Annotated in this window: 210 protein-coding genes, 3 tRNA genes and 4 pseudogenes (1 of these 217 running past the window's edge); 139 read left to right on the top strand and 78 right to left on the bottom strand. The window is 50.8% G+C overall.

Translation table 11 applies throughout. The annotated features are described in order from the left end of the window. Positions 1-128: 128 nt before the first annotated feature. The 6 genes from ABXT40_RS09705 (at position 129) to speB (ending at position 6,761) form a co-directional block, all read left to right on the top strand. Positions 129-1,487, top strand: coding sequence for a glutamine synthetase family protein (locus tag ABXT40_RS09705; protein WP_443645402.1), 1,359 nt, complete (start codon positions 129-131; stop codon positions 1,485-1,487). A gap of 146 nt (positions 1,488-1,633) precedes the next feature. After that, positions 1,634-2,719 carry an extracellular solute-binding protein gene (locus ABXT40_RS09700; RefSeq protein ID WP_443645401.1) on the top strand — a complete coding sequence of 362 codons (1,086 nt, stop codon included), beginning with the start codon at positions 1,634-1,636 and terminating at the stop codon, positions 2,717-2,719. Between the two features lie 113 nt (positions 2,720-2,832). Then, the gene (locus ABXT40_RS09695; RefSeq protein ID WP_443645400.1) at positions 2,833-3,906 is read left to right on the top strand and encodes an ABC transporter ATP-binding protein; all 1,074 of its coding nucleotides are present in this window, start codon (positions 2,833-2,835) and stop codon (positions 3,904-3,906) included. A gap of 14 nt (positions 3,907-3,920) precedes the next feature. After that, the gene (locus tag ABXT40_RS09690) at positions 3,921-4,859 is read left to right on the top strand and encodes an ABC transporter permease (protein ID WP_443645399.1); all 939 of its coding nucleotides are present in this window, start codon (positions 3,921-3,923) and stop codon (positions 4,857-4,859) included. Next, positions 4,859-5,674 carry an ABC transporter permease subunit gene (locus ABXT40_RS09685; protein ID WP_443645398.1) on the top strand — a complete coding sequence of 272 codons (816 nt, stop codon included), beginning with the start codon at positions 4,859-4,861 and terminating at the stop codon, positions 5,672-5,674. Before ABXT40_RS09690 ends, ABXT40_RS09685 begins: the two co-directional genes overlap by 1 nt. A gap of 115 nt (positions 5,675-5,789) precedes the next feature. Continuing rightward, positions 5,790-6,761 (top strand): agmatinase, encoded by a 972-nt coding sequence (gene speB, locus ABXT40_RS09680; RefSeq protein WP_443645397.1) that lies wholly within the window; start codon positions 5,790-5,792, stop codon positions 6,759-6,761. Positions 6,762-6,780: 19 nt separating this feature from the next. Here the strand turns inward: speB and ABXT40_RS09675 are convergent, their stop codons facing one another. Then, on the bottom strand, positions 6,781-8,115 hold the full coding sequence (locus ABXT40_RS09675) for an NAD(P)/FAD-dependent oxidoreductase (protein ID WP_443645396.1): 1,335 nt from the start codon (positions 8,113-8,115) through the stop codon (positions 6,781-6,783). A gap of 260 nt (positions 8,116-8,375) precedes the next feature. Between ABXT40_RS09675 and ABXT40_RS09670 the strand changes: the two genes are divergently transcribed. Together ABXT40_RS09670 and ABXT40_RS09665 are read left to right on the top strand one after the other, a co-directional pair. After that, positions 8,376-9,740, top strand: coding sequence for an aminotransferase (locus ABXT40_RS09670; protein ID WP_443645395.1), 1,365 nt, complete (start codon positions 8,376-8,378; stop codon positions 9,738-9,740). A gap of 56 nt (positions 9,741-9,796) precedes the next feature. After that, complete coding sequence (locus ABXT40_RS09665; RefSeq protein WP_443647005.1) at positions 9,797-11,137, top strand: glutamine synthetase family protein; 1,341 nt, start codon at positions 9,797-9,799, stop codon at positions 11,135-11,137. On the opposite strand, the gene ABXT40_RS09660 is transcribed toward ABXT40_RS09665, so the two are convergent. Genes ABXT40_RS09660 through ABXT40_RS09650 form a run of 3 tightly spaced genes read right to left on the bottom strand, consistent with a single transcriptional unit; the run spans position 11,134 to position 13,184 of the window. Then, entirely contained in the window at positions 11,134-11,535 is a 402-nt protein-coding gene (locus ABXT40_RS09660; protein WP_443645394.1) for a Fur family transcriptional regulator, read from the bottom strand. The genes ABXT40_RS09665 and ABXT40_RS09660 overlap by 4 nt on opposite strands. Continuing rightward, positions 11,522-12,409 (bottom strand): metal ABC transporter permease, encoded by an 888-nt coding sequence (locus ABXT40_RS09655; protein WP_443647004.1) that lies wholly within the window; start codon positions 12,407-12,409, stop codon positions 11,522-11,524. The genes ABXT40_RS09660 and ABXT40_RS09655 overlap by 14 nt, the downstream gene beginning before the upstream one ends. Then, complete coding sequence (locus tag ABXT40_RS09650) at positions 12,366-13,184, bottom strand: ATP-binding cassette domain-containing protein (RefSeq protein WP_443645393.1); 819 nt, start codon at positions 13,182-13,184, stop codon at positions 12,366-12,368. The genes ABXT40_RS09655 and ABXT40_RS09650 overlap by 44 nt, the downstream gene beginning before the upstream one ends. 244 nt (positions 13,185-13,428) lie before the next feature. Between ABXT40_RS09650 and pyrC the strand changes: the two genes are divergently transcribed. Beyond that, on the top strand, positions 13,429-14,475 hold the full coding sequence (gene pyrC / locus ABXT40_RS09645) for a dihydroorotase (protein ID WP_443645392.1): 1,047 nt from the start codon (positions 13,429-13,431) through the stop codon (positions 14,473-14,475). 69 nt (positions 14,476-14,544) lie between these two features. Here pyrC and ABXT40_RS09640 read toward each other — a convergent pair whose 3' ends face one another. From ABXT40_RS09640 to ABXT40_RS09630, 3 genes are all read right to left on the bottom strand, one after another. Beyond that, positions 14,545-15,465 (bottom strand): DMT family transporter, encoded by a 921-nt coding sequence (locus tag ABXT40_RS09640; RefSeq protein ID WP_443645391.1) that lies wholly within the window; start codon positions 15,463-15,465, stop codon positions 14,545-14,547. Between the two features lie 163 nt (positions 15,466-15,628). Beyond that, positions 15,629-16,279, bottom strand: a complete 651-nt coding sequence (locus ABXT40_RS09635) for a glutathione S-transferase family protein (protein ID WP_443645390.1) — start codon at positions 16,277-16,279, stop codon at positions 15,629-15,631. 93 nt (positions 16,280-16,372) lie between these two features. Then, positions 16,373-17,149 carry a transporter substrate-binding domain-containing protein gene (locus ABXT40_RS09630; protein WP_443645389.1) on the bottom strand — a complete coding sequence of 259 codons (777 nt, stop codon included), beginning with the start codon at positions 17,147-17,149 and terminating at the stop codon, positions 16,373-16,375. Between the two features lie 252 nt (positions 17,150-17,401). Here ABXT40_RS09630 and ABXT40_RS09625 point away from each other — a divergent pair, with 252 nt between their 5' ends. The 8 genes from ABXT40_RS09625 to ABXT40_RS09590 all read left to right on the top strand — a co-directional run bounded on the left by ABXT40_RS09625 (position 17,402) and on the right by ABXT40_RS09590 (position 26,030). Further along, complete coding sequence (locus ABXT40_RS09625; protein WP_443647003.1) at positions 17,402-18,154, top strand: amino acid ABC transporter ATP-binding protein; 753 nt, start codon at positions 17,402-17,404, stop codon at positions 18,152-18,154. 64 nt (positions 18,155-18,218) lie between these two features. Next, on the top strand, positions 18,219-18,959 hold the full coding sequence (locus ABXT40_RS09620; protein ID WP_443647002.1) for an amino acid ABC transporter permease: 741 nt from the start codon (positions 18,219-18,221) through the stop codon (positions 18,957-18,959). 79 nt (positions 18,960-19,038) lie between these two features. Continuing rightward, positions 19,039-19,851, top strand: coding sequence for an enoyl-CoA hydratase (locus ABXT40_RS09615; protein WP_443645388.1), 813 nt, complete (start codon positions 19,039-19,041; stop codon positions 19,849-19,851). A 51-nt stretch (positions 19,852-19,902) separates the two neighbouring features. Beyond that, positions 19,903-21,537, top strand: a complete 1,635-nt coding sequence (locus ABXT40_RS09610) for an acyl-CoA synthetase (RefSeq protein ID WP_443645387.1) — start codon at positions 19,903-19,905, stop codon at positions 21,535-21,537. Positions 21,538-21,709: 172 nt separating this feature from the next. Further along, the gene (locus ABXT40_RS09605; protein ID WP_443645386.1) at positions 21,710-23,155 is read left to right on the top strand and encodes a cryptochrome/photolyase family protein; all 1,446 of its coding nucleotides are present in this window, start codon (positions 21,710-21,712) and stop codon (positions 23,153-23,155) included. After that, on the top strand, positions 23,152-24,684 hold the full coding sequence (locus ABXT40_RS09600; protein ID WP_443645385.1) for a cryptochrome/photolyase family protein: 1,533 nt from the start codon (positions 23,152-23,154) through the stop codon (positions 24,682-24,684). The genes ABXT40_RS09605 and ABXT40_RS09600 overlap by 4 nt, the downstream gene beginning before the upstream one ends. A gap of 106 nt (positions 24,685-24,790) precedes the next feature. Next, positions 24,791-25,438 (top strand): DUF3833 domain-containing protein, encoded by a 648-nt coding sequence (locus tag ABXT40_RS09595; RefSeq protein ID WP_443645384.1) that lies wholly within the window; start codon positions 24,791-24,793, stop codon positions 25,436-25,438. Beyond that, the gene (locus tag ABXT40_RS09590) at positions 25,413-26,030 is read left to right on the top strand and encodes an inner membrane-spanning protein YciB (protein WP_443645383.1); all 618 of its coding nucleotides are present in this window, start codon (positions 25,413-25,415) and stop codon (positions 26,028-26,030) included. Before ABXT40_RS09595 ends, ABXT40_RS09590 begins: the two co-directional genes overlap by 26 nt. Here ABXT40_RS09590 and ABXT40_RS09585 read toward each other — a convergent pair. Beyond that, positions 26,024-26,758 (bottom strand): SDR family NAD(P)-dependent oxidoreductase, encoded by a 735-nt coding sequence (locus tag ABXT40_RS09585; RefSeq protein ID WP_443645382.1) that lies wholly within the window; start codon positions 26,756-26,758, stop codon positions 26,024-26,026. The two genes, ABXT40_RS09590 and ABXT40_RS09585, sit on opposite strands and share 7 nt — an antisense overlap. 124 nt (positions 26,759-26,882) lie before the next feature. On the opposite strand from ABXT40_RS09585, the gene ABXT40_RS09580 reads away from it, so the two are divergent. After that, positions 26,883-27,383 carry a hypothetical protein gene (locus tag ABXT40_RS09580; protein WP_443645381.1) on the top strand — a complete coding sequence of 167 codons (501 nt, stop codon included), beginning with the start codon at positions 26,883-26,885 and terminating at the stop codon, positions 27,381-27,383. Here the strand turns inward: ABXT40_RS09580 and ABXT40_RS09575 are convergent. The 3 genes from ABXT40_RS09575 to ABXT40_RS09565 form a co-directional block, all read right to left on the bottom strand. After that, positions 27,380-28,249, bottom strand: a complete 870-nt coding sequence (locus ABXT40_RS09575) for a DMT family transporter (RefSeq protein ID WP_443645380.1) — start codon at positions 28,247-28,249, stop codon at positions 27,380-27,382. The genes ABXT40_RS09580 and ABXT40_RS09575 overlap by 4 nt on opposite strands. 205 nt (positions 28,250-28,454) lie before the next feature. Then, positions 28,455-29,129: a uracil-DNA glycosylase gene (gene ung / locus ABXT40_RS09570; protein WP_443645379.1), complete on the bottom strand. Its 675-nt coding sequence runs from the start codon at positions 29,127-29,129 to the stop codon at positions 28,455-28,457. An 87-nt stretch (positions 29,130-29,216) separates the two neighbouring features. After that, positions 29,217-29,852, bottom strand: coding sequence for an FMN-dependent NADH-azoreductase (locus ABXT40_RS09565; RefSeq protein ID WP_443645378.1), 636 nt, complete (start codon positions 29,850-29,852; stop codon positions 29,217-29,219). Between the two features lie 181 nt (positions 29,853-30,033). Between ABXT40_RS09565 and ABXT40_RS09560 the strand changes: the two genes are divergently transcribed. The 8 genes and pseudogenes from ABXT40_RS09560 (at position 30,034) to ABXT40_RS09525 (ending at position 38,956) form a co-directional block, all read left to right on the top strand. Then, positions 30,034-30,963, top strand: a complete 930-nt coding sequence (locus ABXT40_RS09560; RefSeq protein ID WP_443645377.1) for a LysR substrate-binding domain-containing protein — start codon at positions 30,034-30,036, stop codon at positions 30,961-30,963. A 67-nt stretch (positions 30,964-31,030) separates the two neighbouring features. After that, positions 31,031-32,959 (top strand): ABC-F family ATP-binding cassette domain-containing protein, encoded by a 1,929-nt coding sequence (locus ABXT40_RS09555; protein WP_443645376.1) that lies wholly within the window; start codon positions 31,031-31,033, stop codon positions 32,957-32,959. A gap of 238 nt (positions 32,960-33,197) precedes the next feature. Continuing rightward, positions 33,198-34,517: a hypothetical protein gene (locus ABXT40_RS09550; protein ID WP_443645375.1), complete on the top strand. Its 1,320-nt coding sequence runs from the start codon at positions 33,198-33,200 to the stop codon at positions 34,515-34,517. Positions 34,518-34,575: 58 nt separating this feature from the next. After that, positions 34,576-35,826, top strand: a complete 1,251-nt coding sequence (locus ABXT40_RS09545; RefSeq protein WP_443645374.1) for an NAD(P)/FAD-dependent oxidoreductase — start codon at positions 34,576-34,578, stop codon at positions 35,824-35,826. A 213-nt stretch (positions 35,827-36,039) separates the two neighbouring features. Then, positions 36,040-37,404, top strand: coding sequence for an amidase (locus tag ABXT40_RS09540; protein WP_443645373.1), 1,365 nt, complete (start codon positions 36,040-36,042; stop codon positions 37,402-37,404). A 36-nt stretch (positions 37,405-37,440) separates the two neighbouring features. Beyond that, positions 37,441-37,575 (top strand): annotated as a pseudogene (locus ABXT40_RS09535) (D-glycerate dehydrogenase); the annotation flags it as partial. A 237-nt stretch (positions 37,576-37,812) separates the two neighbouring features. Beyond that, positions 37,813-38,424, top strand: coding sequence for a glutathione S-transferase family protein (locus tag ABXT40_RS09530; protein ID WP_443645372.1), 612 nt, complete (start codon positions 37,813-37,815; stop codon positions 38,422-38,424). A gap of 37 nt (positions 38,425-38,461) precedes the next feature. Then, complete coding sequence (locus ABXT40_RS09525; RefSeq protein WP_443645371.1) at positions 38,462-38,956, top strand: GlcG/HbpS family heme-binding protein; 495 nt, start codon at positions 38,462-38,464, stop codon at positions 38,954-38,956. A 15-nt stretch (positions 38,957-38,971) separates the two neighbouring features. On the opposite strand, the gene ABXT40_RS09520 is transcribed toward ABXT40_RS09525, so the two are convergent. Then, a complete protein-coding gene (locus ABXT40_RS09520; protein WP_443645370.1) occupies positions 38,972-39,880 on the bottom strand; it encodes a DMT family transporter in 909 nt (302 codons plus the stop codon). Positions 39,881-40,366: 486 nt separating this feature from the next. Between ABXT40_RS09520 and ABXT40_RS09515 the strand changes: the two genes are divergently transcribed. The 4 genes from ABXT40_RS09515 (at position 40,367) to ABXT40_RS09500 (ending at position 45,001) form a co-directional block, all read left to right on the top strand. After that, on the top strand, positions 40,367-41,398 hold the full coding sequence (locus ABXT40_RS09515) for an amino acid ABC transporter substrate-binding protein (protein ID WP_443645369.1): 1,032 nt from the start codon (positions 40,367-40,369) through the stop codon (positions 41,396-41,398). 128 nt (positions 41,399-41,526) lie between these two features. Beyond that, positions 41,527-42,744: an amino acid ABC transporter permease gene (locus ABXT40_RS09510; RefSeq protein WP_443645368.1), complete on the top strand. Its 1,218-nt coding sequence runs from the start codon at positions 41,527-41,529 to the stop codon at positions 42,742-42,744. Between the two features lies 1 nt (position 42,745). Continuing rightward, positions 42,746-44,197, top strand: coding sequence for an amino acid ABC transporter permease (locus tag ABXT40_RS09505; protein ID WP_443645367.1), 1,452 nt, complete (start codon positions 42,746-42,748; stop codon positions 44,195-44,197). 84 nt (positions 44,198-44,281) lie between these two features. Next, positions 44,282-45,001 (top strand): amino acid ABC transporter ATP-binding protein, encoded by a 720-nt coding sequence (locus ABXT40_RS09500; RefSeq protein ID WP_443647001.1) that lies wholly within the window; start codon positions 44,282-44,284, stop codon positions 44,999-45,001. A gap of 91 nt (positions 45,002-45,092) precedes the next feature. On the opposite strand, the gene ABXT40_RS09495 is transcribed toward ABXT40_RS09500, so the two are convergent. Then, positions 45,093-46,022 carry a DMT family transporter gene (locus tag ABXT40_RS09495; RefSeq protein ID WP_443647000.1) on the bottom strand — a complete coding sequence of 310 codons (930 nt, stop codon included), beginning with the start codon at positions 46,020-46,022 and terminating at the stop codon, positions 45,093-45,095. A 314-nt stretch (positions 46,023-46,336) separates the two neighbouring features. On the opposite strand from ABXT40_RS09495, the gene ABXT40_RS09490 reads away from it, so the two are divergent. After that, positions 46,337-46,909: a UbiX family flavin prenyltransferase gene (locus ABXT40_RS09490; protein ID WP_443645366.1), complete on the top strand. Its 573-nt coding sequence runs from the start codon at positions 46,337-46,339 to the stop codon at positions 46,907-46,909. On the opposite strand, the gene ABXT40_RS09485 is transcribed toward ABXT40_RS09490, so the two are convergent. Together ABXT40_RS09485 and ABXT40_RS09480 are read right to left on the bottom strand one after the other, a co-directional pair. After that, on the bottom strand, positions 46,906-47,448 hold the full coding sequence (locus tag ABXT40_RS09485; protein ID WP_443645365.1) for a TIGR02444 family protein: 543 nt from the start codon (positions 47,446-47,448) through the stop codon (positions 46,906-46,908). The two genes, ABXT40_RS09490 and ABXT40_RS09485, sit on opposite strands and share 4 nt — an antisense overlap. Before the next feature lie 47 nt (positions 47,449-47,495). Further along, positions 47,496-47,726 carry a hypothetical protein gene (locus tag ABXT40_RS09480; RefSeq protein WP_443645364.1) on the bottom strand — a complete coding sequence of 77 codons (231 nt, stop codon included), beginning with the start codon at positions 47,724-47,726 and terminating at the stop codon, positions 47,496-47,498. A gap of 352 nt (positions 47,727-48,078) precedes the next feature. Here ABXT40_RS09480 and ABXT40_RS09475 point away from each other — a divergent pair, with 352 nt between their 5' ends. Continuing rightward, complete coding sequence (locus ABXT40_RS09475) at positions 48,079-48,261, top strand: hypothetical protein (RefSeq protein WP_443645363.1); 183 nt, start codon at positions 48,079-48,081, stop codon at positions 48,259-48,261. A gap of 216 nt (positions 48,262-48,477) precedes the next feature. Then, positions 48,478-49,182, top strand: a complete 705-nt coding sequence (locus tag ABXT40_RS09470; RefSeq protein ID WP_443645362.1) for an RraA family protein — start codon at positions 48,478-48,480, stop codon at positions 49,180-49,182. A gap of 137 nt (positions 49,183-49,319) precedes the next feature. Here the strand turns inward: ABXT40_RS09470 and ABXT40_RS09465 are convergent, their stop codons facing one another. Continuing rightward, positions 49,320-49,679 (bottom strand): hypothetical protein, encoded by a 360-nt coding sequence (locus ABXT40_RS09465; protein ID WP_443645361.1) that lies wholly within the window; start codon positions 49,677-49,679, stop codon positions 49,320-49,322. A 152-nt stretch (positions 49,680-49,831) separates the two neighbouring features. Between ABXT40_RS09465 and ABXT40_RS09460 the strand changes: the two genes are divergently transcribed. From ABXT40_RS09460 to ABXT40_RS09450, 3 genes are all read left to right on the top strand, one after another. Continuing rightward, positions 49,832-50,191: a c-type cytochrome gene (locus tag ABXT40_RS09460; RefSeq protein ID WP_443645360.1), complete on the top strand. Its 360-nt coding sequence runs from the start codon at positions 49,832-49,834 to the stop codon at positions 50,189-50,191. A gap of 164 nt (positions 50,192-50,355) precedes the next feature. Next, on the top strand, positions 50,356-51,621 hold the full coding sequence (locus tag ABXT40_RS09455) for an FCSD flavin-binding domain-containing protein (protein ID WP_443645359.1): 1,266 nt from the start codon (positions 50,356-50,358) through the stop codon (positions 51,619-51,621). 156 nt (positions 51,622-51,777) lie between these two features. Further along, complete coding sequence (locus tag ABXT40_RS09450) at positions 51,778-52,569, top strand: DUF3108 domain-containing protein (protein WP_443645358.1); 792 nt, start codon at positions 51,778-51,780, stop codon at positions 52,567-52,569. A gap of 140 nt (positions 52,570-52,709) precedes the next feature. Here the strand turns inward: ABXT40_RS09450 and htpG are convergent, their stop codons facing one another. Then, the gene (gene htpG, locus ABXT40_RS09445) at positions 52,710-54,572 is read right to left on the bottom strand and encodes a molecular chaperone HtpG (RefSeq protein ID WP_443645357.1); all 1,863 of its coding nucleotides are present in this window, start codon (positions 54,570-54,572) and stop codon (positions 52,710-52,712) included. 229 nt (positions 54,573-54,801) lie between these two features. Between htpG and ABXT40_RS09440 the strand changes: the two genes are divergently transcribed. Then, positions 54,802-55,746, top strand: a complete 945-nt coding sequence (locus ABXT40_RS09440) for a histone deacetylase family protein (RefSeq protein ID WP_443645356.1) — start codon at positions 54,802-54,804, stop codon at positions 55,744-55,746. Positions 55,747-55,819: 73 nt separating this feature from the next. Here ABXT40_RS09440 and ABXT40_RS09435 read toward each other — a convergent pair whose 3' ends face one another. The 3 genes from ABXT40_RS09435 to ABXT40_RS09425 all read right to left on the bottom strand — a co-directional run bounded on the left by ABXT40_RS09435 (position 55,820) and on the right by ABXT40_RS09425 (position 59,707). Then, a complete protein-coding gene (locus tag ABXT40_RS09435) occupies positions 55,820-56,770 on the bottom strand; it encodes a DMT family transporter (RefSeq protein WP_443645355.1) in 951 nt (316 codons plus the stop codon). 61 nt (positions 56,771-56,831) lie between these two features. Further along, positions 56,832-58,265, bottom strand: a complete 1,434-nt coding sequence (locus ABXT40_RS09430) for an amidase (protein ID WP_443645354.1) — start codon at positions 58,263-58,265, stop codon at positions 56,832-56,834. A gap of 47 nt (positions 58,266-58,312) precedes the next feature. After that, entirely contained in the window at positions 58,313-59,707 is a 1,395-nt protein-coding gene (locus ABXT40_RS09425) for a M20 family metallopeptidase (protein ID WP_443645353.1), read from the bottom strand. A gap of 148 nt (positions 59,708-59,855) precedes the next feature. Here ABXT40_RS09425 and ABXT40_RS09420 point away from each other — a divergent pair, with 148 nt between their 5' ends. The 3 genes from ABXT40_RS09420 (at position 59,856) to ABXT40_RS09410 (ending at position 62,607) form a co-directional block, all read left to right on the top strand. Further along, positions 59,856-60,578: a formylglycine-generating enzyme family protein gene (locus ABXT40_RS09420; protein ID WP_443645352.1), complete on the top strand. Its 723-nt coding sequence runs from the start codon at positions 59,856-59,858 to the stop codon at positions 60,576-60,578. Positions 60,579-60,811: 233 nt separating this feature from the next. Beyond that, positions 60,812-61,954: a glycine cleavage T C-terminal barrel domain-containing protein gene (locus tag ABXT40_RS09415; protein ID WP_443645351.1), complete on the top strand. Its 1,143-nt coding sequence runs from the start codon at positions 60,812-60,814 to the stop codon at positions 61,952-61,954. A 119-nt stretch (positions 61,955-62,073) separates the two neighbouring features. Beyond that, positions 62,074-62,607: a cupin domain-containing protein gene (locus ABXT40_RS09410; RefSeq protein ID WP_443645350.1), complete on the top strand. Its 534-nt coding sequence runs from the start codon at positions 62,074-62,076 to the stop codon at positions 62,605-62,607. A 33-nt stretch (positions 62,608-62,640) separates the two neighbouring features. Here the strand turns inward: ABXT40_RS09410 and ABXT40_RS09405 are convergent, their stop codons facing one another. Beyond that, positions 62,641-63,900 carry an aminotransferase class V-fold PLP-dependent enzyme gene (locus tag ABXT40_RS09405; protein ID WP_443645349.1) on the bottom strand — a complete coding sequence of 420 codons (1,260 nt, stop codon included), beginning with the start codon at positions 63,898-63,900 and terminating at the stop codon, positions 62,641-62,643. A 160-nt stretch (positions 63,901-64,060) separates the two neighbouring features. Between ABXT40_RS09405 and ABXT40_RS09400 the strand changes: the two genes are divergently transcribed. Continuing rightward, positions 64,061-65,638, top strand: a complete 1,578-nt coding sequence (locus ABXT40_RS09400; RefSeq protein WP_443645348.1) for an FAD-binding domain-containing protein — start codon at positions 64,061-64,063, stop codon at positions 65,636-65,638. A 20-nt stretch (positions 65,639-65,658) separates the two neighbouring features. On the opposite strand, the gene ABXT40_RS09395 is transcribed toward ABXT40_RS09400, so the two are convergent. Continuing rightward, positions 65,659-66,603, bottom strand: coding sequence for a LysR family transcriptional regulator (locus tag ABXT40_RS09395; RefSeq protein ID WP_443645347.1), 945 nt, complete (start codon positions 66,601-66,603; stop codon positions 65,659-65,661). 293 nt (positions 66,604-66,896) lie between these two features. Here ABXT40_RS09395 and ABXT40_RS09390 point away from each other — a divergent pair, with 293 nt between their 5' ends. The 8 genes from ABXT40_RS09390 to ABXT40_RS09355 all read left to right on the top strand — a co-directional run bounded on the left by ABXT40_RS09390 (position 66,897) and on the right by ABXT40_RS09355 (position 75,620). Next, the gene (locus ABXT40_RS09390) at positions 66,897-67,892 is read left to right on the top strand and encodes a TAXI family TRAP transporter solute-binding subunit (protein ID WP_443645346.1); all 996 of its coding nucleotides are present in this window, start codon (positions 66,897-66,899) and stop codon (positions 67,890-67,892) included. A 93-nt stretch (positions 67,893-67,985) separates the two neighbouring features. After that, entirely contained in the window at positions 67,986-70,079 is a 2,094-nt protein-coding gene (locus tag ABXT40_RS09385; RefSeq protein ID WP_443645345.1) for a TRAP transporter permease, read from the top strand. Continuing rightward, the gene (locus tag ABXT40_RS09380; protein WP_443645344.1) at positions 70,079-70,435 is read left to right on the top strand and encodes a cupin domain-containing protein; all 357 of its coding nucleotides are present in this window, start codon (positions 70,079-70,081) and stop codon (positions 70,433-70,435) included. The genes ABXT40_RS09385 and ABXT40_RS09380 overlap by 1 nt, the downstream gene beginning before the upstream one ends. Beyond that, complete coding sequence (locus ABXT40_RS09375; RefSeq protein ID WP_443645343.1) at positions 70,432-71,688, top strand: NAD(P)/FAD-dependent oxidoreductase; 1,257 nt, start codon at positions 70,432-70,434, stop codon at positions 71,686-71,688. Before ABXT40_RS09380 ends, ABXT40_RS09375 begins: the two co-directional genes overlap by 4 nt. Further along, the gene (locus ABXT40_RS09370) at positions 71,685-72,800 is read left to right on the top strand and encodes an NAD(P)/FAD-dependent oxidoreductase (protein ID WP_443645342.1); all 1,116 of its coding nucleotides are present in this window, start codon (positions 71,685-71,687) and stop codon (positions 72,798-72,800) included. The genes ABXT40_RS09375 and ABXT40_RS09370 overlap by 4 nt, the downstream gene beginning before the upstream one ends. Further along, complete coding sequence (locus ABXT40_RS09365; protein WP_443645341.1) at positions 72,793-73,095, top strand: (2Fe-2S)-binding protein; 303 nt, start codon at positions 72,793-72,795, stop codon at positions 73,093-73,095. The genes ABXT40_RS09370 and ABXT40_RS09365 overlap by 8 nt, the downstream gene beginning before the upstream one ends. A 3-nt stretch (positions 73,096-73,098) precedes the next feature. After that, complete coding sequence (locus tag ABXT40_RS09360) at positions 73,099-74,481, top strand: FAD/NAD(P)-dependent oxidoreductase (protein ID WP_443645340.1); 1,383 nt, start codon at positions 73,099-73,101, stop codon at positions 74,479-74,481. Then, complete coding sequence (locus tag ABXT40_RS09355) at positions 74,469-75,620, top strand: NAD(P)/FAD-dependent oxidoreductase (RefSeq protein WP_443645339.1); 1,152 nt, start codon at positions 74,469-74,471, stop codon at positions 75,618-75,620. The genes ABXT40_RS09360 and ABXT40_RS09355 overlap by 13 nt, the downstream gene beginning before the upstream one ends. A gap of 42 nt (positions 75,621-75,662) precedes the next feature. On the opposite strand, the gene ABXT40_RS09350 is transcribed toward ABXT40_RS09355, so the two are convergent. Continuing rightward, positions 75,663-76,973: an NAD(P)/FAD-dependent oxidoreductase gene (locus ABXT40_RS09350; RefSeq protein ID WP_443645338.1), complete on the bottom strand. Its 1,311-nt coding sequence runs from the start codon at positions 76,971-76,973 to the stop codon at positions 75,663-75,665. Positions 76,974-77,217: 244 nt separating this feature from the next. On the opposite strand from ABXT40_RS09350, the gene ABXT40_RS09345 reads away from it, so the two are divergent. Continuing rightward, positions 77,218-78,159 (top strand): arginase family protein, encoded by a 942-nt coding sequence (locus ABXT40_RS09345; protein ID WP_443645337.1) that lies wholly within the window; start codon positions 77,218-77,220, stop codon positions 78,157-78,159. An 86-nt stretch (positions 78,160-78,245) separates the two neighbouring features. On the opposite strand, the gene ABXT40_RS09340 is transcribed toward ABXT40_RS09345, so the two are convergent. Continuing rightward, positions 78,246-78,401, bottom strand: a complete 156-nt coding sequence (locus ABXT40_RS09340) for a hypothetical protein (protein ID WP_443646999.1) — start codon at positions 78,399-78,401, stop codon at positions 78,246-78,248. Positions 78,402-78,729: 328 nt separating this feature from the next. Here ABXT40_RS09340 and ABXT40_RS09335 point away from each other — a divergent pair, with 328 nt between their 5' ends. Beyond that, entirely contained in the window at positions 78,730-79,011 is a 282-nt protein-coding gene (locus ABXT40_RS09335) for an NINE protein (protein ID WP_443645336.1), read from the top strand. Between the two features lie 443 nt (positions 79,012-79,454). Here ABXT40_RS09335 and ABXT40_RS09330 read toward each other — a convergent pair whose 3' ends face one another. From ABXT40_RS09330 to ABXT40_RS09305, 6 genes are all read right to left on the bottom strand, one after another. Then, positions 79,455-80,312, bottom strand: a complete 858-nt coding sequence (locus tag ABXT40_RS09330; RefSeq protein ID WP_443645335.1) for a fumarylacetoacetate hydrolase family protein — start codon at positions 80,310-80,312, stop codon at positions 79,455-79,457. Positions 80,313-80,338: 26 nt separating this feature from the next. After that, a complete protein-coding gene (locus ABXT40_RS09325; RefSeq protein ID WP_332923633.1) occupies positions 80,339-81,025 on the bottom strand; it encodes a fumarylacetoacetate hydrolase family protein in 687 nt (228 codons plus the stop codon). Positions 81,026-81,077: 52 nt separating this feature from the next. Continuing rightward, entirely contained in the window at positions 81,078-81,836 is a 759-nt protein-coding gene (locus ABXT40_RS09320) for an ABC transporter permease (protein WP_332923634.1), read from the bottom strand. A 32-nt stretch (positions 81,837-81,868) separates the two neighbouring features. Beyond that, a complete protein-coding gene (locus ABXT40_RS09315) occupies positions 81,869-82,645 on the bottom strand; it encodes an ABC transporter ATP-binding protein (protein WP_332923635.1) in 777 nt (258 codons plus the stop codon). Positions 82,646-82,668: 23 nt separating this feature from the next. Next, entirely contained in the window at positions 82,669-83,316 is a 648-nt protein-coding gene (locus ABXT40_RS09310) for an ABC transporter permease (RefSeq protein ID WP_443645334.1), read from the bottom strand. Between the two features lie 235 nt (positions 83,317-83,551). After that, positions 83,552-84,523 (bottom strand): ABC transporter substrate-binding protein, encoded by a 972-nt coding sequence (locus ABXT40_RS09305; protein WP_332923637.1) that lies wholly within the window; start codon positions 84,521-84,523, stop codon positions 83,552-83,554. Positions 84,524-84,834: 311 nt separating this feature from the next. Here ABXT40_RS09305 and ABXT40_RS09300 point away from each other — a divergent pair, with 311 nt between their 5' ends. Beyond that, positions 84,835-85,524, top strand: a complete 690-nt coding sequence (locus ABXT40_RS09300; protein WP_443645333.1) for a FadR/GntR family transcriptional regulator — start codon at positions 84,835-84,837, stop codon at positions 85,522-85,524. A 72-nt stretch (positions 85,525-85,596) separates the two neighbouring features. Here ABXT40_RS09300 and ABXT40_RS09295 read toward each other — a convergent pair. Together ABXT40_RS09295 and ABXT40_RS09290 are read right to left on the bottom strand one after the other, a co-directional pair. After that, positions 85,597-85,673 (bottom strand) — tRNA-Arg (locus tag ABXT40_RS09295). A 201-nt stretch (positions 85,674-85,874) separates the two neighbouring features. After that, positions 85,875-86,846 (bottom strand): ABC transporter ATP-binding protein, encoded by a 972-nt coding sequence (locus tag ABXT40_RS09290; RefSeq protein ID WP_443645332.1) that lies wholly within the window; start codon positions 86,844-86,846, stop codon positions 85,875-85,877. A gap of 228 nt (positions 86,847-87,074) precedes the next feature. On the opposite strand from ABXT40_RS09290, the gene ABXT40_RS09285 reads away from it, so the two are divergent. From ABXT40_RS09285 to trxA, 10 genes are all read left to right on the top strand, one after another. Further along, positions 87,075-87,275 carry a zinc-finger domain-containing protein gene (locus tag ABXT40_RS09285; RefSeq protein WP_443645331.1) on the top strand — a complete coding sequence of 67 codons (201 nt, stop codon included), beginning with the start codon at positions 87,075-87,077 and terminating at the stop codon, positions 87,273-87,275. A 156-nt stretch (positions 87,276-87,431) separates the two neighbouring features. Then, on the top strand, positions 87,432-90,341 hold the full coding sequence (gene polA, locus ABXT40_RS09280) for a DNA polymerase I (protein ID WP_443645330.1): 2,910 nt from the start codon (positions 87,432-87,434) through the stop codon (positions 90,339-90,341). Between the two features lie 184 nt (positions 90,342-90,525). Continuing rightward, positions 90,526-91,224, top strand: a complete 699-nt coding sequence (locus ABXT40_RS09275) for a response regulator transcription factor (protein WP_443646998.1) — start codon at positions 90,526-90,528, stop codon at positions 91,222-91,224. Positions 91,225-91,381: 157 nt separating this feature from the next. Beyond that, a complete protein-coding gene (locus ABXT40_RS09270; RefSeq protein ID WP_443645329.1) occupies positions 91,382-92,944 on the top strand; it encodes a stimulus-sensing domain-containing protein in 1,563 nt (520 codons plus the stop codon). Positions 92,945-92,981: 37 nt separating this feature from the next. Then, a complete protein-coding gene (gene rapZ, locus ABXT40_RS09265; RefSeq protein WP_443645328.1) occupies positions 92,982-93,863 on the top strand; it encodes an RNase adapter RapZ in 882 nt (293 codons plus the stop codon). A 126-nt stretch (positions 93,864-93,989) separates the two neighbouring features. Next, the gene (gene ahcY, locus ABXT40_RS09260; RefSeq protein WP_443645327.1) at positions 93,990-95,384 is read left to right on the top strand and encodes an adenosylhomocysteinase; all 1,395 of its coding nucleotides are present in this window, start codon (positions 93,990-93,992) and stop codon (positions 95,382-95,384) included. 6 nt (positions 95,385-95,390) lie between these two features. Continuing rightward, positions 95,391-95,888 carry a tRNA (adenosine(37)-N6)-threonylcarbamoyltransferase complex ATPase subunit type 1 TsaE gene (gene tsaE, locus ABXT40_RS09255; protein WP_443645326.1) on the top strand — a complete coding sequence of 166 codons (498 nt, stop codon included), beginning with the start codon at positions 95,391-95,393 and terminating at the stop codon, positions 95,886-95,888. A gap of 107 nt (positions 95,889-95,995) precedes the next feature. Continuing rightward, positions 95,996-99,001 carry a double-strand break repair protein AddB gene (gene addB, locus ABXT40_RS09250; protein WP_443645325.1) on the top strand — a complete coding sequence of 1,002 codons (3,006 nt, stop codon included), beginning with the start codon at positions 95,996-95,998 and terminating at the stop codon, positions 98,999-99,001. Next, positions 98,994-102,386 (top strand): double-strand break repair helicase AddA, encoded by a 3,393-nt coding sequence (addA, locus tag ABXT40_RS09245; protein WP_443645324.1) that lies wholly within the window; start codon positions 98,994-98,996, stop codon positions 102,384-102,386. The genes addB and addA overlap by 8 nt, the downstream gene beginning before the upstream one ends. 110 nt (positions 102,387-102,496) lie before the next feature. After that, a complete protein-coding gene (gene trxA / locus ABXT40_RS09240; RefSeq protein WP_443645323.1) occupies positions 102,497-102,817 on the top strand; it encodes a thioredoxin in 321 nt (106 codons plus the stop codon). 35 nt (positions 102,818-102,852) lie between these two features. Here the strand turns inward: trxA and ABXT40_RS09235 are convergent, their stop codons facing one another. The 10 genes from ABXT40_RS09235 to aroA all read right to left on the bottom strand — a co-directional run bounded on the left by ABXT40_RS09235 (position 102,853) and on the right by aroA (position 112,766). After that, complete coding sequence (locus tag ABXT40_RS09235; RefSeq protein WP_443645322.1) at positions 102,853-104,193, bottom strand: bifunctional folylpolyglutamate synthase/dihydrofolate synthase; 1,341 nt, start codon at positions 104,191-104,193, stop codon at positions 102,853-102,855. Next, positions 104,193-105,062 carry an acetyl-CoA carboxylase, carboxyltransferase subunit beta gene (accD, locus tag ABXT40_RS09230; protein ID WP_443645321.1) on the bottom strand — a complete coding sequence of 290 codons (870 nt, stop codon included), beginning with the start codon at positions 105,060-105,062 and terminating at the stop codon, positions 104,193-104,195. Before accD ends, ABXT40_RS09235 begins: the two co-directional genes overlap by 1 nt. Before the next feature lie 10 nt (positions 105,063-105,072). Beyond that, the gene (gene trpA, locus ABXT40_RS09225) at positions 105,073-105,906 is read right to left on the bottom strand and encodes a tryptophan synthase subunit alpha (protein ID WP_443645320.1); all 834 of its coding nucleotides are present in this window, start codon (positions 105,904-105,906) and stop codon (positions 105,073-105,075) included. A gap of 34 nt (positions 105,907-105,940) precedes the next feature. Continuing rightward, the gene (gene trpB / locus ABXT40_RS09220) at positions 105,941-107,164 is read right to left on the bottom strand and encodes a tryptophan synthase subunit beta (protein ID WP_443645319.1); all 1,224 of its coding nucleotides are present in this window, start codon (positions 107,162-107,164) and stop codon (positions 105,941-105,943) included. A gap of 54 nt (positions 107,165-107,218) precedes the next feature. Beyond that, positions 107,219-107,869: a phosphoribosylanthranilate isomerase gene (locus ABXT40_RS09215; RefSeq protein WP_443645318.1), complete on the bottom strand. Its 651-nt coding sequence runs from the start codon at positions 107,867-107,869 to the stop codon at positions 107,219-107,221. Positions 107,870-107,895: 26 nt separating this feature from the next. Beyond that, positions 107,896-108,330 carry a LapA family protein gene (locus tag ABXT40_RS09210; RefSeq protein WP_443645317.1) on the bottom strand — a complete coding sequence of 145 codons (435 nt, stop codon included), beginning with the start codon at positions 108,328-108,330 and terminating at the stop codon, positions 107,896-107,898. Positions 108,331-108,342: 12 nt separating this feature from the next. Then, entirely contained in the window at positions 108,343-108,621 is a 279-nt protein-coding gene (locus ABXT40_RS09205; protein ID WP_443645316.1) for an integration host factor subunit beta, read from the bottom strand. A 201-nt stretch (positions 108,622-108,822) separates the two neighbouring features. Then, positions 108,823-110,538, bottom strand: coding sequence for a 30S ribosomal protein S1 (gene rpsA, locus ABXT40_RS09200; RefSeq protein WP_443645315.1), 1,716 nt, complete (start codon positions 110,536-110,538; stop codon positions 108,823-108,825). Between the two features lie 243 nt (positions 110,539-110,781). Next, positions 110,782-111,426 carry a (d)CMP kinase gene (cmk, locus tag ABXT40_RS09195; protein ID WP_443645314.1) on the bottom strand — a complete coding sequence of 215 codons (645 nt, stop codon included), beginning with the start codon at positions 111,424-111,426 and terminating at the stop codon, positions 110,782-110,784. Then, positions 111,423-112,766 carry a 3-phosphoshikimate 1-carboxyvinyltransferase gene (aroA, locus tag ABXT40_RS09190; protein ID WP_443645313.1) on the bottom strand — a complete coding sequence of 448 codons (1,344 nt, stop codon included), beginning with the start codon at positions 112,764-112,766 and terminating at the stop codon, positions 111,423-111,425. The genes cmk and aroA overlap by 4 nt, the downstream gene beginning before the upstream one ends. Positions 112,767-113,020: 254 nt before the next feature. Here aroA and ABXT40_RS09185 point away from each other — a divergent pair, with 254 nt between their 5' ends. Then, on the top strand, positions 113,021-113,407 hold the full coding sequence (locus ABXT40_RS09185; RefSeq protein WP_443645312.1) for a TIGR02300 family protein: 387 nt from the start codon (positions 113,021-113,023) through the stop codon (positions 113,405-113,407). A gap of 208 nt (positions 113,408-113,615) precedes the next feature. Continuing rightward, a tRNA-Ala gene (locus tag ABXT40_RS09180) sits at positions 113,616-113,691 on the top strand. Positions 113,692-113,853: 162 nt separating this feature from the next. Here the strand turns inward: ABXT40_RS09180 and ABXT40_RS09175 are convergent. From ABXT40_RS09175 to ABXT40_RS09150, 6 genes are all read right to left on the bottom strand, one after another. Further along, positions 113,854-114,315: a PTS sugar transporter subunit IIA gene (locus ABXT40_RS09175; RefSeq protein WP_443645311.1), complete on the bottom strand. Its 462-nt coding sequence runs from the start codon at positions 114,313-114,315 to the stop codon at positions 113,854-113,856. 124 nt (positions 114,316-114,439) lie between these two features. Then, positions 114,440-115,189: an LPS export ABC transporter ATP-binding protein gene (gene lptB / locus ABXT40_RS09170; protein ID WP_443646997.1), complete on the bottom strand. Its 750-nt coding sequence runs from the start codon at positions 115,187-115,189 to the stop codon at positions 114,440-114,442. A 176-nt stretch (positions 115,190-115,365) separates the two neighbouring features. Beyond that, positions 115,366-116,175, bottom strand: a complete 810-nt coding sequence (locus ABXT40_RS09165) for an LptA/OstA family protein (RefSeq protein WP_443645310.1) — start codon at positions 116,173-116,175, stop codon at positions 115,366-115,368. Positions 116,176-116,241: 66 nt separating this feature from the next. Then, the gene (gene lptC, locus ABXT40_RS09160) at positions 116,242-116,940 is read right to left on the bottom strand and encodes an LPS export ABC transporter periplasmic protein LptC (RefSeq protein WP_443645309.1); all 699 of its coding nucleotides are present in this window, start codon (positions 116,938-116,940) and stop codon (positions 116,242-116,244) included. Between the two features lie 88 nt (positions 116,941-117,028). Further along, a complete protein-coding gene (locus ABXT40_RS09155; RefSeq protein WP_443645308.1) occupies positions 117,029-117,640 on the bottom strand; it encodes a ribonuclease D in 612 nt (203 codons plus the stop codon). Positions 117,641-117,768: 128 nt separating this feature from the next. Beyond that, positions 117,769-117,855: transfer RNA gene (locus ABXT40_RS09150), tRNA-Leu, on the bottom strand. Positions 117,856-118,152: 297 nt separating this feature from the next. Between ABXT40_RS09150 and ABXT40_RS09145 the strand changes: the two genes are divergently transcribed. After that, a complete protein-coding gene (locus ABXT40_RS09145; protein WP_443646996.1) occupies positions 118,153-119,106 on the top strand; it encodes a complex I NDUFA9 subunit family protein in 954 nt (317 codons plus the stop codon). Here the strand turns inward: ABXT40_RS09145 and ABXT40_RS09140 are convergent. After that, positions 119,103-119,921, bottom strand: a complete 819-nt coding sequence (locus ABXT40_RS09140; RefSeq protein ID WP_443645307.1) for an undecaprenyl-diphosphate phosphatase — start codon at positions 119,919-119,921, stop codon at positions 119,103-119,105. The genes ABXT40_RS09145 and ABXT40_RS09140 overlap by 4 nt on opposite strands. Positions 119,922-120,478: 557 nt before the next feature. Here ABXT40_RS09140 and ABXT40_RS09135 point away from each other — a divergent pair. The 4 genes from ABXT40_RS09135 to ABXT40_RS09120 all read left to right on the top strand — a co-directional run bounded on the left by ABXT40_RS09135 (position 120,479) and on the right by ABXT40_RS09120 (position 127,808). Further along, positions 120,479-121,924, top strand: coding sequence for an NAD(P)-dependent oxidoreductase (locus ABXT40_RS09135; RefSeq protein ID WP_443645306.1), 1,446 nt, complete (start codon positions 120,479-120,481; stop codon positions 121,922-121,924). 24 nt (positions 121,925-121,948) lie between these two features. Next, complete coding sequence (gltB, locus tag ABXT40_RS09130; protein ID WP_443645305.1) at positions 121,949-126,487, top strand: glutamate synthase large subunit; 4,539 nt, start codon at positions 121,949-121,951, stop codon at positions 126,485-126,487. Positions 126,488-126,553: 66 nt separating this feature from the next. Next, on the top strand, positions 126,554-127,057 hold the full coding sequence (locus ABXT40_RS09125) for a GNAT family N-acetyltransferase (protein WP_443645304.1): 504 nt from the start codon (positions 126,554-126,556) through the stop codon (positions 127,055-127,057). Between the two features lie 76 nt (positions 127,058-127,133). Next, positions 127,134-127,808, top strand: a complete 675-nt coding sequence (locus tag ABXT40_RS09120; RefSeq protein ID WP_443645303.1) for a glutathione S-transferase family protein — start codon at positions 127,134-127,136, stop codon at positions 127,806-127,808. 13 nt (positions 127,809-127,821) lie between these two features. Here ABXT40_RS09120 and ABXT40_RS09115 read toward each other — a convergent pair whose 3' ends face one another. Beyond that, positions 127,822-128,583, bottom strand: coding sequence for an alpha/beta hydrolase family protein (locus tag ABXT40_RS09115; protein ID WP_443645302.1), 762 nt, complete (start codon positions 128,581-128,583; stop codon positions 127,822-127,824). Between the two features lie 88 nt (positions 128,584-128,671). On the opposite strand from ABXT40_RS09115, the gene ABXT40_RS09110 reads away from it, so the two are divergent. From ABXT40_RS09110 to pheT, 7 genes are all read left to right on the top strand, one after another. Further along, positions 128,672-129,874 carry a glycosyltransferase family 4 protein gene (locus tag ABXT40_RS09110; RefSeq protein ID WP_443645301.1) on the top strand — a complete coding sequence of 401 codons (1,203 nt, stop codon included), beginning with the start codon at positions 128,672-128,674 and terminating at the stop codon, positions 129,872-129,874. A 221-nt stretch (positions 129,875-130,095) separates the two neighbouring features. Further along, positions 130,096-132,024, top strand: coding sequence for a threonine--tRNA ligase (gene thrS / locus ABXT40_RS09105; protein ID WP_443645300.1), 1,929 nt, complete (start codon positions 130,096-130,098; stop codon positions 132,022-132,024). A gap of 205 nt (positions 132,025-132,229) precedes the next feature. Next, the gene (gene infC / locus ABXT40_RS09100; RefSeq protein WP_443645299.1) at positions 132,230-132,718 is read left to right on the top strand and encodes a translation initiation factor IF-3; all 489 of its coding nucleotides are present in this window, start codon (positions 132,230-132,232) and stop codon (positions 132,716-132,718) included. Between the two features lie 218 nt (positions 132,719-132,936). Then, complete coding sequence (gene rpmI, locus ABXT40_RS09095; protein ID WP_443645298.1) at positions 132,937-133,134, top strand: 50S ribosomal protein L35; 198 nt, start codon at positions 132,937-132,939, stop codon at positions 133,132-133,134. Positions 133,135-133,147: 13 nt separating this feature from the next. Then, positions 133,148-133,501: a 50S ribosomal protein L20 gene (gene rplT, locus ABXT40_RS09090; RefSeq protein ID WP_443645297.1), complete on the top strand. Its 354-nt coding sequence runs from the start codon at positions 133,148-133,150 to the stop codon at positions 133,499-133,501. A gap of 164 nt (positions 133,502-133,665) precedes the next feature. Then, on the top strand, positions 133,666-134,751 hold the full coding sequence (gene pheS / locus ABXT40_RS09085) for a phenylalanine--tRNA ligase subunit alpha (RefSeq protein ID WP_443645296.1): 1,086 nt from the start codon (positions 133,666-133,668) through the stop codon (positions 134,749-134,751). Continuing rightward, positions 134,751-137,156, top strand: coding sequence for a phenylalanine--tRNA ligase subunit beta (gene pheT / locus ABXT40_RS09080; RefSeq protein ID WP_443645295.1), 2,406 nt, complete (start codon positions 134,751-134,753; stop codon positions 137,154-137,156). Before pheS ends, pheT begins: the two co-directional genes overlap by 1 nt. A gap of 343 nt (positions 137,157-137,499) precedes the next feature. Here the strand turns inward: pheT and ABXT40_RS09075 are convergent, their stop codons facing one another. The 3 genes from ABXT40_RS09075 to ABXT40_RS09065 form a co-directional block, all read right to left on the bottom strand. Next, positions 137,500-138,162, bottom strand: coding sequence for an RraA family protein (locus ABXT40_RS09075; RefSeq protein ID WP_443645294.1), 663 nt, complete (start codon positions 138,160-138,162; stop codon positions 137,500-137,502). A gap of 4 nt (positions 138,163-138,166) precedes the next feature. Beyond that, positions 138,167-138,541, bottom strand: a complete 375-nt coding sequence (locus ABXT40_RS09070; protein ID WP_443645293.1) for a cupin domain-containing protein — start codon at positions 138,539-138,541, stop codon at positions 138,167-138,169. 167 nt (positions 138,542-138,708) lie between these two features. Beyond that, positions 138,709-138,876 (bottom strand): hypothetical protein, encoded by a 168-nt coding sequence (locus tag ABXT40_RS09065; RefSeq protein ID WP_443645292.1) that lies wholly within the window; start codon positions 138,874-138,876, stop codon positions 138,709-138,711. 148 nt (positions 138,877-139,024) lie between these two features. On the opposite strand from ABXT40_RS09065, the gene ABXT40_RS09060 reads away from it, so the two are divergent. After that, on the top strand, positions 139,025-140,122 hold the full coding sequence (locus tag ABXT40_RS09060; RefSeq protein WP_443645291.1) for a zinc ABC transporter substrate-binding protein: 1,098 nt from the start codon (positions 139,025-139,027) through the stop codon (positions 140,120-140,122). A gap of 13 nt (positions 140,123-140,135) precedes the next feature. Here ABXT40_RS09060 and ABXT40_RS09055 read toward each other — a convergent pair whose 3' ends face one another. Both ABXT40_RS09055 and ABXT40_RS09050 read right to left on the bottom strand, forming a co-directional pair. Continuing rightward, complete coding sequence (locus ABXT40_RS09055; protein WP_443645290.1) at positions 140,136-141,770, bottom strand: GMC family oxidoreductase; 1,635 nt, start codon at positions 141,768-141,770, stop codon at positions 140,136-140,138. A 12-nt stretch (positions 141,771-141,782) separates the two neighbouring features. After that, positions 141,783-142,559: a sulfite exporter TauE/SafE family protein gene (locus tag ABXT40_RS09050; RefSeq protein ID WP_443645289.1), complete on the bottom strand. Its 777-nt coding sequence runs from the start codon at positions 142,557-142,559 to the stop codon at positions 141,783-141,785. Positions 142,560-143,007: 448 nt separating this feature from the next. Here ABXT40_RS09050 and ABXT40_RS09045 point away from each other — a divergent pair, with 448 nt between their 5' ends. Continuing rightward, positions 143,008-143,763: a sulfite exporter TauE/SafE family protein gene (locus tag ABXT40_RS09045; protein ID WP_443645288.1), complete on the top strand. Its 756-nt coding sequence runs from the start codon at positions 143,008-143,010 to the stop codon at positions 143,761-143,763. Positions 143,764-143,841: 78 nt separating this feature from the next. Next, on the top strand, positions 143,842-146,193 hold the full coding sequence (locus tag ABXT40_RS09040) for a DUF3604 domain-containing protein (RefSeq protein ID WP_443645287.1): 2,352 nt from the start codon (positions 143,842-143,844) through the stop codon (positions 146,191-146,193). Between the two features lie 24 nt (positions 146,194-146,217). On the opposite strand, the gene ABXT40_RS09035 is transcribed toward ABXT40_RS09040, so the two are convergent. The 4 genes from ABXT40_RS09035 to ABXT40_RS09020 form a co-directional block, all read right to left on the bottom strand. Continuing rightward, positions 146,218-146,988 carry a lysophospholipid acyltransferase family protein gene (locus tag ABXT40_RS09035; protein WP_443645286.1) on the bottom strand — a complete coding sequence of 257 codons (771 nt, stop codon included), beginning with the start codon at positions 146,986-146,988 and terminating at the stop codon, positions 146,218-146,220. Positions 146,989-147,310: 322 nt separating this feature from the next. After that, positions 147,311-148,267, bottom strand: coding sequence for a D-2-hydroxyacid dehydrogenase family protein (locus tag ABXT40_RS09030; protein ID WP_443646995.1), 957 nt, complete (start codon positions 148,265-148,267; stop codon positions 147,311-147,313). 26 nt (positions 148,268-148,293) lie between these two features. Continuing rightward, positions 148,294-149,397 carry an AbrB family transcriptional regulator gene (locus ABXT40_RS09025; protein WP_443645285.1) on the bottom strand — a complete coding sequence of 368 codons (1,104 nt, stop codon included), beginning with the start codon at positions 149,395-149,397 and terminating at the stop codon, positions 148,294-148,296. Positions 149,398-149,463: 66 nt separating this feature from the next. Further along, complete coding sequence (locus tag ABXT40_RS09020; protein ID WP_443645284.1) at positions 149,464-150,177, bottom strand: GntR family transcriptional regulator; 714 nt, start codon at positions 150,175-150,177, stop codon at positions 149,464-149,466. Positions 150,178-150,235: 58 nt separating this feature from the next. On the opposite strand from ABXT40_RS09020, the gene tcuA reads away from it, so the two are divergent. Both tcuA and tcuB read left to right on the top strand, forming a co-directional pair. Beyond that, positions 150,236-151,651 carry an FAD-dependent tricarballylate dehydrogenase TcuA gene (gene tcuA / locus ABXT40_RS09015; RefSeq protein WP_443645283.1) on the top strand — a complete coding sequence of 472 codons (1,416 nt, stop codon included), beginning with the start codon at positions 150,236-150,238 and terminating at the stop codon, positions 151,649-151,651. Between the two features lies 1 nt (position 151,652). After that, a complete protein-coding gene (gene tcuB, locus ABXT40_RS09010; RefSeq protein WP_443646994.1) occupies positions 151,653-152,792 on the top strand; it encodes a tricarballylate utilization 4Fe-4S protein TcuB in 1,140 nt (379 codons plus the stop codon). Positions 152,793-152,798: 6 nt separating this feature from the next. Here tcuB and ABXT40_RS09005 read toward each other — a convergent pair whose 3' ends face one another. Beyond that, a complete protein-coding gene (locus ABXT40_RS09005) occupies positions 152,799-153,548 on the bottom strand; it encodes an IclR family transcriptional regulator (RefSeq protein ID WP_443645282.1) in 750 nt (249 codons plus the stop codon). Between the two features lie 169 nt (positions 153,549-153,717). Between ABXT40_RS09005 and ABXT40_RS09000 the strand changes: the two are divergent. The 9 genes and pseudogenes from ABXT40_RS09000 (at position 153,718) to ABXT40_RS08960 (ending at position 163,089) form a co-directional block, all read left to right on the top strand. After that, positions 153,718-155,306 (top strand): annotated as a pseudogene (locus ABXT40_RS09000) (GMC family oxidoreductase). Next, positions 155,306-155,965, top strand: coding sequence for a YjbE family putative metal transport protein (locus tag ABXT40_RS08995; RefSeq protein ID WP_443645281.1), 660 nt, complete (start codon positions 155,306-155,308; stop codon positions 155,963-155,965). The pseudogene ABXT40_RS09000 and the gene ABXT40_RS08995 overlap by 1 nt, the downstream one beginning before the upstream one ends. 175 nt (positions 155,966-156,140) lie before the next feature. Beyond that, on the top strand, positions 156,141-157,247 hold the full coding sequence (locus ABXT40_RS08990) for a TRAP transporter substrate-binding protein (RefSeq protein ID WP_443646993.1): 1,107 nt from the start codon (positions 156,141-156,143) through the stop codon (positions 157,245-157,247). Between the two features lie 153 nt (positions 157,248-157,400). Continuing rightward, positions 157,401-157,922: pseudogene (locus ABXT40_RS08985) on the top strand (TRAP transporter small permease subunit); the annotation flags it as partial. Between the two features lie 225 nt (positions 157,923-158,147). Next, positions 158,148-159,653: a TRAP transporter large permease gene (locus ABXT40_RS08980; RefSeq protein WP_443646992.1), complete on the top strand. Its 1,506-nt coding sequence runs from the start codon at positions 158,148-158,150 to the stop codon at positions 159,651-159,653. 8 nt (positions 159,654-159,661) lie between these two features. Further along, a complete protein-coding gene (gene hisD / locus ABXT40_RS08975; protein WP_443645280.1) occupies positions 159,662-160,954 on the top strand; it encodes a histidinol dehydrogenase in 1,293 nt (430 codons plus the stop codon). A 7-nt stretch (positions 160,955-160,961) separates the two neighbouring features. After that, complete coding sequence (locus ABXT40_RS08970) at positions 160,962-161,705, top strand: SDR family NAD(P)-dependent oxidoreductase (protein ID WP_443646991.1); 744 nt, start codon at positions 160,962-160,964, stop codon at positions 161,703-161,705. Then, entirely contained in the window at positions 161,702-162,697 is a 996-nt protein-coding gene (locus ABXT40_RS08965) for an alcohol dehydrogenase catalytic domain-containing protein (RefSeq protein ID WP_443645279.1), read from the top strand. The genes ABXT40_RS08970 and ABXT40_RS08965 overlap by 4 nt, the downstream gene beginning before the upstream one ends. Beyond that, complete coding sequence (locus ABXT40_RS08960) at positions 162,694-163,089, top strand: Rap1a/Tai family immunity protein (RefSeq protein WP_443645278.1); 396 nt, start codon at positions 162,694-162,696, stop codon at positions 163,087-163,089. The genes ABXT40_RS08965 and ABXT40_RS08960 overlap by 4 nt, the downstream gene beginning before the upstream one ends. Positions 163,090-163,144: 55 nt before the next feature. On the opposite strand, the gene gloB is transcribed toward ABXT40_RS08960, so the two are convergent. The 3 genes from gloB to ABXT40_RS08945 all read right to left on the bottom strand — a co-directional run bounded on the left by gloB (position 163,145) and on the right by ABXT40_RS08945 (position 165,249). Next, entirely contained in the window at positions 163,145-163,912 is a 768-nt protein-coding gene (gloB, locus tag ABXT40_RS08955) for a hydroxyacylglutathione hydrolase (protein WP_443645277.1), read from the bottom strand. A gap of 32 nt (positions 163,913-163,944) precedes the next feature. Beyond that, positions 163,945-164,385, bottom strand: a complete 441-nt coding sequence (locus tag ABXT40_RS08950) for a VOC family protein (protein ID WP_443645276.1) — start codon at positions 164,383-164,385, stop codon at positions 163,945-163,947. A gap of 135 nt (positions 164,386-164,520) precedes the next feature. Continuing rightward, on the bottom strand, positions 164,521-165,249 hold the full coding sequence (locus tag ABXT40_RS08945) for an HAD family hydrolase (protein WP_443645275.1): 729 nt from the start codon (positions 165,247-165,249) through the stop codon (positions 164,521-164,523). Positions 165,250-165,429: 180 nt separating this feature from the next. Here ABXT40_RS08945 and ABXT40_RS08940 point away from each other — a divergent pair, with 180 nt between their 5' ends. Together ABXT40_RS08940 and ABXT40_RS08935 are read left to right on the top strand one after the other, a co-directional pair. Further along, positions 165,430-165,834, top strand: a complete 405-nt coding sequence (locus ABXT40_RS08940; protein ID WP_443645274.1) for an N-acetylmuramoyl-L-alanine amidase — start codon at positions 165,430-165,432, stop codon at positions 165,832-165,834. 5 nt (positions 165,835-165,839) lie between these two features. After that, positions 165,840-166,670, top strand: coding sequence for a C40 family peptidase (locus ABXT40_RS08935; RefSeq protein WP_443645273.1), 831 nt, complete (start codon positions 165,840-165,842; stop codon positions 166,668-166,670). Here ABXT40_RS08935 and ABXT40_RS08930 read toward each other — a convergent pair. Next, complete coding sequence (locus ABXT40_RS08930; protein WP_443645272.1) at positions 166,667-168,028, bottom strand: AmpG family muropeptide MFS transporter; 1,362 nt, start codon at positions 168,026-168,028, stop codon at positions 166,667-166,669. The genes ABXT40_RS08935 and ABXT40_RS08930 overlap by 4 nt on opposite strands. Positions 168,029-168,142: 114 nt before the next feature. Here ABXT40_RS08930 and ABXT40_RS08925 point away from each other — a divergent pair, with 114 nt between their 5' ends. Continuing rightward, the gene (locus ABXT40_RS08925) at positions 168,143-168,676 is read left to right on the top strand and encodes a L,D-transpeptidase family protein (protein WP_443645271.1); all 534 of its coding nucleotides are present in this window, start codon (positions 168,143-168,145) and stop codon (positions 168,674-168,676) included. On the opposite strand, the gene ABXT40_RS08920 is transcribed toward ABXT40_RS08925, so the two are convergent. After that, the gene (locus tag ABXT40_RS08920; RefSeq protein ID WP_443645270.1) at positions 168,650-169,429 is read right to left on the bottom strand and encodes an N-acetylmuramic acid 6-phosphate etherase; all 780 of its coding nucleotides are present in this window, start codon (positions 169,427-169,429) and stop codon (positions 168,650-168,652) included. The two genes, ABXT40_RS08925 and ABXT40_RS08920, sit on opposite strands and share 27 nt — an antisense overlap. Positions 169,430-169,471: 42 nt before the next feature. Here ABXT40_RS08920 and ABXT40_RS08915 point away from each other — a divergent pair, with 42 nt between their 5' ends. Then, entirely contained in the window at positions 169,472-170,623 is a 1,152-nt protein-coding gene (locus ABXT40_RS08915; RefSeq protein ID WP_443645269.1) for an anhydro-N-acetylmuramic acid kinase, read from the top strand. Here ABXT40_RS08915 and ABXT40_RS08910 read toward each other — a convergent pair. Next, positions 170,620-171,309, bottom strand: coding sequence for a PIG-L deacetylase family protein (locus tag ABXT40_RS08910; RefSeq protein ID WP_443645268.1), 690 nt, complete (start codon positions 171,307-171,309; stop codon positions 170,620-170,622). The genes ABXT40_RS08915 and ABXT40_RS08910 overlap by 4 nt on opposite strands. Positions 171,310-171,471: 162 nt before the next feature. On the opposite strand from ABXT40_RS08910, the gene ABXT40_RS08905 reads away from it, so the two are divergent. Further along, positions 171,472-172,629: a beta-N-acetylglucosaminidase domain-containing protein gene (locus tag ABXT40_RS08905; RefSeq protein ID WP_443645267.1), complete on the top strand. Its 1,158-nt coding sequence runs from the start codon at positions 171,472-171,474 to the stop codon at positions 172,627-172,629. 121 nt (positions 172,630-172,750) lie between these two features. Then, on the top strand, positions 172,751-172,906 hold the full coding sequence (locus ABXT40_RS08900) for a hypothetical protein (protein ID WP_443645266.1): 156 nt from the start codon (positions 172,751-172,753) through the stop codon (positions 172,904-172,906). Between the two features lie 6 nt (positions 172,907-172,912). Here ABXT40_RS08900 and ABXT40_RS08895 read toward each other — a convergent pair whose 3' ends face one another. Then, positions 172,913-174,076, bottom strand: coding sequence for an aminotransferase (locus ABXT40_RS08895; protein WP_443645265.1), 1,164 nt, complete (start codon positions 174,074-174,076; stop codon positions 172,913-172,915). Positions 174,077-174,255: 179 nt separating this feature from the next. Here ABXT40_RS08895 and ABXT40_RS08890 point away from each other — a divergent pair, with 179 nt between their 5' ends. Further along, a complete protein-coding gene (locus tag ABXT40_RS08890) occupies positions 174,256-174,879 on the top strand; it encodes a glutathione S-transferase family protein (protein WP_443645264.1) in 624 nt (207 codons plus the stop codon). A 106-nt stretch (positions 174,880-174,985) separates the two neighbouring features. On the opposite strand, the gene pcaD is transcribed toward ABXT40_RS08890, so the two are convergent. Beyond that, positions 174,986-175,774 (bottom strand): 3-oxoadipate enol-lactonase, encoded by a 789-nt coding sequence (gene pcaD / locus ABXT40_RS08885; RefSeq protein ID WP_443645263.1) that lies wholly within the window; start codon positions 175,772-175,774, stop codon positions 174,986-174,988. A 39-nt stretch (positions 175,775-175,813) separates the two neighbouring features. Next, positions 175,814-177,646 carry a flavin-containing monooxygenase gene (locus ABXT40_RS08880; protein WP_443645262.1) on the bottom strand — a complete coding sequence of 611 codons (1,833 nt, stop codon included), beginning with the start codon at positions 177,644-177,646 and terminating at the stop codon, positions 175,814-175,816. Positions 177,647-178,076: 430 nt separating this feature from the next. Here ABXT40_RS08880 and ABXT40_RS08875 point away from each other — a divergent pair, with 430 nt between their 5' ends. From ABXT40_RS08875 to ABXT40_RS08840, 8 genes are all read left to right on the top strand, one after another. Continuing rightward, a complete protein-coding gene (locus ABXT40_RS08875; RefSeq protein ID WP_443645261.1) occupies positions 178,077-179,369 on the top strand; it encodes an ABC transporter substrate-binding protein in 1,293 nt (430 codons plus the stop codon). Between the two features lie 87 nt (positions 179,370-179,456). Next, complete coding sequence (locus ABXT40_RS08870) at positions 179,457-180,353, top strand: branched-chain amino acid ABC transporter permease (RefSeq protein WP_443645260.1); 897 nt, start codon at positions 179,457-179,459, stop codon at positions 180,351-180,353. A 1-nt stretch (position 180,354) separates the two neighbouring features. Then, positions 180,355-181,296 (top strand): branched-chain amino acid ABC transporter permease, encoded by a 942-nt coding sequence (locus ABXT40_RS08865; protein WP_443645259.1) that lies wholly within the window; start codon positions 180,355-180,357, stop codon positions 181,294-181,296. After that, positions 181,286-182,059 (top strand): ABC transporter ATP-binding protein, encoded by a 774-nt coding sequence (locus tag ABXT40_RS08860; protein WP_443645258.1) that lies wholly within the window; start codon positions 181,286-181,288, stop codon positions 182,057-182,059. The genes ABXT40_RS08865 and ABXT40_RS08860 overlap by 11 nt, the downstream gene beginning before the upstream one ends. A gap of 9 nt (positions 182,060-182,068) precedes the next feature. Beyond that, positions 182,069-182,713: an ABC transporter ATP-binding protein gene (locus ABXT40_RS08855; RefSeq protein WP_443645257.1), complete on the top strand. Its 645-nt coding sequence runs from the start codon at positions 182,069-182,071 to the stop codon at positions 182,711-182,713. A 16-nt stretch (positions 182,714-182,729) separates the two neighbouring features. Next, positions 182,730-183,656, top strand: coding sequence for a dihydrodipicolinate synthase family protein (locus ABXT40_RS08850; RefSeq protein ID WP_443645256.1), 927 nt, complete (start codon positions 182,730-182,732; stop codon positions 183,654-183,656). 61 nt (positions 183,657-183,717) lie between these two features. Continuing rightward, on the top strand, positions 183,718-184,041 hold the full coding sequence (locus ABXT40_RS08845; protein ID WP_443645255.1) for an NIPSNAP family protein: 324 nt from the start codon (positions 183,718-183,720) through the stop codon (positions 184,039-184,041). A gap of 53 nt (positions 184,042-184,094) precedes the next feature. After that, the gene (locus tag ABXT40_RS08840) at positions 184,095-184,550 is read left to right on the top strand and encodes a DMT family transporter (protein WP_443645254.1); all 456 of its coding nucleotides are present in this window, start codon (positions 184,095-184,097) and stop codon (positions 184,548-184,550) included. Positions 184,551-184,580: 30 nt separating this feature from the next. On the opposite strand, the gene ABXT40_RS08835 is transcribed toward ABXT40_RS08840, so the two are convergent. Then, entirely contained in the window at positions 184,581-185,168 is a 588-nt protein-coding gene (locus tag ABXT40_RS08835; protein WP_443645253.1) for an amino acid synthesis family protein, read from the bottom strand. A gap of 264 nt (positions 185,169-185,432) precedes the next feature. Between ABXT40_RS08835 and ABXT40_RS08830 the strand changes: the two genes are divergently transcribed. From ABXT40_RS08830 to ABXT40_RS08780, 11 genes are all read left to right on the top strand, one after another. Next, the gene (locus ABXT40_RS08830) at positions 185,433-185,882 is read left to right on the top strand and encodes a MarR family winged helix-turn-helix transcriptional regulator (RefSeq protein ID WP_443645252.1); all 450 of its coding nucleotides are present in this window, start codon (positions 185,433-185,435) and stop codon (positions 185,880-185,882) included. A gap of 120 nt (positions 185,883-186,002) precedes the next feature. Then, positions 186,003-187,172, top strand: coding sequence for an amidohydrolase family protein (locus ABXT40_RS08825; RefSeq protein WP_443645251.1), 1,170 nt, complete (start codon positions 186,003-186,005; stop codon positions 187,170-187,172). 263 nt (positions 187,173-187,435) lie between these two features. Further along, entirely contained in the window at positions 187,436-189,157 is a 1,722-nt protein-coding gene (locus ABXT40_RS08820) for an aldehyde ferredoxin oxidoreductase C-terminal domain-containing protein (protein ID WP_443645250.1), read from the top strand. 58 nt (positions 189,158-189,215) lie between these two features. Further along, complete coding sequence (locus ABXT40_RS08815; RefSeq protein WP_443645249.1) at positions 189,216-190,097, top strand: FAD binding domain-containing protein; 882 nt, start codon at positions 189,216-189,218, stop codon at positions 190,095-190,097. Then, on the top strand, positions 190,031-192,853 hold the full coding sequence (locus ABXT40_RS08810; RefSeq protein WP_443645248.1) for a molybdopterin-dependent oxidoreductase: 2,823 nt from the start codon (positions 190,031-190,033) through the stop codon (positions 192,851-192,853). The genes ABXT40_RS08815 and ABXT40_RS08810 overlap by 67 nt, the downstream gene beginning before the upstream one ends. Continuing rightward, complete coding sequence (locus ABXT40_RS08805) at positions 192,850-194,349, top strand: 6-hydroxynicotinate reductase (RefSeq protein WP_443645247.1); 1,500 nt, start codon at positions 192,850-192,852, stop codon at positions 194,347-194,349. Before ABXT40_RS08810 ends, ABXT40_RS08805 begins: the two co-directional genes overlap by 4 nt. A 3-nt stretch (positions 194,350-194,352) precedes the next feature. Next, on the top strand, positions 194,353-195,327 hold the full coding sequence (locus ABXT40_RS08800; protein ID WP_443645246.1) for a UPF0280 family protein: 975 nt from the start codon (positions 194,353-194,355) through the stop codon (positions 195,325-195,327). Positions 195,328-195,467: 140 nt separating this feature from the next. Further along, complete coding sequence (locus ABXT40_RS08795; protein ID WP_443645245.1) at positions 195,468-196,211, top strand: HAD family hydrolase; 744 nt, start codon at positions 195,468-195,470, stop codon at positions 196,209-196,211. Between the two features lie 26 nt (positions 196,212-196,237). Beyond that, positions 196,238-197,473: an NAD(P)/FAD-dependent oxidoreductase gene (locus tag ABXT40_RS08790; RefSeq protein WP_443645244.1), complete on the top strand. Its 1,236-nt coding sequence runs from the start codon at positions 196,238-196,240 to the stop codon at positions 197,471-197,473. After that, the gene (ltaE, locus tag ABXT40_RS08785; RefSeq protein WP_443645243.1) at positions 197,470-198,519 is read left to right on the top strand and encodes a low-specificity L-threonine aldolase; all 1,050 of its coding nucleotides are present in this window, start codon (positions 197,470-197,472) and stop codon (positions 198,517-198,519) included. Before ABXT40_RS08790 ends, ltaE begins: the two co-directional genes overlap by 4 nt. A 120-nt stretch (positions 198,520-198,639) precedes the next feature. Beyond that, positions 198,640-199,749, top strand: coding sequence for a glycine cleavage T C-terminal barrel domain-containing protein (locus ABXT40_RS08780; RefSeq protein WP_443645242.1), 1,110 nt, complete (start codon positions 198,640-198,642; stop codon positions 199,747-199,749). On the opposite strand, the gene ABXT40_RS08775 is transcribed toward ABXT40_RS08780, so the two are convergent. Then, positions 199,717-199,983: a hypothetical protein gene (locus ABXT40_RS08775; RefSeq protein WP_443645241.1), complete on the bottom strand. Its 267-nt coding sequence runs from the start codon at positions 199,981-199,983 to the stop codon at positions 199,717-199,719. The genes ABXT40_RS08780 and ABXT40_RS08775 overlap by 33 nt on opposite strands. A 120-nt stretch (positions 199,984-200,103) precedes the next feature. Between ABXT40_RS08775 and dusA the strand changes: the two genes are divergently transcribed. The 8 genes from dusA to ABXT40_RS08735 all read left to right on the top strand — a co-directional run bounded on the left by dusA (position 200,104) and on the right by ABXT40_RS08735 (position 207,851). Further along, the gene (dusA, locus tag ABXT40_RS08770; RefSeq protein WP_443645240.1) at positions 200,104-201,102 is read left to right on the top strand and encodes a tRNA dihydrouridine(20/20a) synthase DusA; all 999 of its coding nucleotides are present in this window, start codon (positions 200,104-200,106) and stop codon (positions 201,100-201,102) included. 125 nt (positions 201,103-201,227) lie between these two features. Further along, on the top strand, positions 201,228-201,821 hold the full coding sequence (locus tag ABXT40_RS08765; protein WP_443645239.1) for an inner membrane-spanning protein YciB: 594 nt from the start codon (positions 201,228-201,230) through the stop codon (positions 201,819-201,821). Positions 201,822-202,096: 275 nt separating this feature from the next. Then, the gene (locus ABXT40_RS08760; RefSeq protein WP_443645238.1) at positions 202,097-202,801 is read left to right on the top strand and encodes a corrinoid protein; all 705 of its coding nucleotides are present in this window, start codon (positions 202,097-202,099) and stop codon (positions 202,799-202,801) included. Next, positions 202,782-203,396, top strand: a complete 615-nt coding sequence (locus ABXT40_RS08755) for a DUF1638 domain-containing protein (RefSeq protein WP_443645237.1) — start codon at positions 202,782-202,784, stop codon at positions 203,394-203,396. Before ABXT40_RS08760 ends, ABXT40_RS08755 begins: the two co-directional genes overlap by 20 nt. A 48-nt stretch (positions 203,397-203,444) precedes the next feature. Further along, positions 203,445-203,759, top strand: coding sequence for a virulence factor (locus tag ABXT40_RS08750; protein ID WP_443645236.1), 315 nt, complete (start codon positions 203,445-203,447; stop codon positions 203,757-203,759). A 172-nt stretch (positions 203,760-203,931) separates the two neighbouring features. After that, positions 203,932-204,837: a methylenetetrahydrofolate reductase gene (locus tag ABXT40_RS08745; protein WP_443645235.1), complete on the top strand. Its 906-nt coding sequence runs from the start codon at positions 203,932-203,934 to the stop codon at positions 204,835-204,837. A 26-nt stretch (positions 204,838-204,863) separates the two neighbouring features. Continuing rightward, positions 204,864-205,766 (top strand): methyltetrahydrofolate cobalamin methyltransferase, encoded by a 903-nt coding sequence (locus tag ABXT40_RS08740; RefSeq protein WP_443645234.1) that lies wholly within the window; start codon positions 204,864-204,866, stop codon positions 205,764-205,766. 24 nt (positions 205,767-205,790) lie between these two features. Continuing rightward, positions 205,791-207,851: an ASKHA domain-containing protein gene (locus ABXT40_RS08735; protein WP_443645233.1), complete on the top strand. Its 2,061-nt coding sequence runs from the start codon at positions 205,791-205,793 to the stop codon at positions 207,849-207,851. Positions 207,852-207,873: 22 nt separating this feature from the next. Here the strand turns inward: ABXT40_RS08735 and ccmD are convergent, their stop codons facing one another. The 4 genes from ccmD to ccmA form a co-directional block, all read right to left on the bottom strand. Further along, positions 207,874-208,050: a heme exporter protein CcmD gene (gene ccmD / locus ABXT40_RS08730; protein ID WP_443645232.1), complete on the bottom strand. Its 177-nt coding sequence runs from the start codon at positions 208,048-208,050 to the stop codon at positions 207,874-207,876. Then, complete coding sequence (locus ABXT40_RS08725) at positions 208,050-208,772, bottom strand: heme ABC transporter permease (protein WP_443645231.1); 723 nt, start codon at positions 208,770-208,772, stop codon at positions 208,050-208,052. The genes ccmD and ABXT40_RS08725 overlap by 1 nt, the downstream gene beginning before the upstream one ends. Positions 208,773-208,844: 72 nt before the next feature. Continuing rightward, positions 208,845-209,516: a heme exporter protein CcmB gene (ccmB, locus tag ABXT40_RS08720; RefSeq protein WP_443645230.1), complete on the bottom strand. Its 672-nt coding sequence runs from the start codon at positions 209,514-209,516 to the stop codon at positions 208,845-208,847. Continuing rightward, the gene (ccmA, locus tag ABXT40_RS08715) at positions 209,513-210,163 is read right to left on the bottom strand and encodes a heme ABC exporter ATP-binding protein CcmA (RefSeq protein WP_443645229.1); all 651 of its coding nucleotides are present in this window, start codon (positions 210,161-210,163) and stop codon (positions 209,513-209,515) included. The genes ccmB and ccmA overlap by 4 nt, the downstream gene beginning before the upstream one ends. A gap of 212 nt (positions 210,164-210,375) precedes the next feature. On the opposite strand from ccmA, the gene acnA reads away from it, so the two are divergent. From acnA to ABXT40_RS08655, 12 genes and pseudogenes are all read left to right on the top strand, one after another. After that, entirely contained in the window at positions 210,376-213,048 is a 2,673-nt protein-coding gene (acnA, locus tag ABXT40_RS08710) for an aconitate hydratase AcnA (protein ID WP_443645228.1), read from the top strand. A 222-nt stretch (positions 213,049-213,270) separates the two neighbouring features. Then, positions 213,271-216,048, top strand: coding sequence for a helicase-related protein (locus ABXT40_RS08705; protein WP_443645227.1), 2,778 nt, complete (start codon positions 213,271-213,273; stop codon positions 216,046-216,048). A gap of 4 nt (positions 216,049-216,052) precedes the next feature. After that, a complete protein-coding gene (locus ABXT40_RS08700; protein ID WP_443645226.1) occupies positions 216,053-216,469 on the top strand; it encodes an RNA-binding S4 domain-containing protein in 417 nt (138 codons plus the stop codon). Next, a complete protein-coding gene (locus ABXT40_RS08695; protein WP_443645225.1) occupies positions 216,470-216,934 on the top strand; it encodes a TerB family tellurite resistance protein in 465 nt (154 codons plus the stop codon). It abuts the gene before it with no gap. 90 nt (positions 216,935-217,024) lie between these two features. Continuing rightward, positions 217,025-217,363 (top strand): ferredoxin FdxA, encoded by a 339-nt coding sequence (gene fdxA / locus ABXT40_RS08690; protein ID WP_443645224.1) that lies wholly within the window; start codon positions 217,025-217,027, stop codon positions 217,361-217,363. A gap of 243 nt (positions 217,364-217,606) precedes the next feature. Further along, positions 217,607-218,110 (top strand): CarD family transcriptional regulator, encoded by a 504-nt coding sequence (locus ABXT40_RS08685; RefSeq protein ID WP_020058284.1) that lies wholly within the window; start codon positions 217,607-217,609, stop codon positions 218,108-218,110. A 126-nt stretch (positions 218,111-218,236) separates the two neighbouring features. After that, the gene (gene pip / locus ABXT40_RS08680) at positions 218,237-219,178 is read left to right on the top strand and encodes a prolyl aminopeptidase (RefSeq protein WP_443645223.1); all 942 of its coding nucleotides are present in this window, start codon (positions 218,237-218,239) and stop codon (positions 219,176-219,178) included. 244 nt (positions 219,179-219,422) lie between these two features. After that, positions 219,423-219,778, top strand: a pseudogene (locus ABXT40_RS08675) (helix-turn-helix domain-containing protein). Between the two features lie 33 nt (positions 219,779-219,811). Then, positions 219,812-220,078, top strand: a complete 267-nt coding sequence (locus ABXT40_RS08670) for an exodeoxyribonuclease VII small subunit (protein WP_443645222.1) — start codon at positions 219,812-219,814, stop codon at positions 220,076-220,078. A gap of 8 nt (positions 220,079-220,086) precedes the next feature. After that, on the top strand, positions 220,087-220,992 hold the full coding sequence (locus ABXT40_RS08665) for a polyprenyl synthetase family protein (protein WP_443645221.1): 906 nt from the start codon (positions 220,087-220,089) through the stop codon (positions 220,990-220,992). A 130-nt stretch (positions 220,993-221,122) separates the two neighbouring features. Further along, positions 221,123-223,060 (top strand): 1-deoxy-D-xylulose-5-phosphate synthase, encoded by a 1,938-nt coding sequence (gene dxs, locus ABXT40_RS08660; protein WP_443645220.1) that lies wholly within the window; start codon positions 221,123-221,125, stop codon positions 223,058-223,060. Between the two features lie 54 nt (positions 223,061-223,114). Beyond that, positions 223,115-223,921 carry a TlyA family RNA methyltransferase gene (locus ABXT40_RS08655; protein WP_443645219.1) on the top strand — a complete coding sequence of 269 codons (807 nt, stop codon included), beginning with the start codon at positions 223,115-223,117 and terminating at the stop codon, positions 223,919-223,921. 9 nt (positions 223,922-223,930) lie between these two features. Here ABXT40_RS08655 and aroC read toward each other — a convergent pair whose 3' ends face one another. The 3 genes from aroC to ABXT40_RS08640 all read right to left on the bottom strand — a co-directional run bounded on the left by aroC (position 223,931) and on the right by ABXT40_RS08640 (position 226,588). Then, on the bottom strand, positions 223,931-225,031 hold the full coding sequence (aroC, locus tag ABXT40_RS08650) for a chorismate synthase (protein WP_443645218.1): 1,101 nt from the start codon (positions 225,029-225,031) through the stop codon (positions 223,931-223,933). 1 nt (position 225,032) lies between these two features. Next, positions 225,033-225,854, bottom strand: coding sequence for an enoyl-ACP reductase FabI (gene fabI / locus ABXT40_RS08645; RefSeq protein ID WP_443645217.1), 822 nt, complete (start codon positions 225,852-225,854; stop codon positions 225,033-225,035). A gap of 158 nt (positions 225,855-226,012) precedes the next feature. After that, on the bottom strand, positions 226,013-226,588 hold the full coding sequence (locus ABXT40_RS08640) for a hypothetical protein (RefSeq protein ID WP_443645216.1): 576 nt from the start codon (positions 226,586-226,588) through the stop codon (positions 226,013-226,015). Positions 226,589-226,910: 322 nt separating this feature from the next. Here ABXT40_RS08640 and pdxH point away from each other — a divergent pair, with 322 nt between their 5' ends. The 3 genes from pdxH to ABXT40_RS08625 all read left to right on the top strand — a co-directional run. Then, positions 226,911-227,501, top strand: a complete 591-nt coding sequence (gene pdxH / locus ABXT40_RS08635; protein ID WP_443645215.1) for a pyridoxamine 5'-phosphate oxidase — start codon at positions 226,911-226,913, stop codon at positions 227,499-227,501. 202 nt (positions 227,502-227,703) lie between these two features. Continuing rightward, a complete protein-coding gene (locus tag ABXT40_RS08630) occupies positions 227,704-230,142 on the top strand; it encodes a GcvT family protein (RefSeq protein WP_443645214.1) in 2,439 nt (812 codons plus the stop codon). Between the two features lie 33 nt (positions 230,143-230,175). Next, positions 230,176-230,686 carry the start of a trimethylamine methyltransferase family protein gene (locus ABXT40_RS08625; RefSeq protein WP_443645213.1) on the top strand. 1,043 nt of this gene lie beyond the right edge of the window, so 511 of the gene's 1,554 nt are visible here — the first part of the coding sequence; it begins with the start codon at positions 230,176-230,178; the stop codon falls past the right edge of the window.

The raw sequence follows: 230,686 nt of genomic DNA, 5'->3' as shown, positions 1-230,686 counted from the left end.
CAAGCTTTTGGATTGCTGGTGAAAGCCGTTATTGGTTTGTGCATATTTGACCTACTATGACGATGCAATTTGTCTTGAATTTTGTCCTTTTACGGCGTCAAATGGCGAAAATTTGGAAAAGAGACAAGATGGGCGATTTTGACAGTGAAGCGTGGCTTGCGCGCAACCCGGAAATTGGCAATCTGCGTGCCGCGATTTTTGATCTGAATGGCGTTTTGCGGGGCAAGCGGCTGCCGTGCAACCAGCTGAAAAAAGCGGTCAATGGTGGGATTCGGATGCCGCTATCATCGGCCAATCTTGATATCTGGGGGCGTGATATCGCCAACAGTAAATGGGTTTTTGAAACCGGTGACTCAGATGGTGGCTGTTTCTGGACTGGACGCGGCCCATTGCCAATGCCCTGGACCGAACAAACAACGGCACTAGTGCCATTGAGCCTGATGGATAATGACGGCAAACCATTTGCCGGTGACGCCCGTAATGCGCTTGGTATGATCTTGGATCGGTTTGCCGTGCTTGATCTTCATCCGGTTGTTGGTTTTGAAATGGAATTCTATCTTGCCGATCCGCAAGGTGGAAACGACGGCCAACCCGATGCACCAGCGTCACCTTTAACCGGTGCCAAACCAATCCGTGATGGTGCCTTGGCCATTGATGAGGTCAATGACCATGACTCCCTGATCAATGAAATCTACGCTGCCTGTAAATTGCAGATGATCGAGGCTGATACAACGATCAGCGAGGCCGGTCTTGGTCAGTTTGAGATCAATCTTGTGCATTCGCGTGATGCGATGAAGGCGGCTGACGATGCAGCCTTTTTCAAACAGATTGCCAAAGGGGTCGCCCGCAAATACGGACTTGCTGCCAGCTTTATGGCCAAGCCCTATGCCGATCGCCCGGGCAATGGCATGCATCTTCATATCAGCCTGTTAGACGGCAAGGGCAAAAATGTTTTTGACGATGGCAGTGATGGTGGCAGCCCAATTCTTGGCCATGCGCTTGCCGGTGCCCTTGCTGGCCTTGCTGATTCCATGTTGATCTTTGCGCCGCATCAAAATTCTTATCGCCGTTTTGCAATCGAATCGCACGCACCAATGGCGGTTTGTTGGGGATATGAAAATCGCACGGCAGCGCTTCGTGTTCCGCTTGGCCCACCAAGCCAGCGCCGGGTCGAACATCGCGTTTCGGGCGCTGACGCTAACCCATATCTTGTGCTTGCCGCAATTTTAGGGGCGATTTTGACCGGTCTAGAGGATCAAAAGCCACCACCACCGCCGATTACGTCAAGTTCCTATGCGCTTGATCTGCCGACATTGCCGTCAAGCTGGGACGATGCGATTAACCATTTTACCAACAGCGCGGTCATTTCGCGGATTTTGCCTGAAACTTTGCGTGTTATGTTGATCGGTTGCAAAATACAGGAATTGCAGCGGTTTTCAGGTGACATTTCGCCATTTGAATATCACAGTTACCTCGATCAGGTGTGATTGATTTCACGATCATGGTGACAGATATTATAATGGTGGCAGCGAGTGGGTGCCCTTTTTTACGGTGAATAAATAAGGAAATCGTGATTTGTCCGAACCGCGCAAGCAAGACGGTATCGCGTCAAATCACCAACATGGAGGAGAAAATGAGAAATATCATATTGCTGGCGGTTGCCGGTGTTCTGTCTGCTGGAACTGCCCATGCCGATGGGAAATTGAATATTTATAACTGGTCGGATTATATTGCCGAGGACACGATTGCCAATTTCAAGGCTGAAACCGGCATTGACGTGACCTATGATGTTTATGATTCAAACGAAATTCTCGAAGCCAAAATGTCAGCTGGATCATCTGGCTATGACCTTGTTGTGCCAACCGCTGATTTTCTGGCGCGTGGACGCCAAGCCGGCGTTTATGCCGAAATGGATGTTAGCCGCATTCCAAACGCGAAAAACCAAAGCGCGCAGGTTCAAGGCCTCGCCAATAAACAGATGCAGGACGATAAATCAGGTCTTGTCTATATGTGGGGCACAACCGGCATCGCTTATAATGAAAAGAAAATTGCCGAACGCCTTGGTGACAATGCACCAACCGATAGCTGGTCATTGATTCTTGACCCAGCCAATGCGGCCAAGCTTGCCGATTGCGGCATTGCCATTCTTGATGCGCCAACCGATGTTCTGCCAAATGTCATTTCCTATTTGGGCAAGCCGGGTAATTCTACCGATCCCAAATTATTTGAGCAGGCTGGTGAGGTGCTGAACAAGGTGCGCCCGCACTTGCGCTATATCCATTCAAGCCAGTCAATCAATGATATGGCCAATGGTGATATTTGCGCTGCCATCATGTGGTCGGGTGATGCGTTTCAGGCTGCTGCCCGCGCCGAAGAAGCCAATAATGGTCACGTCATTAATTACTATATTCCGTCTGAAGGCACGAATATGTGGTTTGATGTGATGGCAATTCCTGCCGATGCAAAAAATGTCGATAATGCCTATCGCTTTATTGATTATATGATGCGGCCTGATGTGGCGGCAAATAATGTCAATTATGTGTGGTATGCAAGTGGAAACGAAGCTGCCAAGGCAAAGATTGACCCCGAAGTCCTGTCGCATCCGGGCATTTACCCAAGCAAGGAAACCCAGAAAAACCTGTTTGTCACGCCGGTCTATGATGCCGCGCTTGACCGGGCGGTTAACCGTGTTTGGTCACGCTTTAGCAGCGGTAATTAACACCCGCTGACCAAATTTTGCAAATTCCCTGCTCGCGTGAAACGGGGGCAGGGGGTGAGCCTGATCACCGCCGACTGAACACCGACTGGACAAATGGTTGGGGTAGGACATAAATGGCGCCTTTTATAAGATTAAAATCAATTTCCAAACATTTTGCCGATGTTGTGGCGGTTGATGATTTGTCGCTGGATATCGAAGAGGGCGAGCTGTTTTGTTTGCTTGGCGCATCGGGTTGCGGCAAAAGCACCTTGTTGCGGCTTTTGGCAGGCTTTGAATCGCCAACCAAAGGCGTGATTGAAATTGACGGCCAAGATATGGCAGGGGTTGCCCCCGCCGACCGGCCAGTGAATTTCATGTTTCAGAATTACGCGCTTTTTCCGCATATGAGTGTTGCCGATAATATTGGCTATGGTCTTCGCCGGGCTGGCATGCGTGGCACCGAACTTGCCGAACGTGTTGACTCGCTGTTGAAACTGGTAAGGCTGCATAAGCTTGGCGGGCGCAAACCCCATCAGCTTTCAGGTGGCCAGCGCCAGCGGGTTGCCTTGGCGCGTGCCTTGGCGCGGCGTCCAAAGCTGTTATTGCTTGATGAACCGCTTGCCGCATTAGATAAAAAACTGCGCGAAGACACCCAATTTGAATTGGTGGATATTCAAGAAAAGCTTGGCACCACCTTTATTGTTGTGACCCATGATCAAGAAGAAGCGATGACGCTGGCAGGCCGCATTGCCATTATGGATGCTGGCCAGCTGGTTCAGGTGGATGCGCCGCGCCGTTTATATGAACGTCCAAAAAGCAGTTTTGTTGCCGATTTTCTCGGCACGATCAGCTTTGTTGACGCGGTGGTTGCCAGCCGCGATCAAACCAGCATTACCATTGGCGGTGATCTGAACATCTGCGCTGCGTGTGATGATGATTTGCCGATTGGCGCGGCGGTCAAATTGGCAATTCGGCCAGAAAAGATTTATCTAAGCCGGACAAAAAGCGGCAATGTGAACGAGATCGAAGTCGTTGTAGAAGATCTTGCCTATCTTGGCTTTGCGACAAATTATCGGGTGAAGACAGCATCTGGCCAGATGTTTAAATTGCAGCAACAGCAAAGGCGCAGCCTTGATGCGCCGCTTAGCTGGGGCGAAACAGGTTATGTGCATTTCGACCCGCAAGATGTCATTGTTCTACAGGATTAATGATGGTTCGCGGCATGGGAAAATATCTTGTTAATCTGCCAGCGGTCACCGGCCGACGACTGGTGATTGCCCTGCCCTTGATTTGGCTTGCCGTGTTCTTTTTTCTGCCGCTTGTTGAAACCTTGCAAGTATCCTTTACGTCGCCGCGCCGCGGTATTCCGCCTTATGAACCTTTATGGGGCATTGGTGATGATGGGTTTTTTACCAATTTCACCACCGGTAATTATGCGCTTTTGCTGCAATATTGGTCCGATTATTTTGGGCCGGCTTTCAACAGTATAAAGCTGGCATTTTTCTCGACGCTTGTTTGTCTGCTATTTGCCTATCCGATGGCGTGGTGGATTGCGCGAAGCAATGAAAAATGGCGGACAATCTTGCTGGTGCTGGTGATGTTGCCGTTCTGGACGTCAAGCTTGCTGCGAATCTATGCCTTGATTGGGTTGCTGAATCCGAATGGATTTATCAATGCTGCCGGATTATGGCTTGGGCTGATTGATGCACCCATCCAGATGATGCAGACCGATTTTTCGATTTATATGGGAATGGTGCTAACGTATTTGCCATTGATGATTTTACCGCTTTATGCGGTGATGGTTCGGCTTGATGCTGATTTGCTTGATGCAGCGGCGGATCTTGGCGGATCGGGTATACAGATTTTTAGAACCATTATTCTGCCATTAACCTTGCCTGGCATTATTGCTGGCAGCCTTCTTGTTTTCATTCCGGCGGTTGGCGAATTTGTCATTCCGGCACTGCTTGGCGGGCCGGATCAATTGATGATGGGCAAAGTGTTATGGACTGAATTTTTCCGGAACCGCGACTGGCCGGTGGCATCGGCAATTACGATGCTGCTTTTGGCGATTTTGACCGTTCCGATTATCTATGCCCGCTATCAAGACGGGCGTGATGCGGTGGCTGAAACACCCAATCCAAAGCAGGCGGAGGCAGGCTGATGGGGCGGATGAACGGGCTGGTTCTATCGCTTGGCGCGCTGGGTTTTGGCATTTTATATCTGCCAATCATCATCATGATTATTTTCAGTTTCAATGCTGGCAAATTGGTTTCGGTTTGGTCGGGTGCGTCGCTAAAATGGTATGCAGGCTTGCTCGAGAGTGACCAGCTTTTATCGGCCTTTGGTACGTCATTGCTCATTGCGTTATGGGCGGCAACAATCGCCACGATTTTTGGCATCTGTATTGCGGTTGCCTTTGTCCGTTTTGGCAATTTCAGATCGCGTCTTGCGCTTAGCGCCATTGCCAGTGCGCCGTTGGTGATGCCGGAAATTGTCACTGGCTTGTCGATGCTGTTGCTGTTTATTTCAATGGAAAGCCTGTTTGGATGGCCGTCTGGACGCGGTGTCGATACGATTATCATTGCGCATGCCACCTTTGGAATGTGTTTTGCCGCAGTGGTGATTCAAGCGCGGCTTCGTGATTTTGACATGGCGATTGAAGAAGCCGCCGCCGATCTTGGCGCAACCCAGCCCTTTATCTTTTTATCAATCACATTGCCAGTGATTGCGCCAGCGGTTGTGGCAGCATGGTTGCTTGCCTTTACGCTTAGTTTTGATGATCTGGTGATTGCCAGCTTTGTCAGTGGTCCGGGAAGCTCTACCTTGCCGATTGTCATATTTTCCAAAGTCCGGCTTGGTGTGACGCCTGAAATTAACGCGCTTGCAACAGTGATGATTGTTGTTGTTGCCGTGGCGGTGATCGGTGCAAGCTGGGCGATACGCCGCCGGTTATCCGGCCGAGACCAAAACCAGTAATGTGCAAAGATGGTGGCGCAAAGATGTTGGTGCGGGGGTGTGGCCGCGTTCTATGTTGGTTTGCTGTTAGATGGGATAAGCAAAATCGGTGCGGTGCCGAATATGGGATGAAACAATGACAAAAGCTGTTGGTGATGCGGCATTCCGCATCAAACAAAATAAGGAAACATTGCGCGAAATGACCTATGGCGGTGCGCTAAGTTTTGCGCGTCGGCGTTATAGCCGTGATTTTGACGGTGTCGATGTTGTGGTTAGCGGCATTCCCTATGATAGTGCAGTGACCTATCGGTCGGGTTGCCGTCTAGGCCCACGCGCCATTCGCGCCGGCTCGGTTCAGCTTGCCGAATTGGCACATTTCCCGTTTGGCTTTAATCCGTTTGACCATTTATCGGTCATTGATTTTGGCGATTGTTTTCTTGATCCGCATCATCCCGATACGGTGTTTGACAGCATCACTGATCATGCTGATGCAATCATTGCGGCAGGGGCGAAAATGCTAAGCCTTGGCGGCGATCATGCCATTGCCTATCCTTTGCTAAAGGCTCATGCCAAAGCCTATGGGCCGATTGCGCTGGTTCAGTTTGACGCGCATTGCGATACCTGGCCTGATGATGGGGTCGGGTTTGATCATGGAACAATGTTTGCCCGCGCCGTTGCCGAAGGCATTATTGATGTCAGCAAATCAACACAAGTCGGGCTTCGCACCTATAATGACAGCGATCACGGCTTTGAGATTCTGACTAGCCCGTGGGTGCATCGCAATGGCATTGATGCGGCGATCGAGATTGTGCGTGAACGTGCTGGTGACGCGCCAGTATATTTGTCTTTTGATATTGATGGCCTTGATCCGGCTTTTGCGCCTGGCACCGGAACGCCGGTTGCTGGTGGTCTTGCCAGTTGGCAGGGGCTTGAATTTGTGCGCGGACTTGCGCCGCTTGATTTGATCGGCATGGATATTGTTGAGGTGGCACCCGCCTATGATCATGCCGAAATCACCGCCATTGCGGCGGCAAATATGGCATATGATTGGCTGGCCGTTCTGGCCAAGAAAAAGGGCGCGCCAACAAAGCCGGTTGGTCGTATCTAGCCGCCCCGCACCGGTTTATCTAGAGGCGAAGATAGTCGCGCATCTTGTACCAGCTCATCCCAAGCGCCAAGGCGGGGGTTCGCAAAAACCCGCCCGGAAATGGCAAATGGCGAAGCTTGCTTAGGATACTGAATAATCGTGATTGCCCCATGATATGGTTGGCAAGAATGGTACCGGCAAGACCGGTTAATGCAACACCATGACCGGAAAACCCCTGCACGAAAAACACCCCGTCACCGGCGGTTCCGAAATGCGGTATCCGATTTACCGTGATGCCGATACGGCCTGACCAGACCGTGGCGGTTTCGCTTTCGCCAAGTTCGGGAAAGACGTCGACCATGCGTTGTTTCAAATCGCGTTCAACATTGCCAAGATTGACATTTGTATAGCTGGCACGCCCGCCAAATATCATCCGGCCATCAGCATCAATCCGATAGTAATTCAACGCTGTATTGCAATCGGCAACTGCGGCGCGATGAGGCAGGATATGTGAAATCAGATTATCCGATAAGGGTGTTGTTGCCAGAACTGATGATGTCACGGGTGCTAACCGGCTGGTCATTTTCCTTGTGCCGATATTTTGCAGATAGGCATTGCCGCATAACAGAACGAATTTCGCCGTTATCTTTTGCCCATTGGCAAGCGATAATGTCTTGGTGCCAGTACCTTTATTGCGAATGCCTTTAGTGCTGGCACCATGTCTGGCTGTATCGGGTGTCGCATCAAGCGCGGTGACGCCAGCATGTTCGTAAATCCGCGCACCGGCGGCGCTGGCGGCGCGGGCCAGCCCATATAGATATTTCAGCGGCTGGATATGCCCGCTATTGGCGTCATGCAATGCGCCAACGTAGGCATTTGTGCCAATATGTCCGGCAAGCGAATCACGATTATCCAAAGCGCTTAAATGGTCATAGCCTTTGGCCTGCCATTCGTCACGCATGGCCAATAATTCCTGCATCTGCCGGTCATGAAGCGCCGCATGAAGATAACCAAACCGTAAATCACAATCGATTTTATGGCGTTGGACACGCTGGCGAAGCAGATCAACCGCGCGCATGCCTGCATCCCATATCAATTGCGCTTCATCGGCCGGTAATTGACGACTGATATGGTGAAAATCATTTGGCCAGCCCTGACAGACATGACCGCCATTGCGCCCCGAGCCACCGCTGCCGATGACATCAGCTTCAACAAGAACGACATCATGCCCGTTCTCGGCAAGGGTCAAGGCCGCCATCATGCCGGTAAAACCGCCGCCAATAATCGCAATTTCGCAATCAAGATTGCCGGTGGGTGCCGGAAATTTTGGTTTGTCGGCAATCTCGGCTGCATAGATGGAATTTAGGTCGGTCATGATCTCGATTATTGGTTCATTATCAGGCTATGCCTAACAGGTGTTTTCGTGTCAGATTGATTGCGCTTCTTCGATAACGATAGTAGTCTGTGATCGCAAATTGACGCAAGCATGGTCAATGATCTGATCATGATTTTGATAAAGGCGGATGAAATTCCCAGGCGCGTTTAATTTGCCGGTCATTACCATTCATGTAGTTACTTTAAGATGACCAAAACAGTAATGAAAACCCCGATTGTTCTAGTTTGGATGGACATATAATGCAGGATATGACAACCGATGATTGGCGCCAGCTTGATGCCGCACATCATATGGCACCTTTTACCGATTACCGCGAATTGCGCGCTGCCGGATCACGCATCATCACGCATGCCGATTGGCACTATATTTATGACAGTGATGGCAATCGCATTCTAGATGCGATGGCGGGTCTATGGTGTGTCAATGTTGGTTATGGGCGGAAGGAATTGGTTGATGCCGCCTCATCACAGATGGCGGCGCTGCCCTATTATAATAATTTTTTTAAAACCAGTAATCAGCCGGTGATTGCCCTGTCGAAACGGCTTGCCGATCTTACGCCTGATGGCCTGAATAACGTATTTTATGCCAATTCAGGATCTGAGGCCAATGACACCATCATTCGGATGGTGCGCCATTTCTGGGCACTTGAAGGCAAACCGCAAAAACAGACAATCATTGGCCGCACCTATGGCTATCACGGCAGCACCATCATGTCGGCCAGCATGGGCGGCATGACAGCAATGCATGAACAGGCGGCAACGGCACCTGACTTTGTGCATATCAAGCCGCCTTATGGGTTTTTATATCAGGGCAATCTCAGCACGGCAGATTTTGCTGCCTTGGCGGCAAGCTGGCTTGAGGATAAAATCAATGAAGTAGGGGCGGATCATATTGCCGCCTTTATCGCCGAGCCGATCCAAGGGGCTGGCGGTGTTATTGTGCCGCCCGAAGGCTATTTAAATCATGTCGAAGCGATTTGCCGCAAATATGATATTTTATTTATTGTTGATGAAGTGATTACCGGCTTTGGCCGCACCGGCCAATGGTTTGCCAGCCAGACCTTTGGCCTTTCGCCAGATATGATGACGCTTGCCAAGGGGCTGACCTCAGGCTACGTGCCAATGTCGGCGGTCATGATTGGCGACAGGGTGGCGACACGCCTGATTGATGATGGCGGCGAATTTTATCACGGCTTTACCTATTCAGGGCATCCGGTTGCGGCGGCCGTGGCCTTGGCCAACCTTGATCTGATTGCCCGCGATGGCCTTGTTGAAAAGATTCGCGATGATACCGGCCCCTATTTGGCCGCAGCCCTCGAACCGCTTGCAGCGCACCCGCTTGTTGGTGAGGTTCGCAGTTTTGGCCTGCTGGCAGCGATTGAGTTGGTCAAAGATAAAGCCGGTCCGGTTCTGTTTGATCCGGTTGGCGAAATCGGCGTGATCTGCCGTGATCATGCGATCAATCAGGGATTGATGGTGCGGGCGGTTCGCGATGCGATGATCATGTCACCGCCGCTTAGTTTTGAACCTTCGGATATTGATCACATGGTTACGATACTCGCAGCCGCGCTTGATCGCACCTTAGAGGATATCACGAAGCGATAGGCAAAACGCCAATCTGATTGCATGAAAGGAAATGACCATCGATGGAAGGAAAACAGATGGGATTCGATATGAAAGCATGGCTTGCTGAACAGAACATCACCGAAGTGGAATGTTTGGTCAGCGATATTTCGGGCATTGCTCGTGGCAAAATTCTACCGGTGACAAAATTCATTTCGGCGCAACAATCAGGCGGTTTGCGCTTGCCTGAATATGTGTTTGGCCAGTCGGTAACAGGCGAATATTATGATAGTGACGTGCTTGATGAAATTGGCCGTGACGTTATTTTGCGGCCAGATATTTCAACATGCAGGTTGGTGCCTTGGTATGACGAACCAACCGCGCAGATCATTCATGATGCGGTTCATCAAGATGGTGCTAATGTCACTTTTTCATCGCGGGCTGTGCTGAAATCGGTTCTTGCGCTTTTTGACGAGGCTGGTCTTGAGCCGGTGATTGCGCCTGAACTTGAATTTTTTCTGGTCAAGCAAAGTAGTGACGCCAATGCGCCCTTGATTACGCCGCCGGGCCGATCGGGTCGTGCCGAAAAGGCACGTCAGGCCTATGGGATTGATGCGGTCAATGAATTTGATCCTTTATTTGAAGAAATTTATGATCATTGCGATGTGCAGGGGCTGGATATTGATACGCTAAGCCATGAAGCTGGTGCCGCGCAGATGGAAATTAATTTCAATCATGGGCATGCGCTTGATCTTGCGGATCAGGCGTTTTTGTTTAAACGCACGGTGCGGCAGGCAGCGATCAACCATCACCTTCACGCCACCTTTATGGCAAAACCAATGCAGGAACAGCCGGGCAGTGCCATGCATGTTCATGTTTCGGTCAAATCAAAGGCAAGCGGCAAGAATATCTTTTCCAATGACGATGGCAGTGAAAGTGATGATTTCTATCATTCGATTGCCGGAATGCAGCGTTATCTGAGCGGTGCAATGGCATTGATGGCGCCTTATGTGAATTCCTATCGGCGGCGAACCGGTACCGAAGATTCCCCAGCCAATCTGGCGTGGGGCATGGATAACCGGACGGTGGGGTTGCGTATACCGCTTGGTGATCCGAAAAACCGGCGTATCGAAAACCGTATTCCGGGAGCCGATGCCAATCCTTATCTTGCGATTGCGGCAACCTTGGCGGCGGTCTGGCTTGGTTTGCAGGAAAAGCGCCGCCCAACGCGCCCGCGCAAGGTCAGTGGTGAAGATCTGGAAACATTGCCGCGTAACCTTGATGTTGCGCTTGATGCTTTGGAACGTGCCAAGCCGCTTCATAAGGTTCTTGGCGAAGATTTTGTCAAGCTGTTTGTCGAGGTGAAACGCGCCGAAGCCGATGCCTTTCTTGAGGTGATTAGCCCGTGGGAGCGTGAATATCTGCTGTTGAATGTCTAATGTTTCGGCGCGGCTGTTTGCGCTGTCTCGCAATCGGCACAAAGACCGGTGATTTCGATTACCTTATGCGCCGCCTGAAAACCGCGATCATTGCCAAGGCTTTGTAACCGGCTATCGATGCTGGTATCGGTGAATTCATGGGCGCGTTCGCATTGGGTGCAAAGCATGAAGATGCTAACTTCATTGCCGCCGCAATCATGCAATTGACAAGCGACAAACCCATTTACACTTTCAATCCGGTGAACCGCGCCGCGCTCGACCAATTTGGCAAGCGCCCGATAGACCTGAAGCGGTGCGCGGATGCCCTTATCGCGAAGCGCGTCAAGAATATTATAGGCGCTTAGTGGCCGATTAGCATCACATAGCAATTGATAAACAAGGGTTTCATTTTGGGTCATGGCCTGCCTCGTCATGATGGTTATGTGGGGCGGTGCTGTCATTTGCCGCCGACAGGCGGCGCGGAACGAATGTCAGGCCAAGCAGCAAAAGCGCCCCTGCCACAATAATCGATGGGCCTGATGGTGTGTCAAATTCGGCCGATCCGTAAAGACCGGCAATCACCCCAATCACGCCCAGAATGGACGCCAATACTGCCATCATTTCAGGGCTGGTAACAAGGCGGCGCGCGGCGGCAGCGGGAATGATCATCAATGCCGTGATCAGCAAAACACCAACAAGCTTGACGGCAATCGACACCACCAGCGCGATCAGGACCATGAACAGCCATTCGGTACGTTGCGGTGACAGGCCTTCGGCCTCGGCAATTTCCGGGCTTAACGTTGCTGCAACAAGGCGTCGCCATTGCCAGACAATAATCGCCAAAATTGCCCCGCCGCCAGCATAGATCACCAAAAGATCGGTTATATCAACAGCAAGGATATCACCAAATAAAAGCCCGTTCACATCAACATTGCGACCGCCAGTCACCGAAACCAGAACCAGCCCAAGCGCCAAGGTCGAATGCGCCAAAATGGCAAGAATTGTATCTGATGACAGGCTTGGTGTTCGCTTGGCAACAATTATGGCGATACAGATGGCAAGGGTGACAAACGGGACCGCAATCAATGATGACACCTCAGCCAAGATGGCCAAGGCAATGCCAAGAAGCGCCGCATGAGCCAATGTATCGCCAAAAAAGGCCATTTTGCGCCAGATGATCAAACAGCCAAGCGGCCCCACAATAACCGCCAGACCAATGCCGGCAAACAGCGCGCGGATAAAGAAATCATCAAACATGATCATGCCCATCGTGATTATGCTCATGCTTGTCAGGGTGGCAAGATTCGTTGATTGACCCATCGACACGCTGAACGGTGCCATCGGGAAGATGGATGTGATCATGATCATGCCGGTAAACCGCCAGCGCCGCCGTGTCAGGCGCGCCAAATAGGCGAAGATATTCAGGATTGCTGACCACCGAATCAGGGCTGCCACTGCAACAGATATGACCGTCTAGACAAAGCACCGTATCGGTGTCGGCCATGACGATATGAAGATCATGCGAAATCATCAAAACCCCGCAGCCGGTGGTGTCGCGAATTTGCCGGATCAAATTGTAAAGCATCGCCTCACTGGCAAAATCGACCCCTTGAACAGGCTCGTCCAGAACCAAAAGATTGGGATGGCGAACCATCGCGCGCGCCAAAAGAATGCGCTGAAACTCGCCGCCAGATAAATCCTGCACAAAGGCAGTTTCCAAATGCGGCGCGCCAACCGCCGCAAGTGCCTGTTTCTTTTCATCCGGCGAGACTTTGGCCGTTAAATCCAAAAGCCGTTCAACCCGCATTGGCAGTGCTGGGTCAATATGCAGCTTTTGCGGAACATAGCCGACACGCAAACCAGCTTGGCGTTGAACGCGTCCTTCATCGGCGCGGATCGTGCCAACAGTCAATTTTGCGGTGGTGCTTTTACCAGCGCCATTTGGGCCGATAATGGTGACAATTTCACCTTTGCGAATGCGCAGATCAATGCCCCGAACAAGCCAGCGATTGTCACGCCTGACGCCGGCATTTTCGAGATTGATCAAATCTGTTTTGTCGCTCGCCATAAAAGCCTTGCCTGATGATTGGGGTGGATGGCCCCATTTGGTGCCCAAGTTTGGGTTCCTCATTTTGGAATGTTATAATATAACATAGCTGTTGAAAAAAGGTAGAAAATGATAAGGCTGGCAAAAGCAGGTGATGATGTTTGTCGGGGCAGTGTAGATTTTGCGCAATGATGCTGGTATGAATTTTGCCATCTGTTTTCGATTGATCGGTTGGTAACCATCAAAATTTATGGGAATTTTTGTCATGACCCAAATGACCATCCGCCGTCCTGATGATTGGCATCTTCATCTTCGTGATGGGGCTATGCTTGGCGCGGTGATTGATGATACGGCGCGCCATTTTGCTCGCGCCATCATCATGCCAAATCTGGTGCCGCCAGTGGTAACAGGCGCCGAAGCGGCGGCCTATCGCGACAGGATCATGGCTTGTGTCAATCCGAGTCATGGCTTTACCCCACTCATGACGTTATATCTGACCGAAACAACCGATCCGGATGATGTTGCCGCGGTGGCCAAATCGGGCTTGATCAATGCGGTCAAGCTTTATCCGGCAGGGGCAACCACCAATTCAGCATCGGGCGTTCGTGATCTTGACAAGGTCATCGTCGTTCTGGAAAAAATGGCCGAAATCGGCCTGCCGCTTTGTGTTCATGGCGAAGTGACTGATCCACAAATTGATATTTTTGATCGTGAAGCGGTGTTTATCGAAACCGTTCTCGATCCTTTGCGGCGGCGTGTGCCTGATTTACGGGTTGTGCTGGAACATGTAACCACCAGTGATGGTGTTGATTATGTCCGTTCTGGCGGTGCCAATATTGCCGCCACAATCACAACGCATCATCTGTTTATCAATCGTAATCACATTCTGGCTGGTGGCATTCGCCCGCATTATTATTGCCTGCCAGTCGCCAAGCGTGAAAGCCACCGCCGCGCCCTGATTGCGGCGGCCATTTCCGATGATGGCAGCTTCTTTCTAGGCACTGACAGTGCGCCGCATCTGGACGCTGCCAAGCTGATGGCTTGCGGCTGTGCTGGCATCTATACCGCGCCAAACACCATGTCGTGTCTTGCGCATATTTTTGAAGCTGAAGACGCGCTTGATCAGCTTGAAGGTTTTACTTCACTGCATGGCCCAGGATTTTATCGCCTGCCGGTTAATGAAGACCGGATCACTTTGGTTAAACAGGATGCGCCGGTTATCTATCCGGAAAGCCGTGCGACGCCTGATGGGCCATTGACGATTTTTGATTGTGGCACGCCACTTTACTGGGCGGTTCAGGATGCTAAATAAACTGACCTGAATAAACTGGCCTGATGCGGGCTGACATTCTCAACCTTCCCCCTTCGCTTTGCGGGTGGGCTAGAGTTTGGTCTCGCGGGCGCCAGCATTTGGCCGAAGCGATTTTTTGGCGCGTGCCTCCCGCTGGGTGATATAGACGGTCGAGGCAAAAATAACTGCCCCACCAATCCATGTCCAAAGGCCCGGCCATTCGCTAAAGATCAGCCATGCCAAAATAACCGCAAATGGCAATTTGATGAATTCAAGCGGTTGCAAAGCGGTAATATCAACAAGCCGGTAAGCGCGGGTAAAACATAGATGCGCAATCGTTCCAGCAAGCGCCATCGCCCATAAATAGCCCCAACTTTCAAGGCTTGGCCATTGCCAAACACCAAGCGCCGGTATTAATGCCAACGGCGCTTGCATTGCAACCATCCATGTCACAATGGCTTCGGGTGTTTCGGTTGCGGTTAGTTTTTTTACGATCAGCGACGCCATTGCAATTGATAAGGCACTGACAAGCGCCATCATCGCGCCAACCGAAATTTCGGTAAAGCCTGGTTGCAAGATGATCAATGTTCCCAAAAACCCAACAGCGATAGCCGCGATCCGGCGCGCGCGAATGATTTCATCAAGAAATAACACTGCGCCAATGGTAACAAACAAAGGGCCGGTAAAACTAAGCGCCGTCATTTGCGCCAGCGGAATTAATGTAAGGGCGGTAAAGCCGCAAAACATGCCACCAAAATTAATCACCGCGCGCAGGAAAAACAGCTTTGGCTCCTGCATGCGGATGCTTGACCAGCCAACGCGCATGATTAGCGGCACTAACAAAACCACCGCCAGCGCATTGCGGAAAAAAACCACCTCGATCACGGGCAGATTGGCCGCAGATAGCCGGATGAAAATCCCCATGCAGGTAAACATGAACAGCGCAACAATCATCAAGATTGTGGCGCGCATTTGCGGCGGTAAATTTTGAAAGGTCAGAGACAAAGGCATAGGCAGCAACGACCAACATGATTGAGGATGGCAGCAAGCCTGTGTTAACCAAGATAGCCTCTTGCCAGATCACTGCCAGATTATTGTCAGCCTAGGCGCGAAACGAAATCAGCGTCAAAGGAAATCAGCGTCAAAGGAAATCATTTTAAATCGTTATTGATCGCTAGCCCGCCATTTTGGCGACGGCCCATTCGTCCAGTGCTTTGACATAGTCGGCATATTCATCCTTAACCGATGGATGGGCGCATAATGACGCTTGATAGGCCTTGATCGATGCCGGTAGGGTTAGGTCAAACTCAAGCAAGCCTTGCAAGCAATCAAGAATGGCAAAGCTTGGTGCAAAGCCGCAATCGGCAAGGCTAAGATCGGCTCCGGTCAAAAGCGGTGATGGCGTCTGGATCTCGGCAAGCTGGAGAAAGCGGCGCTCCAGAAGGGCGGCATTTTCGGCAATGAAATCAACATTGCGGTTCGTTGGGGCAACCTGCCCAAAATAGGCACGAAGCAGCGGTTCGATGCGGGTGTCGTGAAACCGTGACAAGGCGCGTGCCATTGCGCGTTCTTTGATAGCTTCAGGAAGCATTGCCGGTTCGGGTGCCAACTCGTTCACATATTCGGCAATCGCATCTGACTCGCCAAGGGTAAAACCATCATGCACCAGGGCTGGAATCGTGCCTGATGGCACAATCTTGCAATAGGCTGGACTGCCATAGCCATCGGGCGGGGCAAGGCTTGTCCATTCCAGCCCCTTATGGCGAAGCAAAATGCGGGTTTTGCAGCCATAGCTACTGATTGCAAGGTCATAAAGCACAAGCATGAAACGGCTCCGGCAAATTTGAAAAAAGGTGACGGTAAGGTTAAAAAAAAGAGGCATAACTGCCTCTCTTTTCATATTTGATATAATCGCAGGCTAATTGGCAAGCTGCCATTTACGACCAAGATCGGCAAAAAAGCCACGCTCGTTCTTCAGCGCAATCCATGTGTTCACATAATTGATCCAAACCTGATCGGCTTGCGGCAACAGCATGGCAATTGGGGTTGGTGCCTTTGGTGCTGAAACCGGAACAACCATCATTTCTGGATATTTCGCGACTAGCTTATAGGCCTCGACATTTGATGTGATATGCGCGTCGGCGCGGCCGGCAAGCACTTCTTGGAAATCGCGTGCAGGGGCTTCGACAATTTTATATTTCGCATTTGGGAAGAATTGCTTGACCTGTTTTTCTTGGGTTGTGCCAAGCGTCGCGGCAACGGTAACAGATGCCTTGTCAAGATCGGCCCAATCGGTGAATTTGTCTGAATTCTTCTTCAATGTCAGCGGCACGGTTGCCAATGAAAAATAGCTGTTTGAATAGCCAGCGGCTTTTGCGCGGCTTGGTGAAATCGAGGCAGAACCAGTCATGTGGTACTTGCCTGATGTAACACCGCTTACCAATGTTTTCCAATCAGTTGGCACAAACTCGACCTTTACCCCCAGATCCTTTGCAAGCTCGGTCATGACGTCAATATCATAGCCGGTATAGCTGTTTGTAGCTGTGTCTTTCATGGTCATTGGGTTCCAGTCGCCAGTCGTGCCAACCTTTAGCACGCCGTCAGACAGGATTTCATTCAGTACGCTTGCCGCATGAACGGGCGCCGTAACCGTACTAAACGCAAAAAGAGCGGTGATTGTTTTTAGAAGTCGCATTTAAAAGTCTCCTCGGACTCAAATTGGGGTAATTTTTCGATTAAAAATATTAGATGTAAAGATAGGACATCGTTCCGGTAATACAAGCGTTGGCTAGGATTTCTTGCGCTGAAACCGATTGGGGGCTAGCCGTTGATCGTGGAATCGGATAAACAGATACATGGATTTGAGCCGGCTTGGTGCTTGGGTCTCCCTGGTGGCGCATTTATGATCTGCCCTTGTGTATCGATGGAAATTTAGGTGACAGTCACGATGAACCCGCCAGCAACACAGCCCTTTATCAGAGTAAGGGATGTTTCAAAATATTTTGGCCAGTTCTGCGCGCTTGATGCGGTATCTCTCGATATCGAGCTGGGTCAAAAGCTGGTGATTTGCGGGCCATCTGGTTCGGGCAAATCAACCCTGATCCGCTGTATCAACCGGCTTGAGCGCCATGAGGCGGGCGAGATTCGGATTGACAATATTGTCGTTGATGACAGCTCCACTGGCCGCGCTGTTTTACGCAATAATGTTGGGATGGTGTTTCAGCAATTTAACCTTTTTCCGCATTTGACCATTTTGGAAAATCTGATGCTGGGGCCGGTTCGCGCCCGCAAGATCGCCGAGGCTGAGGCCCGTGATCTGGCAATGCATTATCTCGAGCGTGTGCGGATTCCCGAACAATTCAGTAAATATCCAGCACAATTATCGGGCGGCCAGCAGCAACGTGTGGCGATTGCGCGGGCGCTTTGCATGGCGCCAAAGATCATGCTTTTTGACGAACCAACATCGGCGCTTGATCCGGAAATGATTGCCGAGGTGCTGGATGTGATTGAAGAACTTGCCGATAGTGGCATGACAATGATTTGCGTCACCCATGAAATGGGCTTTGCGCGGCAGGTGGCTGATATGATGCTTTTCATGGATCATGGAAAGATTGTTGAGATGGGGCCGCCAAAAACATTTTTCACTGCGCCTGAGAGTGATCGTTGCAAATTGTTCCTTAGCCAGATTTTGCGGCATTAGGGGCGATCAGATCATGCAATTTATCCAGATCATGCAACTTATAATATCGAAATTCCGCGCCTTGATGCCATCATCTTTGATCCGTGTTTTGGGGCTTGCTGGCCTTGTCAGTCTTGGCGGCTGTTCGGGCAATTGGGGGTGGTATGTTGTCAATCCGGCAACCGAAACCGGTCGCCAGAATCTGGCGTTCCTGATTGATGGTCTCTATTACACGATTGGCCTGTCAGTCACGGCAATCTGTATTTCAATTTGCCTTGGGCTTTTGGTGGCCTTGCCAGCCCTATCAAACCGCCGCGCCCCAAAAGCGATTAACCGCATCTATGTTGAGCTTGTGCGCGCCATTCCCATTTTGGTGCTGATCTTGTGGGTTTATTATGGCCTGCCGCAAGTCGCCAGCGTGTCAATTTCGGTATTCTGGGCGGGGGTTCTGGCATTGGCCATTTCCGATAGCGCCTTTCAGGCAGAAATTTTCCGCGCGGGAATTCAGTCAATTGACCGGGGCCAATATGAGGCGTCACATTCGATTTCATTGAATTACCGCGATACCATGCGTTATGTGATCTTGCCGCAGGCAATCAAACGCATTTTGCCAGCCCTTGGAAACCAGCTTGTCTATATGTTGAAAATGTCGTCGCTGGTATCGGTGATCGGCATGCAGGAACTTACCCGCCGCGCGAATGAACTGGTCGTTACCGAATACCGGCCATTGGAAATCTACACGGTTCTGGTGCTTGAATATCTGGTGGTTATTCTGATTGTTTCGGCGGGTGTGCGCTGGCTTGAACGCCGCCTTGAGACGAACTGAAAAAGGATCATTGATACAGCGTGACTTCTCGGTTGTTTTTGCCGCGATTTTTGAGTTGAATAGGCGATGAGGTGGTAAGGTGACGGATTTATCCAAGAAACAAGATGCAGCGGATCTGTTGCAAATAGACAAGGATGCCCACGGCATTTTGCGCGTGACGCTGAATGATCCGGCGCGGCGCAATGCCCTGTCCGAGGCAATGCTTGACCGGCTTGGTGCCATTCTGGCTGATGCGGCAATTGATGCCAGCGTTCGGGTGATTGTTTTGGCGGCCAATGGCCCCGCTTTTTGTGCTGGCCACGATCTGAAAGAAATGAGCGCCGGCCGTGCCAATGCGGATCAGGGCGAGGCCTATTTCACCGATGTTTTGAAACGCTGTTCGGCGGTCATGCAGGCAATCTTGCAAAATCCCAAACCAGTGATTGCCGAAGTGGCGACAACGGCAACGGCGGCAGGGTGCCAGCTTGTGGCAAGCTGTGATCTTGCCTATGCCGCGCCATCAGCAAAGTTTAGCACGCCCGGTGTTCATATCGGTCTTTTCTGTTCGACACCGATGGTGGCACTTTCCCGTAATGTTGGGGCGAAACATGCCATGGAAATGCTGTTGACCGGCGAGATGGTGCCAGCGGCGCGCGCCGCTGAAATCGGGCTTGTCAATGCGGTGGTTGATGCTGCTGAACTAACCGATCATGTGACCGCTGTGGCGCATAAAATTGCCAGCAAGTCACCGGTAACATTGGCCATTGGCAAAAGCGCTTTCTACACACAGCGTGAATTATCAATTGCTGATGCTTATGAATATGCATCGCGGGTTATGGTCGAAAACATGCTTCACCGTGATGCGGTTGAGGGCATTGATGCCTTTATCGAAAAGCGCGAGCCGAAATGGTAGATGATAAGGCCGTTTGACGGTAAAACTGTCTGACGGCAAGGGGGCAGCAAAATGACAAATCCATATGATATCGGGCTTGACCAGAATTCAGCAAACCACCAGCCTCTGACGCCGCTGACTTTCCTCGAGCGTGCAGCGATGGTTTTTCCAAATCAGACGGCTGTTATTCATGGGTCTTTGCGGCGTAATTATGCGGCGCTTTATGCGCGATGCCGGCAATTGGCAAGCGTGCTTAAGGCGGCAGGGCTTGGGCGCGGCGATACGATTTCGGTCATGCTGTTAAATACACCAGCAATGATCGAAGCCCATTACGGCGTGCCGATGTCGGGTGCGGTTCTGCATTCGCTCAATACGCGGTTGGATGCGGCGACAATTGCATTTCAACTTGATCATGCCGAAACCAAAATTCTGATCGTTGATATCGCGCTTTTGCCGCGTGTCCGTGAAGCATTGGCGCTGGCCAAGGGCAACCCGCAATTGATCATTTATGATGATGCCGAATTTGACGGGCCAAGATCGGGCTATGACGAAACCGAATATGAAACATTTATCGCGTCAGGTAATGCCGATTTTGCGTGGAAAATGCCCGATAATGAATGGGATGCAATTACGATCAATTACACATCAGGCACAACGGGCGACCCAAAGGGCGTTGTCTATCATCACCGTGGTGCCTATTTGCTGGCGCAGGGAAATGCGCTGACCGCATCAATGAAAAAACAGGCAGTCTATCTTTGGACTTTGCCGATGTTCCATTGCAATGGCTGGTGTTTCCCTTGGACGATCTCGGCGATTTCGGGAACGCATGTCTGTCTTCGCGAGGTGCGCGCCGAAGATATCTGGAATGCAATTCTGGAACATCGGGTTAGCCATATGTGCGGCGCGCCAATTGTTATGTCGCTTGTTGTGGTTGGCAAACCGGCAAATGCCAAACTGGATTATGAGGTTGAATTTTTCACCGCTGCCGCCCCGCCACCCGAAGCCGTGCTTGCCGCCATGAAAGATGCCGGTTTTAACGTAACGCATCTCTATGGCTTGACCGAGACCTATGGGCCATCAGTGGTCAATGATTGGGATCCGGAATGGGATTTGTTGGATAATGTCAAACAGGCCACATTAAAGGCGCGTCAGGGGGTTCGCTATCTGGCGCTTGAAGGGCTTGATGTTGTCGATCCTGACAGCATGGTGCCGGTGCCGCGTGATGGCGCAACGATTGGCGAAGTTGTGATGCGTGGCAATGTTGTGATGAAAGGCTATTTTAAAAATGCGCCATCGACCGAACGCGCTTTTGCTGGTGGCTGGTTCCATTCGGGTGATTTGGGGGTTGTTCATCCCGATGGCTATGTTCAGTTAAAAGACAGGTCAAAAGATATCATCATATCTGGTGGCGAGAATATCTCGTCAATCGAGGTTGAGGATGTTCTGCATAAACACCCCGCCGTGGCCAATGTTGCCGTAGTTGCGATGCCGCATGAAAAATGGGGCGAGACGCCTTGTGCCTTTATCGAAATCATTGATGGCAAAAACGTCAGCCAGGACGAGCTGCGCGATTGGTGCCGCCAGAATCTTGCCGGCTTTAAAGTGCCAAGTGAATTTCGGTTTGAATCAATTCCCAAAACATCGACCGGAAAGATTCAAAAATATGCGCTTCGCCAACGCATTGCTACTGGCGGCGACCCCGAATAAGATTCGGTCGCGATTGTCATTGTGAAATAGCCAAGCCGATCATTCACTCATATGTCATGGCTGGTTGATTCCATAATGCCCTGATTGCGCATACCTTGTTTTTCGCCCCTGTGACGCCTATATCGCCTAGAATGACTCGAAGTATGTTTAACGGTAAGGTTGCGAGGCGGCGATGTCAGGTTCAGTTAGTATTCATTGGTTTCGTCAGGATCTAAGACTTTCCGACAATCCATCATTATCTGCGGCCGCGGCCAAGGGCGCGGTTCTTCCAGTTTATATTCTTGATGATGCCAATGCTGGTGATCATCGTATGGGCGGTGCCAGCCGCTGGTGGCTTCATCATTCCTTGACGGCGCTTAATCAGGCGCTTGACGGTAAATTGATTGTACTATCGGGCAATCCAGCCGAAATTCTGGCAAATCTGGCTGATGCTGTTGCGGCGGCAGGGCTGTCTTGGAACCGCGTTTACGAGCCATGGCGGATTACCCGCGATGCCGCCATCAAGGCGCAATTTACCGCGCAAGGCCTTGCGGTTGAAAGCCATAATGGGTCGCTTCTTTGGGAGCCTTGGGATGTGCTGAAAAATGATGGCACGCCTTATAAGGTCTTTACGCCCTATTACCGGCGCGGTTGTCTTGCCGCCACACCGCCACGCCGTCCGTTGCCAGTGCCGCCAAATCTGGTCATTGCCGAAGGTGATGGCTTTGCCAGTAGTCAAAGCGCAATTGACGCGCTTGGCCTTTTGCCAGAACGCGACTGGAAAGACGGGCTGGCGGCGATTTGGGATATTGGCGAGGCAGCAGCGCATGACCGGCTTTATGCCTTTCTTGATGATGGCCTTGACGGTTATAAGGATGGTCGTAATTTCCCAGCAAAACGCAATGTATCGCGGCTATCAGCCTATTTGCATTGGGGCGAGATTTCGCCAAATGCCGTATGGTATGCTGCCAAAGATCGCATGGATGCAGGCATTGGGCAGGATCGTGATTGCGATCATTTTCTGTCCGAACTTGGCTGGCGTGAATTTTCCCATTCGCTGCTTTATCATTTCCCCGAATTGCCGCGCAAAAATCTGCAGCCGCGCTTTGATGGCTTTAACTGGCGTGATGATCCGGCCTTGCTGAAAAGCTGGCAAAAGGGATTGACCGGCTATCCGGTTGTTGATGCTGGCATGCGTGAATTATGGCAAACCGGCTATATGCATAATCGGGTGCGGATGATTGTTGGGTCATTTCTGGTGAAAAATCTGCGGCTGCATTGGCATCATGGCGAGGCGTGGTTCTGGGATTGTCTGGTTGATGCTGATCTTGCCAATAATAGCGCAGGATGGCAGTGGATTGCCGGTTGCGGCGCCGATGCTGCGCCTTATTTCCGCATTTTCAACCCAATCACCCAAGGGGTGAAATTTGATCCTGACGGGCATTATATACGGCGTTATCTTCCCGAACTTGCCAATCTTCCCGATGCGTATCTTTGCAACCCATGGGAAGCGCCTGCCGAAGTTCTTGCCGGTGCTGGTGTCCGGCTTGGCGAGACCTATCCAAAGCCGATTGTTGATGTCAAAGCATCACGCGAGGCCGCCTTGGCTGCCTTTTCGGCATTGCGCGAAACAACATGAAAACGCTTCGGCTTGTTCTTGGTGATCAGTTAAGCCGTGATTTGCCAAGCCTGACAGATCTGGATCCGGTCAAGGATCTGGTGTTGATGGCCGAAGTGATGTCCGAGGTTACCTATGTCAAACATCATAAGCGGAAAATAGCCTATCTGTTTTCGGCGATGCGCCATTTTGCCAAATCGCTTGGCGATGACGGTATTGCGGTTCGCTATCGCCGGCTTGATGATGCGGATAATGCTGGCTCGCTTGCTGGCGAGGTTGCCGCTGCGATTGCCGCCTTTGGTCCCGATCAGATTGTGGTCACTGCACCGGGGGAATATCGGCTTGCCGATGAAATGGCGGGATGGCAGGCGCGGTTTGGCCTTGCTGTCGATATTCGTGCCGATTCAAGATTCCTTTGCAGCCTTGGTGATTTTGCCGAATGGGCTGAGGGGCGAAAATCGCTTCGCATGGAGTTTTTCTACCGTGATTTGCGGCGGCGTTATCAGGTGCTGATGGAAGGCGATGAGCCTATTGGCGGCAAATGGAATTATGATGCCGATAATCGCCAGCCGCCAAAGGCCGGATTGGCTGTGCCGCCGCCAAGCAGCTTTGCACCCGATGCGATCACAACCGAAGTTTTGGCTCTTGTCGAGATGCGTTGCGCCGATCATTTTGGGCAATTGGCTGGGTTTGATTTTGCCGTTAACCGCGATCAGGCCTTGCATGTTCTTGATCAATTTATTGCTGAACGTCTGCCCCTTTTCGGCACTTATCAAGATGCGATGATTGAGGGCGAACCATGGATGTATCACAGCCATATCGGTCTTTATCTGAATGCCGGATTATTATCGCCGATCGAAGTGATTAGGGCGGCCGAGGCAGCTTATCATCGCAACGATGCGCCGCTAAATGCGGTTGAAGGGTTTATCCGCCAGATTCTGGGTTGGCGCGAATTTGTCCGTGGGCTTTATTGGCTGAAAATGCCAGCTTATGCCGAGGCAAATTTTATGCAGGCAACGCGTCCGCTTCCCGATTTTTTCTGGACGGGCAATACCGACATGAATTGCCTCGCCCAATCAATCCAGCAAACCGATGCCCTGTCTTATGCGCATCATATCCAGCGTTTGATGGTTCTTGGTAATTTTGCGCTTCTTGCCGGCCTGTCGCCGCAGGCGGTGAATGAATGGTTTTTGGTTGTCTATGTTGATGCCTATGAATGGGTGGTGATGCCGAATGTGTCGGGAATGGCGCTTTTCGCTGATGGTGGCTATCTTGCCAGCAAACCCTATGCGGCTGGCGGTGCCTATATCAACCGGATGTCAAATTATTGCAAAAACTGCCGTTATAAGGTGACGGAAAAATCAGGCGAAGATGCATGTCCTTTTAATTATCTCTATTGGGATTTTTTGGATCGGCATCGTGAAAAGCTTGGCAATAATCCGCGGCTTGGCATGATCTATCGTACATTTGACAAAATGGCGCCGGAAAAACAGGCTGAAGTCAACGCCGATGCTGGCCGGTTTTTGGCGGGCCTTGATAAGGCCGGATAGGGGTAACAGCGCTTTGGCAGCACCCTAAACCGAATTTATCAGCAAGATCTGCATTAGTTTGCTAGGCTAGCGGCGAAATCAGATGAAGCGCGAAGGGGAGGTTGAAATGGCACGACAAAAACGAAGCATGGCTAGGTTGATATTTGGCAGTTTAATACGCCTGTTTCTCACCGCCGGATTATTGATTGGTGCTTTTGCCGCTTTATCGGCCTGTGCGCGAAAAAATGTAACGCATCTATCCGAACGCCGCCCCTCGCTTGTTCTTGAAGAATTTTTTGCCGGTGACACAATTGCCTTGGGTATTTTTGAAGACCGGTTTGGCAATTTGCGGCGTCAATTTCGGGTGAATCTGCAAGGCACAATCACTGGCAATCAGCTAGTGCTTGATGAAACCTTTTTGTATGAAGATGGCGAAAAAGCCTCGCGCGTCTGGGTGATTGATAATCTTGGCCGATCCGAAGATGGCAGTTTTCGCTATCAGGGGCGGGCGGATGATGTCGAAGGTCAGGCCGAAGGCCGCATTTCCGGCAATGGCCTGAATTGGCAATATGACGTGAGTCTTGAAATGGCTGGCAATAAAATGGATGTGCATTTTGACGATTGGATTTATCGGCAAAGCGAAGATATTGCGATAAACCGCGCCTATGTTAGCAAATTCGGAATTGAAATTGGGTCGGTCACGATTGTGTTTTTGCGGGGCAAAGCGGCGGCGGCGGTTGGCCCGCTAGATGTCGAACAATGGATTGCGCGGTAGGCGGGCTGAGGGGCTGATGGCATCCTATCCGCCGATGAAGCTGGTATCGTTCTTTTTGGAAATTTTGCCGCTTGCCGGATTCTTTCTGGGCTATGAATTTTTCGGGCTTTTTGCGGCGGCGGTTATTTCGGTCGGGCTTGGGGCGCTGGTGATGGGCGCAAATTGGTTGCAGACCCGACGACTTGCCAGATTCGCGTTATTTTCACTATTGATGTCAGGCGGAATGACGTTTGCCGCGTTGTTTTTTAACGCCGCTATTTTTATCAAAATTCAGCCAACGATTTTCAATGGTCTTTTTGCCATTGTTCTTCTTGGCGGGCTTTTTTTCAGGCGCGCAATGATGCGTGAATTTTTTGGCACGCAATTTCACCTGACGGCACCAACATGGTTTTTGTTGAGCCGAAGATGGGGTCTTTTCTTTTTATGTTTTGCCATTGCCAATGAATTGGTTTGGCGCAATGCCAGTGATGCCAATTGGGTGGCTTTTAAAACCTTTATCGCCGCGCCTGCCAGCGTTTTATTTATGATGGCGCAATTGCCGCTGACGCTTCGCGGCCGGATTGCCGATACCGCACCGGATGGCGATCAATAGGGAATTGACTTGCCATCATAGGCAAAGAATCCACCGCTATCTTCGGGTGGTAAATGATCGAGAACACCCCATAGATTGGCCGCGCTTTGCGCCGGAGTTTGCAATTGATCCTTGGCAAGATGACTGCGAAAGGGCTGGGATAAATTTGTATCAACAGTGCCCGGATGAAGCGTTGCAATCACCGCATCGGGGTTATAGCGGGCAAGCTCGATGGCAAGGGTGCGCATATATTGGTTCAATGCGGCCTTGCTGGCGCGATAGCTGTACCAGCCGCCAAGCCGGTTATCCGAAATAGACCCAACCCGCGCCGATATGCTGGCGGCGACAAGCGGATGGGCGCGGCGCAATTCAGGCCATAATGATTTGAAAAACAAGATTGGCCCCATTGCATTGATCTGATGAAGCTTCAGCATCGCCTCAGGGGTTAATGCGCCAAGCCGCTTTTCGGGTTGCAGATCACTATCATGAAGCAACCCAGCGGTGGTGATAATCCGGTCAAGATGGGGCGCCTTGGCAAGGATTGCATCGCCTGTGTTGGCAATGCTGTCAGGATCTAGAAAATCCATCGCAAACCAGTGAATATTGGGTGATGGTGGCAATTGCGCATAGCCCGTGCTTTGTTCGGGATTGCGGGCGGTAAGGTAAAGATCGGTTGCACCAACGGCGAGGGCATGATGGGCAAGAGCAAGTCCGATGCCGCGGCCTGCGCCTTGAATCGTGATATGCATTATTTGTCCCTTTGTTCATCTGTTCCGCGCCACCGACATAAGCTTCGCTATGCCGCATTTGCAATATTAGAGATAAGTTGTCATCCTGACAGACGCAACCATTCGTGATGAGATTGGATAAAAGATGTGTTTTCGCCGTTATTATCTGGCAGGGCTATCCAGCCTGATGGCCTGTCTGTTTTCCGTTGCCGCGCTTGCTGATAATTTGGTGCGGCCAGACCCGTCAATTGCGCCGGCCGAGGTGGTGGCAATCCAGCTTATGAGCCTTAAAAATAATGATCTTGTCGAAGCTGATTTTGGCATTCGCCAGACATGGAGTTTTGCGCATCCGCAAAACCGCAAGGTTACCGGCCCATATCCGCGTTTTGCCATGATGCTGAAAGGGCCGAGCTTTGATGTTTTGCTGAACCATAAATCGCACAGCATAAAAACCGGATCAAATACGGCGTCAGGCAAAACAAGTGATGGCGCGCTGTGGCAGCAATTTGACGTTCTGATGGAAACGCGCCGCGGTGACATTCTGTATTTTTCATGGGTTGTGCAAAAAGTCACCTCAGGCCAGTTCAAGGATTGCTGGATGACCGTTGCGGTTTCCCCGCCGCAACCGGCAGGCCAGTCTGGCTAGTGGCTTTTGACCTTGCGTTCGCGTTGCAGGGCAAACAGGCCTGAACTGACGATGATACTGCTGCCAATAATCAACATGGGGTCCAGTGAATCGGCAAAAACCAGAATGCCAATGCTGGAGGCAAAGACCAGTTGCAAATAGGCAAAGGGCTGGATTGTTGACGCCTTGGTTGCATCAAGGGCTTTGATCAGCAGATAATGCCCGCCGGTTCCGGTTAGGCATAATAAACCCATCCAACCCCAATCACTGCCAATTGGCGGCAACCAGAAAAAAGGACCAATACAAAGCATGGCAATGCCACCAGCCATTGCCGTCCAGAAAAAGCTGGTCTCGGCTGCGTCGCGGCGTGCGGCATAGCGGGTTAAAATGCCATAGACCGCCATCATGAAGGCCGCCAGAACCGGCAGAATACTGGCACTGCTAAACATTTCTGTTCCCGGTCTTAGGATCAACAGCACGCCGCAAAAGCCAACGCAAACCGCCAGCCAGCGCCGCCACCCAACCACTTCGCCAAGAACGGGCACTGAAAGCGCCATGACCATCAGCGGATAACTTGCAAAAACCGCATGAAAATTCACCAGCCCAACAGTGCTAAAACTCAAGATCGCAACGCATATCTGCGCCACAAGTAACAAGCCACGCCCAATCTGTAATGGCAATTGACCGCTGCTGGCCACTTGCCGGATACCGCCTTTTTGGCGACTGCTATAGGCCAGCACAAAACACATGAAAAACATATAGCGGATTGTTACAACGGTGATGACGTTATAATTTTCGGCAAGATATCGTGAAATGCCATCCTGAACCGCAAAGACGACCGTTGTCGCAATCATCAGCGCAATGCCTAAGCGCGGGTTGTCTTGCATCGGATTGGTTGGCCCTTATTTTCAAAATTGGTCGTCAAATATGATCATCATATATTCTTGGTGTTTTATGCAGAAATAGTCATCGCGTAAATCATTTGGAAATCGGCAAAACTGGCAAAGTGAGCATGTTTTGTTTTAGCTTATAGATATCGGCCATGTTTGACTTGAAAAAAGAAAGCAGCACCAGCGTATTTATCTGGACAGGCTATAGCCGCCAGTCAATTGGGATGATTACATGGCTGGCAAGATAGTCATTGGTTTTTGAAAATGGCTTGGAGTCCCAAAACCCATTATGTGCCGATAAGGGTGATGGGTGCGCTGATTCAATCACCAAATGGCGGTGCCGGTCAATCTGTTGGCCTTTTTGCTGCGCCTTGCGCCCCCAAAGCATAAAAACCAAATGATCCCGTTCGGCATTCAGGGCGGCAATGGCGGCATCGGTAAATATCTCCCACCCTTTACCAGCATGCGCTGCGGCCTTGCCATCTTCAACCGTCAAACAGCTATTTAGCAAAAGCACGCCTTGGTTTGCCCAAGCTTCAAGATTGCCATGACCCGGATGCGGCAGGCCAAGATCATTGGCCAGTTCTTTATAGATATTCTGCAAAGATGGGGGCGGGGCAATGCCGTGGCGTACAGAAAAGCTGAGGCCATGCGCCTGTCCTACCCCATGATAGGGGTCTTGGCCAAGGATAACGACCTTGACCTTATCGAAAGGTGTCATGTCAAAGGCGGCAAAGATTTCGCTGCCAGCCGGATATATATGTTTTCCAGCGGCTTTTTCAGCACGAAGAAACTGGCTTAACGCAGTCATATAATCGGCGGCAAATTCGCTCGCCAACCGATCTTTCCAACTTGATTCGATGTTAACCTCGCGCATGATATGCCCCTGCATGACAGGCAGTGCGCCATCATTGGCGGCAACATGGCTGTATCATATCGGGCTGGTGGCGGCGCCGCAATATGCCTATTCGGCAGCGGCGGAAAGGCTGCGCCGTGCCAAGGTTTGACAGATGGCATCAATCCGGTCATTAGCAGCGCGAAGGATAGCTTGCTTATCATTGGCAAGGCCGGTTGCATCAACAATATCAATATCGGTGCAGCCGATGAATTTCAGAATAAACTGCATGAACCCTGTGGCAAATTCATCGTCAGCGCCGGCAAGCGTGTGGTTTGATGTTACAATAACGATCGCGTGCTTATACCTCTTGGCGTCGCTTTTGCTGATTGCGGTGGCACCGTCAACATTGTCGCGGCATACCATGTCAACCCAAGCTTTCAGCGCGGCGGGGATGCTAAAATTATAAATTGGAACTGCAAACACCATAATGTCAGCGCGTTCAACCTCGGCTGTCAAGGCGTCCGACTGTGCGAGCAAGGCGCGTTCTTCGGCTGATCGCGCCGCAGCGCTGCCAAGACTAGCATCGCGCCAAGCGCTGTTCACATGACCAACGCCTGATTTCAGATCACGCCATACGATTTCAGAATCGGTAAGTTCTGCCCGAAGTTTGGACACGGCGACCTCAGCAAGATCGCGACCTACTGAGCCATGCTGACGCATGCTTGAATCAATGCGCAGGACCGATATTGTTTCAGCAACCATGTGATAACTTCCGTTATTTGAGGCTCGAGCGAGCGAGCCAAACCCCGAAGGGCGTAAAGCCATGAGAGGGGGGAGGTCTCTCATGGCTGTTAAACGTGGTATTCTTTCTCGCCTGACAAATAAAGGGGTAAAATCGAAAAATATATTTCTAATAAACAGAAAAATAAATTATATTGCTGGCATGAGCCAGATTGAAGAACTTCGTGCCTTTGTCCTGATTGTGGAAACAGGCAGCCTAACACAAGCCGCAGACCGGATGGGAATTGCCGTCTCGGCTGTTAGCCGTCGTCTGCGTGATCTTGAGCTTCGGCTTGGTACAGCCTTAATCCAGCGTTCGACAAGGCGGTTGTTTCTGAATGAAACTGGACAGGTGTTCTATCAGCGAGCGAAAACGGTTTTATCGACTCTCGAAGATGCTGAACAGGAAGTGCAAAATGCCGGCGGTGCGTTGAGTGGCGTTTTGCGGATTAGCGTTCCGTTGTCATTTGGGATTGCGCATATGTCGACAGCGATCGCGCAATTTATGCATGCGCATCCTGATATTCACATCGAAATGGATTTAAGCGATAAACGGGTCGATATGATTGCCGAGGGATTCGATGCGGCAATCCGTATTGGTAATTTGACCGATTCCAGCCTGATTGCCAAAAAGATTTCGTCGGTCAGTGTTTTGCCAGTCGCCGCACCAAGCCTGATTTCGCAATGGCCCCAGCTAAACCATCCCAATGATCTGGCCAAAATGCCAGCGCTTGTCTATGCAAATGACCGAAGCCCGCTTGATTGGCATTATGTTGGGGCGGATGGCAAGGCGGGCAGCCTGAATATCACCCCGCGCATGTCGGCCAATAATGGTGATGTTCTTCGCGACCTTGCCATTGCTGGCCTTGGCATGGTGTCATTGCCCAATTTTTTGCATTACGAAGCGATCAACAAAGGCCTTTTGCAGCCGCTGTTTCCGGATTATGACTGGAGCGGCTTTGATATTTTCGTGGTCTATCCAAAAACAACGATCTTGCCAAAGCGGACGCGTGTTTTTGTTGATTTCATATCTGGCCTCTATGGCAGGTCGCCTTATTGGGAAGAGATTGACCGGACGGCACTTGCCGGTTGAGCTTTTTTTGCGATATCACGCTGCATATCATTGACAAATGACCGGCAGCAAGGCACCAGTCTGACCCATGCTAAAAATTCAAAATCTATCATTCTCTATTCAGGGAAAACCGCTGTTTGAAAACGCGTCTGCGGTCATCCCAACCGGCCATAAGGTGGGAATCGTTGGGCGTAACGGAACTGGTAAAACATCACTTTTCCGGATAATCCGTGGCGAATGGGCGCTTGACTCAGGCCAGATCGAAATTCCCCAGCAATTTCGCATCGGCGGTGTCGATCAAGAAGCCCCTGCAAGTGACATCAGCCTTGTTGATACGGTTTTGACCGCCGATCACGAGCGCGCCCAGCTTTTTGCCGAAGCTGAAACCGCAACCGATCCAAACCGGATTGCCGATATTTACACACGCCTTTCCGATATTGACGCCTATTCTGCCGAAGCGCGCGCCGCCTCAATTCTATCTGGGCTTGGCTTTGATACCGAAGCACAGGCGCGTCCTTGCCATGAATTTTCGGGTGGCTGGCGCATGCGGGTGGCGTTGGCGGCGGTGCTGTTTTCACAACCTGATTTGCTGCTTCTTGACGAGCCAACCAACTATCTAGATCTTGAAGGCGCGGTCTGGCTTGAGGCATTTTTGGCAAAATACAGACATACGGTTTTGGTGATTTCGCATGACCGGCAATTGCTGAACCGATCAGTGACCGGCATTTTGCACCTGACTGATCGCAAGCTTGGCTATTATACCGGCAGTTACGACCAGTTCGATACCGAACGTCGGATGAAGCTTGAACAGCAGCAATCAATGGCGCGTAAACAAGATGCCCAGCGACAGCATATCCAGTCATTTGTTGACCGGTTCCGTTACAAGGCGTCAAAGGCACGCCAAGCACAATCACGCCTCAAACAGCTTGAAAAAATGCAGCCGATCATGGCGCTGTCGGAACAGGCCGTTTCGCCTTTCCGCTTTCCAACCCCCGAAGAATTACCACCGCCTTTGCTGGTGCTTGAAGATGTGGCGGTTGGCTATGACCAAAAGCCGGTTTTGCGCAAATTGGATTTGCGCCTTGATGCCGATGACCGCATTGCGCTTCTTGGGGCAAATGGCGAGGGTAAATCAACCTTGTCAAAGCTGTTTGCCGGACGGTTGCAGCCCTTATCAGGATCGGTCAAGAAATCAGGGAAATTGCGAATTGGCTTTTTTGCCCAGCACCAGCTTGACGAGCTTGTTGCGGGGGAAAGCCCCTATCAGCATATGCAACGGTTGCGGCCAAAAGAACTGCCGACCAAATTACGCGCCCGGCTTGGCGGGGCTGGGTTTAATGCTGATATCGTCGATAATCCGGTTGAACGTCTATCAGGTGGACAAAAGGCACGTTTGCTAATGGCGATGGCGGCGATTGATGCCCCGCACATTCTGATTCTTGATGAGCCGACAAACCATTTGGATATTGAAAGCCGTGAAGCCCTTGTCCATGCGTTAAACGCCTATGAAGGAACGGTGATTCTGGTCAGTCATGATTCGCATCTTGTCGAAATGATCGCCGATCAATTATGGATTGTCCAAGATGGCAAAGTCGCCTCATTTGATGGCGATATGGCCGATTACCAGCGTCAATTGCTGGCGCGCCGTGGTGCTGATGGCGCCCGCAGCCAACGTGATGGTGACGACCAAGCCGCCGCATCAAATGATCAGGCACAAGGCGGGTCAGGTGAAAAACCAGGCGGCAAATCGCAATCACCCGGCCGGGTGCGCCGCCAGAACACAAGCCAGCTTCGCGCCAATGTCAAACAATCTGAAAAATTGATGACGACGCTTGCCGCTGAAAAAGACGGCATTGCCGCCAAAATGGCAAAGCCCGGTTTTTATGATAGCGACAATGCCGATGCAATTGCCCGATTATCTGGCCAGCTTGCCAAGCTTGAAAAATCATTAGCCGAAGCTGAACAGGCGTGGCTTGCGGCTGAGGAGTCACTTGCCGAAGCCGAGGCCAATGGCTAGCCATGCGGGTCTTGCAGTCATAAAACCGGTGATATCAATTACGGCGTTTAACATTTGGAATTTTGTTTGAATTCGTGTTTGATCATGCGGGTACAGTTACCTTTTGGTAAATCCACCAAACGCATCATTTCGGATGGGGCTGCGGCGATCATTCGCCAATGCCATGATGATCAAGGCCAAAATCGGGAATGAACAGCGTGTCTAATAGGGCATTGATTCTGATATGTGGAAAACACAAATGCCAATGATCGGCCATATTAGGCTTGGGCTGTTATGCGTGGCATGGATGGCGGCGCTGATACAGGTGACAACAGGCACCGATCTGATTGAGGTGGTTAATCTTGGTGTTATCGCCTTTATTGGCTTTGTGCTGTTAACTTTATCACGCCTTCGGCATGATTCGGTTTTGATCTTGCTATTGTTGGTGGTTGTTGGTTGGGCGCTTCTCGATCATTTTCCCGATGGCGATGAATGGGCCACTGGCGGCCGTTATGTTTTGATTTTTACTGCGCTTTTGCCAACCATGGCACTTGTGCGCGCGACCGCCTCAATGATGCCTTCGGTTCACCGAACGCAGGACGCGCTGGAGCAATTACCTGCTTCGGCCTCGTCCGGCGGGTTGCATCTCGCGGCCAATATTTTTGGCGGCATCATCAATACCGGCGCGCTGGCGATTTTGTCGGCAGCCATTCCCAAAGATGCTGATGACCAACGCCGCCAGCTTGCTGCTGAGGCCGCGCTTCGTGGGATGGTGACAGCGGCGGCTTGGTCGCCCTTTTTCGTGGCTTTCGCGATTGGACAGGGCTTTGTCGGCAAGGCCAATTCTTGGATTGCAATTGGCATTGGTGGGGTGACGGCTATTTTATTTGCAGCGATTTCACTACCGCTATTGAACCGGTCATTTTCGGGCGGGCAATTACGGCTTGCACTCATCTGCCTTAAACCTGTTTTGATGCGGCTTTTGCTGGTGCTTGGGGCGGTTCTTGGGTCGGCGTTGCTGTTTGATTTCACCGCTTTATCGGCGGTGGTTGTGGTGATGCCGGTGCTGGTATTGGTGCAATTCATCCGTTATCCGGCGCAGATCAAACCCATCATCGAAGATACGGCAGGCAGCATGCGCAATATCGCTGACGATATTTTGATCATCAGCATGGCCATGCTAATCGGTTATTTTGCAACACGAACGGGGGCCTTTACAGCTCTTGTGACCAGCCTTTATGACGGTGTTATCCCGGGTTGGTTTGCGCTGATCATGACGCCGCTTGGCATGATGCTGGCTTCGGTTTTCGGGGTTCATCCGGTGATTAGCAGCACGGCATTTCTGGCGGTGTTCAGCGGTGGTCATGCCGATGTGCATCCGGCATTGTTGATGCAGGCGCATTTGATTGGATGGGGCGCGGGAACGATGAGTTCGGTTGCGTCACTTTCGGTCATTACCAGTGCCAATCTGTTCCGGGTGCGATCGCGTGATCTGGTTCTTGGGTCGAATCTATGGACAGCTTTGGCCTATGCGCTTGTTGGTGGGGCGGCATTATGTGTTGTAAATATGGTGGTTTAGCCAATTATGGAGCGGTGGTTGTAAAACAGCACGAAACGGGGTTTGCGGAGCATTGGGGATGAAAAAGTCAATAATTGTGATTGGTGGCGGCATTGTCGGGGTTGCGGCGGCTTTACAGCTTCAGCTTGATGGGCATCAGGTGCGCTTGCTTGATCGGCAACAGCCGGGCCGCGAAACCTCATATGGCAATGCTGGTGTTTTGTCGGACTCATCGGTTGTCGTGTTGAATAATCCCGGGCTGATCAAGGACTTGCCAAAATTGCTTTTGAACCGGTCAAATGGGCTTCGTTACAATCCTTTTTTCGTGCTGCGGCGGCTTGGTTGGTTTGTGCGGTTTCTGGCGCATTGCCGTCCATCGCATGTCAAATATGCCGCGCTTGCTTTGCGGGCGTTGCTGCAACTTTCGCTAGGCCAGCATAAAAAATGGATCAAGGCCGCTGGTGTTGATCATCTGCTTCGTCATGGCGGTGGTTGGTTTAAGCTGTTCCGAACCGAAAAAGGCTTTGCCAGATATGCGGCTGAAATGGATATCATGCGCGAAGTTGGGGTCGCGTTTTCGGTCTTTGATCGTGAGCAGATTCGGCAAATTGAACCCGGGCTTGCGCCAATCTATCACAAGGGCGTGTTGATGGATGAAACCTGCGCGGTGTCCAGCCCCGCTGACCTGACTGATGCTTATCTTGCGTTATTCAAAGTGGCTGGCGGTGTTGTCGATTGCGTGACCGTAACCGGACTTGCGCGCGGCGATGATGGCTGGCAGGTACATGCTGATCAAGATTCATCATTTCATAGTGATGATGTTGTGCTAGCGGCAGGGGCATGGTCGGCCGAAATTGCTGGCTGGCTTGGCTATGACATTCCGATGGCGTGGGAACGTGGCTATCATTTGCATTTCAAAGCTGGCGATCAGCCAATGGTCAAAAGACCCGTTCTTGATGTTGAAGGTGGCTTTGTTGTCGCGCCAATGAGGCAGGGTTTGCGAGTGACATCAGGTGTTGAATTAACTGATCGTGACGCCCCGCCGGATTTTGGGCAAATCACTAGATCAGCGGCTATGGCGGGCGAGGCGGTAAAGCTTGGCAAGCAGATCGAGGGCACGCCATGGATGGGGCGGCGGCCAACCCTTGTTGATTCGCTGCCAATGATTGGTTCCGCGCCCCGCCATGAAGGGCTGTGGTTCAATTTCGGGCATCATCATATCGGCTTATCGATGGCACCCGGATCTGCATTGCTATTGGCAGCCTTGATCAAAAAGACGCCGCCGCCGATCGACTCGAAACCCTTTCGAGTGTCTCGATTCTCGATTTGAGCAGATAATTAGATGCCAACGGTTTCTGTTTTTTGGGCTCTGGCGGTAGGGTCGCTATTTAATCTAGGTGATTCTGATCGTAATTTGACCCAATTGGTTTTTGCTGTAGCAGTTCCCTGTTATTGCGCTGTGGTCGCCAAATTGTCTTTTAGGACTGAACATGCCGTGCTAGCAATAACGATTAGATGGTCATAACGGATAGGGAACAGCTTTATGACATCAGCTTTGCAGATGGTTCAAATGATCCGCGATGGCGAGACAACTTCGGCTGCGCTTGTCACTGCGGCGTTTGACCGAATTGCCAAAAACGATGATGCGTTAAAAGCTTGGATATGGCTTGATCGTGATGGGGCGCTGGCACAGGCGCGGGCAATGGATCAATTGCGGCAATCAGGTCGGGCGCTCGGCGCGCTTCATGGGGTGCCGATTGGTCTGAAAGACATTATCGATACTGCCGATATGCCAACTGAATCTGGCAGTGTTGCGCTTGCCGGTCGCCAGCCTGAATTTGATGCGGTGCTGGTGTCGCGCCTTAGAGAAGCAGGGGCGGTTATTCTCGGGAAAACCGCAACAACGCCTTTTGCCTTTATGGATCCGGCGGCAACTCGTAACCCGCACAATCTGGAATACAGCCCGGGCGGGTCATCGGCAGGATCGGCTGCAGCGGTGGCAGCAGGTCATATACCGGTTGCCATCGGCACGCAAACTAACGGTTCGGTTATCCGGCCAGCCTCTTTTTGTGGTGTTTATGGCTTTAAGCCATCGGCAGGCATGATCCCACGTACCGGTGTTTTACGCACCTCTGAAACGCTTGACCAGGTGGGTGTTTTTGCTCGCTATTATGAAGATGTTGCACTTGTTGGTGATGTGATTTCCGAATTTGATCCGGCTGATCCAGGTTCTTTTTGTCGCCCGCGTCCAAAATTGCTGAACGGTGTTTACAGCGAGCCGCCAGTCAGGCCAAATTTGGTTTGGTTCGAAATGCCCTATTTTGACACATTGTCCGATGACAGCCGCGACGGAATGATGGCGGTTCTTGATACGCTTGGCGGTCAAGTTCAACGGCTTGACGCTGGTGACTCATTCACTGGCCTTGTCGAGTCGCAGAATATTATCCATTATCATGAGATCGCGCGGAACCTTGCCGAGATTTGTGAGAATCACAATGACACGCTAAGCCCACAAGTGGCCAAGCTGTTGGCGCATGGGGCAACGATCAGTGATGAGGCCTATCAAGAGGCGATTGAGCTTCGGAATGAGGCGGTTTCCTATTTTACCTCACTCTTTAATGATTTTGACGCAATTATCACACCTTCCGCCTCGGGTGAAGCACCGCTATTCAGTGCGGGCAGCACGGGCAATCCGATTTTTTCTACTGTTTGGACATTGTGTGGGCTGCCTTGTTTGAACATACCGGTTCTCATGTCAGAAAATGAAATGCCAATCGGCGTACAGCTTGTTGGTGGCCCGGAAGAGGATGACAGACTATTGCGGACAGGAAGCTGGATGCTTGCGACATTGAACGCAGCCGAAGCCGACGCAGCAGAGTTGGATAAAACCAACGGAACAAAGCTATGATTAGTAAACGTACCAAAATGATCACAGCTGCCATTGGCCGGTTATGACAATGTATTCATGCTGCTGCATATTGGCAGTTCAACCGGCGCCACACGCGATGCGATGGGATTTCGGGCGCTTGATAATCTTGATGCGTTTTTTGCCGGAAACCAGCCGCGTGACCTGTTATAGGCTCCTGCCTTTGGCTGGTTAAACAGCCCTATCCATCTTGATCATCTTTTGCGTGACCATGACCCGCCTTTGCTGGGCATAAATTCGGCTGGCGTTTCGGTGATCTTCGTTTTAGGATTTTATGGTCTTTTTTGTTTTGCTTTTGTTTTGGCGATTGCGAAGCAGGCAAATACCATTTTTCTTTTTTGGTCTCTCGATGTAGAGCCAGCTTATCATCCAGTTTGAGGAGTCATTCCAATGCAGTTGCGTTCAAGCCCTTCATCGCCGTTCGGCCGTAAAGTCAAAATGGCAACCTATATCCTTGGCTTTGATGATCAGGTGACGCCGGTTCTAACCGATACGCTTGATCCCAATGACAGCATTTGCGAGGTCAATCCGCTTGGCAAGATTCCCGCGCTGGAAGATGATGGCACCACCTATTACGACAGCCGCGTGATCATGGAATATCTTGATGCCAAGGCAGGTGGCGGCAAAATCATTCCGGCAAGCGGTCCGGCGCGTTATGAGGTGCTGACCCATGCCGCATTGATGGATGGCATTCTGGATGCTGCCATTCTTGTGATCTATGAGCGCCGCATGCGCCCTGAAGATAAATATGTTGCATCAGTGGTGGAACGCCAGCGGGGCAAAATCATTCGTGGTCTTGAAGCGATCGCGGCGAAAAACCCAAGCTATAGCAATGGTGCGATGCCAGATATCGGTGAAATTGGCCTTGCTTGTGTTCTGGATTATCTTGATTTCCGCAAACAGGTCAATTGGCGTGATCATGCGCCGAATCTTGCGTCATGGCTTGCCGATTTTGCCGCGGCGGTTCCGGGCTATGAAGACAGCATGCCGCCAATGGATTAGACTGGCTAGGTTTGGTTGACACTGAAAAGGACACAATATGCGATTGCAAATCAGCCTTCCCCATGATGCTGCTGTGAAGATGGTGTCGGTTGCAATTGATGCCGCGCGCGCCGAAAACATGCTTCCGCTGACGGTTGTTGTGCTTGATGCGGCTGGCAAGATTGTCGCCAGCCAATCCGAAGACGGGTCAGGTCTGATGCGATTTGACATTGCGCGTGGAAAGGCATGGGGTGCACTTGGCATGGGCATGTCTAGCCGTTTGATCCGTGACCGGCTGGCAAGCCGCCCAAGCTTTCAGGCGGCGCTTGCAACGGTTGCTAATGGCAAATTTGTGCCAGTCCCCGGAGGCGTGCTGGTCATGGCCGAGGATGGAACGGTCATTGGCGCCGTTGGTGTGAGTGGTGATACATCCGAAAAAGACGAATATTGCGCGATCACTGCCATCATTGCCGCTGGTTTCCAAAGCGAGCCAGAAACCCCCGATGATCATTGGCGCGACTCGTCACTTTCAGGCGCGCCGGTAAAAGCTTGATGAGCCGGTCAATATTCAGGAATTTGTAAACCACTGGGTGCGAAGGATATGAACGCCAAGCACCAGCGCAACAAAGCCCGCCCCTGCCATCATGATGATTGTTGGCTGTTCGCCAACACCAAGCCATACCCAAAATGGACCAATCACCATTTCGAGAAGCATCAACAGGCTGACAATCGCCGCGCTGGTATAGCGTGGTGCCAAATTCAAGCAAGTAAAAGACACGGGAAGGATAATCAAACCCATCGTCAATATCGACCATAATGGCACATCGGTGATGCTGTTTAGATCACTTAAGATCAGCCCAACAATACCGCTGATCATCGCGCCGAGGGCGGCGGCTGGCAAAATACCAAGATCATTATATTTGCGTGCCATGGTAAAGGTGAGGGCAAGGCCAGCGGCGGTCAACACGCCAAAGATGCCACCAAGAAGAACCGACCCTTCAGGGCTGCCAATCGCATTGCCGCCATCCAGCACAACGACAACTACCCCACCCATTGCTGCGGTGATAGCCAACCAGCCAAGCCAGCCCTGACGCTCGCCAAGCATGAAATAAGATAAAATCGCTGCAAAGATGGGCATTGTTGCCACCGCCGTCAGAACCACGGTTGCCGATGTTTCAACAATGCCAAGGGTGAAAGTTGCTGAATTCATGCTAAAGGCGGTGATCACAAGCACCCCTTGCCAGCTGGCAAGACTGCGCCATTCGCGGCTGGCATTGCGCGTCAAAAGCAATCGCCACAACAGCAAAGACATCGCCCCCATTAAAATGCCGCGCCAGCCCATCAAGGCCCAGCGTTCAAGCCCCGAAAGGCGGATTACCAGAGTATCAGGGGTCAGCACTAAAACCCCGATAAGCGCCAGTAAAGTGCCAAAACGCTGTGGGCTGCGGGTAAGTAATTCCATAAAATAGCGCGGCATAAAACGACCCTAGAAATTTGTGATTTTTCCAATAAGACCATTATTGGGGTGCAGCGACAGTGCCGTGTGCAATAGTCGGTGTCAATCTGGACGTCAAGATTCGGCAATCGCCCCGCTTGCCTGAATGTGGTTTGTTTTTCTTGCCGTTATAACAGCAAAAATATAGGTAGATATTAACAAAGGTAAATCACGCAAACCTCTATTTAACCCCAATTCTGTGGAATCAGCCTTCATGTAAGATTAACATCATCAGCTGATGCGTCTCATATCATGCAATACGCACTAAATTGTATACGAAAAGCCCTTGCCAAAGGGTAGTAATGCTATTTTTGGGACCTTAAAAACCAAAACCCAAAAGTTTTTAGAAAATTTTTCTCTGAATGGAGTGTGGGCAGAGTTTTGTCATTGCTAAAATGAACACAAGAAATGTAGACTTCGAATTCAATTTTCTATCCACAACGAAAATCTAATTTAAGAGGTGACACAATGAAGAAACTTTCGTTTTTATCTGCGCTTTGCGGCGCAGCAATGGGTTTTGGTGCTGTTGCATCAGCCAATGCAGCGACCACACTTGAAGCAGTTAAAGCAAAAGGGTTTGTCCAGTGCGGGGTCTCACAGGGCCTTCCTGGTTTCTCGAATGCTGACGATAGCGGTAAGTGGACTGGTCTTGACGTTGATCTTTGCCGGGCAGTTGCAGCAGCTGTTTTTGGCGATGCTGAAAAGGTTAAGTACTCACCGCTATCTGCAAAACAGCGTTTCACAGCTCTAAGCTCTGGTGAAATTGACATTTTGTCGCGCAACACAACGTGGACGATGACACGTGACACGCAGCTCGGCTTAAACTTTGCTGGTGTGAATTACTACGATGGACAGGGCATGATGGTCCCGACCGGGCTTGGTGTTAAATCCGCAACTGAACTAGATGGGGCCAATATCTGTACAAATACTGGAACCACAACCGAGTTGAACATTACCGATTATTTCCGTGCGAATGGAATGTCCTTCAATCTAGTTGCCTTTGAAAAGGCAGACGAGGTTGTTGCTGCATATGATGCCGGCCGTTGTGACGTTTATACAACTGACCGTTCAGGCCTTGCAGCTCAGCGTGGCAAGTTAACTCAGCCAGATAGCCACGTTGTGCTCCCTGAAATCATTTCAAAAGAGCCTCTTGGCCCAGTTGTCCGTCAGGGCGATGATCAGTGGTTCAATATCGTCCGTTGGTCGCTGAACGCAATGATCAATGCTGAGGAGCTCGGGCTTTCGTCTTCAAACGTGAACAATAAAAAGTTTGAGGCAGACCTTGCTCCATCTATTGCTCGTTTGATCGGTAAAGAAGGTAAGTTTGGTGAAGAATTAGGCCTTTCTAATGATTGGGCTTACAATATCATCCTGAAGGTTGGCAATTATGGTGAGAGCTATGAAAAGCATGTCGGCCTAAATACGCCTTTGAAATTGGCCAGAGGTGTTAACTCACTCTGGAGCCAAGGTGGAATTCTTTATGCAGCGCCAATCCGTTAAGGTTTAGCTCTGGTCTAAAATTAGCTGTCCAGCTCACTATTGTTTTAATAGTGAGCTGGGCAGCATTTGTTTTTTTATTGAAAAAGTAGTTTTTTTATTGCGACTTATTGAAACTAAGGACGGGATTTATGTTTGGCAGGGATAGATCGCTGACAAGCCTATTGAATGACACTTTCGTTAGGGGGGTTTTGTTCCAAGCCCTTATGGCAATCGGCCTTTTGTTGTCCGTCAACTGGTTTGCGGACAACACCTTGAACAACCTAGCTAATCAGGGGAAAACGCTCGGTTTTGACTTCTTAACGAGGACTGCAGGATTCCAAATCTCCTCAACACTAGGTACATGGATGCTCGACTACAAAGTCGGTAAATCAACCTACATAGATGTTTATTTAATTGGAATTGTTAATACGTTTATTGTTGCGTTTCTTGGCATACTTGCGGCCACAGTCATCGGCTTTACAGTTGGTATTATGCGCCTTTCAGACAATCTAGTTTTTAGATGGTTTGCTACCTTTTACGTTGAAATCGTTCGTAACGTGCCATTGCTTCTACAATTGTTTTTTTGGTATTTTGCGGTGCTGCGCGCACTTCCAAGTAAACGTGACAAACTTGAGTTAGTAGAGGGCGTTGCTGGGATAAACATCACGGGCCTTTATCTGCCTGCCCCAATTATCAGCGATGGATTTGTTTACAGCCTTGTGGCACTTGTTGCGGCTGTTTTTTTTACTCTTTTGGTACGACGGTATGCGCTGAAACTGCAGGCAGAAACAGGTCAGACGCTTCCCGTATTCTGGATAGGGCTCAGTATTATTATTGTTCTTCCTGTTCTGGTGCATTATTTCAACGGTGGCCCATTAGGGTGGAGCTTGCCTGAATTCAAAGATACCGGCTCAAAATTGCGGCAGGGCTATCAATCTGGGGCAGGAATGGTGCTGGTGCCAGAAATGTTGGCCGTGTGGTTGGCTTTATCACTTTACACTGCAGCCTTCATTGCCGAAATTGTTCGAGCTGGCATCCTTGCTGTCAATCGTGGTCAGACTGAGGCTGCCTTTGCCCTCGGTGTTCGTCCAAATGTTACTTTGCGGCTCGTAGTTATCCCTCAGGCAATGCGGGTGATAATACCGCCCCTCACCTCGCAATATTTGAATTTAACAAAGAACTCTTCGTTAGCAGTTGCTATTGCATACCCTGAGTTGGTGTCAGTTTTTGCCGGTACGGCGTTAAATCAGGTTGGAAAAGAAGTAGAGATGATTTTCATGATGATGATGGTCTATTTGACATTCTCATTAATGACTGCGGCGTTCATGAACTGGTTCAACAGCCGTGTAAAATTGGTGGAGCGCTAGAATGGTCAGGAAATTACCCGGGACAGCGACCAAAAAAATAAAAGCAAAAAAGCCCATCCCTTCTGCTGTTGATGCTCAGGCAGGATATGTTCGTAGTGAAGATGCGCCACTGTTGCCGCCACCCCCGTCTGAGGTTGGGGTAACTGGTTGGCTTTATAAGAATATCTTTGCCAGCATGTCTGATTTTAGTTCCATTTCTGCTGCTTTAAAATCAGCTTTTATTGCTGTTTTGACGTTGCTTATTCTGTATTTTCTCGCAACTCAAACAATAGGGCTGCTGGATTTTGCAATATTTTCTGCCGTCTGGTCTGACCCGGAGGGATTGAAGAGACAAGCCTGTTGGACTGTTGAACAAGGTGGCGCTCTCCCTGCTGGGTGGCATGCTGCCTGTTGGCCATTTATTCAGGCTAAAGCCAAATTTATTTTTTATGGTGCTTACCCAACTGATGACCTGTGGCGAGTTAACATGACTTATGCCATCGGCGTGTTCTTGCTTGCTTGGGTGCTGATTGAGCGATTGCCCTACCGCAAAATGGTTGGGGCGCTTTTGTTAACTGTTTATCCAGTAATGGCGATAGTTTTGCTAACTGGCGGTGCCTTCACCATTTCTACCGGCACTATCGGTGGCGCCACGATCTTGGGTCTTGCTTTGATTTCGATCGGGCGTCTTGGTAAGGCGGGTTACATTACTGGGGCATTGGGTGACCTGTCTTTGGTTGCCGGCGTATGTGGGTGGGTTGTAATCGCTTTTGCTGTTGTCTTGGCAATATTCTCAATTGACTTCGATCTTGAGGCAATTGACACGCGTGACTGGGGTGGTTTGCTGATTACGCTTGTTGTTGCCATAACTGGCATTGTGGCGTCACTACCCCTAGGTATTTTGTTAGCGCTTGGACGGCGTTCTGAAATGCCAGTAGCAAGGTTCTTGTCGACAGTTTTTATCGAGTTCTGGCGCGGTGTGCCATTGATTACGGTGCTTTTCATGGCGTCGGTGATGTTACCATTATTCATGCCCGAAGGTGTGAATTTTGACATGTTATTGAGGGCGCTAATTGGCGTAACCCTTTTTTCGGCAGCTTACATGGCAGAAGTCGTCAGAGGCGGACTGCAGGCTATTGATAAGGGGCAGTATGAAGGGGCTGATGCCGTTGGTTTGTCTTATTGGCAGTCGATGCGGTTGATCATTTTGCCTCAAGCTTTAACGCATGTAATTCCGGGCATTGTAAATACATTTATAGGCCTGTTTAAAGACACAGCCCTTGTCAGTATTGTTGGGATTTTTGATCTTCTTGGCGCAGCGCAATCAACCCTTGCAGACGCAGCATGGTCGACGCCAGTTCAAGGCCTTACAGGGTACCTTGTCGTGGCAACCATTTTCTTTATCTTCTGTTTCGGTATGTCGCGTTACTCGATGTATATGGAACAAAAACTCAACCGCAGTCATAAGATCTAGGTTTAGAGGGTTAAAAAGGAGTCAGACATGACACAGCCGCAAAATGCTGTCACGCAAGCCGATGTTCATAATAAAGTTGTTTCAATGCGCAATGTGAATAAATGGTTTGGGCAGTTTCATGTTCTTCGTGATATCAACCTCAGCGTTGATAAAGGCGAGCGCATCGTTGTTTGTGGGCCATCAGGCTCGGGAAAATCAACCTTAATTCGTTGTTTGAACCGCCTTGAAAAGCATCAGGATGGCGATATTTCGGTTCATGGCATTGAACTGAATAATGATGTAAAGAATATTGATGAAATCCGCCGTGAGGTTGGCATGGTGTTTCAGCATTTTAATTTGTTTCCGCATCTGTCTATTCTGGAAAACTGCATGTTGGCGCCAATCTGGGTGCGCAAAACTCCGCGTGCTGAAGCCGAGGAAATTGCCATGCATTTCCTGACGCGGGTGAAAATTCCCGAGCAGGCCAGCAAATATCCAGGCCAGCTTTCAGGTGGCCAGCAACAGCGTGTGGCCATTGCCCGTGCTTTGTGCATGCAGCCGCAATTGATGCTCTTTGACGAGCCAACCTCGGCGCTTGATCCGGAAATGATCAAAGAGGTTCTGGATACGATGGTTGAGCTGGCCGATGATGGCATGACGATGATTTGCGTGACGCATGAAATGGGCTTTGCCCGCCGGGTGGCCAACCGTGTGATTTTCATGGATGAAGGCCAGATCGTCGAACAGAACGAGCCCGAAGCCTTTTTCAACAACCCACAATCTGACCGCACCAAGCTGTTTTTGAGCCAGATTCTCGGCCATTAAACCGGTTACAGATAGTTTGAGTCAAAAACCAGATCGGGCACGGCTTTGCTCTGGTTTTTTACATCTAGCCTGCTGACGACTTTAGAATGCTCTAAGTGATAACGCGGCGACGCCCCAATTGAGCAATGAATAATCCGGTCAGAATGACGGCCAGGGCTATCAGGAAATGACCCGGCAAGGCCTCATCAAGAACCAGCGCGCCAATGACCACCGCCCAGACCGGCACCTGATAATTGACCAACGATAAAAATGGCGGCCCCGCGCGCCGAACCAGAATGGTTAGCAAAATAGTGGCAATCGCTGTTGGAAATACTGCCAGATAGGCAAGGCTGGCAAAGGCAGTGCCAAAGGATGCATTTGGCACCCCTTCGATCAAAAGTGCGACAGGGATCAGGATAATGCCGCCAAGCGTCAATCCAGCTGCGGCAAAAGATAGCGCGCTGACCGGTGGGCAAAGCCGCGTGATGATGCTGCCAATAGCGTAACAGCTGCTGGCGGTGATACAGGCAAGCTGGGCGGTAAACATAAAAGGTGATGGCGCGGCGCTGGCCAAAATCTTATCGCCACCAATAAGCAGCACAACACCGGCAAAGCCAAACAGAAATCCAATGATTTTGATCCTACTCATCAGTTCGCCTGGAACCAGAAAATGACTCAGCGGCAAAACAAACAGCGGCACCACTGCCATGCTGATACCGGCAAAGCCAGAGGTGACAACCTGCTGACCCCATGATAGCAGGCAAAACGGGATGGCATTTGTGAATAGCGCCATGCCAAGGCAATGAAGCCAGACGCGCCGGTCGGTTGCTGTTTGAAACCGCGGCAAACCATCGCCATAGACAAGCGCGATCACAAGAAGGATTAGTGCCGCCGCTGATACGCGCCCCGCAGCAAGCGTTATGGGGCCAAATCCGGTAAGGGCAAGTTCAACACCAAGAAAGCTAGCCCCCCAGATAACGCCAAGCGTGATCAGGATTAGCCAGTTTATAATCATGCCAGAAGAAGGTGTGTTTGAAGTCATGAGTGCCAAGCTAGCGCTACCTAAAGTAAAAATCAAAGGGAATTACTGGGTTGAACCGGCGTGGTGAATGCCTGAGCAGTCGGGTCTTGATTATTCATGTAATCGGCTGCGAAAACCCCTTGCCAAAATCAGCCATAACGCCGCCGCTGAGGCGCGTCAAAGGTTGACAGTCTGGAGAGATTGACAGTCTGGCGCCATCACTGGCAATGTTAACTAGTCGAATGATCAAAGCTGTTTGTTGGTTTTCAAGCGGCTGGCAAAAGGGAAAATGGCACTCACCGCCAGATGATTTTTATGAAAATAAGGGTGAAAAAATGCGGCGTGTGATTATTGCCATTACGGGTGCATCCGGGGTTATTTACGGAATTCGGGCGTTGGAATTACTGCGCGCGGTTGATGATGTTGAAACCCATGCCATCATTACCCCATCGGCATTTCGCACCGCGCTTACCGAAGTCGATTACGAGCCTGATCAGATCAAGGCACTTGCCGATCATCTTTATAATCACAAGGATATTGGCGCGGCCATTTCATCAGGATCGTTTCATACCAATGGCATGCTTGTTGCGCCCTGTTCGATTAAAACGCTAAGCGCCATTGCCAATTGTTTTAATGAAGAGCTGACCGCGCGGGCAGCCGATGTTTGCCTTAAAGAGCGCCGCCGGGTTGTTCTGATGCTTCGCGAAACGCCGTTTCATTCAGGCCATATCAGATTGATGGATCAAGCCACCCAAAGCGGCGCCATCATCATGCCACCGGTTCCCGGATTTTATGCCCGGCCGCAAACATTGGATGATGTGGTGAATCAAAGCGTTGGGCGCGCGCTTGATCTTCTTGATATCCAATTGCCAACGGTCAAACGCTGGACCGGATCAGGCGTTGACTAAGGCTGAACGATTTCGGCTTTGTGATTTTTGATCTGGCATGCCGCTGTGGCAATAACGCAAATATGATCATGCTGAATCTGGGTAATCTTGGCCTTGCTGCTGGTCGCCGCGACGCGGGTTATGATGTCAATGATCGCTGGTAATATTGGCAAGTCATCACGCCGATCAATGGCGGCAAGCTGACTGACCCATGCCTGCATCATTTCAAGCTGGATTTTTTCGGCGGCCAATTCGGCTGCTTTGACCTTGCCCCGAAGATCTTCAGTCACCGCATTTGGTGCTGGGCTTGGGCCGGTTTTCAATTGGGTGCGAATGCGGCGAAGCGATTGCACAATATCGCTTTGCCACGGGCTGGCAAGATTGTGAAGCTGCGTCAAACCTTCATCTGATACCGCTTTGCCTTGAAGGCAGGCAAAAACCGCGCATAGCATCAAGGGAACATCAATCTGGCAGTGCTCTTGAAGGTCAAGACAAGCAGGGGCAACAGCATCACGCTGGTAGATTGTCACTGCAAATGACCAAAGTTTGTTTTCTGTCATCACTTGCCTATTTGGTTTTGCCATTGCGTCGAATATTGTTTGGCATGCTAGCGATACAGCGTGATGATTGCCCAGACAAGATATAGGGCGGCTAGCACGCTAATGATGATTTGGATTTTGCTAATGCGAACATCATCGCCAAGCCAGCTTTTTTTGCCGCGCTTATCAATTTGTTGTGGTGCTGGTGGCGGTGCGCCAGTTATGCGTGTTTTCAGCCGCATGAAAAGCGCATAAAGTGAAACGCCAAGAATGGCGAAAATAATCAGCTTGCCAAACATTGGCACCATCCTCAATTTAATCTGCGGCAGACGTCATGCCACGCATCGGGCGACAACGCCACCCCGTCTTTCTGATTTTATAGCATGGGCGAACGGCAATCTCTATCATGATATTGGGGCAGCGGCCATCAGGCGATAAAGCCGCTTTTAAAGGTGCGCCAAAACATCGCGGCTAACCCCTCTTCACATTTGGCAATTTCGCGCCTATCAAATCGGCACCTAGCTGGTACCAGCCAGACTCATTTTAAAACATTCAACAATAACTGGTTTTTGGGAGCATTGATGTTCGTCGAAAGGGCTAGTCCTTTTCGCGGAATTGTCATTTGCGCGTCAAAGGCCTTTGGAGAAAGTCATGTCAGTAACCACTGTCTATCAAACAACCTGCCGTTTTTGTGAATCAATCGAAGCCGGTATCATGCCTAGCTTTGCCTTTATTGCCGATTTTTTTGCTGTTGCACATGTTGCAACCAAAGCCTCGAATGTTGCCATGGCAGGCGATTATGAAGAAGCAAAGCGGATTATTGAAACCCTGTAAATTGATTGCTGATTTGCAAGGATAAGACCAAGCATCATTTTACATGATTGCGGCAATCTTGATCGGGGCGTAACGCGCTTTTGAAAAACCCGTACCCGCCAGATTTGACTGGTGCGGTTTTTTATGTTGAACCATCTTTAAAAAACCCAATTTTGAAAATCACTCGCTATGATATCTGGCTAAGTTTACCGATCAGTTTGTGAAAAGGGAAAAATGATGGATATCAATGTCACGTCAGATGATCTTGCGCTTTTGACCAAGTGGGATACCCCCACCATTTGCAACGCGCTTGAAGAAATCATTCCCAAGCGGCGCGGATATGGTTTTACCACCACGCATCTTTTCAGTCTTGATCCGGCACTGCCGCCAATTTGTGGGTTTGCCCGCACGGCAACCATTCGTGCCGCCGCGCCATCGCCCGAAACCAGCGAACAGATGGTGGCAAAACGCGCTGCCTATTATGAATATGTTGCGGCCGCGCCAGCACCGACCATTGTTGTTATTCAAGATATTGATCCCCAGCCCGGGGTTGGTGCCTTTTGGGGGGAGGTGCAAACTAATATCCATAAGGGGCTTGGTGTTTTGGGGGCTGTTACCAACGGGTCATTTCGTGATGTGCCGGATAGCGCCCGCGGGTTTAATCTGATTGGTGGCAAGGTTGGGCCAAGCCATGCGTTTGTGCATCTTGTCGATATTGATTGTCAGGTTACGGTTTTTGGGCTAACCGCCAAGACAAATGATATCATCCATGCTGACCAGCATGGCGCTGTCCTTATCCCGCCTGCTGCGGTCAAACAGATACCTGCCGTGGTGGATTTGATAAGCCGGCGCGAGAAGGTCATCCTTGAGGCGGCAAAATTGGCCGATTTCACAATTGCCAAATTAAAAACCGCAATGGGACAAATGAAGGACATTCATTAAGCCGCATTGGGCTAACAGACCTTCATTGGGGTAGAATGGCGACCATCATCAATCCGGCCGCAGGTAAAATTTTTCACCGGTTCGGTCAGATTTGCAATTGATGATTACAGTTGGAAATTATGTCTTTGGCGCGCAGTCTATTTGCCGCGTTCGGCAATACATTGGCGGCAACCCGTACTGCCACGAAGGTGAAGGCGGGGCTGCTGTTCAAACGGCCCGTGGCGGCGGCAGATGATGATGACTTTGGTTGTATGGTTGAAATAATCAACCTTCGAATAATCAAAGGTGCCACCGTGAATTTTTTGAAATTTACGGACAATGGACTCAGTATCATCGGGTTTTGATTTTGCCACCTGATTTTCCTTTTTGACAACGCCCCTATCACGGCGACGTTTTGGCTTGGCGTTGCGGCCTGTACCAAGTGATTTTGCCGCACAATCCACATTCTGGGGTTTTGACCGATGGGTTGAAAATCGGCAATGCGTAATGCGTGACACAAGTCTCACTATTGCTTAATTTTGCTCATTTCTCAATATCTAGGCTGAAAGATCGGTAAAACCGTTTCGTCAAATTGTGGTGGGTGCTTGCCACGTTTCGATTTATATATTTTACTCCATATATCAAATCTTAATTTTATAGGGTTTCGGTGATGAGAAAAATCAATTTGCGACCGCATATCGTGGGGCAGGTCAGGCTTTGGGCGTTGGCGCTTGCCATGATGTTTGGTGCCATTTCAAATGCTGCGGCACAAGCTGATCTTGCCGATCAAATTGCCAAAGCGGATCTTGGCTATGGTGAATATCTGGCAGGCGAATGTGCGGCCTGTCATCAAAAGTCAGGCAAGGGCATTCCGCAGATTAATGGTATCGAAGCCAAAACATTTGTGGCCATCATTAAGGCTTATCGCAGCAAAGAGCTAGATAACAAGGTTATGCAGATGATAGCTGGCAGGCTTGATGATGAACAAATCATATCGCTTGCGGCTTATTTTTCATCGCTGCCTGAATAATAATCACGCTGACGCACGCGTAGTGTCTGGTATCACATATAGCAGTGTTTGGTTGTATTTTAGTAATTAAAATGGTTTTCTCTATATAAGGGAAAGGGTGTGGCCAGTCTTATACTGCGCCGTGACCCCAAATTATAAATGATAAATCAACAGGGGAGGTTTTCATGACTTTGATTTCACGACGGGGCTTTGGCGGCTTGTTCGGGACATCGGCTCTTGGACTTGCAATGCCGTCACTGGCTTTTGGCGCGGTTCCAAAAGTTGTTGTAATTGGTGGTGGCGCCGGTGGTGCAACTGCAGCTCGTTATCTAGCAAAGGACTCCAAGGGCGCGCTTGATGTTACTTTGGTTGAAGCATCAAAGCGGTATTACACTTGTTTTTATTCAAATCTTTATATTGGAGGCTTCCGCAAATATGGGTCGATCGGTCATAATTATTATGGGTTGGCGGTAAATAATCGTATCAACGTTGTTCACGAGTGGGCCGCATCAGTGGACGGTGCTACGAAAACAGTCAACTTGGCGTCAGGAGGAAAATTGTCATACGACAAGCTTGTCCTTTCACCAGGGATAGCGTTGAAATATGATAGTATCGCGGGTTACTCGCCTCAGGCTCAAGGGCGTATGCCACATGGCTGGACATCTGGTACGCAAGCTCAGCAAATTCGCAATCAAGTTCTCACCATGAAAGAAGGTGGTACTTTTGTTATGGTGCCTCCGCCAAACCCGTATCGGTGTCCACCAGGACCTTATGAGCGCGCTTCGATGATTGCTCATCTATTGAAAGAACGCAATCCAACTGCGAAGATTATTGTTCTGGACCCTAAAGAAAAATTCTCAAAAATGGGACTTTTCATGGCTGGTTGGGAAAAGCATTATCCGGGAATGATCGAGTGGCTGGGCCCAGATGCTCATGGGGGTATCAAGTCGGTCAACCACGAAACCATGGAAATTGTTACTGATCTTGATACGTTTAAAGCTGATGCTGCATGCGTAGTGCCAGCACAGCGAGCAGGATCAATTGCAACGGCAGCAGGTGTTACTGACGGTGATTGGGCGCCAATCATTCCAGCAACAATGGCGTCAAAAGCTGATCCAAACATCCACGTGCTCGGTGATGCATCAGTCGCATCATCAATGCCAAAATCGGGATTTTCGGCAAATAGTCAGGCTAAGGTAGCCGCCAATGCAATCCGTGGCGAGTTGACGGGAAGCCGTGTTTACAACCCACGCTTTGCCAATACCTGTTGGAGCCTGATTGCGACAAATGATGGGATTAAGGTTGGTGCGAATTACAAAGCCGGATCAGAAAAGATTGATGTGGTTGATAAATTCGTATCGCAGAGTGACGAAAGTGCCGATCTTCGCAAAACCACTTATGAAGAATCGATTGGTTGGTACAATGGTATCACCAGCGATATGTTCTCATAAATCGCGCCTATTACCTTCGCGAGAAAGCCGGTCATTTGACCGGCTTTTTTCATATGAAGTGGCATGATGGCACGCTTCTTATGCATGATCTTGAAGAAGTCTAGTTGAATATCTAAATCGAGGGTAAGATAACTTATCTTTTTTGGAGAATAGATTATGCATAGGCTTTTCCTGGCGATTTTATTCAGTCTTTGCGCAAGTGCAGCGGCCGCATCCTACCAATCAACAAAATTGGTTTATACGGTTAGCTGGGGCAACATTCTGCTTGCCAAAAGCCAGCTTGATTACCAGTTTGGCAAAGATGATGCCCGCATTTCAGCAAGCGTTGACAGCGATGGCTTTATTGCCTTTTTCAGTGGTTTTCAAAGCCGCGCCAAAGCTGATTTGGTGTTAAAAGATGCCGGATGGACGCCTAAAACCCTGTTTATGGAAAGGATTTCTGGGCGTAAAAAAGTGCAAAGCCGTGTGGCGTGGGATGATGATTCCAATGTCAGCACTGAATCGCAGATGCCCGAACTGGATCTTGACGAAGTCTACCCCTTGACGGCGCAGATGCGGGTGAATGTGCTTGATCCCTATAGCGCCGTTCTTCGCCTTATTCGCCATATTGAGGCGACTGGTGATTGCACCGAAAGCTATGAAATTTATGATGGGCGGCGGCGCAACCGGCTGCATTTCAAAACGCTTGGCACCGCCGATTTAACTAAAAAACGGCCGGGTGAGTTTGCCGGAGACGCGCTGATTTGCAGTTTGAAATTTGAACCGATTGGCGGCCATCAAATCGATTCAAAATGGCGCTCAGGCGAAAAAGACGATGATGATGACCGGATCAAAATGTTTTTTGGCCGCCCGTTGCAGGGCCAGATCGTGCCTGTTCGTGTTGAGGTGGATAGCTGGATTGGAACGGTTGTTGGCAGGCTTGATCTACGTAAAATGACGGTTCAATAGCTGCCATTGCCCGCACGGCCAATTGTCAGTCGTCAAACAAACACAAAGCTGATCAAAATTGCGTTTATTTGACCGGCCCGCCAATCCATAACCCGCCACATAATGTCGGGTCGGAAAATAACGGGCCGGTTGTTTTGTGACTAGCTGGCAAGTGCCTTTTGCATAACATCGGACAGGCGTTTGGCAAAGTCGCGCGGATCAATGATGGCCTCACCTTCGGCAACAAGTGCGCTGTCTAAAATCAATTTGGCGAAATCATCCGACCCTTCAAATTCGCCCGCTTCCAGCTTGGCATTTAATGATTTAATCAATGGATGTTTGGCATTCACTTCCAGCACTTTTGGCATGCCTTTGAAATCAGGATTATGCATGCGCATCATGCGCTCCATCTGCTGATCCATGCCATTGTCATCGGCAACAAGGCGGGCAAGGCTGGTTTCCATATTTGCCGAGCTGCGGACATTGGCGACATTGCCCTCAAGAACATGCTTGATCTTGGCAACAAATTGATCGGACAAAATATCCTCTGGCTGATCATCTTTTGACGTGGCTTCGCCAACTTTGGAAATATCAACCTCGCCGCGGGTGATTGACTGGAAATTCTTGCCCGCAAATTGTTGGATATTGGACAGCCAGAAATCATCAATTGGATCGGTAAGCAGCAAAACGTCAATATTTTTGGCTTGAAAGGATTCAAGATGCGGGCTTAGCCGTGCCCGATCGGCATCATCGGAAGACAGGTAATAAATGACCTCCTGATTTTCGGCAAAATCGTCGATATAATCTTGAAGCGTGATCAGTTTGTCCGCCTTGGTTGATCGAAACAGGCAGATTTCAAGAAGCTTTTCGCTATTGGCCTGATCTTCATAAAGCCCTTCTTTTAGAACCTTGCCAAGCCCTTCCCAGAAGGTGGCATATTCGTCACGCCGCTTGTCCAATGCTTTTTTCAGCTCAGATAGAACCCGTTTGATAACAGCCTTGCTGATTTTGGTGACGGCCGGATTCTGCTGTAACATTTCACGGCTGACATTCAAATCAACATCGGGCGTGTCGATAATGCCGCGTAAGAACCGCATCCATTTTGGCACAAGCCCTTCATAATCATCGGTGATAAAAACGCGGTTAACATAAAGATGCAGCTTTGACTTGCGTTCCGGATCATATAGGTCGAACGGTGCTGATGACGGAATAAAAAGCAAATTGGTAAATTCGACCGCGCCTTCGGTTTTATTGTGAAGCGTGATGAAGGGCTTGTCGTAAGATGACGCCACTGCATTGTAAAATGACGTATATTCGTCTTCGGAAATATCTTTTGCCGGCCGCGTCCAAAGGGCGGCTGATGAATTTAGCTGTTCGGCGGCATCATCCTTGCCAATCCAGAAAATCGGCTGGGCAATATGATCTGAATATTTTTTGACAAGATGCGTGATGCGTTCTTGTTCTAGGTATTCTTTGGCTTCTTTGCGAAGGTGAAGAATAACGCTCGTTCCGGTTTCATCGCGGCTGGCATCGGTGATGGTAAAGCCGCCCTGACCATCGCTTGCCCATAGGCTGGCGGTTTTGGCACCATGCTTTTTTGACAAGACTTCAACTTGCTCGGCAACCATAAAGGCGGAATAAAATCCAACGCCGAATTGCCCGATAAGCTGGTCACTCACATCATTGGCATCTTTTGTGCTTTTCGCTGCTTCGATAAAGGCCTTGGTTCCCGAACTGGCAATGGTGCCAAGCGTTTCAACCATTTCATCTGATGACAGGCCAATGCCATTGTCTGACAGGGTGATGGTTTTGTCCTTTTTATTGACGGCAATGGTGATTTTGCCATCAAACGTGTCGGCGGCATTGCCAGCCGTCATAATGTCAAATTTGCGTTTATTGATCGCGTCTGAGGCATTCGAGATCAGCTCGCGAAGGAAGATTTCTTTTTGTGAATAAAGTGAATTGATCACGATGCTCAGAATTTTTCCGGTATCGGCTTCAAAATTGAATGTTTGAACAGTCATGCGTTGCTCCCATGGTAACACGATGCGTTCTGCATTTAAGTGTTTGGCGACTGATTTTCAAGGTAAAACAAACTAAAGACATCAGTATTTTAGATGATGGTCAATCGCTTTGCCCCCATTTGCTGTTATGGTGTTGGGGCATTTCCATGGCGGAAATCTATGCTAAGGTTTAGGTCAAAGCCAAAAGCCGCATCTGGCGGTATTGGACTATGCGTTTATTTAGGAAAAAATGATGAAACCTGCCTTGATCACCCATGAAATTTCAGCCCGCCATGACGTGCCAGCTGGCCATCCCGAACGGCCGGAAAGATATGCGGCCATTCTTGATCATATCGGTGATGATTATCAATCATGGCAGCGTGCCGCCGCGCCGCTTGCCGAACGATCCCAGCTTGAGCTGGTGCATAGTGAATCCTATCTCGATATGGTGTTTGACGTAACCGGTGATGCTGATGAGCCAGCGCCGCTTGATGCCGACACATGGGCCAGCAAGCGCGGCTATGAATGTGCATCGCGGGCGGTTGGCGGGGCGTGTCGTGCCGTTGATATGGTGATGGAAAATAAGGCCAGCACCGCCTTTAGCCTGATGCGCCCGCCGGGCCATCATGCCGAACCCGACAAGGCCATGGGGTTCTGTCTGTTTTCCAGCGCCGCAATCGCGGCGCGCCATGCCCAGCAGAAATGGGGGTTAAACCGCATCGCCGTCATTGATTTTGACGTTCATCACGGCAATGGCACGCAAGCCTGTTTTTGGAATGATGGCAGCCTGTTTTATGCATCATCGCATCAAATGCCACTTTTCCCGGGTACGGGTGCCTATGATGAAATCGGTGCCTATCAAAATATTTTCAATCTGCCATTGGCTTATGGCGCTGGCGGCAGCAGCATCCGGTCGGGCTGGCGTGATGATTTATTGCCTTCGGTTGTTGCGGCCAAACCTGACTTGATTATCATTTCGGCTGGTTTCGACGCGCATGAGGCCGACCCGCTTGGCGGGTTGCAGATGACAAGTGATGATTTTGGCATTTTAACAAATGATATTATTGATGCGGCCAATCAAGCGGCCGAACATAGCGGTGCGGTGCGGGTGGTTAGCTTGCTTGAGGGTGGTTATGATCTCAATGCGCTTGGGCAAAGCGTGTGCCAGCATATGAGTGCGCTCGAGGGCATTTAGCACAACCCAGCCTTCGGGCAGTCTATCACTTGGTTTGACATTGCTCTCTCCTTGTTCAACTCGGTCACATTAATCACGCTTTTTCAATTAATAGAGCCTGTTTTTGAAGCGCATCTTTCTTTTCACGCATTTCTCGTCGGATCACATAGAATGATGAAGCAAAAATAATACTGGCGCCGACCCATGTCCACAAATCAGACAACTCGTTAAACAGCATCCAGCCAAATAATACCGCAAAGGGTAATCGGGCATAATCAACACCTGCAACAAACGATGCATCGGCAAGTGAATAGGCTTTTGTCAAAGCAAAATGTCCGATAACTGCGAAGGGGCCTGTTGCCATCAGGATCAGCCAAACCTCCTGATTGGGCCATTCCCAAACGATGATTGCCGGAATGACCGCCATCGGCATCATGATTAGATGCGAGATAAAGACAATGATCAGCGGATTATCCTGTCGGGTTAGGTGCTTGATGATGAGTGCCGAGCATCCCATAGCTAGCGCCGATAGAATAGCGACCCAATGACCAAGGCTGATATCGACAATGCCCGGACGAATAATAATCAGTGCGCCAACAAAACCAGCAAAGATTGCTGCCCATCGCCGCATCCGTACAGTCTCACGAAGCACAAAGGCGGCTCCGATTGTGGTGAAAAGTGGGGCAAGAAAGCTAAGCGCCGTTTGCTCACCAATAGGGATAAGGGTCACCGCATAAAACCAAGTCCACATTGCTATCATGCCAGAGATTGACCGAACGATATAGGTTTTTAGCTGCCCCGTTGTGACCTTTTTAAACCCCAGATGCATTACCATTGGAAGCATAACCAGAAAGGCGAATAGCAGGCGACAAAATACCGTTTGAAAGGCGTTTACCTCATATTGCCCCAAAAGCCTTCCCAGTGCGGCAAGAATTGATAACGCACAGCAGGAAATCAGCATCCAGAAGACTGATTGTAGCGCTTTATCTTTGCTCAATAATCGCGTTAAAAGTGACGGCTTTTTGGGTTTGGGGTCAAAGGTCAAGATTAAATCCAATGGCGGGCATTATGTTGAATGCCATCTTTATGATGATGCCAGCTAGAGACTAGCCAGTTAATTTTGTCAGATCAGGAATTGGACGCATGGTTGCCGGATGCAAGGCAAGCACATCTTCGAGCGCTTTTGCCACTTCGATGACTAGTCGGTCACGACCGGGCGCGCTAAGAATCTGAATGCCAAACGGCATTTTCTGATCGTCAAGCCCGCATGGCAGAACAACACCGCTGGCAAGCGCCATCGTTGGCAGATAGGTGATGGCAAGCCAGCGCATATAGGTTGCCATTTTTTCATCATTAATTTCAGAAACTGACCATTGATCATGGGCAAATGGTGATGTTGATGTTGCTGGGCAGATTACAACATCTACTTCGTCAAAAAGATCTAGCCAGTTACGGGCAATTCGGCTTTGTTGCAAATGCGCCGTAGCCACATCTTCTAGATTATAGGCAAGGCCACGGTCAACATTATCAACAACATTCGGGCTTAATCTATCGCGGTGCTGGCGTACACGCTCGCCATGAGCGGCAACAAAATTAACCCCACGCAAAACTTCAAAAGAATTATCGCCATCGGTAAAGTCGGGGTTGCCATCAAGGGTAGCGGCAAAATGACCGCCAAAAACACCAACCCGTTCAGCAAAAATGGACCGATAGCTTTTTGACATAGGAGCGGCGCCGAGATCATGCGTGATCATCGCTTTGATGCTACTGAGATCAGCCGATTTTAAAGGTGCAAATAAATCCATATCAGGCACGGTTGAAAAGGGGTCATGCGCATCAACACCCATTTGCGCTTGGAGCAATAAATAGGCGTCATCAACAGTGCGGCCCATTGGCCCCAGAACCGAAAAGGGCAGAAGGCCAACAGGCCGCCCTTCTGCCGCGACAATTCCTGGTGATGGCCGGATGCCAACAACGCCACAAAAGCCTGCTGGAGTGCGAAGGCTGCCGCCATAATCAGAACCGCTAGCAAGTGGCATCATACCAGTGGCAAGTGCAACTGCTGAGCCGCCAGATGAGCCACCACAGGTTTTTTCGGGCGCAAAGGGGTTCCCGGTCGCGCCAAAGACAAGGTTGCGTGTGTTAGCGCCTGCGCCAAATTCTGGCGTGTTGGTTTTGCCAATAATGATGCCGCCCTCGGCGCGAATATTGGCAACTGATCCTTGATCCTTGTTCGGAATATGATCGGAATAGAGCTTTGAACCAAGTGTGGTCCGAATGCCATCTGTCGCCTCAAGATCCTTGATGCCAACGGGTAGCCCGTGAAGAAGGCCTAATTCCCCGCCATCAAGAACCGTTTTTTCGGCATGTAAAGCCTCTTTCCGAGCACGGTCAAATGCGCGGGTTACAACCGCATTAACAGCCCCATCAGTGGCTTCGATCCGCGTGATGCAACTCTCCAGCAGTTCGACTGGTGAGATGTCTTTGCGCCCAATTAACCGGCGGAGTTCGACAGCGGTTTTATCACACAGATCTGACATTCTATGGTCTCCTTCACGTTCAAAAAGGTCACGGCCAAGCTGGCCAATCAAGTAGGTTTTTTTGGTGTTTTGCCAGCGCCAAGATCCCACCATAAGCCAGTCATCAGCTGAAGTGCCGATTTGCTGATTGACTCCAGAATATGTTCATTTGGTGCATGTTGTGAACAGCCAGCATAGCTATGGGGCACCCATATGGTTGGTAGGCCAAGCAAATCAGCAAAGACATCATTCGGCAATGATCCGCCGAGATTTGGTAAGACTGAAATCTCTTCACCAGCGGTTTGCCCAAGCGATTCAATCGCCCATTTTGCCCATGGATGATCAGGGTCTAGTCGGGTGGCATACATAGGGTCCCGCTCACTGGTGATGGTGATATCGCCAAAGCCATGCTTGTCGAGATGCGTTCGCAGCAACGGCATGAGTTGGCTGACCTCGGTTCCGACAACATAGCGTAGATGGCCAAAAACAACCGCTTCGGGCGGAATGGCATTGGCGGGTGATTGCGGATTGCCAGTTTCAAAGGCGCGCACTTCAAACGTGTTGCTGGCAAAAACCCGCTCGGCGAGGGTCATATCAGGCTCGCCCCAATGTGGGTTAATCTCGGGTGCATTTTCGCCACCACCGACCTCAAGCTTTGCAATTGCCGCGCGAACCGAATTGGGGATATGAGTGTTGCGCCAGCCTTCAACAAGAATTTTGCCATTGCGGTCAATCATGCTAGCAAGCGCATGCGCCATCACCACACCCGGATTGGTTAGCAAACCACCCCAGTTACCAGAATGATGCCCGCCATCATGCGACTCAAGCCGCATGGTGAAATTAAACACCCCGCGTGACCCCATGAAAATGGTTGGTTTTTCTGGGTGAATTCGCGGGCCGTCCGATGCGATGAACACATCAGCTTTAAATAACTCCTTATTTGCAGCGCAGAAATCCTTCAAACCGGGTGAACCGCGTTCCTCGCCCATTTCGATCAGGATTGTAACGTTAAAACCAAGCTTGCCACGGGTTTGGAGGACGGTCTTCATGGCAGCGATATTGATTGTGTGTTGGCCCTTATTATCGGCGGTGCCGCGTCCATACCAGCGTTTGCCATCCTTGGTGATGCGCCATGGTGACATTTGCTTGTCCCATTGCGTGTCATAGCCGGCAACAACGTCACCATGACCATAGGTCATAACCGTTGGCAGATCATCGCCTTCGATACGCCGTGCAACCAGAAACGGGCCTGCATCAGCGCGTGGATTTGGAAAGATTTCACAGGTAAAGCCAAGATCTGCCAGGCAGGGAACAAGCTCATCATCAAGATAGGCCTGAAGCGCGGCCTCGCAACCGGCAAGATTGCTTTCGGTCTTAAAGGCGATGCGGCGGGCGAGTTCGGCTTCAAAGTCACCATTTTTGAAATACTCATCAATTTTGCTCAACGCTTGATCACGGCTCATTGTCACGCACTCCCCTTTTAACGGTCACATAACGTTATTTGCGTGCCTTTAGATTAAGGCTATCGCAACCGAAAAGTGAAGTTTATTCTCAGGTTGTAGTTTGTAAATAGCAAGGCTGTTTGACCTGCCTGAAATGAGGAGACGGTGCATGTTATCGCGCCTTTTATGTGTGATTATATCGCTGCTATTTATGGCTTTGGCGCGCGCGGATGCGGCATCAGGCATTGATCAGACTGAAGTGACAATCGGTGCCTTTGCCGAATTTGTTGCCACCACCGGATTTCGCACCAAGGCCGAGGAATCGGGCGGGATGGTTTATGAGGCGGGGTGGGTGGTTAAACCTGATTGGAACTGGCGTCAACCTTATGGGATTGCAAGCCCGCCAAATGAACCGGTGGTGCATATTACCTTTGATGAGGCAATGGCCTATTGCGACTGGCGTGGTCAAAGATTGCCAAATCGTGATGAATGGATCAGGGCTGGCTATACCGAGTTACGCGCTGATCCACCAGCATCGTTTCAGCGTGGCATGACCTATGAATTTCCAACCGGTAACCGCCCTGATGGTGCAAATTGTCTTGCCGAATGCGGAACTGATCTGCGGCCAATTGCTGGCAAGCGTGACTATAGCCGCTATCTTGATCGTGGTTTTGGTCATGCACCGGCAGGGCAAACAAAAGCGGGGGTCAATGGTCTGTTTGATATGGGGGCCAATGTCTGGGAATGGGCAGTGATGGGCAAAGGGTCATCTCAAGCAACAATGGGGGGGTCATGGTGGTATGGTGCCGATCAGATGCGATCAGATTATGGCGCCACCAAGCCGCGTGATATGGCGGTTGTCTATATCGGGTTCCGCTGCATCGCCAAATGACCAAAGACCAATAACCCAGAATCAAGTAACCCAGAATCAAGTAACCCATAGGCAAATGCCGCTTTGGCGTTTGGCCATTATTTGAAAATAGGTAAACGCCGTCACTGTTGTGTAGGAACTGAACAAAATTGGACGCTAGGCGGGCAGTTTGCTTGAAAAATCGCGATAGGTTGTGACGATAATTCATTTCTGCCCTTATCAAACGGGCGCGTTGCCTTTGGGAGAATTTGCCTATGTCTGATCTTGTTGATTTTGGTTTTGGAACACAAATCCGCAAATCTCCTTATTTCGACGCTACGGTGAAATGGGGTGCCAAGGCATTTTCGGTATATAATCATATGTATATTCCACGTGATTTTGGCGACCCTGAGCAAAATTTCTGGAATCTGGTCAATCATGCGATTTTATGTGATGTCGCAGTTGAACGTCAGGTTCAGGTCACTGGCCCCGATGCTGCAAAATTTGTTCAATATCTAACCCCGCGCGACCTCAGCAAAATGGCGGTTGGTCAATGTAAATATGCGCTTATCACCAATGCCGAAGGTGGTATTTTGAACGACCCAATCATTTTGCGGCTGGAAGAAAATAAATTCTGGATCTCGCTTGCTGATAGCGATGTTCTTTTCTGGGCGCAGGGTGTTGCGGTTCATGCTGGGTTTGATGTTCATATTTGTGAGCCTGATGCCTCGCCGGTTCAGCTTCAGGGGCCGCGATCAATGGATATCATGAAGGCGCTATTTGGCGAAGATATTGCCTATCTTAAATATTACTGGCTTCGCCATCTAACGCTTGATGGTATGGAACTTGTGGTGTCTCGAACCGGATGGTCAAGCGAGCTTGGTTATGAAATCTATCTTCAAGATGGCACGCGCGGTACCGAATTATGGGATCGGATCATGGCTGCTGGAAAAGAATTCGGCCTAAAGCCCGGTCACACATCGAGCATTCGACGGATCGAAGGCGGCATGCTGTCCTATCATGCTGATATGGATATCAATACCAACCCGTTCGAGTTGGGGCTTGACCGGCTGGTTGCGCTTGATGAAGCGCACGATTTTGTTGGCAAATCGGCGTTGCTGGCCATTCGTGAGAGGGGCGTGTCACGCAAACAGGCTGGATTGATCTTGCATGGGGCACCATTGACCGCGCCAAACACTACCTTCTGGCCAGTGATGAAAGACGGCAAAGCGATCGGCAAAGTAACGTCAGCTGTCTATTCGCCGCGGCTTGAGCAGAACATCGCGCTTGCCATGATCGATTATCAAGATTACGCGTTGGGTGCGCAATTTGATGTCGAGGCCGCGCAGGGTCTATGCAAAGCCGATCTGGTTGAAATGCCATTCTATGATCCAAAGAAAAATATCGCCAAAAGCTAGTGCCAGCCTCTATGATTATGCGTCACGGGCAAGGTTATGCCTTGCCAGTCGCAACCGGACGCAATCATGTCCAGACGTAATCATGGGATCTATTTACCGTAAGGCATAGAGGGCGAAATATGGGAAGAAAAATCAGACGTGTTGTCACCGGCCATGATGAAAATGGGGTGGCAACGGTGATCATGGATGCCGATGCTGACTGTATTTTACAGCGTCCCAATCGCCCTGGCGTGACCTTGACCAATTTATGGCAGAACACCAAAACCCCGGCGGCAATGGAACGGCATGACGATCCGGTGACCGGCCCGCTGATTCTGCATCCACCTAAAAATGGTTCGGTTTTTCGTATTGTCCAGTTTGATCCGGAAAATCCTGACGAGTTGGCCAAGCTTGATGGCAAAGCGGCATTTTCGGAAATGGGCGCTGGTGCGAATATTGTCGAAGGCGCGCGCCATCCTTTTATGCACCGCACTGACAGTCTGGATTATGCGGTGGTTTTGACCGGCGAAATTTACATGATGATGGATGAAGACGAATATCTGGTCAAAGCTGGTGATGTGATCATTCAGCAGGGCACTAACCATGCTTGGTCGAACCGTGGCACCGAACCTTGCCAGATTGCCTTTATCTTGATTGATGCCAAAAAGGACTAGCCAGTGACAAGGCCGGCTGTTTGCTTTGCCAGTCTAGTTGGGGCTGGTGATATTTTTCATCACGCCAAGAAACTGTGCCACTTCAGCGGTGCTGTTATAATGGCACATTGACACCCGAATGCAGCTATCAAGGCCAAGTGGATCAAGAACATTTCCGGAATAATGATCGGCTTTGCGAAGGTGGGTTCTGACCCCTTCGCTGTTCAGGCGGGCGACAACATCTTTTGAATCGATGCCATCAACATAAATTGAAACCAGCCCTTCACGCGCCGGATTGTCAACGCCGCCAATGATATGAACATGCGCCATTTCAGCAAGGCCGGGCAAATTGCCAGTGCCGTGGATCATGGCATCGGTTAGCACCTGTTCGTGATCATGGATGGCATTGCCAGCGGCTTCAAAACGGGTGCGTTGATAATCGCTGTCACAAACTTGACTGCCAAGCCATTCAATATAGTCAACAACATCAGACATGGTGGCATAGGCACCGGTATCGCGCGTGCCAAGTTCCCAATTTTCGGCTGGCCCACCAACAAGACTGTCATGCGGCAGCGCAGCCATACGCTCGGAAATCCATGCAAGGCCATAGCCATGCCGTGAAAACATTTTATAAGGCGAAATGACATAGCCATCGACATCATAGGCGCTGATATCAATCTGCCCATGGGCGGCATGCTGGATACCGTCAACAATGATAAAACAATCAGGGCTAACGGCGCGGATCGTTTTGGCAATGGCGGCTACATCCATACCCATGCCGGTGACGGGTGATGTGTGCAAAATCGTGGCAACGTGTGTGTCTTTTGAAATATGGCTTGCATAGGCATCAGCCGTGACAAGTCCTTTGGCATCATCATGCGTGATTAGAACATGTTCCTTGCCGCTAATTGGCGCCCAGCGCGCGCAGGCGCTTCTGGTTGCCGGATGTTCGATTGTCGAGCCAAGCACAACCCCGTCTTTTGCCGTGCCAAGACAGGCATTCATCACCAGTCGGAAAATCAGTTCAGTGCCGCTTTCGCCAACAAAAAACTGCCCCTTTGGCGCATTCATAAAAGCGCGCAAATCTTGTTTGGCCTTGTTGATGACGCGAACCAGCTCATGCGAGCCCGGATTGTCACGACCCTGATTATCGGGGATCGCCGCATATTTTGCCGATGTGTCAACGATCTTGCTAAGCGTCAGGGCACCGCCCGCATTTTCAAAGAAAACGCGTGGCCCTTGAACCGGACAGCGATCAATCTGGGCAAATTGGCCGCGAATATTTTCAAGAAGATCAGCAGAAATTTTGGTCATGACAGATTGCTTTCAAAACAGAAGATGAAACAGATTTAACCACAGAAAACCAGAAGGTAAAGGCGAATTTGATTGGGTGACTGGACAAGCTGACACAATCTTGGCGATGGCAATGCCAGATCAATTGAAAGTTTTTATGCGTTAGTGCTAATATCCGGCCATGCAGCCCAAAGTGATCATTGTCTGGTTCAAACGTGACCTTCGTGTGTTTGACCATGCGCCACTTGCCAATGCGGTGCATGACGCCGATTTCGTTTTGCCGCTTTTTGTTGTCGAGCCGGATTATTGGCGATTGCCAACATCATCAAGGCGGCATTGGTGTTTTGTGAATGACTGTCTTCACGAGCTGGATGCCAGCCTCGCAGCGCTTGGGCAGCGGTTGATTTTACGCATTGGCGAGATGACTGACGTGCTGGATGAGCTGTCGCGCCATGTGCAAATTCAGGCGATCTATGCGCATGAAGAAACCGGTGATGCGTGGACCTATGCGCGTGATCGAAAAGTGCATGCCTATTGCCAGCGGGCAGACATACCATTCCGGGAATCACCGGCAAATGGCGTTGTTCGACGGTTGAAAAACCGGAATGATTGGGCGGCGACGCGCCATCAGCGCATGCAGGCAAGCCGGATTCCACGACCTGCCAGCCTGCCAGCCTTGCCCTTGCTGCAAAGCGAACCGATCCCGCAAAAAGATAACCCGCTTTTTGGGGCGGCTCTTGACCAATTATCCGCAAGTGGAAAAACCGCTATCCAGCCGCATGTACAAACCGGCGGGCGTAAAGCGGCCATTGCCTTGCTTACTTCATTTCTGCAGGACCGAAGTCAATTCTATATCAAGAATCTTGCCTCGCCATCACAAGGGCCAGATACATCGATGCGATTATCGCCGCATCTGGCATGGGGAACAATGTCATCGCGTGAGGTTGAGGCCAGCATCCGCAATTACCTAGCTAATCCGGAAAATGATATCACGCCGGCCAAACGCCGTGGTTGCCGTGCGGTGATGTCGCGGTTGGCTTGGCGCTGCCATTTCATGCAAAAGCTTGAAGATCAGCCAGATATTGAATGGGCCGCGATGCACCCGCTTTATGAATCGGTTCGTGATGATACGGATCAAGATGCCGGTCGCAAAGCGGCCTATCTGGCCGCATGGAAAATGGGACAAACCGGCTATCCGATGATTGATGCCTGCATGCGTTCGCTAATTCATCAAGGCTGGATCACTTTTCGGATGCGGGCGATGCTGGTCAGTTTTGCCAGCTATCATCTATGGCTCGATTGGCGGTTAACCGCGCCCTATTTGGCGCAATTATTTACTGATTATGAAGCTGGCATTCATTACAGCCAGTTTCAGATGCAGTCGGGAGTGACCGGCATCAACACAATCCGGATCTATAATCCGGTCAAACAATCAATTGATCATGATCCTGATGGGCAATTTATCCGCCGATGGGTGCCTGAACTGGCGGATTTGCCTTCACAATGGATTCACCAACCGCAGGCCATGCCACCGGTTGAGGCCGCGGCGATTGGCTGGGTCATTGGACGTGATTATCCGTTGCCCATTGTCGAGAATGCGGCGGCCATGCGCGAGGCGCGTGACCGCATTTATGCCGTCCGGAAAAGCGATCAATTCAAGGCGATGGCGCGTGCGGTCTATCAAAAATTAGGAAGCCGCAAACCGGCGCCAAAAAGGCCACACCGTAAAATAAGTGATGCGCAACCCCGCCTGATTTAACCACCGCATTGATTAGATGATTATCGCCAGATAGGGGCGTCATCAATATGGTTTTGCGCCTCGTCAAGCATTTGAACAACAGCTCCGTCAAGTGCGCGCGCAAAGGCCATTGCTGCACGCGATAGCGGGCGGCGCTTTGGTGTGATAATCGAAAATTGATAGGTGATCTTTGGTGCGAATCGGCGAAAGGCAATGTTGTTGTTACTCGACCATAGGCGGCGTTGAAACCATGTGCTTGATGCGCTAAAGACGCCAAAGCCCGCACCTGAACCGATGATTTCATATTGGGCTGCTACATTTTGCATCTGGAACTTTGGATCGAAATCCACACCAGCGTTGTTGAAGGCTGCTTTGAGCTCCTTGGCAATATGATGTTCGGGCAAAAAGCTGGCGCACGGGCGACCTGCCAGGTCTGCTGGCTCGATCACTGATTTTGCCAAAAGTGGGTCCCCATTTGGTAAGGCGCAAATACAATCAACTTCAAAGCCTCGACAGTGGATTAAATCATTTTCCTTGCTGCGCTCGGCAAGCCCAACATCGAATTGTTGGGTTTCTAGGCTGGAGATAACTTCAGATGATCCTTGAACCGCAACTTGAAAATTGGCTTTTGGGTATTTTTTTGAAAATTTGGCGATAATGGCTGGCAGGAAATGGTCACCAAAAAGAGGCATCGAACTGACATTTATTTTTGTCGGTGTTGCCTCGCCACCTGATTTTAATAATTGTTTTAGATCGTCAACTTGCTCCAGAATTTCATTAGCCCTGTCGAGCAGAAAAAAAGTTTCAGGAACGGGAATTAAACGCCCCTTTTGACGCTCAAATAGCTGGCAATTCATGCTTCTTTCAAGCTCTTTGACGGTTGCGCTCAAGGCCGGTTGGGTGCGCCCTAATTGCCGCGCTGCGGCAGAAATTGAACCGGTCTTCATAATTTCGCGAATGACGGTCATTTGCCATAAACTAATCATTTAGTGCCTTTTGTTTTTTGCTTGATATCATACGATAGCCCATAAGAATTTTTTATGGAATTAGAATAATTTATAATTTGTCTTAATGGAAATTCTCGCTCTAAGGTAATATACGGTTTCATGCTAAATGATGCCGAATATTTGGCAAATGGGGGAATGCCTGATCTAGTTATGAACTATTTAGGTCAAGGCCCTTTCCTTTATTTGTTTGGCGAAGCGTTTGGCTAAAAAGCTTGCAAAGACATTTGGCCGCAACTGCTTCACTGATTGACGTAAACATAGTGGAGGAACCCATGAAATATTTAGGCAAACTATTTGCAACAGCTTTGGTTTCATTGCTTGCAATGGGCAATGTAGCCCAGGCGCAGGACATGACATTTTTTAGAATTGGTACTGGTGGAGCTGGTGGAACTTATTTTCCAATTGGCGGTTTGATTGCTAACGCGATCTCAAGCCCTCCAGGTGCCCGCTCGTGCGAAAAAGGTGGAACCTGTGGTGTGCCAGGACTGATTGCAATTGCGGTATCAACAAACGCGTCGGTATTCAATATGAATGCTGTCCAGGCAGGCAATCTTGAAGCTGGTCTTGCTGGTGGGCAAAGTGTTGCTCAAGGTTATGAGGGAACAGGAAAATTTAAAGGCGACAAGAAAGACAAAGTCCGGATCATCGCTAATCTTTATCCTGAAGATATGCACCTGGTCCTTCCAAAAGGAACGAAGATGAATAGCCTCAAGGATCTTGAAGGCAAGAGCGTTGGAGTCGCATCAGCTGGTTCTGGAACTCAAGTTTCTGTCAAAATGATTTTGAAGCATTATGGCATCTCAGTGAAAGAAAACGAATTGGGACTTAATCAAAGCGCCCAGAGGCTTGCTGATGGTCAGCTTGATGCATTTTTCTATGCTGGAGGCACACCGTTTGCTGCGTTGATCCAACTTGGATCACAAAAAGGATTTGAGCTTTATAATTTCTCAGCCTCGGAGCGGAAAGAAATCAATAAAATCATCCCTTATTATGTAGAGTCAAAAATCCCTGCCGGAACGTATGAGACAATCGGCTACGACGTTGCAACAGTTGCGGTCAATGGCCAACTTGTAACATCTATTGATCAGCCAACTGAGCTGATCTACGGCATTACAAAAGCATTGTGGAGCAAAAAAACACGTAGTTTGCTTGATAAAGGGCATTCTAAAGGTAAGGCAATCCAGTTAGAGACTGCGCTGAAAGGCGTTCTCATTCCAGTTCATCCTGGTGCTGAGAAGTTTTACAAAGAACAAGGTATGATGAAGTAAAAATCATATTGTTGAAGTTGCAGAGGCCCCTAGGAAGGGTGTTTCTGCAACTTTTTTTAATTTTTTTTATAAAAAATCTTTAAGGAAATTTTAATGGCTGAACTGGACATCAAGAAAGCGGAAGAGCTGGAGAAAAAATACGACTCTGGGCTGCAAACACGTGTCATTGGGCCATATTTGGTGAAGTTTACTTATTATTTTTCAATATTGTTTGCCGCTTATCATTATGTCACAGCGGGGATTGGAGTGCCCATTGATTACTGGCATATGGGCTCGCACATGGCTGGCGTCATGGTTCTGGTTTTTATTGGATTTCCTGCCTTTCGCGGTAAACAAGCGGGTCAATTGCGCCCCAATAGTTGGTGGATATACGGCAATGTGCCCATTTGGGACTGGCTCTTGATTGTTGCCGGTGTCGCAGCAGCATACTACGTGGGTGTAACATGGTATGAGATTGATTTTGAATTTTTAGGTGGCAGGTTTCAGCTTTCTGATCAAGTGATGCGTCAAGGAAATCCTGCTACAATTGACGTTGTTTTTGGCACAATTCTGATTGTGGTTTTGCTTGAAGCTGTGCGAAGGACACTCGGTATCATTGTGCCTATCATTATTGGTATGTTTATAGTCTATGCCGTATTCGGCATGTACATGCCGTTTCAAATTCTAAAACACCCGGGCGTTAATTGGGAACTTTTCATCAACAACATGTATTTCCCTGAGGAGGGTATCTTTGGAGTAACGCTGTGGATTGTTTCGACAGTTGTGTTTCATTTTGTGCTCTTTGGAATTCTTGCGCAAAGGATGGGGCTTGGACAGTTCTTTGTTGACGTTGCGACAGTTGCTGCAGGGCGCTACACAGGCGGTTTGGCAAAGGTTAGTGTGGTTTCTTCAGCTTTTTTTGGAACAATTTCGGGATCGTCGATCGCAAATACTGTTTCCACAGGCTCTTTGACAATTCCAAACATGAAGCGGATGGGATATCCGGGGCATCTTGCGGGTGGTGTTGAAGCTGCTTCTAGTGCGGGTGGCCAGATTACGCCGCCAATAATGGGTGCCGCTGCATTTGTGATGGCAGAATTCCTTGGTGTTCCATACACGACTATTATTTTGGCAGCGCTGGTTCCGGCTGCGATGCATTATATTGGCGTAATGTCGATTGTTCACTTCAAGGCTAAACGTCTCGGCTTGAAAGGTATGCCTGTTTCTGAAATTCCAAAATTATGGGATGTGGTTAGACGGGGGTGGCCAACTGCCATCCCTTTGGCTGTACTGATCTACGTTTTATTCAGTGGCTACTCACCTCACATGGCGGCGTTTTGGGGTATCACGACTGCCTTGGTGGTTGGCTTTATCAACCCAATGCATCGTATCGGTTTGAAAGACGTAATGGATGGCTGTGTAACTGGGGTGAAATATGCCCTTGCTGTTGGCGCTGTATGTTCAGCGATTGGTATTGTTGTTGGTGTAGTAAATACAACAGGCCTTGGTTTCAGACTTGGCTTCATGGTCGCAGAAGTGGCAGTGAACTTTGGCGAGGCAGCGTTGCCGCTAATAGCCTGGATCCCGCTGGCGGATTTTAGTCTGCAGGATCTAACACTGTTTATTTCACTCATTATGATAGCAATCACGTGCATCTTTATGGGTGCTGGATTGCCTACAACGGCGCTCTATATAATGTTGGCAACAGTAGCGCAGCCGGCCCTGGGGAACCTCGGTGTGCCACCACTAGCATCACATTTGTTTGTGCTTTACTACGGTGTTATTTCAGAAATTACACCACCAGTTTGTGCATCTGCTTATGCGGCGGCTGGCATTGCAGGCGCAAATCCGTTTAAAACAGGGCTATCAGCGTTCTCTTTGGGTATTGGCAAGCTGTTGGTGCCGATGGTGTTTGTGTACTCACCAGCCTTGCTAATAGTTCTTGATGATTATTTCACTTGGGCTGAGTTTATTCAAACCGCAACTACTTGTGCGCTCGGTGTATTCATGCTGTCTGCATCAGTCGCTGGGTATTTTCTGGTATTCATGAATGGCCCCAGCCGAGTGATGTTTGCGCTCGCAGGATTGCTTCTGGTGTCGCCTAGTACAACCGCAATGTTGTACGCGCTTTTGCTCGCATCCCCGGTGTTTGCTCATCAGATTTACGAACGTTATTTGAATAAAGGGCGCCCAAGAATGGAGCTTTGATGCATCCTGTTTCAAGCAGCACAAAAAAGGCTTATCAATGGGGTGATGGCGGTATCGGCTGGCCACTTGTCGATACCACTGGCTTGCTTGTGATTGAAGAAACGTTGGCACCTGGCTGCAGCGAAAAATATCATTATCACAACCAGGTAGAGCAATGTTTCTATATGCTAACGGGTCGCGCGGTGATGCAAATTGCTAATGGCCAGACTGTCGGGCTTGACGCAGGTATGGCCCTGCATATCCCATCCAAAACCCGTCATGCAATTGTTAATCAGACAGACGAAAAAATCCGCTTTCTGGTGATATCGGCGCCATCATCACGCGGTGATCGGCATGAAGTGGTACAGGACAAATGAGGCTGCCGGAAAGCAAGATTGATGTTGCTGTTATTGGGGCCGGCATTATTGGCGTTTGTACCGCGCTTGAACTTGCTGAACGCGGCATGAAGGTTACGATTTTTGATCCTGCGCCGGTATGTAGCAAAACCAGCTATGGCAATGCTGGTGTTATCTCGCCTTGGACTTGTGTCCCGCAATCGATGCCGGGCTTGTGGAAACAGGTTCCACGCTGGTTGATCGACCCCGAAGGACCTGTTTCGATCCGCCTTGGGCATCTACCAAGGTTAATGCCGTGGGTCTTGCGGTTCCTTGCTGCAGGACGGCCGGAACGGCTTGATCCAGTTGCCGATGGTCTTTTCCGTTTGAGCAGGGGTAGTGTTGCCGCCTATAAAAAGCGGCTTGCCGGAACCGGACAAGAACATCTTGTTCGCGACTCAATGTATGTTCATGTCTACCGAAATCCAAAAGCGGCGTCGCTTGACCATCTTGGATGGCAATTGCGCCAAGCGCGTCAGGTGCCAATCGAACTGATTGACAAGCACGCCTTGCAAGAAATCGAACCTCATATTGCCGATGATTTTGAGGCTGCCATTCTGATCAAACAGCAGGGGCGTGCAAGTGACCCTGCGGGGATTGGTATTGCGTTGGCGGAAAAGGCATTGGCAAAAGGCGCAAATCACATTCAAACAAAGGTTAATGAAATCCATCCCGATCAGGGTAGCGGTTGCCAGCTTGTCACTGATCAAGGTGTGTTTACGGCAAAAAAGATCGTGATGGCAGCAGGCGTTTGGTCATGTCAGTTGCTGGCGCGATTTGGCATTAAGCTACCGCTGGAGGCTGAGCGTGGTTATCACCTGGTGTTACGCAATCCGGGCATTACGATTAATCATTCGGTTATGGATGCTGACCAAAAATATGTTGCCAGCTTGATGCAGTCCGGTGTCAGGGTTGCTGGTACGGCTGAATTTGCTGGTCTTGAAGCTGCGCCAAATTATGCGCGCGCGCGGCGATTTGCCGATCAGGCCAAAAAGCTTTTCCCGCAGTTAAACTGCGCTGATCCAGATGAATGGATGGGGTCACGCCCCAGCTTTCCCGACAGCCTTCCCTGTCTTGGCGCGATCCCGGGTGTCAAGAATATCATCGCTGCTTTTGGACATTCGCATTATGGATTGGGCATGGCGCCAGGTACCAGCGAGATAATTGCCGATTATATCACTAAAAATATAGATCATGAAACGCTGTTACCCTATAGCATCATGCGGTTCCAATGACCGAAATCACAAAATCCAACTTTGATGCCATTATCGCTGGTGGCGGTTTGATTGGCCTTGCGATCGGTTACGGGTTGTCGCGCCGTGGCTTTTCAGTACTGTTGCTTGACGCTGAAGATACCGCCTTGCGGGCGGCGCGTGGTAATTTTGGGCTGGTCTGGGTGCAGGGCAAGGGTGCCTATTTTCCTCCCTATGCCGATTGGACAATGAGATCATCTGAACTATGGCCAAAGCTGGCTGGAGAATTGCTAGAAACTGGGGGCCCAGCATTAGGTCTTCATCAAGAAGGCGGTCTTAGCATATGCCTTAGCGAGGCCGAGATGCAGCAAAGATATGAAAAGCTGGATCATCTTCGCGCACATCAAAATGGTCGGTTTAAGTTTGAGATGCTTGATCGTACCGCGCTGAAAGAGATCATGCCCGGTATTGGCCCCAAAGTTGTTGGGGCGGCCTATTGTCCACATGATGGGCATGTAAATCCGCTTTATCTGATGCGGGCATTGCAAAACGGTCTGAACAGAAATGGTGGTGTTTGTCTTGCCAATGCCGCGGTTCGCAGCATTGATAAAATAGGAAATAGCATCCGCGTTGGTACAGCAAAAGGTGATTTTGAATGTCAAAGGATTGTCCTTGCGGCGGGGCTTGCCAATGCTGAGCTTGCCCCGATGGTTGGTCTGCAGCAATCGCTAAAGCCGCAAAAGGGGCAGATTATTGTGACTGAAAAGCTTGATCAGCAAATGGCATTGCCTAGTTTGCTTTTGCGGCAAACCGATGAAGGCGGGTTGATGATTGGCGACAGCCATGAGGATACCGGATTTGAAACCAGCGTTCGCCCCAATATTGTTAGCGGAATTGCCGATCGTGCGCTGGCGACCTTGCCAGCCTTGGCTGATGTTGGGGTTGTTCGAAGCTGGGCCGCGCTCCGAGTGATGTCAAAAGACGGCTATCCTATTTATGATCAATCTGAAGCCATGCCCGGTGCCTTTGCCATATCTTGCCATAGCGGTGTAACATTATCGGCAGCACATGCGTTTGATCTTGCGGGCTATATTGCCGAGGCCAGTTTAGGTCAAGAGCTTGATGGATTTTCCCAGAGGCGGTTCAATGTTTAAATCGACAATGCCGGAAAATGGTAGGATTGTTCATCTTCAGTTTGACGGTGAAGCGATAACCGCTTTTGATGGTGATAATCTTGCTGCAGCATTATTGCGTGCTGGCAAGGTTCAATTCCGCACTGCCGCAAAAAATGATCCGCGTGGCCCTTATTGCATGATGGGTGTTTGTTTTGAATGTCTTGTCGAAATTGATGGCAGGCCTAATCAGCAGGCATGCCAGATGACCGTTCACGATGGCATGATTATTCAGCGTCAAAATGCGCCTGACAGCGCTGGCAAGGCATCAGGATAGAAGATGGCAAATCAACATTTTCAGATTGTTATCATTGGCGCTGGCCCTGCAGGCATGGCGGCGGCCTTGACAACAACCAAGGCCGGTCTCGAGACGATTGTCATTGATGACCAGAAAGATAGCGGCGGTCAGGTTTACCGGAATTTGCAGGCCAATCAGGAAACATCACCTGCCTATCTTGGTCAAAGCTATTATGACGGCGCCAAGCTTGCCCAAAGCTTTGCCGATTGTGGTGCTGTTTATCGGCCCGATTGTACGGTTTGGCAAATTACTGATATGCATGAAGTAGCGCTTGTCTCGCGTGGAAAAGCCGAATTGATTACCGCCGATTACATCATCATTGCCACCGGTGCAATTGAGCGCCCAATGCCGGTTAAGGGCTGGACATTGCCTGGCGTGATGAGCGTTGGTGGGGCGCAAACTTTGTTAAAACAAGCAGCGCTTGGGGCTGATGATGCGGTATTTGTTGGGTCTGGCCCGCTTCTATATCTAACCGCATGGCAATATATCAAAGCGGGGCTTGTGGTTCGGGCTGTTATTGACATTACCGGTGGCAAACAATGGCGATCGGCGATTCCATACGCCCCTTTGGCATTACTGCAACCCGATATGCTGGTGATGGGGCGGAAATGGCTTAGTGATATCCGCCGTAACACCGAGGTAATCACCAAGGTAAGCGCGATTGAAATCATCGGCCAGTCGCAGGCTCAAGGCGTGTCTTGTACCATGTCATCAGGCGATAAAATTGATATCGACGCCAACCATATATTTTTGCATCAGGGCGTTGTGCCGAATGTTAATCTGACAATGGCAACCGGGCTCGCGCATCAATGGGATCATCAGGCGCATTGCTGGCGGCCGGTCATTGATGTCACGGGAAAATCGTCTGATGAGCAGATTTATATTGCTGGCGATGGCGGCGGTATTGGCGGTGCCAAGGCAGCCGCAATTGCTGGGCGATTGGCGGCAAGCGCGATTGTTGCCCGCTGTGGCAAGCCGCGTTTTCTAGCGCAGCTATATTATAAATTGCGGCATCTTCATTATCTGAGTATTCGCCCATTTCTTGACCGGCTCTATTTGCCATCTGCAGATTTCCGGTTGGCGCAGACTGACGAGACAATCATCTGTCGTTGCGAGGCGGTTAGCAAAGCCGGTGTCAATGCGGCTCTTGCTAGCGGTGCCAGCGGCCCAAACCAGCTAAAAGCCTTTTGCCGCGCGGGGATGGGGCGGTGTCAGGGGCGCGGTTGCGGCTTGGTCGTTCAGGAAATGATTGCGTACCATACTGGTCAATCAATGGCTGAAACCGGCTATTACCGGCTTCGTCCGCCGGTAAAGCCAATTACCCTTGCCGCGCTTGCCAGCCTCGAGGGACCATGGCCAGACTGACTGGAACGGCTGCGACGCGGCCTGTTGTCATTATTGGCGCGGGCATCCAAGGCTGTGCGGCAGCGTTTTTTTTGAGTCAGCGCGGCCAGCCTGTCATTGTTCTGGAAAAAGATCATGTCGGACGTCATGCGTCAGGGGTGAATGCTGGCGGGGTTCGCCGTCTTGGGCGTGATATCGCGGAAATCCCCCTATCAGTTGCGTCAATGGATTGGTGGAACCAGATTGATCAATTGCTTGACATCGATAGGGGGTTTCACCGGCAATTTTATGTCAAGGTTGCGCTTGATGATGCTGGGGCTGATCTTGCGTCTCGGCGTATACAACAATTACATAGTGCCGGATTCCAACATGAAACATGGGTTGATTGTGACCAACTGCTTTGCCGTATTCCGCATCTGACAAAATCGGTTCTTGGCGGCGTTCTGGTTGAGGGCGATGGATGGGCCTTGCCGTGGAAAATCACGCGCGCCTTTCATGATAAGGCGGCGGCACTTGGTGCCGAATTCCGAACCCCAGTGACGGTTACATCAATCGATAAATCGGGAGAACATTGGCAGGTGACAACCGATGCTGGCATGATCGAAACTGATATTGTGATCAATTGTGCTGGTGCTTGGGGGACACAAATTGCCAAAATGACCGGTGATGTTTTACCAATCGAGGCGTATGCGCCAATGCTTGTGATTACCGATCGCCAGCCGATGTTTCTGCAATCTGTTGTCGGGGTCATAGGTGGCACTTTGTCATTTAAACAGCTTGATAACGGGTCGATGGTTATTGGCGGTGGCAAGCGCGGTGTTGCAGATGCGGCGCGTAATTTAACGCAAATCATTCCGGCCGGATTGAGCAGTTTTGTGATGACTGCGGGGCGCGTCTTTCCGCATTTGCGCGATGTTGCCATTTTACGAGCATGGGCTGGAATCGAGGGTTATACAAAAGATAATTTGCCGATTATTGGCAATGGCAGCCAAGCAGGCATAATTCATGGTTTTGGGTTTTCAGCGCATGGTTTTCAGCTTGGCCCTGCAGTTGGTGAAGCTTTGGCAGATCTGGCGATGGCGCGGCAAACGCGGGTGAACCTGACGCCGTTTTCACCACACCGTTTCGTCGTATCGCCGGATCAAGCCGCCGGCCATTAGGCGTAAAAGAGGCGTTATAATGCTTGGTGGAATAGACCTAGGTTATTTTGACGTTGTTTTGAATTTATCCTGAATCGCATAAAGCCCCATTGCCAGTGGCAGAAACCATGGATCGCCCGAATAAAACGGCATTGTGCGAAAGGGAACGCCCTGAAATACGCTTGCCTGAAACGCGCTTTCATCAAGATCAGCAAGCACCATATGCGCTGCCTTCTGACCTAGCCAGCGCGCCCAAACCGTTCCCGAACCGCAATAACCCGATGGGTAAATAACCCCATCATGAACCGCTAATTTTGGCAGCTGGTCAAACGGAAAGGCAACAAAACCGAACCAGTGATTTGTGATGGCGATATCGGCAAGCTCGGGAAAGATTGACGTCAATCCCTCGACCAGCCTTTTGCGCGCCTTGACCGGATTAGGGCTCATGCGGCGTCCTCCTAGCAAGATGCGTTTTCCATCGGATGAGGGCCGGTAATAATGTCCCAGCTGCAAGGCCTCGCCATACATATTTAATCCGGGCATCAAGCTTCGAACCATGTTTTCGCCAAGCTCTTCAGTGGCGATCATTTCGGAAATCACCGGAACGAGGCGGCGGCGCAGCCATGGCTGGCCGGCATCTGTATAGGCATTTGTCGCACTAATAACATGACCGGCACGAATGATGCCGCGGCTGGTCTCAATGCGAAATTCGGGGGTGGGTGATGATGTGTTTTGCTGGCTTACTGCAATCACTTTTGTCTGGGTTGCGATTTTGACCGAAGCTTGGCACGCAATCTGGCACATGCCAGCCAATAATTTCGCTGGATGGATGCCACCAATATCGTCGCGCATCATGCCGCCGCAATAGCGCGATGTATCAATATAATCAGGAAGGCTGGCGCGATCATAAACCGTTGCCTCAATATCAAGCAATTTGGTCAGCCTTTCAGCATCACGTTTCATGCTGTCAAGCGATTCTGGACGCAGGGCACCAACCAGACGTCCACATTGCTGTAGGTCGCAATCAACCTTTTCGTTGATGATGAATTGCGCTAGATCAGCTCGTGCCGCTTTGGCTTCTTGGTAAAAAGCTATGGCTTTTTCTGCCCCAAATCTTTTGGCCAGATCGTCAAAAGACAGCCGCAAATTGCCGCTGGTAATGCCGCCATTACGCGTCGAGGCACCCGACCCAATCTGATCGCGTTCAAGAACCACAACATCAAGCCCGGCGCGGGCAAGCGGGATGGCCGCGCCAAATCCAGTATAGCCGCCGCCAATGATCACCACATCAGCACGGTCTGGCCATTGCGCAATGTGGAAATCTTGCGGCGGTGCGGCCTTCCACCAATAGGGATCAGCAGAAATGCCGGTCATGAATGTTATCCTTTATCAAGACATGTCGTGGAGCGCGTTTCGCGAAGCTACTTATCAGAATTATGCTAGACCGAAATGTGGAAATGAAAAGCCTGCTTTTTCTGAGAATGTTATTCTTTATGATTTTCTATCGGATTATGCTTAGCTAATCTTCAAAAAAGCTGTGGCCGGTGGTGCTGTAACGCATTGCTGTCCATGTTTTGCCATTGCCAAACCGCCTGCTAGGACAAAGCATCATATCATCATGACGATTGAAATTCCCAAAACCAACCCGCCCGCCGCAAACAGCTTTGTGAATCTTCCTGTTGTTACCGATTGGCAAGATTTGCAAGCCGAGGCGGTGATCTTTGGCGTTCCGCATGGCAAGCCCTATCTTGCCGATCAATTTCCGAATGACCAATCGACCGCCCCCGCCGCCTTGCGTAAGGCAAGCCCGCGGATTCTGCTTGATGGTCAATCGCTTGATGCCGATTTTCAGCGCGCTGTCTGTTTGGATGATTTCACGATTGTCGATGGCGGCGATATTCCGCTTGAAGGGGGTGACGTTCAGCAGCATTACAACGCCGCCGAAAATGCCGTTCGCTTTGCTGTTCAACGCGGCATTATGCCGATAAGCATTGGCGGTGATGATGGTGTTACCAACCCGGTGATTAGGGGGCTTGATGGCTTGTCAGATGTCACCTTGATTCAAATTGATGCGCATTTGGATTGGCGCGATGAACGCTATGGCATTCATGATGGCTATTCCAGCCCAATGCGCCGCGCCGCCGAACAGGATCATATCACCGCCATTCACCAGATTGGCATCCGCTCATTTGGCAGCGCAAAACAGCCGGAAATAGATCTGGCGCGAAGATGGGGTGCCAAGATTCATCTGGCACAAGATATTTATCGTCATGGCATGGCACCAGTGATTGCGGCGCTGCCATCATCGGGCAGGTTTTTTGTGACATTGGATGTTGACGGGCTTGATCCATCGGTGATGCCCGGAACGGTTGCGCTCGCGCCAGGCGGGCTGATGTGGTGGCATATTATCGAACTGCTCGAGGCGTTGGCGGCAAAAGGACAGATTTTGGGGTTGAATCTGGTCGAACTGGCACCAAAAAATGATCTGAACCAGATTTCAATGATTGGCGCGGGCCGGTTGATTCTCAAGCTGATCATGCTTCAATTGATGCGGCACTAGCGGCATCACGGCAAAGCGCTTGGCTTTAGCACTTAGGGCTTGGCGTTTGGTACTTGGGCAAGATTTTATGTGGCTAGATCACTTTGTCACAACTTGCTGGCCGCATTGGCATTTTTGCCACTGCTATCCCAATCAGCTTGATTGGTCAGCTTTGCAGGTGCAGCCCGTGACCCGCCAATGCATTGCACGTTTGGCAGGGATAGCCAATCGGGTGCCGTGGCTTCGGTGATGCCGCCAGTCAGGCAAAAGCCAAGATATTAGCGAAAGTATTGGTGTAAGCATGTCTAAATAAAAGACCGTTGATTGAAAATTTAGAGTGCTAACTCATTAGAAGGCTGGGATTTAAAAAACCACGCGCCATTTTAGTCCTTTCTAAACACGCTGTAATGAGTTACTTCTTAAGGAAGCTAAGTGCGTTAATCCTTGTGACCGGTTGTATGAATTTTGAATTTTTGGTTCGGGTCTACGCCACATTCAATCTGGCTATAAAGTCCATTTAGCCAAAGATTTGTAAGTTGTTGAACCTACGCAAGCTAAGAACGCCCCTTATACGTCAATAGGGGGGCTGTCATGCCTAGCACAAACAGTGTCAAAGAATTTCCAAACACCGAATCTAAAAGCAATACCACTGCCCATCTTTTACTATTTTTGTTTGGTTGGTTAGGCGCTCATAGGCTTTACATCAATGAGAGAACCTCTGGTGTTTTAATGCTGGCTCTTTTCTTACTGTCAGTTTTAATGCTGTTTGCTAACCTTGGGGTCGCCGGCTTTGTTGTACTGTTTTTTTGGTGGGTTCTAGATATTTTTACCCTCCACCAACGATTACAAAAACAGAATGAAATCAATTCCTGAGCTGCGCAAAGCCCTTTGCTTTATCAAGGTAGCCCTAGCCTCTTATTGAGCAAAGTGGGACCTCGTGGATCAAAACTTTTACTGATAAAAGAAAGACAAATTTATGCAAAAAGGCAAAGTAAAGTGGCTTTGTTGTTCTTCGCTTCAAATTTTAGCTGGTCTGAGACTGAGTTCTGACGCTTCATTATAGAGCAAAAGAACTCTTTTTTATAGTGTTTGACTTGCTGTGAACTTTTTAAGTTTTGTTCCAACCAAGTTCTGTGCCGCACTTTTTGATTAAGTTGTTCGGTAATCTTGTGACGTGCACTCTGCGGCTTGAACTGTTGAGATGCTTTGTGGAGCATTTTTGAACCGGCCGAAATAGACCCGCAATGGCAATCTTCCGGCCTGTCTGATCACGATCAATAAACGGGTGATGATGCGGGCAGGCAGGCGCGTAACCGCTAAATTGATTTTACCGGGTTGGCCAATCGCCCGATTTTTTCAATCTCAACCTCAACAACATCACCACCCTGCATCCATAAGGGCGGTTTACGGCCATGCCCGACACCAGATGGCGTCCCCATAACCACTATATCGCCAGCATCGAGCGTCATCGCTTCGGTAATATAGACAAGCGTCTCGACGACCTTGAATATCATCATATCGGTGGTGCTTGACTGCACTGTTTGTCCGTTCAGACGGCATTCAATTTTTAACCCGTCTGCCGCTGGCGGCAATTCATCGGGGGTGACCAAAACCGGGCCAAAAGGGCCGGTCTGGTCAAAATTTTTGCCCATCGTCCATTGAATCGTATGGCGCTGATATTCACGAACCGACCCATCGTTGAAACAGCTATAGCCAGCAATCACATCAAGCGCATTATCAGCCGTGAGATGTTTGCATGTCTGCCCAATAATGACGGCCAGTTCGGCTTCATAATCCATGCTGTTTGACATGCGTGGCGCAAGGATCGGTTTGTTTGCCGGCACCAGTGATGTTGGGCTGCGCATGAAAATGGCCGGAAATGGCTGTTTTTCAAACGGGCCTTCGGCAATGTGATCCATATAGTTCAGCCCAAGGCAGAGAATTTTGCCAGGCGCGGCCACGGGCAGCTGCAGGTCCAACGCGCCGAGCTGATGATGAACGGCACCATCTGCGCGCGCCAGAATGGCCGCAATGTCGGCTAATTTTCCGGCTTTGACCACCGCCCCAAGATCAGTTGGCGCGGCGGCATCAATGCGCGAGAGATTGACAACACCCGCACCATTCAAGGCGCCAATGCGGGGCTGTTGCCCCTCGTTAAAAGCCAGTAAACGCATGGTGTCTCCAATTTATTTGTGCGCCGCTAAACCACCGTAACGACAAATGGGTCAAGCCCATCGACGCGGCATTCCATAACATCACCTTTGTGAATGGGGCCAACCCCGGCCGGTGTGCCTGACATGATCAGATCACCTGCGGCAATATCGTAAAAGCGTGACAGATAGGCAATTTGTTCCGGCACTTTCCAGATCATCTGGTTCAGATCGCCATTTTGACGGATCTCGCCATTCACCGACAGAGAAATGCCGCCAGCATCAAGATGGCCAGTTTCAGCGGCGGGTACCAATGGGCCGATGGGGGCTGAGCGTTCAAAGGCTTTGCCGATTTCCCATGGGCGTCCCATTTTTTTCATTTCACCCTGCAGGTCGCGGCGGGTCATATCCAGGCCAATGCCATAGCCAAACACATGCTGCATCGCGTCCGCTTCGCTGATATTGCTGCCGCCACTTTTCAGCGCCACAATCATTTCAACTTCAAAATGCACATCATTGGTTTGGGGCGGATAGGGAAAACTGCCGCTGCTATCAATATTATCGCCATTTTTCTGAAAAAAGAACGGCGGTTCTTTGTCGGGGTCATGCCCCATCTCAATGGCATGGTCGGCATAATTGCGCCCGATACAATAAATCCGGCGTACTGGGAAACGTGCATCTGTGCCGCGAATCGGCAGGCTCGGCTGTGACGGTTGAGGAATTACATAATCAGACATTTTTCACTTTCCTAATAAAACATCCCAATAAAACAAAATGGCGTCCGGCAGGCTATGCGGCCCGCCGTGACGCATAATAGGCGACACGCCGTTCAAGATGCGCAAGAAACTCGGCGATGATGAAAGCCAGGGTGAACAGAACAAGCAGGACTGCCCAGAAGTGCTTCATCAAGAAATTTGCCGAATAGAGCTCAAACAAGGCACCAAAGCCAACAATGGATATCAGCAATTGACCGATAATTACGCCTTTCACCGCGCGGATAAAGCCGATCCGCACACCGCCCAGAATTTCCGGTAAAGCCGCCCAGAAATATATCTTGAAAAAAGCATCAGAGGGGGATGCGCCAAATGAATGGGCCATCTCCACAAGCGACCGGTTGATTTGCAACACGCCGGCCCGCGCATTCAGCACAATAATCCAAATCGCAAACAAGGCTGTGGTGATGATAATCGCTTTCAGACCAAAACCAAACAGCACCATCAATACCGGAACCAGTGCGGTTAGCGGCGCGCTCAAAAACATATTGACCCAGGGCAACAGCATTTCATCAATGAGCCGGTTTTTGCCCATTAAAATGCCAACCGGTATGCCAATGATAATGGCTGATAGCGTCCCGACAAAAAACGCATAGCCGGTGTCTGCCAGCGCCTTAATAAAGACCTTGGTGGTGCTGATTTCGAGCAATGTTACAAAAATCGCACTTAATGGTGGCAAAAAGAATGTCACTTCAAGTTGCCCGACGATTTCCCAAAGGGCGCCCCATAACAACAGCGACGACATGCCTGGCAATCGATAACCGAACAAAATCATTTGCGTCCCCTTATAGTGAGATCGGGTAAGGTTTATTCGACATAGCTGCGCAACGATGCCCAGATATTGTCGACGATATCAAGATATTCCGGGTCGCGCCGGATGCCGTCGGCACTTTTATGCCGAAAGCCGGATGGTTTGATAATTTCCGACACACGGCTTGGCCGCGGCAGTAAAATGGCGATCTGGTCAGAGACATAGACCGCTTCTTCAATTGAATGGGTCACAAAAATAAAAGTTTTATTTTCGTTTTTGACCAGTGCCAGAAGATCTTCCTGAAATTTCCGGCGGGTTTGTTCATCAACCGCCGAAAACGGCTCGTCCATAAGCAGGACTTGCGAATCAACAGAAAGTGCGCGGGCCAGACCAACACGCTGTCGCATGCCGCCTGATAATTCATGCGGAAAACTCCGCTCAAATCCGGCAAGGCCAACATTGGCAATATATTTTTCGGCAACCGCCTCGCGTTCGGATTTGGCAACCCCGCGCAGTTCGAGGCCAAAGGCAACATTACGCATAACATCAGCCCAGGGCAGCAAGGCAAAATCCTGAAACACAAAAGCCCGATCCGGCCCGGGTCCTGAAACGGGTGTGCCATTGACCATGATCTCGCCGCTGGTGGCAGGCAGCAATCCGGCGATTATTTTCAATAATGTTGTCTTGCCACAACCCGACGGGCCAAGAAGTGAGGTCAATTGACCGCGCGGGAAATCAAGCGACATATTTTCAAGTGCCTGAACATCGCCATAGTTTTTATGCACATTCCTGACAGTGACGGCATTGTCGATTGTCGTATTTTCTGAGGTCATTGGTTGGTTTCCATATCAACAGATTATTCGGACACATAGCCCTTGTTATTGCCGCCAAACAGGAAGATTTCGATACGTTCAAGAACGTTCAAAAACAGCACGGCAAGCAAGATAATTGACATAATCGCAGCATACATTGTTGGGTAATCGGCGATTGAGCGGCTAAAGGTGATGATGTCGCCGACGCCGGTCGGTGTGATTTTCAATTCGGACAAAATTGCCCCGATAAAACCAGCCGAAATGCCAAGGCGCAAACCGGCAAAAATGACTGGTGATGAGGCTGGTAAAATAACTTTTAAAATAATATCACGGCGTGATCCAAGAAAGGCATGTCCCATTTCTTTGAGTGATGCCGGCGTATTGCGCACAGCGCCGCTGGTGTTCAGCACAATAACCGGCATCGCCATGATGCAGACAACAAAAACTTTTGAGGTCAGACCAATGCCATAGGCCATCACAAGAAGCGGGATCAGCGCCGCCAAAGGCGCGGTTTGCATCACCACAAAAATAGGTGAAATCAGCCAGTCAATTTTTTCGCTCAGCCCAATCCATAAGCCCAGACCGATGCCCAGAAAAGCCGAAATTGCAATGCCGACAACAAGCGGCTTCAAGGTTTCAGCGTAAGCGGTAAATAAGGTGCCTTCAACGACCAGAACCCAAAAAGCGGTCATTGACTCTAAAAATGTGGGAAAGGCAAAGCTCACTGGAATTCGGCCGGCAATTTCCCAGGAACCAAAGACAATGGTTGCTGATAAAATGGTCAGGAAAAGAGATCTATGTCGCATCATTTACCGTAGCCAGTCTGTGGCGTGCCATGGAATAGAAAATGTTTAAATCTGTAAAATAATGGTGGTGCCGACAGCATGAAAGATGGATCACGCTGTCGGCCTTGAAAGGTCGTGCCGGCTATTGCGCCGCGCGGTTCAGCGAATCCATATACCAGAAGTCACTGATATTGAGCGCTGCCGGATCACCGGTCAGCTGGCCCGCTTTTGAATACCAGTCCATATCCGCTTTGGCCGCGGTCATGCCGCCACCATTCGGGTCATAGAGACCGCCAGCAACCGCATCATTATAGAATTGGTCAAGCCCATCCAGCACCTCTTTCGGCAGCTGGCCAATTGGCCCATCAGGATCAGTCTGCTTGCTGATGATGGTCGGGTCTTTGTGCATGTCCCGGTAAACGCTCACCAGTGCTTTGACAAAAATATCGACGTCTTTCTGGTTGGCCTTGATCCAGTCCAGATTCGCAAACAGCGCTTCATCACTGGCATCAACCTCAAACATTGGCAACACGTTAAAATTATCACCATGTAGCTTGACCAGTTTGTTCTTGTTTGACAGGTCAACGATGGTGGCGTCGGTCTGTCCCGCAATCAATGCCGCAATACGGTTTGATGACCCGGGCACATAAGAGCGTTTGCCAAATTTCATATTCAGCCTGTCTTCAATCACGTTCGCAATCGATTCGGTGCCGCCGCCGCGCGAATGCAGCATGATTGGCTCGCCATTGAGATCTTCCAGCTTTGAATATTTCTTCGATGTAACCGGAAAAAATTTCAGCTTCGATAGCTGGTAAATGATCCGCACAGGCGCTTTCGATCTTTGCATGACCGAGTAGGGGGTGCCAAAACCAATATCCATCTGGCCGCTCAAAATCGCCTGAATAGCGAGCTCTTCATCGGAAAATGCTGTCCATTCATAGTCCAGCCCCATCGCTTTGGCCCGATCAAGCGCTACAAAAAAAGCGGCAAGCTCGTCAGATGGTGTTTCGGCAAGTGCAATTCTGACCTTGCCGGCATGTGCTGTGGTCATTGCTGATGCCATGAATAGCGCTGCCGAAACGAAAGTCAAAAATCCTTTGATAATTCGTGTCATTAGTTTCCTCCAATTTCACCTTATCCGGTGTTAAAATATCATACGAGAAATGGCCTTGCATGTGTCTGCATGATCCATTCCGGACAGCGACGATGAAACAGAATTCACGAACGGCGCCCCCACCCTATGTGATCAATTTTTGATCAATCAATAATTGATCACATAGTGTGTTGCATTGGTCAAGCCTAAAACTATAGTTTTTTAGAGAGCCTATGATGTATTGTTGTGGCATATGATTAATGGCTTCTGATTTGTTTTGGTGTGGGCTAAAACATATGGATGTGATCATTGCAGGATAGAAGGAAATGAACATGACGGTTGCTGATGGAGCGCTGACCCAATTGCGGGCCTGGCTGGCACAGAGCGATTTTTCGGAAGGTGGCCGGCTGCCGCCCGAGCGTGAACTGATTGAGATATTAGGCGTATCACGCGGCGAATTACGAAAGGCTCTGGCGGCCTTGGAAAATAATGGTGAGTTATGGCGGCATGTCGGCAAGGGCACCTTTATTGGCGCACGGCCGGTTGAAGAGCCATCAAGCATTGCGCTGGTTGCTGAAAAATCGAACCCTCTTGATGTCACGCGCGCGCGGATTTTGATCGAGCCGGTATTGTGCCGTGAAGCGGCGATTAATGCGACGGGTGTTCATATTGATGAATTGGCGCGCTGTTTGGCGGCGCAGCGCGAGGCCAAAACATGGCGGCAATATGAAAATGCTGATAACCGCTTTCACCGCATCATTGCCGAGGCGTCGGGGAATGTCGTGCTTTTGGCATTATTTGACCAGTTGAATGCCATCCGGCGTACCGTTGTTTGGGGACGGCTGCGTGACGAATCCGCATCACCGCCTCCAGATCACCACAGTTTTGACCAACATGATGATATCGCAACGGCAATCCGTGAGCGTGATCAGGATGCCGCGGCCAATGCCATGTGGCTGCATCTAAAACAGGTCGGCGATCGCCTGATCAACCATAATGCCGCACGACGCAACAGCGCGTAACTGTATCAGCCGGATATAACGGTGCTTATGGCACAGCTTTGCTATCTGTCGAATTGAAATATATATGAAAAATGGTGCACTCGACAGGATTCGAACCTGTGACCTCTGCCTTCGGAGGGCAGCGCTCTATCCAGCTGAGCTACGAGTGCATCTTTGGTATGGCACTGGTTCATGGGCGGGACGATTTACCCTGCCATTGCGCCAAATTCCGAATGGCTTTCTTCTATACTGACTTTGCGCCCCTGCCAAGGGGGTAATGCGGTATCTTTGCCAGCATCATGGTTTCGCCTGTGGCGGTTACGCCGATGACATATGCCAATCATATGCCACCAAACATAGCTTATATCAGCTTATTTTGTCAGGCTTAGAAACACATCTTCAAGGTCGGGTTCGGCGGTGCTGATATCGCTGACCTCAAATCCGGCAAGCCGCACTTTATGCAAAATATCAACCGCATTGCTTGTCGCTGGGTCAAAGCTGATCGACAGCCGGCCATCACGCCATTGCGCGCCAAGCGTGCTAAGCGCGTCGGACAGTGGCAACGGCGGCGCTGCCGTCAGGCTGAGATGAAGTGTTTTCTGGCCAGCCGAGGCCAATAGATCGGCCTTTGTTTTTGCCGCAATAATTTCGCCCTTATTGATAATGGCGATGCGGTCGCACAAGGCTTCGGCCTCTTCAAGATAATGCGTTGTCAGCACCACCGTTACGCCAGCTTGGTTAAGGCTTTTAATACTGTCCCATAACCGTTGGCGAAGCGCGACATCAACACCGGCGGTCGGTTCGTCCAAAACCAGAATTGGCGGGCGATGCACCATTGCCTTGCCAACCAAAAGCCGTCGGCGCATGCCGCCTGAAAGCCGCCGCGAATAGAAATCAGCCTGTTCGGTCAGGCCAACCATTTCCAAAATCTCATCCGTATGGCGTTCGGCCTTTGGCACACCAAACAGTCCCGCCATCATATCCAAGGTTTCGCGCGGGGTGAAAAAGGCGTCAATATTCAATTCTTGCGGCACAATGCCAATATTGGCGCGCGATTGCCGCGGATTGGCATCAATATCCGTTCCCCATATCGAAATGCTGCCGCTGGTTTTCACCGCTGTTCCAGCCATGATATTGATAAAGGTCGATTTGCCAGCACCATTCGGCCCCAAAAGCCCAAAAATACAGCCAATCGGCACTTCGATATCAATTGATTTCAAGGCATGATGCGCGCGTCCGCCAGCATAATAAATCTTGTTCACATTGCTGGCTTCGATCGCCAGCCCAGAATCGGGGCTGCAAGTAAAGCCGGCAGTCGGAACGACGGTATTTTGCGATGTCATATAGGCTGCCTTTTTGATGTGAAAGCCCAAAGGGGGCGCGCTCGAAAGATATAGGCTGTTGTGATGCGGGCGGCAAGGGGGGCAAAGAATCTTCGCCGGCCAGTGCCGGTTACAATTGCATCAATCGGAAAGCCGCTATAGGTTAGCAGGGACGGACCGCGCTATCCGATTGAGGCGCACCGCAAACAGATTTTGGCCGTAACACCATATGATGCGAATGAGGATATCATGACCCCGAACGAGGCTGGCACGAAGGCTGACCAATCAGCCGCTTCATCATCAAATGTAATTGTCACAAACCAGTCGCGGGTGGCCTGTAATGGTGGTGGTGGCCCGCTTGGCCACCCACAGGTATGGTTGACGCTTGGCACCGATGGCAAAGTGACGTGCCCTTATTGTTCTTGCGCATTTGTTGCGGCGGCCGAATAGCGATTTTGGCCAGATAATTTTTTCGGCCAAGTAACCGTTTTGGCCAAACAACAGTTTTGATACGGGCGCTATGGCGATTGAAATGCCATTTGTGGTGATGAAGGCGACCAATATCTTGGCCAGCTTTTTGGCCAGCTTTTTGAATTGTAGGGCGATATGAGTGAAAAAGGCAGACTGGTACTGGTTGACGGGTCGGGATATATTTTCCGTGCCTTTCACGCCCTGCCACCCATGACACGCCGCGATGGCACGCCGGTCAATGCGGTGTATGGCTTTACCGCCATGCTAATGAAGCTGATCGATGATCTGCAGCCCGATCATGTTGCCGTGGTGTTTGATGTTGCGCGCAAAACCTTTCGCTCGGATATCTATCCCGAATATAAGGCCAATCGGTCAGAACCGCCCGAAGATCTTGTGCCGCAATTTGCTCTGGTGCGTGCCGCAACCAAGGCGCTAAGCCTGCCCCTTCTCGAAGCGCCCGGATTTGAGGCGGATGATTTAATCGCAACCTACGCACGGCTTGGCGAAGATGCCGGGCTTGCAACGCTTATTGTGTCGTCAGACAAGGATTTGATGCAGTTGGTGCGCGGTGATGTCACCATGCTTGATCCGATGAAACAGCGCCGTATTGGGGCTGATGAAGTGTTCGAGCGGTTTGGTGTTGCGCCGGAAAAAGTAATTGATGTGCAGGCCTTGGCTGGTGATTCAACCGATAATGTGCCCGGGGTGCCGGGCATTGGTATCAAAACCGCGGCTGAATTGATTCAAACTTTTGGTGATCTTGATAATTTGCTGGCAAATGCGGCAACGATCAAACAGCCAAAACGCCGGGAAAATCTGATTAATTTTGCTGAACAGGCGCGAATTTCACGCCAGCTTGTGATGCTTCGTGATGATGCGCCAATGCCGCTTGAACTATCGGCATTATCGACACCGCAGCGCGACATGGATCTATTGACGGCTTTTCTGCAAGACCAGGAATTCAACCGCTTGCTTGTACGCATTGGTGCCGATGCTGGAAATGCCAATGGGAATGTGAATGGCAATGGTAATGGCGCAAAATTGGGCGGTGCCGTCCGGTCGATGGCATCCAGCCCGTCACCATCAGATAAAACCAATCCTGCGCCATCAACTGGTCATGCTGCCGCGCCTGACGCTATGATGGGGGCGAGCCAACCTGTTGATGTTGATTACCAGCTTATTACCGATGTTGATGGGCTTGCTGCCTTTCTGGTGGCGGCAAAAGCACAGGGTTTTCTGGCGGTCGATACGGAAACAACTGGCCTGAATGCGGCAGCGGCCGATTTGGTTGGCGTGTCGATGGCCTTGGCGCCTGGCAAGGCTTGCTATGTGCCGCTTCGTCATGGCGTGGTGGCAACGGAAACTGGGAACGCGCAGGGCGGGCTTGATTTTTCAGCCGAGGCACCGGTTGCCTACGAACAAATCGGCTTTGAAACGGCGATGGCTATGTTGCGGCCAATATTCGAAGATCCGGCCATTTTGAAAATTGGCCATAATCTGAAATACAATTCGCATATTCTGCTTTGGCCGCGTAATGGCGGGATAAAGCTGTCGCCAGTTGATGACACAATGTGTCTTTCCTATGTTCTGGATGGCGGGCGCGTTGGTGGCCATTCAATGGATTATCTCGCAAAACATTGGCTGGATTATGATACGATTAAATTTTCCGATGTGTGCGGCAAGGGGGCAAAGCAGGTTCCCTTTGGCACGCTTGCGCCCGAGGCGGCCTTGGATTACGCCGCTGAAGATGCTGATATCACGCTTCGGCTTTGGCAGTTATTCAAGCCGCGCCTTGGGGCTGAACAGGTTGCGTCAGTTTACGAGAGGCTGGAACGTCCGCTTATTCCAATCCTTGCCGAAATGGAAGCAAGCGGCATCACGGTTGACCGGACTATTCTGGCACGCATGTCGAATGATTTTGCCAAACGCATGGCCGTGTTTCAAATTGAGATTCACCAGCTTGCCGGTGAAGAATTCAATATTGCCTCACCAAAGCAGCTTGGTGAAATCCTGTTTGAAAAAATGGGGCTTGAGGGCGGTAAAAAAGCCAAAACAGGCGCTTTTTCCACCTCGGCAGATGTTTTGGAAGATCTTGCCGCTTCGGGTTTTGAAATTGCCGCCAAGGTTCTTGAATGGCGGCATTTGGCAAAATTGAAATCGACCTATGCTGATGCGCTTGTCGAGTCAATCCTTGCCACGACAGGGCGGGTTCATACCTCATTTTCGATGGTTGGTGCCAGTACTGGTCGCCTGTCATCATCTGATCCGAATGTGCAAAATATTCCAATCCGAACCGCCGAAGGTCGACAAATTCGCACCGCCTTTATCGCGGCAGATGGCCATAAACTGATCTCGGCTGACTATTCGCAGATCGAATTGCGGCTTGTCGCGCATGTGGCGCAGGAAACCACCATGATCGAGGCGTTTCGCGCTGGCATTGATATTCATGCGCGAACCGCATCCGAGGTATTTGGCGTGCCGCTTGAACAGATGGATAGCGAAACCAGACGCCGCGCAAAGGCCATTAATTTTGGCATTATTTACGGTATTTCGGCCTTTGGACTGGCGCGCCAGCTTGGCATTTCACGCGGCAAGGCGAGTGACTATATCACGGCCTATTTCAAAAATTTTCCGGGCATCAGGGATTATATGGAACGGATCAAGATTTCGGCGCGCGAGGATGGGTTTGTCGAAACACTATTCGGGCGGCGCATTCACATTTCGGGCTTTTCGGGTGGTAACCAGGCGATGCGCGGCTTTGCTGAACGCCAAGCGATCAATGCGCCGATTCAAGGCAGTGCTGCCGATATTATCAAACGGGCAATGATCCGCATTCCCGGAGCGTTAAAAGCGGCTGGGTTAAGCGCAACAATGCTTCTTCAAGTGCATGATGAATTGATCTTTGAAGCCCCCGAAGCCGAGGCTGAGGTCACAAAAGCGTTGATTACATCGGTTATGGAAAATGCGGCTGACCCTGTTTTGACATTAGCAGTGCCAATTGTGGCCGAGGCGGGGATCGCAGATAGCTGGGCCGACGCCCATTAAGGTTATGCTGGCCTGATTATGCCGATTTTCTGCCCTATATCGGCCTTGATTTGCCCGCAGGGTCAAAATCAATCGTGATGATCCGTTGGCGATGGACATGATTGGGCCAGTTTGGATTTTGGCAGTTCAGATTATGGCAGTTCAGATTTTGCCAGATCGGATTTTGTGGGAGTGGGAGACCAAAATGGCAGACCGTATTGCACTTGTTGATGATGATCAAAATATCCTGACATCTGTGTCCTTGACGCTCGAATCTGAGGGGTTTGAGGTTGATTGTTACCATGATGGTGAGGCGGCTTTGGTTGGGCTTGCCCGCAGGCCAGCCAATCTCGGTGTCTTCGACATCAAGATGCCCCGCATGGATGGCATGGAGCTTTTGCAAAAGGTACGAGGCCAGTCGCAAATGCCGGTGATTTTCCTGACCAGCAAAGATGATGAGCTTGACGAGGCGCTTGGGCTTGGCATGGGGGCAGATGATTATATCACCAAGCCATTTTCCCAGCGTTTGCTGCTTGCGCGTATCCGTGCCGTGTTACGGCGTGCCAGTGACGGGGTGATGAAAACATCTGGCCCGAATATCATCCGTCTTGGCGAATTATTGATGGATCCAGACCGGCATTTATGTAGCTGGCGCGGTACTGAAGTTAAATTAACCGTCACCGAATTTCTGATTTTGCAGGCGTTGGCGTCGCGCCCGGGCATGGTGAAAAACCGTGACCAACTTATGGACGCTGCCTATGGCGAGAGTATTTTTCTGGATGACCGCACGATTGACAGCCATATCAAACGGCTGCGCCGCAAATTACGCGCCCATGATTCCGACTTTGACCAGATCGAAACGCTTTATGGAATTGGCTATAAATATAAAACATCTTCATCATAAGGGTCGCGCCATACCGATGAAGGCTGCATAATGGCCTGATGATATTTATGTTGATGGTGGATTATAGTCAGGGAGCGGAATTATAGATACTTCGCGATGGCGTCGATTACTGGGCTGGATTCGAGGCAAGGGTGGATGGTTTGTGACGCCATTCCGCATGAGCCGTCTTACCGCGCGCATCATGGCGATTATGCTATTTCCGCTGGCGATTTTTCTTGTTGGCCTATTGTCGCTTGATCAATATCGAACAACTTTAATCCAGTCAGAATTTGTTGCGCTTGAGCGTCAGGGCTTTACCTTGGCGAGATCGCTTGCACTTGCCGAGGCTGAGCGTGACCGGCGTGTTGCCCGCCGCCAGCTATCACCAGAAACCATGACGCATCTTATCCCGCTTGTCGGGCTTGGCAGCTCGTTACGCGCGCGGGTGTTTCAGCCAAATGGATCGCTTCTTGCCGATACGGCGCGGCAAAGTGGCTTTCAGCCAAATGTCGATATTCGGCGGCATCGTGACAAAAGCTGGCGGCGGAAAATCCGCAATAATTTAAATGATATGGTGGCGGCAGCATCTGGCTGGTTCAGCCCCTTTGATGAATTGCCAGCATATGTCGAACGCCGCCGCCAGCGTGCCAGCCAATATGCCGAAGTCATTGCCGCCTTGTCGGGCGAGCCACGCCGTGCCTTGCGGATTGATCGTGATGGTAATTTGATGTTGTCGGTGGCGGTGCCGGTACAAGATGTGCGCCTTGTTCGCGGCGCCTTGATGGTTTCGATTGGTGGCGGCAAAATCGAACAGGAATTGGCCAATGTGAATATTGTGTTCTTGCAGCTATTTGTCGGGGTGTTATTGGTAACGCTTGGGCTTAGCCTTTATCTGGCGCGGTCTATCACCACGCCAATTTCGCGTCTGGCGGCAGCCGCCGATAAATTGCGGCAAAGCGCCGATATGTCCAGCCGCTTGCAGCGATTGCCGCATCGCAATGATGAAATTGGTCAATTATCAGATTCATTGATTGATCTGACCGATGAATTGCAAAAACGGATTCAGGCAACGGCGGCCTTTGCCGCCGATGTGGCGCATGAAATCAAAAATCCGCTTTCATCGTTGCGAAGCGCCACCGAAACCTTTAGCCGTGCAAAAACAGCGGCGCAAAAAAAGCAGTTGCTGAATGTCATCTTGCAGGATGTGCAGCGGCTTGATCGTTTGATTACCGATATTTCACAAGCAAGCCGTGTCGATACCGAGATTATCGGCCAAGATCGTGACCCGGTTGATTTTGCCGGTTTGATTGATAATTTTATTCAGATGCGATCGCAAACCCACAGCCAATATCAATTGCGATACGAGCATCCGCCTCTGCCAGTGATGGTGCGGATAAATGAAAGCCGCATGGTGCAGGTGATTGATAACGTGCTGAGCAACGCCATTTCCTTTAGCCCGAAGGGTAGCATGGTACAGTTTATTCTGACCGCTGATCCAATACGCAAACGCGCGGTTCTGGAAATTCTTGATGATGGACCAGGAATCCCTGATACCAAGTTGGAAACGGTGTTTGACCGGTTTTATACCGAACGGCCTAGTGGCGAGGGATTCGGCGAACATTCGGGTCTCGGCCTGTCGATTGCGCGGCAGATTGTCGATGCGCATAACGGGCAATTAACCGCCGAAAACCGGCCTGAAGGCGGGGCGTGTTTCCGACTTGTTTTGCTACTGGAAAGCTAAGGCTGTTTTTTCTTTTCTGCTATTGTAGACTGTTGTGATGTTGAGCCCAATTTCGTCAAAAAAGCTTGTTCTGGTGACTGGTGTGTCAGGTGCTGGACATTCAACGGCACTGAAAATTCTGGAAGATCACGGTTTTACCGCGGTTGATAATCTGCCTTTGGCGCTGGTTGACCCGCTGATCGCGCTTGAGGTTGAAACGGGTGGCCGGTCAATTGCCATTGGGCTTGATGTGCGTACCAGCGGTTTTGGGGCTGATGCGGTGGCGCGGCTTGTGAAAAATCTGGCAAAGCGCCTTGGCGATGGCTTTAAGATGGTTTTTATCAGTGCTGGCCATGCTGATTTGATGCGCCGCTATAATGCGACAAGACGCCAGCACCCGCTTGGCCATGATTACGATCTTGACGCTGCGGTGCGCGCCGATATGGCGCGCATGGTCGATGTCGAAGCGCTGGCCGATATTGTGATTGACAGTAGTGGTCTGGCACCAGCTGATTTGCGCGACGCGTTGCTTGACACTTTGGGGCTTGATAAGGCACCGCCAATGCCATTACATATCGTGTCATTTTCCTACCGATACGGCCTTCCTGAAACCGCCGATCAGGTTATTGATATGCGCTTTGCCAAAAACCCGCATTGGGATGATGGCTTGCGTGATCAAACCGGCCTTGATTCCAAAGTGGCGGAATTTCTGGCCAAAGACGAAATGGCAATCGCGGTTCTTGATCAGGTGAAATCGATGTTGGTGTTAATGTTAAGCCGGATGAACAATGATGGTCGAGCGCATTTAACACTGGCCTTTGGCTGTACGGGCGGCAAGCATCGTTCAGTATGGGCAGCAGCGCAGATCGCTAGCTGGATTGAGGCTGAGGGTCACCCCGTACGCCTCGAACATCGTGAATTGATCAAGGCATTGGCCTAACCAAACATCACTTTTATCGCAATCTAAATATGGTTTTTGACGCGATCATATCTATCGCTTTAAAAGAGCGTGTTAATTTGCTATGACGTGGCGAGATTATTACAGATATATAGATGGGATTGGAATATGGCGCAGGATTATGTGATTGCCGATATTGGACTTGCTGACTGGGGTCGCAAGGAATTATCGATTGCCGAGACCGAAATGCCCGGCCTGATGGCGCTTCGTGACGAGTTCGGTTCGGACAAGCCGCTGGCTGGCGCGCGCATTGCTGGCTGTCTTCATATGACGGTTCAAACGGCGGTTTTGATTGAAACGCTTGTTGCGCTTGGTGCCGATGTGCGTTGGTCGAGCTGCAATATCTTTTCAACACAAGATCATGCTGCCGCGGCAATTGCCAAATCAGGTGTTCCCGTCTTTGCAATCAAAGGCGAGACATTAGCCGAATATTGGGAATATGTTGATCGTACTTTTGATTGGCCGAATGAACAGACTGCCAATCTTATTCTTGATGATGGCGGTGATGCCACCATGTATATTCTTCTCGGTGCGCGTGCCGAAGCTGGCGAAGATGTGCTGGCAAAGCCTGAAACCGAAGAAGAAGAATATCTAAAAGCGCAATTGCACCGCCGTCTTGCCAGCAGTCCGGGCTGGTTCACCCGCCAACGTGATGCGCTCAAAGGGGTTTCTGAAGAGACCACCACTGGCGTTTTGCGGCTTTATCAGCTTGCTGAAATGGGCGGATTGCCTTTCCCAGCGATCAATGTGAATGACTCGGTTACCAAATCAAAATTTGACAATCTCTATGGCTGTCGCGAGTCACTGGTCGATGGCATTCGTCGCGCCACTGACGTGATGTTTGCTGGCAAGGTTGCGGTTGTTGCGGGCTACGGTGATGTTGGTAAAGGCTCGGCAGCGTCGCTTCGGCAAGGCGGTGCGCGGGTCATGGTAACTGAGGTCGATCCGATCTGTGCGTTGCAGGCCGCGATGGAAGGCTATGAAGTCGTGACAATGGAACAGGCAGCGCCGAAGGCTGATATCTTTGTGACCGCAACCGGTAATCGTCATGTTATCACCATCGACCATATGCGTGAAATGAAAGACCGTGCGATCGTCTGTAACATTGGCCATTTTGATAATGAAATCGATGTTGCGTCGCTGAACAATTACACTTGGTCCGAAGTAAAGCCGCAGGTTGATGAAATTGAATTTCCAAATGGCAAGCGGATGATCCTTCTTGCCAAGGGGCGTTTGGTTAATCTTGGATGCGGAACAGGACACCCGTCTTTCGTCATGTCGGCGTCATTTACCAATCAGGTGTTGGCGCAGATCGAGCTTTGGTCGTGTGGTGATCAATATGAAAACAAGGTCTATACCTTGCCGCGTCATCTCGATGAAAAAGTGGCAGCACTCCATCTTGCCAAGGTTGGCGCAAGCTTAAGCACGCTTCGCCCTGATCAAGCCGATTATATTGGCGTTGAACAGCAAGGGCCGTTCAAGAGCGAACAATATCGCTATTAATCAGCAATGCCAGTTCTGCAATTAGAATTACCCGATCTGCCAGCAACCGAAACGCTTGGTTCGTTGCTGGCTGACGGGCTGGCGGCTGGTGATGTGATTTCATTAAGTGGGCCTCTTGGTGCAGGAAAATCGGCATTGGCGCGGGCGATTATTCAGGCGGCAAATCCGGCTGAAACCGATGTGCCGAGCCCCACCTTCACGCTTGTTCAAACCTATGAGCTTGGCGATGGAACGCCACTTTGGCATCTTGATCTTTACCGGATTGAAAGCCCCGAAGATGCAATGCAGCTTGGGCTGGATGATGCGTTTATCGATGCGGTTTGTTTGATCGAATGGCCGGACCGACTAAAAAAGCTGCTGCCAAAGACCAATCTTTCAATCCATCTTTACATGGCCGATGCTGATGATGGCGGTGAGTCGTCTTCCAGCATCCGGTATGCCGATATCACCGCGCCGCCGCATTGGGCCGCCCGAATGGCGGCCATTATCGCCAAAACGGGCTAGGTTTTTCGCCTCTTCGCAAGGGCTTGCCGACATCAATCCTAGACCAGATTACCCGCTTTTGGTAAACGGGTCTCGCCTTTCGATGTTGTTGCTTTTATAGTTGGCACATGACAAGCCCTTCCGTTTACAGCATTGATGCCGGCATGCCGTTTGCCCGTGAATTGGCCGTGGGCATTGCAAAGCTGGCTGACAGCCCCGAAAGGCTGGCGCGCGGTCTTGTTCTATTGCCATCACGCCGTGCTGCTCGCGCTCTTCAAGCCGCTTTTCTGGATGGTGTTGAAGGTGTGCCGATGCTGTTGCCGCGCATGTTGCCTGTTGGCGATTTTGGCAATGATGATGATGGCCGGTTAAGCCCATTTCTAGGCGATGATGCTGGCAGTGACTTGCCGCCGCCAATCTCAAAGATAAGGCGGCAAATCTGCCTTGCCAAATTGCTTCGCCATTTTCCGCTTGGCGGTCAATATCCAACCCAGCCACAGGCGATGCGCCTTGCCGACTCGCTTGGGCAATTGCTTGACCAGCTTTACAATGCCGATGCCAGTGCCGAGCAGCTTCGTGATTTATTGCCTGATCAATTTTCGGCGCATTGGCAGGATATTCTGACCCTTCTTGGCATTTTGATTGAGCGCTGGCCGGATGTTCTGGCACAAGAAGGGCTTATTGACGTGGTTGACCGGCGCAACCGGCTGTTACGCCGCCGTGCCAAACAATGGCGCGACCAGCCACCTGATCAATTGATTGTAATTGCCGGATCGACCGGATCAATCGCGGCGACGCGTGAATTGATTGGCGTGGTGGCAAACCTTCCCGATGGTCATATTGTTTTACCCGGGCTTGATCGTCATGCTGGTGATCAATGGTCGGCGATCTGCGAGGATAGTGGCCATCCCCAGCATCAGCTTGCCCAGCTTTTGGCCTATCTTGAGATCACGCCTGATGCGGTCCAAGATTGGACAGGGTCAGCCGATCAGATACCGCCCGAATTGCCGGCAAGACGCGATTTGATGCGTGAGGTCTTTCGCCCTGCTGCAATCAGCGGCGGCTGGCAAAGGCTTGGCGATGCCAGCCCGATGATCAACCGAACCGCGCTTGCTGGTTTGAAAGTCATAACGGTGCGGGATCGGCGCGAAGAGGCCAATCTGATTGCCCTATCGCTTCGCGAGGCGTTGGAAAAACCCAATCAAACCGCGGCAATGATTACCCCTGATCGCCAGCTTGCCGAATTGGTTATTGCCGATTTGCGCCGGTGGGATATCGTCATTGAGGATTCGGCAGGCAAACGATTGTCGCTTTGCCCACCTGGCCGGTTCTTATCGCTTCTTTGTGATGCGGTCGATGCCAATTTTGCGCCGCTTCGCCTGCTGTCATTGTTAAAACATCCCTATTGTGCAGGCGGAATGAACCCGATTCAATTTCGTCATTTTGTCGATCAAATCGAATTGGCAGTATTGCGGGGCCCGCGTCCGGGTGATGGTTTGCCCGCGATTGCCGCGGCGCTTGATGATGCTGAGCTTTGTCATTTTTTCGAAACGCATGTCATTGCCAATTTAGCCGCGCTTATTGATTGCTGGCAGGTGCCTAACCCGACTTTGGCAACCCTGGCAGACGGGATTGCTGACGCTGCTGAAAGGCTATGCGCTACCGTGATGGACAGCAATGGTGCGGGTGCAGATCGCGGTGCAGGCGCAATCGAATTATGGAAAAATGCTGACGGCATGGCTGCAAGCGACCTGTTTCGCAGCCTTGCCGCTGATGGCCGAGATAGCGCGATTGATGCCGGTGATATGCCGCAGATTTTGCGCGAGCTTCTTGAAGATATAAATGTTCACCCCTTTGGCACACCGCATCCACGGCTTGCCATTCTTGGTGCGGTCGAGGCGCGAATGCATCCAGCACGCGCGGTTGACGCGCACCGATTAATTCTTGCTGGCTTTAATGAAGGCAATTGGCCGCCGCGTCCAGATGTCGACCCTTGGATGAATAGCGCGATGCGGGCAGCGGTTGGGTTGCCGCCGAAAAACTGGCGAAGCGGATTAAGCGCGCATGACGTCTATATGGCCATTTGCAGCAAAGACATCATTGTCACCCGCGCCGATAAAGAGGCGGGAACCCCAACGACAAAAAGCCGTTGGTTACAGCGCATGGAAGTTGTGGTGAATGCGCTTGGTCTGAATGACAATATTGATGATGGCGCGATTGAAAAAGCTTGGCTTGCGAAATTTGAACCAAAGACAATTCCCCAACCGGCGGTTCGGCCGTCACCTTGTCCGCCATTGGCAAGCCGCCCACGCCAGTTTTCGGCAACTGAAATTGATATCTGGATCACTGACCCCTATGCCATCTATGCCAAGAAAATTCTGCGGCTAAAACCACTTGACGATATTGACCGCAGTGCTGATGCGGCGCTTTGCGGTATTTTGTTTCATGATGCGCTTGCCGATTTCAGCAAGGCAAATGCCACAGGCCAATTGGGCGAAGACGCATTGCAACAATTGCTGGATTTCGGCAAAACCCATTTTGCCAGCCAGATTGGTCAGCCCTCAATCCGCTATTTCTGGTGGACAAGATTCGAGGCGATGGCCGCATGGTTTATCGAAAATGAACATCGTCGCCGTGATGATTTACAATCAATTTATGCTGAAATTAATGGGGTGATTTTTTTGCAGGCGGCGCAAGGGCCGGTAAGACTGACCGCGCGGGCGGATCGGCTGGAATATTACAAAGACGGGGAATGGACGATTGTCGATTACAAAACCGGCACGGTGCCAAGCGGAAGCTTGATCAAAAAAGGCGTTCGCAACCAATTGGCGGTTGAAGGGCTGATTGCCTTTGACGGCGGGTTTGAATCACTGCCGGCGGGCGAGATAAGATCATTGGAATATTGGCAGTTAAGTGGCAAAAAATCGGCACCTGGTGAAATTAAAATGCCGTTTGCCGATTTGTTTGACGCCGATGAAGTCAGGGATCGCCTTGAAAGGCTGGCCAATTATTTTGATCAGGCCAACACTCCCTATCCAAGCGAGCTAGACCCGATCAATGTTCCGCCATTTAAGCCCTATCAGCATTTAAGTCGAAGCCGTGAATGGCTTTATGGAGACAATGCCGATGAATGAGATGATAGCCCGCGCCAGTGCAGCCCAGGCCAAGGCTTCTGATCCGGCGGCTTCGGTATTTGTGTCGGCAAATGCGGGAACGGGTAAAACCAAATTGCTAACCGATCGCGTGCTGCGCTTGCTGTTATCCGGTGCGCCAGCCGATGGTATTTTATGCGTCACTTACACGCGTGCGGCGGCGGCTGAAATGCGTAACCGCATTTTCAAACGTCTTGCCGATTGGGCGACGATTCCGGCAAAGGCGCTGGGCGAAGATCTGGAAAATATGGGCATTGTCACGCCAAGTCAGGATATGCGCCGTCGGGCGCGAAGCCTATTTGCCGAAATTCTGGATAATGATGATGGGCCGCGTGTCGAGACTGTGCATTCTTTTTGCCAGTCAATTTTGCGGCGCTTTCCAATTGAGGCTGGTATTGCCCCGCATGTACAGCTTGCTGATGATGATGAACAAAGCCGGTTAAAGGCGATGGCACGCGCCAATATTCTATATCATCCAAGTCCGGAACTTGCCGCTTCGGTGTTGTTGATTGCCGAAGCCGTCAGCGAGGGACGCGCTGATGAAATTGTTAATTATTTTGTCAATCGGGCAGAGGGGCTTGAATCGCCTGACTGCCTTGCGCGGATCGAGTCGCATTTCCGTGATGATCTTGGCGTTGTTTCTGCTGCACATGAACGCGATGTGGTGATGGCAAGGCTGGATTCGATTCAGGACGAAAGGCTGCGGTCAATATCGGTGGCTTTGCAGGCATCTGGTTCCAAAACCCAAATTGATCGCGGCGCGAAAATGGATGTCTGGTTGGCGCAAACAGGCGATGGTAGGATCGAGAAATTGTCATTTCTGGTCGATGCACTATTTAGTGCTGGCAAGGCCCGCAAACAATTATCAAATGCCGATCTTCGCGAGACAGTGCCGCAAATTGACGCGATTCAAAAACAGGTCATTGAAATTATTAAACCGTTATTATTTGGTCAGGCAGCACAGATATGCCGTGATCGAACCATGGCGCTTTACCGGTTTGGCATCGCCTTTAATCAGGAATATAGCCGCCTGAAAACCCAACGCGGTTTGCTTGATTATAATGATCTGATTATCCGCACCAATAATCTGCTGGCGGCAAGCGAGGCGGCCCAATGGGTGGCATGGAAATTAGATAATGGTATCCAGCATCTATTGATTGATGAGGCGCAGGATACCAGTCCGGCACAGTGGAAATTGCTGCGGCGGCTGGTTGATGAATTCTTTGATGGCGAGGGGGCAAGCTTCTATATCGAATCGGGGGCAAAAAGCTTGCCGCGAACGATGTTTGCCGTTGGTGATTTCAAACAATCGATTTATTCCTTTCAGGGTGCAGACCCGCTGGTTATGAATCAGAATCGAAGCGAGCTGTCCAGCCGCGCCAAAGCCATTCAAGCCGATTTCCGCGATGTGCCTTTGTCGGTGTCGTTCCGGTCAGCAAGCCCTATTCTGGATCTGGTCAATAAAACCATTCCCGACCTTGGCGGGATTGATGATTTTACTATCCATGAAATGGCGCGAAGCGGGGCAGGTGGCTTTGTTGAATTATGGCCGGTGGTGAAAGGCAATGATGATTTTGGTGCTGAAATCATTGCTGCTACGCAATTAGCGCGGCGTGTCAAAAGCTGGATTGGCAATCGGCGTTTGCCATCGGGAAATCTTGTCGGGGCGGGTGACATTCTGATTCTGCTTCGCAAACGCGGCCGGTTTTTCGAATTGTTATTATCGGCATTGCAGATTGCCAATGTTCAGGTGGCTGGCGCTGATCGGATGCGGCTTGCTGAACAAATTGAAATTCAGGATCTTTTGGCGCTTGGTGATGTAATGCATCTTGCCGATGATGATCTGCAGCTTGCCGCCGTTTTGAAATCGCCTTTATTCGGGATGAACGAAGACCAGCTTTACGAGCTTGCCTATGATCGTGGCAAGGCCAGCTTGATGTCACGGTTGATGGCGCATCGCGGCGCTGATGGTGATTTGGGCAAGATGGCCGACCAATTGGCACGCTGGCAAAGCCGCGCTGAATATGAGTCGGTTTTTGGTTTTTTCAGCTTTGTTCTTGTCGATGGTGGCCGCCAGAAATTCCGCGACCGGCTTGGCCGTGCGGTTGATGAATCGCTCGATCACTTCTTGAATCTGGCGCAGAATTTTGCCCTTGGCGGCGGCGTGTCCTTGCTTGAGTTTCTGACAAGCATCCGCAGCAGTGGCGGCGAGGTGAAGCGCGACATGGACGCATCAGGTACGGATGAGGTACGGATCATGACAATCCATGGCGCAAAGGGGCTTGAAGCGCCAATCGTGATTCTGCCTGATATGCTGGCCAGCCGTGGAAAATCCGAACCGGTTTTGCCGGCGGCTGATGGGTCGGTTCATTACTGGTTGCCGCCATCTGATTTGGCGCGCCCTGCCTTTGTCGAACAGGCGCGTGAGGCGGCGGCCACGCTTCGCACCGAAGAAAGCAACCGTTTGCTATATGTTGCGATGACGCGCGCGCGTGATGGTTTGGTGATTGGCGGCTGGGAAAAACCGCATGGCGTCCGCCGCCTAGACGGCAGTGATTACGCGCTGTTAAGCAGGGTGATCAAAGCAACCGAAACCGCTATCGAACATGATGATGGCACGGTTTCAATCACCGCTGAACAAACTGCCACGATTGATAAAGATCAAGATAAAGAACCAAAGCTGCCACCGAAAAAACTGGTTGATGATACGGCTGATTGGTTGCTTCGTCCTGCCCCGATAGATGATAAATCAGGCCGCCCCATCCGGCCATCGCAACCGGGTCTTGATCATGACCCTCAATCGCTTGCCGCCAGCGCTGCAAAGCAGAATAGTCAAAACCGTCACATTGGTCTTGCCTATGGCAAGCTTGCACACCGGTTGCTCGAACAGCTTCCCTCAATTGATCCGTTATTGCGGCGTGATCGCGCTGTAAGGATTGCTGGCCAAAGCCGTGATGTGCCTGGCGCAATGGCAGCAGGCCTTATCGACAAGCTGTTGACGCTGATTGATCTGCCTGCATTTGCGCCGCTTTTTGGCAAGGATGCGTTGGTTGAGGTTCCGATTAACGGGCGCTTGAATGGCATTGGCATCGCTGGCCAGATTGACCGGCTGTTTGTCGATGACAAGCGCATTATTCTGGCTGATTTCAAAACGGGTCGGCCACGCGAAAATGCGATACCGCGAAACTATCTTCACCAAATGGCGCTTTATGACGGCCTTCTTCAGAAAATTTATCCCGGGCGAGACATTGATTGTTGGCTTGTCTGGATTGATACGCTTGAATATCAGCCGATTGATCGTGACGCTAGAAAGCAGGCACTGGCTGATATTTTTGCCGCTTATGACTCTTTGCGCTCGTCAAAATAGATAAATATTCCTGACGCCAAGCTTGACGCGGCAGCAGCCAAACCATAAATTTAAATCCGAGAGCGCAGCGGCACATACGCCGCAGATTTTTACGATGAAATGGAATCATAATGGCAACGTCAAAAACCACGGATAGCGATTTTACCGCAGATGTTCTGCAATCAGACAAACCTGTGTTGGTTGATTTCTGGGCTGAATGGTGTGGCCCATGCAAGGCGATTGGCCCTGCGCTTGAGGAAATCGCTGGTGAAAAGCTAGGCAGCCTGTCAATCGTCAAGCTGAATATCGACGAAAACCCACTAACGCCGCAGAAATATAATGTTCGCGGTATTCCAACATTGCTGATTTTCAAAAATGGCGAAGTCGTTGCTGAAAAAATGGGTGCCTTGCCAAAATCGCAGCTGGAAAGCTGGATTGATCAATCAGTCTAACGCCAATTTACAAAAAGATGATGTGAAACGCTGTCCTAGTCGGGCAGCGTTTTATTTTGCACAAGAACATGACCGGCAAGATATAGCGAGCCGCAAATAATAACCGGATAGGTGGGGTCTAGCTGGTCAAATGCCGTTATGATGCTTGTTGCGGCGGTGGCGTCCAGACCCTGTGCCAAGGCGGCAGCGGTCATGTCGGCGGCGCTTAGGCTGGCTGGTTGGTCATGGATGGCAAGACAGCGAACCGATCCGGCAAGGGGGGCAATTGGCGCCAGAAATTCAGCCGGATCACGCGTGTTTAGCGCGCCGCAAATAATATTCCATTTACCACCATCAATTTGACCAAGTGTTTTGGCCAAAGCCCGCGCCCCATGGGCATTATGCGCGCCATCAAGCCAGATTGGGCGATGTGGCCATAATTCTGCCAACAGGCCGTCATTTAATGGCTGCACGCGCCCGGGCCAAATAGCCGATTTAATGCCGCTGGCAAACGCATTTGCCGCTTGGGCCTGGCCGCATGATGGCAATCGGTTTTTTGCCGCAAGATCAAAAAGGCAAGCCGCTGCCAGCCCAGCATTATCAAGCTGATGCGCGCCGTGTAGCCCCGGTGCCGGAAGCAAGAAATCTTCGCCTGCACAAGATAGGTGAATGCCGCCATCATCGGTTTTGGCCAGATGGAAATCACGACCAGCGACCTGCAGTGACGCGCCGATATTTTCAGCATGCGCAATCAGAACATGCATGGCCTCAGCCTGTTGATCGGCGCAGTAACAGGCTGTTTGCGCCCGCATGATTCCAGCCTTTTGACTGGCAATCTGGCCTAAGTCAGTGCCAAGAAAATGCTCGTGATCTTGGGCAATCGGGGTGATGATTGTGGCAAGCGGCGTTGTTAATACATTGGTCGAGTCAAGCGCGCCACCAAGCCCAGTTTCCAAAAGCAATAAATCGGCTGGTACCCGCGAAAATGCCAGCATTGCGGCCGCCGTGGTGACTTCGAAAAAGGTCACGGCCATGTCGCCATTGGCGGTTTCGACGTCTTCCAGTAAATCGGCAAGCCCGCCATCGTCGATCAGCCGTCCGGCAAGCCGGATACGTTCATTAAACCGGCATAGATGCGGCGAGCTATAGACATGAACCTTAAGGCCGGCTTCTTCAGCCATCGCTCGTAGAAACGCAATTGTTGAGCCTTTGCCATTCGTGCCAGCAACATGGATTGTTGGCGGCAAATGATGATGCGGATTGCCAAGCTTTTCCAGCAAGGCAAAGCTGCGATCAAGCCCAAGATCAATTAATTTTGGATGTAGCCATGCCAGCCGGTCAAGCGCCGCTGCGGCGCGGTCGGCTGCGGCCATTGCTGCCGGTGATGACGATGGCATTAGGCGCGCTTTCTGCTGTCTTTCGATCTCATCATGAAATCCAGAAGCCTGCCAATATATTCAGGCTGTTCGGTGCGCGGCACAACGGCATCGACCATACCGTGATCCATCAGATATTCGGCTGTCTGGAAATCTTCAGGCAGTTTTTCACGGACCGTTTCTTCGATTACACGGCGACCGGCAAAACCAATAATGGCACCAGGCTCGGCAATCTGAATATCGCCAAGCATGGCAAATGAAGCCGTAACACCGCCGGTTGTCGGATGCGCCAATAAGACAAAATAGGGAAGGCCTGCATCACGAACCAGCTCAACAGCGGCGATGGTGCGTGGTAATTGCATAAGTGATAACACGCCTTCTTGCATACGTGCACCGCCGGTTGATGGCACGGTGATCAGCGCGCCCTTGCGGGCAACTGCTTCCTTTGCAGCGCGAACAATGCCATTGCCAACCATGCGTCCCATTGATCCGCCCATGAAACGGAAATCAAATGCGGCGATCACGCAAGAATATCCATTGATTTGCCCTGCTGCGACGGTAATCGCGTCATTTAAACCGGTTTTGTTGCGCGTGTCGCGAAGCCGGTCAGTATATTTTTTGCTATCGCGGAATTTCAAAGGATCATCTTCAATCGGCGAAAGCGAGATCACATCATATTTGCCACCGTCAAATAACATGGCAAAACGGTGTTCGGGCGGCAGTGGGGCATGATGACCGCATGTGGCGCAACAGTTAAATGCCTGTTCATATTCACGATGAAAAATCATCTGGCTACAGGCACTGCATTTGATCCACAGATTATCCGGCACATCATCGGCCTGAACCCATGCCTTGATTTTGGGAAGGACAGAATTTGTAATCCAATTCATTGCAATCTCCCTATGCGCGTATGGCGGAACTAAGCTCGCCGACAAATGCGGCAACTTTACGGACAATCGCCGCACGGTTTTCAGCCGCATCTGGGCTTGATGGCTTTGCCACGCCATCAGCAATGATATCAACAACGGCAGAGCCGACAACCGCGCCGTCACTGAAACGTGCTGATTCGGCAGCCTGTTCGGGGGTGCGGATGCCAAATCCGGTTACAATCGGAAGATCGGTTTGTTTGCGGATGCGCTGATAGGCATCGGAAATGCTGGTCGCCGCAGCGCTTGCCATGCCGGTAATGCCGGTAACCGAGACATAATAAACAAATCCGCTGGCCTGTGCCAAAATGGCTGGCAAACGTTGATCATGGCTTGTCGGGGTGATTAGCCGAACAACATTCAAACCAGCATCGCGTGCCGGAATGCAAAGTTCTGAATCTTCTTCTGGTGGCAAATCAACGATGATCAACCCATCAACACCAGCCGCCACTGAGTCGGCAATGAACCGGTCATTGCCATAGATATAGATCGGGTTGTAATAGCCCATCAGAACAAGCGGCATATCAGGGTGCCGTTGGCGAAAATTACGCGCAATTTCAAGTGTTGTGGTTAGGGTCATGCCGCTCTTTAACGCTCTAAGTGACGCTGCCTGAATGGCGGGGCCATCGGCCATTGGGTCGGAAAAAGGCATGCCAAGTTCGATAAAATCAACACCAGCGTCAACCAGCCCGTCAAGCAAGGCTTCGGTGGTGGTGGCGTCAGGATCGCCAGCGGTAATAAAAACGCCCAAGCTGCCGCGATTTTCGGCTTTGGCCTTTGCAAATGCGGTATCGATGCGACCTGCCATAATTATCTCTTTTCCAATCTAAATGGGCTTTGGCTTACATCCAGCCAAGTTTTTCAAGAACCGGAAGAACTGCGCCCAAATCCTTGTCGCCGCGGCCACACATGTTCAAAATGACAATATCATCAGAATCCATATCGCCAATGACGGTGCTAAGATAGGCCAGCGCATGTGATGGTTCGAGCGCCGGAATGATGCCTTCAAGACGCGCACAAAGCTGAAAAGCGACAAGCGCTTCTTCATCGGTGGCACTGACATAATTGACGCGGCCAATATCATGAAGCCATGAATGTTCAGGGCCGATCCCCGGATAATCCAGACCAGCCGAAATCGAATGGGCATCGGTAATTTGCCCATCATCATTTTGCAAAAGATAGGTTCGGTTGCCATGCAAGATGCCCGGTGTTCCGCCGGTAAGTGACGCAGCATGAAGGCCGCTGCCAAGACCTTTGCCTGCAGCTTCGACACCATAGATGGCCACATCCGTATCATCAAGAAACGGATAGAAAAGCCCAATCGCATTTGACCCGCCACCAATACAGGCGACAAGCGCATTTGGCAGGCGGCCTTCGGCTTCGAGAATTTGTTCGCGCGCCTCGGTGCCAATAACTGATTGGAAATCGCGCACCATTTGCGGATAGGGGTGTGGGCCTGCGGCGGTGCCGATAATGTAAAAATGCGTTTCGGCATTGGTAACCCAATAGCGAAGCGCCTCATTCATTGCGTCTTTAAGCGTTCCGGTACCTGATGTGACAGGGTGGATTTTGGCACCAAGAAGACGCATCCGGTCGACATTCGGCTTTTGCCGTTCAACATCTTCAGCGCCCATAAAGACTTCGCATTCCATATTGAAAAGCGCGCAGGCTGTTGCTGTGGCAACGCCATGCTGGCCAGCGCCGGTTTCGGCAATGATTTTGGTTTTGCCCATGCGTTTGGCAAGAAGTGCCTGACCCAAAACATTGTTGATCTTGTGCGCGCCAGTATGGTTCAGCTCATCACGTTTTAGATATAGCTTGGCACCACCAAAATGCGCGGTCATGCGCTCGGCAAAATAGAGGGGACTTGGGCGGCCAATATAATGCTTTTGGTAATAGTACATTTCACGGTGAAATGATTTATCGGCGCTGGCTTCTTTGTAGGCTTTTTCGACATTCAAAATCAGCGGCATCAGCGTTTCAGCGACAAAACGGCCACCATGAATGCCAAAGCGGCCAGCCTCATCGGGCTGGTTGCGGAATGTGTTAAGGTTTGTTTTGCTCATCAAAAGCCCTCATCCTGTAAAGTCGGTGAAATCGACGCGGCCGCCAGCATTGTTTTAGCCTAATTGGGTCGCCCGAATAAAGGCATGAATCTCTTCTGCGTCCTTTTTTCCGGGGTATGATTCAACACCCGATGACACATCCAGCGCCTTCGCCGCGCTAATCTTGATTGCATTTGCCACATTATGGCGGTCAAGCCCACCTGCCAGCATCCATGGTAACTGCCCGCGATAATTGGCAAGGATTGTCCAATCAAACTGATGGCCGGTACCGCCGGGCTGCGATCCGGCTTTGACCTTGGCGTCAAACAGCAACCAATCGGCAAGATTATCCCATTTGGCGCATTGATCAAGGTCGGCCGCTGTTTCAACGGCAATCGCCTTGATTACCGGTAAACCGGTGCGGGCTTTGATATCGTCAACATCCTGACAGGTTTCTTTGCCATGAAGCTGCAGCATATCTGGCCGCGCCGCCTCGATAATTGGCATAAGCTTTTCCCCAACGATATCAACGCTTAGCAAAACGCGTTCAGGCGCGTCAGAACCAAGAGAGTCGGCGCAATCTGCCAATGCTGCTAGGCCAGCTAGATCAAGATGGCGTGATGATCCAGGGTAATAGACCATGCCTGTCCAGCGCGCACCGGCATCGCGGCAAATGATATAATCATTAGCCGTTGATATGCCGCAGATTTTAACCTCGGGCGCCATGGGCAATCCTTATGCTTGATGGGTTTTCAATTCAGACTCGATAACGGAGTTCGGCGCTTGCTTAACCTCAGCCGCCGAGCGGTGGTCAATTGATTTGATGCGGCCGGTTCATTCTGCTGGCCATAATCCTGCTGGCCGTGTTCATGCTGGCCGTGTTCATGCTGGGTGGCCGGTTCGGCTGTCATTTTAACGGTTTTTGCCTGCAATTTATTGAAACGCCCCTCAAGACGCCACAGCTTTGCCCGAATCGCCAGCCACTGCCCCCAGAGTAAAATAGCACTCAGCAATCCGCCAATGATAAAGCTGGATAGAATCAACAGCCACACTGGCGCGGTTAGCACGCTGTCAAATGGCCAAAGATAAAGCGTGATAAGCGTTTTATTCGATGTGGCAAACACAATGGCAAACATAGCCAAGAACAAGGTAATGCTCAGCCATAAAAGGTGGCCTAATATTCGCATAATTTGATCCGTCTAGCGGTTTAACCGCTCACGCATGCCTTTGCCCATTTTGAAAAAAGGCACCTTCTTTTCAGATACTTCTACACTTGTTCCGGTTCTTGGATTGCGCCCAAGGCGGGCTTTGCGCTCGCGCACTGAAAAGGCACCAAACCCACGAAGCTCAACCCTGTCACCACGTTCAAGCGCACCGCCGATTTCATCAAGGATTGTTCCAACCAGCCGCTCAATATCACGGTGGTAAAGTGTTGGATTCCTAGCCGCTAATTTCGCGATAAGTTCTGACCGTGTCACAGAGTTCGCTCCCTTAATTCTTGTGTTCTAAAATTTTAGGTTAGGATGCCTGTTTGCAAATGGCGGGTCAACTTAGAATTGATCTCTAACGTTAATAAGAATGATAAAATTCATTAACATAGCCAAGCCAGCCATAAAAAACGCCAGCCGATGGATGCATCGGCTGGCGTGAAGATAGACAGGTTGGCGAGTGTGCCAGCCTTACTTTTCGTCGTTTGTGTCTTTCTTGGCAAGAGCCGCGCCAAGTATATCACCAAGGCTGGCGCCGCTGTCTGATGAGCCAAACTCGGCCATGGCCTGCTTTTCTTCGGCAGATTCGCGCGCCTTGATCGACAGTGACAATTTGCGGGTTTTCTTGTCAACACTGGTGACGACGGCATCAACTTTTTCACCAACAGCAAACCGGTCAGCGCGCTGTTCAGCACGATCACGGCTAAGGTCAGTCCGGCGGATAAAGCCAGTCATGTTCTCACCGATGGTAACGTCGATGCCGTTGTCTGTTACCGCGCTGACGGTACAGGTTACGACTTCGCCTTTGCGATAGGCATCAGCCTGACCAGCAAATGGATCGTCAGTTAGCTGTTTGATGCCAAGTGAGATACGCTCTTTATTGACGTCGATATCAAGGACTTTTGCCTTAACCATGTCGCCTTTGGTAAAGCCTTCAAGGGCTTCTTCGCCAGCGTTTTCCCAGCTGATATCTGACAGGTGAACAAGACCGTCAATATCGTCGTTCAGGCCAACAAACAGACCAAATTCGGTGATGTTCCGGATTTCGCCGTCGATCTCGGTGCCAACTGGATAGGTGGCGCTAAGGTCTTCCCAAGGATTGGTTGTGCATTGCTTGAGGCCAAGTGAAATACGGCGCTTTGACAGATCAACGTCAAGAACCATAACTTCGACTTGCTGACTGGTTGAAACGATTTTGCCAGGATGAACATTCTTCTTTGTCCAGCTCATCTCAGATACATGGACAAGACCTTCGACACCGGCTTCCAGCTCAATAAATGCGCCGTAATCGGTGATGTTGGTAACGCGGCCTTCCATTTTCGCCCCAATCGGGAATTTGCCTTCGACATTTTCCCATGGATCTGACAGAAGTTGCTTCATGCCAAGCGAGATACGCTGGGTTTCAGCATTAAAGCGAATGACCTGAACTTCAACAGTTTCACCAATTTGCAGTGCTTCAGATGGATGGCTGATGCGCTGCCATGCAATGTCGGTGACATGCAACAGGCCGTCAACACCACCAAGATCGACAAAGGCGCCGTAATCGGTGATGTTCTTGACCACACCTTGAAGAACCTGACCTTCTTGCAGATTAGAGACAAGCTCTGATCTTGCTTCGGCGCGTGATTCTTCCAGAACGGCGCGGCGTGAAACAACAATATTGCCACGACGACGGTCGATTTTCAGAATTTGGAATGGCTGTGGTGTTCCCATCAATGGGCCAAGATCGCGAACAGGGCGAATATCGACCTGACTTCCCGGCAAAAAGGCTGTTGCCCCTGACAGATCGACAGTGAAACCGCCTTTGACCTTGCCAAAGATAACGCCGGTAACGCGCTCTTGCTTTTCAAATGATGCTTCGAGAACGCCCCATGCTTCTTCGCGGCGGGCTTTATCGCGGCTTAATACGGCCTGACCATTACGGTCTTCCATACGCTCGACGTAAACCTCAATCTCATCGCCGATTGAAACATCGGCTTGTTGTCCGGGGGCGGCAAGTTCCTTTAGCGGAACGCGGCCTTCAGATTTCAAGCCAACATCAATGATGACAGCGTCACCTTCGATGCCGATAATAAAGCCGCGGACAACACTGCCCTCAACATGCGTGCCTTCACCAAAGCTTTCAGCTAAAAGATCGGCAAAGTTCTCAGTGGCAGCGTCGGCTGCCGAATTCGTTGTAGATGTCAAAAAAATCTCCGTTTTGTCGCTATTTTGATCGGGGGTGCAATACCCCCCTAAAAGGATCAAAATATATGTGCCTCAGCCGGCATGAGGGCCGCATTGAACGAACGATAACCGAATTATTTTGCCTTGTTTTGGCAATATAGCCTGGTTCCAAGCGGGTTTTTTGGCGACCAGTTTGTTTCGCCGGCAGTCAGTTAATCAAAAATATGAACCGGAAATGTTCGTATGGTCTCCGGTTCGGGCTCATTATTCTGATGGGCCGACACGATCAATATGTGACAGGGCTAGAGCTAGAACCGCCGCCGCATCCGTTTTGGATGTGTCGATGGTAATTGCGTCATCTGCGGCCTTTAATGGAGCCACTGATCTAGTCCGGTCCTGATCATCACGCGCCTTCATATCCGCCAGAACGTCGCGGAACATAACCGATTGTCCTGCCTGAAGCAACTCTTTGGTGCGGCGTTCGGCGCGAATATCAAGATCGGCATCAATGAAGAATTTTATATCGGCGTTGGGAAGCACGATCGTGCCAATGTCACGACCATCAAGAACCGCCCCTTTGCCCGATGGTGGTGCCGCGGCAAAGGATCGCTGAAGCGCCAGCAATTCAGCCCGGACGGGGCTAATGGCGGCCACAATTGATGCAAGGGCAGCCACTTTATCGGTGCGTATTTCAGCCGTTTGCGTTAGCGAAAGATCAAGTGTTAATGTAGCATTAACAGCCTGTTTTTCATCAATATTATTGCTATTTACGCTAGCGTTTAACAGGCTAAGGGCAACCGCACGATACAGCGCCCCCGTATCCAGATAATCATAGCCGAATTCGGCTGCCACCCGTTTGGCAAGCGTTCCTTTGCCGCTGGCAGCCGACCCATCAATGGCGATAATCATGTTGCGGTTCCGTCAATGATGCTGGCACCAAGCTGGTTCATGCCGCTGGCAAATCCGGGAAAGCTTGTTTCGATGGTGGCACAGCCGGTTACAGTGATTGGATGTTCGGCAACAAGGCCAAGCGTCAGAAATGACATGGCGATTCGGTGATCATGCTGCGCTGAAAGGGTTGCCCCGCCGGTTATGGTGCTGGTGGAAACGCGCATCGAATCATCATCATAATCAACGGTGACGCCGCAGGCGGCAAGGCCATCAGCCATTACCTTGATGCGGTCGGTTTCCTTGACGCGCAATTCGGCAACGCCAAGCATCTCGGTTGTGCCGTTTGCGGTTGCGGCGGCGACTGACAGAATTGGAAATTCATCAATCATCGAGGCCGCACGTTCGGCCGGAACGGTAATGCCTTTCAACTGACTATGCCGGATACGCAAATCAGCAACGGCCTCGCCGCCTTCAATCCGATCATTGCTTTTGACAATATCGCCGCCCATTTCGATAAGGGTTGTCAAAAGGCCGGTTCGAAGCGGGTTCATGCCAATACCAACAAGCGTGATATCGCTTTGCGGGGTAATCAGCGCCGCAACAATGGCAAACGCGGCAGAAGATGGATCGCTTGGCACGATGATATCGGCGGCGCGAAGTGTTGCCTCACCTGCAAGCGTAACATGATGCGCCCCATCGGCGTCGATATGCTGCTGAACCGATGCGCCAAAATGCCGAAGCATTGATTCGCTGTGATCGCGTGATGCTTGCGGTTCGGTGATATTTGTGGTGCCACGCGCGTTCAGCCCGGCAAGCAAGATCGCTGATTTGATTTGTGCTGAGGCCACTTTTGAGCGATGGCTCAACGCCATTAGATTTGTCGCCCCCTTGATGGTGACGGGCAGCAAGCCACCGTCACGGCAGGTGATTTCAGCTCCCATTTTGGCAAGCGGATCGGTAATCCTCGCCATTGGCCGCACGCTAAGCGAGGCATCGCCGCAGAATGTTGCCGTGATGTTCTGACCGGCAACAACCCCCATCAACAGGCGCGCACCCGTCCCCGAATTACCAAGATTAAGCGGTGTTATAGGCGAAATCATGCCATGCAATCCAACGCCGGTAATATGCCAAACGCCGCCGGCATCACGCTCGATGCCGGCACCAAGCGCCACAAGTGCGTCTTTTGTCGACATGACATCAGCGCCTTCAAGAAGGCCGCGAACCTTGGTTGGTCCAATCGCAAGGCTGCCGAAAATCAGTGAACGATGCGAGATGGATTTATCACCCGGAATGGGCATTGAGCCCACAAGCGGACCGGCTTTTCTCGAAACAAGTTGATCATGCGGATGAGGTGACATCAAAAGGCCTTTTACGATTTGCTGATAGGCAGTTTTGCCCCGTTAATTTCGGTAACGGCAGCTTGTAACATTTTTCTAGGGTGCTAAGCAATCAGCGCCATACAAATGCCGAATCCTTTTGATAGTAAGCCAGCGTGAAAATAAAATTTGGAAACCGGCAGAAAATTATTTTGACAGCTTGCAAAATTTGTTTCAAATCCCCTAAAGATGAATAGTCCTTATTTTTGACGGTTAAGTACAGGGGATTAAAAAGAATGGCAAAGGTTGAGCTTGGCTTGAAGCGTACCTGTCTATCATGTGATATGCGCTTTTATGATTTTAAACGTAGTCCCATTATTTGTCCGGGCTGCGGCACAGAATTTGATCCGGAAAATCTGTTAAAAGGCCGTAAAAGCCGGGCTGCGCCGAAAAGCGCGGCGAAGGCAGATGTGTCTGATGATGCTGATGATCTGGATGAAACAGAATTTGACGATGAAGACGTGAATGTTGCTGTCACTAAAGACGATGATGATGACGATGATATGGATTTTGACGAAGGTGATGTTGATGTTGATGATACGGACGGTCCGGGAATCATTCAGGACGATATCACTGATGGCGACGAATTATTGCCCAACCTAGATAATAAGGATGATCAGTAAGCATCTTGCCTGCTTGATGCTGGCAAATTTGATTGGTTTGGCGGCGGTGCCATAAAAAACCCGCCACCAGACAAAAATTTGCTTGCGCAGGGTGTCGCCCCTGCGATACACATCCCTCGCAGCATTTCTGCACTGCACGAATTGGAACTGAATTGGCGTTTTGGCGATGCCCCTTAGTTAGGGCATTGCAGGTCAGACACGGTAACAAGGGGCTATAGCTCAGCTGGGAGAGCGCTACAATGGCATTGTAGAGGTCAGCGGTTCGATCCCGCTTAGCTCCACCAATTTTTCTGTTTCCAGATAAAACATTATCCCAGCGCAGTGGTGAGCCCATACTGACAGAGCGCGCTCATGCTGTCATTGTTTCGTTCATCCCATCATGGCTTTGCCGGTACCATGATGGCCGCGCTTTGCATTTGCAGGGGCTATTGGCAAGCTTGATGCGGTTAGGCAGCGACGTCGCCGGCGTTTCCAAGGCATCTAAGAAGCTCAGTTGGCGTCTTGGCAGTGCGAAGCTGGTCGCAAGTGGCCACCTCGCGGAATGATCTTGCCACGCTGGCTAAGCATTTCAGATGATCGCTATCCGCATTTGGTGGCCCGATCACAAGACAAACAATATCGACAGGCTTGCGATCTTGCGCATCAAAATCAACTGGATCTGTCAAAACGGCGATGATACCAATGGTGCGCGTCAAATTGTGATGCACAGCATGGGGAATTGCATTGCCGCCGCCAATTGCGGTGCTGCCAAGACGCTCGCGGCGCATCACAATATCAAAAAGACTGCGCTGGCAAAGACCAGTGAGCTCAGCGGCGCGTTCAGCAAGCTGTTCAATAACCTGCTTTTTACTGCTGCCAGCGACGCCAAGCATAATCTGGTCGGCGGTAAGATAATCAATTATGGACATGAAAAGACCCGTAGAATGAATAAAGCCTGTGCAGCGCCTAGCCTCGAAACCGAAACCATGCATTGCCGAGGCGGCGCATGTATATGAGGTGGATGACGGGCTGTCAAGCCGTGAATCACGTGACTTAGATGCTAAAGCGCTCGCCAAGATAGACTTGCCGAACCCCGCTATGTTGAACCACCTCATCTGGCGTGCCTTCCATCAGCACGGTGCCGTCATGGATGATGTAGGCACGGTCAACAATATCAAGCGTTTCGCGAACATTATGGTCGGTAATCAAAACGCCGATACCATGTGTTTTCAAATGTGCAATCAAATCACGAATTTCGCCAAGTGCAATCGGGTCAATGCCGGCCAAAGGTTCATCAAGCAGAAGAAGTGTCGGGCGGGCAGCAAGGGCGCGCGCAATTTCGAGGCGGCGACGTTCACCGCCGGACAGGCTGACCGATGGTGTGTTGCGAAGATGGGTGATGCCAAATTCGGCCATCAGATCATCAAGCGTGGCGTCGCGTTCGTCATCATGGTCTTCAAGTGTTTCGAGAACGGCGCGGATATTTTGTTCAACCGTCAAGCCGCGAAAAATGCTCGATTCCTGAGGCAGATATCCCATGCCAAGACGCGCGCGCTGGAAGATGGGCATGCTGGTGACATCGCGTCCATCAATAAAGACCTGCCCCTCATCGGCGGGCAATAATCCGGCAAGCATGTAAAAGGTTGTTGTTTTACCAGCGCCGTTTGGGCCAAGAAGGCCAACAGCCTCGCCACGTTGTAAGCCAAGCGACACATTGCGAACCACGCGCCGTTTGTTAAAGCTTTTGCCAACGCTTTTGGCTTGCAACCCTTGATTGCCTGGCACCAATACTGGCCGCGCCATGCCAAAATCTAATTCTATATTGTCAGACACCATCATGCCCTTTTTGATGCGGTGAAGCCTTTGCGGCCTGTCAGGGATATCTTTATCGACCAATTAATCAGGGCATGTCAACGAGTTAAGGGCAAAATAACGGTTTGATGTTCTGCCCACGGCAATGCCGCATCGGCTAAGCTGATTTATGGTGTTAAAATACCGGTCACGCGCTTACCCGTAGGGCCTGAAAGTATCTTGCTGATTTCCTTGTCAAAATCGACCTCGGCACGGGCGCCGCGCATGATGTTTTCTTTGTCGGTAATTTCGACATTACCATCAAGATTGGCCATCGAAGTGCTGGCAATATAATTCAGCTTGTCGGCGATTGCGACGGTGCCTTGGGCTGTGATGACCTTTGTGTTTTCATAAGCATCAATGGTTTTCAAAGTGCCATCGGCGCTGATATAGGCGATTAGCTTGTCACCAAAGACATTGCGGCCATCGCTGTTTTTGTAATGGGCTTTGCCAATTGCGGTGATTTTGCGATTATCGTTATCGGTTAAGTCATAGGTAATTGATTTGGTCGCTGTCATGGTGCCTTTGGGGCCGGTGACAGAAGTGTTTTTACCGGTCAGAACATAGAGGTTGCTGGTCAGATCATAATTAAGCTTGTCGCCTTTGGCGGTGTTTTCACCCTGAATATAGGTTACGGATCCAGTTGCGATCACTTGGGTGATGTCGCGCGCTTCGCCTTCGGTTGCGTAATTGGCGATAATATGGTTCGCGCTGATATTTGCTTGGCCCTGTTCGACATAGGCATCGCCCTTGGCGATATAGGTGCCGTCGGTTTGGTTCCATTCAAGCGAGTCATTCGCCTCGATTGTGATGGGAAGCGGTGCGGTCGCGCTGCCGGCGGTCTGTGCAAGTGCGGGGACGGTCAAAATCATACAACTCCCAAGGCCAAACACGATTTGGCGAAATATTTTGACGAAATAGCGATTAGATCGGTTCATGATGTGATCTGCTTTCTGTCCAGCTGGCCGGTTAAGTTACCCAAACGATCGGTCTATTAAAAATATCTAGCTTTTGGCCTTATTTGTTTTGGGTGTGACCACGGCCTTTGATGTGGGTGCGATGGCGTTGCTGTTTTTGATAATCATTTTGGCAGCCCCGCCAAAGATAATCCGCGCGCCATTGTCATAGACTTGCATGCTATCGGCATTGATGCGCCTGTCAATATCCTGAACCTGAACCGGAACATCACTATGCATCTCACCAGCTTTGAGATTGGCTTCAAGCGCTTCGGTATCAAGGCGAAGATTGCGATCAGGCTGGGTCACAACAACCGCGCCTGACATGGAAACAATATCGGTCTGTTTGTTGAAGATGCCTGACTTTGACTGCATGTTAACAAGCGAGCCATTGCGCATGATCAAAACGGCGGTTGGTTGATCCATGTCAACACGTCCCGACCCATCAGGGGCTTCATTGGCTTTGGCAGCCGTGATCTCATATGGTTTTCCGGCTGGTGTTAAACCGCGATAGCGTGCGCCGGTTAATTGAACTTCGCCACTTTCGGCGCGTTTCACCTTTTTGATTTCCAGCGATACACCCTTGCCATTGGCCAAAAGCCCAAGCCAGATTGCAACAGCAAGCGTCAGAACAGCGCCAACGCCAACAAGTAAAAGCGATAATGGATAGCGCCGCTCGCTGGTGGTCTGGGCGGTCTTGGCGCGTGGGGTAAAGCGGCTTTTTCGCACTGGATCTATGTCGGTCATCGGTGATGTCATTCCCTAAATGATTGCCAGCAGCGCCATCAGCTCAATGCGCCCCGATCTTGGCTGATTTTTGCTAGCAGGCTACAGCCTAGTGATGAAAAATATCCATCTCGGCAAAGCCATCCAGATCAAGCTGGGCACGGGTTAACAAAAAGTCAAAACAATGGGCGGCAATCTCGCTTCGGCCTTCGCGTTCCAGCATCATATCAAGGCGTTCACGAAGCTGGTGAAGATATAAAACATCACCGGCGGCATATTCGGCCTGTTGAGGCGTCAAGATCGCTGCGCCCCAATCCGATGATTGCTGCTGTTTTGAAATATCGATTTGCAATAATTCGCGGCAAAGATCTTTTAGCCCATGCCGGTCGGTGTAGGTGCGGATCAGTTTGGATGCGATTTTGGTGCAATAAACAGGGCCAGCAAGCGGGCCAATGCCTTGGCTAAGGCTGGCAATATCAAAACGTGCAAAGTGAAACAGCTTGGTGACCTGCGGATTGGCAAGAAGCGATGCCAGGTTCGGGCTTGGCATTTGCGGCTTGGCGATTTTGACAAGATGGGCGTCGCCATCACCGCCCGATAGCTGCACAAGGCATAGCCGGTCGCGATGCGGGTTAAGCCCCATTGTTTCGGTATCAATGGCAACCACATCACCAAGATCAATTTCGGCAGGAAGATCGTCCTGATGGATATGAATTGTCATCTATGCCTCATTTGTTTTGTCCTTGCAAAAGCCGGGTCTATTATATTCGCAAAGGATTGGCTTTTTGCCAAGGGCGCGCGCTTTGGTGCGAAAAGCCAGTAACGGCCGTGGGGCAATCAAAATGGCAATGGTGCCCAGGAGAAGACTCGAACTTCCACGACCTAATGGTCACTGGCACCTGAAGCCAGCGCGTCTACCAATTCCGCCACCTGGGCTTGCCATTGACCTTGCGGAAAACCGCGTCCTGTCTGACGCCGTGAGAATAGCCACAAACGATGGCGTGTCAAACCTTTTCAATGACCTAATGGCGAGAAAATGCGGCTTTCCTTGGCGGTGCCAAATGCCGGTAAAAATCTATTTTATAGGAAATTGGCATTGGTGGGATTGTAAAGCGGGGAGGCATGACCTAATTTGCAGTCAAAGAATGTGTGGTGGCGCGTCAAAACGTGGCTGTGCCGCCAGCAAATTGTCATCGCGCCGCGCCCTTTGGCCGGTCAAGCAAGGGTAGATCAATGATCAACACAGTTGCAGTAATTGGTGGATCGGGGTTTGTTGGACGGGCAACCGTGGGGCGGCTGGCACGCGCTGGTAAACAGGTCATTGTGTTATGCCGCAACAGCGAGCGAGCAAAATATCTGAAACCGATGGGTAATGTTGGGCAGATCACGCTTGTGGCCGGCAATGCGCTTGATGACGCGGTTTTGGAATCGGTCATTCGGCCTGCCGACGCGGTGGTCAATCTTGTTGGTATTCTTGCCGAAGGTGGCGGGCAGCGTTTTGACGCATTGCAGGCGGAACTGCCAGCGCGTATCGGTGCGCTTGCTGCCAAGCATGATGTTCAGTCACTTGTTCACGTATCGGCCATTGGTGCTGATCGTGAGTCGCCAAGCTATTATGCAAAAAGCAAAGCTGCTGGCGAAGCTGGATTGCACAAGGCCTTCGCATCAGCGGTGATTCTGCGCCCATCAATTGTGTTCGGCCCGCGCGACGATTTCTTTAACCGGTTTGCCGCAATGGCCATGATTGCGCCAGCATTGCCATTGCCTGGCGGCGGCAAAATGCGCATGCAGCCCGTTTATGTTGAAGATGTTGTCGGGGCGATTATGGCCGGTCTCGGCCTTGCTGGTGGCAAGCTCGCCAAATCACCCGAGGGCAAGATTTTCGAGCTTGGCGGCCCGGATATGTTTAGCTTTCGGCAATTGATGGAAATCACCTTGCTTAATATCAAGCGTCGCCGCCTGTTATTGCCGGTGCCATTTTTTGCATTATCATGCGGTGCTGCCGTTGCCGAGTTGCTGCCCAATGCGCCAATCACGCTTGATCAGGTGCGGTTGCTCAAAAATGACAATATCGTTGGCAAGAAAGCGCTGACGCTTGCTGATTTGGGCATTACGCCAACTTGTGTTGATGCGGTTTTGCCAACCTATCTTGAGCGCTATCGTCCAGGTGGGCTGTTCCGGTCTTAGCTAATGCTTGGGGCAACCCAGCCTTGCGCCAATGCCAGCAATAGCAATCCACCAAGCGCCAAACGGTAATAAACAAAAATACCAAAACCTGCGGTGGTGAACCAACGCATCATCCAGCGGATCGCAAGCCACGCAAGGCCAGCCGATAAAACCGCAACAACCACCGCATCCGCGCCAAGCGTGGCATCGCCGCTTTTGACAAGATCAAGCGTTTTGAGCAAGCCGGCACCGGCAATTGTTGGCAAGGAAAGTAACAGTGAAAATCGAGCTGCGGTGACGTGGTCATAGCCAAGAAATCGCGCCGCGCTCATGGTCACGCCTGACCGCGAGGCACCGGGGATTAAAGCGCAAATTTGCACGATGCCGATGATCAACGCATGCGGCAAGCCGATTTGACCAAGGTCGCGCCGTGAGGCTGGTACCTTATCGGCAAACCATAAAATGACTGCAAATACCAGATTGGCAATGGCAAGGCTGTAAACCATTTCAAGCCACTGCCAATTAGCATAATTGACGATATAACCGGCGATAATCACCGGAATGGTTGCCATAACAAGCATGATACCAAGCCGTGCATGATCTGGATCATTGCGCCCAAATCGCAGCATTGATACCGCAATGGCGATGATTTCTGCACGCAAATAAAAGGCAACCGCAATCAAAGTGCCGACATGCGCTGCCACATCAATCACCCGGCCCTGATAGGCGAAATCGGTGACGATTGGGATCAGCACCAAATGCCCCGATGATGATACGGGCAAAAATTCGGTCAAACCCTGAATGGCGGCAACAAGAATCAGCAGGCTTAGTGGCATTCGTAAGGCTCCTTGCAAAGACACTTTATTATCAGCGGCGCATTACTTAGAGACGAAGTAGTAACCGCGTAGTATCAAACCGGCCAAATGGGTGGCAGTGATCCCTGTTATCATAGGCGCAGAAGGTGATTATTGACCAGCATCAATGTAATTTGCCTTCACGCGCCTAATTAGTACCATTTCGGCCATAATAACGACAAGTTGCGACAGATTTGCTAGCACCATCTGAATCGCGCTTGCAATTATCATCAAAAAAAGGTAATGAATGTTGACTAATTAATGATGTAATCGGGGGTAGTGCCTAACTATTCGCCGATTGCATTCGGCGATTGCGCCAAAATTTCTGGGTGATGCCAGCATAGTCGAAACGTTGAAAATCGTCTGTTGCGCTTGGATTAGGTGTTGCGGCGTAGATGACAGACCGGCTTTGCGGACGATAAGTCACCAGAAAAGACCGAGACGAAAACAGCTTTGCTAGTTGAATAGGGGATGCGGGGCTTGAAACACCAGCATGAGCGATTGTGAAGCCATTGCTGAATTGGAAGGGAGTAGCAGATATGTCATCAAAGATGTTGAAGTTCGTATCGACTGACAAAGCCATGCCGGAAAAGCGCAAGGCCGAAAAGCGTGTCGCTGATTTTGATGAAATCTATGATGATTTCGATGCAGTTGAGGCTGAAACACAATCATCGCGCTGCTCGCAATGCGGGGTGCCGTTCTGTCAGGTGAATTGCCCGCTTCATAACAATATCCCTGATTGGTTGATGCTGACTGCCGAAGGCCGGATGCAGGAAGCCTATGAACTGTCATCACAGACCAATAATTTTCCGGAAATCTGTGGCCGTATTTGCCCGCAAGACCGGCTTTGCGAAGGCAGCTGCGTGATCGAAAAAGGGTTCGAATCGGTCACGATTGGCGCGGTTGAAAAACATATCACCGAAACTGCCTTTGCCGAGGGCTGGGTCAAGCCAGCCGCGCCGCGTGTTGAACGGGCGGAATCGATTGGTATTATTGGCGCCGGACCAGCCGGATTGGCCGCTGCCGAAATGCTTCGCCATCGCGGCTATCAGGTTCATATCTATGACCGCTATGACCGGATCGGCGGCTTGTTGATGTATGGCATCCCCGGGTTCAAGCTGGAAAAATCAATTGTCGAGCGTCGTGGTCAATTGCTGATTGATGGTGGGGTTCATTTCCATCTTGGTGTTGATATTGGTGGCGAGATCAGCTTTGCCGATATTCGGGCCAAGCATGATGCCATTCTGGTGGCGACGGGTGTTTATAAGGCACGCGACATCGCCGCGCCGGGAAGCGGGCTTGATGGCATCGTTCCGGCGCTTGAATATCTAACCGTGTCAAACCGCAAAAGCCTTGGTGATAATGTTGCGGCATTTGATTCGGGTGCGCTGAATGCCGAAGGCAAAGATGTTGTTGTGATTGGTGGCGGCGACACGGCGATGGATTGCGTTCGCACGGCAATTCGGCAAAAGGCCAAATCGGTCAGCTGTCTTTACCGCCGCGATCGGGCGAACATGCCCGGGTCACAGCGTGAAGTTCAAAATGCCGAAGAAGAAGGTGTTGTTTTCAAATGGCTGTCTGCGCCACAGGCGTTTCTTGGTGATGACAAGGTGCGCGCGGTTCAGGCGCAGCGCATTCACCTTGGCCAGCCAGATGCAACCGGCCGTCAAGTGCCAGAAGTGATTGACGGATCAGCGCATGAATTGCCCGCCGATATGGTGATCAAGGCGCTTGGTTTTGATCCAGAAGATTTGCCGACAATGTTTGGTCAGGACGGGCTGGAAGTCACCCGCTGGGGAACGCTGAAAATTGATTGGCGGACAATGATGACAAATCTGGATGGCGTGTTTGCGGCTGGCGATATTGTTCGCGGCGCGTCGCTTGTTGTTTGGGGTGTTCGTGACGGCCGTGACGCGGCCGAGGCGATTGATCAATGGATTATGGCCGCCGCTGATGCGCCGCGGGCCGCTGGTGCCGGTCGCTAGACCGCTGCATATACGGAGGGTGAAATGACAAAGAATTTTGATGAAGCCGCCTATCTTCAGCGCCGTGCTGCGAATGAAGCCAAATTAACCGAAGCGGGTGTCTATGGCCCGCAAATGGAACATGACGCTTGTGGTGTTGGTTTCGTGGCGGCACAAGATGGCAAGCCTAACCGCGCTGTTGTCGAATCAGCGATCGAGGCGTTGCAGGCAATCTGGCATCGTGGTGCGGTCGATGCTGATGGCATGACTGGCGATGGTGCCGGTATTCATATTGAAATTCCACGCGACTTTTTTATCGAACATATCGCGCGCACCGGCCATGATGATGATGGCGGCAGGTTGGCGGTTGGCATGGTGTTTTTGCCGCGTACCGATTTGGGCGCGCAGGAACGCTGCCGCTGTATTGTCGAGCAAGAAATTCTAGCTGTCGGACACAGCGTCTATGGTTGGCGACAGGTACCGGTAGATATCAAGGCGCTTGGCACAAAGGCAATTGCGACGCGTCCAGAAATTGAACAGATCATGTTTTCGATGCCGGTCGAAATGGATGCCGCCGAAGCTGAACGCCAGCTCTATCTGGTGCGCCGCCGGATCGAAAAAGCCGTTATCAAACATATGATCAATGATTTTTATCTTTGTTCACTATCCAGCCGGTCGATCATTTATAAAGGCATGTTCCTTGCCGAGCAGGTAACAGCTTTTTTCCCAGATTTGCTTGATCAGCGCTTTGTGTCGTCTTTTGCAATTTATCATCAGCGCTATTCGACCAACACCATGCCAACTTGGAAATTGGCGCAGCCATTCCGCGTTTTGGCGCATAATGGTGAAATCAACACCATTCGTGGCAATCAAAATTGGATGAGCTGTCATGAGGACCGCATGGAATCGACTTTGTTTGGCGATGCAATTGGGGATTTAAAGCCGGTTGTTGCCAATGGCAGTTCGGATTCGGCAGCGCTTGACGCGGTATTTGAATTGCTGCTTCACGGTGGGCGGCAATTGCCAATGGTGAAAACCATGATGATCCCCGAGGCCATTGATGTTGGCAGCGATCACCCGCGTGCCAAGCTGTATGCCTATTGCAATTCGGTTATGGAACCATGGGATGGTCCGGCGGCGATTGCGGCCTATGCTGGTGATTGGGTCGTTGCCGGTCTTGACCGTAACGGATTGCGCCCGCTTCGTTATGTGGTGACGCATGACGGGCTTGTTATTGCGGGTTCAGAAACCGGAATGGTTGTTGTTCCCGATACCAAAATTGCCGAACGTGGGCGGCTTGGACCGGGTCAGATGATCGGTATCAATCTTGCCGAAGGCCGTCTTTATAAAGATGGCGAGTTGAAAGACGCTTTGACCAAGAAATGCGACTGGAGCAAATGGATTGGCCGCGCCAAGCAGATGGATTCGCTATTGGCGAATTCAACTGGTAAAGCCAGCCAGCCTCTCACCAAGACCGAAACCCGTCGCCGTCAGATGATGGCTGGCTGGACAATGGAAGATATGGAACTGGTTTTGCAGCCAATGGCGCAAACCGGCAAAGAAGCCATTGGATCAATGGGTGATGATACGCCGCTTGCCGTTTTGTCAAACCGCTATCGTGGCCTGCATCATTTCTTCCGGCAGAATTTCTCGCAAGTGACCAACCCGCCAATCGACTCGCTTCGTGAACGTCACGTGATGACGCTGCGGACACGGCTTGGTAATCTTGGCAATATTCTGGATGAAGCGCCCGAGCAATGCGATCATCTGGTATTGAATTCACCTGTTTTAACGGTGCCAGAGTGGGATGCGCTATGCCGCTATGTTGGAAAAAAGGCGGCCGAAATTGATTGTAGTTTTGACAATGACGGGTCTGAGACTGCCTTTACCGATGCGCTAGAGCGAATTCAGGCCGAGGCCGAAGAAGCCGTTCGGTCAGGTTGTGAGCATGTGATGCTGACCGACCGAAATGTGTCGGAAAACCGGGTCCCAATGCCAATGATTTTGGCAACAGGCGCGGTTCACTCGCACCTTGTCAGGCAGCAATTGCGCACATTTACATCGGTCAATGTGGCTAGCGGTGAATGTCTTGACGTCCATCATTTTGCTGTTTTGATCGGGGTTGGTGCAACCACGGTAAACGCCTATGTTGCCGAAGCGGCGATTGCCGAGCGGCATGAGCGCGGCTTGCTTGTTGGCATGGAACTTCGTGATGCGGTTGGTAATTTCGTAAAGGCAGTCGAAGAAGGCTTGCTGAAAATCATGTCAAAAATGGGCATTTCAGTGATTGCCTCTTATCGTGGTGGTTATAATTTTGAGGCACTTGGCCTGTCACGGTCATTGGTTGCAGATTATTTCCCACCAATGTCGTCGCGTATTTCCGGTCTTGGTCTGAAAGGCATCGCAACGAGGGTTATTGAGATGCATAACAAGGCCTTTGCCAATGATGATGTGCATTTGCCGGTTGGTGGGTTTTTCCGCTATCGCAAATCTGGCGAACGTCATGCCTTTGACGGGCAATTGATCCATGCAATGCAACATGCTTGCGATACCGGATCTTTTGAAAGCTGGAAAAAATATTCATCGCTGGTCAATGATCAGGGGCCAATCAATCTTCGTGATTTGATGGCGTTCAAGGCGGCTGGTGAGGCAGTTGAGATTGACCGTGTCGAATCAATTACCAACATCCGTAAACGGTTGGTCTCACCGGGCATTTCGCTTGGCGCGCTAAGCCCCGAGGCGCATGAAACCCTGTCGATTGCGATGAATCGTATCGGAGCTAAATCGGATTCGGGCGAGGGTGGCGAAGATCCGGCGCGTTTCAAGCTTCGCGAAAATGGCGATAATCCGTCAAGCGCGATCAAGCAAATTGCATCGGGCCGGTTTGGTGTCACTGCCGAATATCTGAATAATTGTGAAGAGATCGAAATAAAGGTTGCGCAAGGCGCCAAGCCTGGCGAGGGCGGCCAATTGCCTGGAATCAAGGTTGATAGCCTGATCGCAAAATTGCGCCATTCAACCCCGGGTGTGACATTGATTTCACCGCCACCGCATCACGATATCTATTCAATCGAGGATTTGGCGCAGCTGATCTATGATCTAAAACAGATCAACCCAGATGCAAAGGTTTGCGTCAAGCTGGTGGCTTCGACCGGTATCGGCACAATTGCCGCCGGTGTTGCCAAGGCCAAGGCGGATTCGATTTTGGTTTCAGGCCATGGTGGCGGCACTGGTGCCAGCCCGCAATCATCAATCAAATATGCCGGTTTGCCGTGGGAAATGGGTCTATCTGAAGTGCATCAAGTGCTGTCGATGAATGACCTTCGCAACAAGGTTGTGCTGCGAACCGATGGTGGATTAAAAACAGGCCGCGATGTCGTGATGGCAGCGATGCTTGGCGCTGATGAATATGGCATTGGCACATCATCATTGATCGCAATGGGCTGTATCATGGTTCGGCAATGTCATTCCAACACCTGTCCGGTCGGCGTTTGCACGCAGCGAGATGATCTGCGGGCGAAATTTGAAGGCACGCCGGAAAAGGTGGTTCAGCTATTTACCCATCTAGCCGAGGAAGTTCGCGAAATTCTAGCGAGTCTTGGCTTTACCACATTGCAGCAAGTGATCGGCCGTACCGATTTGCTGACGCAGGTAAGCCGTGGTGATGCCGCGCTTGATGACCTTGATCTTAACCCCATTCTGGTTCGGGCTGACAGCAAAGATGAATTGGTCAGCAGCCGTGGCGGTGCCCGTACCGAAGTGCCGGACACGCTGGATGCGCAAATGGTTGTTGATGCCAAGCTTGCGCTTGAAAACGGATCCAAGATGCAATTGTCGTACAATGTTGAAAACACCCAGCGGGCCATTGGTACAAGGCTGTCGTCGCATATTGTGCGGCGGTTTGGCATGACCGGTCTTCGTGAAGGGCATATTCTTGTCCGGCTTCGTGGCTCGGCAGGCCAGTCTTTGGGTGCTTTTGCGACGCAAGGTCTTCGCCTTGATGTGATTGGTGATGCCAACGACTATGTTGGCAAAGGCTTATCAGGTGGCATGATTGTCGTTCGGCCATCAGTGGCAGTTGGGTTTGTTGCTAGTGCCAACACCATCATCGGCAATACGGTTCTTTATGGCGCGACTTCAGGCAAGATGTTTGCGGCGGGTCAGGCTGGCGAGCGCTTATGTGTTCGTAATTCGGGTGCAACGGCAGTTGTCGAAGGAAGCGGGTCGAACGCTTGTGAATATATGACTGGTGGCAATGTTGTGATCCTTGGCGAGGTTGGTGACAATTTCGGCGCTGGCATGACTGGCGGCATGGCCTTTATCTATGACGAGGCTGGTAATTTTGGATCACGGGTAAATCGGGAAAGCCTGCAGCTTTTCCGGATTGCGCATCCGCATTGGGAAAACAAGCTTCGTGATCTTGTTGCCGAACATGCACGCGAAACCGAAAGTGCCCTTGCCGCACGCATCTTGAACCAGTGGGAAAAGGCCTTGCAGAATTTCTGGCAGGTCGTTCCAACCGAAATCATTCCGGTTTTGGATGTGCCGCTTACGCTTGAGGATGATCTGTCCGAAACGGCGTAATCATTGATTTCAATGGCCATGCAAAAGCCAATTGTGTCTGTTGCTACTTTTCTATAAAGCATAATCATGTTCAAGATTACGCAGCAAACACAGGCAGATAGTCAGGTCATCGAAGCATTGATGACCGAGGCGTTTGGGCCAAATCGGTATGATCGGTCGGTCTGGGCGTTGCGCCCGGGGGCGCCGGTTGTCGCATTATGTCTTGTTGGCTATGACGATGATCAAGCCGTTGGATCATTGCGGTTCTGGGAAGTCATGTTGAATGATGAATCCATTTTGCTGCTTGGCCCGCTTGCGGTGCAGCCTCATGTTCGCGGCAAAGGCTTTGGCCGACAATTGGTTCAAGAGGGAATGCGGCTTGCACGGCTAGGGCAATGGCGGATTGTTCTAGTGTCAGGCGAGCCTGATTATTATCCGAAATTTGGATTTGTGCCTGCGGCTGGCTATGATCTTGACTGGCCCGGCTTTGTCGAGCCGGAACGGTTGCAATTTTGCGAGCTGGTGCCGGGTGCGTTGGCAAGCTTGCCGTCAAGCGGGCTTGTTGTTCGGGGTATTACGCCGCCAGCATAATATGTTACCAGTATAAAATGCTATGTGAACGACGGCCGATCTTGGCCGCAATTGATGGTAAGGGGTTTTCGGGTTCATGCGGGTTTTGCATCACTATCAATTGTCAGCATCGTCGCGTTTTATCCGGCTTGTGCTTGCCGAACGCGGTCTGATGGTTTTGCCAAAGCTGGAAATTCCGTGGCAGCGTAGCGAAGATTTCCTGACGCTTAATCCGGCGGGTGATGTACCAGTTTTGGTCACTGAAGATGGGCTTGCCATCAGTGGCGGAATGGTGATCGCTGAATTTATCGAAGAAACCGAAGATTCGAGCCAGCATAATTTGTTATGGGGTGAAGCACCAGCGCGTGCCGAAATTCGCCGTCTTGTGCATTGGTTTGAATATAAATTTAGCCGCGAAGTCGGAACACCGCTATTGTCTGAGCGCGTTATCAAACGGTTTTCTGGTGAAGGCACAACATCATCGGTGGTGATGCGGGCGGCGATGAGCAATCTGCAAATTCATCTTGATTATATTGACTGGCTGGCCGAACAGGGGAACTGGCTAACTGGCAGGCAAATATCGCTTGCCGATCTGGCCGCCGCTGCGCATTTGTCGGTTCTCGATTTCCTCGGTGATATTGATTGGAGCCGCCACCCCGAAGCCAAAAGCTGGTACGCCAAAATGAAATCACGCCCATCATTCCGCGATCTTCTTGCCGATCAGGTTGTTGGTTTGACCCCGCCAGACCATTATTGCGACCTCGATTTTTAGAGATTTAGCGCGGCTATTTCGGGTCAAGCTGATCAAGCAGCATCACCAAAACCGTTTCGAGAAGGCGTAATTGTGCTGGTTCGGAAAACCGGTGCGTTGCGCTTTTGTCGAAATGCAGAACAACATCATCAGATTGCAAGCAATCGGCAAGCCTTGTTGCGGTTTGCCATGGCACTTCGGCATCATTCATGCCCTGCAAAAGGCGAACCGGTGCAGTGATCGCCAAAGGCGCACGAAGCCGCAAATACTGGCGGCCATCTTCGATCAAATGATAGGGATAGATAACCGGATCATCGGCATAGGGATTTTCCATCACGATCTGGCCATCATTTTTCATCTTGTTGCGTTGATCATCATCAAGCGGTTGCCAGATCAAATCTTCGGTAAAATCGGGGGCGGCTGCAATGCCGATCAGCCCCGCAATCCGGTTGGGCCGTGCCAGCGCGACATTCAGCATGATCCAGCCCCCAAGTGAAGATCCAACAAGGATTTGAGGGCCCGTGGTTAGATCGTCAAGAACGGCAATCGCATCACGCGTCCAATCGGAAATATTGGTTTCCAGAAAGGCACCATCTGACTGGCCATGCCCGCTATAGTCAAACCGCAAAAAGGCACGTCCCTGTTGTTGTGCCCAGCTTTCAAGGAACAATGCCTTGCTGCCATCCATGTCCGAGCCATGTCCGCATAAAAAGATGATCCCGGGCGTTTTGCCGGCAAGTCTGTTATAGGCGATTTTGCCTGATTGGTTTATGCTGTGCCATGCAAGAGATTGCATTTTTTTCACTTTCATGATCTGGCATTTGCCGGTTTTCGTCTCATTACATCTTGACCAAACTAGCAAACGATAGCCATTTATAAGGCCAATGATAGTAGCACCAAAATCGAAATTGTTGAAACAACGCCAAGGCGACGCGCCAACGATTGTACAAATTCTGCCAGCGATGATTCGTGGCGGTGTTGAACGTGGCACGGTTGAAATGGCCGACGCAATTCAAAAACATGGTGGCCGCGCGATTGTTATTTCGCGCGGTGGGCCAATGGTGCGGCATCTCGATCGTCTTGGGGCGAAGCATTATCAGCTTGATGTTCATACCAAAAACCCGTTTCGTTGGCCGCAAGTTCGTCGCCGGTTAAAAGCAATTCTGAGCCGTGAAAATGCTGATCTTGTGCATGTTCGCTCGCGTGTGCCAGCGTGGATTGCGCTGCCAGCCGCAGCGGCGCTTGGCATTGCGACGGTAAGCACGGTTCATGGGCGGTTTATCGCCTTATCGGCATTAAAGCGGATGTATAATCGCAAATTGTTGAAAACCGATCATGTGATTGCAATTTCGAACTATGTGAAAGATTTGATCACCAGCCAATATGTCGATGTCAAAGAGCGCTTGACGGTGGTGCATCGCGGTGTCGATGTTGATTTATTCAACCCCGACAATGTGAATCAAACCCGAATTGTTAATTTTGTCGAAGGCTTGGCTATCCCTGAAGATGTGCCGGTGATTATGCTTCCGGCGCGCGCTACGATGTGGAAAGGGCACCGGATCTTATTGCAGGCTCTAGCCAAGATCAAAGACCGACCTTTCATCTGTTTGATGATTGGTGCTGGTGATGGCAAGCCTGCTTTCGTGTCTGAATTGGTGCGGTATGGCCAGCAATTGGGGCTTGAAGGTCGGTTTCGACTGACCCCGCTTGTTGATGATATGCCGGCAGCCTTGATGGTTGCCGATGTGGTTGTAATGCCGTCAATCACGCCAGAGCCGTTTGGCCGTGTTGCGCTCGAAGCACAGGCAATGGGTCGCCCCGTCGTGGCCTTTGATCATGGCGGGGCAACCGAATCCATTCGGCATGGTGAAACTGGCTGGCTGGCGGTTCCAGGTGATGCTGACAGCCTTGCGGTGGCATTGCAGACCGCGCTTGATCTAGGTTCACGCAAACGCAAAACGCTTGCCACTACGGCAAGGCAGCATATCGAAGCCAATTTTTCGACCGAGACCATGTGTCGGCAAACGATCAAAATCTATCGGCGGGTGCTGGATAGGGCGGCGGCGAACCGGAACACAAAATCATAAATTGATGATTTGGGAATGTTAATTTTGCGGCAGTGGTGCCGGTGATGCCATGCGCCTGCCTTGATGGCCAGAGAGGTGGCGTTCAATTTGGCTATAGATTTGCACGCTGAGCCACCAGTGTACTTGAGTTTCGGCAAGGGTGCGGCTATGGTCTGCCAAGTTTGTGGCGAAGCGGCTAACTAGCCGTTGGCTCCATCGATAGTAAGAGGTTTTTTACAATAATGCCAAATATCACGCTTCCAGATGGATCGCAGCGATCATATGACCAGCCGGTAACACCAGCAGCAATTGCTGCCGATATCGGGCCGGGTCTTGCCAAGGCTGCATTGCTTGCCGTTGTTGACGACGCTGAATGGGATTTGACCCGTCCAATCGAAAATGATGCGCGGCTGTCACTGGTCACGGCCAAAGACGAACAGGCGTTGGCTTTATTGCGCCATGATTGCGCGCATGTCATGGCCGAAGCGGTGTTGGAATTATTCCCCGAAACACAGGTCACGATCGGTCCGGCGATTGAAAATGGATTCTATTATGATTTCCATCGTGAAACGGCCTTTAGCGAAGATGATCTTGCCAGCATTGAAAAGCGGATGCATGAGATTGTTGACCGTGACGAGCCAATTATCCGCAATGTCTGGACGCGCGATGAAGCGGTGGCTTTCTATAAAAAGAATAACGAGCCTTTCAAAATAGAACTGGTCGAGGCGATCCCTGCCGATCAAACCGTCACTTTCTATCAGCAGGGTGATTTCATTGATCTTTGCCGCGGCCCACATTTGCCATCAACGGGCAAACTGGGTCATGCTTTCAAATTGATGAAAGTTGCCGGTGCCTATTGGCGCGGCGACTCAACCCGGCCGATGCTGCAACGGATTTACGGCACGGCATGGGTCACTGAAAAAGATTTGGCAGCCTATCTTCATATGCTGGAAGAGGCCGAGAAACGCGACCATCGCAAATTGGGGCGTCAGCTTGGCCTGTTTCATTTGCAAGAAGAAGCGGCTGGTTCGGTTTTCTGGCACGCCAAGGGGTGGGTGCTGTATCGTGAAATCGAAGCTTATGTTCGCCGCCGTCTTGATGCGGCTGGCTATAGCGAAGTGAAAACCCCGCAGCTTGTTGATCGCAGCCTGTGGGAGGCCTCTGGCCATTGGGAAAAATTCGGTGAGAATATGTTCACCGCCCAATCTGAAGATGAACGAACTTTGGCACTCAAACCGATGAATTGCCCATGCCATGTGCAGATTTTCCGGCAGGGCATCAAATCATACCGTGACTTGCCATTGCGGATGGCCGAATTTGGATCTTGCCATCGCAATGAGCCATCAGGTGCCTTGCATGGCATCATGCGGGTACGCGCTTTTACGCAGGATGATGCGCATATCTTTTGTACCGAAGACCAGATTACGGCTGAATCGGTGAAATTCTGTTCGCTGTTGCAATCAATCTATGCTGATTTTGGGTTTCATGATGTTCGGGTGAAATTTTCTGACCGGCCGGAAGTGCGCGCTGGTGATGATGCCACTTGGGATCGTGCCGAAGCGGCGCTGACCGATGCGACAAAGGCGGCAAAGCTGGATACGATTTTAAATCCGGGTGAGGGTGCTTTTTACGGGCCAAAGCTTGAATTTGTGCTTCGTGATGCGATTGGTCGTGATTGGCAATGCGGTACCTTGCAGGTTGATTTTGTGCTGCCTGACCGGTTGGACGCCGAATATGTTGGCGAAGATGGTAATCGCCATCGTCCGGTGATGTTGCATCGTGCTATTTTGGGATCAATGGAACGCTGGATTGGCATTTTGATTGAACAATATGCGGGTCGTATGCCAGCATGGTTGGCACCGGTGCAGATTGTGGTGGCGTCGATTACTGTTCAGGCCAATGATTATGCCCGCGAAGTTGCCGCCGCCGCTGCCGATCTTGGCTTGCGTGTCGAAACCGATCTTCGCAATGAAAAGATCAGCTATAAGGTGCGTGAACATAGCGTGATGAAGGTGCCCTTTATTTTGGCGGTTGGCGGACGCGAAGCCGAAGCCAGAACGGTTGCATTGCGCCGTCTTGGATCAAATGAGCAGCAGGTTATTGATATGGCCGAAGCGCTGGCGACATTGCAAAGCGAGAGTCTTGCCCCGGATATGGTTGCAAAGCCCTAGATAGACGCTGAAAAAACGCATAACGGACGGTTACCTGTTGGTTAAATCGAAAAAACTGGTATCAATCCGCTGTTTTTGGTAATGAAGAAGCTGTTTAGACCTTGGCGATACTGGTTTGAACAAATTTGAATCTTTTTGACCGCTATAGGAGAGTTAAATAGCACGTCCACATAGTAATACGCCGCCCGTTTTGGACGGCCCACGCGTGAATGGCGCCATCCGTGCGCCAAAAGTACGCTGCATTGATCCAGAAGGTGCCCAGCTTGGGGTTCTAGATACATCAGATGCAATACGTCAGGCCGAAGAATTCGGCCTTGATTTGGTTGAGGTGCAACCCAATGTTGACCCGCCAGTGTGCAAAATTCTTGATTACGGCAAATATAAATATGAAGCGCAGAAACGCGCCAATGAAGCGCGTAAGAAGCAAAAGATTATCGAGGTCAAAGAAATCAAGCTTCGTCCGAATATTGACGAGCATGATTATCAGGTCAAAATGCGCAGTGTGCAAAAATTCCTGAGTGGCGGCGATAAGGTGAAAGTAACGCTTCGTTTCCGTGGCCGTGAAATGGCACACCAGGATCTTGGTGCCATCGTTTTGACTCGGGTTCGCAACGAAACTGACGAATTTGCCAAGGTCGAGGCGATGCCAAAAATGGAAGGTCGCCAGATGATTATGGTTTTGGCACCAAAATAAGGCCAAAGCTAGACTATGACCCGCTGTTGAGACTTTGACGATCAATAGGATCAGGGCTTGATTCCGCAAGTCTTTCCCTATATAACCCGCTTATTTAGCGTTTAATATCGCGTCCGGGCCTGAAAAATCAGGGCATGCCCGGCCGGTTTATCGCTTTTCCGCCGAAATCCCTGGATTGAACGTGGAACAAGCTTCCTTTTAAGAAGAAAGAGGTCAAAATGCCCAAGATGAAGACCAAAAGCGGTGCGAAAAAGAGATTTCGCCTGACCGCAAATGGCAAGGTTCGCGGCTCCGCCGCCTTCCTAAGCCATAACCTACGTCGCCGTTCCCAGAAAATGAAACGTCAAGCTCGTGGCACCATGATCTTGTGCGATGCGGATGCGCGCATCGTTAAACGTTTCCTTCCATACGCTTAACGGAGGCTGGTAAATGGCACGCGTTAAAAGAGGTACCACGACTCACGCCCGGCACGCCAAGGTAATCAAGGCGGCTAAAGGCTATTACGGACGTCGTAAAAACACATTCAGAACCGCTACCCAAGCCGTTGATAAGGCACGTCAATATGCCTATCGTGACCGGCGTGTGCGGAAGCGGGAGTTCCGCGCTTTATGGATCCAGCGGATCAATGCCGCTGCACGCCTATATGGTGTAACCTATTCACAGATGATGGGTGGCCTGATCAAAGCCGGAATCGAAGTCGATCGCAAAATGCTTGCTGATCTGGCGGTGAATGAGCCACGCGCATTTGAGGCCCTGGTAGAGCGGTCAAAAGCGGCAAGCTAGGGATCTTCCCAAAATACGAGACGACAGACGAGCCGTTGTGTTGACCGGTGCCAGAAAAAATGATTGGTTTTGACCATGATTGATCTGGCCACTGCGATCACGGCGGCTCGTTTTTTTCAAGCCCACTTCTTTTTGAATCATATGACGACCGATGGTGAAATATAATGCAAAGCCTTGATGCCGTATCTTCAGAAATCATTGACGCCATTGGTGCCGCAGATAGCCTTGATGCGCTTGAGGCAATTCGCATTGACGCGCTTGGGAAAAAAGGCCGCATTTCATTGATGATGCGCGATCTTGGCGGCATTGATGCTGAAGCGCGCAAACAGGCAGGTCAGGCACTGAATAAGGCCAAGGACGAGATCGCCGCGGCAATTGAAGCCAAACAGACGCTGCTGGCATCAGCAGCGCTGAATGCAAGACTATCCGCCGAACGGTTGGATGTAAGCTTGCCAAGTCGACCCGAAATTGATGCACGGCTTCACCCCTTGTCACGCACCATTGAAGAAGTGATCGCCATTTTTGCCGAAATGGGGTTTGAGGTTGCCGAAGGCCCAGATATCGAATCTGACTATTATAATTTCACCGCGTTGAATATTCCTCCCGAACACCCCGCGCGTCAGGAGCATGACACCTTTTATTTGCCAGCCGATGCCAATGGCAAACGCAAGGTGCTTCGCACGCACACCTCGCCGGTGCAGATTCGGACAATGGAGGCTAATGAGCCACCAATCCGCATCATTGTTCCCGGACGCACCTATCGGTCGGACCATGACGCCACACATTCGCCGATGTTTCATCAATGTGAAGGGCTGGTCATTGGCGACGGCATTCATATGGGGCATCTCAAAGGCTGTTTGATTGATTTCTGCCGTACCTTTTTTGGCGTTGATGATTTGCCAGTGCGGTTTCGGCCAAGCTATTTCCCCTTTACCGAGCCATCCGCCGAAGTTGATATTGGCTGTACCCGCAATAATGGTGCGCTGAAAATTGGCGCTGGTGATGATTGGTTGGAAATTCTCGGATCGGGCATGGTCAATCCACGCGTTTTAGAAAATTGCGGCTATGATCCGGAAAAATATCAAGGATTTGCCTTTGGTATGGGGATTGAACGGATTGCGATGCTGAAATATGGCATCCCCGATCTTCGCACATTTTACGATAGCGATTTGCGCTGGATGCGCCATTACGGCTTTTTGCCATTTGATGCGCCGTCAATTCATGCCGGTCTTGCTGGGGGGGCTGTCTGATGAAATTCACCCGCGACTGGCTGTTCAGCCATCTTGAAACCGATCGGCCGCTGGCTGAGATCTTGGACGTTCTGCCCATGCTTGGGCTGGAAGTCGAATCAGTTGTCGATCGTGCGGTTGCCTTGGCACCATTTGTGATTGCCGCAGTGACCTCGGCTGAGCAACATCCCAATGCTGATAAATTGCGCGTCTGCATGGTCAATATTGGTGCTGGTGATCCTGTTCAGGTGGTTTGTGGCGCGCCGAATGCACGCGCTGGCATGAAGGGTGTTTTTGCGCCGGTTGGTGCCTATGTTCCCGGAATTGATCTGACGCTGAAAACCGGTGAGATTCGCGGCGAGCTGTCAAATGGCATGCTATGTTCGGAACGCGAAATGCAGCTATCGGATGAACATGATGGCATTATCGATCTGGCGGCAGATGCCCCTGTTGGCGCATCATTTGCCGTCTATGCTGGGCTTGATGACCCGATTATCGAAATTGCGATCACGCCCAACCGGGCTGATTGTCTTGGCGTTCGCGGTGTTGCACGCGATCTGGCAGCGGCTGGTTATGGCCAGTTAAAGCCAATTGATACAAGCCCGCTTGAAGGCAGCTTTGACAGCCCGATATCATGGGATCTGAATCTGGCAGCCGATGAGGCGCATCTATGCCCATTAGTATCAGGCCGTGCCTTTACCGGATTGAAAAATGGCAGCAGTCCTGCATGGATGGCAAACCGCCTAACCGCCATTGGCCAACGGCCAATCAGCGCGTTGGTCGACATTACCAATTATGTGATGGTCGATCTTGGCCGCCCGCTTCATGCCTATGACATTGAAAAAATTGATGGCGGCAAATTGATCATTGGTCGGGCAAAACCCGGCCAGACCATGACCGCGCTAAATGAAAAAACCTATGATCTTGACGAAGATATGCTGGTGATTGGCGATGCCAATGGCCCTGATGATCTTGCTGGCATCATGGGTGGTGAGCGGTCTGGCGTGAGTGATGCTACCGATAAGATGTTTCTGGAAATTGCGATTTTTGATCAGATTGCCGTTGCCACAACGGGTCGCAAGCTCAATATCCATTCAGATGCCCGTTTTCGCTTTGAACGTGGTCTTGATGTGACATCACCGGAATGGGCGTCAGGCTATGTGGCGCGATTAGTGATGGATATTTGTGGCGGACAGGCAAGCCATATGGTGATTGCCGGTGACGGTGCCGACTGGAAGCGCGAACTTTTTCTGGCAAGCGACAAGGTTGAACGGCTGACTGGCATGATTGTGCCAAAGGCGCGCCAGACCGAAATTCTGGAAAATCTTGGCTTTACGGTTCGCGAAGATGCGGCTGGCCTGCAGGTGAACCCGCCACCATGGCGCGGTGATATTGACGGCGCTGCCGACCTTGTTGAAGAGATTAGCCGGATTTATGGATTTGATCATTTGCCGATGGTGCATTTGCCGCGTGAACATGTTGTTGCCCAGCCAGCGGTGAATATGGCACAGGCACGTCCATTGCGGCTGCGCCGTGCGATGGCCGAACGTGGTTTGACCGAGGCGGTAACATTCTCTTTCCTTGCTGAAAAAGAAGCGGTGATGTTTGGTGGCGGTGATACCAGTCTGCGCTTGGTCAATCCGATTAGTGCTGATCTGTCAATCATGCGCCCATCGGCCTTGCCAAATCTCTTGTCGGCCGCCGCCCGCAACCAAGACCGGGGCGAAGCTGATATTGCGATGTTTGAGGTTGGGCCGGTCTTTCTTGGTGATGAGCCTGATCAGCAACGAACCGCTGTGGCGGCAATTCGGCATGGGGCAATGGCACCACGCGAATGGCATGGCAGCCGGCGTTCGGTTGATGTGTTTGATGCCAAGGCTGATGCCGAAGCGGCGCTGGTGGTTCTTGGTGTGCGGCGTGGCAGCTTGCAAATCGAATCCGGCGGGCCTGATTATTTTCATCCGGGTCGTTGTGGCCGGTTGCTGCAAGGCCGGTCTTTGCTGGCGCAATTTGGTGAATTGCATCCGCAAGTGGCGGCGCATTTCGGGCTCCGAAATACGCTTGTCGGTTTTGAGCTGTTTTTAGAAGATGTGCCATTGGCAAAATCACGCGGGCCTGCGCGTTCCTATCTGAAAATGTCACCTTTCCAGCCGGTCAGTCGTGATTTTGCATTCATTCTTGATGACGATGTACCGGCAAGCCAGCTTCTTCGTGCGGTAAAATCGGCAGCTGGGCCCTTGGTAAGTGATATTCAGCTATTTGACGTTTATCAGGGTAAAAATATTCGCAACGGTCAAAAGTCGCTTGCCGTTAACATTACCTTGACGCCACAAAAAGCGACATTGAGCGAAGCTGAAATCGAGGCCATTAGTGATGCGGTCATCGCCGCTGCTGGCAAGAATTGTGGTGCCGTTCTTCGTGGATAGCGCGGCCCGCTTGCCTAAGTCAAATCCCTCGATCACGCTAATCAATCCAATTGGATTAGACCTTCGATCTGCGATCTTATCCAAGATGACTTATTTGGAAAAAACAGCTGTGTGATTTGCGAGAAAAACCAATTATTTTTGTCTGTTTCAGTGCGAATTTGCATTTATTGAGTTTTTTTCATAAATTTCTTCTTCCGCAAGTCTAAAAAATCGTATTTTAAAGCCAAAAATGACGTTGCTCGATTGAGTATTAATAAAATGTTATCTTTTTTGTTTAACTAGCGCAGTTTGGTTTCTGCCATCGGATGGCATGCCCACATTCATATAGCCTAAATCAAAATATCTATGACATGATCTCCAGCTCGGGTGACGGGAATAACCCGCTGACATCGGCCCCTGACGCAAGCTTATTCAAAATGTCTTCTTCATAGGCTATGCGTGCCAGCGATGCCGCAAGCACAGCGTCGGCGCGTGCCAGAGGGACAACTGTTACGCCATCATCATCGCCAAGAATGATATCACCTGGCATAACCGCAACACCGCCACAGCTAATCCGGTCATCAATCGAGCCGCCCCAGCCTTTATGCGGGCCAGCTGGCGACAGGGCGCTGAGATAAACTGGCAATCCCATTTCGCGCATTTCAGCAGCGTCACGCGCCGCGCCATCAAGAACAACACCATTGATATCTCGCAATTTAGCGCGGGTGTTCAAAATACCGCCCCAGACAGCGCGGTCATCATAATTGGCAGCGTCAATCACCAACACCTCATTTGGCCGCAACCGGCCAATGACCTCATGCAGCGCCGCATTATCACCAGCAAGAACGGCAACGGTGCGTGCCTGTCCGGCCATTGTCATGCCCGGTGACAGTGGCGAAATGCGCCCAGCCATTACATTTTGACGGTTCATGACATCACCAGCAATGGCAGGTGGTATCGTTGCCCATTGTGCTAGTTTTTCGACAGAAAGAGGCGTGAATTCATTGGGAAAGATTTGAACAGGCATTTATCTACTCCGTGGCAAAGCCATTTCCAGGACGGGTATATTCAGGGCGGGGCGGACTGAAAACATCAAGGATCACTGCACCAGCGGGCCCGCCGATAACGCCATGCTCAACACCGCCGGGGCTGCACCAGAAATCACCTTTTTGAACGTGAATTTCTTCGCCATCTTGGATGCGGATTGCGCTTCCCTCAATCATGACACCCCATTGTTCTTGCGGGTGGCTATGGATCGCACCAACGGCATTTGGGGCGATGCGAACAACGGATAACATTGCCTGATCACCGGGGAAAATACGCGTTGTGATGCCGTCAACAAGGGTGCGGGTAATGCCCTGTTCCATCGCATCAATATTGAAAAAATTTGTCTCTTTTTGGCTCATCATGACCTCACGGAAAAAGGGGGTAAATCGTCCCGACGAACGGGCCGTTTTTGGCTTTGATAATGATTTAGACCTGCCAGGGTGACAACGTCTGCAACATTTTGGGGCTGGCCGAAAGGCGAAATCAAGCAGATTCGACCAAAACCATTATTCTTGTGCAAAATTTGTTATTGGTGAAGGTGCTTGACAAGGGCTGGTGACGCGCCATGCAGGCGCGTCATACCCATTGTGAAAAGGGTGTCACTATCATATCCGTCATTTTGATGATCGCCATCACCAGCATCACAAAAAACAGCATTGACAGTGGTAATTTCACTAATGTAATAATATAACATATCACTTTGTGAAAGGTGATCCAAAAGCTGATTTAATAGACAGGTTACAGAATTGATCACAGTTTGGCCGATGATTTGGCCATACATTGGTCTTTTACGAATGACGGCTTGCTAGCTGGTGTAAAATGGGAGGAATGGCGAAATGGCGATGGCGCGAAAAGCGATCAAGGGCGTAATGGCAATTGGGCTATTTTGTACCTTTTCGATAATGCCGGTGAAAATGATGATGGCAGATCAAAAGCCATTATCAATTGTGGCATCGATCAGGCCAGTTCACGCGCTTGTTGCCGGGGTGATGGGCGATCTTGGTACGCCGCATTTGCTGCTTGCTGCGCCGGCATCAGCGCATCATTTTACCCTGAAACCATCGCAAGCGCGCGCTTTGCAAAATGCCGATATCGTATTTTGGATTGGCCCCGGGATGGAACAACCCCTTACAAAGGCGCTTGCCACGCTTGCTGCCGATGCGCAATCAGTGGCGCTGGATGATAGTGCCGGTCTTGTTCTTTTTGATTTTGATGATGACGGGCATGATGGCCATGGCACAAAAGGCAAGCATAATGACCATGACGGGCATGATGGCCATGGCACGAAAGACAAGCATAATGACCATGACGGGCATGATGGCCATGGCACGAAAGACAAGCATAATGACCATGACGGGCATGATGGCCATGGCACGAAAGACAAGCATAATGACCATGGTGGGCATGGCGGGCATGGTGAGCATGGCATTAATCCGCATATCTGGCTTGACCCGTTTAATGCACAAATCATGCTTGGGGTGATTGCCGATCACCTTGGCAAGGCCGATCCGGTCAATGCCAAAACCTATCAAGCCAATGCCGATGTGATGCGCCAGAACCTTGTGCAGTTGCAAATCGATATCGCCCGCCAGTTAGCACCATTTGCCGAATCTGAATTTCTGGTACTGCATGATGCTCATATTTATTTTGAACGGCGGTTTGGCATGCGTGCACATGGTGCCATTACCATCGAACCTGATGTGATGCCAACCGCAGCAAAAATCAAGAAATTGCGGCATGATCTCAAATCACATCCGATGGATTGTATTTTCAGCGAGCCGTTTTTAGGACAAAAGGCCTTGGGTTTGATTAACGAAGGAATCGATATCCCAATTGGCCATCTGGATCCGCTTGGCAATCAATTGCCAGCAGGGGCATCGCTTTATGCCGATCTTTTGAAAAGCTATGCCGCGGCCTTTAAAGCCTGTCTTGCGCGATAGAAAGCACAGCCAGTTAGCGTTTATCAGCGATGATCATATCGGCGGCTTTTTCGGCAATCATGATTGTTGGGGCGTTGGTATTACCCGACACTAATGTTGGCATGATTGACGCATCAACAACCCGCAGCCCGTCAATCCCATAAACGCAAAGCCGTTTATCAACAACATCGCCTGATTTTGCATCTGGCCCCATGCGGCAGGTCGATACCGGATGATACAGCGTCACGCCGGTTTCGCGCGCATAGGCCAGAAGCGCGTTATCACTATCAAGATCTCTCCCCGGCCGCATTTCAGCTTCCACAAGCGGTGCCATGTGATCGCTTTGCATGATCGCGCGGGCGATTTTCATACCCACAACATGAACGCGACAATCTTCTTCGCAGCTAAGATAATTTTGCTGGATCTCGGGTGCTATCATCGGGTTGGGTGATTTGATATGAACCGAACCACGACTTTCGGGTCGAAGCTGGCAAGGGCCAAAGGTCATGCCCGGGAATTTATCAAAAACGCGCTTGGCCGGATTGGCAAAGCTGGCATGGGCAATGTGATATTGAATATCCGGCCCCGCCAAACCATCGCGTGAGCGAACAAAGCCGCTAAGCACGCCGGCAGGAAGGCTAAGAAGGCCACGCCGGGTGAATCCATAACGCAGAATTTCCGCGGCAAGCCCAAGGCCATGGGCGCGATTATTCAGCGAAATATTGCGTTGTAACCGCCATGATAGACGCGAAATATAATGGTCGGTCAGATGACTGCCAACGCCAGATAACTCATGCCGAACCTCGATTGCGTGACGGCGAAGATGCTCAGGCGCGCCAATGCCCGATAGTTCCAGAATTTGCGGCGATTGAATGGCACCTGCCGATAAAATCACCTCGCGTCCCGCTTTAATATGATGCGATTTGCCATGTTGGTTGTAATGAATCCCGTCGGCGCGTTTGCCGGCAAGGCTGATTTTGGTAACATGCGCATGCGTGATGATGCGCAGGTTTGGCCGTTTTCGGGCTGGCTGCAGATAGGCTTTTTTGGCGGAAAAGCGAAGCCCGTTTTTCTGCGTAACCTGATAATAGCCAAAGCCATCCTGACTGGCGCCATTATAGTCATGATTGCGCGTATAGCCCAGCGTTTCAGCAGCATCAATCACCATATCCAACGCTTCATACCGGGTGCGAACCGGTGCCACATTCAATGGCCCACCAACGCCGCGAAGGGTGCTGTCAAAACCTTCATCACCTTTGCCAAGCTGTTCGCAATTTTCGGCTTTGCGGAAATAGGGCAAAACATCGTCATAAGACCAGCCAAGATTGCCGCGCTGCGCCCAGCCATCATAATCAGCCGCCTGTCCACGAACATATAGCATCGCATTAATCGCCGATGATCCACCAAGAACCTTGCCGCGCGGAATGGCGATGCGCCGATTGCCGCTGCTGTCTTCGGGTTCGGTTTCAAACATCCAATTCATTGCCGGATTGACCATTGTTTTAATATAGCCAGCCGGAATATGGATTAGCGGGTTAAGGTCTTCGCCGCCCGCCTCAAGAAGAACAACGTGACAATCAGGATCAGCACTGAGGCGCGCTGCCAGCACACAGCCTGCCGACCCGCCACCAATGATGATATAATCGGGATGATTTTGATCCAATGACATGACTCAACCCCTTTAGATAAGACTTGTTATGCCTCGTATCATAAGCGTGAAACCAGCGCAGGCCAGCGCAAAATGCACGATATGACGAAAGGTTATTTCACTGATGCGGCGGCGCGCCAAATGACCGGCTTGTTGTCCGGCCATTGCGGGGATTAACATTAGTGCCGATAATAAAAGGTTGTCACCAACTGGAAATCCAGCATGTGAAATGCCAAGCCACAAAGCAACATAGCCAAGCGATAAAAACACCCCAAGAAGCATGGCAAGATCGGCTTTTTTGATCCGCATCATCATGAATAATTGCAAGCTTGGAAAAGAATATATCGTTGTCAGACTGCCAAGAATGCCTGATGCAATGCCGGCTGGAATGATCAGGCGATTCATCGTTTTGGGCGCAAGTGACCGGTTTTGGAATTGACGAAGCGGAAAGCTGGATAGAATGGCATGAAGTGCGATCATCAGCCCAATCAAAATGCCAAGAAGACGGCTATCAATCGCCACCATCAATGGCGCGCCAATAAGCATGATAAGGGTTGATGTGGTGACCAAGGGCCAGAATTGTTGCAAAATTTTCCATTGCTTCCGGTTCAGCCAGATCTGTTGGATATTCGCAATGGTGATCGGCAAGGCAAGAATGGCCACAATTTCGGGAAGTGGCAGCACCAACAGCATGATTGGCGTTGCAATCAGCGGCAAACCAAACCCCAATGCCCCTTTGACAAAACAACCAAGAAGCACCGCCATCAAAACCGCCAGACCATCAGCGGATAAAAGACTATCGATAATCATTGCCGCTCATCTTTGTGGTCGCCGTTTTGCAATCGCCTGAAAATGAGGGTGCCATGCTTGCCTTTGCTGCCAGAGTAAACCTCGCCTAAAACTAACGGTCATGATATAACTTTCTTGTGATGGTTGCAAAATAGACAGAGATCAAATCGGCGGATATGTGGCGCTTTTTTAAAGCGCATCAAGACAGGTTTTTGGGTTGTGTTTGGCAATTGATGTGCAAGCTTTAGAAAGCAAAACCTAGCATGAAAAGGATTCCTGGCTCATACAAAATATGCGTAGCGTTAAACACCCGCAATGATATGTGGGCAAAAGACAGATTAATTACCATCTTTGGATGGCGAAAAACGGCTGGGATTGCCCTGCTTTATGGGGAATTACAGGCGCAAATCATGCGCAAATCGTGAAAGTTGTCGATGATCATAGATCGTTATTTCCGGATTAAATTGTGATGGGCGCTGACGTGATCATGCTGATCATCGCCGGTGCGTTTGCTGGTGGTTTTGCCAATGGCCTTGCTGGATTTGGTACCGGGCTATTTGCGCTTGGCTGGTGGTTGGCGGCAATGCCGCCACTTGATGCGGTGATAACGGTTGTTATCATGTCGCTTGTTGGCGGCGTTCAGGGGCTTTATGCGGTTCGTAATGCCATTGATTTTGGCGAGCAGTTGCGGTTTTTGGCACCAGCTTCGATCGGCATCATGCTCGGTTATCTGTTTTTAGACGCGGTCAATGTCACAATGCTAAAGCTGTTGGTGGCCAGTTTACTAATCCTGTTTGGCGGCTTTTTCACCTTTCGAAAAACGCTGCCAAAACTGACTAAACGGTATCTTGCTGCTGATGTTTTTGTCGGGTTTGTTAGTGGGTTGTTTGGCATGGTGGCGGGAATGTCAGGAGCAATTTTGACGATGGGCTGTTCGCTTTATGATTGGAGCAAGGCGCGTCGCCGCGCTTTGGTTCAGCCATTTAATATGATTGTTCTTGGCGCTGTTCTTGCCCTGATGATTTGGCGCGGGGTTATTGAGTCGCGCATTTGGCTTATCGTTGCGGTGGCCTTTCCCTTTTCGGTGCTTGGGACGCAAACGGGTATTTTTGTTTTCCGCCGGTTGAATGATCGACAGTTTCAGCGATTATTGATATGGTTAATTCTTGCTTCAGGCCTTGTGCTTTTGGCACGCGAACTCATTGCCAATATGCCTTTTGTATAGGGTGTTATTGGCATTTTCTATTATTTGTAACAGGCATAATCATGCCGCAAATCTGATAAAAAATGTAAAGGGATGGTTATGAGCGAAGTGCCAATGGGAAGCCGTGATGATGTTTTAGCTGGTGGCGGTACTGGTGGGACTACAAGTTCGCCAATGGCCTTTCCGATTCCGGCTGACGAGCTTGGTACGGTTTCGATTGTTCCCAATGGTTCATTTGAGGCTGGCAGCTATCAAACTTTTGTTCTGACCTATGTGGCTGGCAAATTCGGGATTGATGATTCCGGATCAATGCGGGTCTGTTTTCGGTTTGCCAGTGATCAAACCCGCCCGCAATTCGAAGATCCAAAAGGGCCAAACTATACCACAATCGAGGCATCAAATAACGCAGTCCTGACCTATCATTATGATCCAAAGGGCAATGTGCGGCCGTGGGACAGAACGCTTTATATCAAGGTTGTTCGCGGCTTTCTGCGCGAGGGTGACAAGATTACCATCACATTTGGTGACCGGTCAGGCGGCTCGCCGGGTATGAGATTGCAAACATTTTGTGAAGATAGCTATGAATTTCATACGTTGATCGACCCAATTGCAACCTATTGCTATCAGCCGATGCCGGTGCAGCCGGTGATCAAAATCATTCCTGGCAAGCTCGACCGCTATCTGGCGGTAGCACCGACAATCCGCGAGATTGACGAAAGCTTTTCGATCAAATTCAAAGGCGAGGATAAATGGGGTAATCCGTCCGATCAATGCAATATCCAGCTTTGTCCGCGTGCCAGCCATCCGGTGCAGAATCTGCCCGATGTGGTTAGTCTGAAACCGGGTGAATTTTTTGGTGTGATTGAGGGACTGTCGGTTGCCAATGCTGCGGATTTGCATATTGATTTTCTGGATGATGCTGGTGCGGTAATGTGCCGGACAAACCCGATCAGAATTGAGCCCGCGCCCCTATCACGCCATTTCTGGGGTGATCTTCATGGCCAGTCAGAAGAAACCATTGGCACTGGCAGTGCTGAGGCCTATTTTGCCTTTGCCCGCGATTACGCATTTGTTGATGCAACTGGTCATCAGGGAAATGATTTTCAAATCACGGGTGATTTCTGGTCACAGCTTGACCAGCTCTGCCAGCAATTTAACGAAGATGGAAAATTTGTTGCCATTCCGGGCTATGAATGGTCAGGCAATACTGGGCTTGGCGGTGATCGGAATATCTATTTCCCGAACGAAGGACGAACTATCCGGCGGTCATCGCATGCGTTGGTAACCGACCATTCGGATATCGACACGGATTGTAATTCGGCCGAAGAATTATTCGCCACCTTTGCCGAACATGGCGAAGATGACGTGGTTGTCTTTGCGCATTGTGGTGGACGCTATGCCGATATCGAGCTGGCACATGATGGCAGGTTTGAAAAAGCCATGGAAATTCATTCAAGCTGGGGCAGTTTTGAATGGCTGGTGCAAGATGCTTTCCGGCTTGGCTATCGCGTTGGGATTGTTGCCAATTCGGATGGGCATAAAGGACGCCCGGGCGCCAGCTATCCGGGTGCGGCGCTGTTTGGCGCGGTTGGTGGATTGACGTGTTTTTTGATTGATAGCCTGAGCCGTGAAACGATTTTAGAGGCAATCCGCAAGCGTCATCATTACGCCACCACTGGCGGTGAAAATGGCCGTCCGCTGATCACGCTTGATGCCGATTTTCCGCAAGGTGGCACAAAGTTTCATGATGATCCGCGGCATGGCCGCGACAAGGGCATGGCGGCCAATCAGGCGATCATGGGCGATATCGTTCATCTGCCATCAGGTAACCTGTCGATCAAGGTTGACATCCGCGCCAGTGTTGCCATTGAACGGGTTGATGTTTTCAATGGATTGAACCTGATTGAAACGATCCGCCCTTATGCAAAAGAAGATCTTGGCAGCCGTATCCGCGTGGTTTGGGAAGGCGCTGAATATCGGGGTCGTTTCCGGCAGGTGATTTGGGATGGTTCGGCCTTTTTGTCTGAAAATGAAATCTTATCGGCAAGCCCAATCAATTTTTTCAATAAGGATAAAACGCTGAACCAGCCGTCACCGCATGAATTGAATTGGCGCGCTTTGACCACCGGCAATATTGGTGGTTTCGACATGGTTCTTGCCGACCCTTATAGCGGTACATTGAAAATTGAAACGCCATTGATAAAGGCTGGTGTGCCTTTGGAAGATATCGGATTTGAGGATGAGGTTTTTGATCGTAGCGGGGTTTTGCCGCGCTATCTAAAGCTGTTCCGCCTGCCGGCAGTCAACCCGCATCAATCCATGCAGTTTGAACGCAGCATTTCATTACAGCCGGAAGGCGATAACCCAATCTTTGTTCGGGTGACGCTGGACGATGGCACCTTATGCTGGACAAGCCCAATCTATTTTTACCGCTCGTCAGACCAGCCATAAATTTTTGTAAATCACGGCCTTGGATTAAGATCCATAGGTGCATTTACGCAAATATTCGGTCACTTCGGTTCGGGTGCTAAATTGGCTGAGCGTGCTGGCATGGATGGGCTGGCGCATCTGCAGCGAAATCGTATGCCCCATCTTTTTGCAAATTTCACGAAACATCAAGGAATAGCCAAGTGTTACGCTGATCCGGCGCGCCATCTGATATAACAGCGAATTACGACCATCAAAGTAAAATGGGATGGTCGTTGTGTCTGGAACCTGCGCCAGCTTGGCGGCAAAGGTTTTCCATTCGGTATCAATGGCATTGCCAACAAGGTTTGGCGCCAGCGAAATGGCGCCAGCTGGAAAAACGATTACCGCGCCACCATTTTCCAAATATTTTGCCGCATCGGCTCTTGTTTTTAAATTATTGGCCAATGCAGCTTCGGTTTCGTCAAAATCAACAGGCAGAATTTTATCCATGACGGCTGGAGCCTGGCGAAGGACACGATGGGTGATGATTTTGTAATCTTGGCGAACCTCGGCCATCAATGCGCAAAGCACTAGGCCGTCAATTACGCCATAAGGATGGTTGGCAATGGCAAGCGCCCGCCCAGTGGCCGGAATTGAGGCGGCAATGCCATCAACATAGCTTCGCGTCAGATCAATTGAAATATCCAGCCGCCCAAGCGCATCTGACCAAAAATTCTGCGGCGGCAATTCATCATTCACATAGTCAAAATAGATTTTACGGATGCGTGGCTGTCCGGTGATCTTTTCGATTGACCGGATGAAATGGTTTGAAACCATACCCAATTCCCCATTTGCAAAGGAAAAAATCGGGTGCAAATCTGTGGATTGAGACGCGTTCGGTCGCATGCGCGGCGGGATCCCTGAAAACCTAACGAATATTCCTTAAAAGATAGCAGTTTTGTGGCGCGATGACAGCAGCAATTTGGCGTTCCATCAACAAAAATCCAAATTTACGAAAAATCAGTTTAGCGAAAGTGCGGGCATTGCCTGCGATGCCAAGCCGCGTTCGTTTTACCGGCTTTTTCGGCAATGGGTGGCAGACGGCAAATTGCCATAATAGGCTGGCTGATTAGTCAATCATAATGTGTCCTGAAACAGATTATGGCATCAATTCGCGAATTGGGCTGCCAGCGATCATCGCCTCGACAGCCTCTAAGGTTTCACCATAGAAAATTCCCATCGTTTCGCGGGTGACATAGCCAATATGCGGTGTCATCAAAAGATTGGGTGTATTGCGAAGCGGATCATTGGCCGGAACCGGCTCATGGTCGTAAACATCAATCGCGGCACCAGCAATTTGTCGGCTTTCAAGCGCAGTGGTTAACGCCTCCATATCAATAATGGGCGCGCGCGATGTGTTGACCAGATAGGCATCGGGTTTCATCATGGCTATTTCTTCTGCGCCAATAAGATGGCGAACACGCGCTGATAGTTTTAGATGAATCGAAATAAAATCAGAACTGCGAAAAAATGTGTCACGATCAACATAAGAAACCCCAACCTCATTACACCTTTCTTCAGTCAGGTTTTGTGACCAGGCCTGAATTTCCATGCCAAAGCCCTTGGCATAACCAGCCAATTGCGCGCCAAGCCTGCCAAGCCCCAAAATGCCAAGTTGCGCACCACGAAGATCACGGCCAAGATGCGTTTGCCAGCCGCTCTCACGCATCGCTGTTGCGCTGGCAAAAATTTGTCGTGCCTGCATTGCGATCAAGGTGAAGGCAAGTTCGGATGTAGCATGACCCGGCGAGCCGGTGCCGCTAACCATCAAGCCGCGCGATTTGGCAGCGTCAATATCAAGCGCGGCGTTCCGCATACCACTTGTTACAATGCCTTTCAGATTTGGCAACTGATCCATCAGCGCAGCATCAATGGGCGTGCGTTCGCGCATCATGCAGATGATGTCATAGGGTTGTAACCTCTCGACAAGGGCGGTGCCAGTAATGGTGTCATGGAATGTATCAATGGTCACGTCGACTCCAAGCCGATTCCAGTCACAACTGTCCATTGCGCATTCGAGCCAATCATCCAAAATTGCAATTTTCATGGTTTTGATCCTTTTGATTTTTCGGTTTGAAATGGTCACTGCGAAGGTTTGACATTGTCGGTTATGAGATTGTGTTTTTTGGCAAAGGCAATCACAAACGGAAGCCCAAGGAATACCATCATCACCCTGATGGTGTGGTGGAAGGCAACAAAAGCAACATCAAATCCGAAAATCAAAGCGAGTAAAGTCACCTCGTAAAGGCCGCCCGGAACAAAAGCCAAAAGCATTTTGATGAAATCGACACCAGTTAATTCCGATAGTCCGTAGGCTGTGATGCCATAAGTGCCAAGTACGATGAAGGAGTTGACAAGCGCATCACGCAAATAAACCGCAAGTTCGACAAATGGCACGCGGGCAAGGCGCGCGCCAACCGATCCGCCGATGGCAACCTGTGCCAGAATAACAAATTCACTAATGCGTGGTATCTCGACAAAGCCAAGGATATGTAGCGCTGAGCTAATCATTAATGGCCCAATAAGTTGCGGCATTGGGATGTGCAATAGCCGCGCGATCGGCAAGCCGCAAATGGCAATTGCGATAAAGGATAGCAGTGTTTTGATATCAAGGCTGACGAAGCTTGGCATGGATTGCAGCGCCATATTTGATGCGGTGACAGCAGCCTGACCCTCAACCAAGGCCAGAATGAAAGGCGTTGAACAAAATACCAGAGCAACACGAACCAGATGGAACAGGGCGACGACATAATCTTTTTCCACCAGATCTCGGCTAATGGTGATCACTTCGGCCTGCCCACCTGGAATACAGCTTAGCAGCGCCATGATGAAACTATATCTACGGATTTGCATTAAATAGAAAAGACCAACAAGCGTTGCCAAAATCGTGGCCAGGAACATGGTGGCAACGGTAATGCCTGATGATCCAATATGGGCTAAAATATCGGGTCGGAAATTGGCGCCGATAAGGGTGCCAAGTCCAAGAATAACCGGCACAAAAACCCAGCGTGGAATACCAACGCGCGAACGAAGCGGCGGAATGAGCCCGGCAATAACCCAAACGCCAAACAAGCTGCCTAGCAGAAATGGCGCTGGCAGGCCAAAAATCTTAAAAACATGGCCAGTAAAAAAGGCGATGCTTGAGGTGACAATTATATTTTGAATATCCGACAGCACGGGCCGCATGGAAACTCCTACAGTGGGGTGGATTGGGCTGATGGCAGCTCCAGTTGGTTTTGGGCGTGCAATTGACTAGTCCATATTGTCCTTATGCCCAGATGCAATGAGTTGTAACCGCGCTTTGACCGCATTTTGAAGATGGGTGCTGGCGGCCTGTTTGGCGGCGATGGGGTCGTGCGTCTGGATGGAATTGTTGATCGCGTCATGTTCGGCACCAATTTCACGAACCCGCTCAGCAAGGCTATAGGCGGTTGGACCAAGAAGCACCATCAAGATGCTAAGGCGCTGCAAGGTTTCAACCAGAAAGGAATTGTGGCTTGCAAGGGCGATGGATTGATGAAACTGGCCGTTCAGCTTGGCAAGGGTTGCTGGGTTGGTGCCATCATTGACGAGAATTGATTCTTTGGCGCGGATTTCGGCAATGAATTCACGTTCGGCAGGGCTTGCTTGCGCAGCCGCCAATTCAGCCGCCATTGACTCTAGCTTAGCGCGCAATTGATAAAGCGCGTGAATATCCTGATAGCCAAGGGTGCGGACACGAAGCCCGCCATCATTACTAATCGATAAAATCCCCTCGGCTTTTAATGCTGACATGGCTTCGCGAAGCGGTGTGCGACTAACGCCAAGCTGCTGGCCAAGGTCAACTTCCTTTAGCCGTTCACCGGGCACAATATCGCCAGCGGTAATGGCTGCAATCAGAACGTGCCTGATTCGCGATGTTGCTGCCAAATTGCCACCATGATTATTTTGGACTGTTAGGTCGTGTGCCGCCCAGTTGGTTGACATTGCCGCCTCCTGATTCCTATATTGTATGCAAATGTATGCAATAGATCAAGGCGCCCCAATGTTAGATAGCAACAGTCAGCCTCTATTTGAGAAATCATGGGATATAGTAGTTATTGGTGGAGGAAATGCTGGGTTGTGCGCGGCTATTACTGCAGCTGAGCGTGGTTGTTCAGTGTTGGTTGTTGAAACTGCGCCACGCGAATTCCGTGGTGGAAATACCCGGCATACTAGGAACCTTCGTTCGGTCCACGACGAGCCAACAGATGTTATGACAGACCGCTACACATTTGAGGAATACTGGGATGACCTCATGAGGGTCACCAAGGGTGTTACAAATGAACCGCTTGCAAAACTAACCCTAGAAAGCTCACAAGCGCTAATGGAGTGGTTAATTGAGCGCGGTGTAAGGTTTCAAAAAGCCTTGTCAGGTACATTGAATTTAAACCATACCAATGCGTTTTTTCTTGGGGGTGGCCGAGCAATGCTTAACAGGCTCTGTCGATTTGCAGGGTCAGTTGGAGTTAATTTTGTTTATGAGGCTGAAGTAACCGATATTTTGCTTGAAAATGGTTTTTGTGAGTCCGTGGACGTTACATGGGAGGGGCAGTCGTACCGAGTTAGATGCAAGCAGCTTATCACTGCAGCGGGTGGCTTTGAAGCTGACCTTGATTGGCTTGCAGAAGGTTGGGGTGATGCGGCAAAGAATTTTCTCGTTCGAGGCACGCCTTATAATAAAGGCAAAGTGTTGCGCGTGCTTCTGGATCGCGGGGCGCAGCCTGTTGGCTCACTTGACCAATGCCATGCAGTGGCGATTGACGCACGCGCGCCAAAATATGATGGTGGTATTGCTAGCCGTGTTGATGGGGTTCCCTTTGGAGTAGTGCTCAACAAGAGCGCCAAGAGGTTCTATGATGAGGGTGAAGACTTTTGGCCAAAGCGCTATGCGATCTGGGGTCGTTTGGTGGCGGGTCAACCCGATCAGATTGCGTATGCAATTGTTGACTCTGAAGGGGTTAAGCGGTTTATGCCTTCAGTCTTTGCTCCAATTGCTGATGATACAATTGAGGGGTTGGCAATCAAGCTTAGCATCGATCCAGTGGCGGCGAAGAGCACTGTTGATGCGTTTAATGCAGCCTGTCCTGATGGCCCAATTGACCAAATGAGTCTTGATGGCAAGGCGACAAAAGGTCTGACACCCAAAAAAACCAACTGGTCAGCACCAATCAGCAAACCGCCCTTTTTTGGCTATCCTTTGCGGCCTGGAATTACCTTTACCTATATGGGGGTTGCGGTAAATGATAGGGCGCAGGTTTTGATGCAAGATGGCAAACCAGCTGCAAATCTATTTGCCGCTGGTGAAATTATGGCAGGCAATGTTCTTGGACAGGGTTATTTGGGAGGAATTGGCATGACAATTGGCGGTGTTTTTGGCCGTATTGCAGGGGCGGAGGCAGCGCGTGTCCTTAACCGATGATATCGAAGCTGACGGGTTTGATCTCAAATCGCTTCTCGACCCAGAAGCGGCTGGTGAAGTCATTCGGGTGATGCAAATTTGCAATGCTTGTCGCTATTGCGAGGGGTTTTGCGCGGTGTTTCCAGCAATGACCCGCCGTCGACAATTTGACGAGGGCGATGTCGGCTATCTTGCCAATCTGTGTCATAATTGCGGGGCTTGCTATCATGCGTGCCAATATGCGCCGCCGCATGAATTTGGCGTGAATGTGCCGCAAGCGCTTGCCGCTGCGCGTAATGACAGCTATGCGGCCTATGCTTGGCCAGCGCCTTTCGCGGTTCTGTTCAGACGCAATGGCCTGTTTGTCACGCTTGGCGTATCGGCTGGTTTGGCGCTAACGGTTGGGCTGATGCTGGCGATGATTGCGCCACAGCTTTTCTGGGGTGTTCACTTGGGTGAAGGCGCTTTTTATCGAATCATGCCGCATACGATGATGGCCGCGGTGCCATTGGCAATTTCGGCGTTTGTTGTGGTTTCATTCGTCATGGGCTGGCGGCGTTACTGGCGTCATACAGGGGCGAAATGGGGCGGGTTTGCCGATCTTGTCGATGCGGTCAAAGCTTCGGCAACGCTTCGCCATCTTGGTGGCGATACGTCAAGCGGTGTTTTGTCTGGGCCGGGTTGTCCAACTGGCGATGACGGGTCAAACAATGCGCGGCGTATCTATCATCAATTGACGATGTATGGGTTTTTGCTGTGTTTTGCCGCAACTTCGGTTGGCACGATTTATCATTATGGCTTTGGCCGTGAGGCACCATATGGCTATTTCGAACTGCCAGTGGTTTTAGGCACAATTGGCGGAGTAATCTTATGTATTGGGACTGCGGGGCTGTTTGTTGAAAAGCGGCGCTTGCATCCGTCGGTTCGCCATGATGACGGGCTTGGCATGGATTACGCTTTTATCGTGTCGCTGTTTTTCGTTAGCTTTACCGGCCTGTTATTGCTGGCGGTGCGCGAGACCAGCTTTATGGGCGTGACGCTTGCCATTCATCTTGGCGTTGTTTATGGCTTTTTCCTGATTTTGCCCTTTTCAAAATTTGTGCATGGGCTGTATCGGTTTGCCGCATTGATTGCCAGTGCGGGTGAGGCACGCCGAAGCTAGCCGCCGTTAATAGCCAAATGTTTGTGAAATAACCTTGGCCGACTCGACCAAAAGGCTACGTCGTGCTAGTGCATCATCAAGATCAAATCGCTGTTTTGGGCCATGCATGGCAAGCGCCGCAACATAACGACGCTGCGAATCCAGAACCGGTACGGCGATGGCGACCATGCCTTCGTGAAATTCTTCCATATCCAACGCATAGCCATTTTTGCTGACCCGCTGTAATTCATCTTCAAGCGTGTCAATGCTCGTATGGGTAGAGTCGGTATAGGCGTGCAAATCCAAACTTGCCAAAAGGATGCGCCGCTTTGCCGCCGGAAGATTGGCAAGATAGGTTTTGCCGCTTGCCGTACAATGAAACGGCACATGCGTTCCCACGGGAAGCAAAATCCGAAAGGGCCAGTTGGTTTCGACGCGGTCGGCATAGATCATGCCTTTGATTTCCGGCCTGACAAAATTTACCGTTTCGCCGGTTTCGCGGGCGATATTCTGCAAAATTTGATGGCGCGTGGTTTGGCCAGCGGCATGCTGGGTCAATCCCGCCGCAAGCCCAAGAAGCCGTTTTGTCGGGTGTAGGCGGCGTGCCTGTTTCACCAGATAGCCCTCGGCAATCAAGGTTTGACATAACCGGTGCAGGCTCTGTTTTGGCCAATCCAGCTGTTCATTGATTTCGGTTGGCGTCAGCGGCCGACCCGCATCGGCAATCACTTCAAAAATTCGCAAGATTCGTAGATTTGGTGCTGTCGATTCGGTCATTGTTGCTCTCATTTGCGGCCTTTTTCGGCACAGAAAATAACGCCTAAAAGCATATTTCACTTGAATGAGGCGAGGTTTCGTGCATGTTTTATTTGTTTAATATCATAAAAGAGACTAAAAGTCTCAAAAAATAAATAAATCTATAAAAAAGTTTGTTTAGGGGGGGGAGTTGGAGTTTGATTACATCATCATCGGCGCTGGGTCAGCGGGCTGTGTAATTGCGAATCGCTTGTCCGCAAACCCATCTGTTTCGGTTGCCTTGATCGAGGCCGGGGGTGAAGATCGCTATCCGTGGATTCATATCCCCGTTGGTTATTTCAAAACCATGGGCAACCCAAAAACCGATTGGTGCTATCGCACCCAGCCTGATCCGGGGCTGAATGGGCGTTCGATCAACTGGCCGCGTGGCAAGGTGCTTGGCGGCAGCAGCTCAATCAATGGTCTTTTATATGTTCGCGGACAGCCGCAAGATTTTGATCATTGGCGGCAGCTTGGAAATGCTGGCTGGAGCTGGGAAGATGTATTGCCATTATTCCGCCGTGCCGAAAATTGGGAAGGCACCCCATCGCCTGAACGCGGCGTTGGCGGCCCGTTGAATGTGTCGGAAAACAAGGTTGATCGCGACATTATCGACGCATGGGTTGAGGCGGCGGCACAAGGGGGCTATCGCCGCATCGATGATTATAATCGTGAAGATCAAGAAGGGGTTGGCTTTTTTCAGATGACGATGAAAAACGGCATGCGCTGTAGCGCGGCCGCGGCCTATCTAAAGCCGATCCGATCGCGCAAGAATCTGCATATCATCACGCATGCCCATACGGACAAGATTGAATTTGACGGCATGCGCGCCACCGCCGTGATGGTGCGGGTTCGCGGGAAAAGCCAGCGAATCACAGTTGGTCGCGAGATAATTTTGTCGGCTGGTTCGATCGGATCACCACAGATTTTGATGTTATCGGGTATTGGCGACCAGAATGACCTTGGCAAGCATGGCATCGAACCAACGCATCATTTGCCCGGAGTTGGCCGGAATTTGCAAGATCATCTGCAAGCGCGCCCTGTTTTCAAATGTAACGCCAGCACGATTAACACCGAAACCAAAAACCCGCTTCAACTCGCGTCAATCGCGCTTGAATATGCGTTTAAAAGATCGGGGCCAATGGCAATGGCGGCCAGTCTTGGCACAGCCTTTTTGAAAACGCATGATGCGTTGGAAACACCTGATATCCAATTTCATCTACAGCCCTTTAGTGCTGATAGCGTTGTCGAGGGAAGCCATAAATTTTCAGCCTTTACCGCATCGGTTCTGCAATTGCGGCCGGAAAGCGCGGGGCATCTCGAACTGGTTTCGGCCAATGCTGATGATTATCCGGCAATTCATCCAAACTATCTTGCCACGAAAACCGATTGCGACACGATTGTTGCCGGTATTAAGATTGCCCGTGCGGTTTGTCAGACTGAACCAGTGAAATCATTGATAACCGAAGAATATGCCCCGGGGCGGCGGTGGCGGATGATGATGATGCCATTCTGGACTGGGCGCGCAATACAGCAACAACCATCTATCACCCCACGGGCACCTGCAAAATGGGGCAGGATAAAATGGCGGTGGTTGATGAAAGGCTGCGCGTCTATGGCGTTCAAAATCTACGCGTTGCCGATGCGTCGATCATGCCAGTGATCACATCGGGTAATACCAATGCGCCAACAATCATGATTGGTGAAAAACTATCAGATTTGATTTTGGAGGCCGTGTGATGAGTATGTCTGGTTTGGATATTTCACAATATGGTCTTGCCGAAGTCAGCGATATTTTGCAGATCATTTTCGCCGATATCATTCTGTCGGGTGATAATGCGCTGGTCATTGGCATGGCAGCGGCAGGATTGGCAGCCACGCAACGCAAGCGTGCAATTGCCATTGGCATGGCGATGGCGGCAATCTTGCGGATTCTGTTTGCAATTGTCGCGGCACAATTATTGGCGATCAAAGGAATTTTGCTGATTGGCGGCGGCTTGTTGGCATGGGTTTGCTATCGCTTTTACCATGACTTGAAAGAATTTAACCGAAGCAATGATCAAGCGCTGGCCGACGGTGGGACAACATCTGCTGATGGTGAAAAACCGGCGGAAAAGAATTTTGGCCGCGCTTTGTTTACCATTCTGGTGGCTGATGTTTCGATGTCAATCGACAATATTGTGGCGGTGGCGGCGATTGCCCGCGACAACACGGCGCTTCTGGTTTTCGGGCTTGGGCTGGCGATCGCCTTTATGGCGTTTAGCGCGTCACTGATTATGAAAATAATGATTCGTTATCGGTGGCTGTCATATCTGGGATTATGGTTCCTGATCTATCTGACAATCACGATGCTTTATGACGGTTTAATCGACCTTGGGCTGATCACGGCTATTTTCTAGCAGTATCGCCAAGGACAGGAAAAGGGATGAGTTTATCAGGCAAGCAGAAGCGAGGTTTGGTTCGATTGTCTGAATTGGCTGTAGGCGGCAAAATTTATGTTGGCAGACCTTCATCAACATGATGCGGCTACAGGAAATAGACGAAGGTAATACGCAGAGACTTAGGAGGAAACTGATGAATAAAATAATAAAATCATTCATTTCAAGTGTGGCCGTAGCTGCTGCATCTCTAATGATCGCAAACAGTGCTATGGCAGCAAAGACGCTAAAAATCCAATTGGCTGTTCCAACAACTTCTGATGAAGCAAAAATCGTTCAAGATTTTGCAGATGATGTGGCGAACTTGACCCAAGGTGAAGTCAAGCTTGAGCTTTTGCCAGCGGGTGCTGTTGTCGGTGTCAGTGATATTATTGATGCGGTTGATAGCGGTCTGGTTGATGGAGGCTTTGCATGGACGCATTATTGGTCTGGCAAACATCCTGCAGCCATGCTGTTTGGGTCACCTGTTGCCGGTGCCGGTGTCGGCATCGATAATATCGCGTTCATGTCGTGGTTTCAGTACGGCGGTGGCTCACAGCTTTATGATCAGCTTTGGAAAGAAATGAAGCTGAATGTAAAAGGCTTTATGCTTCAGCCGGTTGGTCCAGAAGCGCTTGGTTGGTTTAAAGAGCCAATCAATTCAATGGATGATTTCCGCAAATACCGGTTCCGGACACCTCCGGGCATTCCTGGTCAATCATATAAAGATATTGGCGTAGCTTCTGTATCAATGGGTGGTGGTGACATTCTGCCGGCCCTTGAAAAAGGAACAATCGATGCCGCCGAATGGTGTTGTCCAAAGCCGGATTCGATTTTTGGTTTCCAGAAAGTGCTAAAACATTACTATTTGCAGGGTTTGCATCAGGTTGTTGTTAACGCAGATATCTATTTCAATGGTGATGTCTATAATTCACTTACTGACCAGCAGAAAAAGTCAATTGAGGTGGCAGCTAATGCGTCACTGATGAAGGCAATTTCATACCGTATTATTGAAAATGGAAAAGCCCTTAAAGACCTGACTGATAATCATGGTGTTATCCTTCACGATACCCCAGCTGATTACTTCCCAGCCTACATGGAGGCCGCGAAAGCATCGCTTGAGAAAAATGCCGCAGACGATGCATTCTTTGCAAAAGTCTGGCAGTCACAGAAGGATTTTGCCGCGATTGCAGTTCCGTTTTGGGCTGGCGCTCAGGCATCCAATGCGTCTTTGGGCAAAGCTTTTGCCGATAGCGTGAAATAATCATTGCTGGCGCACCGGATTGGTTTTTTCCGGTGCGCTGGTTATTTATTTAGATCTTTTGACGAAATGAAAAAACCGCAGACCCTTTGCCGATGGCATTGGGATGCATCAAAATAGAAAAGCAAGCAATCTGCTGGCGGGGAGCCAATTGTCATGGCAAAGAATGAAGACAGTATGGAACTGGATATTTCGGATGAATTGATCGCCGAGCGGCGTGCCGGTGAACCGGGCGAAACGCCCGAAGATATGCATCCTTTGTCGCGGTGGATTGTTGGCAATATTGACGTGTTGAATAACTGGGTAGGCAAGCTTACTTGTCTTTTGTTGGTTCCGGTCATTGGGGCAATGGTTTATGAAGTGGTTGCCCGCAAGCTATTCATTGCGCCAACCGATTGGGCCTATGATACAAGCCGCATGCTGAGTGGGGCGATGTTTATGTTGGGCGCTGGCTACGCTTTGATGAAGGGCGTTCATATCCGCGCTGATTTTCTGTATCGGAATTGGTCAAAACAAACGCAGGCGCTGGTAGATATATCGCTCTACCTAATATTCTATATGCCAGCGATGTTGTTTTTCTTTTGGATCACCTTTGAATATAGCGTCAAAGCTTGGGTGCGCTGGGAATTGACGATGGATTCCGCTTTAATGGCACCGCTTGCGCCAATGCGAACCGCTATGCCTGTTGGGGTTGGCCTTTTAATGCTGCAGGGTATTGCCGAGATTTTGCGGGCAATTCATATTTTGACGCCAAACATCAAAAAACTCATCAGCCGTTTGATGCCAGTTTATTTGGTCGTGCTTTTGGTTTCATTCCTAACGATTTTTTATCCCGACACTTTGTCAGTCAAGTGGCTGCTTGATGATTTGGGGATAACATCTAGTGATGGGCTTTCGTCAGAAATGATCGGTGTGATCATGATTGCTGTCATGCTGTTGGCGATTTTTGTTGGTTTCCCGATTTCGTTCACCTTGATTTTTCTTGGCTTTGTTTTTGGGGCTTGGGGTTTTGGCACCAAATTAGTTTTTCATCTGCAAACGCTGCAATTCAATAATGTCATGCTTGAACAAACCTTGGCAGCGGTACCGCTATTTGTGTTTATGGGCATCATGATGGAACAGGCCGGATTGATGGAACGTTTGTTTACATCAGTTCAGCTGATGTTGTCGCGCACCCGAGGTGCGCTCTATCTTGCGGTGTTGTTTGTCTCGACGATTTTTGCTGCCGCCACCGGCATTGTTGGGGCATCGGTAACAATCCTTGGCATTATGGCGGCAAAGACGATGAACCGGTCTGGCTATGATGTTCGGCTGGCCGCGGGAACCATTACCGCTGGCGGTACTTTGGGCATTTTGATTCCGCCATCAATCATGCTTGTGGTGATGGGGCCGGTGCTTGAAGTGCCGGTGACTGATCTGTTTTCGGCAGCGATTATTCCGGGGATTATGCTGGCGTCAATGTATGCTGCTTATGCTTTGATCCGCTGCTGGATGAATCCAAGCCTTGGGCCAATTCTGCCGGTTGATGAACAGCCCGCAACGTCGTCTTACTATTGGCTTGAAGCCATATTGGTTATTTCATCGATCATTCTGTTTTTCGTGCTGATCGTGCAAAGCCTTTCGGGCAATCTTCAGGGGTTATTCCCCTTGTCGTCACTGGTGATACCACTTGGCTGGGCCGGCATCATGTATGCGGCATCACTATGGGTGAAAAATGCCAAGCCAGCCGGTTTTTATTTTTCGGATCTTTGGCATGAATTCTTTATGGGGTTGGTGCCGCCATCAGCTCTTGTTGCTTTTGCGCTTGGGTCAATCTTGTTTGGCTGGGCAACGCCAACCGAAGGTGCGGGCTGTGGTGCTTTTGGCGCGTTGGTGCTGACCATTGCCTATCGCAAGCTGAACCGGAAGCGCTTTTACGAGGCCTTGATCAAAACGCTGGAAATTTCGGTGTTGATCCTGTTCCTTGTCGCAGCTTCAAATTTCTTTGGCGCGGTGTTTTCGCGGCTTGGTACGCCAATGATGCTAACCGAGTTTTTGTTGGCATGGGATTTGTCGGCAACGGCAGTTCTGATCATCATTATGGCCTTGATCTTCCTTCTTGGCTGGCCACTGGAATGGGTGCCAATTGTGTTGATCATTGTGCCAATCCTGATTCCGGTTCTGGTCAAGCTTGATATCAATCTGACATGGTTTGGTATTTTGGTAGCGGTTAATCTGCAAACCGCCTGGCTCAGTCCACCGGTCGCGCTATCGGCGTATTTCTTGAAAGGTGTTGTGCCTGAATGGGATCTAAAGGATATCTATTTCGGCATGATGCAGTTCATGGTGATCCAATTGATTGGTCTTGCACTGATCTTCTTGTTCCCACAAATTGCTTTGTGGCTTCCTAATTATATTTACGGTCAATAGGTATTAAAATGACGATTACATATGTGAAAAAGGCCGAAAAAACACCACAAACCGGCAGTGATGAAACACGCAATATCGTTGCAGATATGCTTGCGAAAATCGAGGCAGGCGGTGAAGATGTGGCGCTTGCCTATGGCCGCGATCTTGACGGCTATGCTGGTGATGCAATTGTCAGTGACGAGGTGATTGCCGCTGCTGCGGCAACCGTGTCGCCGCAATTAAAGGACGATATCCAATTTGCCTATGACCGTGTTACCAAATTCGCCAAGGCGCAATTGGCGTCGGTCAATGAATTTGAAACCGAGCTGTCACCCGGATTATGGGCGGGGCAGAAATTGATCCCGATCGAAACAGCGGGATGTTATGTTCCTGGTGGGCGTTATGCGCATGTAGCGTCAGCCATCATGTCAATCGCAACAGCCAAAGTGGCCGGTGTTGAACATGTGGTGGCCTGTACCGCGCCACATGGAAATGAAGGGCCAAATCCGGCAATTATTTATGCGATGAATTTATGTGGTGCCGATACCATCTTGTCACTTGGCGGGGTTCAGGGCATTGCGTCAATGGCCTATGGCCTATTTACCGGCAAGCCTGCTCGCTTGCTGGTTGGGCCGGGCAACCGATTTGTTGCCGAGGCCAAGCGCATGCTTTATGGCCGTGTTGGCATTGATATGTTTGCAGGTCCAACCGAAATTGCCGTGATTGCTGATGAAACCGCCGATGCGGCCGTCGTTGCCGAAGATCTGGTCAGTCAAGCCGAACATGGCCCCGACTCGCCGGCATGGCTAATCACAACATCGCGCCAGCTAGCCGATGATGTGATGGCGCGGATGGATCGTCACATTAATGCCTTGCCCGAAACCGCCCGCAATGCCGCAACCGTTGCATGGCGCGATTATGGCGAGGTGATTTTATGCGATAGCGATGAAGAAGCGGCACAAGTGTCGGATGAATATGCGGCTGAACATCTGGAAATTCATACCAATAAGGATGAATGGTATACTGCGCGTTTGAAAAATTACGGTTCATTATTCATCGGTGAGGAAACCACCGTGACCTATGGCGATAAATGTTCAGGCACAAATCATATTCTGCCAACCAAAGGCGCGGCGCATTATACTGGCGGCCTTTCGGTTCATAAATTCCTGAAAATCGTAACAACGCAGCGCATGACCAAAGAGGCCAATCGTGAGGTTGGACAGGCAGCGGCGCGCATTTCACGGCTTGAGGGAATGGAAGGTCATGCGCGCGCAGCCGATGTAAGATTGCGCAAATATTTCCCCGGAGAAAATCTTGGTTGATGCAGGCATGAACCTGTTTGATGTTGCCGGCAAAACCGCATTGATTACCGGCGGTGGCAGCGGTCTTGGCCAATTCATGGCAAAGGCATTAGCCGAGGCTAGGGTGCGGGTCTATCTTGTCGGCCGCCGCGAAGACCGGTTATCGGCCAGTCTTGGCGACCATGACGGCGCCATATTTGCGCTTGATCTGGTTGAACGTGGCGCGGCTGACCATTTGTTCGATATGGTTTCGGAAACGGATCATCAACCCGACATCATCGTCAATGCCGCAGGGATAAATCCGCGGCGTCATGCTGATGATATTTCTGAATCTGAGTGGCATTATTCGATAGATCTGAATTTGAATGTACCATTTTTGGTTAGCCAGAAATTTGTGCCTCATATGAAGCAGAATGGATGGGGGCGCATCATCAATATTGCCTCGCTTCAATCCACACGTGCTTTTGAAAATGGCATTTCCTATGGTGCGGCCAAGGGTGGTATCCTGCAACTGACCCGCGCCATGGCCGAAGCATGGTCACGATATGGCATTACCGCTAATGCGCTTGCGCCCGGGTTTTTTCCAACCGAATTAACCGCACCGTTATTTGCCGATCAGGACGTGGCACAAAGGCTGGCAGCGGCAACGGCCATTGGTCGTAATGGCGCGCTTGAGGATATGCGCGGGCCATTGCTGTTTTTAGCTTCGGATGCCAGCGGCTATGTCACTGGCCAGTCAATTGCTGTTGATGGAGGATTTACAGCGAAATGAAGGCGCTTGTTTATACCGGCACGCAAATGTCGGAAATTCGCGATGTTGATGTGCCAGTTGCAGGCGACAATCAGGTTTTGGTTGATCTGGCATTTTGCGGCATTTGTGGATCGGATATGCATGCTTGGCATGGGCATGATGAACGGCGGGTGCCGCCATTGGTGCTTGGGCATGAGGCGGTTGGCATTGTTCAAACCGGCGCGCTTGCCGGCGAGCGGGTGGCCATTAACCCGCTGATGACCTGTGGTGATTGTGATTGTTGCAATCGTGGCGATGAGCATCTTTGCCCAAGCCGTGAATTGATTGGCATGCGCGTTCCAGGTGCTTTTGCTGAAAAGCTGGCGATTGATTCTGGCAATCTTACCGTGATTGATGATGATTTGCCATTTGCCGAAGCGGCGCTTGCCGAGCCGTTGGCCTGCTCGGTTCATGCGGTGCGACTTGCCTGCCAGTTAGCTGGCGATCATCGCGATGCAGCCATTGTTGTTCTTGGTGGGGGGGCAATTGGTCTTTTGGCCGCGCTGGTGTTTGAGGCTTATGGTTATGGCAATATCCAGATTGCTGAAACCAATGCGCTTCGCCGCGAAATGCTGGAAAAGATCAGCGTTATGCGCGCCTATGATCCGCTTTGTGAAACGCCTGATTCCAGCCGGATTGATATTATCATTGATGCAGTCGGATCAGGGGCGACACGCCGTGCGGCAAGTGCGCTTGTCCGGCCGGGTGGGGTTATTGTTCATATTGGGTTGCAGGATAATGAACCCGGCCTTGATACGCGCCGCATCACCTTGCAGGAAATTAAGTTTCAAGGCACCTATTGCTATCGCAAAGATGATTTTGCCGAAGCCTTGGCCTTGCTGACGAGCGGCAAGATCAGCGGCAAGGGCTGGGCCGAAATTCGGCATCTTGACGCGGGGGCGCAGTCGTTTCTGGATATTCACCACGGTACGGCACCCCCAAAGATCATTTTACAAACAGGCAGCGAATCATGATGAAACGCCTCACCGGACATGGGTCTGTTTTCGGCCTTGGGAAATTATCAATTCTGGCGCTTCTTGGTCTGTCTCTATTGAAGGCTGCCCCGGCGCGCGCCGACTTTATTGATGGCAATCAATTGCGGCTTTATTGCACGTCAAAAAACCCAAATGACGAGGCGGTCTGTTTTGTCTATATCGCTGGTGCTGTTGATGCTTTTACCACGATTGATCTGATGGGGGAGAAGACCAGCGGGACAAAACGCCAATTCTGTCTTCCAGACGGGGTGTCGCCCGACCAGTTAAAGGCAACAACAATGCAATGGCTGGCACGCCCCGAAGCCAATCTTGACCTTGCGGCAACGCTTCTTGTCTGGGGAGCGATCAAAGACGCCTATGGCTGTAAATAGCCGGTCTTTAACAAAACGGTCTTTACCAAAACGGTCTTTACCAAAACGGTCTTGGCTAAAAATGATCTTTGCGCTTGCGGATTTCGGCAAACACCGCGGCATTGCTGGCTGTTTCCAAACCGAGATGAGCGCGGATAGCGGCATCTTCAACGCGCAAAAACGGGTTGGTTGCCTTTTCAAGATCGAGGCGCGTTGGCACGGTTGGAAAGCCGTTTTCACGTAATTCGACAATGGCCTCTTGGCGCGCGGCAAGCGCGGCATTATCCGGATCAACCGACCGCGCAAAGGCAGCATTGGAAATCGTATATTCATGGCTGCAATAAATGACCGTTTGGTCAGGAAGTGCCAACAGCTTTTCAAGCGATGCCCACATCATATCGGGATCGCCTTCAAAAATGCGGCCACATCCCATAACAAATAGCGTGTCACCAGTGCAAACCATGGATTCAGATGCGATATAGAAATTCAGCATATCAAGCGTGTGACCGGGCGTCGAAATTACGTCGATTTGGCGATCGGCAAATTCAAAATGATCACCATCGCCAAGCCGAATATTATAAAGCGCGCTTGCTGCGCTATCAATGACCGGACCAAGAACGGTAGCGCCATGACGCTGTTTCAATTCAGCAAGGCCAGCGGTGTGATCACCATGATGATGCGTAATGAAAATATGGCTAAGCTGCCAGCCGGTTTCGGCCAAGGCTGCTTCGGTCGCCGCGGCGTCGCCTGCATCAACACAGGCGGTAAGGTTGCTTTCGGTGCAATGCAGCAAAAGCCCGTAATTATCGTCGCCATAGGGAAATTGATGTGTCTGAAAGGCCATGGGCAGCTCCTTTTAACCGGCGGCAAATATGCTTACCAGCTTCCTGTATTTTCCATCGAAAGCCATGGTTCGGTTGCTGGTAGGGAATCGCCTTCTTGTAGCAATTCGATTGAGATATTATCCGGCGACTTGATAAAAGCCATGCGCCCATCGCGGGGTGGACGGTTGATCACAACACCAGCATCCATCAATTGCTGGCATGTTTCGTAGATATTATCGACCTTATAGGCAAGATGGCCGAAATTACGGCCATAATCATAATCTTCCGGATCCCAGTTAAATGTCAGTTCGAGTTCCGGCGCACCGCTAGCCTTGCTGCTTTGCATATCTTTTGGTGCTGCCAGAAAAATGAGGCTAAAGCGGCCTTCGGGAACATCCTTGCGGCGCATTTCAACAAGACCTAATTTGGTGCAATAAAAATCAAGTGACTCGTCAATATCACGCACCCGAACCATTGTATGAAGAAACCGCATAATTTCCCTGCCCCTTTTCCACTTGCGCCAAATGTTATCGGCACATTTCATGATTATGATAGGCGTCAAATCAATGCTATGTCTAGCCTGTTGTCGCCGTGCCGCGGTCGGCTATCTGGTTTGGCCTTAACCAAGTTATGGCCGGTTGGCATCAATGGTTGCCGGTGATGACATATCAATTTCAAGACCAATCAGGCTGGCCGCTTCGGCAAGGCTGGTGCAGATTTGAAAATCGGGTGGGTTTGGCGATCGGTTAGATGGCGCTAGGTCGGGGATCTGAATAACCGTCATGCCAGCGGCCAAAGCGGCAGTAGTGCCATTGTTTGAATCTTCAAGTGCAAGACAGTCAGCTGCATCAATGCCGAGCTTGCGGGCGGCATCGAGATAAACATCTGGCGCGGGTTTGCCAGCGGGCACTTCATCACCGCCGGTAACATGCTGGATATAGTGCATCAGGCCGGTTTTTTGTAAAATAGCGCGCGCTTTTTGGCCAGATGACGAGGTGGCGACAGCGCGTGGCATATCGATCTGGTGAAGGCTTGCCAGAAAAGCGTGCGCCCCCGCCTTTACCGGCACATCATCAAGCAAAAGCTGGCGGTAGACATCAAGCCATTCATTCTTGAAGGCAACCGCATCCATATTTGTCGGTAGCATGCTGCGAAGAATATCAATGCCAGTCGCCGCATTCAGCCCGATCATGTCGCGATAATCGTTAATCCCGACCACAAGATCATATCGGGCGGCCGTTGCGATGAATGACTCAAAGGACAAGGTTTCAGTGTCTAGCAAAAGCCCGTCCATATCAAAAATAACCGCCTTGATTTGGCTGGTCTCAACCGCAGATTTTACCAACGATAATGGCATGAATATTTCCCTATGAATGCGGCTTTTACCTGTGCAATGATTTGCTCGAACGCAGCCGCCCGACTATGGCATGGATTTGCAGCAAAGGAAAATGCCATAAACCAGAATCGCCATATCGGCCTTATCGATAATGGCATAATGGGGGCGCGATAAGGTTAATAAGAATTGGACGAATGAATCATGCTGAAAGCCGAAAATATCCGTTATCTCGTGGTGCATTGCGCCGATACGCCCGATGACCAGCCGCTTGATGCAAGTGATATTCACCAAATGCATCTTGGCTTTGGCTGGAATGGCATTGGCTATCACCGGGTAATCTGCCGTGATGGGCGCATTGAACATGGCCGTCCCGATTATTGGATTGGCGCGCATGTCAAAGGCTTTAATGAGGTCAGCCTTGGTGTCTGTTTGATTGGCCGTCAAGATTTTACGGATGTTCAATTTGCGGCGCTGGAAACCGTGCTTCGCGGTTGGCGTGACGCCTATCCTGATGCCCAAATATGCGGCCATCGTGATTTTGACTATACCGAAAAAACCTGTCCGAATTTTAATGTCGGGCAATGGTGTGAAAAAATTGGTTTGTAAATCAGATGGCACTATTTCGCATTATCACCCCATCTGCGCCTTTGCGATCTGGCCCATTTGCCGATGCGGCACTCGATAGTGAATGTCTTTTTGGCGAGGCATTTGAGGCTGAGCAGTCAGAAAATGAATTTACCTTTGGCAGGCTTGGCAGTGATGGATATAGAGGCTGGGTTCCGCGATATTGTCTTGGCGCTTTGCCAACACCCAATACGCGGGTAATCGCCCCAATGAGCAATGTAACCTCGCAAGCCGATATCAAAAGCGCGGGGCGTTTTGCGCTGTCGCTTGGTGCCTTGGTTACTATCACGTCATTGCAAGATGACTTTGCTGAAATCATCACCCCAAATGGCAGTGGTTTTTTACCTCGCCAGCATCTTTTGCCATTGGCGTCATGCGGGTCAGGCGACACGGCGGGTCATGTTCTGGGTGATGTGACGCAGGTTGATGATTGGGTGGCGATTGCTGAAAAGCTTGTTGCCAGCCCTTATAGGTGGGGTGGGCGTTGTGCATGGGGGCTTGATTGTTCGGCATTGGTGCAACTAGCCTTGGCCACAGGCGGTATTGATGTGCCGCGTGACTCCGGCCCGCAACACCATATCGGCAGTGGCATTGACGATCTATCGCAATTGCAACGCGGCGATCTGGTGTTCTGGCATGGTCATGTTGGCATCATACAGGACGGCGAAAACCTGCTTCACGCCAACGCGCATCATATGGCGGTGGCAAGCGAGCCGCTAGATGATGCCATTGCGCGTATTGCGATTACTGCAGGGCCGGTAACGGCGCTTCGCCGTCCAATGGCTGATCGGGGGCTAATCGGACGAGATAAATCCTAGCCACCATTTAGCTGAATCTTATGGCGAAGCAGCCATAGCAAGCAAAGCGATGGAATGACCATCAGCGCGGTGATGACGAAGAACAAACCCCAATCACCCCCAAGCCCATCAACCATTGCCCCTGATGACGCTGCCAAGGTCGTTCGGCCAATGGTGCCGATCGAGGCCAAAAGCGCATATTGCGTTGCGGTATAGGTGCGATCAACAAGAAGCGAAATAAAGGTTACAAACGCAACAGTGGCAAAGGCAGCGGCGATATCATCAAGCACAACCGCAAGCGCAAACACCCATTCAGATTTACCTGTCCAAGCAAGAACACTGAACATGACATTGGTTACCGCCATTGCAATGCCAGCAATGAACAGGGCGCGAACCGCGCCTGACCGAATGGCAAAAAACCCGCCAAGAAGGGTAAAGGCAACGGTGGTTATCCAGCCAAGGCCTTTTGAAAAGAGCGCGATATCTGATTTTGAAAAGCCGATTTCGGAATAGAAGATCAACGACATTTTGCCCATGAAGGCTTCGCCGATTTTGAACAATAGAACAAAGCTTAGAATACCGAGTCCGATGGCAACGCCATTCTGCCGGAAAAAGCTGGCAAGCGGGCCCCAGACCGTGCTGGCAAGAAAGCCAATGAATCGGGCAAAATGATTATTTACACTAAGCTTTTTGACGATATCGGCCTCGGCCTTGTTTTGCGCTTCGATGCGCGCAGTGGCGCTTGCTTCGGGAATGAATAAAAGCCCGATATTCGCCAGAATAACCAGCCCACCAAGCCCGATAAACGTCAATTGCCAGTAATTTTCAAATCCAGCATTTTGCAGGAAATCGGCACTGAAAAGCGCAATGATGCCGCCTATTTTATAGCCGCTCCACCAGCCTGTCACATGAATCGCCGCGCCTGCGGCCATGGCACTTTTTTCCGAAGCGTCGATCTGTTCAATGCGAAGCGCGTCAATGGTAATGTCTTGTGATGCTGACGCGGTGGCAATGACAAGCCCAATCGCCATCACAAGCCAGATATCTTCCGACGGACGAAGCAGGCTCCAGACCAGAAGCGACAAAAGAATGACAATCTGGAAACATAAAATCCATGCTTTGCGCTGGCCAATTTTGCGAGCAAGTCCGGGTATCTGAATCCGGTCGATCAGCGGTGCCCAGAAAAAATTGATGGCATAGATGCTGAAAATCAGTCCGGCCCAGCCAATCGCCGACCGGCTTAGGCCATCTTCATTGAGCCATAGCGATAGCGATGAGCCAATCAGAACCCACGGAAAGCCACTCATCGCTCCAAGAAGCAGAATGCGGATCATGCGCCTGTCGCGATAGGCGGCCAGACTTGTCATAAAATCACGCATTATCATGGCTCCATCAAATTGCGTTTGCTATATTAGACCCCATGGCAAGAATGGAAAAAGCAATTTCTCCATGCCAGCCGTGAGATAACTCTATCTAGAAAAAGGTTTGATGCAATGCCGGACTGGTGTCTTGATCGTGATAAGGCTGGCCATTATTGGTTGCAGGCTGGTGATCGGGTGCCAAGGCGCGCCATTATTGGCGGGGCTGGTTTCATTACGGCCGATGGCAAACGCGAAGGCGATATGGCAACACCAGTTGGCCGGTGGGCATTGCGCCATCTCTATTATCGGCAGGATTTGCTGGGGTCGGTTGATACGGTCATTCCGGCAAGTGTGATCACGCCGCATTGTGGCTGGTGCGATGATCCGGCGCATCAAGATTATAATTGCCATGTGACCTTGCCCTTTGCAGCCAGCCATGAGGTGATGTGGCGTGATGATGGCGCTTATGATCTTGTTGTCATGCTGGGGTTTAACGATGCGCCACCAATCGCCGGACGCGGAAGCGCCATTTTTTTGCATTGTATCGCCGATGGCAAAACCAGTACTGCCGGATGTGTGGCGTTGGATCGAGATGATCTTATCAGCATGCTTAGTTTTGCTGATGCTGCTCAACATCTATCAATCGATCCGCGATTGTTGTCCTAGCGCGGCGTCAATCTGATTACGGCGGTGACGCAGTTTTTCATTGGTTGGTACCATTGCCACCATCATGCCATTGGCAACAAAACCCATGTGAATCATGATCATATTCGAGATTAAATTCATACAAATTTTCTGCGCGGTTCCGGCGGTTAATCGTGTTGATCCGGCAATGATTTCACCGCCGGTGGCAAGCAGGATTGGATGATCGGCTGCGGTCAAGAGGGGGGTGTTGGGATTATTGGCTATGCCGATGGTCATTGCGCCTGATTTGCGGGCTGCCTCAATTGCGCCGATCGTATAGGGGGTTTTGCCGCTGGCAGCGATGCCGATCACAACATCATTCGCGCCACCATCAAGCGCGGTAAAGCCAGCCGCACCAGCAGCGGCATCATCTTCGGCATTTTCAATGGCCCCCAAAAGCGCCGATGGCCCGCCTGCAATCAAAAAGCCAAGCCGGTCTTTGGGCCAGTTAAAGGTTGGTGGCAATTCGGCGCCATCTTGAACCCCAATACGGGCCGATGTGCCAGCGCCAGCATAGATTAGCCGACCTTTGCTTGTCCGGCTCAGGCGGTCATATGTGGCAATTGCTGCGGCTTCAATTGCTGGCAAGGCGGTCCGCAATGCCGGAATTGCACCTGCTTGACTGTCAAGCATAAGCGACAGCGCCGCCGATGGTGCCATTTTATCAACATGACGGCCAGCTGGCGGCACATCTTCGGTGGTGTCGTGATTTGGATCTCGATTTCTGATGCTCATCGCGTCACTATAGGCGTCAGCAAAGCAAAAGAGAAGAGACGCATGGCAGGATCATTTGTTATAGGCTTGATGTCGGGAACCAGTGCCGATGGCATTGACGCTGCGATTCTGCAAACTGACGGCCAGAAATTTCAAAATACAGGCTGTTCTGGATCGTTTGAATATCGGCCCGAAACGCGCAATGGTATCTGGGCGGCTGTCGCTAATGCATATGATCACATGCATGATGCCCTCGCCCGTCAGCATCTTGATCGGCTAATTGCCGAAGATCACGCAAATGCCGTTTTGAAATTACTAGACAGCAGCAATCAATCGCCGGCATTGATCGGCTTTCATGGCCAGACAATCTATCATAATCCCTCTGGCAGTGATGGTCACCCGCTGGGCCGCACGACAATTCAGCTTGGCGATGCCGCATTATTGGCCGCCAAAACTGGCCTGCCGGTCGTGCATGATGTGCGGCGTGCCGATATGGCGGCTGGCGGGCAGGGCGCGCCCTTGGCACCGGTGTTTCATGCGGCGATGCTGGCGCGTCTTGCCGTCGATTTGCCGGCGGTTCTGGTCAATATCGGGGGGGTTGCCAATCTGACTTGGGTTGCCAATCAAACAGGGGTAAAAGATGGCGCGGGCTTGATCGGATTTGATACCGGACCCGGTAATGCGTTGATGGATGATTATATGCGGCTTTATTGCGATGCTGATTTTGACAAAGATGGCGCATTGGCGGCAAGTGGCATAGCGGATACCACGCTTGTCGATGTATGGCTTGATGAGCCTTATTTTACCGCTGATTGGCCAAAGTCACTCGATCGTCAGGCGTTTCAACATTGCCTTGATGATGCGCGATTGCTGGCCAAAGCGCCAGCTGATGCGATGGCCAGCCTGGCTCTGTTCACGGCAAACAGCATTGCCGCGGCGATTGATCAATTGCCCGCGCCGCCGCAAACAATCCTGATTGCCGGTGGCGGCAGACGCAATCTTTGCCTCAAAGCGCATTTGCAAAACCGGTTTGGCGGTGCCGTGAAAGATGGCAATTTTGTTGGCGACAGGTCGTTATTTTCGCCTGATATGCTTGAGGCCGAATTAATGGCATTTTTGGCAGCGCGGCATATCTCTGGATTGCCAACATCATTTCCGGCAACAACCGGGTGCCATCGACCGGTTTGTGGCGGGGTGCTAGTACGACCGGTTTAGATCAGCGCATCAGATCCTGAAACATAAAATGGCCGGTAAGGTGGCGGCGGTGGCAACAGATCACGGATATCGGTAAATGGAAACCGGCTATCAAGACGATAGGCTTCGGCATAATGGCCGTCAGGCGCATTACATTGGGCGGCACGAAACCGGTTCATGATCGCGCTGGCGCTGGAAAATCGAGATGGATCCTGACTGTGATGCGCCATGATGGCCTTTTGCTTGGCGGCGAAATGCGGAGTAATATCAATATAGTAATCCGGCGTAAAACCAACCCCCATCAAAGTGTCGCAAAACAATACCGGACAGATGAATCCGGCAGCGTCACGAGCATAAGCTGCTAGTGCACGATGATCGGGATGATAATCTTCAGGCGCATGGGTAATCACAAGATCGGGCGCGGCATCGCGAATGAAATCCTTGATGCGGTTTTGGGCATTTGGCGCATCAGCAAGCTGGCCATCGGGAAGATCAAGCAAGGTTGGTGTGCCAAGCGCGGCAAGCCCGTTTCGGGCTTCATCAGCACGTTGCCTTGCGAGTTCGGCGCCTTGATTAACACCGCCAGCCGCACCATCAGTGGCAACGCCAAGGATCAGATTATCGCCGCGCGATGATGCGGCTGCCAAAAAGCCATAGGCAAAGATTTCCAGATCATCAGGATGTGCGCCAATGGCCACAATATTCATTTACTGACTCCGTCTTGATCGCCTGCGATGGCTAAATAGATATCGCAAAGCTTTTGCTTTCGCCCCGAAATAGGTTTTAATAATGCCATGATAGCGAATGCAAAGCTGGTAACAAATAACAATCTTATGATGCGCGGCAAACGGGCAAGGGACAGGGCATAAATGACGCTGATTTTCACCGGCTATATCGAAGGCTATTATGGCAGGCTTTTCGATTGGCATGATCGCAACCGGCTTCTTGGCGGCGTTGCCGCAGCGGAAATGACAAGCTATTTTTACGCACCAAAAGAAGATGCACGTCATCGGCAATTTTGGCGTCAGCCCTATGACAAGGCGTGGCAAGCTGAATTTACCCAATTTGCCACCATTGCAGCGGCCAAGAATATTCACCTGATTGCCGGTATCGCGCCCGGGCTGGATTTTGATTTTGCCAGTCTAGATGCGTCGGTGGATCAGAAAAATGATTTCACCACTTTGGTGGCAAAGGTGCGCCAGTTTTTGGCAAATGGTGCCAGCATGATTGCGCTATTGATGGACGATATCGCCGCTGATTTTGAGGCGCGATCTGGCAGTTTTACAAATGAAGGTAGGGCGCATGCGGCGCTTGCCAACCGGCTTGGGCTGGCCATTGACGCCGCGATCATTATTGTACCACGTATCTATGCCGATAGTCTGATCACGCCAGATGATACGCAATCCTTAGCCTATCTTGAACAATTTACTAGCCACCTCGACCCACAGCATCAGGTGGTCTATTGTGGGGATGATATTGTTGCGCCGCGTCCTTTTGGTGATGCTGGCGGGCATCTTGATCCGGCATCGATCATTATCTGGGATAATTTTTACGCCAATGATTATTGTCCACGGCGGCTATTTCTTGGGCCGTGGCGCAATACTGACATGCCGCATATAATGCTGAATCCAACAGGCATGATCGAGACTGATTTGCTGCTTTTGGGACTAATGGCGGGCGGGCGCGATCAGGCTGGGCGCGGCAGTGAGGCTGGCAAAATATACTGGCGCGAATTGATGCAAAAAGCAGCGGTGCCGGATGTGTTTTTTGACATTGCCGCCTATTTCGATGCGCCTTATGGCTTTGCCGCCGAATTTGCAATGCCATCGGCGAAAACCGCATTGGCGGCGCTGGATATTTTGCTATGGCGTTGGAAATCGCCGCTTCAACGTGAATGGTACCCACATCTGATGGGGCTGAAACAGGATATCCTGCTGGCCAATGGTGAATTGCCATTGGAGCGCATCGAAAAAACGCAAATGGCACCGCTTGCCCGCCAGCTTTCTGGCTTTGCCGCAAAAGGTTAATCCTGTGAAAACTATAGACTTGCCTCTTGTCTGATTTATCATAGCTCGGCCGATAATGGCTCGACTAATCACGGCAAGGGGGTAAAATTCAGATCATGTTGGCGATATTGATCATGTTGAATTGGAAGATGGGCATCATTTCGCCTTTATCGCGCCTTTTGTCGATCGTGTGACGCGCGAGGAGACTATCCCTGTCGCGCTTGATCCGGCAGGGTTTGATCGTGCCGCATGGCTTAATGATGTCAATCAGCAGATTGTCGCGTTTATGTTTTGTTAAAATGACCTAAAGCGTCAGAGATGATAGGCGGTCAGCAAGCTTGACAATCACATCGCGGCCTGCATTGGCAAAGGCAAAGCGAAGAGCGCCATCCTGTCCAGCCCCAAAAAAAGCACCCGGAATAACAAGAACGCCCGCTTTGCGTGCCATGGTTTCGGCAATCTGGCGCGAGCCAACACCGGTAAAGGGGTGACGAACATAGCCAAAATAGGCACCGCTACTCAACAGATCCCAACCGGGTAAATCATCCATTGCGGTTCGAAATACGGCGGCGCGTGCCGCGATTCTTTCGCGATTTTCCTGTCGCCAGCTTGTCATGGATGCCAACATTGGCGTCAAGGCATGCTGTGCCACACGCGGGGCACAAATCTGGATATTATCAATAATTTTTGCCAATTGGGCGACGACGTCGCGGCCGGCAATGATGGCACCAAGCCGATGCCCGGGAAGACAATATGATTTTGAAAAGCTGTAAAGCTGGATCAGTGATGATTGCCAATCATCCTTTGCAAAAAGATGATGCGGCACATCCATGTCAAGCGGCATAAAATCGCGATAGGTTTCGTCAAGGATAAGCCAGATTCCCCGCTTTTGACATAAGGCCAGAATCTCAGCAAGAAGCGGTGCCGGATAGATGCTGCCTGCCGGATTATTGGGGCTGACCAGCGCGATCGCGCGTGTTTGTGGCCCGATAGCAGCATCAATCAAAGTGCAATTGGGAAGCAGGCCGCCATCATCATCACAATCAACATAATCAATGCCAACACCAAGCATGCCAAGCGTTGATTCATGGTTGAAATAGCAGGGGCGCATCATCAAGATACGGTCGCCATGCCCCGCGAGCGCCAGCACGGTTGCGACAAAGGCCTGATTACAGCCCGAGGTGATTTGCACTTCACTGCGATCAATTTTGGCATTGTAAATCTGGCTTACATGATCGGCATAGGCGTTGCGAAATTCGGGATCCCCCTCAACCGGCCCATAACGCGCCAATGCCGGATCAGATGCCCCCGTGGCCAATGCCGCCAAAATATCGGGATGTGCAGAATAGCCGGGAACCGCCTGACTCATATCAATCAAAGCCCCGTTGGCACCATCATAAGATGATTTCCAGTTTAGCACGATTGAAACAGGCGGCGCATTCAAAGTGGCAACAGCAGAATTAAACATGTGACTTGCCTATGCTAGCAATGTGGGGTGAAAATAGCCTTAGACTAGCCAGAGATAGGGTGCCAGACAAGATGGATATCTGTCTAAGCTTGGTATCGTTGTCAAATTAGTATGTTGGAGACCTGGCTTAAACATTTGGCCGCCTAGCGTGATTACGTCAATTGAGTGAGGACTGAAAAATGGGGAATTATCACATCATCGGCAGGGCAGGTGCGGGGTCATTGATTGCCGAATTTTTATTTCGTGAGGCCGGTATTGATTATGACATTTCCTTTCCCGATCCGGCCGAGGTGAAAAGCCCTGATTTTTTTGCGGCAAATCCGCTTGGCCGAATTCCTGTTTTGATTTGTCCTGACGGAACGCAGGTTTTTGAAACGCTGGCGATCATTCATCATATCACCAGCCGGTTTGGCGATCTGGCACCGCCTCAAGGCACACCGCAAAATGATCGCTATCATCAATATCTGGCGCTTTTGGCGACGTCGGTTTATCCGGCTTATCATCGCCAGCATCATACCCGCTATTATGGCGATGCGGCGGCGGCTGAAACGATCCGGCAAAAGGCGCGTGACGAACATCGGGTTATTTTCGATCATCTTGAAGCCAGCCTTGACCCTTATATTTGCGGGCAAACCCTTACCGCTGCCGATTTCTATCTTTATATGCTTAGCCGCTGGGATCTTGATAAAACGGCAATGCGTAAAAACCGGCCGCGATTAAATGCCCTGCTTGATGAAATTCGCGCACGGCCAGCGGTTACCACCGTGATCGCCGCGCAGCCACGCCGCGCCAAACCAGCCTAATAGCTGATCAAATTGGCAAACAAAGCCCGATCATTGACCATGAAAAAAGGCAGGCAAAACATGCCTGCCCGATGATCGGTTTTGATGGGATTTGTGATGATCGTGGCTAGAGACCAGCCATCACATCGCGAATGATCTTGATGATCGCGGCTGGCTGTTCAGCACAGGGGATATGGCCTGCATCTTTCACCAGTTCAAATTTTGCACCCGGGATCATATCGGCAGTGCCGCGCACCAGATCTGGCGGGGTGGCACCATCTTGATCACCAACAACGCAAACCGTTGGTACAGCAATATTGGGCGCTTGATCACGGAAATCAGCATCACGAATGGCCATGCCGGTGCCAATATAGCCGTCAAGTGGCGTGCGGGTGAACATGGCCCTATATCCATGCAGTTCGGTTGCGCGGTCGGCGTGAAAAGCTGGTGAGAACCAGCGCTGCATATTAGCATCAACAAGCGCGGCCAAGCCACCATCACGCGCAATGGCGATGCGGTCGTTCCACATTTCGGCATTGCCAATTTTGGCAGCCGTGTCGCAAAGGATCAGGGCTTTAGCAAGATCGGGGCGGGCGTGATACAGACCTTGGGCAATCAGGCCGCCAACTGACAGCCCAACAACAACCGCGCCCGATAGGCCAAGATGATCCATCAAAGCAACAAGATCATTCACATTATCATCGATCTGATAGGGCGGTGTTCCCATGCCGGATAGGCCATGGCCACGTTTGTCATAGCGAAGAATGGAATAATCAGCCGATAGATCGTCAACACAATCCTGCCAAATGCGGAAATCGGTGGCAAGCGAGTTGGAAAAAACAATAAGCGGCTTGGCAGCGCCAGCATCATCAAATTGATAATGAATGGAGATACCGTTGATCATTGCGAATTTCATGTCATGTCTCGTTTTACTAAAGGTGCAAGTATGTGCGGGTTAGGGCTGTTGGGGCTGAATGATGCCTTCTTCCAGCGCCTTGATTTGCAAGGCTAGATATTTCGAATAGATCCGGCATTGGGCAAAGCTGCCAGCGATAAACCATAGGCCTGGCTGTCCGGTCTGACAATACATATTGCGCAGTTCCATGCCATCGCCAAAACCCCAGATAGGGCCAATTCGTGCAGCAATTTCATCGCCGAATAATTTGCTGACAAGATATTCCTGCGGTTTGTAGCCGGTCGCCATAATAACAATATCAGCGTCAATTTTACGACCATCTTTCATCACCATGCCATGATCGGTGAATTGGTCAATCTGGTCGAATTGCACAAGATCAATTTTGCCCTCGGCAAGCAGGTCAGAACAGCCAACATTGAAATAATAGCCACCACCACGGGTAAGATATTTAAACTGCCAGCCGGTATCATCATCGCCAAAATCAAGTTTGAACCCGACATTTTCTAGACCATCAAGAAGCGCCTTATCGGTTTTGCGCGCGGCTTTGGTGAAATGGCGATGTGCCTGTTTGACAAGTGGGGTTGGCATTGAGGTGGTGATGAAATCACATTCATCCGTGCCGCGGTCTTCGTCATACAGCTTGTAGGGGAATTGAGCGCTAGGTTCGATGTTGACAACAAGGCTGGGGCTGCGCTGGATCATGGTGACTTTGGCACCGCTTGAATATAGGTCTTGTGAGATATCATGGCCGCTATTGCCGCAACCAATAACGATGGCATGTTTTCCTGACCAATCTTCGCCATCATGATATTGGCTGGAATGAACCGCTGGCCCTTGAAAGGCTGAAAGCGAGTCAATTTTGGGAAGATTGGGAATGCCGCTAACGCCGGTGGCCATAATCACATGGCGCGGTGACATATGACGTATGCCGCCATCGGCGGTGCGCAATGCAACCTGCCAACGTTCGGTCTTGTCATCATAACTGGCCTTTGTCACTTCACATTGCGTCCAAAAATTCAGCTCCATTGCGGCGGCGTAGGATTCAAACCATAAAGCCAGCATATCTTTTGGAATATAGGTCGGCCATGTTGGCGGAAAAGGCATATAGGGAAGATGATTGACATGAAGCTGATTATGCAAAATCAGCGCATGATAGCGATTGCGCCAATTATCGCCGATGCGGTTGTTTTTATCGACAATCAATGTGTCGATGCCAAGCTGGGTTAGCCGTGCGGCAATCGCCAAGCCAGCCTGCCCACCACCAACAACCAGAACGGCCGGGCCATGATTTTCGTAGCTGGCGGCAGCAAGGCGTTTATCCAGCCAGTTTGGCCCGCGAAAATCACGCGAATAGGATTGCCCTGTTGGCCGGTTACGGTCGGTTTTTTCCTCAAAGCCGATCAATGCATCGATTGCGGTAAAAAATGTCCATGCCCGATAATGGTCAGGATGTTTCTCATCTGCATTAAGCCGCAAAATACCACGGCAATGTGCGGCATGGGTGGTAAAGGTAAAAAAGGCTTCGATCGCATCACTGCCAGCACGGGTCACAAGGCGTGGCGCGGTGGCTTGGGGATCAAGCGTGATCGCGCCACTTCCGGCTTTGGCCGCCGCCGCGGGAAGGCTGTTTAGAATGTTTGTTGCGCCAGTAACGGTCTGAAGCTGCCAGCTGAGCGCTAGCGCGTCGCGCCAAAAGCTGTTGTCGTGAAATAGATCAACGAAACCTGCCGGTGTTTCACCAGTAGATGATGAGGTTTGATGCAGGGCGGCATTGAAGCGGCAAAGCCAGTCATCAACAATCGAATCAATCACGGATAATGCGTTTTGGTCGTTCACTATCTTCAAAACCTTCTTTGAAACCGCCAAATTCATTGGCATCAAGTTGCAGAGATCGTCAATCGCCGGCAAGAGGGTTGTGCATTATATCATCCTAATCAAATCCATCCTTCTGGCAATATTGATATTATAATTTCCGCGCCAGAGCCAGAAATTACCCCAGAGCCAGAGCCAGAAATTACCCCAGAAATCATGCGCTGAATCGGGTGATGGCTGGCCCCAAACAATCGGGAGAAACAGTCGGTTTATTGAAGTATGAGCCTGTTTTCTGCGGCTGCTAAAGACTGGATTTGCGGTCAAGGATACGGAGCTAAATGTTCAAAGCGGCAAATTGAATACGAACAAAAATAAATTTAGGTAGTTTTCAGACAATACTTGACCAACCTCCATTCGTTGTCTCTTAATAGCTACCGTCTTTAATTGGCGGAAACGCTAAAATAAAAATCCGATAATCGGGAGGAATGAAATGACAAATAAACTTCTCAAGGGTGCATTGGGGTTTGCAGCTGTTTCGGCTGTTGCCCTTGCGGGCGGAATTGCCCATGCCAAGGATACAATTACAATTGCGGTGCCGTCGTTTTTAACAGGTGGTGCTGCTGGTCCATTTGGCATCCCTGCTATGAATGGTGCCAAAATGGTCACTGATGCCATTAATGCTGGAAAGCTTCCGGCACCTTATAATACTAAAGGTTTTGGCGGGGCGACTGCAAGTGTTATCCCTCTAGACGAAGGTGGTGGCGCCACAAAGCAAGTGGCTGAATACAGAAACCTTGTTGAAAAGAGAAATGTAGATGCGATCGTTGGCTATATTTCTTCGGGAAATTGTCAAGCTCTTGCGCCAGTTGCTGAAGAGCTAAAGCAGTTCACCATATTTGCGACCTGTGGAACGCCAAGAATTTTTGAGGAAGCTGCAAGAAAATATGTTTTCAGAACAATGGGTCATGCTACTGCAGACAACGTAGCTGCCGCTATGTACGTCAAAGAAAAATTCCCTGATATGAAAGGGTATACTGGTATCAACCAGAATTATGCTTGGGGGCAGGACTCTTGGCGTGATTTTGACCTTACCTTGCAACAGATTATGCCAAACACAAAGGCATCTGATAAAACTCAATTCCCGAAAATCTTTGCTGGACAGTACGGTTCCGAGATTTCGGCGATGTCTCTTGACAAGGCAGACTTGATTCACACCAGTTTCTGGGGTGGCGATCTTGAGGCCTTTATTTTCCAGGGTAATGCTCGCGGACTTTTTAAGAAAAAAATTGGTGTTTTCACAGTCGGCGGAACGGCAGCCTATCGTCTTGGCAAGAAATTGCCGAATGGGCTTGTTCTTGGAGCGCGTGGGCCGTACGGCATTCTTGTCAAGGATCGCCCATCTGCGTTAAACCAGTGGTTCATAAATACCTATAAAGACATCTATGGCATCTATCCATCAGGCCCAGCCTATCAGTATGGACAGGCCATCCTTGCTGCCAAGATCGCTTATGACAAGGCCGGTAGCGATGCAAGCAACGAGCAGCTTGCTAACGCGTTACGCGGCATTACCTTTGAATCATTTTCAACCACCGTTGAGATGACGCTTGGTGGTGGACATCAAGCTGCAACCGAAAATGGATATGGCATCACTGAATATGACTCAGAGAACGGTGAGAATGTGGTTAAGGACGTTAAGTTCTACCCTGCATCATGCGTATTACCTCCTGAGGGCCAGAACAGTGTTGACTGGATCAAAGGTGGTATGAAAGGCGCTAAGTGCTAATTCGATAATTTTCCACCAGCAGGCATCGCCTGCTGGTGGAACTTTTGTTTAACTCTTTTACTTTCATTCTATTATGGGGGATCTGTTGTGGAAGCGGCTCTGACTATTCTTCTCGACGGGCTTCAGTTTTCGTCATATTTATTCATCGTGTCTGCGGGGCTTACCATCATCTTTGGGGTGATGAAAATTCTTAATGTTGCACACGGAAGTTTTTATGCCTGGGGTGCATACACTGCAGCCTTTTTTATTGGCAAATTTTCGGATATGGGTTTACCCGACGCATTGGGTTTTTTAATCATCGTTGCGGCGGCCATCGTTGTTGGTGTCATTCTTGGTTTTATTATAGAGCAAGGCATCTTGAAGCACATGTATGAGCGCGATGAAGTTTTGATTGTGTTAGCTACTTTTGGCTTATTCCTTGTCTTAGAAGACATTATCCTCATAGCCTTCGGAACAGACCCTTACTTTGCCTATCAACCAATGGCGCTTCTGGACTCGGTTGAATTGGGGGGTATTACCAGAGATGTCTATGGAATGACCCTAATTGGGGTAGCGGCAGTTGTGGCCGTTGGCTGTTGGTGGCTTTTGAACAAAACGAAATGGGGCACCCTTCTCAAAGCAGTTATTTTTGATCGTGAGATGGGTATTTCGATGGGTATCAATGTTCCACTTGTTTACACATTAACCTTTATCGGTGGCGCGATTCTGGGTGGCCTAGGGGGTGCCTATATTGCGCCAACAATCTCAGTCGCACCCGGTCTTGGTACGGAAGTGATTGTGCTGTCTTTTGCGGTTGTTGTTGTGGGTGGTATGGGATCCATTGCTGGTGCCGCCATTGGCTCATTGATCATTGGGATTTTGCGCGCAATTGCTGTGCATGAACTGCCGCAAGTTGAGCTTTTTGTTGTGTTTGCTGTGATGGCCATAGTCCTTGTGTTTCGTCCAGAAGGCTTGTTTGCTCCAGCCAAACCGAGGAAAATTTAAGATGTTTAATGATAGAACAGCGAAATTTTTATTGTTGGCTGCGCTGGTAATCTGTGTTGGAGGTGCTTTTGCGCCAAACTGGATCGTGAACCAATTTATGTTTGGATTTTCAAGGGCGCTTGCGATCCTCGGTCTTATGGTGTTGTGGCGCACAGGATTAGTCTCTTTTGGCCATGCTTTCTATTTTGGGTTGGGCGCATATGCCGTTGCGATCCTTGACAGCAAATTGGGCGTTTCTGACGTGTTTCTCCGCCTGCTGGCAGGCGCTGTTGTTGCGGGCTTCGCTGGTTTTTTAATCGGCTTCATCATGCGAAACTACCGAGACATTTTTTTCGCGATGCTCAACACAGCGATATCGATGGTGTTGTTTGGCATTGTGGTAAAAACTGAATCCTTGGGATCGACGGATGGCTTTGCGATCTCGGCGTCAACCATATTTGGGCTTTCGCCAGAGACAAAATATCCATTGTTCGTGATCATCACACTTGTCGGTTTAACAGCAGCACTTGCGGTGAATTTCTATCTGAAAACGACCTTTGGAAAACTTACCACCGCGATTAGAGACAATGAGATACGCGTTGAGTATCTGGGTTTCTCGGTCGCTCACGCAATTCACCTGAAATACACAATATCGACGATTTTGGCTGGTGGTGCGGGTGCGCTGATGGCGATGTCGCTTGGACAGGTTGACCCGGAGTCGATGATTAACTGGACCGTATCTGGCGAGCTTGTTTTTGTTACCATCTTGTCAGGCCCGGGCAATGTCATTGCACCATTTATCGGGTCTCTGGTTTTTGAAGTCCTTAGAACCTATGCGTTTGAATTGGCCCCACAGGCGTGGCAATTGATTATGGGCGCGACGTTCTTAACAATCATTTTCTTCTTACCCGGGGGAATATGGAGTTTGATTGAGAAGTTGGGAGGGAAGAAAAATGAGAAATAGCTCTTCAATCCTGGAGGTTCGCAACTTGCTCAAAACATTTGGAGCAGTTGTTGCCGCAAAAGACATCAATGTTGATATCTCTCAAGGTGAGATTGTTGGTATTATCGGTGCAAATGGTGCGGGTAAAACATGCTTTGTGAACATGGTTACTGGCTATCTTGCACCAACCGAAGGCAGCATAAAATTTGAAGGGGCTGAATTAGTTGGTCTTGGAACACGCAAAATAACACATGCGGGCATCTCTCGCTCTTTTCAAGTGTCTCAAGTTTTCCATTCGATGACAGTCTCAGAAAATCTTATGATTGCGTTGGCGATTGCGAATAATCGTGGTGCCGATGCGCTTGGTTTAATGGACACGCCGGACTTGCGTTCAAAGCTTGATGAAGTGCTGAAACGCTATAAGTTGGAACCGCAAAAGGACGCCACAGTGAGTGCGCTTGCGCAGGGTGTCCGAAAGCTCCTTGATATTGCAATGGCAGTTGTCAGCAAACCCCGCATTCTTCTATTGGACGAGCCAACAAGTGGTATCAGCGTTGAAGAAAAATTTGATTTCATGGACATTGTTATGGGCGCGTTAAAAGAGGATGGTGTTACCGTTCTTTTCGTTGAGCACGACATGGAAATTGTTGAGCGTTATGTGAGCCGCGTGCTTGCATTCTATCAGGGCGAAATTATTGCTGACATGCCTCCAAAGGACGCATTGGCTGATAAAAAAGTGCAAGAATTCGTAATTGGAAAAGAGCACCACAAGAAAAAGAAATAGGATCTAGTCATGCTTGCAGTTAATGCGCTCGACGTTGATATCAACGGCACTCCGATACTTCGAGGTATTGGATTAGAGATAAATTCTGGTGAAATTATTGGTCTGATTGGCAGAAATGGTGCTGGGAAAACCACATTTCTTCGATCAGTGATGGGGCTTTTGCCAATTGTTGATGGCAGTATCTATCACAATGATAAAGACTTAAAAGAAGAGCCCGGTTATCGCCGAGCGCATATGGGTTTTGGGTATATGCCAGAAGATCGGCGGCTTGTTCCTGAGATGACAGCCGAGCAGAATATCCTTGTTCCTGTTTGGTCCACCAATATTTCAGGCCATGCGGCGCGTCTTGAATGGATCTATAAAATCATTCCTGAATGTGAAAAATTTAAAGATATGCCGGCAACGTCGCTTTCTGGTGGTCAGCAGAAATTGGTCGCATTGGCGCGCGCATTGATGGTTGGCCAGACACTATTGTTATTGGACGAGCCAACCGAAGGCATTGCACCGGTTTTGGCGCAGCGGATGGGTGAAATTCTTGCATCGCTAAAAAAAGAAGGTGTTTCGATTATTATTGCTGAGTCCAACGATGCACATGTCGCCGATGTTATTGATCGAACCTACGTTATCGAACGAGGTTCGATCGTTACCGCTTGATCAGGTGAATATTTAAATGGAATTCAAGGCTGAGGGCGTCATACCAGCAACTTTGGTAGCCTTTGAAACAGATTTTGAAATTGACATTGCAGCATCGCGAAAACATTTGCGTGATGTTGCTGACGTTGTGGGCCTTAGTGCGATCACGGTCAATGGCCATGCGTCGGAAATTCATGCGTTCAGCTTTGCCGAACAACAGCAGCTTTTGGCCGAATCGCTTGATGAAGTTGGCGATGCGCTGCCGCTGGTAAATGGGGTTTATGCCGATGGCAGCTATGCGGCTGTTGCGGTAGCAAAAATGGCGGCTAGCGAAGGTGCGGCGGCATTGTTGGTGTTTCCGCCAAACAGCATGAGCATGGGCGGCCAGCTTCGCCCCGATATGGCAATTGCCCATTTTAAAATGATTGCCGATGCAACCGATCTGCCGCTGATTCTGTTTCAATATCCGGCAAGCACCGGCCTTGGCTATCCGTTTGAAACGATGCTGCAAATTTTTGCCGAAGTGCCTAGCGTCGTTGCGATCAAGGATTGGTGCAATGATCCGATGCTGCATGAACGTCACATAAAAACCTTTCAATCATTGCCGCGCAAGGTGAATGTATTGTCAACGCATTCATCATGGTTAATGGCATCATTATCAATGAAGCCTGCTGGTTTGCTGTCGGGCGCGGGAAGTGTGATCGCCGATTTGCAGGTTGATCTCTTCAACGCGATGCAGCGCGATGATCTGGCAACGGCGCGGGTGGTCAATGATCGGATTTACCCACTGGCACAGGCTTTTTACCGCGCGCCGTTTCTGGATATGCATAACCGGATGAAGGAATGTCTTGTGCTTTTGGGGCGGTTGGATCAGGCGATTGTCAGACCGCCTTTGCAAAAGCTTGCGGCCGATGAAATTGCCAAGCTGAAACAAGCGCTGGTTGCCGCAAGCCTGCAAATTTAGGCGTGGCGCGCTCGGTTCTTGGCTTGGTGTTTAAATTTATTTTTGAAATGAGGGATTGATCATGGCTATTTATGAATTACGCACCTATCAGGTGACTGTTGGGAAAATGAAAGACGCGGTTGAGGCCTATAGTCAAAAAGGCTGGCCAGCTTTAAAAAAGGGCGGCTTTGACAAAAAGCTGGTTGGGTATTTCATTTCAGATACCGGCCCGCTTCATCAGATCGTGCATTTGTGGAAATTTGACGATGATGCCGATCGTCGCAATCATTGGAACAGCCTTTTTGCCAATGATGATTTTATGGATTTTGCCGGTGATCTTCGTCCTTTATTGCTAAGCCAGCAAAACCAGTTGTTGAATGCTGCGCCTTGGGGCCCGCATCCCTGATTGCAAAGGGGGCGCAACACCGCATCGACATGATCATTTGAGGAGATGCTAGGGTGATTAACATAAAATATCTGATCTGGGCGCTTCTTGCCGGCTCATTCATTCCGGTTGTCGGTATTTTGAATGGCCGTGTTGGGCGCGTCCTTGGCGAGCCGCTTCATGCAAGTGTTCTGCTATTCGGTGTTGCCATTCTTTTGGCGATAACAGTGGCGGTTTTGGCGGGGCGAGGGCTTCCTAATATTGGTGATTTTAGGCAGTTGCAACCGGTTGAATATCTGGCCGGTTTTGTCGTTGCTTTCTATGTGATTAGCGCCACGGTTCTAGCCGGCAAAATTGGCGTTGCCAATTTCATTGTCATGGCGGTATCGGGGCAGATTATCTTTTCGCTGCTGATTGACCATTTTGGTCTGTTTGGCGCACCAATCCGGCCGGTAAATCTGTTGCAACTTGGCGGTGCAAGCATGCTTCTTGGGGGCTTGGTGATTACCCAGCTTGCCAATGGAAAATAGATGGTGATGCCCTGCGTGGCTGATACCTGATTAGCGCAGCCCGTCTTTGCCTTCAGCCTCATCATGCGTCAGGCCACCAACACGCGGCAAGGGACGCCCTGAATCAGCAACCGCAACAGCAACCAGAATTTCATTGGCACGCGGGGCGTCATTAACGCTGACTTCCATTCCATCGAAATGTGATCGGACATAGGCAGCGTCCTTATGACCAAGCGGCACATCAATGGGATGACCCATACCGCCCCGTTTCTTGTTTGACGGGACAAGGGCGGCGCCTTTTTCAACAGCGGCACGAAGCGGTTTGCCAAGGCGGGGATGCAAAATGGCCGCGGCATGTTCCAGCTCGCCATTTTCGCCAACAAGTGCGGCTTTGCCATAGCTTTGCGCCTGTTGCGGGGTGATGCCAAGCGCGGCAACGCAACGTTCACCAAGAAGGCCGCCAAGTTCTTCGCCAATTGCCATAAGTGTTTCGAGATCATCTTGATAGGTGCCAGCAAAAGGGTTTTCGATCACCGCAACGGCGGCAGCGCGGCGCGTTGGTGGCGAAATGGTCTGCCCTGCCTCTTCATGCGTGTCTTCGACAATTGTCACGATTTTCCGAATTTTTGCCAATCCCATGACCTGTTCCCCTATGCCTTTGCTGCCGGATGCCGCTGACTGTAAATGATGATTCCACGATCTTTAATCAAAAAATATATTTTGTTTGCTGTCAAACGATATATCCGTTGCAAAAATCCGCTTGATGGGCTTGGGCGATGATGGCTAGCAATTGAAATAATGACATTATTTTGAAATCTGGCCTTTTTGTTTTGGCAATGTTACACCTAAAGATATTGCTTGAATTTGCATTTCATTTTGACGTAATTCGGATTTGCCTTTGCTATGAATGTTTTTGATCCCAGCCATTCTACCGTTCAGAAAACGGCCAATGACTATCAGCTTGAAGATCAGGTCGGCTATAAGCTGCGGCTTGCTAGCCAGCGTCATCTTGAGATTTTCTCGCGGCATCTTCCTGATATGACCCCGACGCAATTTTCTATTCTGGTGCGGCTTCGTGAAGTTGGGGAAGTGTCGCAAAACCAGCTTGGCCGTCTTGTTGCCATGGATGCGGCGACGACAAAGGGCGTGATTTCGCGCCTGATTGATCGGGGTCTATTGCAATCGCGTCAAGATGGTGCTGATCTGCGTCGATTGCAAATCTCGCTTACCCTTGAAGGCCAAACAAAAGTTCAAGCGGCGATTGATCAGGCGCGAGTCATCACCAAGGAAACAACCGAAAATTTGACCAAGCGTGAGGTGGCGCGGCTGCTTACCTTGCTTGATAAATTATAGGCCGAAGGGCGATTGTAATATCTATCTTGACCGGTGCCCCGTGATTGCTGACTAATAGAGAATGATTTCATGCTGCCGGCGCTGGCAAATGATCGCAAAAAAGATAAGAGGGATAATATCATGGCGTCAGAAAAACTTGTGATTACCAATATCGGCCAGATTCTGTCGGGCAAGCTGGAAGCGCCCATCCTTGATGGTGATTGCGTTGTTTCGGTTGATGGCCGGATTACTGATATCGGCTATGCCAAGGATATGGATCTAGATAATGCGAAGGTAAAGGTTCATGCGCATGGGGTGACATTGACCCCCGGTTTGATCGACAGCCATGTTCATCCGGTTATTGGCGATTATACGCCGCGCCAGCAACAGCTAAACTGGATTGATTCCTGTCTTCATGGCGGGGTGACAACGATGATTTCGGCAGGTGAGGTTCATGCCCCCGGACGGCCAAAAGATATTGTTGGATTGAAGGCGATGGCGATCGCCTCGCAGCGTTGGTATGAAAATTTCCGGCCATCAGGCGTGAAAATGCTGGCAGGTGCGCCGGTCATTGAGGATGGCATGGTCGAATCTGATTTCAAAGAGCTTGCCGATGCTGGCGTCAAGCTGCTTGGCGAGGTTGGTCTTGGCTCGGTCAAGGCTGGCGAAACCGCCGCGCAGATGGTCAAATGGGCGCGCAAATATGGCATTCAATCAACAATCCATACTGGCGGCCCGTCAATTCCGGGATCAGGGCTAATTGACAAGGATGTGGTTCTCGAAGCCGATGCCGATATTATTGGTCATATCAATGGCGGCCATACCGCGCTTCCCGATGACCAGATTACCTGCCTTTGTGAAAGCTGTAATCGCGGCATTGAGATTGTGCACAATGGCAATGAACGCGCAGGTTTGCTGGCGATGCGAACCGCCTTTGAGATCAAACAGGCCGAACGCGTGATCCTTGGCACTGACTCACCCGCCGGATCAGGAGTGCAGCCGCTTGGTATTTTGCGGATGATTGCCATGCTGTCCAGCCTTGGTGATATCCCGCCGGAAATTGCCTTTTGTTTTGCCACCGGCAATACAGCGCGTATGCGTGATCTTGATTGCGGCATCATTGAAATTGGCCGCAGTGCCGATTTTGTGCTGATGGATACTGCCCAGCACGCGCCCGGACGCAATATGCTGGAAAGCATTCATCAAGGCAATTTGCCCGGGGTTGGCATGACAATTATTGACGGGATTGTGCGCACCAATCGCAGCCGTAATACACCGCCAGCGGCGCATCTGCCCGAAATTGTTGAATAAGCCATTTTTGAATAGGCCATTGTTGGATCGGCCATTATTGAATAGGCAATTGCCACATGGCCATCTCTCAACCCAAAACTGGCGAAACACCCATCATTTTGCTTTGACGTGATTACCCATGCGACATTAGTTCGCAAAGCATCGGCGCTGCTGGTTGTTTACAAGATGCATTATTGTTAGTATACAAATGAATTAACACAGGTAATCTGATTTCAATTAAGGCCTATCATTTGAGGCTCAATCACTGCCAAACAGGATTTATTATGCGCAAATATATCACTATCGACCTTGGCAGCAAAACAACCGCCAGCCGTGATTTGTCCGGTCGCGAAATTGCCGAATCTGGACGTTATCTGATTGCGCGGATGCTGCTTGACCAGAACATTGCCACAATCGACCCGATGTCGCCGGAAAATCCGTTGATTTTTTCGGCTGGGCCTTTTGCGGGAACGAATTTTTCGAATGCAAACCGGCTAAGTGTTGGCTGTAAAAGCCCGCTGACTGGCGGCATTAAAGAGGCAAATAGCGGCGGTACATTTGGTTTTGCAATGGGTCAATTGCTAATTTCGGGCATTACCCTTCAAGGTGCGAGTGATGATTGGGTGATTATTCGCATTACCAAAGATGGCGAGATTAGCTTTGATGATGCGGCGCCTTATCTTGGGCTTGGCAATTTCGATTGTGCCAAAAAGCTGCATGAAACCTATGGTCAGAAAACCTCGCTGGCGATCTGTGGACCGGTTGGTGAATATCTTGGCCTGATGGCTGGCGTGGCCTTTTCAGACACCGATAACCGGCCGTCACGTTTGGCGGCACGCGGCGGTGTTGGCGCGGTCATGGGTGCCAAAAAGGTCAAGGCAATGGTTATCGACAAGGATCGGATGCCGCCGGTAAATGATCGCAAGAAATTGATGGGTGCGATCAAGGATTATGGCAAAAAGCTTGACGAATCGGTTGCGGTGCAAAGCCTAAAAACAACTGGAACTGCAATGGTGGCTGATCTTACCAACCATCTTGGTGCTTTGCCGGTTCGTAATTTTTCATCCGGCCAATTGACCAGTGCCGATGATGGGCCGTTGCGCATGGGCGGCGATTTTATCCGCGAATTAAATGGCGGGCGCGGCGGTGATACATCACATGCCTGCATGCCTGGCTGTTTGATCAAATGCAGCAATGTCTATGTTGATGATACGGGGCGCGAATTGGTTTCACCGCTGGAATATGAAACCATCGGTTTGCTTGGCACAAATTGCGGACTTGATGATCCCGATGATGTGGCAAGATTGAATGAAACGGCAAATGATCTTGGCGTTGATAGTATCGAGCTTGGTGCCACCATTGGTGTTTTGATGGAGGCTGGCATTGGCGCATTTGGTGATGTTGGCTTTATGCAATCTTGTCTTGAAGATATCCGCCTTGGCAATGAACGTGGCCGTCTTTATGCGTCGGGAACGGCGCGGGTTGGCAAGGCGTTTGACGTTGCGCGGGTGCCGGTGATCAAACAGCAGGCCATCAGTGCCTATGATCCGCGGATTATCGAAGTGACTGGCATTTCCATGATGCTGACAGCACAAGGTGCTGATCATACGGTTGGCAATGCGCCATCTTTTAAATGTGATGACAAAACCATTGATGAATTGGTTGCCGAAAGCCTGCGTATGCAAATTAACAGCGCGGTTGCCGATTCCTTTGGGTTATGCGTGTTTGGTCGGTCGGTCACAGATGATAATCTCAAATTGATTGCCGATGCGATCAATGATTCCTTTGACGCCGATGTGACGCCTGAATTTATCACCGGTATCGGTTTTGAAACATTGCGGTTAGAAGCCGCCTTTAACAAGGCCGCAGGTTTTGATCAGGAAGATGATGAATTGCCGTCATTCTTCTGTGATGAGCCATTGCCGCCAACGGGTAAGATGGCACGCCTTTATAGCCGTGAAGTGAATGCCGCAATGCAAAATCTTATGGAAGCGCAAAGCCGTTAACGATAAGATTTTGGGTGAGGTCTAGAATGCAAAGCAAGGCTGTGGCGCGGAGAGTTTAATGCAAGGTGAAGTAAGCGCAGGTGCCGCCGATTACGTGAGGGTTGATAGTCTAGAGGCAGCCATTGCCACGCTTGCCAAAGGGCCAAGAACCATTCTTGCCGGCGGCACGGATGTGTTTCCCCGATTGCAGGATCGGCCATTGACTGGTGCGATCTTGGATATTTCGGGAATTGCCGCGCTTGGCACAGTCGCATTTGATGGTGATTATTGGCGGATTGGCGCGGCTGCCAGCTGGCGAACGCTGATTGATGCTGATGTGCCGCCTGCCTTTGACGGGTTAAAGGCTGCCGCGCGTGAAGTCGGGTCGGTGCAAATTCAAAACCGCGCCACCATTATTGGCAATCTATGCAACGCCTCGCCTGCCGCAGATGGCGTGCCGCCTTTATTGACGCTTGATGCCGAGGTTGAAATTGCCGGTGCGTATGGATTGCGCTATTTGCCGTTATCGGCGTTTATTCTTGGCAATCGCAAAACCGCGCTTGGTGATGGCGAGATGGTAAGCGCATTGCGGATTCCGGCAGCGTCAACGGCTGGACAATCAGGTTTTTTAAAGCTTGGCGCACGATCCTATCTGGTGATTTCGATCAGCATGGCAGCATTACGGCTAGTGGTTGATGAAACTGGCATCATTCGTGATGTGGCCGTGTCGATTGGCGCCTGTAGTGAAGTTGCCAAACGCATGGATCAGCTTGAGGACGCATTGCGCAATACGGCATTGGCAACCGCCAGCGCACGGGTTACGCCAGATCTTTTTACCGGTCTTTCACCAATTGATGATGTGCGGGCAACGGCCGCCTATCGGCTGCAGGCTTCATGCGAGATTACGCGCCGCCTGCTTTGCGAACAGCAATCGAATTTTGCCAAAGGGGTGGCGGCATGACCTGTTTTACCTTGAATCGCAAGCCAGTCACCAGCCAGCTTCCCGCCAGCACCCGCCTGAGTGATGTTTTGCGTACTGAAATGGATTTGCCGGGTACCAAGATTGGCTGTAACGCCGGTGATTGCGGTGCTTGTAGCGTGCTTCTTGATGGCGCTCCGATTTGCAGTTGCCTAACAACAATTGCGCAGGTTGAAGGTGCCGCAGTGACCAGCATCGAAGGGCTGCATGCTGATGGCACAATTGCCAAATTACAAGATAGTTTTCTAGCGCATGGGGCCGCGCAGTGCGGTATTTGCACCCCGGGCATGATGGTGGCAGCATCGGCGTTATTGGCTGAAAACCCCGCACCAAACCGGCATGATGTCGAAGATGCGCTTGGTGGGGTTTTGTGCCGTTGTACCGGCTATAGCAAGATCATTGATGCGGTTCTGGCGGTTGGTGGCGATGCCAAAATATCGCCGCGACCACAGGCAGGGCAGAATGTTGGTAGCCCCATCCGGCATCTCGATGGCCAGCCCAAAGTCGATGGCAGCCTGATCTATGGTGATGACGCGGTGCCGCAAGATGCGCTGTTGGTGCGGGTAATCCGCAGCCCGCATCATTACAGCAGTTTTGAAATTGGCGATAAGGCAGGGTTTCTGGCAAGCCATCCTGGTATTTCGGCAGTTCTTGATGCCAGCGATATTCCCGGCCGCAATTGTTTTGGGGTGATTCCGCCCTTTGCCGATCAGCCGGTTTTTGCCGAAACAACAGCCCTATATCGCGGTGATGCAGTGGCAGCGATTGTTGGTGACGCTGATGTGATAAGGCATTTTGACGAGGCCGATTTCCCGATCACATGGGCCCCGCATGAAACGATGCTATCGCCTGCATCAGCGATGGCGGATGGCGCACGCAAGATGCATGCAAATCGTGATGGCAATATTCTTGTTCGTGGCTATGTCGAAACCGGTGACGCCGATCAGGCGCTTGCGGCGGCGGCGCATAAGGTCGAGATTCATACAACAACACCCTTTATTGAACATGCCTACATCGAGCCTGAGGCAGGCTATGCCACCCGTGAGGGCAACCGGATTGTCATTCATGGCTGTACGCAGGCGGCGCAAATGGATCGTGAAAGCCTTGCCGAAATTATGGGCATGGAGCTTAAGGCCATTCGGGTTGTGCCATCGGCTTGTGGCGGCGGCTTTGGTTCAAAGCTGGATGTGTCTTTTCAGCCCTATGTTGCGCTTGCGGCATGGGTGTTAGGGCGTCCAGCGCGTATTTGCTATAGCCGTGGCGAATCAATGCGAGCATCGACCAAGCGTCACCCTTCCGATATCAGGCTTGCTGTTGGTTGTGACGAAACTGGTCGGATTAGCGGTTTTGTGTTTGATGGTATTTTTAACACCGGCGCTTATGCCAGCTGGGGGCCAACCGTTGCTAACCGTGTGCCGATCCATGCTAGCGGCCCCTATGCAACAAAAGATTACCGCGCCAATAGCGTTGCAGTTCATACCAATTCACCGCCAGCAGGCGCGTTTCGTGGGTTTGGTGTGCCGCAATCAGCGGTGGCACAGGAATGCGCCTTTGATTTGCTTGCGGAAAAACTGGGTATGGACCGATTGGCTTTCCGGCGTTTGAACGCCTTGAAAAATGGCGTGCCAACCGTAACCGGTCAGGTCTTTAACAGCGGTGTTGGCATTGATGATTGTTTTGCCGCGCTTGAAGATAACTGGCATGCCGCTAACGCATCTGCCACCAGTTTTAACCAGATCGCAATTCGTGATGACAGCCCGTGGCGAAAGGGTGTTGGCATTGCCAGCTGTTGGTATGGCTGCGGCAATACGTCATTGCCAAACCCGTCAACAATGCGCATGGGCATCACTGCCGATGGCAAAATTGTTCTGCATCAGGGCGCAATGGATATTGGCCAAGGTGCAAATACGGTGATTACCCAGATCGCCGCGGATGCGTTGGGCGTTCCGGTTCACGATGTACAAATTCTTGGCGGTGATACCGATCTTACCCCTGATTGCGGGAAAACATCTGCTTCACGTCAAACCTTTGTTTCGGGCAAGGCGGCAATGCTGTCGGGCATGGCTTTGCGCGATATGGTGCTTCGGCATGGGAATGTTGATGCCAATGCCACAATCGCGCTTGATGGTGCGGTCTTGACGCTGGCTGATGCTGGTGGCGGTACATTGCGCATTGCCTTGGCAGATATGTCGGTCAATGACTATGGCTATGTGTTTATGGCCGAAGAAACCTATGATCCACCAACCAGCCCGCTTGATGAAAAGGGGCAAGGCATTCCCTATGCGGTATTTGGCTATGGCGCACAGATCGTTGAATTGTCGGTTGATGCGGCGCTTGGCCGTGTGCGGCTTGATAAGATCACAACAGCGCATGATGTCGGGCGGGCAATTAACCCCTTGCTTGTCGAAGGTCAGATCGAAGGCGGTGTTGCGCAGGGCATTGGCATGGCTTTAATGGAAGATTATCAACCTGGCCGCACTGAAAATCTGCATGATTATTTGATCCCGACGATTGGTGATGTGCCGAAATTTGATCATGTGATTGTTGAAGTTGCCGATGAAGAAGGCCCCTATGGGGCAAAGGGGCTTGGCGAGCATGTTTTGATCCCAACGGCACCAGCAATTTTGAACGCCATTCGCCATGCAACGGGTGCCGCGATTTATGATTTACCAGCAACACCTGATAAAGTTTGCGCGGCGGTTGCGGCAGTGCAGGCTGCCCAAGGCAGGCCGTCATGACAGCAAAAACCAGTCGTGACAAACGCGTTGAAGAAAAAATCCGCTGCGATGCCTGTCCGGTGATGTGTTATATCGCCGATGGCAAATCGGGGGCTTGTGATCGCTATGCGAATGAGGGCGGCCAGCTTATCCGGCTTGACCCATTAATGGTGATGCAGCGCCGCGTTGATGATGGTGGTGAATTAGTGCCATTTCTCGATGGCAGTGACGCGTGGAATGGTGATCTGATCACCCCGCAAGATGCGTTTGTGACTGCGGTTGGGGCGGGCACAACCTATCCCGATTACAAGCCAGCGCCTTTTATTGTCAGCAGCATTGTTGATGATGTTGATATGGTGACGGTCGTGTCTGAGGGAATTTTCAGCTATTGCGGTGCCAAGGTCAAAATCGACACTGACCGGCATATTGGCCCTGAATGCGCGCTTGTGCGGGTTGATGGTGAACCGGTTGGCCATGTCACAACGGGTGAATATGGATCACAGATGCTGTCATTGGGCGGCGTGCATCATTTAACCGGTGGCGGTAAAAAAGAAGGCCGTGTCACCTGTGCCACCCTATTGGCGCTTTGCAATGGTGATGCGGTTGATATGCAGGTTGATGATGGATCAAGCCTTGTGTTGCAGGCGGGTAAAGCGCCAGTGATCAATGGCGTTGCCGAGGCGCGCATGCGGGTTGGGTGCGGGTCGGCAACAATTGGCATGTTTGCCGCACAATGGCATAATCTGGTCGATGAGGTGGTCATTGTCGATGACCATATTACCGGCGTGATGTCTGAACATCAGGCAGGAAAAGTTATTGGCTGGCCTGCGAGTGGCATTAAAATTCTGGGTCGCCGGTCAACACCTGGCCGTTATTTTCAGGTGGCTGAACCAGGCACCGGATGGGGCGGCACGAATTTAACCGATCCGCTTGCCATTCTTGGGCTATTCGATCCGAAGATCGCCATGCCCGGACAGTCTTTATTGATGGTCTCGACGACGGGCGAGCAATTTGCCTATTACGAACTTGATCAAGATTTACAACCTGTCGAAACCGCTATGCCAGTGCGGTTGCAACCGTCAATCAAACGGATTGAGGAAAATTGCGAACCGGCATTGACCTCGGTCAGTTTCATGGGTGGGGCTGGCGGGTCGCTTCGTGCCGGTGTAACCGAAAATCCGGTGATGCTAACACGTTCGGTCAAAGACGCTTTAACGCGGGTAACCTGCGGCGGGGCGCCGGTCTTTATCTGGCCTGGCGGCGGCATCACGCTGATGGTTGATGTAACAAGCCTTCCCGAAAATGCGTTTGGCTATGTGCCAACCCCAGCTTTGGTTGCGCCAATTGAATTTACCATGCGTAAAGATGATTATATCGCTCTTGGCGGCCATGTTGATCATATCATGTCGATTGATGATGTCCTGGCTGGCAAGGTCGGGCCACAAAATGATCACGATCTTGCTGGCAAAAGGCGATTTGCCCAGCAGCCGCAAAATCCGTGGCCAATAAGGCGATAGGCCATGCTGTTGTCAGCCGCCACAACCGCTCGCCCGCCTGCTTTATCGGCGAATCTGCCTGCGGTGATGGGGCAACCGGTTCGAATGCCAAGTGGGGCAATGGCAAATTGGCTTGATCACCGATTACATCTTCAACATGGGCCAATTGATTTAATCATCACCGCTGAAGGCGACAAAGCCGAAGTCGCCGCCGCCTACGCCTGCGCCGCCGATGCGTTTTGCGGCCTGCTTGATCGGTTGGTCGATGAATTGACGATGCTGCGATTGCCCGCCGACTCTAACAGCATCAACCGCCTGAAAGGACCCGTTGCCAAACGCATGGCGGCGGCGATCAGCCCGCATTTGCCGCGCTATGACAAGGCTGATTTCATCACCCCAATGATTGCCGTTGCGGGAAGCGTTGCTGATGAAATTTTGCTGGCAATGGGCAATCAGCTTGACCGGGCTTCGGTCAATAATGGCGGTGATATTGCACTCTATCTCGGCAAGGATGCCTTTTTTGATATCGGCATTGCCGATGACCGCGACACGCATCTTAGCGATTTTGCGATGGCCGCTTCGGGAGGTGGTGGCGGGCATATGCCCCTCCATGGCCGGATCAGGCTGCATGACCATGATCGCATTGGCGGCATTGCGACAAGCGGTTGGCGGGGGCGAAGCCTGTCACTTGGGATTGCAGATTCGGTTACGGTGCTGGCGCAAAATGCGGCGGCTGCCGATGTTGCCGCCAGTTTGATTGCCAATGCGATTACCATATCGTCACCGGCAATTATATGCCAGCCTGCGGCCAGCCTTGTGCCAGATAGTGATTTAAAAGACCGGCTTGTCACGGTTGATGTTGGCCCTTTAAGCGCAGATGAAATTGATCATGCGCTTGCCGCCGGTGCAGCTCTTGCTCGCCAAATGTGTGATGACGGGCAGATCATGACCGCCTATGCGCGGCTTGGCGGGCGAAGCTTTATCATTGCCAATGAATAACTGGCGCGTGGAGGGCTGGCGGTATTTTGCAAAAGCGGCTTGGTCATGGCTTCAAAATCGGTCACTCTGGCCGGCAAGAGATTTCCCGCCCATTTTATGGGCCGCATTTATTAAGTTCCGTTTATGGGCTGTGGATATTGATGACTGATTTAATCGTGTTTGATAAGGATGGAGTGATCCTTGATCTGGAGGCGACATGGCTGCCGGTGGCGCGGGCTGTGGCGCATTATACTGCAAGCCGTATTCCCGATGATTGGGATGGCGATATTGGCGGGGTTGAATTGCTGGCGGCCATTGGCGTTGATGAAGCTGCTGGCCAAATTGACTCACGCGGTATTTTTGCCGCCGGTTCCTTTGCCGATATTCGCAGCTGTTGGCAGAAAATGCTGCCAAGCCATATGATCAAGCTTGATCAGGATAATCGCTATAAGCAGGATGTGCAAATATTGGTTGATCGGCATGGGCGCAATCAGACCGTGCCAAAAGGCGAGGTTGAAGCGCCGCTTCGCCAGCTTCACAAGGATGGCTATCAGCTTGCAATTCTGACTAATGACAGTGAAAGCAGCGCCAAAAGAAACATGCAGGATATTGGCGTTCTGGATTTATTTTGTACGGTGGTTGGTGCGGATAGTGGCTTTGGGTCAAAACCCGGGCCGTATGGGTTTTTGCACTGTTGCCAGATTGCCGGTGTGACACCAGCGGCAAGCATTATGGTTGGGGATACGATGGCTGATTATGGTGCGGCCATTGCGGCAAAGGCGGGTGATTTCATCTGTATTGCCGACAGCGTTGACAACCGCCCACATCAAGATATTCATCACGAGAATGTTATTGGCAGGATTGATCAATTACCTGCCTTAATGGCGCGGCGGTCTTTGCGGTAACTCTGGAATTTGCGGATAGGACCTTCATGGCAGATCAAATCATTATCGTCGGTGCCAGTCATGCAGGGGTTTCCTGCGCTGAACAATTGCGGGCAAATGGTTATGCTGGCCGAATTTGCATCATTGACCGGCTGGTCGGTGCGCCGCTTGAACGCCCGCCATTGTCAAAGGCTTTTTTGCAGGCTGATGGTCAAGATGATGCCAAATTTCTTTTACGGCGACCCGACTGGTTTACCGCGCATGATATTGAATTGCTTGATGGGCGGGAGGCGGTGTCGATTGATCCGCTGCAAAAACAGCTAAATCTTGATGATGGCAGTCAGCATAGCTATGACAAGCTGGTGCTTGCCACTGGGGCGGTGCCGCGACAGCTTGCGGTGGCGGCGGGTCTTGATGGGGTGTTTGTGCTTCGCCATCCTGATGATGCACATGCTTTGCGCAAGGCGGTTTCGGGTCGCCAGCATGCGGTGGTGATTGGCGGCGGTTATATCGGGCTGGAGGTTGCGGCAAGTTTGACCAAGCTTGGGCTTTGCGTTGATGTGATCGAAATGGCTGACCGGCTGTTGGCGCGGGTGGCAAGCCCGCAGATTTCGGCGTTTTTTGCCGAATTGCATCAAAGCCATGATGTTGGGCTGCACATTGGCGCAAATTGTCAGGACATTTTGCAAAAGGGCGGTGCCTTTGCTGGCGTGCAGCTTGATGATGGTCGCCAGATTGCGGCTGAATTACTGCTTGTGGGGATTGGCGTTCTGCCTGATCTGGATCTGGCAGCTTCAGCCGGGATTGAGGCGGGTAATGGCATTCTAGTTGATGCAATGATGCAAAGCTCGGTTCAGGATATTTTTGCGATTGGTGATGTGGCGCTCATTGATGGTGCGGCTTTACGAATCGAATCGGTTGATAATGCCCAAATGACCGCTGCGCGCGCTGCGGCTGCCATTTGCGGCCTTGCCCAACCGGCAATAGCAGCGCCGTGGTTCTGGTCGGAACAATTTGATGTTCGTCTGCAATCGGCAGGTATTGTGCCGCTGGCATCGCCCGATCTTCGCCATCAGCTGCGATCCGGAAAACGGGAAGGTGGTTTTTCTGTCTGGAGCTATGGCGTCAATGGGAAATTGGCCGCGGTTGAGGCCGTTCGTGATCCGGCGGGCTATATGCTTGGCAAAAAATGTCTTGATCTTGGACTGTCGCCTGATCCTGACGATATTGGCAATGGCGATTTCGATCTCAAAGGTTTTGTTGCAGCGGGGAATGAAAAATGAATTATCAGGACGTGGCCTTGCATAACAAACCGGCATTTATCGATCTTCGAAGCGACACTGTAACAAAACCAACAGCGGCAATGCGCCAAGCCATGGCAACAGCCGAAGTGGGTGATGATGTTTATGGGGATGACCCCACGGTTAATGAACTTCAAGACAAGGTTGCCACGCTGCTTGGCAAACAGGCTGGCCTGTTTGTTGCGAGTGGTACCCAGTCTAATCTTGTTGCGCTTTTATCGCATTGCCAGCGCGGTGATGAATTGCTGGTCGGTGATTGCTATCATGTTCATCGTTATGAGGCCGGTGGGGTTTCGGTTCTTGGCGGCGTGATGATGGAGACGATTGGAACCGACCATCGCGGTTTAATGACACCATCGCAAATCACCAAGGCCGTTAAGCCGGATGATCCGCATTGTCCGATTAGCCGTTTGCTATGTCTTGAAAACACCATATCTGGTCATGTTCACGATGTTGGGGTTATTGCCGGCCTTGCCAAGGCTGGCAAAGATAGCGGGCTTGGCGTGCATCTTGATGGTGCAAGGCTGATGAATGCCGCGGTCAAGCTTGGCGTGCCCGCCAAACAGATTGTTGATTCGGTTGATAGCGTGTCCTTATGCCTGTCAAAGGGACTTGGCACACCGGCAGGATCGGTTCTTGTTGGTGCGCATGATTTTATTGCGCGGGCGCGCCGGATGCGCAAATTGGTTGGCGGTGGCATGCGTCAGGTTGGCATTCTGGCGGCAGCAGGCATTTATGCGCTTGATTACCATATTGACCGGCTTGCCGATGATCACGCTATGGCGCGGCGACTTGCCGATCAATTGAATAAAATTGGACCAATCGCAGTTGATGCTGATCTGGTTGAAACTAATATGTTGTTTATAACGGTTCCCGAAGGGGCGGCAGACCCGCTTCGGGCGCATCTCGCATCGCGCGGCATTTTGCTTGGCGGTGGTGATCGCGTGATCCGGCTTGTTACCCATCTTGATATTGATGTGAAAGCAGCTGATCAATTTGCTGCTGAACTCGCCGATTTTTTTCAATAGGGCGCATTTGAACAAAAACAGCCGATAAGATGGCGTAAAGGGAATAATTGTTTCGGCCTAACTTATGGCACTATCGCGCCGGTTTAGCGGGATTGGATCATCTGTTTTTGAGGGGCTGTCATGGCGGTACAATTATCCATTGGTGCGCGGGTTCGCAAAAGCCCGTTTTTTCAGTCGAGCTGTGAGGCCGGTCTGGCCGCGGCGAGTGTCTATAATCATATGTATATGCCAACAAGCTATGGCGATCCGGCGGCTGAATATGATCGGCTGATCAATGGTGTTGCCATGTGGGATGTTGCGGTTGAGCGGCAGGTTGCGCTGAAAGGGCCGGACGCGCTGGCATTGGCGCGGTTGTTGACCCCGCGCAATCTTGATGGTTTGGTCATTGGGCAGGGAAAATATGTACCAATCTGCAATCACAGCGGCGCAATTATCAATGATCCGGTATTGCTGCAAGTGGCCGAGGATGAAATCTGGCTGTCGATTGCCGATAGCGATATTCAATTATGGGCAAGCGCGGTTGCCGGCACGTTGAAGCTGGATGTCGACGTTTATGAGCCGGATGTCTCGCCGCTTGCCATTCAGGGGCCAAAGGCAGTTGATGTTGTGTCTGACATTTTTGGTGACTGGGTTCGTGAACTGAAATATTTTGGATTTCGCGTCACTGAACTTGATGGCATTCCGCTGGTTGTGGCGCGCTCTGGCTGGTCAAAGCAAGGCGGCTATGAGCTGTATCTTCGTGATTTCAACCGCGGCGATGATTTGTGGGCGCGTGTTGCCGAAGCTGGCAAGCCGTATGATATTGGGCCGGGAACGCCAAATTACATCGAACGGATTGAGAGCGGCTTGATTTCCTATGGTGCTGATACTGATCCCAGAACCAACCCATTTGAACTTGGCATGGATAAATTCATCGCGCTCGACCAGCCACATGATTTTATTGGCAAGGATGCGCTGATCGCCATGAAAAAGGTGGGTATCAGCCGCCGGTTTATGGGGTTCATCATTGATGGCCCCGCCCTTGTGACAACAAATGAAGATCGGCTTTTAATCAGCTTTGATGGGGAAAATGCTGGCTATGTCAGCGCTTGTGTTTACTCACCACGCGTTGGCGAAAATATCGGCGTTGGAATGGTGTCAACTACCCCGATCGACAAGGGACAATCGGTCACAATCCATATGGCTGATGGCCCGCGGTCAGCCCGAATTGTGCCGCTTCCTTTTCTCTAGGATTGCCTGAAGATTGCGCGCGTGATGACGTGATTGATTGCGTGAGGGGGCATGAAAATGGTCATGCAGCGGCAGGTCGCTCTTGACTGGCCATTTCGCGTAAACAAGATTACCAGCGCGATTGTCTGTTTGGCCATTGTCGCTGTCTTTCGATGAAAATGTTTTAGATTGTGAGTGCTGACCTTTTCTAACCATCGCTTGAAACTTTTTGCCTCGGCGGCGAATTGTTGCCATTAATTGATTCTCCGATAAAGTTGTCACGAATTTATCAAACAACAAGCCCCTATATTGTGACATTTTGTGACAAGACGCGACTAGTGCCAAAAATAGTAATTTTATTAAGTACTGAAATTTATGCATAAAAACATCGACAGCATTGACCGCCGCCTTTGTGTGGCACCGATGATGGATTGGACTGACCGGCATTGCCGTGTCTTTCACCGCCATCTTGTGCCCGATGCGTTGCTGTTTACCGAAATGGTAACCGCCGAGGCGGTTATTCATGGTGATCTTGATAGGCTTCTTGGCCATGATGAAATTGAACATCCGCTGGTGCTTCAGCTTGGTGGCAGCCAGCCCGACCGTCTGGCGATGGCGGTTGAACGCGCTGCCGACAAGGGGTTTGCCGAAATTAACCTGAATGTTGGCTGTCCATCGGATCGGGTGCAATCTGGCCGGTTTGGCGCCTGTTTGATGGCCGAGCCGCAATTGGTGGCCGATTGCTGTTCGGCGATGATAGAGGCAAGCGATTTGCCGGTTACGGTTAAATGCCGCATTGGCATTGATGATATGGATCCTGAAGCGGGGCTTGATCAATTTGTTGATCGTGTTGCAGATGCTGGGGTTAGAATATTCTATCTTCACGCCCGTAAAGCATGGCTAAAGGGCCTAAGCCCGAAGGAAAATCGCGACATCCCGCCGCTTGATTATGACCGTGCGCGCCGTCTTGCCATGCGCCGTGATGATCTTGGGGTGATCTTGAATGGCGGGCTAGAAACCAAAGCGCAAATCGCCACTGAAATTACCGGTTTTGCTGGTGTGATGCTTGGTCGCGCCGCCTATCGCACGCCATATGTTTTGACCGAAATCGCCAATGATGTTTTTGGCGCAACCCCGCCAAGCCGTCGCCAAGTGGCCGAAGCAATGGCCGATTATGCCGATCGGATGATGACAAATCATGTGCCGCTTCACAGCATAACACGGCATATGCTGGGGCTTTATGCAGGCCAACGTGGTGCCAAACATTGGCGTCGCCAATTGGGTGAACAGGCGCGTCTTGCCGATGATGGTGGCGCGTTTATTCGCAATGCCGCCGATGAATGCGAAATTCTGGCAGCAAGGCTGGCCGCCTAGTTGGAGTCGCGTTGGAGCCGCGTTGGATTTAAGATAAAAGATAGGGCATCGCCGTTATGCTAGGCGATAGATGTACGGTAATATCTCGCTTTTTTAGAATTTTTGAAATGATTGGATGATGAAACATGAATGATCAGCCCCCGTCGGGTAACACCAAGGACGATGAAACCCCGCCATCAAATGGGCGGCGCATGCTTCTTGATTTTGGTCCGCTTTTGCTGTTTTTTGGTGCCAATTATCTCTATAGTGACCTGATGTTCAGTGTGAAGGTGTTGGTGGTGGCAACGATTGTGTCGCTTGCGGCAAGTTGGGTTCTTGAACGCCGGATTCCGATGATGGCGGCATTTGGTTGTGCGGGACTGGTGTTTTTTGCCGGATTGACCCTCTATTTCGACAATGAATTATTCATCAAGATCAAACCAACGATCCTGACGTTGATGTTTGCGGCGGCGATTGCTGGTGGGCGTGCCATGGGGCGTAACCCGCTTGCCGCGATTATGGGATCGCAGGTCAAGCTTACCAATGATGGCTGGCGGATCATGAGCTGGCTATGGGTGGCGATGTTTGTCTGTTCGGCGCTTGCCAATGAAATTGCCTGGCGAACCCTTAGCACCGATTCATGGGTGACTTTCAAGGTGTTTGGCCTGACCGGTATTTCGCTTGGCTTTGTGATTCTAAGCCTGCCGATCATCCAAAAACATCAGATCAATGATCAATGATCAATGACCATGATCATTTTTGATGACGAAATATGACAAAATACGACCTTTTGTCGATCCAAGCACAAATTCAGTCGTCCTGATTTTACATTCAAAAAGACAGTTTCTCCAAAACTTTTGATAATGAGGTTGCATCAAAGCCTATTGCCTTGTCACATTTTGGATTGTCAGATTTAGATTTGGCACTAGACTGCGACGCAGACTTGCTATGGATCCGGCGGGGGGCTGGACTTACATGACTGCACGCCAAGGCGTGTCGATGAAAAGGAATGATCATGGCTGATGAAGATGAAATTATCCTAGCTGATTTGGACGATGATGAACTTGTCCAGCAGATGCATGACGACCTTTATGACGGCATGCAGGATGAGATTGTTGAAGGTGTCAATATTCTGCTTGAGCGGGGTTGGACACCTTATGAGGTTTTGACCAAAGCGCTTGTCGAGGGCATGACAATTGTCGGCATTGATTTCCGCGATGGTATTTTGTTTGTTCCCGAAGTTTTGATGGCAGCGAATGCGATGAAGGCGGGCATGGGTATTTTGCGGCCGTTGCTCGCTGAAACAGGCGCGCCACGGGTTGGCACAATGGTGATTGGCACGGTCAAGGGCGATATCCATGACATTGGCAAAAATCTTGTTTCGATGATGCTTGAAGGCGCCGGTTTTGACGTGATTGATCTTGGGATCAATAACCCAGTCGAAAACTATCTTGATGCGCTGGAAAAACACAAACCCGATATTTTGGGCATGTCAGCACTTTTGACAACAACAATGCCTTATATGAAAGTTGTTGTTGATGCGTTGGTCGAAAAAGGAATCCGTGACGATTATATCGTTCTTGTCGGTGGTGCGCCGTTGAATGAGGCCTTTGCCGAATCGGTTGGTGCCGATGCCTATTGCCGTGATGCGGCGGTTGCGGTGGAAACAGCCAAGGAAATGATCAAGGCTAAATTGGAACGTGAACAAGCAACTGGCTAAATCGGAACAGCCAGCAAGCCTACAGATCATTGCTTGTGGGGCGTTGGCGCGTGAATTGCTGGTGCTAATCGATCAATTGCCGGATGGCGCGGTTGCCTTAACCTGCCTTCCGGCATCTTGGCATAATCATCCTGAAAAGATTGTCCCTGGCGTCAAACGGAAAATTGCAGCCGCCCGCCGTGCCGGAATGGAGATTGCCGTTGCTTATGGTGATTGCGGCACGGGTGGCGCGCTTGACCACCTTCTTGAGGTGGAAAATATTCCCCGCATTGCTGGGCCGCATTGTTACGAGATGTTTCTTGGAAAATCGGAATTTGACGCCGAAATGGAAACCGCGCTTGGCACGTTTTTCTTGACCGATTATATGGTTCGCCATTTCGAACGGATTGTGATGAAAGGCATGGGGCTTCGCCAGCATCCGCAATTGCGCGATATGTATTTTGCGCATTACACGCGGGTTCTTTATATTGCGCAAACCGAATCTGAATCGCTTCAGGAAAAGGCGCGTCAGGCGGCAATCGAACTCGGGCTGGATTATGAGTATCGCTATACAGGCTATGGTGATTTTAACGGATTTTTACACAAGCTGGCTTGAGATAAGCGAATAATCTTTAGCTGGGTATTTTTTCAAAGGAGCGCCGTGATGGCAAATCTGATTACCCTTTATTGGCGGGATATTCCGGCGCAGGTGATTGCCGAGCGCGGACGGGGACGCCAGCGTGAGCAGGCCAAGGTTGAATTGCCACGGCGCTTTTCAATTGCCATTGATGCAGCAGCAATGCGCGATGGCGCAGATTCGACCGATGATTATCTTGCTGAATGGCGACGCTCGCAACCAGCACCATGTGGTGAAGATCTTGACGCCGAAGCGGCGGCGCATGCGGCGGCGCTTGATGCCGAATATACGGCTGATCGCGTTCGGGCATTGGTGGAAAATGGCGGTAAAGCCGCCGAGTAAGGCACAACAAGCACGGTTCAGCCTGACGATGTCGTAATCGGCAAATTGTAAGGCGTTGGCAAGCCATCTTGTTTCAGATCAAGCCGCCATTCTGCCCAGCGTTAGGGCAATGAACATTAAGGTGAACCCTGCAAACCTGCATGAGGTGAAGATGGGTAAAATGAGGATTGATATGACAGTGAATATCCAACAGATCCAGCAAGCAGCGCAAGGATGGTCAATCGAGGTAACACCAGCAGGTGCTGCCAAAATTGACAGTTTTGCCGCTTGTCTTGCGCCTGAAACAACAGTCAATGTCACCTTTTTGCCCGGAACCGACCCGATGGAAACTGTGGCGGTAACAAAGCGGTTGCATAATGAAGGTATGAAAGCGGTGCCGCATCTAGCCGCACGTTCTTTAAAAGATACCGATCAGCTTGATGGGTTGCTTGCCGCTTATCGCGCCGAAGCTGGCGTCGATGAGGTTTTGATCATTGGCGGCGGTGTCGACAAGCCCATTGGCGCATTTGATAATTCAATGCAGATCCTAGAAACCGGCCTGTTTCAAAAACATGGCATCATGCGTGCCGGTGTCGCAGGCCATCCCGAAGGCAGCCCTGATATCAGTGATCTTGAAATTGCCGATGCGCTTGCCGCCAAAAATGCTTTTGCCAAACGCGAAGGGATGAAGCTTTATATCGAAACACAATTCTGTTTCGAGGCACCAATTGTACTTGACTGGGAAAAGCGCGTTCGTGCTGCGGGCAATGAATTGCCAATTCGAATTGGCATTCCGGGGCCAGCAACGATCAAAACGCTGTTCCGCTTTGCCCAAATTTCCGGGATTGGCCCATCAATGCGATTTATTTCAAAACAGGCGCGCAATGTCGCAAAATTGATGACCGTTCAATCGCCGCATATGCTGTTATCTGACTTGGCATATGGCATGGCGCATGATCCTGATTGCCTTATTGAACATTTCCATTTTTACCCGTTTGGCGGATTTGGGAAAACCGCTGCCTATGCGAATGCAATTGCGGCAGGCGATATCCAGCTTTTGCCCAAAGGCGGGTTTGACGTTATCGGCACCGCGGCCTAAGGTGGCGGCATTCTCAGGAGCATTTTATGACAAAGACCCTTATTTCGTCGCACAAGCAGGAAATCACCATCGGCTTTGACTCGCCATTTTGTGTCATTGGTGAGCGCATCAACCCAACCGGACGCAAGCTTCTTGCCGCCGAAATGGCCGCTGATGATTATTCGCGCGTTCTGTCTGATGCATTGGCACAAGTCGAGGCGGGTGCCACGATGCTTGATGTGAATGCTGGCATTCCGATGGCGGATGAGCCGGCCATTCTTGCCAAGGCCATCCAGCTTGTTCAAGAGGTGGTTGATGTGCCGCTGGCGATTGACAGCTCAATCGTTGCCGCGCTTGAGGCTGGCTTGTCTGTTTATAAGGGCAAGCCACTGGTCAATTCGGTAACCGGTGAAGAAGAACGTCTGGAAGTTGTTTTGCCGCTTGTCAAAAAATACGGCGCGGCTGTTGTGGCGATTTCAAATGATGAAACCGGTATTTCCGAAGATCCAAATGTGCGTTATGAAGTTGCCAAGAAAATTGTCGAACGTGCCGCCGATTACGGCATCCCGCGTGAAGATGTTGTTGTTGATCCATTGATCATGCCGGTTGGTGCCATCAATATGGCTGGCCGGTCAGCGCTTGATCTGATCATCCGTCTTCGCAATGAATTAAAAGTAAATACAACTTGCGGCGCGTCAAATATTTCTTTTGGCCTGCCAAACCGGCACGGAATGAATGCCGCGTTTCTGTCAATGGCAGCGGGGGCTGGGATGACCTCGGCAATTATGAACCCGCTTCATGCTGAAGAAATGACCGGCATCATGGGCGCGAATGTGATGAACGGAAATGATCCAGAATGTCGTCGTTGGATTCAAAAATTTCGCGAACCTGTTGTGCCGGGTGAAGGTGGGCGCGAACGTCGCCAGACCCGCCGCCGCCGCAACGCTTAACCGTCGCAAATTGGTGGCAAGGTGATGAGCAAAAGCAAAGATGAAGCTGCCACAACATCCGATAAGGCAGCCACTGATCAGGTGAAAGTGGTATTTACTCCATCTGGCCGGCAAGGGTATGTTCCAGTTGGAACGCCGGTTTTGACCGCAGCACGCCAACTTGGTGTCGATATTGATTCGGTATGTGGCGGACGCGCCATGTGCGGCCGCTGTCAGGTCGATGTTGGTATTGGTGAATTTGCCAAACATGGTTTGAAATCGGGTGCCGATCATCTGGCTGCGGTAACGGCTGTTGAAACTCGATATGCCGACAAACGCGGCATGATTGATGGGCGGCGATTGTCCTGTCAGGCAAAATTACTAAATGATGCGGTGATTGATGTTCCCCCTGAAAGTCAGGTTCATAATCAACTTGTTCGTAAAGAGGCCGATGGCCGTTCAATCGAAATGGATCCGATTGTGCGTTTGTGTTTTGTCGAGGTGCGCGAACCCGACATGCATGAACCATCAGGCGATTTACGCCGCCTGATTGAAGCCTTGGAAGGACAATGGCCGGATCGTGTGACGGGTGATATCACTTGTGATCTACATGTTATTCAGCGGTTACAGTCAGTTCTGCGTCAAGGTAAATGGCATGTAACAGTGGCGCTTCGTGACGGGCATCAGATCGTGGCCATTTGGCCCGGCCTGAAAGACCAGATTGCTGGTGTTGCCATTGATGTGGGATCGACCACCATGTCGGCGCATCTGTGCGATATGGTCACTGGTACGGTGCTGGCGTCAACCGGGGCGATGAATCCGCAAATCAGATTTGGTGAGGATTTGATGAGCCGCGTATCATACGGCATCATGAATCCGGGCGGTGCGGCCGAAATGACCAAGGCGGTGATTGCTGGTTTGCAAACGCTAATTGATGGTGCGGCAAAACAGGCTGGCCTGAGTGGTGAAGATATTGTCGAGCTGGTTTTGGTTGGCAATCCGGTAATGCATCACCTTCTTCTTGGCATTGATCCGGTTGAGCTGGGCGGTGCGCCTTTTGCCTTGGCGGTTGATGCGGCGATGGATGTTCGGGCGGCTGAATTAGGCCTTGCCATTAATCCGGGTGGGCGGGTTTATATCCTGCCATGCATTGCTGGCCATGTTGGGGCTGATGCGGCTGCTGTGGTGCTTGCCGAAGCGCCACAAAAGGCCAATGAAATGACCTTGATCGTTGATGTTGGTACCAATGCCGAAATCGTTGTTGGCAATAAGGATCGTCTGTTAGCGGCATCATCGCCAACCGGCCCTGCCTTTGAGGGGGCACAAATTTCATCAGGACAGCGCGCGGCGCCAGGAGCGATTGAACGGATTCGCATTGACAAGGACACGCTTGAACCGAAATTCCGTGTTATAGGTGTTGATCTTTGGTCAGATGAAGATGGTTTTGATGCGGCGGTTGAAAAAACCGGTGTGACTGGCATTTGTGGATCGGGAATCATCGAGGTGCTTGGCGAGATGTATCTTGCTGGAATCATCACGATGGATGGGGTGATTGATGGCAGCAAGGCCGCGCAAAATAGCCGAATTGAAGCCGATGACCGCACCTTCTCTTATCGCATCACTGATACGGTTAGCGTGACGCAAAATGATGTTCGGGCAATCCAGCTTGCCAAGGCCGCGCTGTATGCAGGGTTCCGCCTGTTGATGGATAAAATCAATATCCGCAAGGTTGATCGTGTTGTTCTGGCCGGGGCATTTGGCACGCATATTGACCCAAAATATGCGATGGTTTTGGGCATGATTCCTGACTGTTTGCTGGCCAATGTGCGGGCGGCAGGCAATTCAGCCGGTGCGGGGGCGCGGATGGCCTTGTTGAATCAGGCCGCACGCCGCGATATTGAAGCGGTTGTCAGGCAGATTGAAAAAATTGAAACAGCAGTCGAAGCATCATTTCAAGACCATTTTGTCAAGGCAATGGCGATTCCGCATAAAAGCGATCCCTATGCCAATTTGGCAGCGGCAGTTGATTTGCCCTTACGGATTTTGACCGATGAAGATGCACCGGCGCTGGCGGGTGGCAGGCGTCGCGGTGGACGGCGACGCTAGGAATTTTCCACTCCGGATGTTTCTATTCTGATGTCTTTGGGCTTGTAGGCTTGCCAGCTTGTAATATGGCAAGCTGTTCTGCGGTGGTTTTGGCCTTGCGCCAGCTCGCATAATTCAGCCAGCCAAGGCAAATGACGGCAAAGCCATAACTGCTCCAGATATAGTTTCCAAAACCGCCCATATCGAAAAACTCAGCCATTAGTCTACTCCCGGGCGCAGCGTCAGCGCGGCAAGGCGGCGTTCGGTCAAAAGCGCGCGCATCCGCAAAATCACCAGAATCGCAAAATAGGCATGGGCGGCAATAAGCGTTAAAACCAGCGGTGTCAGCATTGATGAATCAATCGCCGGACCACCACTGCGAAGCAGGCTCGCCGGTTGGTGAAGCGTATTCCACCAATCAACCGAAAATTTGACAATCGGAACATTGATCATGCCAACAAGCGCCAAAAGGGCGGCTGGGCGACTGCCGCGTTCGGCGCGGTCAAACCCGTTGGCCAAGGCGATAAAACCAAGATAGAAAAAGAAAAGGATCAACATTGAGGTCAGGCGGGCATCCCAAACCCACCATGCACCCCACATCGGTTTTCCCCACAACGCGCCTGTCACCAGCGTCAAAAGGGCAAAAACCGCCCCAACCGGGGCAATTGCCCGCGCGGCAATATCGGCAAGCGGGTGCCGCCAAACAACATAAAAAAGGCCACATAGCCCCAGCCCAACATAGCCGAACAGGGCCAGCCATGCTGATGGAACATGAATATAGATGATGCGAACTGTTTCGCCTTGCTGATAATCGGCGGGCGCAACAAATAGACCAAGATATAATCCGATTGCACCGGTGCTTAGGCTGAGGATCACGAGCGGTATAAGTAACCGGTTGGCAATGCGCATGAAACGCGACGGATTGGCAAAATAATCAAACATAATGGCGAGATATATCCTGTTTTTCCGTTGGTGAAAAGATGCTCGATTGCTGAATGATTGCGTTCATTGGTTTCAAAGACCAGTTTCGGTTTCGCCAATTTCCAAGGCACTTGCCGCGACTAGCGGTGCCAAGGCCAAAAGCAGCGCAAAAACGGCACCTAAAAGCATTAGATGCGGGCTGATGATGCCGCGATCACTTTGAGAAGCAAGCGTGCCGAAAATAAGCAATGGCACCGCCAGCGGCAGGATCAATAAAGCCATCAATGCGGTGCCGCGCCGCGCCCCTTCGGCAAGGGCTGCGCCTATCACGCCAAGAAGGGTCAATCCCATGCTGCCAATCAATAAGGCGATTAAAAGGGGTGGCCATTGCTGCAACGGAATATTCAGCATCATTGCCATTAACGGGGTCATGATCAAAAGCGGTAATCCTGCGGTAAGCCAATGCGAGATGGCCTTGGCAAGCGCATACCAGCCCAACCCCAGCTGGCTAAGGGCGATTTGATCAAGCCAGCCATCGCGAACATCTTGGGCAAATAGCCGATCAAATCCGGCAAGAATGGCAAGCAGCGCCGCAATCCAGATCACCGGCACGCCAAGCGGATCAAGAACCGTGGCGTTGGCGCCAATTGCCAGCGGGAAAAGCGCAATGATGATTACAAAAAAGACCAGGATCACCCCAAGATCTTGCCGGTTCTGCCATGCGATCAGAAGATCACGTTCGATTTGTGCAAAAAACGGTTTCATGTCACCAGCCCGGACAAATGCAATGATCGCGGCTTTGCCGCCGCGGCAAAATCAAGATGTGTTGCTGCCAGCACCATGCCGCCAGCCATCGCGTGTTTTTGTACAATATCGTCAAGAATGCGGTTTGATGCCTGATCTAGGCCGGCATTGGGTTCGTCCAAAAGCCAAAGGCTGTCAGCCGGTGCCAGCGCCAATCGGGCAAGTGCTAACCGGCGGCGCTGGCCGCGTGATAAAACCCGCACCGACAGATCGGCAAACCGGTTGGTGGCAAAACTGGATAGTGCTGTATCAATGGCAGTTTCTGTTGCCGAAAACCCGTTAATTTTTGTCCAGCCAGCCAGATTTTCCCGCCCGCTAATAGCGCCTGACAAACCATCAGTATGACCAACATAAATAATTGGCACCGCGCAGCTGATATCACCACCCGCCGCGGGAAGGCGGCCAGCGATGGTGCGAAGCAAGGTTGATTTTCCAGCCCCGTTCGGACCGGTCAAACAGCAAATATCGCCAGCATTTTGTTGATGTGACAAATTGCTGATGACCAGAACCATGCCGCGAAGCACGCTTAGCTGGTTGATCTGCAGGGAATGATCTGCCGTGTTTGGCGCTGCTTTGCGTGCCGTTTTCTTGTGGTCATGGTCTGTCATAGTCACTATCTAGCCGCGCTTGCCCCTCTGGGTCTAGGGGCTTTGGTGTCGCAATGTCATTTTCGCTCCGTGAATAGCCGCGTCAAAAGCCGTAAATACCCTCTGGAAACTTCGCGTTATTTTGGCTATAACAACAACTGACCACTTTGAGGCACCCCTCGAGTTGGCCGTTTCATTTTATTGTAGGGTTCGACCTTGAAAAGGAGAACGCCATGTCAGAGACATTGCGCGATGCATGCCGTGCCAGCCTAGATGCAGCCGGAAAAACATATCATTATTATTCGCTTGCTGCGCTGGCAAAGACCTATCCGGCGCTGGAAAAGCTGCCTTATTCGTTGAAAGTTCTGCTGGAAAACCTGCTTCGCAATGAAGATGGCGGTTCGGTTACCAAGGCCGATATTGAAGCATTGGCAAATTGGGCAGATAACGGCCAGAAGGGCGAGATTGCGTTTCGTCCGTCGCGGATTCTTTTGCAAGATTTCACCGGTGTCCCTGCTGTTGTTGATTTGGCGGCGATGCGTGATGCCATGCAGACGATTGGCGGTAACCCTGAAAAAATCAATCCATTGTCACCGGTTGACCTGGTGATCGACCATTCGGTCATGGTTGATCATGCTGGCGGCAAAGACGCTGCGGCGAAAAATGTTGCGTTGGAATTTTCGCGCAATAAGGAACGTTACGAGTTTTTGCGCTGGGGTGCAGGTGCGTTTGATAATTTCCGCGTTGTGCCGCCAGGAACTGGCATTTGCCATCAGGTCAATCTTGAATTTTTGTCGCAAACCGTTTGGACACGCGACGAAGATGGCAAAAGCTTCGCTTATCCTGACTCAGTTGTCGGCACTGACAGTCACACAACAATGGTCAATGGTCTTGCCGTTCTTGGCTGGGGTGTTGGCGGTATTGAAGCCGAAGCAGCGATGCTCGGTCAGCCAATTTCGATGCTAGTACCAGATGTCATTGGCTTCCGCCTTGACGGCAAATTGCCCGAAGGGGCAACGGCCACTGATTTGGTGCTGATGATTGTCGAGTCGCTTCGCAAACGCGGTGTTGTTGGCAAATTTGTTGAATTTTTTGGCCCGGGACTTGACCAGTTATCTTTGGCTGACCGCGCCACAATCGCCAATATGGCACCTGAATATGGCGCGACCTGTGGCTTTTTCCCGATTGACGAAGAAGCGATCAATTATCTTCGTCTGACCGGCCGTGATGATGATCGTGTTGCGCTTGTTGAAGCCTATGCAAAAGCCCAAGGCATGTGGCGCGAATCAAATGCGGCTGATCCACAATTTACCGATACATTGTCACTTGATCTTGGCACTGTTGTGCCATCACTTGCCGGGCCAAAGCGTCCCCAAGATCGTGTTGCCCTGCCTGATGTTGCCGCTTCATTCGCCAGCACATTGGCCGACAGCACCGGCCGGTCAGCACCAAAATCAGTTGCGGTTGCCGATGCCAATTATGAAATCGCTGATGGTGATGTGATGATTGCCGCGATTACATCATGCACCAATACCTCAAACCCATCGGTTTTGGTGGCGGCTGGTCTTGTTGCCAAGGCAGCGCATGAAAAGGGACTTACCGTCAAGCCGTGGGTTAAAACATCGCTTGCACCGGGAAGTCAGGTTGTATCAGCCTATCTTGATGCGGCTGGTTTGACCGAACATCTTGACGCGCTTGGGTTCAATACAGTTGGTTATGGATGCACGACTTGTATTGGTAATTCAGGCCCACTTGACGAAGCGATTGTCAATGCCATTGACCAAAATGAGCTTGTTGTCAGCGCGGTTCTTTCAGGCAACCGAAATTTTGAAGGCCGAGTCAGTCCACATGCGGCGGCCAATTATCTGGCATCACCGCCATTGGTTGTGGCCTATGCGCTTGCCGGATCGGTTACTAAAGTATTGAGTGACGAGCCCCTTGGTACGGATCAGGACGGCAATGACGTCTATCTAAAAGATCTGTGGCCAAGCAATGAGGATATCCGCAAAGTTGTTGATCAGGTTATTTCAGCCGAAATGTTCCGGTCACGCTATGCCAATGTGTTTGAAGGCACTAAGGAATGGCAGGCAATCAACACATCTGGCGGTCTTACCTATGATTGGAATGACGGCTCGACCTATGTTCAGAACCCGCCTTATTTCGAAGGGATGACCCGCGAAATTCCAGAAACAGCAAGTGATATTACCGGCGCGCGCATTCTGGCGCTTCTAGGTGATTCGATCACAACGGATCATATTTCGCCAGCTGGCGGCATTGCCCGCGATACACCGGCTGCTGATTTCCTGACCGACCATCAGGTTCGTCCGGTTGATTTCAACTCATTTGGCGCACGCCGTGGCAATCATCAGGTGATGATGCGCGGTACCTTTGCCAATATCCGGTTGAAAAACATGGCGGCCGCTGGGACGACAGGCGGATTTGCGCGTCATGTGCCATCGGGCGAGGTTGCACCGCTTTATGATGTGGCGTCACGCTATGCTGATGAAGGCACACCGCTGATCATTGTTGGTGGCAAGGAATATGGCACCGGTTCAAGCCGTGACTGGGCTGCAAAAGGCACCTGTTTGCTTGGCATCAAGGCGGTAATCGTTGAGAGCTTTGAGCGGATACACCGGTCTAATCTGATTGGTATGGGGGTTTTGCCATTGCAATTCCCAGCCGGTGTTAGCCGTGAAACCTTGGGCTTGACTGGCGATGAAGAAATCAGCCTGACCGGTCTTGCCAATGGAGTAACGCCCGGCATGGCGGTCAAGGCGGTCTTTACCTTTGCCGATGGGCGAAACGAGACAATTGACCTGTTGGCGCGGATCGACACGGATGGTGAGGCAACCTATTTCAAAAATGGTGGCATTCTTCAATATGTGCTTCGCCAGCTTGCGGCATAGCTAGTTGGTTTCGATCAGCATCAAATCAAACAGGTAAGGGTCAATACACCCTTGCCTGTTATGTTTTAAAACCCTCGCCATGATCATCTCTGGCGGGGGTTTTTCATAATGGGTTTGGCTTATCACAAAAAAGGCGAGCTATTTGGCTGGATTTCCGCGGCTGGGGCTGCCTATAGTGGCAGGCAATAATTTTCTCTAGCGATATAGAAAAACCAGTTTCATATGTCGATTCATTCTTCGCAAAGCCTGACACTGGTTCTTGGTCCGACCAACACCGGTAAAACCCATTTGGCGCTTGAACGCATGACCGGCTATGCCAGTGGCATGATTGGCTTTCCGCTGCGGCTTTTGGCGCGGGAAAATTATGACCGGCTTGTTCGCAAGCTTGGCGTTGGCAAGGTTGGGCTGCTGACAGGTGAAGAACGTATCTTGCCAGTCGGTGCGCGCTATCTTTGCTGCACGGTTGAATCGATGCCGCTTGATGCCAATGCCGATGCCGAACTTGCCAATCGCCGGTTTGACTTTGTCGCCGTTGACGAGGTGCAGCTTGCCGGTGACCGTGAACGTGGTCATGTTTTCACCGACCGGATTTTGCATGCAAGAGGGGCATTTGAAACCATGTTCATGGGGGCGGAAACGGCTGCTTCCTTGCTGAAGGCATTATTGCCTGACGCGAAATTTGAATTTCGTGATCGCATGTCGAGGCTTGTCTATGCTGGCCCGAAAAAACTAACTCGTCTTCCGCGCCGAAGTGCGATTGTGGCCTTTAGCGCGGCCGATGTTTACCAGATTGCCGAATTTGTGAAACGTCAGCGCGGCGGGGCGGCGGTGGTGATGGGGCGGCTAAGCCCGCGCACACGTAATGCACAGGTCGAGTTATATCAAAATGGTGATGTTGATTTTCTGATTGCCACCGATGCAATTGGGATGGGCCTAAATCTTGATCTTGGGCATGTGGCCTTGTCGGCTGATATGAAATTTGACGGGCGGCAAATGCGTAAGCTATTGCCATCCGAAATGGCGCAAATCGCCGGTCGGGCTGGTCGTCACATGAATGATGGCAGTTTTGGCGTTACGGATGGATGTCGCGCGCTCGAACCTGAGATGGTTGATGCGATTGAACAGCATCGTTTTGCCCCGCTTCGGGCATTTTATTGGCGAAGTCGTGATCTTGCATTTTCATCCATTGATCAATTGCTTGGCTCGCTAGAAGCACCGCCGACATTGCCGTTTCTGTTTCGCAAAGGTGATGCGCTTGACCATCAGGCGCTAACCGCGCTTGCCAGCCGCGATGACATTCGGAGTGCGGTGTCGGGTGCGCGTGATGTGCGCCTGCTGTGGGCGGTTGCGTCGATTCCTGATTTCCGGCAAAGCCTTCATGAAAACCACTATGACATGCTTGCCAATATTTTTCTGACGCTTGTGGCCAAAGGCGTGCTTGGCAATGATATGGTTGCGAAAGCAATGACCCAGCTTGACCGGATTGATGGCGATATTGATACATTAATGACGCGACTTGCCTATATTCGGACTTGGACATACATCACGCACCGTTCTGACTGGACAGACAGCCCTATCGAGTGGCAGGATCGTGCCCGGTCAATTGAAGATCGGCTGTCAGATTGCCTGCATGGCAGGCTGTCTGAACGGTTTGTGGATAAACGTGCCGCGCATTTGAGTAGAAGATTGAAGGAAACGAAAAATTTGATTGCCTCTGTAAAAGATGATGGCACGGTTCTTGTTGAAGGTGAGGAGGTCGGACGGCTTGACGGTTTTACCTTTCATCCGACACTTGCCGATGGCGAAGATAAAGCTCCCATTCTAGCGGCTGCACGGCGCGGCCTCCCCGACGAGATTGAACGTCGGGTTCGTGCCTTTGTGGCATCGGCTGATCCCGCATTCCGGCTGGGCGCTGATGGCGTAGTGAAATGGCGTGAAGCCGAGGTTGCGCGGCTTGTCAAAGGTGATGGTCTTTATGTGCCGCGCCCCGAACTTGTGTCCAGTGATCTGTTGTCAATCGATCAGACCCAGCGAATGGCGCAGCGTTTGGTGAGTTTCACAGCCGCACATGTCGAAACGATTTTAGGCCGGTTGATTGTTCTGGAAACACCTGATGCCGCGCCTGTTGGCGATCATAAACCCAAAACAGAACCAAAATCAGCGGCAGTGCCAACCGATGCACCTGCTGCTGATGCGCCCGCTGCTGATGCGCCCGCTGCTGATGAACAAGATACGGCGCCAATCAGCCTTAGCGGTGCTGCCAAAGGCATTGCCTTCATTCTTTATGAGCGCCTTGGATCGGTTCCGACTGCCGAAATTGGCCATTTGATCCGTGCCATGCAGGAAAGTGACAAGCCGCGTTTGGCGCGTTTGGGGCTTCGGTTCGGCGTTGAAACCGTTTATATGCCCGAATTGTTAAAACCGGCACAGATCGAATTGCGAAGCCTGCTTTTCAGCCTCGCTAATGGTGCCTTTTATGAGGGTGCGCCGCCACCAGCAGGGCGTGTTGCCATTGATTCGATTGCCGATGTTCCTGATGCCTATTGGTTGGCGGTTGGTTACAGGCGGCTTGGTCAGCGCGTGATGCGGGTTGATATGGTTGAACGTGTTGCGATGCTGGTTCGTGTTGCAGCGCGCCAAGGCCAATTTAAAATTGCTGAAGATATGCTGTCTTTGGCCGGGGCAACGCGCGAACAAATGGCGCAGATGCTGCTTGATCTTGGCTGTGTGATCGTTGGCGAAGAAGCGGTTGAAGATCCGGAAAAGCCAGCATTGCAGATTTTCGAGCGCAAGCGTAAGGCACGTCCACCGCGCAGCGATAAAGCACCAGCGCCAAACCAGCGCCGCGGGGCCAATCCAAAAGATGATCGTAAAGCGCAAAATCGAAAGCCAAAACCGGCAGGTGGCAAGCCGCAATCTGGCCAACGCCGCCAAGCTGAAAAACAGCCTGATCCCAATTCACCTTTTGCTGTTTTGGCCGCTTTGAAAACAAAAGCCTAGGCCAATGGACGCTGGCGCGCCAGAAACAGTCATACGGCTGGATAAATGGCTGTGGTATGCGCGTTTTTTCAAAACCCGAAGCGCTGCCAGCAAAGCCATTTCGGCAGGACGTTTCCGGCTGGATGGTCAGGTGATGACAAAACCGCACCGCCAAGCTTTGTGCGGGCAGGTCTTGACCTTTGTTCAGGGCGATCGGGTGCGGGTGATTAAAGTTGTGGCGATTGGCACCCGCCGCGGGCCAGCGCCCGAAGCGGCATTGCTGTTTGAAGATCTGGCGCCGGTTGAAGCAACGCCGCGCAAGGTAGCAAAAACCAAACCGCCTGAATTTGAGGCGCGCGGCAAAGGCAGTGGACGACCAACAAAACGTCAGCGTCGGGAAACTGATCGGTTGAAAACAGGATTAGAAAGTGACGAGGATTAAATGTTAAATCAATTTTCTGAATGGGTTAAAGCGTTTTCAGATGGCGGCACGGCCGTGCCATGTGAGGATGAGGCCTTTGTAACCACCATTACCGCGCTTCTTGTCGAGGCAGGTATGGCCGATGGCAACCTTGACGATGCCGAACGCGACGGCATTCTGCATTTATTGACCGAACAGCTTGAGCTTGCGGATGATAAGGCAAAGACCCTTCTTGATGAGGCGATTGCCGCGCATGACTCGCGTATTGAAATTCACAGCCTTGTTCGCCAGATCCGTACCGAAACTGAAATGGATGACCGTATTATCATTCTGGAAATGATCTGGATGGTGGTGCTTGCCGACAAGCAGTTGGATACGCATGAATCACAATTGATGCGGCGGCTTGCCGGATTGTTGTATATTGACGATGTGCAATCAGGAATGGCGGCAAAACGCGCACAAAGCCGTCTTGGTCTTGCCGATTAGCCGCATCTGCGATAGACAGATAAAAAAGCGGGTGTGACTGGGTTTCATTCTGGCTTTTTCACAAAATTATTTAGAGGAGCTAGGCCGCGAATGACCTATATCGTCAATGATAACTGTATCAACTGCAAATATACTGATTGTGTTGAGGTATGCCCTGTCGATTGTTTTTATGAGGGCGAGAATATGCTGGTTATCCATCCCGATGAGTGCATTGACTGCGGCGTGTGCGAGCCAGAATGCCCACCTGAAGCAATCCTGCCTGATTCAGAACCTGAAGCTGAAAAATGGCTTGAGCTAAATCGCGAAATGTCAGAAATCTGGCCAAATATTGGGCAAAAGATTGATGCGATGCCCGACGCTGAAAAAATGCAGGACGAGACTGGTAAATTCGACAAATATTTCAGCAAGGCACCAGGCAAGGGCGCCTAAATTTTGGCGGCAAGACACAGCCTGACCGTGATTATGGCCAGATGATTGATTTTGCCGCAAAAATAAGCTATCGTAAGAGCAGAAATCAAAGATGACGTTTGTTTCGCAGCGCCATGTTGGCCTGCGTTCTAAGGTTGTTTGTGAATACAGGCTTTGGCCAGTGCATCATCTTTGTCATGAATTGTTTTTTAAAGGTTGGTGGCAAGCAAATAAGTTCTGTTGGCTGCGGCGCTGAGGGAAAATATGGCACGAAAAAGTGAGAGTTCGTTCGAAGAGGGCGATTTTGTTGTTTATCCAACACATGGTGTTGGCCGAATTTTGGGTACTGAAGAACGTGAAGTTGCCGGTATGAAGCTCGAAATGCTGGTTGTGCGCTTCGAACATGATCGCATGACATTGCGGGTGCCAATGGAAAAAGCGCGCAGCCTTGGTTTGCGGACTTTGAGTTCGAAAAAACAAATGGAACAGGCCATCACCACATTGCAGGGTAAAGCCAAAGTGCGCCGCACCATGTGGTCGCGCCGCGCGCAAGAATATGAGACAAAAATCAAATCAGGCGATCCGGTATCAATCGCCGAGGTTGTGCGCGATCTTCACCGCCGCACCAATCAATCTGAGCAATCCTATTCCGAGCGGCAAATGTATCAGGCCGCGCTTGAGCGTTTGGCCCGTGAATTTGCGGCGATTGAAAAAATTGATCAGGATGCGGCAGCGCTTCGTCTTGAAGACCTTATGGACGCTGCCTAGTATTTCGATCCGGCATGATGTCAGTTCTGCCAATCGGGTTGTGCCGGTCGGTCAATTTTGCATACGGGCAGCTTGGCTGCCCGTTTTTCCGCGTCGGGTTGTGATTGCTTTGAATGGGGTCGTGTCATGGTAAATGCGTTTATTCAGGAACGTGAATTATTTCCCTCGGCAATGCCGTTCCGAAGTGGCTTTTTGCAGCGTGACAAGCATGAAATCTATTATGAACAATGTGGCAATTTAGATGGCCAGCCTTTGCTGTTTTTGCATGGTGGGCCGGGCGCAGGAATTGCACCGGCGCATCGACGGCTATTTGACCCAAAGCGGTTTCATGTGGTGTTGTTTGACCAAAGAGGCTGTGGGCAATCCCGTCCACATGCCAGCCTTGTCGATAATCAGACCGATGCGCTGATTGGCGATATCGAGGCGCTTCGTAAATCGCTGAATATCGACAAATTTGTTTTATTTGGTGGCTCATGGGGAAGCACCTTGGCGCTTGCTTATGCTATTGCCTATCCTGAACATGTCATGGGGCTTATTCTGCGTGGTATCTTTCTTGGTACGCGCGCTGAAGTTGATTGGTTCTTGAATGATATGGGGCGGTTTTTTCCCGAAGCCCATGATCGGTTTACCGGCCATCTTGATGCGGCTGAACGCGTTGATTTGCTAGCAAATTATTTCAAACGCTTGATTGATCCTAATCCGGCTGTTCATCAAAAGGCGGCAGAATTTTGGGCTTCTTATGAAACCTCCTGTTCAACCTTGCGCGCCGGAAACCGCCATATGGGCGGGGCGGGTGCTTTGACGATGGCGCGGATTGAGGCGCATTATTTTGTTAATGACTGCTTTATGCCCGATAATCACATCATGGACAATATCGGGCGGATTGCACATTTGCCAGCAACCATCGTTCAAGGACGGCATGATGTTATTTGCCCTCCGATTACTGCAAGCCGTCTGGCGGCAAAATGGGGTCGCAAAGCCAAATTGGAAATTATTGATGCTGCGGGTCATTCGACCTTTGAAAGCGGCATTGCGCATGCGCTTATGGCGGCGCTTGAAGCAATCTAGCCAAATTCCGTTTATCGATACTGTCACAATTTCATTAAAGCGGCATATGATACCGCCGAGGGCAATCTGGCTTAATCAAAATGGCTGGCTTGCGTTGGTGGATTTTGCCTTTTTGGAATAGAGGTGACTTTTTAGGGCTATCTCGAAGGATGATATCGTCGAACGAAACTTCGGTATTACCAATAATAATGCAGTTGATACGCATGTTGGCAAGCGTGTGCGTCTGCGCCGAACGCTTCTTGGCATGAGCCAAGAACAGCTTGGTGCTGAGTTTAATGTTACTTTCAGCAAGTGCAGAAATATGAGCGTGGCGCAAACCGGATCAGCGCATCACGGCTGTGGGATATCAGTCAAATTCTTGATGAGCCGATCAGCTATTTTTTCGATGATATGTCGGAAGGCACAATGCGTAGCTTTCCGCGCTGGATCAGCTGTGGCGATAATGCAGACATTTTGAATGGCGAGCAAATAAAAGACCCAATGGCGCGGCGTGAAACGCTGGAATTGGTGCGAACATATTACACCATCGAAAAGCCAGCGGTACGCAAGCGGATCGCCGAAATGGTGAAATCAATTGCCACAACGCTTGCTGGCGAATAATCTAATCCCATTACATATAATGGGATGAAAAAAATGACCGATAATGCCGCCAAATCCGTATCGCTGGAAAAGCTGAGCTTCGAAGATGCGCTAAAGGAACTTGAAGGTATTGTCGCATCGCTCGAGCGTGGCGAAGTGTCACTTGATGATGCGATTTCAGCTTTTGAGCGAGGCACTGAATTAAAGTCGCATTGTCAGGCGCGTCTTGAAGAAGCCCGCATGAAAGTCGAAAAAATCAAAGTGCCATCTTCGGCTGGTGCGCCTGATCAAGCAAGTGATTTTGATATGGGTGAGGCCTAGCCCAAGACATGGCCGGTTTTAAAGAACAATTGCAGCATGACGCTGCGGCCTGTGATGCTGTTTTGCGGCAATTAATTGCCGAAACAAAGGGGCCGGCAAACCGCCTTCTTAAGGCCATGCAATATGCTGTTTTCAATGGCGGTAAACGCATGCGGGCGGCATTGGTTCTTGGTGCGTCGCGGATGGCGCGTGGCGATGATGGTGATGCAGTTGCCAGCAAAGGCGCGCTTCGTGCCGCCGCGGCGATTGAATGTCTTCATGCCTATTCATTGGTTCATGATGATCTACCTGCCATGGATGACGCTGATATGCGCCGTGGAAAGCCAAGCTGTCATAAGGTTTTTGGTGATGCAACCGCGATTCTGGCAGGCGATGCATTGCAAACAATGGCGTTTGAGATTCTGGCAGGCGCGGCAACGCATAACGATGCGGCCATTCGCATTCGCCTTGTTGCGCAATTGGCAGGCGCGTCCGGCCTTGCTGGCATGGCTGGTGGACAGATGCTTGATCTTGAAGCTGAAACCCGCCCTTTTAATCTTGCTGAAACCAGCGAAATGCAAATGATGAAAACCGGCGCGCTGATTTCATGTGCGGTGATTTCTGGCGGTATTGTTGGCGGTGCGGATGATCAGCTATTGGCAGCGCAGGCAGCCTATGCCAAACATCTCGGGCTGGCGTTTCAGATTGCTGATGATTTGCTTGATTATGATGGTGATTCGGCGCTTCTTGGGAAACCGGCTGGACAAGATGCGGCGCGCGGCAAAGCTGGTTTTGTGGCGCTGATGGGCGGTGATGCGGCAGCTGTCGAAGCCAAACGGCTTATTGATGAGGCGAATGATGCGCTTGCCCCCTGGCAGGGGGCTGGTGAATATATGCAAGAATTGGCGATATTCGCCATTACGCGCAAAACATGATAGATTTACGATCGCCGGTTTTTTTACGGCTGCGGCGGAGATTGACGAGACAGGGTCACTGATAGGCCGCGATGGCTGCTAGAATCCAGTTACCGGTTTGCCGGTGTAAGAGTATGGGACGATAAGGTTAATGCGCACACCGTTGCTTGATTACATAAAAGAGATTGAAGATGTCCGGCGGCTTTCCGAAGCTGATTTACCGCAGCTTGCCAATGAATTGCGTACGGCAACCATTTCCGCTGTCTCGAAAACCGGTGGCCATCTTGGCGCGGGGCTTGGCGTTATTGAGCTGACCGTTGCCTTGCATTATGTGTTTTCGACGCCAGAAGATCGCCTGATCTGGGATGTCGGGCATCAAGCCTATCCGCATAAAATTCTGACTGGTCGCCGTGACCGGATTGAAAGCCTGCGGCAAAAAGGCGGGCTATCGGGTTTTACCAAGCGAAGCGAATCAGCTTTTGATCCTTTCGGTGCTGGCCATTCTTCAACATCAATCTCTGCAGGGCTTGGCATGGCAGTTGCCAGCGAAATGCAAGGCATTCCGCGCAATGTGATTGCGGTGATTGGTGATGGCGCAATGAGCGCTGGCATGGCCTATGAAGCGATGAATAATGCCGGCACAAGCCACAATCGGTTGATTGTGATTTTGAACGATAATGACATGTCGATTTCACAGCCGGTTGGCGCAATGAGCAGCTATCTGTCACGGCTCATCACCTCGCAGCCTTATCATTCGATCCGCGATCTGATGCGCGAAGTTGCCAGCCATTTTCCGGCAGAACTTGAACGGACGGCGCGGCGAGCCAAAGATGCGGCGCGTGACCTGATGGGTGCAAATTCGGTTTTCAGCCAGCTTGGCTTTACCCATATCGGGCCAATTGACGGGCATGATATGGCGCATTTACTGCCGGTTCTGAAAAATCTTCGTGATTCGCGATCGCATGGGCCGGTATTGGTTCATGTTGTCACTGAAAAAGGTCATGGGCATCCTTTTGCGGGGCCATCGGCAGAAAAATATCATGCTGTTCCCAAATTCGATATTATCACCGGCACGCAGCAAAAATCGGGCGGTAATCTGCCAAGCTATACATCGGTTTTTGCCAATAGTTTGATTGCCGCTGCTGAAATTGATCCAAAGATTGTGGCAATTACGGCGGCGATGCCATCGGGTACTGGTCTTGATAAGGTCAAAGCGCGCTTTCCAAGTCGGGTTTTCGATGTGGGCATTGCCGAACAACATGCAGTGACCTTTGCGGCGGGGCTTGCCTGTGAGGGGATGAAGCCATTTTGTGCGCTATATTCGACCTTTCTTCAGCGCGGCTATGATCAGCTTGTGCATGATGTCGCTGTGCAGAATTTGCCAGTACGTTTCGCCATTGATCGGGCAGGGCTGGTTGGCGCTGATGGGGCAACGCATGCGGGTGTTTATGATCTTGCCTATCTGTCCTGTTTGCCGAACATGGTTATTATGTGTCCATCGGATGAGGCGGAACTTGTCCATATGGTGGCAACCGCTGCGGCGTATGATGATGGGCCGAGTGCACTTCGCTATCCGCGCGGCGAGGGGGTTGGCTGTGCTATTCCTGACGCTGGAGAGGTGCTTGAGATTGGCAAGGGGCGAATTCTACGCGAAGGCCGTGATGTCGCGATCCTGTCATTGGGAACCCGCCTTGGGGCGGCAAGTGAAGCGGCCGACCGGCTTGAAGGCGATGGCATTTCGGTTACCGTTGCTGATGCGCGGTTTGCCAAGCCGCTTGATATGACTTTGATTGATCAGCTGGCGACAAACCATAAAGCATTATTGATTGTCGAAGAAAGCAGCCCGGGTGGTTTTGCCGCCCATGTCATGACCTATCTTGGCAATGCTGGCCATCTTGATGGTGGGTTGAAAGCCCGTGCGCTTTGCTTGCCCGATGTCTTTATTGACCATGACAGCCAGCAAGGCCAATTGGCTTTTGCCGGTGTGGATTGTGATGGTATTTATGCGGCGGCGCGTAAAGTGATGCCGAAACTATCGGCAAAAACCGCTTCGCCAAAGTCCGAGAAAACCTCGGCTGGTAAATCATAAATCTGCCAGATTGCGCGGCTATGCGGGGCATCAATCACGATAGGATCATCGGGTTTGGCCAAATCACGAAAAACAAAGCAAGATAATGGCGCGACCATTGATGCGGCTGATCAAAAACTGCGTGCCGATGCCTTGCTCTTGACGCGTGGGCTTGCGCGTTCGCGTGATCGGGCGCGTGATCTGATTGCCGAAGGTGCGGTTCTGGCGGCTGGTGAGATCGTGCGTAAAGCCTCGAAAATGCTGGCAATTGATTGTGACATTACGGTGACATCGGCTGGTAATCCTTGGGTCAGCCGCGCTGGCATGAAATTGGCAGGCGGGCTGGCCGAATTTCCGATGATTGAAGTGGCTGGCCGTTACGCGATTGATATTGGCGCCAGCACGGGTGGTTTTACCGAAGTGTTATTAGCGCATGATGCCGCGCATGTTGTTGCCATTGATGTTGGCAATGGGCAATTGGCAGACCATTTGGCAACCGACCCGCGGGTGACGGTGATGGATGCCACCAATGCCCGCTATCTAAAGCTGGATATGCTTGCCGAGGCGCCGCAGCTTGTGGTTTGTGATGCGTCGTTTATTTCACTGAAAAAAGTGCTTTTGCCAGCGTTGGAAATGGCCGCTGCCGGTGCCGGTCTTTTGGCTTTGATCAAACCGCAATTTGAGGTTGGCAAAGGGCTTGTTGGCAAAGGCGGCATTATTCGCGACCGCCATCTGCATGAAATGGTGATTGCCGATATTGAAAACTGGCTGGTCACTGAAATGGGCTGGCATCATCTTGGTACCGCCGCATCGCCGATTGACGGGCCCGATGGAAACCGCGAATTTCTGCTTGCTGGCAAAAAGCCTGACAACGCAGGCTAGTTCACTCGTTTACGACAGATCAAAACCACATTGGGCTTTGTGCCGCATTAATAGATCGGCAAGCACCAGCGACATCATCGCTTCGGCGACTGGAACGCCGCGAATGCCAACACAAGGGTCATGCCGCCCTTTGGTGACGACATCGACATTTTGATTGTCACGGTCGATTGATTGGCGCGGGGTCAGGATTGATGATGTTGGCTTGATCGCAACGCGAACGACAATCTGCTGGCCGGTCGAAATGCCACCAAGAACACCGCCCGCCTGATTGCTAAGGAAGGTTGGGGTTTCAAGGCTGTTGCCAGCTCGCATTTCGTCACTGGCAAGACTGCCGTCAATGCCGGAAAGCGCAAAACCACCGCCAATTTCAACACCTTTGGCAGCGTTAATGCTCATCATGGCCGCGGCGAGTTCACCGTCAAGCTTGCCATAGACCGGCTGGCCAAGCCCCACCGGAATACCATCGGCAATGATTTCGAGAATTGCACCTGCTGATGATCCGGCTTTACGTACCCCGTCAAGATAGCTTTCCCATTGTTTTGCCATCGCTGCATCTGGACAGAAAAACGGGTTATTATGACGTTCGTCCCAATTCATGTTTGTGCGGTCAATGGCATGTGGCCCGATTTGCACAACGGCACCGCGGATCTGATAATCACTGCCAAGAACCTTTTTCAAAAACATGTCGGCAATTGCGCCAGCGGCAACCCGAACAGCGGTTTCGCGTGCCGATGACCGGCCACCACCGCGATAATCACGATGGCCATATTTCATCTGATAGGTGTAATCGGCATGGCCCGGGCGGAATTGATTGGCAATCTCGCCATAATCTTTTGACCGTTGATCTTTATTGCGGATCAACAGGCCAATTGGCGTGCCGGTGGTTTTGCCCTCGAAAATGCCCGACAGGATTTCCACCTGATCATCTTCTTGCCGCTGGGTCACAAATTTGCTTGTTCCCGGGCGACGACGATCAAGATAAGGCTGGATCAAAGCTTCGCTAAGCGGCAGATTTGGCGGAACGCCATCAACAACACAGCCAATCGCCGACCCATGGCTTTCGCCAAAGCTCGTTACATTGAATAGGGTGCCAAAACTATTATCTGCCATGCTAGACAACTGAAATATCAGGCGCGTCAACGGCTTTCATGCCAACAACATGATAGCCACAGTCGACATGATGCGTTTCGCCAGTCACGCCGGATGCCAGATCAGACAAAAGATACATGCCAGCCCCGCCAACATCGGCAAGCGTCACATTGCGCTTGAGCGGCGAGTTATACTGGTTCCATTTCAGGATATACCGAAAATCGCCAATGCCAGATGCGGCCAAGGTTTTCATGGGGCCAGCTGACAGACCATTGACGCGGATATTGCGTCCGCCAAGATCAACGGCAAGATAACGGATTGAGGCTTCAAGGGCTGCTTTTGCAACCCCCATGACATTGTAATGTGGCATGACGCGCTCGGCACCATAATAGGTCAGGGTCAGCATCGAGCCGCCATCATTCATCATCGCGGCAGCGCGGCGCGCAACGTCGGTGAAGGAATAGACCGAAATATCCATCGTCCGCGCGAAATTATCGCGGCTTGTGTCGACATAGCCGCCTTTCAATTCTTCCTTGTCGGAATAGGCAATGGCGTGAAGCACAAAATCCAAACTGCCCCATTTTTCTTTCAGCACATCAAAAGTGGCATCCATGCTGGCCTCGTCAGTGACATCGCATGGTATGACAAGATCGCTGCCAACCGAGGCTGCAAGCGGCTCAACCCGCTTTTGCAAAGCCTCACCTTGAAAGGTAAATGCAAGCTCGGCGCCCTGTTCAGCAAGTTTGGTAGCAATGCCCCACGCGATTGAACGGTCATTGGCAACGCCCATGATAAGGCCTTTTTTGCCGGCCATGACGCCAGATGATGATGCTGTATTTGACATGAATGACTGCCCTTTTCATCGAAAGATAGTTTTACAAGATGCTGTAATGGTCTGATGGCTGGAGTTTACTCCAACACGAGCCAAACATACAAGTGATGCCGTGAAAATCACGGATCATCACCTACATGGTCTAGATTGGGAGAGGGCGGCTATTGATCTTAACGAAGCGAATAGCTGATCCGGCGCACCACTTCAACGCGTGAACCAACTGCCAAGGGGCTGTTGCTTTCAAGCTTGATGATTTTGCCGTCAAGTTCGATATGGTTTCGATAACCGGTGATTTCGCTGACATTTTCTTCCAGCATCACGGTTGTTACGGTGCAGGATTCCTGCTGTTTATAGCCAACAATGCGACTGTTTTTCTGGTTTTTCGCACGTTCGCGGCCAAGAATGGCACCAGCAACAGTTCCGGCGGCGCCAGCCCCATCATTGTCGGAAAATTTATTACCGACCGCCGATCCGATCAGGCCACCAATAATCATTGACCCAAGTTCGGAGTTGCCCTCGCTCTCGGCGTAAATCGGCACATCTTCGGTGCGGCAATTGCGCTGATCTGTTGGCGTTTTGCGAATATAGGTTGATGTTAGGGTGATGGTGTCTACCACTGTGCCAACAACCGTTTCAATGCGCGTTTCTGCAACGGCGCTGCCAATCATCAGTGATCCAGACATGATTACGGCAGCAACTGGGGCGAGAATGCGGCAAAGCGGCGTATTCATTGTCATTCGGGTCATGTTACACCTTTAGGTTTTGGTTTGTTACATCTGACATCTGCGGCGTTATCCGGCCACGCGGCGAAGCGATAAGCGCAAACAACTTTGTATCGTTAATTTTAGCATTGTTACTATCTGCGGTGAATATGGCAATTCTATGATATTTTGCATGATTTTTTAAATATTTTCGATCATGGGTCAAACCGGTAAATCGGTATAAAATGTTCCGAAATTAAAATTTGTACCCTGGCCGCGTTGCACCAGATCATCCAAGACCCTACATTGAGATCAGCGCCTTTTGGGCATGCCTGATTATGGGCGATATCAATGGAGACAAATTCCTATGGAAATCATTGCCGGAACCGACCCTTTTGCCCTTTTTCAAAATTGGTTTGATGAGGCGGTAAAAACCGAAATCAATGATCCCGATGCGATTGCATTGGCCTCGGTTGATGCCAGCGGCATGCCGTCGGTGCGGATGGTCTTGTTGCGGCGCTGGTCGCCTGAGGGGTTTTTGTTTTTCACCAATTATGAAAGCCGAAAGTCGGATGAATTGCTGGCCACGGGCAAAGCGGCTTTTTGCATGCATTGGAAAAGCCAGCGTCGTCAGGTGCGGGTTGTCGGCGATATCACTAAGGCAACAGCCGCGCAATCCGATGAATATTTTCACAGCCGCGGACGCGGAAGCCAGATCGGTGCTTGGGCATCAGCGCAATCACGCCTGCTTGCCAGCCGCGCCGCGCTCGAAGCCGAGGTTAAAGCCGTTGAAACACAATTTCCTGCCGCTGTTGAGCGCCCGCCGCATTGGGGTGGGTTCTGTTTAAAGCCGCAGGAAATCGAATTTTGGCATGATGGTGAACACCGGCTGCATGACCGGTTCCGGTTCCTGTTACAGGCTGATGGTGGCTGGGATATTCAACGGCTGAATCCATAGATCGGCGATCATAATTCGGGCTTGGAATTGCCGTCAGATTTGCGTTTTTGTCTGTTTGCGGCATGCATCGCCCGATTTTGTCAAAATACAGTCGTTTGCTAGACGCTTTTTGCCAAATTTTCTTCGTAACATAACGCCGTCATGCGATATGCCCCTTACTGGTGATATCGCGGGTTAGCTTTATTTTGGCGGGAGACTTGGCATGAAGTCGCATGCGCGTGTTGTTGTAATTGGCGGTGGCGTCGTTGGTGTTAGCACTTTGTATCATCTGGCAAAGAAGGGCTGGAGTGATGTGGTGCTTGTCGAGCGTAAGGAGCTAACCTCGGGTTCGACATGGCATGCGGCAGGTCTGTTGCCATTATTCAACATGTCCTATTCGGTTGGACAAATTCACAAATATTCAGTGAAATTTTATCAAGAATTGCAAGAAGAGACCGGCATGGATGTCGGGTTCCGCAATGTGTCCAATATCCGGCTTGCCAGCAATCAAGACCGGATGGATGAGTTTCGGCAATATGCCGGTGTTGCCAGCACAATTGGCGTGCAGGTTGATTTCCTAACACCTGAGCAAGTTCTGGATTATTGGCCAATGGCGAATATCGAGGGGCTTGTTGGTGCTATTCGTCACCCGCAAGATGGCTATATCCAGCCAGCCGATTTAACCCAAGCGCTGGCACGCGGTGCGCGTGACCGTGGCGCGGAAATCTATCGCAATACCGCGGTGACGGCGATCACCCGCAGCGATGATGGTCTTTGGGTTGTGTCCACCGACAAGGGCGATATCACCTGTGATCACGTGGTCAGCGCAACCGGCAATTTTGCGCGGAAAACCGGCGAAATGGTTGGGCTGAATATTCCGGTCATTCCGGTTGAGCATCAATATATCGTAACTGAAGCGCATCCTGATATTCAGGCGCGTCACCGTGATGGCAAGCCCGAAATGGGCGTTCTTCGAGATTCCGAAGGACAATGGTATATGCGTGAAGAGGCCGGAGGTTTGATCCTAGGCCCCTATGAAAAGGGCGCGCCGGTTTGTTATTTGGATGGACCAAGTGATGATTCCGAATATGAATTATTCCAAGAAGATTTAGAACGGCTTGAGCCGCATATCGAGTCAGCAATGAACCGTGTTCCTGCCTTTGGCGAGTCAGGAGTAAAACGTGTTTATAATGGCGCGATTGCCTATACGCCTGATGGCAACCCGATTGTTGGACCGGCATGGGATCTGCCAAATTTCTGGCTGAATGAAGGCCATAGTTTTGGCATTACCGCGGCTGGCGGTGCCGGATGGCAGCTTGCTGAATGGATTGTCGAAGGCGAGCCAACAATTGATATGTTGGGGGTCGATCCGCGGCGTTATGGCAGCTATGCAACAAAATCCTATCTGAAGGTCAAAAACGAAGAAGCCTATGCCAATGTTTTTGTCACGCATTTCCCCGATGAAGAACGCACCGAAGCCCGCCCGCTTCGCACCGCGCCTTGTTATGATCGGTTAAAAGCGCTTGGTGCGGTTTTTGGACAGAAATTCGGTTGGGAACGAGCTAATTGGTTTGCCCCTGAGGGCGTGCCGCAAGAAGATCATTGGTCTTTCCGCCGGTCAAATTATTTTGCGCATATCGGCAATGAAGTTCGCAACGTTGCTGAAAATGCCGGATTGCTTGATATGTCTGCCTTTGCCAAAGCGCGGATTTCAGGGCCCGGTGCCGAGGCGTACTTAGATCACCTTGTTGCCAATAAATTACCGAAAAAACAGGGGCGGGTGGCATTATGCCATGCCTTGACCGAACGTGGCGGCGTGCATTCCGAATTCACAATTCAGCGGGAAAGCGCAACGAGTTTTTATCTTGTTTCAGCAGGGGCGGGGCAACGCCTTGACCATGACTGGATCAAAAAACATATGCCGACTGATGGCTCGGTGCGGATGGACAATCTAACCAATTCAATTGGTGTTCTGGTTTTGGCAGGGCCAAAATCACGCGATATTCTTGGCAAAATCACCCGCGCCGATCTGTCAAATGCGGCCTTCCCTTGGCTGTCTGGACAGATGATTGATGTAAATTTGGCACCGGCAATGGCCATTCGGGTGAATTTTGTTGGTGAGCTTGGCTGGGAATTGCATCACCCGATTGAATATCAAAACCATATTTTTGATGCGTTGATGGCGGCGGGTGCTGAATTTGGGCTAAAGCCATTTGGCATTCGGGCAATGGATGCAATGCGGCTGGAAAAATCATATCGTCTGGTTGGCACTGAACTATCAATCGAATATGCGGCATTGGAAAGTGGTTTGCACCGGTTTGTGCATCTGAATAAGGGCGATTTCAAAGGCCAGCGTCAATTGGCCGAATGGCAAGAACGCGGCTTTGTCAATGCCATGGTAACGCTTGAGGTGCATGACACAACCGATGCTGATGCCATTGGCGGCAATCCGATCATGACCGAAGATGGAACGGTGATTGGCCGCGCCACAAGCGGTGGTTATGGGTTCCGGCTTGAAAAATCGCTGGCATTGGCAATGGTTCGTCCAGATTTGGCGACACCTGGCACCAAATTGATGATTGATATTCTGGATCAGCGATTGCCAGTGACCGTTCTTGAGGATTCGCCATTTGATCCTGACAATGCCCGCCTTCGCGCCTAGCCGCCGAATTGACTGTTTATGAGGATTTGTTAAATGACTGACACAAACACATCAGATCGCCGGAACCGCCGTGGTGGCGGACGCGATGCGCGCCGCAGCGCAAGGTCTTCAGGCAATCAGCAGGCCGCCGCACCATTCATTGTTCGCAAGATAGCCCCGGTTGATATCCTAAGCGATGAAGGCGCCGAGATTATTGAAAATAACGCCGAAACGATTCTTGAGGAAATTGGCATTGATTTTCGTGATGATCCCGAAGCCTTAAGCATTTTGCGTGATGTTGGTTGCGATGTTCAAGGCGAGCGTGTGCATTTCCCGCGTGGTCTTGCCCGCCAGCTTTGTTCGACCGCGCCATCTGGCTATACCCAGCACGCCCGCAATGCCGAACGTTCAGTTGAAATTGGTGGGATGAATACGGTTTTTGCGCCGGTCTATGGCCCGCCCTTTGTGCGTGACCTTGATAATGAACGCCGCTATGCAACGATGGAAGATTTCCGCAATCTGGTAAAGCTGGCCTATATGCATCCGGGCCTGCATCATTCGGGCG

This window comes from Candidatus Ponderosibacter sp. Uisw_141_02 (genome assembly GCF_048087665.1).
Classification (GTDB): domain Bacteria; phylum Pseudomonadota; class Alphaproteobacteria; order Puniceispirillales; family Puniceispirillaceae; genus UBA3439.
The sequence above is the reverse complement of the archived record's forward strand: the minus strand, read 5'-3'. Positions and strand labels throughout refer to the sequence as shown.

Excerpts from the sequence above, each read along its gene's own strand:
- ABXT40_RS09310 (WP_443645334.1), bottom strand. The coding sequence starts at position 83,316 with ATGACCGCTTTTTGGGTTCTGGTCGTTGAAGGCACCTTATTTACCGCT.
- ABXT40_RS08705 (WP_443645227.1), top strand. The coding sequence starts at position 213,271 with ATGTCGATTCATTCTTCGCAAAGCCTGACACTGGTTCTTGGTCCGACC.
- ABXT40_RS09135 (WP_443645306.1), top strand. The coding sequence starts at position 120,479 with ATGTCATCAAAGATGTTGAAGTTCGTATCGACTGACAAAGCCATGCCG.
- ccmB (WP_443645230.1), bottom strand. The coding sequence starts at position 209,516 with ATGAAACCGTTTTTTGCACAAATCGAACGTGATCTTCTGATCGCATGG.
- ABXT40_RS09450 (WP_443645358.1), top strand. The coding sequence starts at position 51,778 with ATGCATAGGCTTTTCCTGGCGATTTTATTCAGTCTTTGCGCAAGTGCA.
- ABXT40_RS09610 (WP_443645387.1), top strand. The coding sequence starts at position 19,903 with ATGACAAATCCATATGATATCGGGCTTGACCAGAATTCAGCAAACCAC.
- ABXT40_RS09370 (WP_443645342.1), top strand. The coding sequence starts at position 71,685 with ATGACCGAAATCACAAAATCCAACTTTGATGCCATTATCGCTGGTGGC.
- pheT (WP_443645295.1), top strand. The coding sequence starts at position 134,751 with ATGAAATTCACCCGCGACTGGCTGTTCAGCCATCTTGAAACCGATCGG.
- speB (WP_443645397.1), top strand. The coding sequence starts at position 5,790 with ATGACAAAAGCTGTTGGTGATGCGGCATTCCGCATCAAACAAAATAAG.
- ABXT40_RS09605 (WP_443645386.1), top strand. The coding sequence starts at position 21,710 with ATGTCAGGTTCAGTTAGTATTCATTGGTTTCGTCAGGATCTAAGACTT.
- ABXT40_RS09705 (WP_443645402.1), top strand. The coding sequence starts at position 129 with ATGGGCGATTTTGACAGTGAAGCGTGGCTTGCGCGCAACCCGGAAATT.
- ABXT40_RS09035 (WP_443645286.1), bottom strand. The coding sequence starts at position 146,988 with ATGGTTTCAAACCATTTCATCCGGTCAATCGAAAAGATCACCGGACAG.
- ABXT40_RS08875 (WP_443645261.1), top strand. The coding sequence starts at position 178,077 with ATGACAAATAAACTTCTCAAGGGTGCATTGGGGTTTGCAGCTGTTTCG.
- pyrC (WP_443645392.1), top strand. The coding sequence starts at position 13,429 with ATGACCCAAATGACCATCCGCCGTCCTGATGATTGGCATCTTCATCTT.
- ABXT40_RS09315 (WP_332923635.1), bottom strand. The coding sequence starts at position 82,645 with ATGACCTCAGAAAATACGACAATCGACAATGCCGTCACTGTCAGGAAT.
- ABXT40_RS09005 (WP_443645282.1), bottom strand. The coding sequence starts at position 153,548 with ATGACCGAATCGACAGCACCAAATCTACGAATCTTGCGAATTTTTGAA.
- ABXT40_RS09690 (WP_443645399.1), top strand. The coding sequence starts at position 3,921 with ATGGGAAAATATCTTGTTAATCTGCCAGCGGTCACCGGCCGACGACTG.
- thrS (WP_443645300.1), top strand. The coding sequence starts at position 130,096 with ATGCCAAATATCACGCTTCCAGATGGATCGCAGCGATCATATGACCAG.
- ABXT40_RS08725 (WP_443645231.1), bottom strand. The coding sequence starts at position 208,772 with ATGTTTGATTATTTTGCCAATCCGTCGCGTTTCATGCGCATTGCCAAC.
- ABXT40_RS09415 (WP_443645351.1), top strand. The coding sequence starts at position 60,812 with ATGTCTGATCTTGTTGATTTTGGTTTTGGAACACAAATCCGCAAATCT.
- ABXT40_RS08700 (WP_443645226.1), top strand. The coding sequence starts at position 216,053 with ATGGACGCTGGCGCGCCAGAAACAGTCATACGGCTGGATAAATGGCTG.
- ABXT40_RS09365 (WP_443645341.1), top strand. The coding sequence starts at position 72,793 with ATGTTTAAATCGACAATGCCGGAAAATGGTAGGATTGTTCATCTTCAG.
- ABXT40_RS09345 (WP_443645337.1), top strand. The coding sequence starts at position 77,218 with ATGACGATTGAAATTCCCAAAACCAACCCGCCCGCCGCAAACAGCTTT.
- aroC (WP_443645218.1), bottom strand. The coding sequence starts at position 225,031 with ATGGCAGATAATAGTTTTGGCACCCTATTCAATGTAACGAGCTTTGGC.
- ABXT40_RS09485 (WP_443645365.1), bottom strand. The coding sequence starts at position 47,448 with ATGACAGAAAACAAACTTTGGTCATTTGCAGTGACAATCTACCAGCGT.
- ABXT40_RS08795 (WP_443645245.1), top strand. The coding sequence starts at position 195,468 with ATGACTGATTTAATCGTGTTTGATAAGGATGGAGTGATCCTTGATCTG.
- rpmI (WP_443645298.1), top strand. The coding sequence starts at position 132,937 with ATGCCCAAGATGAAGACCAAAAGCGGTGCGAAAAAGAGATTTCGCCTG.
- ABXT40_RS09070 (WP_443645293.1), bottom strand. The coding sequence starts at position 138,541 with ATGAGCCAAAAAGAGACAAATTTTTTCAATATTGATGCGATGGAACAG.
- ABXT40_RS09290 (WP_443645332.1), bottom strand. The coding sequence starts at position 86,846 with ATGACATCGCAAAATACCGTCGTTCCGACTGCCGGCTTTACTTGCAGC.
- ABXT40_RS09660 (WP_443645394.1), bottom strand. The coding sequence starts at position 11,535 with ATGACCCAAAATGAAACCCTTGTTTATCAATTGCTATGTGATGCTAAT.
- ABXT40_RS09165 (WP_443645310.1), bottom strand. The coding sequence starts at position 116,175 with ATGAACCGATCTAATCGCTATTTCGTCAAAATATTTCGCCAAATCGTG.
- ABXT40_RS09360 (WP_443645340.1), top strand. The coding sequence starts at position 73,099 with ATGGCAAATCAACATTTTCAGATTGTTATCATTGGCGCTGGCCCTGCA.
- ABXT40_RS08860 (WP_443645258.1), top strand. The coding sequence starts at position 181,286 with ATGAGAAATAGCTCTTCAATCCTGGAGGTTCGCAACTTGCTCAAAACA.
- ABXT40_RS08790 (WP_443645244.1), top strand. The coding sequence starts at position 196,238 with ATGGCAGATCAAATCATTATCGTCGGTGCCAGTCATGCAGGGGTTTCC.
- ABXT40_RS09500 (WP_443647001.1), top strand. The coding sequence starts at position 44,282 with ATGCGCAATGTGAATAAATGGTTTGGGCAGTTTCATGTTCTTCGTGAT.
- ABXT40_RS08780 (WP_443645242.1), top strand. The coding sequence starts at position 198,640 with ATGGCGGTACAATTATCCATTGGTGCGCGGGTTCGCAAAAGCCCGTTT.
- ABXT40_RS09390 (WP_443645346.1), top strand. The coding sequence starts at position 66,897 with ATGAAATATTTAGGCAAACTATTTGCAACAGCTTTGGTTTCATTGCTT.
- ABXT40_RS08835 (WP_443645253.1), bottom strand. The coding sequence starts at position 185,168 with ATGGGATTGGCAAAAATTCGGAAAATCGTGACAATTGTCGAAGACACG.
- ABXT40_RS09350 (WP_443645338.1), bottom strand. The coding sequence starts at position 76,973 with ATGACCGGCATTTCTGCTGATCCCTATTGGTGGAAGGCCGCACCGCCG.
- ABXT40_RS09140 (WP_443645307.1), bottom strand. The coding sequence starts at position 119,921 with ATGCCACTAAGCCTGCTGATTCTTGTTGCCGCCATTCAGGGTTTGACC.
- ABXT40_RS09665 (WP_443647005.1), top strand. The coding sequence starts at position 9,797 with ATGGGATTCGATATGAAAGCATGGCTTGCTGAACAGAACATCACCGAA.
- ABXT40_RS08765 (WP_443645239.1), top strand. The coding sequence starts at position 201,228 with ATGAATGATCAGCCCCCGTCGGGTAACACCAAGGACGATGAAACCCCG.
- ABXT40_RS08965 (WP_443645279.1), top strand. The coding sequence starts at position 161,702 with ATGAAGGCGCTTGTTTATACCGGCACGCAAATGTCGGAAATTCGCGAT.
- ABXT40_RS09120 (WP_443645303.1), top strand. The coding sequence starts at position 127,134 with ATGCGGGTTTTGCATCACTATCAATTGTCAGCATCGTCGCGTTTTATC.
- ABXT40_RS09115 (WP_443645302.1), bottom strand. The coding sequence starts at position 128,583 with ATGCAATCTCTTGCATGGCACAGCATAAACCAATCAGGCAAAATCGCC.
- ABXT40_RS09375 (WP_443645343.1), top strand. The coding sequence starts at position 70,432 with ATGAGGCTGCCGGAAAGCAAGATTGATGTTGCTGTTATTGGGGCCGGC.
- ABXT40_RS08980 (WP_443646992.1), top strand. The coding sequence starts at position 158,148 with ATGATCGGTGTGATCATGATTGCTGTCATGCTGTTGGCGATTTTTGTT.
- ABXT40_RS08940 (WP_443645274.1), top strand. The coding sequence starts at position 165,430 with ATGCTGAAAGCCGAAAATATCCGTTATCTCGTGGTGCATTGCGCCGAT.
- ABXT40_RS09330 (WP_443645335.1), bottom strand. The coding sequence starts at position 80,312 with ATGCGTTTACTGGCTTTTAACGAGGGGCAACAGCCCCGCATTGGCGCC.
- fabI (WP_443645217.1), bottom strand. The coding sequence starts at position 225,854 with ATGTCAAATACAGCATCATCATCTGGCGTCATGGCCGGCAAAAAAGGC.
- ABXT40_RS08895 (WP_443645265.1), bottom strand. The coding sequence starts at position 174,076 with ATGTTTAATTCTGCTGTTGCCACTTTGAATGCGCCGCCTGTTTCAATC.
- ABXT40_RS09515 (WP_443645369.1), top strand. The coding sequence starts at position 40,367 with ATGAAGAAACTTTCGTTTTTATCTGCGCTTTGCGGCGCAGCAATGGGT.
- ABXT40_RS09270 (WP_443645329.1), top strand. The coding sequence starts at position 91,382 with ATGAGCCGTCTTACCGCGCGCATCATGGCGATTATGCTATTTCCGCTG.
- ABXT40_RS08775 (WP_443645241.1), bottom strand. The coding sequence starts at position 199,983 with ATGGCAACAATTCGCCGCCGAGGCAAAAAGTTTCAAGCGATGGTTAGA.
- ABXT40_RS09560 (WP_443645377.1), top strand. The coding sequence starts at position 30,034 with ATGAGCCAGATTGAAGAACTTCGTGCCTTTGTCCTGATTGTGGAAACA.
- ABXT40_RS08695 (WP_443645225.1), top strand. The coding sequence starts at position 216,470 with ATGTTAAATCAATTTTCTGAATGGGTTAAAGCGTTTTCAGATGGCGGC.
- fdxA (WP_443645224.1), top strand. The coding sequence starts at position 217,025 with ATGACCTATATCGTCAATGATAACTGTATCAACTGCAAATATACTGAT.
- ABXT40_RS09470 (WP_443645362.1), top strand. The coding sequence starts at position 48,478 with ATGGATATCAATGTCACGTCAGATGATCTTGCGCTTTTGACCAAGTGG.
- ABXT40_RS09025 (WP_443645285.1), bottom strand. The coding sequence starts at position 149,397 with ATGCGGCCCGTGCTGTCGGATATTCAAAATATAATTGTCACCTCAAGC.
- tcuA (WP_443645283.1), top strand. The coding sequence starts at position 150,236 with ATGTTAGATAGCAACAGTCAGCCTCTATTTGAGAAATCATGGGATATA.
- ABXT40_RS09285 (WP_443645331.1), top strand. The coding sequence starts at position 87,075 with ATGACCCCGAACGAGGCTGGCACGAAGGCTGACCAATCAGCCGCTTCA.
- ABXT40_RS08740 (WP_443645234.1), top strand. The coding sequence starts at position 204,864 with ATGACAAAGACCCTTATTTCGTCGCACAAGCAGGAAATCACCATCGGC.
- ABXT40_RS08990 (WP_443646993.1), top strand. The coding sequence starts at position 156,141 with ATGAATAAAATAATAAAATCATTCATTTCAAGTGTGGCCGTAGCTGCT.
- ABXT40_RS09275 (WP_443646998.1), top strand. The coding sequence starts at position 90,526 with ATGGCAGACCGTATTGCACTTGTTGATGATGATCAAAATATCCTGACA.
- ABXT40_RS09020 (WP_443645284.1), bottom strand. The coding sequence starts at position 150,177 with ATGTCAACCAACTGGGCGGCACACGACCTAACAGTCCAAAATAATCAT.
- ABXT40_RS09425 (WP_443645353.1), bottom strand. The coding sequence starts at position 59,707 with ATGAGCCGTGATCAAGCGTTGAGCAAAATTGATGAGTATTTCAAAAAT.
- acnA (WP_443645228.1), top strand. The coding sequence starts at position 210,376 with ATGTCAGAGACATTGCGCGATGCATGCCGTGCCAGCCTAGATGCAGCC.
- aroA (WP_443645313.1), bottom strand. The coding sequence starts at position 112,766 with ATGTCACCTCATCCGCATGATCAACTTGTTTCGAGAAAAGCCGGTCCG.
- ABXT40_RS09600 (WP_443645385.1), top strand. The coding sequence starts at position 23,152 with ATGAAAACGCTTCGGCTTGTTCTTGGTGATCAGTTAAGCCGTGATTTG.
- ABXT40_RS09455 (WP_443645359.1), top strand. The coding sequence starts at position 50,356 with ATGACTTTGATTTCACGACGGGGCTTTGGCGGCTTGTTCGGGACATCG.
- ABXT40_RS09545 (WP_443645374.1), top strand. The coding sequence starts at position 34,576 with ATGAAAAAGTCAATAATTGTGATTGGTGGCGGCATTGTCGGGGTTGCG.
- ABXT40_RS08735 (WP_443645233.1), top strand. The coding sequence starts at position 205,791 with ATGAGCAAAAGCAAAGATGAAGCTGCCACAACATCCGATAAGGCAGCC.
- ABXT40_RS09580 (WP_443645381.1), top strand. The coding sequence starts at position 26,883 with ATGTGTTTTCGCCGTTATTATCTGGCAGGGCTATCCAGCCTGATGGCC.
- ABXT40_RS09110 (WP_443645301.1), top strand. The coding sequence starts at position 128,672 with ATGATAGTAGCACCAAAATCGAAATTGTTGAAACAACGCCAAGGCGAC.
- ABXT40_RS09410 (WP_443645350.1), top strand. The coding sequence starts at position 62,074 with ATGGGAAGAAAAATCAGACGTGTTGTCACCGGCCATGATGAAAATGGG.
- addA (WP_443645324.1), top strand. The coding sequence starts at position 98,994 with ATGAATGAGATGATAGCCCGCGCCAGTGCAGCCCAGGCCAAGGCTTCT.
- ABXT40_RS09155 (WP_443645308.1), bottom strand. The coding sequence starts at position 117,640 with ATGACAATTCATATCCATCAGGACGATCTTCCTGCCGAAATTGATCTT.
- ABXT40_RS09510 (WP_443645368.1), top strand. The coding sequence starts at position 41,527 with ATGTTTGGCAGGGATAGATCGCTGACAAGCCTATTGAATGACACTTTC.
- ABXT40_RS09700 (WP_443645401.1), top strand. The coding sequence starts at position 1,634 with ATGAGAAATATCATATTGCTGGCGGTTGCCGGTGTTCTGTCTGCTGGA.
- ABXT40_RS09480 (WP_443645364.1), bottom strand. The coding sequence starts at position 47,726 with ATGTTTGGCAAGCTGATTATTTTCGCCATTCTTGGCGTTTCACTTTAT.
- ABXT40_RS08915 (WP_443645269.1), top strand. The coding sequence starts at position 169,472 with ATGGCAGGATCATTTGTTATAGGCTTGATGTCGGGAACCAGTGCCGAT.
- ABXT40_RS09060 (WP_443645291.1), top strand. The coding sequence starts at position 139,025 with ATGGCGCGAAAAGCGATCAAGGGCGTAATGGCAATTGGGCTATTTTGT.
- ABXT40_RS08640 (WP_443645216.1), bottom strand. The coding sequence starts at position 226,588 with ATGACCCGAATGACAATGAATACGCCGCTTTGCCGCATTCTCGCCCCA.
- ABXT40_RS08810 (WP_443645248.1), top strand. The coding sequence starts at position 190,031 with ATGCGAGATTACGCGCCGCCTGCTTTGCGAACAGCAATCGAATTTTGC.
- ABXT40_RS09675 (WP_443645396.1), bottom strand. The coding sequence starts at position 8,115 with ATGACCGACCTAAATTCCATCTATGCAGCCGAGATTGCCGACAAACCA.
- dxs (WP_443645220.1), top strand. The coding sequence starts at position 221,123 with ATGCGCACACCGTTGCTTGATTACATAAAAGAGATTGAAGATGTCCGG.
- ABXT40_RS09550 (WP_443645375.1), top strand. The coding sequence starts at position 33,198 with ATGCCAATGATCGGCCATATTAGGCTTGGGCTGTTATGCGTGGCATGG.
- ABXT40_RS09325 (WP_332923633.1), bottom strand. The coding sequence starts at position 81,025 with ATGTCTGATTATGTAATTCCTCAACCGTCACAGCCGAGCCTGCCGATT.
- pip (WP_443645223.1), top strand. The coding sequence starts at position 218,237 with ATGGTAAATGCGTTTATTCAGGAACGTGAATTATTTCCCTCGGCAATG.
- ABXT40_RS09555 (WP_443645376.1), top strand. The coding sequence starts at position 31,031 with ATGCTAAAAATTCAAAATCTATCATTCTCTATTCAGGGAAAACCGCTG.
- ung (WP_443645379.1), bottom strand. The coding sequence starts at position 29,129 with ATGCGCGAGGTTAACATCGAATCAAGTTGGAAAGATCGGTTGGCGAGC.
- ABXT40_RS09175 (WP_443645311.1), bottom strand. The coding sequence starts at position 114,315 with ATGTCCATAATTGATTATCTTACCGCCGACCAGATTATGCTTGGCGTC.
- ABXT40_RS08910 (WP_443645268.1), bottom strand. The coding sequence starts at position 171,309 with ATGAATATTGTGGCCATTGGCGCACATCCTGATGATCTGGAAATCTTT.
- ABXT40_RS08930 (WP_443645272.1), bottom strand. The coding sequence starts at position 168,028 with ATGCGTGATTTTATGACAAGTCTGGCCGCCTATCGCGACAGGCGCATG.
- ABXT40_RS09670 (WP_443645395.1), top strand. The coding sequence starts at position 8,376 with ATGCAGGATATGACAACCGATGATTGGCGCCAGCTTGATGCCGCACAT.
- ABXT40_RS08890 (WP_443645264.1), top strand. The coding sequence starts at position 174,256 with ATGGGGAATTATCACATCATCGGCAGGGCAGGTGCGGGGTCATTGATT.
- lptC (WP_443645309.1), bottom strand. The coding sequence starts at position 116,940 with ATGACCGACATAGATCCAGTGCGAAAAAGCCGCTTTACCCCACGCGCC.
- accD (WP_443645321.1), bottom strand. The coding sequence starts at position 105,062 with ATGAATTGGATTACAAATTCTGTCCTTCCCAAAATCAAGGCATGGGTT.
- ABXT40_RS08685 (WP_020058284.1), top strand. The coding sequence starts at position 217,607 with ATGGCACGAAAAAGTGAGAGTTCGTTCGAAGAGGGCGATTTTGTTGTT.
- ABXT40_RS09440 (WP_443645356.1), top strand. The coding sequence starts at position 54,802 with ATGATGAAACCTGCCTTGATCACCCATGAAATTTCAGCCCGCCATGAC.
- cmk (WP_443645314.1), bottom strand. The coding sequence starts at position 111,426 with ATGATTATCGCCATTGATGGGTCGGCTGCCAGCGGCAAAGGAACGCTT.
- ABXT40_RS09050 (WP_443645289.1), bottom strand. The coding sequence starts at position 142,559 with ATGATTATCGATAGTCTTTTATCCGCTGATGGTCTGGCGGTTTTGATG.
- ABXT40_RS08670 (WP_443645222.1), top strand. The coding sequence starts at position 219,812 with ATGACCGATAATGCCGCCAAATCCGTATCGCTGGAAAAGCTGAGCTTC.
- ABXT40_RS09595 (WP_443645384.1), top strand. The coding sequence starts at position 24,791 with ATGGCACGACAAAAACGAAGCATGGCTAGGTTGATATTTGGCAGTTTA.
- ABXT40_RS09630 (WP_443645389.1), bottom strand. The coding sequence starts at position 17,149 with ATGCGACTTCTAAAAACAATCACCGCTCTTTTTGCGTTTAGTACGGTT.
- ABXT40_RS09185 (WP_443645312.1), top strand. The coding sequence starts at position 113,021 with ATGGCAAAGGTTGAGCTTGGCTTGAAGCGTACCTGTCTATCATGTGAT.
- ABXT40_RS09490 (WP_443645366.1), top strand. The coding sequence starts at position 46,337 with ATGCGGCGTGTGATTATTGCCATTACGGGTGCATCCGGGGTTATTTAC.
- ABXT40_RS09575 (WP_443645380.1), bottom strand. The coding sequence starts at position 28,249 with ATGCAAGACAACCCGCGCTTAGGCATTGCGCTGATGATTGCGACAACG.
- ABXT40_RS09430 (WP_443645354.1), bottom strand. The coding sequence starts at position 58,265 with ATGTCAGATCTGTGTGATAAAACCGCTGTCGAACTCCGCCGGTTAATT.
- pheS (WP_443645296.1), top strand. The coding sequence starts at position 133,666 with ATGCAAAGCCTTGATGCCGTATCTTCAGAAATCATTGACGCCATTGGT.
- ABXT40_RS08750 (WP_443645236.1), top strand. The coding sequence starts at position 203,445 with ATGGCAAATCTGATTACCCTTTATTGGCGGGATATTCCGGCGCAGGTG.
- ABXT40_RS08905 (WP_443645267.1), top strand. The coding sequence starts at position 171,472 with ATGACGCTGATTTTCACCGGCTATATCGAAGGCTATTATGGCAGGCTT.
- ABXT40_RS09405 (WP_443645349.1), bottom strand. The coding sequence starts at position 63,900 with ATGACCAAAATTTCTGCTGATCTTCTTGAAAATATTCGCGGCCAATTT.
- addB (WP_443645325.1), top strand. The coding sequence starts at position 95,996 with ATGACAAGCCCTTCCGTTTACAGCATTGATGCCGGCATGCCGTTTGCC.
- trpA (WP_443645320.1), bottom strand. The coding sequence starts at position 105,906 with ATGGCAGGTCGCATCGATACCGCATTTGCAAAGGCCAAAGCCGAAAAT.
- ABXT40_RS08935 (WP_443645273.1), top strand. The coding sequence starts at position 165,840 with ATGGCACTATTTCGCATTATCACCCCATCTGCGCCTTTGCGATCTGGC.
- ABXT40_RS09305 (WP_332923637.1), bottom strand. The coding sequence starts at position 84,523 with ATGACACGAATTATCAAAGGATTTTTGACTTTCGTTTCGGCAGCGCTA.
- ABXT40_RS09640 (WP_443645391.1), bottom strand. The coding sequence starts at position 15,465 with ATGCCTTTGTCTCTGACCTTTCAAAATTTACCGCCGCAAATGCGCGCC.
- ahcY (WP_443645327.1), top strand. The coding sequence starts at position 93,990 with ATGGCGCAGGATTATGTGATTGCCGATATTGGACTTGCTGACTGGGGT.
- rapZ (WP_443645328.1), top strand. The coding sequence starts at position 92,982 with ATGTTGAGCCCAATTTCGTCAAAAAAGCTTGTTCTGGTGACTGGTGTG.
- ABXT40_RS08800 (WP_443645246.1), top strand. The coding sequence starts at position 194,353 with ATGCTGTTGTCAGCCGCCACAACCGCTCGCCCGCCTGCTTTATCGGCG.
- hisD (WP_443645280.1), top strand. The coding sequence starts at position 159,662 with ATGACGATTACATATGTGAAAAAGGCCGAAAAAACACCACAAACCGGC.
- ABXT40_RS08920 (WP_443645270.1), bottom strand. The coding sequence starts at position 169,429 with ATGAGCATCAGAAATCGAGATCCAAATCACGACACCACCGAAGATGTG.
- ABXT40_RS09045 (WP_443645288.1), top strand. The coding sequence starts at position 143,008 with ATGGGCGCTGACGTGATCATGCTGATCATCGCCGGTGCGTTTGCTGGT.
- polA (WP_443645330.1), top strand. The coding sequence starts at position 87,432 with ATGAGTGAAAAAGGCAGACTGGTACTGGTTGACGGGTCGGGATATATT.
- ABXT40_RS08665 (WP_443645221.1), top strand. The coding sequence starts at position 220,087 with ATGGCCGGTTTTAAAGAACAATTGCAGCATGACGCTGCGGCCTGTGAT.
- ABXT40_RS09525 (WP_443645371.1), top strand. The coding sequence starts at position 38,462 with ATGCGATTGCAAATCAGCCTTCCCCATGATGCTGCTGTGAAGATGGTG.
- ABXT40_RS09505 (WP_443645367.1), top strand. The coding sequence starts at position 42,746 with ATGGTCAGGAAATTACCCGGGACAGCGACCAAAAAAATAAAAGCAAAA.
- ABXT40_RS08630 (WP_443645214.1), top strand. The coding sequence starts at position 227,704 with ATGAAGTCGCATGCGCGTGTTGTTGTAATTGGCGGTGGCGTCGTTGGT.
- ccmD (WP_443645232.1), bottom strand. The coding sequence starts at position 208,050 with ATGGCTGAGTTTTTCGATATGGGCGGTTTTGGAAACTATATCTGGAGC.
- rplT (WP_443645297.1), top strand. The coding sequence starts at position 133,148 with ATGGCACGCGTTAAAAGAGGTACCACGACTCACGCCCGGCACGCCAAG.
- ABXT40_RS08820 (WP_443645250.1), top strand. The coding sequence starts at position 187,436 with ATGCGCAAATATATCACTATCGACCTTGGCAGCAAAACAACCGCCAGC.
- ltaE (WP_443645243.1), top strand. The coding sequence starts at position 197,470 with ATGAATTATCAGGACGTGGCCTTGCATAACAAACCGGCATTTATCGAT.
- ABXT40_RS08995 (WP_443645281.1), top strand. The coding sequence starts at position 155,306 with ATGAGTATGTCTGGTTTGGATATTTCACAATATGGTCTTGCCGAAGTC.
- ABXT40_RS09395 (WP_443645347.1), bottom strand. The coding sequence starts at position 66,603 with ATGATTAGTTTATGGCAAATGACCGTCATTCGCGAAATTATGAAGACC.
- ABXT40_RS08805 (WP_443645247.1), top strand. The coding sequence starts at position 192,850 with ATGACAGCAAAAACCAGTCGTGACAAACGCGTTGAAGAAAAAATCCGC.
- ABXT40_RS09055 (WP_443645290.1), bottom strand. The coding sequence starts at position 141,770 with ATGTCATTGGATCAAAATCATCCCGATTATATCATCATTGGTGGCGGG.
- ABXT40_RS09355 (WP_443645339.1), top strand. The coding sequence starts at position 74,469 with ATGGCCAGACTGACTGGAACGGCTGCGACGCGGCCTGTTGTCATTATT.
- ABXT40_RS09075 (WP_443645294.1), bottom strand. The coding sequence starts at position 138,162 with ATGCCTGTTCAAATCTTTCCCAATGAATTCACGCCTCTTTCTGTCGAA.
- ABXT40_RS08855 (WP_443645257.1), top strand. The coding sequence starts at position 182,069 with ATGCTTGCAGTTAATGCGCTCGACGTTGATATCAACGGCACTCCGATA.
- ABXT40_RS09335 (WP_443645336.1), top strand. The coding sequence starts at position 78,730 with ATGCCTAGCACAAACAGTGTCAAAGAATTTCCAAACACCGAATCTAAA.
- ABXT40_RS09235 (WP_443645322.1), bottom strand. The coding sequence starts at position 104,193 with ATGCCATCGTCATCACCGGCAGCAATGGCCGCAGCCGACCGCGCCGCA.
- ABXT40_RS09650 (WP_443645393.1), bottom strand. The coding sequence starts at position 13,184 with ATGGCGAGCGACAAAACAGATTTGATCAATCTCGAAAATGCCGGCGTC.
- ABXT40_RS09540 (WP_443645373.1), top strand. The coding sequence starts at position 36,040 with ATGACATCAGCTTTGCAGATGGTTCAAATGATCCGCGATGGCGAGACA.
- ABXT40_RS08760 (WP_443645238.1), top strand. The coding sequence starts at position 202,097 with ATGGCTGATGAAGATGAAATTATCCTAGCTGATTTGGACGATGATGAA.
- ABXT40_RS09420 (WP_443645352.1), top strand. The coding sequence starts at position 59,856 with ATGTTATCGCGCCTTTTATGTGTGATTATATCGCTGCTATTTATGGCT.
- ABXT40_RS09300 (WP_443645333.1), top strand. The coding sequence starts at position 84,835 with ATGACGGTTGCTGATGGAGCGCTGACCCAATTGCGGGCCTGGCTGGCA.
- dusA (WP_443645240.1), top strand. The coding sequence starts at position 200,104 with ATGCATAAAAACATCGACAGCATTGACCGCCGCCTTTGTGTGGCACCG.
- ABXT40_RS08880 (WP_443645262.1), bottom strand. The coding sequence starts at position 177,646 with ATGAATTTGGCGGTTTCAAAGAAGGTTTTGAAGATAGTGAACGACCAA.
- ABXT40_RS09145 (WP_443646996.1), top strand. The coding sequence starts at position 118,153 with ATGATCAACACAGTTGCAGTAATTGGTGGATCGGGGTTTGTTGGACGG.
- ABXT40_RS09685 (WP_443645398.1), top strand. The coding sequence starts at position 4,859 with ATGGGGCGGATGAACGGGCTGGTTCTATCGCTTGGCGCGCTGGGTTTT.
- ABXT40_RS09460 (WP_443645360.1), top strand. The coding sequence starts at position 49,832 with ATGAGAAAAATCAATTTGCGACCGCATATCGTGGGGCAGGTCAGGCTT.
- ABXT40_RS08925 (WP_443645271.1), top strand. The coding sequence starts at position 168,143 with ATGCCGGACTGGTGTCTTGATCGTGATAAGGCTGGCCATTATTGGTTG.
- ABXT40_RS09625 (WP_443647003.1), top strand. The coding sequence starts at position 17,402 with ATGAACCCGCCAGCAACACAGCCCTTTATCAGAGTAAGGGATGTTTCA.
- ABXT40_RS09065 (WP_443645292.1), bottom strand. The coding sequence starts at position 138,876 with ATGTTATATTATTACATTAGTGAAATTACCACTGTCAATGCTGTTTTT.
- ABXT40_RS08865 (WP_443645259.1), top strand. The coding sequence starts at position 180,355 with ATGTTTAATGATAGAACAGCGAAATTTTTATTGTTGGCTGCGCTGGTA.
- ABXT40_RS09210 (WP_443645317.1), bottom strand. The coding sequence starts at position 108,330 with ATGCGAATATTAGGCCACCTTTTATGGCTGAGCATTACCTTGTTCTTG.
- ccmA (WP_443645229.1), bottom strand. The coding sequence starts at position 210,163 with ATGACAGACCATGACCACAAGAAAACGGCACGCAAAGCAGCGCCAAAC.
- pdxH (WP_443645215.1), top strand. The coding sequence starts at position 226,911 with ATGGAAATCATTGCCGGAACCGACCCTTTTGCCCTTTTTCAAAATTGG.
- ABXT40_RS08960 (WP_443645278.1), top strand. The coding sequence starts at position 162,694 with ATGATGAAACGCCTCACCGGACATGGGTCTGTTTTCGGCCTTGGGAAA.
- ABXT40_RS09385 (WP_443645345.1), top strand. The coding sequence starts at position 67,986 with ATGGCTGAACTGGACATCAAGAAAGCGGAAGAGCTGGAGAAAAAATAC.
- ABXT40_RS09590 (WP_443645383.1), top strand. The coding sequence starts at position 25,413 with ATGTCGAACAATGGATTGCGCGGTAGGCGGGCTGAGGGGCTGATGGCA.
- trpB (WP_443645319.1), bottom strand. The coding sequence starts at position 107,164 with ATGAGCAAAACAAACCTTAACACATTCCGCAACCAGCCCGATGAGGCT.
- ABXT40_RS08970 (WP_443646991.1), top strand. The coding sequence starts at position 160,962 with ATGAACCTGTTTGATGTTGCCGGCAAAACCGCATTGATTACCGGCGGT.
- ABXT40_RS09620 (WP_443647002.1), top strand. The coding sequence starts at position 18,219 with ATGCCATCATCTTTGATCCGTGTTTTGGGGCTTGCTGGCCTTGTCAGT.
- ABXT40_RS08825 (WP_443645251.1), top strand. The coding sequence starts at position 186,003 with ATGGCGTCAGAAAAACTTGTGATTACCAATATCGGCCAGATTCTGTCG.
- ABXT40_RS09635 (WP_443645390.1), bottom strand. The coding sequence starts at position 16,279 with ATGCTTGTGCTTTATGACCTTGCAATCAGTAGCTATGGCTGCAAAACC.
- ABXT40_RS08745 (WP_443645235.1), top strand. The coding sequence starts at position 203,932 with ATGACAGTGAATATCCAACAGATCCAGCAAGCAGCGCAAGGATGGTCA.
- ABXT40_RS08830 (WP_443645252.1), top strand. The coding sequence starts at position 185,433 with ATGAATGTTTTTGATCCCAGCCATTCTACCGTTCAGAAAACGGCCAAT.
- ABXT40_RS09520 (WP_443645370.1), bottom strand. The coding sequence starts at position 39,880 with ATGCCGCGCTATTTTATGGAATTACTTACCCGCAGCCCACAGCGTTTT.
- ABXT40_RS09585 (WP_443645382.1), bottom strand. The coding sequence starts at position 26,758 with ATGCATATCACGATTCAAGGCGCAGGCCGCGGCATCGGACTTGCTCTT.
- ABXT40_RS09400 (WP_443645348.1), top strand. The coding sequence starts at position 64,061 with ATGCAGCCCAAAGTGATCATTGTCTGGTTCAAACGTGACCTTCGTGTG.
- ABXT40_RS08945 (WP_443645275.1), bottom strand. The coding sequence starts at position 165,249 with ATGCCATTATCGTTGGTAAAATCTGCGGTTGAGACCAGCCAAATCAAG.
- pcaD (WP_443645263.1), bottom strand. The coding sequence starts at position 175,774 with ATGAAATTCGCAATGATCAACGGTATCTCCATTCATTATCAATTTGAT.
- ABXT40_RS09475 (WP_443645363.1), top strand. The coding sequence starts at position 48,079 with ATGTCAGTAACCACTGTCTATCAAACAACCTGCCGTTTTTGTGAATCA.
- gloB (WP_443645277.1), bottom strand. The coding sequence starts at position 163,912 with ATGGCCTTTCAGACACATCAATTTCCCTATGGCGACGATAATTACGGG.
- ABXT40_RS09380 (WP_443645344.1), top strand. The coding sequence starts at position 70,079 with ATGCATCCTGTTTCAAGCAGCACAAAAAAGGCTTATCAATGGGGTGAT.
- ABXT40_RS09215 (WP_443645318.1), bottom strand. The coding sequence starts at position 107,869 with ATGGCGCCCGAGGTTAAAATCTGCGGCATATCAACGGCTAATGATTAT.
- ABXT40_RS09040 (WP_443645287.1), top strand. The coding sequence starts at position 143,842 with ATGAGCGAAGTGCCAATGGGAAGCCGTGATGATGTTTTAGCTGGTGGC.
- ABXT40_RS09495 (WP_443647000.1), bottom strand. The coding sequence starts at position 46,022 with ATGACTTCAAACACACCTTCTTCTGGCATGATTATAAACTGGCTAATC.
- tsaE (WP_443645326.1), top strand. The coding sequence starts at position 95,391 with ATGCCAGTTCTGCAATTAGAATTACCCGATCTGCCAGCAACCGAAACG.
- trxA (WP_443645323.1), top strand. The coding sequence starts at position 102,497 with ATGGCAACGTCAAAAACCACGGATAGCGATTTTACCGCAGATGTTCTG.
- ABXT40_RS09695 (WP_443645400.1), top strand. The coding sequence starts at position 2,833 with ATGGCGCCTTTTATAAGATTAAAATCAATTTCCAAACATTTTGCCGAT.
- ABXT40_RS08950 (WP_443645276.1), bottom strand. The coding sequence starts at position 164,385 with ATGCGGTTTCTTCATACAATGGTTCGGGTGCGTGATATTGACGAGTCA.
- ABXT40_RS09320 (WP_332923634.1), bottom strand. The coding sequence starts at position 81,836 with ATGATTTTGTTCGGTTATCGATTGCCAGGCATGTCGTCGCTGTTGTTA.
- ABXT40_RS09530 (WP_443645372.1), top strand. The coding sequence starts at position 37,813 with ATGCAGTTGCGTTCAAGCCCTTCATCGCCGTTCGGCCGTAAAGTCAAA.
- ABXT40_RS08850 (WP_443645256.1), top strand. The coding sequence starts at position 182,730 with ATGGAATTCAAGGCTGAGGGCGTCATACCAGCAACTTTGGTAGCCTTT.
- ABXT40_RS08845 (WP_443645255.1), top strand. The coding sequence starts at position 183,718 with ATGGCTATTTATGAATTACGCACCTATCAGGTGACTGTTGGGAAAATG.
- htpG (WP_443645357.1), bottom strand. The coding sequence starts at position 54,572 with ATGACTGTTCAAACATTCAATTTTGAAGCCGATACCGGAAAAATTCTG.
- ABXT40_RS08815 (WP_443645249.1), top strand. The coding sequence starts at position 189,216 with ATGCAAGGTGAAGTAAGCGCAGGTGCCGCCGATTACGTGAGGGTTGAT.
- ABXT40_RS09565 (WP_443645378.1), bottom strand. The coding sequence starts at position 29,852 with ATGGTTGCTGAAACAATATCGGTCCTGCGCATTGATTCAAGCATGCGT.
- lptB (WP_443646997.1), bottom strand. The coding sequence starts at position 115,189 with ATGGCGCGGCCAGTATTGGTGCCAGGCAATCAAGGGTTGCAAGCCAAA.
- gltB (WP_443645305.1), top strand. The coding sequence starts at position 121,949 with ATGACAAAGAATTTTGATGAAGCCGCCTATCTTCAGCGCCGTGCTGCG.
- ABXT40_RS09125 (WP_443645304.1), top strand. The coding sequence starts at position 126,554 with ATGTTCAAGATTACGCAGCAAACACAGGCAGATAGTCAGGTCATCGAA.